The 230,686-nt window shown below is 38.8% G+C and carries 185 protein-coding genes and 3 pseudogenes (2 of these 188 running past the window's edge); 80 read left to right on the plus strand and 108 right to left on the minus strand.

The features are described 5' to 3' along the window. Positions 1-370, minus strand: the 5' end (the start) of a protein-coding gene (locus G7074_RS06235; RefSeq protein WP_124560472.1) for a hypothetical protein. 902 nt of this gene lie to the left of the window's left edge; only the first 370 of its 1,272 coding nucleotides appear in the window; its start codon is at positions 368-370; the stop codon falls past the left edge of the window. Between the two features lie 370 nt (positions 371-740). On the opposite strand from G7074_RS06235, the gene G7074_RS06240 reads away from it, so the two are divergent. The 12 genes from G7074_RS06240 (at position 741) to G7074_RS06295 (ending at position 12,858) form a co-directional block, all read left to right on the plus strand. After that, positions 741-944: a hypothetical protein gene (locus tag G7074_RS06240; protein ID WP_124560473.1), complete on the plus strand. Its 204-nt coding sequence runs from the start codon at positions 741-743 to the stop codon at positions 942-944. A 140-nt stretch (positions 945-1,084) separates the two neighbouring features. Continuing rightward, the gene (locus tag G7074_RS06245; protein ID WP_166207457.1) at positions 1,085-2,746 is read left to right on the plus strand and encodes a tetratricopeptide repeat-containing sensor histidine kinase; all 1,662 of its coding nucleotides are present in this window, start codon (positions 1,085-1,087) and stop codon (positions 2,744-2,746) included. 12 nt (positions 2,747-2,758) lie between these two features. Further along, positions 2,759-3,424 (plus strand): response regulator transcription factor, encoded by a 666-nt coding sequence (locus G7074_RS06250; protein WP_166207460.1) that lies wholly within the window; start codon positions 2,759-2,761, stop codon positions 3,422-3,424. A 201-nt stretch (positions 3,425-3,625) separates the two neighbouring features. Then, a complete protein-coding gene (locus G7074_RS06255) occupies positions 3,626-3,790 on the plus strand; it encodes a DUF1508 domain-containing protein (RefSeq protein WP_166207463.1) in 165 nt (54 codons plus the stop codon). A 62-nt stretch (positions 3,791-3,852) separates the two neighbouring features. Further along, positions 3,853-4,917 (plus strand): type I restriction endonuclease, encoded by a 1,065-nt coding sequence (locus tag G7074_RS06260; RefSeq protein ID WP_166207466.1) that lies wholly within the window; start codon positions 3,853-3,855, stop codon positions 4,915-4,917. A gap of 490 nt (positions 4,918-5,407) precedes the next feature. Then, positions 5,408-5,872 carry a hypothetical protein gene (locus tag G7074_RS06265; protein ID WP_166207469.1) on the plus strand — a complete coding sequence of 155 codons (465 nt, stop codon included), beginning with the start codon at positions 5,408-5,410 and terminating at the stop codon, positions 5,870-5,872. Between the two features lie 8 nt (positions 5,873-5,880). Beyond that, positions 5,881-7,116: a DUF4407 domain-containing protein gene (locus tag G7074_RS06270; protein ID WP_166207472.1), complete on the plus strand. Its 1,236-nt coding sequence runs from the start codon at positions 5,881-5,883 to the stop codon at positions 7,114-7,116. Then, positions 7,116-8,108 (plus strand): DUF4407 domain-containing protein, encoded by a 993-nt coding sequence (locus G7074_RS06275; protein WP_166207475.1) that lies wholly within the window; start codon positions 7,116-7,118, stop codon positions 8,106-8,108. Before G7074_RS06270 ends, G7074_RS06275 begins: the two co-directional genes overlap by 1 nt. Further along, the gene (locus tag G7074_RS06280) at positions 8,095-10,089 is read left to right on the plus strand and encodes a J domain-containing protein (RefSeq protein ID WP_166207478.1); all 1,995 of its coding nucleotides are present in this window, start codon (positions 8,095-8,097) and stop codon (positions 10,087-10,089) included. The genes G7074_RS06275 and G7074_RS06280 overlap by 14 nt, the downstream gene beginning before the upstream one ends. Before the next feature lies 1 nt (position 10,090). Further along, positions 10,091-10,597 (plus strand): hypothetical protein, encoded by a 507-nt coding sequence (locus G7074_RS06285; protein WP_124560475.1) that lies wholly within the window; start codon positions 10,091-10,093, stop codon positions 10,595-10,597. Between the two features lie 354 nt (positions 10,598-10,951). Further along, positions 10,952-11,494 (plus strand): thermonuclease family protein, encoded by a 543-nt coding sequence (locus G7074_RS06290; RefSeq protein ID WP_124560477.1) that lies wholly within the window; start codon positions 10,952-10,954, stop codon positions 11,492-11,494. A gap of 65 nt (positions 11,495-11,559) precedes the next feature. Then, the gene (locus G7074_RS06295) at positions 11,560-12,858 is read left to right on the plus strand and encodes a deoxyribodipyrimidine photo-lyase (protein ID WP_124560478.1); all 1,299 of its coding nucleotides are present in this window, start codon (positions 11,560-11,562) and stop codon (positions 12,856-12,858) included. Here G7074_RS06295 and G7074_RS06300 read toward each other — a convergent pair. From G7074_RS06300 to G7074_RS06335, 8 genes are all read right to left on the minus strand, one after another. Next, positions 12,855-13,859 carry a hypothetical protein gene (locus tag G7074_RS06300; protein ID WP_166207481.1) on the minus strand — a complete coding sequence of 335 codons (1,005 nt, stop codon included), beginning with the start codon at positions 13,857-13,859 and terminating at the stop codon, positions 12,855-12,857. The genes G7074_RS06295 and G7074_RS06300 overlap by 4 nt on opposite strands. A 158-nt stretch (positions 13,860-14,017) precedes the next feature. Continuing rightward, a complete protein-coding gene (locus G7074_RS06305; RefSeq protein WP_124560480.1) occupies positions 14,018-14,887 on the minus strand; it encodes an FKBP-type peptidyl-prolyl cis-trans isomerase in 870 nt (289 codons plus the stop codon). Positions 14,888-14,890: 3 nt separating this feature from the next. Next, a complete protein-coding gene (locus G7074_RS06310; RefSeq protein ID WP_166207484.1) occupies positions 14,891-15,376 on the minus strand; it encodes an FKBP-type peptidyl-prolyl cis-trans isomerase in 486 nt (161 codons plus the stop codon). Between the two features lie 155 nt (positions 15,377-15,531). Beyond that, a complete protein-coding gene (locus G7074_RS06315; RefSeq protein ID WP_124560481.1) occupies positions 15,532-15,978 on the minus strand; it encodes an FKBP-type peptidyl-prolyl cis-trans isomerase in 447 nt (148 codons plus the stop codon). Between the two features lie 455 nt (positions 15,979-16,433). Next, on the minus strand, positions 16,434-18,227 hold the full coding sequence (locus G7074_RS06320; protein WP_124560482.1) for an acyl-CoA dehydrogenase family protein: 1,794 nt from the start codon (positions 18,225-18,227) through the stop codon (positions 16,434-16,436). Between the two features lie 76 nt (positions 18,228-18,303). Beyond that, entirely contained in the window at positions 18,304-19,515 is a 1,212-nt protein-coding gene (locus G7074_RS06325) for an acetyl-CoA C-acyltransferase (protein ID WP_166207486.1), read from the minus strand. A 151-nt stretch (positions 19,516-19,666) separates the two neighbouring features. Beyond that, complete coding sequence (locus tag G7074_RS06330) at positions 19,667-22,072, minus strand: 3-hydroxyacyl-CoA dehydrogenase/enoyl-CoA hydratase family protein (RefSeq protein WP_166207488.1); 2,406 nt, start codon at positions 22,070-22,072, stop codon at positions 19,667-19,669. Between the two features lie 75 nt (positions 22,073-22,147). Next, complete coding sequence (locus G7074_RS06335; RefSeq protein ID WP_124560485.1) at positions 22,148-22,582, minus strand: MarR family winged helix-turn-helix transcriptional regulator; 435 nt, start codon at positions 22,580-22,582, stop codon at positions 22,148-22,150. Positions 22,583-22,714: 132 nt separating this feature from the next. Here G7074_RS06335 and G7074_RS06340 point away from each other — a divergent pair, with 132 nt between their 5' ends. Together G7074_RS06340 and G7074_RS06345 are read left to right on the plus strand one after the other, a co-directional pair. Next, positions 22,715-23,668 (plus strand): hypothetical protein, encoded by a 954-nt coding sequence (locus G7074_RS06340; RefSeq protein WP_166207490.1) that lies wholly within the window; start codon positions 22,715-22,717, stop codon positions 23,666-23,668. A gap of 83 nt (positions 23,669-23,751) precedes the next feature. Beyond that, positions 23,752-24,717, plus strand: coding sequence for a hypothetical protein (locus G7074_RS06345; protein ID WP_124560487.1), 966 nt, complete (start codon positions 23,752-23,754; stop codon positions 24,715-24,717). Positions 24,718-24,783: 66 nt separating this feature from the next. On the opposite strand, the gene G7074_RS06350 is transcribed toward G7074_RS06345, so the two are convergent. The 5 genes from G7074_RS06350 to G7074_RS06370 form a co-directional block, all read right to left on the minus strand. After that, entirely contained in the window at positions 24,784-26,103 is a 1,320-nt protein-coding gene (locus tag G7074_RS06350) for a DUF6089 family protein (RefSeq protein WP_166207493.1), read from the minus strand. A gap of 137 nt (positions 26,104-26,240) precedes the next feature. Then, entirely contained in the window at positions 26,241-27,950 is a 1,710-nt protein-coding gene (locus G7074_RS06355) for a DUF885 family protein (RefSeq protein WP_124560489.1), read from the minus strand. A gap of 102 nt (positions 27,951-28,052) precedes the next feature. Continuing rightward, complete coding sequence (locus tag G7074_RS06360) at positions 28,053-30,389, minus strand: GAF domain-containing protein (RefSeq protein ID WP_166207496.1); 2,337 nt, start codon at positions 30,387-30,389, stop codon at positions 28,053-28,055. An 86-nt stretch (positions 30,390-30,475) separates the two neighbouring features. Then, positions 30,476-32,197 (minus strand): gamma-glutamyltransferase, encoded by a 1,722-nt coding sequence (gene ggt, locus G7074_RS06365; RefSeq protein WP_124560491.1) that lies wholly within the window; start codon positions 32,195-32,197, stop codon positions 30,476-30,478. Next, a complete protein-coding gene (locus G7074_RS06370) occupies positions 32,169-33,944 on the minus strand; it encodes a long-chain fatty acid--CoA ligase (RefSeq protein ID WP_124560492.1) in 1,776 nt (591 codons plus the stop codon). The genes ggt and G7074_RS06370 overlap by 29 nt, the downstream gene beginning before the upstream one ends. A gap of 254 nt (positions 33,945-34,198) precedes the next feature. Between G7074_RS06370 and G7074_RS06375 the strand changes: the two genes are divergently transcribed. Then, positions 34,199-34,663, plus strand: coding sequence for a hypothetical protein (locus G7074_RS06375; RefSeq protein ID WP_124560493.1), 465 nt, complete (start codon positions 34,199-34,201; stop codon positions 34,661-34,663). 106 nt (positions 34,664-34,769) lie between these two features. Here the strand turns inward: G7074_RS06375 and G7074_RS06380 are convergent, their stop codons facing one another. After that, positions 34,770-36,548 carry a M61 family metallopeptidase gene (locus tag G7074_RS06380; RefSeq protein WP_240916480.1) on the minus strand — a complete coding sequence of 593 codons (1,779 nt, stop codon included), beginning with the start codon at positions 36,546-36,548 and terminating at the stop codon, positions 34,770-34,772. A gap of 408 nt (positions 36,549-36,956) precedes the next feature. On the opposite strand from G7074_RS06380, the gene G7074_RS27850 reads away from it, so the two are divergent. The 7 genes from G7074_RS27850 to htpG all read left to right on the plus strand — a co-directional run bounded on the left by G7074_RS27850 (position 36,957) and on the right by htpG (position 46,144). After that, complete coding sequence (locus G7074_RS27850; protein ID WP_370526605.1) at positions 36,957-37,433, plus strand: biotin/lipoyl-binding protein; 477 nt, start codon at positions 36,957-36,959, stop codon at positions 37,431-37,433. After that, on the plus strand, positions 37,421-38,053 hold the full coding sequence (locus tag G7074_RS27855) for an efflux RND transporter periplasmic adaptor subunit (RefSeq protein ID WP_370526640.1): 633 nt from the start codon (positions 37,421-37,423) through the stop codon (positions 38,051-38,053). The genes G7074_RS27850 and G7074_RS27855 overlap by 13 nt, the downstream gene beginning before the upstream one ends. Before the next feature lie 2 nt (positions 38,054-38,055). After that, complete coding sequence (locus tag G7074_RS06390) at positions 38,056-41,166, plus strand: efflux RND transporter permease subunit (protein ID WP_166207502.1); 3,111 nt, start codon at positions 38,056-38,058, stop codon at positions 41,164-41,166. 1 nt (position 41,167) lies between these two features. After that, positions 41,168-42,478: a TolC family protein gene (locus tag G7074_RS06395; RefSeq protein ID WP_124560497.1), complete on the plus strand. Its 1,311-nt coding sequence runs from the start codon at positions 41,168-41,170 to the stop codon at positions 42,476-42,478. A gap of 255 nt (positions 42,479-42,733) precedes the next feature. Beyond that, positions 42,734-43,597, plus strand: a complete 864-nt coding sequence (locus tag G7074_RS06400) for an N-acetylglucosamine kinase (protein WP_124560498.1) — start codon at positions 42,734-42,736, stop codon at positions 43,595-43,597. Between the two features lie 110 nt (positions 43,598-43,707). Then, positions 43,708-44,100, plus strand: coding sequence for a PleD family two-component system response regulator (locus G7074_RS06405; RefSeq protein ID WP_039471507.1), 393 nt, complete (start codon positions 43,708-43,710; stop codon positions 44,098-44,100). Positions 44,101-44,257: 157 nt separating this feature from the next. Beyond that, positions 44,258-46,144 carry a molecular chaperone HtpG gene (htpG, locus tag G7074_RS06410; protein ID WP_205944167.1) on the plus strand — a complete coding sequence of 629 codons (1,887 nt, stop codon included), beginning with the start codon at positions 44,258-44,260 and terminating at the stop codon, positions 46,142-46,144. 156 nt (positions 46,145-46,300) lie between these two features. Here htpG and G7074_RS06415 read toward each other — a convergent pair whose 3' ends face one another. Next, entirely contained in the window at positions 46,301-46,795 is a 495-nt protein-coding gene (locus tag G7074_RS06415) for a type I restriction enzyme HsdR N-terminal domain-containing protein (protein WP_124560499.1), read from the minus strand. Between the two features lie 20 nt (positions 46,796-46,815). Further along, positions 46,816-47,190 carry a hypothetical protein gene (locus G7074_RS06420; protein WP_124560500.1) on the minus strand — a complete coding sequence of 125 codons (375 nt, stop codon included), beginning with the start codon at positions 47,188-47,190 and terminating at the stop codon, positions 46,816-46,818. A gap of 388 nt (positions 47,191-47,578) precedes the next feature. On the opposite strand from G7074_RS06420, the gene G7074_RS06425 reads away from it, so the two are divergent. Then, the gene (locus tag G7074_RS06425; protein WP_124560501.1) at positions 47,579-48,322 is read left to right on the plus strand and encodes a LytTR family DNA-binding domain-containing protein; all 744 of its coding nucleotides are present in this window, start codon (positions 47,579-47,581) and stop codon (positions 48,320-48,322) included. Here the strand turns inward: G7074_RS06425 and G7074_RS06430 are convergent. Both G7074_RS06430 and G7074_RS06435 read right to left on the minus strand, forming a co-directional pair. After that, entirely contained in the window at positions 48,309-48,473 is a 165-nt protein-coding gene (locus G7074_RS06430) for a hypothetical protein (RefSeq protein ID WP_158674055.1), read from the minus strand. The two genes, G7074_RS06425 and G7074_RS06430, sit on opposite strands and share 14 nt — an antisense overlap. 101 nt (positions 48,474-48,574) lie before the next feature. After that, the gene (locus G7074_RS06435) at positions 48,575-48,721 is read right to left on the minus strand and encodes a hypothetical protein (RefSeq protein WP_158674056.1); all 147 of its coding nucleotides are present in this window, start codon (positions 48,719-48,721) and stop codon (positions 48,575-48,577) included. A gap of 144 nt (positions 48,722-48,865) precedes the next feature. On the opposite strand from G7074_RS06435, the gene G7074_RS06440 reads away from it, so the two are divergent. Further along, entirely contained in the window at positions 48,866-49,981 is a 1,116-nt protein-coding gene (locus tag G7074_RS06440) for a sensor histidine kinase (RefSeq protein WP_166207505.1), read from the plus strand. Here the strand turns inward: G7074_RS06440 and G7074_RS06445 are convergent. From G7074_RS06445 to G7074_RS06460, 4 genes are all read right to left on the minus strand, one after another. After that, entirely contained in the window at positions 49,978-52,779 is a 2,802-nt protein-coding gene (locus G7074_RS06445; RefSeq protein ID WP_124560503.1) for a lantibiotic dehydratase, read from the minus strand. The genes G7074_RS06440 and G7074_RS06445 overlap by 4 nt on opposite strands. Positions 52,780-52,889: 110 nt before the next feature. Further along, the gene (locus G7074_RS06450; RefSeq protein WP_124560504.1) at positions 52,890-54,890 is read right to left on the minus strand and encodes an OmpA family protein; all 2,001 of its coding nucleotides are present in this window, start codon (positions 54,888-54,890) and stop codon (positions 52,890-52,892) included. A gap of 75 nt (positions 54,891-54,965) precedes the next feature. Then, the gene (locus G7074_RS06455; protein ID WP_124560505.1) at positions 54,966-55,967 is read right to left on the minus strand and encodes a PorP/SprF family type IX secretion system membrane protein; all 1,002 of its coding nucleotides are present in this window, start codon (positions 55,965-55,967) and stop codon (positions 54,966-54,968) included. Positions 55,968-56,004: 37 nt separating this feature from the next. Then, positions 56,005-69,465, minus strand: a complete 13,461-nt coding sequence (locus G7074_RS06460; protein ID WP_166207508.1) for a putative Ig domain-containing protein — start codon at positions 69,463-69,465, stop codon at positions 56,005-56,007. A gap of 300 nt (positions 69,466-69,765) precedes the next feature. On the opposite strand from G7074_RS06460, the gene G7074_RS06465 reads away from it, so the two are divergent. Beyond that, entirely contained in the window at positions 69,766-72,300 is a 2,535-nt protein-coding gene (locus G7074_RS06465; RefSeq protein ID WP_148090179.1) for a hypothetical protein, read from the plus strand. Positions 72,301-72,348: 48 nt separating this feature from the next. Here G7074_RS06465 and G7074_RS06470 read toward each other — a convergent pair whose 3' ends face one another. The 4 genes from G7074_RS06470 to G7074_RS06485 all read right to left on the minus strand — a co-directional run bounded on the left by G7074_RS06470 (position 72,349) and on the right by G7074_RS06485 (position 74,763). After that, on the minus strand, positions 72,349-73,188 hold the full coding sequence (locus G7074_RS06470) for an OmpA family protein (protein WP_124560508.1): 840 nt from the start codon (positions 73,186-73,188) through the stop codon (positions 72,349-72,351). A gap of 96 nt (positions 73,189-73,284) precedes the next feature. Next, positions 73,285-73,944: a DUF2461 domain-containing protein gene (locus G7074_RS06475; RefSeq protein ID WP_166207511.1), complete on the minus strand. Its 660-nt coding sequence runs from the start codon at positions 73,942-73,944 to the stop codon at positions 73,285-73,287. A gap of 146 nt (positions 73,945-74,090) precedes the next feature. After that, positions 74,091-74,486, minus strand: a complete 396-nt coding sequence (locus tag G7074_RS06480) for a DUF983 domain-containing protein (RefSeq protein ID WP_124560510.1) — start codon at positions 74,484-74,486, stop codon at positions 74,091-74,093. Positions 74,487-74,490: 4 nt separating this feature from the next. After that, positions 74,491-74,763 (minus strand): hypothetical protein, encoded by a 273-nt coding sequence (locus tag G7074_RS06485; RefSeq protein ID WP_124560511.1) that lies wholly within the window; start codon positions 74,761-74,763, stop codon positions 74,491-74,493. Positions 74,764-75,390: 627 nt separating this feature from the next. Here G7074_RS06485 and G7074_RS06490 point away from each other — a divergent pair. After that, complete coding sequence (locus G7074_RS06490) at positions 75,391-76,575, plus strand: hypothetical protein (RefSeq protein WP_166207514.1); 1,185 nt, start codon at positions 75,391-75,393, stop codon at positions 76,573-76,575. Positions 76,576-77,091: 516 nt separating this feature from the next. Here G7074_RS06490 and G7074_RS06495 read toward each other — a convergent pair. The 29 genes from G7074_RS06495 to G7074_RS06630 all read right to left on the minus strand — a co-directional run bounded on the left by G7074_RS06495 (position 77,092) and on the right by G7074_RS06630 (position 114,812). After that, positions 77,092-78,462, minus strand: coding sequence for a DUF4302 domain-containing protein (locus G7074_RS06495; RefSeq protein WP_166207517.1), 1,371 nt, complete (start codon positions 78,460-78,462; stop codon positions 77,092-77,094). A gap of 3 nt (positions 78,463-78,465) precedes the next feature. After that, on the minus strand, positions 78,466-79,848 hold the full coding sequence (locus G7074_RS06500) for a substrate import-associated zinc metallohydrolase lipoprotein (protein ID WP_158674057.1): 1,383 nt from the start codon (positions 79,846-79,848) through the stop codon (positions 78,466-78,468). Between the two features lie 15 nt (positions 79,849-79,863). Then, positions 79,864-81,327 (minus strand): RagB/SusD family nutrient uptake outer membrane protein, encoded by a 1,464-nt coding sequence (locus G7074_RS06505; RefSeq protein WP_124560515.1) that lies wholly within the window; start codon positions 81,325-81,327, stop codon positions 79,864-79,866. 10 nt (positions 81,328-81,337) lie between these two features. Further along, positions 81,338-84,967: a SusC/RagA family TonB-linked outer membrane protein gene (locus G7074_RS06510; protein ID WP_240916481.1), complete on the minus strand. Its 3,630-nt coding sequence runs from the start codon at positions 84,965-84,967 to the stop codon at positions 81,338-81,340. 342 nt (positions 84,968-85,309) lie between these two features. After that, the gene (locus G7074_RS06515; RefSeq protein ID WP_166207520.1) at positions 85,310-86,476 is read right to left on the minus strand and encodes a FecR family protein; all 1,167 of its coding nucleotides are present in this window, start codon (positions 86,474-86,476) and stop codon (positions 85,310-85,312) included. A 63-nt stretch (positions 86,477-86,539) separates the two neighbouring features. After that, complete coding sequence (locus G7074_RS06520; RefSeq protein ID WP_124560517.1) at positions 86,540-87,139, minus strand: RNA polymerase sigma factor; 600 nt, start codon at positions 87,137-87,139, stop codon at positions 86,540-86,542. Positions 87,140-87,367: 228 nt separating this feature from the next. After that, positions 87,368-88,633, minus strand: coding sequence for a DUF4302 domain-containing protein (locus G7074_RS06525; RefSeq protein WP_124560518.1), 1,266 nt, complete (start codon positions 88,631-88,633; stop codon positions 87,368-87,370). Between the two features lie 16 nt (positions 88,634-88,649). Then, on the minus strand, positions 88,650-90,104 hold the full coding sequence (locus G7074_RS06530) for a substrate import-associated zinc metallohydrolase lipoprotein (protein ID WP_124560519.1): 1,455 nt from the start codon (positions 90,102-90,104) through the stop codon (positions 88,650-88,652). Between the two features lie 18 nt (positions 90,105-90,122). Beyond that, positions 90,123-90,635 (minus strand): RagB/SusD family nutrient uptake outer membrane protein, encoded by a 513-nt coding sequence (locus G7074_RS27030; protein WP_240916482.1) that lies wholly within the window; start codon positions 90,633-90,635, stop codon positions 90,123-90,125. Next, positions 90,566-91,591 (minus strand): RagB/SusD family nutrient uptake outer membrane protein, encoded by a 1,026-nt coding sequence (locus G7074_RS06535; protein ID WP_240916483.1) that lies wholly within the window; start codon positions 91,589-91,591, stop codon positions 90,566-90,568. The genes G7074_RS27030 and G7074_RS06535 overlap by 70 nt, the downstream gene beginning before the upstream one ends. 17 nt (positions 91,592-91,608) lie before the next feature. Beyond that, positions 91,609-95,232 carry a SusC/RagA family TonB-linked outer membrane protein gene (locus tag G7074_RS06540; RefSeq protein ID WP_124560521.1) on the minus strand — a complete coding sequence of 1,208 codons (3,624 nt, stop codon included), beginning with the start codon at positions 95,230-95,232 and terminating at the stop codon, positions 91,609-91,611. Positions 95,233-95,248: 16 nt separating this feature from the next. Continuing rightward, positions 95,249-96,229, minus strand: a complete 981-nt coding sequence (locus tag G7074_RS06545; RefSeq protein ID WP_166207523.1) for a FecR family protein — start codon at positions 96,227-96,229, stop codon at positions 95,249-95,251. A 131-nt stretch (positions 96,230-96,360) separates the two neighbouring features. Then, positions 96,361-97,011, minus strand: a complete 651-nt coding sequence (locus G7074_RS06550; RefSeq protein WP_233603899.1) for an RNA polymerase sigma-70 factor — start codon at positions 97,009-97,011, stop codon at positions 96,361-96,363. Positions 97,012-97,061: 50 nt separating this feature from the next. Continuing rightward, the gene (locus tag G7074_RS06555) at positions 97,062-97,604 is read right to left on the minus strand and encodes a DUF420 domain-containing protein (RefSeq protein WP_166207525.1); all 543 of its coding nucleotides are present in this window, start codon (positions 97,602-97,604) and stop codon (positions 97,062-97,064) included. A 77-nt stretch (positions 97,605-97,681) separates the two neighbouring features. Beyond that, entirely contained in the window at positions 97,682-98,377 is a 696-nt protein-coding gene (locus G7074_RS06560; protein WP_166207528.1) for an SCO family protein, read from the minus strand. After that, on the minus strand, positions 98,377-98,730 hold the full coding sequence (locus tag G7074_RS06565; protein WP_124560525.1) for a cytochrome C oxidase subunit IV family protein: 354 nt from the start codon (positions 98,728-98,730) through the stop codon (positions 98,377-98,379). Before G7074_RS06565 ends, G7074_RS06560 begins: the two co-directional genes overlap by 1 nt. A 25-nt stretch (positions 98,731-98,755) precedes the next feature. Next, positions 98,756-99,463 carry a cytochrome c oxidase subunit 3 gene (locus G7074_RS06570; protein ID WP_124560526.1) on the minus strand — a complete coding sequence of 236 codons (708 nt, stop codon included), beginning with the start codon at positions 99,461-99,463 and terminating at the stop codon, positions 98,756-98,758. 31 nt (positions 99,464-99,494) lie between these two features. Next, positions 99,495-100,061 (minus strand): cytochrome c oxidase subunit 3, encoded by a 567-nt coding sequence (locus G7074_RS06575; protein ID WP_124560527.1) that lies wholly within the window; start codon positions 100,059-100,061, stop codon positions 99,495-99,497. Positions 100,062-100,076: 15 nt separating this feature from the next. Continuing rightward, the gene (cyoE, locus tag G7074_RS06580) at positions 100,077-100,985 is read right to left on the minus strand and encodes a heme o synthase (RefSeq protein ID WP_124560528.1); all 909 of its coding nucleotides are present in this window, start codon (positions 100,983-100,985) and stop codon (positions 100,077-100,079) included. A 12-nt stretch (positions 100,986-100,997) separates the two neighbouring features. Continuing rightward, positions 100,998-102,056: a heme A synthase gene (locus G7074_RS06585; RefSeq protein ID WP_124560529.1), complete on the minus strand. Its 1,059-nt coding sequence runs from the start codon at positions 102,054-102,056 to the stop codon at positions 100,998-101,000. An 81-nt stretch (positions 102,057-102,137) separates the two neighbouring features. Beyond that, positions 102,138-103,925, minus strand: coding sequence for a cbb3-type cytochrome c oxidase subunit I (locus tag G7074_RS06590; RefSeq protein ID WP_124560530.1), 1,788 nt, complete (start codon positions 103,923-103,925; stop codon positions 102,138-102,140). Positions 103,926-104,041: 116 nt separating this feature from the next. Then, positions 104,042-105,274: a cytochrome c oxidase subunit II gene (locus tag G7074_RS06595; protein WP_124560531.1), complete on the minus strand. Its 1,233-nt coding sequence runs from the start codon at positions 105,272-105,274 to the stop codon at positions 104,042-104,044. Between the two features lie 69 nt (positions 105,275-105,343). After that, a complete protein-coding gene (locus tag G7074_RS06600) occupies positions 105,344-106,567 on the minus strand; it encodes a quinol:cytochrome C oxidoreductase (protein WP_124560532.1) in 1,224 nt (407 codons plus the stop codon). A gap of 16 nt (positions 106,568-106,583) precedes the next feature. Further along, positions 106,584-107,189: a cytochrome c gene (locus tag G7074_RS06605; RefSeq protein ID WP_124560533.1), complete on the minus strand. Its 606-nt coding sequence runs from the start codon at positions 107,187-107,189 to the stop codon at positions 106,584-106,586. After that, the gene (locus tag G7074_RS06610) at positions 107,161-107,697 is read right to left on the minus strand and encodes a DUF3341 domain-containing protein (RefSeq protein WP_124560534.1); all 537 of its coding nucleotides are present in this window, start codon (positions 107,695-107,697) and stop codon (positions 107,161-107,163) included. Before G7074_RS06610 ends, G7074_RS06605 begins: the two co-directional genes overlap by 29 nt. Before the next feature lie 2 nt (positions 107,698-107,699). Then, complete coding sequence (gene nrfD / locus G7074_RS06615; RefSeq protein WP_124560535.1) at positions 107,700-109,172, minus strand: NrfD/PsrC family molybdoenzyme membrane anchor subunit; 1,473 nt, start codon at positions 109,170-109,172, stop codon at positions 107,700-107,702. A 26-nt stretch (positions 109,173-109,198) separates the two neighbouring features. Continuing rightward, the gene (locus G7074_RS06620) at positions 109,199-112,231 is read right to left on the minus strand and encodes a TAT-variant-translocated molybdopterin oxidoreductase (RefSeq protein ID WP_166207531.1); all 3,033 of its coding nucleotides are present in this window, start codon (positions 112,229-112,231) and stop codon (positions 109,199-109,201) included. A 49-nt stretch (positions 112,232-112,280) separates the two neighbouring features. Then, a complete protein-coding gene (locus tag G7074_RS06625; protein WP_124560537.1) occupies positions 112,281-113,576 on the minus strand; it encodes a c-type cytochrome in 1,296 nt (431 codons plus the stop codon). 255 nt (positions 113,577-113,831) lie between these two features. Continuing rightward, complete coding sequence (locus G7074_RS06630; RefSeq protein WP_124560538.1) at positions 113,832-114,812, minus strand: deoxyhypusine synthase family protein; 981 nt, start codon at positions 114,810-114,812, stop codon at positions 113,832-113,834. Positions 114,813-115,191: 379 nt separating this feature from the next. Here G7074_RS06630 and G7074_RS06635 point away from each other — a divergent pair, with 379 nt between their 5' ends. Beyond that, positions 115,192-116,322: a BamA/TamA family outer membrane protein gene (locus G7074_RS06635; RefSeq protein ID WP_124560539.1), complete on the plus strand. Its 1,131-nt coding sequence runs from the start codon at positions 115,192-115,194 to the stop codon at positions 116,320-116,322. Positions 116,323-116,427: 105 nt separating this feature from the next. Here the strand turns inward: G7074_RS06635 and G7074_RS06640 are convergent, their stop codons facing one another. The 6 genes from G7074_RS06640 to G7074_RS06665 form a co-directional block, all read right to left on the minus strand. Continuing rightward, complete coding sequence (locus G7074_RS06640; RefSeq protein ID WP_166207534.1) at positions 116,428-118,803, minus strand: outer membrane beta-barrel protein; 2,376 nt, start codon at positions 118,801-118,803, stop codon at positions 116,428-116,430. Beyond that, positions 118,804-121,008: a M56 family metallopeptidase gene (locus G7074_RS06645; RefSeq protein ID WP_166207537.1), complete on the minus strand. Its 2,205-nt coding sequence runs from the start codon at positions 121,006-121,008 to the stop codon at positions 118,804-118,806. A 9-nt stretch (positions 121,009-121,017) separates the two neighbouring features. Beyond that, a complete protein-coding gene (locus G7074_RS06650; RefSeq protein WP_124560542.1) occupies positions 121,018-122,580 on the minus strand; it encodes an N-acetylmuramoyl-L-alanine amidase in 1,563 nt (520 codons plus the stop codon). Further along, on the minus strand, positions 122,577-122,945 hold the full coding sequence (locus G7074_RS06655) for a BlaI/MecI/CopY family transcriptional regulator (protein WP_124560543.1): 369 nt from the start codon (positions 122,943-122,945) through the stop codon (positions 122,577-122,579). Before G7074_RS06655 ends, G7074_RS06650 begins: the two co-directional genes overlap by 4 nt. A gap of 321 nt (positions 122,946-123,266) precedes the next feature. Further along, on the minus strand, positions 123,267-123,938 hold the full coding sequence (locus G7074_RS06660) for a DUF1345 domain-containing protein (protein WP_124560544.1): 672 nt from the start codon (positions 123,936-123,938) through the stop codon (positions 123,267-123,269). Between the two features lie 4 nt (positions 123,939-123,942). After that, positions 123,943-124,725, minus strand: coding sequence for an O-methyltransferase (locus G7074_RS06665; protein ID WP_124560545.1), 783 nt, complete (start codon positions 124,723-124,725; stop codon positions 123,943-123,945). 44 nt (positions 124,726-124,769) lie between these two features. On the opposite strand from G7074_RS06665, the gene G7074_RS06670 reads away from it, so the two are divergent. Both G7074_RS06670 and G7074_RS06675 read left to right on the plus strand, forming a co-directional pair. Next, positions 124,770-125,633 (plus strand): transglutaminase-like domain-containing protein, encoded by an 864-nt coding sequence (locus G7074_RS06670; protein WP_124560546.1) that lies wholly within the window; start codon positions 124,770-124,772, stop codon positions 125,631-125,633. Between the two features lie 19 nt (positions 125,634-125,652). Beyond that, a complete protein-coding gene (locus tag G7074_RS06675) occupies positions 125,653-126,765 on the plus strand; it encodes a glycoside hydrolase family 18 protein (protein WP_240916484.1) in 1,113 nt (370 codons plus the stop codon). A gap of 108 nt (positions 126,766-126,873) precedes the next feature. Here G7074_RS06675 and G7074_RS06680 read toward each other — a convergent pair whose 3' ends face one another. The 9 genes from G7074_RS06680 to G7074_RS06720 form a co-directional block, all read right to left on the minus strand. Continuing rightward, positions 126,874-127,356, minus strand: coding sequence for a CAP domain-containing protein (locus tag G7074_RS06680; RefSeq protein ID WP_166207540.1), 483 nt, complete (start codon positions 127,354-127,356; stop codon positions 126,874-126,876). A gap of 67 nt (positions 127,357-127,423) precedes the next feature. After that, the gene (locus G7074_RS06685) at positions 127,424-128,251 is read right to left on the minus strand and encodes a glycoside hydrolase (RefSeq protein WP_166207543.1); all 828 of its coding nucleotides are present in this window, start codon (positions 128,249-128,251) and stop codon (positions 127,424-127,426) included. Between the two features lie 402 nt (positions 128,252-128,653). Further along, on the minus strand, positions 128,654-129,493 hold the full coding sequence (locus G7074_RS06690; protein ID WP_166207546.1) for a DUF4595 domain-containing protein: 840 nt from the start codon (positions 129,491-129,493) through the stop codon (positions 128,654-128,656). A 39-nt stretch (positions 129,494-129,532) separates the two neighbouring features. Then, the gene (locus G7074_RS06695; RefSeq protein WP_124560550.1) at positions 129,533-130,444 is read right to left on the minus strand and encodes an alpha/beta hydrolase; all 912 of its coding nucleotides are present in this window, start codon (positions 130,442-130,444) and stop codon (positions 129,533-129,535) included. Positions 130,445-130,446: 2 nt separating this feature from the next. After that, positions 130,447-130,992, minus strand: a complete 546-nt coding sequence (locus G7074_RS06700; RefSeq protein WP_124560551.1) for a hypothetical protein — start codon at positions 130,990-130,992, stop codon at positions 130,447-130,449. Positions 130,993-131,053: 61 nt separating this feature from the next. After that, positions 131,054-132,128, minus strand: a protein-coding gene (prfB, locus tag G7074_RS06705) for a peptide chain release factor 2 (RefSeq protein ID WP_124560552.1) whose coding sequence is annotated in 2 segments (ribosomal slippage) — positions 131,054-132,067 and positions 132,069-132,128 — 1,074 coding nt in all. Because the reading frame shifts where the segments join, the coding sequence is not laid out codon by codon here. Positions 132,129-132,433: 305 nt separating this feature from the next. After that, the gene (locus G7074_RS06710) at positions 132,434-133,738 is read right to left on the minus strand and encodes an amidohydrolase (protein ID WP_166207549.1); all 1,305 of its coding nucleotides are present in this window, start codon (positions 133,736-133,738) and stop codon (positions 132,434-132,436) included. 120 nt (positions 133,739-133,858) lie between these two features. Next, entirely contained in the window at positions 133,859-134,461 is a 603-nt protein-coding gene (locus G7074_RS06715) for a DUF5034 domain-containing protein (RefSeq protein ID WP_166207552.1), read from the minus strand. A 75-nt stretch (positions 134,462-134,536) separates the two neighbouring features. Next, positions 134,537-135,055, minus strand: a complete 519-nt coding sequence (locus G7074_RS06720) for a hypothetical protein (protein WP_124560555.1) — start codon at positions 135,053-135,055, stop codon at positions 134,537-134,539. Positions 135,056-135,216: 161 nt separating this feature from the next. Between G7074_RS06720 and pgi the strand changes: the two genes are divergently transcribed. From pgi to G7074_RS06745, 5 genes are all read left to right on the plus strand, one after another. After that, entirely contained in the window at positions 135,217-136,863 is a 1,647-nt protein-coding gene (pgi, locus tag G7074_RS06725) for a glucose-6-phosphate isomerase (protein WP_124560556.1), read from the plus strand. A gap of 254 nt (positions 136,864-137,117) precedes the next feature. Then, on the plus strand, positions 137,118-137,366 hold the full coding sequence (locus tag G7074_RS06730) for a hypothetical protein (protein WP_166207555.1): 249 nt from the start codon (positions 137,118-137,120) through the stop codon (positions 137,364-137,366). 119 nt (positions 137,367-137,485) lie between these two features. Continuing rightward, on the plus strand, positions 137,486-138,028 hold the full coding sequence (locus G7074_RS06735) for a YceI family protein (RefSeq protein ID WP_124560558.1): 543 nt from the start codon (positions 137,486-137,488) through the stop codon (positions 138,026-138,028). Positions 138,029-138,031: 3 nt separating this feature from the next. Then, a complete protein-coding gene (locus G7074_RS06740; RefSeq protein WP_124560559.1) occupies positions 138,032-138,982 on the plus strand; it encodes a DUF5777 family beta-barrel protein in 951 nt (316 codons plus the stop codon). Positions 138,983-139,036: 54 nt separating this feature from the next. Continuing rightward, positions 139,037-139,489, plus strand: coding sequence for a ubiquinol-cytochrome c reductase iron-sulfur subunit (locus tag G7074_RS06745; protein ID WP_124560560.1), 453 nt, complete (start codon positions 139,037-139,039; stop codon positions 139,487-139,489). Positions 139,490-139,610: 121 nt separating this feature from the next. On the opposite strand, the gene G7074_RS06750 is transcribed toward G7074_RS06745, so the two are convergent. The 3 genes from G7074_RS06750 to G7074_RS06760 are packed head-to-tail and all read right to left on the minus strand — an operon-like array spanning position 139,611 to position 142,844. Further along, positions 139,611-140,753, minus strand: a complete 1,143-nt coding sequence (locus G7074_RS06750) for an ABC transporter permease (protein ID WP_124560561.1) — start codon at positions 140,751-140,753, stop codon at positions 139,611-139,613. Further along, entirely contained in the window at positions 140,753-141,889 is a 1,137-nt protein-coding gene (locus G7074_RS06755) for a glycosyltransferase (RefSeq protein ID WP_166207558.1), read from the minus strand. Before G7074_RS06755 ends, G7074_RS06750 begins: the two co-directional genes overlap by 1 nt. Next, positions 141,867-142,844 (minus strand): lysylphosphatidylglycerol synthase domain-containing protein, encoded by a 978-nt coding sequence (locus G7074_RS06760; RefSeq protein WP_124560563.1) that lies wholly within the window; start codon positions 142,842-142,844, stop codon positions 141,867-141,869. Before G7074_RS06760 ends, G7074_RS06755 begins: the two co-directional genes overlap by 23 nt. 41 nt (positions 142,845-142,885) lie before the next feature. Between G7074_RS06760 and ruvC the strand changes: the two genes are divergently transcribed. Further along, positions 142,886-143,482, plus strand: coding sequence for a crossover junction endodeoxyribonuclease RuvC (gene ruvC / locus G7074_RS06765; RefSeq protein WP_124560564.1), 597 nt, complete (start codon positions 142,886-142,888; stop codon positions 143,480-143,482). 106 nt (positions 143,483-143,588) lie between these two features. Here the strand turns inward: ruvC and G7074_RS06770 are convergent, their stop codons facing one another. The 3 genes from G7074_RS06770 to G7074_RS06780 all read right to left on the minus strand — a co-directional run bounded on the left by G7074_RS06770 (position 143,589) and on the right by G7074_RS06780 (position 145,821). Then, positions 143,589-144,485: a DUF4349 domain-containing protein gene (locus G7074_RS06770; RefSeq protein ID WP_233603901.1), complete on the minus strand. Its 897-nt coding sequence runs from the start codon at positions 144,483-144,485 to the stop codon at positions 143,589-143,591. A 294-nt stretch (positions 144,486-144,779) separates the two neighbouring features. Beyond that, complete coding sequence (locus G7074_RS06775; RefSeq protein ID WP_124560565.1) at positions 144,780-144,998, minus strand: hypothetical protein; 219 nt, start codon at positions 144,996-144,998, stop codon at positions 144,780-144,782. Positions 144,999-145,056: 58 nt separating this feature from the next. Next, a complete protein-coding gene (locus tag G7074_RS06780; protein ID WP_124560566.1) occupies positions 145,057-145,821 on the minus strand; it encodes a 5'-nucleotidase, lipoprotein e(P4) family in 765 nt (254 codons plus the stop codon). Positions 145,822-145,964: 143 nt separating this feature from the next. Between G7074_RS06780 and G7074_RS06785 the strand changes: the two genes are divergently transcribed. Continuing rightward, on the plus strand, positions 145,965-146,672 hold the full coding sequence (locus G7074_RS06785) for a hypothetical protein (RefSeq protein WP_124560567.1): 708 nt from the start codon (positions 145,965-145,967) through the stop codon (positions 146,670-146,672). 306 nt (positions 146,673-146,978) lie between these two features. On the opposite strand, the gene atpG is transcribed toward G7074_RS06785, so the two are convergent. The 8 genes from atpG to G7074_RS06825 form a co-directional block, all read right to left on the minus strand. Further along, complete coding sequence (gene atpG / locus G7074_RS06790) at positions 146,979-147,872, minus strand: ATP synthase F1 subunit gamma (RefSeq protein ID WP_124560568.1); 894 nt, start codon at positions 147,870-147,872, stop codon at positions 146,979-146,981. Between the two features lie 86 nt (positions 147,873-147,958). Then, positions 147,959-149,533 (minus strand): F0F1 ATP synthase subunit alpha, encoded by a 1,575-nt coding sequence (gene atpA, locus G7074_RS06795; protein ID WP_124560569.1) that lies wholly within the window; start codon positions 149,531-149,533, stop codon positions 147,959-147,961. Positions 149,534-149,682: 149 nt separating this feature from the next. Beyond that, positions 149,683-150,222 (minus strand): ATP synthase F1 subunit delta, encoded by a 540-nt coding sequence (atpH, locus tag G7074_RS06800; RefSeq protein WP_124560570.1) that lies wholly within the window; start codon positions 150,220-150,222, stop codon positions 149,683-149,685. A 120-nt stretch (positions 150,223-150,342) separates the two neighbouring features. Continuing rightward, complete coding sequence (locus tag G7074_RS06805) at positions 150,343-150,837, minus strand: F0F1 ATP synthase subunit B (protein ID WP_090983248.1); 495 nt, start codon at positions 150,835-150,837, stop codon at positions 150,343-150,345. 90 nt (positions 150,838-150,927) lie between these two features. Then, on the minus strand, positions 150,928-151,140 hold the full coding sequence (gene atpE, locus G7074_RS06810) for an ATP synthase F0 subunit C (RefSeq protein ID WP_025144011.1): 213 nt from the start codon (positions 151,138-151,140) through the stop codon (positions 150,928-150,930). Between the two features lie 42 nt (positions 151,141-151,182). Beyond that, positions 151,183-152,352: a F0F1 ATP synthase subunit A gene (gene atpB / locus G7074_RS06815; RefSeq protein WP_124560571.1), complete on the minus strand. Its 1,170-nt coding sequence runs from the start codon at positions 152,350-152,352 to the stop codon at positions 151,183-151,185. A gap of 14 nt (positions 152,353-152,366) precedes the next feature. Further along, complete coding sequence (locus G7074_RS06820) at positions 152,367-152,636, minus strand: hypothetical protein (protein WP_233603902.1); 270 nt, start codon at positions 152,634-152,636, stop codon at positions 152,367-152,369. 298 nt (positions 152,637-152,934) lie between these two features. Beyond that, positions 152,935-153,159, minus strand: coding sequence for an AtpZ/AtpI family protein (locus G7074_RS06825; RefSeq protein WP_124560572.1), 225 nt, complete (start codon positions 153,157-153,159; stop codon positions 152,935-152,937). 177 nt (positions 153,160-153,336) lie between these two features. Here G7074_RS06825 and G7074_RS27035 point away from each other — a divergent pair, with 177 nt between their 5' ends. The 6 genes and pseudogenes from G7074_RS27035 (at position 153,337) to G7074_RS06850 (ending at position 162,402) form a co-directional block, all read left to right on the plus strand. Beyond that, positions 153,337-154,863, plus strand: a complete 1,527-nt coding sequence (locus G7074_RS27035) for a hypothetical protein (RefSeq protein WP_240916485.1) — start codon at positions 153,337-153,339, stop codon at positions 154,861-154,863. Between the two features lie 11 nt (positions 154,864-154,874). Next, positions 154,875-156,026 (plus strand): hypothetical protein, encoded by a 1,152-nt coding sequence (locus G7074_RS27040; RefSeq protein WP_240916486.1) that lies wholly within the window; start codon positions 154,875-154,877, stop codon positions 156,024-156,026. Positions 156,027-156,255: 229 nt separating this feature from the next. Further along, complete coding sequence (locus G7074_RS06835) at positions 156,256-158,475, plus strand: transglycosylase domain-containing protein (protein WP_166207560.1); 2,220 nt, start codon at positions 156,256-156,258, stop codon at positions 158,473-158,475. Between the two features lie 184 nt (positions 158,476-158,659). Further along, positions 158,660-160,461, plus strand: a pseudogene (uvrC, locus tag G7074_RS06840) (excinuclease ABC subunit UvrC). Positions 160,462-160,594: 133 nt separating this feature from the next. Next, the gene (locus G7074_RS06845; protein ID WP_166207563.1) at positions 160,595-160,993 is read left to right on the plus strand and encodes a nuclease A inhibitor family protein; all 399 of its coding nucleotides are present in this window, start codon (positions 160,595-160,597) and stop codon (positions 160,991-160,993) included. A gap of 38 nt (positions 160,994-161,031) precedes the next feature. Then, positions 161,032-162,402, plus strand: a complete 1,371-nt coding sequence (locus tag G7074_RS06850) for a DNA/RNA non-specific endonuclease (protein ID WP_166207566.1) — start codon at positions 161,032-161,034, stop codon at positions 162,400-162,402. A 276-nt stretch (positions 162,403-162,678) separates the two neighbouring features. Here the strand turns inward: G7074_RS06850 and gldN are convergent, their stop codons facing one another. The 6 genes from gldN to G7074_RS06880 form a co-directional block, all read right to left on the minus strand. Further along, positions 162,679-163,590 carry a gliding motility protein GldN gene (gene gldN, locus G7074_RS06855; RefSeq protein WP_166207569.1) on the minus strand — a complete coding sequence of 304 codons (912 nt, stop codon included), beginning with the start codon at positions 163,588-163,590 and terminating at the stop codon, positions 162,679-162,681. Between the two features lie 7 nt (positions 163,591-163,597). Further along, the gene (gldM, locus tag G7074_RS06860; RefSeq protein ID WP_124560579.1) at positions 163,598-165,130 is read right to left on the minus strand and encodes a gliding motility protein GldM; all 1,533 of its coding nucleotides are present in this window, start codon (positions 165,128-165,130) and stop codon (positions 163,598-163,600) included. A gap of 41 nt (positions 165,131-165,171) precedes the next feature. After that, positions 165,172-165,933: a gliding motility protein GldL gene (gene gldL / locus G7074_RS06865; protein ID WP_166207572.1), complete on the minus strand. Its 762-nt coding sequence runs from the start codon at positions 165,931-165,933 to the stop codon at positions 165,172-165,174. 84 nt (positions 165,934-166,017) lie between these two features. Next, the gene (locus tag G7074_RS06870; protein WP_124560581.1) at positions 166,018-167,343 is read right to left on the minus strand and encodes an SUMF1/EgtB/PvdO family nonheme iron enzyme; all 1,326 of its coding nucleotides are present in this window, start codon (positions 167,341-167,343) and stop codon (positions 166,018-166,020) included. 226 nt (positions 167,344-167,569) lie between these two features. Continuing rightward, a complete protein-coding gene (locus tag G7074_RS06875; RefSeq protein ID WP_039471348.1) occupies positions 167,570-168,340 on the minus strand; it encodes a uroporphyrinogen-III synthase in 771 nt (256 codons plus the stop codon). A 14-nt stretch (positions 168,341-168,354) separates the two neighbouring features. Beyond that, a complete protein-coding gene (locus G7074_RS06880; RefSeq protein ID WP_124560582.1) occupies positions 168,355-169,332 on the minus strand; it encodes a DUF4271 domain-containing protein in 978 nt (325 codons plus the stop codon). A gap of 97 nt (positions 169,333-169,429) precedes the next feature. Between G7074_RS06880 and hemW the strand changes: the two genes are divergently transcribed. The 6 genes from hemW to G7074_RS06910 all read left to right on the plus strand — a co-directional run bounded on the left by hemW (position 169,430) and on the right by G7074_RS06910 (position 175,170). Beyond that, positions 169,430-170,560, plus strand: coding sequence for a radical SAM family heme chaperone HemW (gene hemW, locus G7074_RS06885; protein ID WP_124560583.1), 1,131 nt, complete (start codon positions 169,430-169,432; stop codon positions 170,558-170,560). A gap of 104 nt (positions 170,561-170,664) precedes the next feature. Further along, the gene (locus G7074_RS06890; RefSeq protein WP_124560584.1) at positions 170,665-171,447 is read left to right on the plus strand and encodes an SDR family oxidoreductase; all 783 of its coding nucleotides are present in this window, start codon (positions 170,665-170,667) and stop codon (positions 171,445-171,447) included. 241 nt (positions 171,448-171,688) lie between these two features. After that, positions 171,689-172,240 (plus strand): fasciclin domain-containing protein, encoded by a 552-nt coding sequence (locus G7074_RS06895; protein ID WP_166207575.1) that lies wholly within the window; start codon positions 171,689-171,691, stop codon positions 172,238-172,240. Between the two features lie 387 nt (positions 172,241-172,627). Continuing rightward, a complete protein-coding gene (locus G7074_RS06900) occupies positions 172,628-173,455 on the plus strand; it encodes a DUF3050 domain-containing protein (protein WP_317125531.1) in 828 nt (275 codons plus the stop codon). A 127-nt stretch (positions 173,456-173,582) separates the two neighbouring features. Continuing rightward, a complete protein-coding gene (locus tag G7074_RS06905; RefSeq protein ID WP_124560586.1) occupies positions 173,583-174,461 on the plus strand; it encodes a cupin-like domain-containing protein in 879 nt (292 codons plus the stop codon). Positions 174,462-174,555: 94 nt separating this feature from the next. Beyond that, entirely contained in the window at positions 174,556-175,170 is a 615-nt protein-coding gene (locus G7074_RS06910; protein WP_233603904.1) for a sugar O-acetyltransferase, read from the plus strand. Between the two features lie 84 nt (positions 175,171-175,254). On the opposite strand, the gene G7074_RS06915 is transcribed toward G7074_RS06910, so the two are convergent. Further along, complete coding sequence (locus G7074_RS06915) at positions 175,255-175,680, minus strand: DUF4440 domain-containing protein (RefSeq protein ID WP_124560587.1); 426 nt, start codon at positions 175,678-175,680, stop codon at positions 175,255-175,257. Between the two features lie 94 nt (positions 175,681-175,774). Between G7074_RS06915 and G7074_RS06920 the strand changes: the two genes are divergently transcribed. The 4 genes from G7074_RS06920 to G7074_RS06935 all read left to right on the plus strand — a co-directional run bounded on the left by G7074_RS06920 (position 175,775) and on the right by G7074_RS06935 (position 180,918). Then, complete coding sequence (locus G7074_RS06920; RefSeq protein WP_124560588.1) at positions 175,775-176,653, plus strand: carbohydrate kinase; 879 nt, start codon at positions 175,775-175,777, stop codon at positions 176,651-176,653. Positions 176,654-176,775: 122 nt separating this feature from the next. Then, on the plus strand, positions 176,776-177,873 hold the full coding sequence (locus tag G7074_RS06925) for a VWA domain-containing protein (RefSeq protein WP_124560589.1): 1,098 nt from the start codon (positions 176,776-176,778) through the stop codon (positions 177,871-177,873). A 222-nt stretch (positions 177,874-178,095) separates the two neighbouring features. Next, entirely contained in the window at positions 178,096-179,583 is a 1,488-nt protein-coding gene (locus G7074_RS06930; protein WP_124560590.1) for a sigma 54-interacting transcriptional regulator, read from the plus strand. A 78-nt stretch (positions 179,584-179,661) separates the two neighbouring features. Next, a complete protein-coding gene (locus tag G7074_RS06935; protein WP_124560591.1) occupies positions 179,662-180,918 on the plus strand; it encodes a metallophosphoesterase in 1,257 nt (418 codons plus the stop codon). A gap of 85 nt (positions 180,919-181,003) precedes the next feature. On the opposite strand, the gene G7074_RS06940 is transcribed toward G7074_RS06935, so the two are convergent. The 3 genes from G7074_RS06940 to G7074_RS06950 form a co-directional block, all read right to left on the minus strand. Next, positions 181,004-181,693 carry a response regulator transcription factor gene (locus tag G7074_RS06940; protein WP_124560592.1) on the minus strand — a complete coding sequence of 230 codons (690 nt, stop codon included), beginning with the start codon at positions 181,691-181,693 and terminating at the stop codon, positions 181,004-181,006. A gap of 157 nt (positions 181,694-181,850) precedes the next feature. Then, the gene (locus G7074_RS06945) at positions 181,851-183,524 is read right to left on the minus strand and encodes a sensor histidine kinase KdpD (protein WP_124560593.1); all 1,674 of its coding nucleotides are present in this window, start codon (positions 183,522-183,524) and stop codon (positions 181,851-181,853) included. Positions 183,525-183,527: 3 nt separating this feature from the next. Beyond that, positions 183,528-185,384, minus strand: a complete 1,857-nt coding sequence (locus tag G7074_RS06950) for a prolyl oligopeptidase family serine peptidase (protein WP_240916487.1) — start codon at positions 185,382-185,384, stop codon at positions 183,528-183,530. A 255-nt stretch (positions 185,385-185,639) separates the two neighbouring features. Between G7074_RS06950 and G7074_RS27045 the strand changes: the two genes are divergently transcribed. Together G7074_RS27045 and G7074_RS27050 are read left to right on the plus strand one after the other, a co-directional pair. Continuing rightward, positions 185,640-186,305, plus strand: coding sequence for a hypothetical protein (locus G7074_RS27045; RefSeq protein WP_240916488.1), 666 nt, complete (start codon positions 185,640-185,642; stop codon positions 186,303-186,305). Next, positions 186,302-187,462, plus strand: coding sequence for a tetratricopeptide repeat protein (locus G7074_RS27050; protein WP_240916489.1), 1,161 nt, complete (start codon positions 186,302-186,304; stop codon positions 187,460-187,462). Before G7074_RS27045 ends, G7074_RS27050 begins: the two co-directional genes overlap by 4 nt. Before the next feature lie 73 nt (positions 187,463-187,535). On the opposite strand, the gene G7074_RS06960 is transcribed toward G7074_RS27050, so the two are convergent. Beyond that, positions 187,536-188,186 (minus strand): hypothetical protein, encoded by a 651-nt coding sequence (locus G7074_RS06960; RefSeq protein WP_124560596.1) that lies wholly within the window; start codon positions 188,184-188,186, stop codon positions 187,536-187,538. 267 nt (positions 188,187-188,453) lie between these two features. Here G7074_RS06960 and G7074_RS06965 point away from each other — a divergent pair, with 267 nt between their 5' ends. Next, entirely contained in the window at positions 188,454-188,756 is a 303-nt protein-coding gene (locus tag G7074_RS06965) for a DUF4286 family protein (protein ID WP_166207580.1), read from the plus strand. Positions 188,757-188,838: 82 nt separating this feature from the next. Here the strand turns inward: G7074_RS06965 and G7074_RS06970 are convergent, their stop codons facing one another. The 3 genes from G7074_RS06970 to dtd are packed head-to-tail and all read right to left on the minus strand — an operon-like array spanning position 188,839 to position 191,187. Next, the gene (locus G7074_RS06970) at positions 188,839-189,165 is read right to left on the minus strand and encodes a nucleotide pyrophosphohydrolase (protein ID WP_124560598.1); all 327 of its coding nucleotides are present in this window, start codon (positions 189,163-189,165) and stop codon (positions 188,839-188,841) included. Then, positions 189,155-190,717 carry a glycosyltransferase family 39 protein gene (locus G7074_RS06975; protein WP_166207583.1) on the minus strand — a complete coding sequence of 521 codons (1,563 nt, stop codon included), beginning with the start codon at positions 190,715-190,717 and terminating at the stop codon, positions 189,155-189,157. The genes G7074_RS06970 and G7074_RS06975 overlap by 11 nt, the downstream gene beginning before the upstream one ends. Positions 190,718-190,734: 17 nt before the next feature. Next, positions 190,735-191,187, minus strand: coding sequence for a D-aminoacyl-tRNA deacylase (gene dtd / locus G7074_RS06980; RefSeq protein ID WP_124560600.1), 453 nt, complete (start codon positions 191,185-191,187; stop codon positions 190,735-190,737). A gap of 30 nt (positions 191,188-191,217) precedes the next feature. Between dtd and G7074_RS06985 the strand changes: the two genes are divergently transcribed. After that, positions 191,218-192,243: a hypothetical protein gene (locus G7074_RS06985; protein ID WP_240916490.1), complete on the plus strand. Its 1,026-nt coding sequence runs from the start codon at positions 191,218-191,220 to the stop codon at positions 192,241-192,243. Then, positions 192,209-194,665 carry a hypothetical protein gene (locus tag G7074_RS06990; RefSeq protein WP_166207589.1) on the plus strand — a complete coding sequence of 819 codons (2,457 nt, stop codon included), beginning with the start codon at positions 192,209-192,211 and terminating at the stop codon, positions 194,663-194,665. Before G7074_RS06985 ends, G7074_RS06990 begins: the two co-directional genes overlap by 35 nt. Before the next feature lie 126 nt (positions 194,666-194,791). On the opposite strand, the gene G7074_RS06995 is transcribed toward G7074_RS06990, so the two are convergent. Next, positions 194,792-195,838 carry a 3-oxoacyl-ACP synthase III family protein gene (locus G7074_RS06995; RefSeq protein WP_124560603.1) on the minus strand — a complete coding sequence of 349 codons (1,047 nt, stop codon included), beginning with the start codon at positions 195,836-195,838 and terminating at the stop codon, positions 194,792-194,794. Positions 195,839-195,990: 152 nt separating this feature from the next. Between G7074_RS06995 and G7074_RS07000 the strand changes: the two genes are divergently transcribed. Continuing rightward, positions 195,991-196,272, plus strand: a complete 282-nt coding sequence (locus tag G7074_RS07000) for an ATP-dependent Clp protease adaptor ClpS (protein WP_121948908.1) — start codon at positions 195,991-195,993, stop codon at positions 196,270-196,272. 79 nt (positions 196,273-196,351) lie between these two features. On the opposite strand, the gene G7074_RS07005 is transcribed toward G7074_RS07000, so the two are convergent. After that, a complete protein-coding gene (locus G7074_RS07005) occupies positions 196,352-196,954 on the minus strand; it encodes a thioredoxin family protein (RefSeq protein ID WP_166207592.1) in 603 nt (200 codons plus the stop codon). Between the two features lie 236 nt (positions 196,955-197,190). Then, a complete protein-coding gene (rsmA, locus tag G7074_RS07010) occupies positions 197,191-197,976 on the minus strand; it encodes a 16S rRNA (adenine(1518)-N(6)/adenine(1519)-N(6))-dimethyltransferase RsmA (protein WP_124560605.1) in 786 nt (261 codons plus the stop codon). Positions 197,977-198,159: 183 nt separating this feature from the next. On the opposite strand from rsmA, the gene pdxA reads away from it, so the two are divergent. The 18 genes and pseudogenes from pdxA (at position 198,160) to G7074_RS07095 (ending at position 216,755) form a co-directional block, all read left to right on the plus strand. Further along, complete coding sequence (gene pdxA, locus G7074_RS07015) at positions 198,160-199,239, plus strand: 4-hydroxythreonine-4-phosphate dehydrogenase PdxA (RefSeq protein WP_124560606.1); 1,080 nt, start codon at positions 198,160-198,162, stop codon at positions 199,237-199,239. A 192-nt stretch (positions 199,240-199,431) separates the two neighbouring features. Then, complete coding sequence (locus G7074_RS07020; RefSeq protein WP_166207595.1) at positions 199,432-200,613, plus strand: nitrate/nitrite transporter; 1,182 nt, start codon at positions 199,432-199,434, stop codon at positions 200,611-200,613. Next, entirely contained in the window at positions 200,603-201,073 is a 471-nt protein-coding gene (locus G7074_RS27055; protein WP_240916491.1) for a sulfurtransferase, read from the plus strand. Before G7074_RS07020 ends, G7074_RS27055 begins: the two co-directional genes overlap by 11 nt. A 38-nt stretch (positions 201,074-201,111) precedes the next feature. After that, a complete protein-coding gene (locus G7074_RS27060) occupies positions 201,112-201,444 on the plus strand; it encodes a sulfurtransferase (RefSeq protein ID WP_240916492.1) in 333 nt (110 codons plus the stop codon). Between the two features lie 133 nt (positions 201,445-201,577). Beyond that, on the plus strand, positions 201,578-202,108 hold the full coding sequence (locus G7074_RS07030) for a DUF177 domain-containing protein (RefSeq protein ID WP_166207597.1): 531 nt from the start codon (positions 201,578-201,580) through the stop codon (positions 202,106-202,108). Positions 202,109-202,123: 15 nt separating this feature from the next. Further along, positions 202,124-202,315, plus strand: a complete 192-nt coding sequence (gene rpmF / locus G7074_RS07035; protein WP_025143959.1) for a 50S ribosomal protein L32 — start codon at positions 202,124-202,126, stop codon at positions 202,313-202,315. A gap of 101 nt (positions 202,316-202,416) precedes the next feature. Further along, positions 202,417-203,355, plus strand: a complete 939-nt coding sequence (plsX, locus tag G7074_RS07040) for a phosphate acyltransferase PlsX (RefSeq protein WP_124560610.1) — start codon at positions 202,417-202,419, stop codon at positions 203,353-203,355. 9 nt (positions 203,356-203,364) lie between these two features. Next, a complete protein-coding gene (locus G7074_RS07045) occupies positions 203,365-204,363 on the plus strand; it encodes a beta-ketoacyl-ACP synthase III (RefSeq protein WP_124560611.1) in 999 nt (332 codons plus the stop codon). Positions 204,364-204,557: 194 nt separating this feature from the next. Beyond that, positions 204,558-205,034 carry an acetyl-CoA carboxylase biotin carboxyl carrier protein gene (gene accB, locus G7074_RS07050; protein ID WP_124560612.1) on the plus strand — a complete coding sequence of 159 codons (477 nt, stop codon included), beginning with the start codon at positions 204,558-204,560 and terminating at the stop codon, positions 205,032-205,034. A 97-nt stretch (positions 205,035-205,131) separates the two neighbouring features. After that, complete coding sequence (gene accC / locus G7074_RS07055) at positions 205,132-206,472, plus strand: acetyl-CoA carboxylase biotin carboxylase subunit (RefSeq protein ID WP_124560613.1); 1,341 nt, start codon at positions 205,132-205,134, stop codon at positions 206,470-206,472. Between the two features lie 213 nt (positions 206,473-206,685). Next, on the plus strand, positions 206,686-207,888 hold the full coding sequence (locus G7074_RS07060) for an LVIVD repeat-containing protein (protein WP_166207600.1): 1,203 nt from the start codon (positions 206,686-206,688) through the stop codon (positions 207,886-207,888). A gap of 162 nt (positions 207,889-208,050) precedes the next feature. Further along, positions 208,051-208,935 carry a twin-arginine translocase subunit TatC gene (gene tatC / locus G7074_RS07065; RefSeq protein WP_124560615.1) on the plus strand — a complete coding sequence of 295 codons (885 nt, stop codon included), beginning with the start codon at positions 208,051-208,053 and terminating at the stop codon, positions 208,933-208,935. Between the two features lie 45 nt (positions 208,936-208,980). Beyond that, a complete protein-coding gene (gene rpiB / locus G7074_RS07070) occupies positions 208,981-209,418 on the plus strand; it encodes a ribose 5-phosphate isomerase B (RefSeq protein ID WP_124560616.1) in 438 nt (145 codons plus the stop codon). Between the two features lie 27 nt (positions 209,419-209,445). After that, positions 209,446-211,080, plus strand: coding sequence for a M28 family peptidase (locus G7074_RS07075; RefSeq protein ID WP_166207603.1), 1,635 nt, complete (start codon positions 209,446-209,448; stop codon positions 211,078-211,080). Between the two features lie 151 nt (positions 211,081-211,231). Then, on the plus strand, positions 211,232-212,620 hold the full coding sequence (locus tag G7074_RS07080) for a LutB/LldF family L-lactate oxidation iron-sulfur protein (RefSeq protein ID WP_124560618.1): 1,389 nt from the start codon (positions 211,232-211,234) through the stop codon (positions 212,618-212,620). Between the two features lie 29 nt (positions 212,621-212,649). Then, on the plus strand, positions 212,650-214,626 hold the full coding sequence (locus G7074_RS07085) for a thiamine pyrophosphate-dependent enzyme (RefSeq protein ID WP_124560619.1): 1,977 nt from the start codon (positions 212,650-212,652) through the stop codon (positions 214,624-214,626). 269 nt (positions 214,627-214,895) lie between these two features. Beyond that, positions 214,896-216,352 (plus strand): annotated as a pseudogene (gene ade, locus G7074_RS07090) (adenine deaminase). A 16-nt stretch (positions 216,353-216,368) separates the two neighbouring features. Further along, on the plus strand, positions 216,369-216,755 hold the full coding sequence (locus tag G7074_RS07095; RefSeq protein WP_124560621.1) for a hypothetical protein: 387 nt from the start codon (positions 216,369-216,371) through the stop codon (positions 216,753-216,755). A gap of 10 nt (positions 216,756-216,765) precedes the next feature. Here the strand turns inward: G7074_RS07095 and G7074_RS07100 are convergent, their stop codons facing one another. Continuing rightward, positions 216,766-217,374: a SprT-like domain-containing protein gene (locus tag G7074_RS07100; RefSeq protein WP_205944168.1), complete on the minus strand. Its 609-nt coding sequence runs from the start codon at positions 217,372-217,374 to the stop codon at positions 216,766-216,768. A gap of 287 nt (positions 217,375-217,661) precedes the next feature. Beyond that, positions 217,662-219,932, minus strand: a complete 2,271-nt coding sequence (locus G7074_RS07105) for a helix-turn-helix domain-containing protein (RefSeq protein WP_166207606.1) — start codon at positions 219,930-219,932, stop codon at positions 217,662-217,664. A 310-nt stretch (positions 219,933-220,242) separates the two neighbouring features. Here G7074_RS07105 and G7074_RS07110 point away from each other — a divergent pair, with 310 nt between their 5' ends. Beyond that, complete coding sequence (locus G7074_RS07110) at positions 220,243-221,826, plus strand: peptide chain release factor 3 (protein ID WP_124560624.1); 1,584 nt, start codon at positions 220,243-220,245, stop codon at positions 221,824-221,826. A gap of 89 nt (positions 221,827-221,915) precedes the next feature. On the opposite strand, the gene G7074_RS07115 is transcribed toward G7074_RS07110, so the two are convergent. Together G7074_RS07115 and G7074_RS07120 are read right to left on the minus strand one after the other, a co-directional pair. Continuing rightward, positions 221,916-223,472, minus strand: coding sequence for a glycoside hydrolase family 32 protein (locus G7074_RS07115; protein ID WP_240916493.1), 1,557 nt, complete (start codon positions 223,470-223,472; stop codon positions 221,916-221,918). A gap of 16 nt (positions 223,473-223,488) precedes the next feature. Further along, positions 223,489-224,544 carry a YafY family protein gene (locus G7074_RS07120; RefSeq protein ID WP_124560626.1) on the minus strand — a complete coding sequence of 352 codons (1,056 nt, stop codon included), beginning with the start codon at positions 224,542-224,544 and terminating at the stop codon, positions 223,489-223,491. A gap of 1,028 nt (positions 224,545-225,572) precedes the next feature. On the opposite strand from G7074_RS07120, the gene G7074_RS07125 reads away from it, so the two are divergent. The 3 genes and pseudogenes from G7074_RS07125 to G7074_RS07135 all read left to right on the plus strand — a co-directional run bounded on the left by G7074_RS07125 (position 225,573) and on the right by G7074_RS07135 (position 228,980). Further along, positions 225,573-226,670 (plus strand): slipin family protein, encoded by a 1,098-nt coding sequence (locus G7074_RS07125; RefSeq protein WP_166207609.1) that lies wholly within the window; start codon positions 225,573-225,575, stop codon positions 226,668-226,670. Between the two features lie 58 nt (positions 226,671-226,728). After that, entirely contained in the window at positions 226,729-227,547 is an 819-nt protein-coding gene (locus G7074_RS07130) for a hypothetical protein (RefSeq protein WP_166207612.1), read from the plus strand. A gap of 363 nt (positions 227,548-227,910) precedes the next feature. Next, a pseudogene (locus G7074_RS07135) lies at positions 227,911-228,980 on the plus strand (RtcB family protein). A 187-nt stretch (positions 228,981-229,167) separates the two neighbouring features. On the opposite strand, the gene G7074_RS07140 reads toward G7074_RS07135, so the two are convergent. Together G7074_RS07140 and G7074_RS07145 are read right to left on the minus strand one after the other, a co-directional pair. After that, on the minus strand, positions 229,168-230,421 hold the full coding sequence (locus G7074_RS07140) for a pyridoxal phosphate-dependent aminotransferase (protein WP_124560631.1): 1,254 nt from the start codon (positions 230,419-230,421) through the stop codon (positions 229,168-229,170). Positions 230,422-230,505: 84 nt separating this feature from the next. Beyond that, positions 230,506-230,686, minus strand: partial view of a hypothetical protein gene (locus G7074_RS07145; protein ID WP_166207615.1) — the final stretch only. The gene runs 284 nt beyond the window's last position; 181 of the gene's 465 nt are visible here — the last part of the coding sequence; its start codon lies beyond the right edge, outside the window — the gene reads right to left on this strand; it ends in the stop codon at positions 230,506-230,508.

The raw sequence follows: 230,686 nt of genomic DNA on the forward strand, positions 1-230,686 counted from the left end.
GAGAGTTCCGATGCAACTCCATATAATACGCAGTACTGGTTTTTGGATGAAATCCGATTAGCCATGCTAAAAGTTCAAAATATTTAATTCCGGGTTTCTTCACACCGCCTTTTAAAACATTAGAGGTCTGTTTAAACTCTTTTGCTAGTGATTTTTCCAGAGTGGTCAGATAACCTTTTTCGCAATCTACATTACTGAAGAACAGTCTTAGTATCTCATGATCTTCCGGAACGTATCTTTCACGGCAAACAATAATGCATTCCTCACGCAAATTTCCTGGGGTTGGCTCCATAAGATTTGAAGATAAACTTCCATCACGTTTTTTCTTTTGATAGGCTTCAAACACCACCTTTCTATAATCCTCAGGCATTTTTTCAAAAATTTAAGTGTAAAAATAGGGCGGAATTTTCGGAATTTTTACGGTTTTCCGGAATTCTGGCGGAATGATCGGAAAAAACGTAATTCTCTGAAAATAAGCTTTTTGAAGCCTGCATATTTGTTCTAACAATTAGTTCAAGCGGCGATTCATTTACTAATCTAAGCAAAAAATTAATTGAATAAAAAGAGTAGAAATCGCGGTGGTTCGTAGCCGGCTTGGGAAGCAGTTATAAAGCTCCCGCGATGGAAACTCAGACTTCCCAAATTTTTCAGAAGGCCTTCTGATTTACAAACCCGGAGAAGGGCTTGCGAATGGTTCGCGGGTACCCTCCATAGTAATCATCCTTAAAAAATTTGAAGTTATGTTTTTACCATTATTCATTGCCATCTTATTAGGCTTGGCAACCCCTGCAGATACAAATAACAACTGCATACACAATACAAATACAACAGTTAGTACCAACGGTACCGATCCTGGTGCCCCAGGAGATCCTGGAGATACAGATCCAACCGATCCAGGCGATGATGGAACTGGTGGCGATACAGGACAAAATCCTCCAAGGTAGTATTGTTCAAGGAAGGTGGTTTACAACCGCCTTCCTTTTTTTACCCTGACTATATCCAAAGTACTGTAGTCACTTCTTACAAAAAATCTGAAGTAATTAAAAAGCTTTTATTTTTTGTATTTTCGGATAAAAAAAAGCCATTGAAACCGCTCTTCTCATTACTCATTGTTTTACTGTTATTTTCTTGTTCAAAAAAAGAAAATCTAGAAAAGAAATTTCACAACCCATACTACGATTTAGCAAAAAAGTACAGGGACAGTGGGAAACCTGATAGTGCCTTTATACAATTTAATCAGGCAAAAGAATTTGGTATACAAAACAGAGATAGTTTAAGTATAGCTAGTAGTCTCATTAATATGGCCATATTGCTAACGAATGCAGGTGATTACTTTGGGGGGCAAGAAACTTCGCTTCAGGCAAATAAATATCTTAATGAAAACAATCCGAAACACCATTATTACCTCGGATCAAATTATAATAATTTAGGTATTGCGACCTATAATTTAAAGGATTACAACAATTCTTTAAAACTATATGGATCAGCCATCAAGTTCTCTGATGATTCTTTAGATACCCGTATGTATTTAAATAATGAAGCTAAAGTGTACCAAGAAATAAAGGACTATAAATCTGCATTAAACATATATGATCAGATATTAGCAAAAACCGCTAAAAATGAGAAAGAATATGCCCGCGTATTAACCAATATTGCTAAGACAAAATGGCTTCAAAACCCGGCATATAATCCTGTCCCAGACTTTTTGAAATCATTACAGATTCGAAAAAAAGAAAATGATTTATGGGGACAAAATTCAAGCTATGCCCATCTCTCCGACTATTATACTTTAAAACAGCCAGATAGTGCACTTCTTTATGCACACAGCATGTATAACGTGGCGCAAAATTTAAAAAGTGCGACCGATCAATTAGAAGCTTTACAAAAACTCATTAAACTAAGCCCTCCAAAAGAAACAAAACATTTTTTTAACGTATATGAAACACTAAATGATAGTGTTCAGAATGCCCGTAGCGCAGCCAAAAATCAATTTGCCCTTATCCGTTACGAAACGGAGAAGAGCAAGGCCGATTTTCTAAAAGCCCAGGCAGAAAATGCAGAAAAACAAAATGATATCCTCCGCAAAAATATTGGCATAGGAACCTTAATACTCCTTTTAATAGTGGGTTTCATCCTATACAGAAGAAGACAAAAAGAGCTTAAGAAAGAAAAAGAACTGGAAGTTAAAAAAACAGAACTCAAATATGTTAAAAAAGTTCACGATGGTGTTGCCAATAAAATATATCAGGTAATGTCGGAAGTAGAAAATGATCCGGAAATGAGTAAAACCATATTGGCAGACAAACTTGAAGTTATTTACAAAATATCCAGAGATCTTTCATACGAAAACACCGATATCGATACTAAAGAAAGTTTTGTTAAAGAGCTATTGAAAATGTTATATGCCTATTCTTCAGCCAATGTTGATATTGTAATAAAAGGTAACGACGAAGAACTATGGGCAAATGTGAATACAACTACAAAAAATGAGGTTTATCTGATCCTGCAAAACCTCATGACGAATATGGATAAACACAGTGGAGCAGATAACGTGAGTATCAAATTTGAAAGAAAGGATCAGCAGATAAGCGTTTTATATTTTGATAATGGAAAAGGAATGCAGGGAGCGATCAAGAAAAATGGTTTAAGCAATACGGAAACCCGTATTGAAAGTATTTTAGGCCGCATTACTTTTGACACCAAGCCTGATAAAGGCCTTGAAATTGAATTCTCATTTCCAATTTAAAAAAGTATAGCTATGTTCAAAAAAGTATTGATAGCCGAAGACCATGAAATTGTTAACCTTTCCCTTCGTAATGCACTTGCCGATCTGAATATCACAATCACAAATCAAGATTATGTATTTTATTGTGATGATGCCTTAACACGCATACAAAAAGCCCTGAATGAGGGTAACCCTTATGAACTGATCATTACCGACCTTTCTTTTGACGAAGAATCGCCCAAACAAAAAATAGCTGACGGAAGAGCACTCATCAAAGCAGTGAGGGGAATACAACCTGATTTAAAAGTATTGGTATTTTCGATTGAAAACCGTGCATTAATTGCAAGCTCGCTTTTTAAAGAATTGAATATTGATGCCTTTGTTCCAAAAGCACGTCATGATGCAAAGGACCTGAAACTGGCTATAGAAAGTATTTATAAAAATAAAAAGTACCACTCGCCCAACCTTAGACAAAAACAGGCTAATGCCCACATCTTTACCGAATATGATAAAACCATTGTCTCTTTACTGTTAGAAGGCCGGACACAAAAAGAAATGCCCGATCTTTTAAAGCAAAAAAAACTTGAACCATCAGGCCTTAGTAGTATCGAAAAGCGCATCAACCTCATTAAAACAACGTTGAACATTTCGAACAACGGACAGCTGATTGCCCACTGTATCGCCAATAAAATCATCTAATTAAGACCTTTCTTCCAGTTAGTCGGGCCTTTTAAGTAACCAAAGATCCGGATTGCAAATCCGGACCAACCCGGTTCTATACCTAAATCTTTTCAAGTCCCCATTATTTCCAAAGTTTTCAAAATACTTTTTTGGGTTACGGTTTACCGTAAGGACAGCCTTCTATACATCAATATTTTTGAAAAATAAATAATTTAAAATATGACCGGACAAAACGACAAATGGGAATTCTATCAAGATTCAAGAAGTGAATGGAGATGGAGAAGAATTGCTTCTAATGGGGCAATTGTTGGAGCTTCAACGCAAGGTTACTCCAACAAATCAGATTGCATTGCAAATGCAAGAAGAAACGGATATACTGGATAATATCTATCTGCCCATTATGCGCTCAACCAAAGAGCCGTAATGGGCACAAAAACACCAAAACTATGGAACTTAAACTAAAGCTCGAACAACTACACCAGCGCGTAAATGGTTTAAAAGAGCAGATACAAACCGAAGAAGCCACCAAAAATGCTTTCGTAATGCCTTTTATCCAGATTTTGGGTTATGACATTTTTAATCCGACAGAAGTAATCCCTGAACACATTTGCGATATCGGCACAAAAAAAGGTGAAAAAGTAGATTATGTAATCAGAAAAAACGACGAGCCCATTCTCATTTTTGAATGCAAGCACTGGAAAGAAAATGCCGATGCACATAACTCGCAACTGCACCGTTATTACCATGTTTCGAAAGCCCGATTTGGTGTACTTACTAATGGCCGGGTTTACAACTTCTACGCCGATTTAGAAAAGCCCAACATTATGGATGAGAAACCTTTCTTAACCATCGATATAGAAGACCTGAAAGACAGTTCGATTAAAATACTGGAAAGCTTTACTAAAAATGGCTACAACCTCGAAACCATTCTCGATTCGGCCGAAGCCTTAAAATACATCAAAGCCATCAGAAAAGAATTTGAAAAAGAAATCGAAAACCCTTCTGACGAACTCGTTAAATTATTGGTTAACCGCTTTTTCGATAAACCCTTAACCGCAAACCGAATGCTGGCCTTTAAAGAATATGCTAAAAAGGCACTCAGCATTTCCATTAACGAATCCATCAGCGATAGGTTAAAGTCGGCGTTGAACATAAACGAAACCATTAAAAAACAGGAAGACAATCGGATAGATGTTTCAGATGACAGCACTGATGTTTCGAAAATTGTAACTACTGAAGAGGAATTAGAGGCCTTTCAGATTGTGAAAGCCATTTTGCGCGAAAAGATTTCGGCAACACGCATTGCCCCCCGCGATACCCAGTCTTACTTTGGCGTACTTTTAGACGATAACAACCGGAAACCCATTTGCAGGTTTCATTTTAACACTACCAATAAATACCTGGAAACTTTCCATAACGGAAAAGATGCCGGAGAGAAAACACTGCTCAACAACCTGGATGATATATATGGTTTGAGAAACCAGCTCCACCAAACTTTAGATCAATATTAAAACCTACGTTTAACGCTCAGCTCTCAATTAAATGCAGGAGATTGTTCCCTATCAGCCTTTGAGCTGAATGGACAATCTCCCATTTTTATTTACACAATCGGTGCTTCGCTTTCAATCTGATTAAGCGCGCATCAAAAACTCCTAAGTACCTGCTAAAACACAGTCCCACTTCATTTCATAATATTTTTTGCTTTACGGTTTCCCGTAAGGCAAAAGCCTGACACTTATATACTTTTGAATAACAAACTCAAACACTATATAAAATTATTTATGGAATCACCATTACAAAACGAAGTCACATTTTATCAAGATATAAATGTGACCGATACGCAATCGAGATATGTAGCCAACTAAAAATGTTTACAGATAATATTTAACAATTGTCACTCATGCATAACCTTATTGAATTTATATTGATTAAAAGTATTTCATCCATTAAGCTTTTGCTTGATTTTTCCGTGAAAACTGAGATGATTAACACTAAGCGCTCATGAAAAATTTTAAACCACTCAGGCTTTGGGCAAGAAACCTCTTGGCTATCGGGGTTCCTAGTTTGACTAAATTAGATTATGAGGACTATATTATTGAAGATAAAGGTTATTTCATATTTAGTTGGACTTTAGAAAATGCCCATTGTTTAAAAATTAAATCACTTAAATATAAATCTTTTTTAAGGTCGGGGTCGGCTTACATTGCAATCAATGGGAATTTAAATCAATTAGAAATTATCATCTCCAATTCCTGGCGCAGCAGAAAATATTTACTAAAACTCCACCAGATAACAATAGAAGAGCCTATAGTATTCCCTGCAGCCTTAAATTGCTCGTTTGAAGCTAAAATCATAATTCCTAACCTAAAACAAAAAATTTCAAAGGTAAAATTGAATTCTTTTAAAGCAACTCTTTCCGACAAAAAACAAATCAAAAGAATTATAAATATTTCATATCCTAATTAACACAATTTATGAATAGTGAATTTTATCAGTCTCCTAAGTCGAGTGGTTTCATGCGGCTTTTTTGGAAAGCAGCTGGAGCTGACCGGTTTATTTTAGAAAGAAGCACCTACGGTGATCAGATCAAGTATGTTTGCCTGGGTGGCATTATTATCGCAACTGGTGTAATGGCTGCAATTGCAGGAGGTTATGCATTTTACACCATTTTTGCCCCAAAAGGAAATGCAATAGATTCTTTCAAGGCAGTTGAAGGTATTGCTAGTAATTATGATCCAACACATATCCCTACTGCATTAATTTCAATTGTATTTGGATTAATCTGGGGTGCAATTATATTCAACATTGATCGATTTATCATTACAAGTACGGGCAAAGGTGATGGAACAGAAGCTATTACCAGAAAAGAATTGGTTGGTGCACTTCCTCGTATTGTAATGGGTGCCATTATTGCCCTAACTATCTCAAAACCCGTTGAGATAAGAATGTTTAAAACGGAAATCGATGTTGCTCTACATGCTAAGCAAATTAAACAAGAACAGGCATATAAAGCCGAAATTGAAAAAGTTGCTAATGGGGAGATTGAAAAAAAACAGGCTATAATCAGAGAACAGCTTAACAGAATTGCCAGATTAGACAGCATAAGTACGGTAAGAAAAGCAGACATAGCTTATGAAAATTCGCATGGCGGTTGCTCTTTTAAATGTACTGAATTCAAAAATCAATTGGCCTCAAATCAGGCGGAAGTTACAGCAATTAAAGGTGATCCTGAATTTATAAAGGTGAAAAAGGATCTCGAAACTTTAGAAACGGACAAGGTAAATAAATTAAAAGAAAGTGGAAAAGTTGCCGCTGGATTAGATGGTTTACTAGAAAGAATAAAACTAGCACATGAAGAAGCCGGGTGGGTAATTTCCTTGTTTGTGACGCTGTTATTTATGACAATTGAATTAACACCCATTTTTTTCAAATTAATGCTCATTAAAAGTCCTTATGACTATATGGAGGAAAATATTAAGGAATTGATTAAAGCTGATAAGGGTATAGAAATACAACATAATTTCTATCCTGACGGCGAGGGAATAGAACGTGATCTTGTTATCAATCATCAGGTGTTAAGAATCCTGAAAGAGAAAATTCTACTATTGGAAACACAAAGTGCCTTAAGTAATGAAGCAATTAATGCATGGAAGCATAAAAAGCAAAATGATATCAATACGAATCCTGAAGCATATTTAAGTGAAGAGTAATGGCTAAACAAAGATATGCGAGATTTTGGAGTAGGCGATCAATAGTAAGCCTAATTGGAATTGATTACCCAATATTAGAAAAATCGGAGCTGGACAACTTCTTCAAGTTCCTGATTGCAGGATCTTTAGTAATAGGAATTTTAATAATAAGTTTTTGCTCCGTATTCTATGCTTTTGATTTAATGTTTGATATGTGGCATGCTGAGATTCTGCTCTCCTCATTCTTTTCGTTAATGTTTTTTACCATTTATATATTTCTAATACAAACATTTTCAAAAGAAATATTTCCTACAGCTTATAAATTCAAATTTTTTAATTTATCTAATTTGTCTAGAATAGGCTTTGTTTTAATGATTGGTTTTTTAATTGCGCAGCCAATTAAAATATTTTTATATAGACATCAATTAAGTATTGATCTACAACAATACAAGAGAAAATTGTACCAAGAGTTTTCCAGAGAAAATTCTAGCTTATACTCTTCAGATATTATTAAACTTAGAAATGAAAAAAATAATTATCTGTCAATGGCCAAATCTAAAACGTTAGATAGTGAAATAGATAAGATTGATGCAGCAATATTTAAAATAAATCACCAGATCAATTTGGCAAACATTCTAGCTAATGAGAAAATTTCAAATTCAAATTTTTTCATCAAACGAATAGAGCTTGCTAACAAATATCCAGGTACAACCTTAATTGTAATTTCAATACTTGCACTTTTTTTTACTCCAATATTATTAATTTATTCAATTTCTGGTACAAGTGAATATTATAAGCTTAAGAAAGATAATGATAAAAAACTTGTTCTTTCAGAATATTTTCTTTTTAAACAAAAATATGCGCAGCTTTTCAAGAAAGGATACGGAATCGCAGATATTAACTTTTACGAACCATTCTCTGATCCACCATTTAATACGAGAAAGAAAACTGAACCTGAATATTTAAAGCAAGAAGATTTTTTTAATAACCTGCTAAGTAATGAAGGATTTTAAAAAGGATTATTATAAAATTTTGGGGCTTCATCCATCCGCCAGTGCTGATGAGATTAAACTTGCATATAGAAAGCAAGTAAAAAAATATCACCCAGATATAAATCCCAGTAATTCAGAATATGAAAATTTAATTAAAGATATTATTGAAGCGTATGAAGTTCTTGGAAATAAAGATGAACGGTTTGTTTATGACCAATATTTATTGGATAAAAAAGTAAAGCAAAAACAGGAATCTACTTCTGGGGTTCATGTCAATAAAAAAACTTATACTAAAACCTCTACTAGATCAAAAGAAGAACGAACATATTTAAAAGGAAAAATCTTTATTAAGTATTGCGGTAAGCATGATGAAAGAGATGCGGAAAATATTTTAAGAGAAAGCTTTTATAGATTAAAGATTACACAAACCAATGCTATAATTGAGCAAACTTATAAGGAACGACCATCTGAAGAACTACTGAAAATCTTCGCAGATAATAAACCTTTAAATTTAAACATCCAACAGCCCGTAAGCTGCCAGATTCTTAATAAGAATAAGGTAATCGAGAATTATAAATTGGAACTTATTAATCTGACTGTTCCCAATCCAGAAATTATAAATGTTACTAAACATGAAGACGAAAGCTTTGGAACTTTAACAGGAACATTCTATTGTTATATAAGAGAAATAAAAACCTTTGAAGAGGAAATCACTGTGGAAGAATGCTTTGGTGAAACCGGAGAATCTGAACATAAGGTTGAAAATGGTATAAGTTATTTCAGAAAAAGATACTACAATGCAGACTGTAGTAAATACTGGGGTAATTGGGTTCCAGAAATAGCCAAATCTAACACTGAATATAGCGGAAGGACGCAAACTTCGGGTAACTACACAAGGTATGAACATATTTATAACACAAGCAAGTCAACCCAGTGGAGTAATTGGAAATATACGCCTAGAGCCATACCTGAGAATAATGGTTGTTTGGGTTCTTTAGGGAATATCATAGGAATCGGTTTTGGAATCTTATTTATATTGTTCTTAATTCCAAGACTTGCTTTCCTCTTACCATTTATCTTAATACCTTATCTGTTAAATTTATTACCTATAAAATTTTTGAACTGGATTTTTAAAATCGCCTTTATTTTGTTCGGAATCTTATTTTCTTTAGCCTTAATATCCTCAATACTAAAAGATAAAAATAAAAGAACTGAACACGTAGTCAATAAACCAAAAACCGTAATTAAAAAACCAAGATATACACCAGTTGTAAACCCCAGATCTTCAGATCACTCAGATCAGATTGTAGATACTTTAATTTCCAACCAAATGGTTTGGGAAGATTATAATGGTAAAACTTACGAGGGAATTTTTTCAATAAAAAAAAGTGCTTTAAACCAAGCACATTCGTACAAGCAAAATCTAGATATTGCGGGCGATAGTGAAAATAATTATGACAAAATAATTTTTTCACTGAAAGAGAATGATAAGTACAAATTATCTGGATTATATTCTATGTTCGACTCCATTAGAAAAGCGAATAAATCAAATCCAATGGAATTTGCTGAGATAATAGTTTCATTTGTACAGACCATTCCTTATACAATAATTCTTCCCAATGATTGTGACGCACGATATTATCAGGATGAATTTACTACAAAATATCTTTCTAGTCCTAATGCCAGGTGTGATGGTTTCGAAAAATATGGTATCAACACTCCTGTAGAATTTGTTGCCAATTTGAATGGTGATTGTGACACAAGAACATTGTTTCTTTATATGGTACTCTCACATTATGATTATAATGTCGCTTTATTGAGCAGTTCATATTACAGCCATTCGATTCTAGGTATAAACCTGCCCTATGATGGGACTGCTTTCGAATATAATAACCAAAGGTATGTTTTCTGGGAGACAACAGTAAAAAACATTAAACCTGGTGTTCTTTCTGATGAAATTTCAAATACAGATTACTGGCGCATTTCTCTAAAATCAAAATAATATGAACTCATTAAAACTAATCACAATTTCAGTATCGGTTATCCTATCCATTCTACTGCTACTATTTATCATTCACTTTTTTACAAAAAGGTTTAAATCAAAGCTTAATAATGATGGAAGAATCAAGGTCTCATTTGGAATATGGTATGCTGCACTTTTTTTAACTGGCACAAACATAATTTCTGTAGTAATAAATACTGTAATTGAAGTTATAGATAATCTGACTAAAATTAACCCAGCTAACTTTAGTCTTCAATTAGTTAAATCAGTATCGTTAATTATTGGTGTGGGCTTTATCTGGTTTTTTGTGTGGGTCTTTGTGACTAAGTTTCTAATAAAAGTGATTAAACTAAAAGTAGATGAGCATCAGGAAATGGAAGATGATAACTTTAATTATTTTATCATTAAAGCCGTTATGCTAATTGGCTTAATATTTAGCTTATCACCATTGTTGAGTGAGCTATTGAGAACACTTATTCCAAGTATAGAACTACCCTTTTATCATTAATAATGATAAAGTAATCACTAAATAACACATCAAATTTATGAAAAGACCACTTCTTATATCATAATCGCAATATAATATCAAACAATGATTACACGAAAAATACTACTCTAACTGCTTGCTTACCAAAATATTCTTAAATCATCTAAAATTTAATCAAATGAAAACGTCCCTCATCATCCTCTTCTTTTTAATTAACACCACTTGCACCGATTCCACAACAGTGTATATTTGCAACAGCAATAGCGCAAAAAAATATCACCTCAAATCAGATTGTAAGGGATTAAGCACCTGCCAGCATAAAATTTTAAAAACAACATTGGAAAAAGCAAAAAACGACGGAAAAACATTGTGTGGATGGGAAGATTAATTTTACTGGGTTTTATTTTATGTTTTCAATCGGTTTTTGTCAGTAACCAGGGCGTTTATGCTCAGGCTCCCGATTTAAAGAAAAGTATTTTCATTGCCAGGGTAATCCGAATTATGGATGGCGATACCATGGAAATTCTTTACCAAAACACACCAACAAAAGTACGTTTGGCGCATATAGATTGTCCGGAGAAAAGAGGTAAACAACCTTTTGGCAACAATGCAAAGAAAGCTTTATCTGATTTATGTTTTGGGCAAAATGTAACGGTTTATGCCGAAAAGTACGACCGCTATCGCAGGTTAATTGCCGTAGTAATAAACAATAAAAAACAGGTAGTAAACCAGGAAATGATTAAGCAAGGCATGGCCTGGCACTTTAAAAAATATTCTACCAACCCTGTTTATGCCCAACTGGAAATAACCGCCAGAAAAAACAAAGTGGGATTATGGAAAGAAACCAACCCCACGCCACCCTGGGAATGGCGAAAATCGAAACACAACAGCCAGGTTACTGAAAGTATTTCGAAATAAAAGGAGTAAGAAATAAACCAGCTTAGTGCTTTGCTGTTATTACCTTTGAACAACATTCCTTTTATATGAATAAAGCCATTTCTATTTTTTGGTTCCGCCGCGATTTACGCTTAACAGATAATGCCGGATTTTACCACGCGCTAAAAAGCGGGCATCCGGTTTTACCACTCTTCATTTTCGATAAAAATATTCTGGATAAACTGCCGGAAGATGATGCAAGGCTAACCTTCATTTATCAAACTATAGAAGACTTAAAAAAGGAACTGCAAAAACATGGCTCAGACCTTCTGGTTAAGTATGGTACACCCGAAAAAATCTGGACGGATATTTTAGCCGAATACGAAGTAGCAGCAGTTTACACGAACCACGATTACGAGCCATATGCCCGCGAACGAGACGATAACATGGCCGAGTTTTTAACCAGCGAGAAAATTGCTTTTAAAACGTATAAAGACCAGGTTATTTTTGAAAAGAACGAAATTTTAAAGGCAGATAAAACACCTTATACCGTTTTCACCCCTTTTTACAAGCAGTGGCATGCCAAATTAAATCCATTTTATACCAAAGCCTACCCCACTCAAAAATATTATAAAAATCTATTGCCTTGCAAAAACCTTCCTTTACCTTCATTGAAAGAAATGGGTTTTGCCAAAAGCAAGCTCAGTTTCCCTATAATTAGTTATCAAAGTAAACTGGATAGTTACGCCCAGCAACGCGACTTCCCGGGCATAGATGGCACCACCCATATCGGTTTACATTTACGTTTTGGCACATTAAGTATCCGCAAGGCTGTACGTGATGCCATTGAAGCAAAATCGAATATCTGGCTTTCTGAACTGGCCTGGCGTGAGTTTTACATGACCATTCTTTGGCATTTCCCTTATTCGGCTGCCGATTCGTTTAAAAAGCAATACGACAAAATTAAATGGCGAAACAATGAGGATGAATTTAAAGCCTGGTGCGAGGGCAATACCGGTTACCCGATTGTGGATGCAGGTATGCGACAATTGAATCAAACCGGTTGGATGCATAACCGCGTGCGTATGATTGTAGCAAGCTTTTTAACCAAACACCTGCTTATTGACTGGCGCTGGGGCGAAACTTATTTTGCCGAAAAACTTTTAGATTACGAAATGGCCAGTAATGTAGGTGGCTGGCAGTGGGCTGCTGGTTCTGGTAACGACGCAGCTCCGTATTTTAGGGTGTTTAACCCTGAGCTGCAAACCAAAAAATTCGACCCGAAATTTGAATACATTAAAAAATGGGTGCCAGAATTTGGCACAAAAAAATATGCCCAACCGATAGTTGAGCATACTTTTGCAAGGGAAAGGGTTTTAAAAGTTTTTAAAGAGGCTTTAAATTAATAATAAACAGTTGGGGCATCGGGCACTCCTCCGGTTGTAAACCGAGCTGTACCTGTAACCGAGTTACACGGCCCTGGAAAAGATGGCATATTATAGATTACTGGTCCATTTACCCCTTGATGAGGGCCAAAACTACCATTAAAGCTATAAAATGGAACACCATTATTTGCTGAGGTTGTAAACTGTAAATTAGTTCCGTTAGAGTAATAGTCGGTTTCATTTGAGCGCCATCCGCCAAAAGTTTTTTTAAGCTCCTGGAGCACCGAAAAGTACAAACGTGGCGAGCCAAAAGCCACGAGATGCTCTGGTGGAGTAAATTCATGCCACAATTCGATATAAACACGCCTTTTATTATCTCCATTATATAAAAGTCTCTGAGATAACATTCCATTATTAAAGCTTTGGCCAGGAGGAGGCGCAATAGATAGCGTATTATTTGTAGTCATAAGCATCCGTTTTACAGGAACTACAGTCATATCAGATGTATTTTTTAGTTCAGATTCATTTCTGTGAGCACCTGTATAAAGTATTAAACTATTGGCTTTTGTATACTTTCTAAATTGATCTCCAACTTTAAATTCACCTAAGGTGTTCATAAAAATAGCAGAATATGGTGTCCCTAGTTTAAATGTAATCGAACTATCTGGCCTTATTGTAACCACTTCAGAATACTTCTTTTGAAATAAATCAAAAGCTTTTGAATCGTTAACCTCGGAGTACTCTTTTTGAATATTATTATACAAACTCCTATAGGAGGTAAAACCCTTAAATGAAGTTTCCCATGCTTCTAGTTGTTTAGGACTATAATTCGAAATAATAGTTCCAATTGAATCAAAAGCTTTTTGATCTCTGAATTTTAGATATCCATTTTCAATGCTTACAGCGTTTGTTAAAAGCTTTTCTTCAGGTTTTTTAACGTTTGCATCCTTTTTACAGGAACTGACCGAGATTACGGCTAATATAGATAGTATTAAGCAGCGTAAATTAAATTTGTTTTTCATAATTAAATTGTATGTTTTACCTTACTAACTAGACGTACAACTAAAAAGTAAGTTTCAAAAAATGTCGATTGAAAAATCGTAGAATGTAAAAAAATATATCACAAAAAAAATGCCCAATGGATATTGGGCATTTTTATACAAATTTTTGAAAAGCTATTCTAGTTGGTAACGCTTACAATTTCAATATCGAAATCTAATGGTATTCCATTTCCTAAATCAGATGGAATAATTAAACGAAGTTTTCCTCCAGCAGTTACTTTACCAGGCAATATTAATTGCCAACCCTTATATAAGTTACTTAAAATATCTGTTATCTGATTTGAGGCTTGCGGGATCACAGAGCCATCCAGGTATCTTACAGTATAGTTTGCTACGATTGAAGAGTTAACATTAATTATGTCTGACCCAGTACCTGCCGTGCTTATACTATAACGTGCCCTCGATGGGTCTTTTATCATTGTTAATTTATTGTTAGCAATAAATTTTTCTATCTCATACTCATCAACCTCATGTCTTTTGGTTTGAGAATATATACCTAAATCAACAATAACGTTTTCGTTAGAACCTATATTTAATAAACTTAATCCGTTTTTACCGAAAGCCATGTTTGAAGGCATAATCAAAGTACCTTTACCACCTCTTTTCAGTTTGGATAATACTTCTCTTACTGGTTTAAAAACATAGTTAACCGTGTTACTATTAATTTTAAATTGATCGGTGTAACCCAAAAAAGTACCAGGAATCATTAAATCAGATGTTTGATTTAATACCTGACCTGATAATGTTTTAAAAGTATAAGAATAGTATACCGAATCAGAATTCTTAATTACATCACCTGTTCCATCAGTAGTAACTTTATAATAGTAGCCGGTGGCATCTTTCTCAAAACTTAAATTATTCTTTTTCAGGTAAGCCTGAATGGCCGCATCGTCTATAGTTTCAATAGAATCATACTCTTTTTTACAAGAGCTGAAAATCACTGTAGCCAATAAAAGTGCAAACAGGCTAAGTTGAGTAAATTTGTTCATTTATTATTGTACGTCTGTAAGTGTTATTGTAAAATCGAGCACTGAATTTGCCGGAACTGAGCTTGAGGGCGATTGTGTTCCATAAGCATAATAAGAAGGAATAATTAACCTGATCTTGCCTCCTTTTTGTATTCTCTGAATTCCTATTTGCCAGCCTGCAATCACATTTCCTAACGAAAATGAAGTAGGAGTACCTTTTGTGCTGTCGAAAATGGTTCCGTTTAACAACCGGCCTTCGTAATCGGCAGTAATTTTGGTTGAAGCCAGATAGCTTACACTACCTGATCCGGGCTCAATAATCTGGTAAAAAATACCGTAAGAATCCTTAATCGCGGTAATATTGTTAGCTTTAACAAAAGCACGAATCGCAGTTGTATCTGCCTTAAACTGCGGTACCGGATCGTAGTCCTCTACCGGCGTGTTCTTTTTACAAGCAGCAAAGCAAGCTGTAATACAAACTAATAGGATAATATATTTAAACTTAGCCATCACCCGCAAAAATAAGCTTTTAATGCGGATGCTACAATTTTTAACCAATTTTAACAATTTAAGGGGCATGAAGTTCAAAGCAGTTAGCCCAAAGCAGCTTAATTAATAATATCAGCCCTGCTTTAAACTTTTGCCTCAACCTTTATTATTGCTGCTTATTGTGTATTAGAAAGCTGAATGGTAAAATCTAACACCGAGTTACCTGGAATTGGACCTACCGCACTACTTCCATAACCTAAACCTGGCGGAACGATTAATCTGATTTCGCCTCCTTTTTGTATTTTAGGAATGCCAATTTTCCAGCCTTCTATTAATTCGGCCAGATTAAAGGTTTGTTCTTTACCGCCGCCATTATCGAAAACACTGCCATCTAACAAACGGCCTTCGTACTTAATGGTAATTTTAGTATTGGCCGGATAAGTAAAAGAACCTGTGCCTGGTTTAATGATCTGGTAATATAATCCCGATGCATCTTTAGTTGCGTTGATATTGTTCTTCTGGATAAATTCGGTAATCTGCTTTTCAGGATCCTCGTCTTTTTTACAAGCTGAAACTGTAACTATAGCCAAAAAGAGCAGGGTAAGCAATCTAAGTTTAATCATGCGCGAAAGTAAGGTTTTAATATCATAAAGTAACAGCCCATTCTTTTTTGAAGCGCAATTTTCTAGCCTTTCGCAACCTGTAATCCTGTTTTACATTTTTAACTTTTGTCATACTGAGCGTTAATTTATTTTATAAAAATCAATATAAATGACAGCCCATTTCAGGGTCGTCATTGCGAGGTACGAAGCAATCTTACTACTATGGGTGGGAAAAAGCATTACTTCAGTTTCAACTAGCGATCGTTGTAAGATTGCTTTCCCGATTAAGCGGGACAGGCTGTCGTTCCTCCTCGCAATGACGGTTCTTCTATTGGCTCCGTCAATGGTAAGCTTCTGTAAAACAAGGGTAGCCTTTAGACCAGGAGCAAGGGCGCCAGGATTAAGCTTTTCTAACAAAAAAGGTTAAGTGCTTTATACACTTAACCTTTAAACCCTCAACCTGCTAACCTTTTACCTTAGAAGATATATTTGTTTGCTTCAATTAACTGTTGTGCTACTCTTTGGCGTGCATCTTTAACATTAAATGGCTCCATTTTGGTAAAGCGGCGTAAGCCAACCAGCATCATGCGTTGCTCATCCCCTTCAGCAAAAGCCCATAATGCTTCTTTACCTGCTTTGGTAATGCCGTCAACAGCCTCTACCAGGTAAATCCGCAATAAATCAAGCTGACCTGCAACTGCTGCTTCGCCACGCATGGCAACCAGTTTTTCAGTCCTCAACAAGGCAGATTCGGCCACATACACATAACTGGCCATATCGGCAATATTCATTAAAATTTCCTGCTCTTTACTTAAAGTCATCATCAGTTTCTGTACCGCAGCACCAGCCACCATTAAAGTCGCTTTTTTCAAGTTCGACAATACTTTTTTCTCTGCAGCAAACAAGGTGGTGTCTTCTTCTCCAAAATCCGGGATACTCATCAGCTCAGCAGCAACTGCCGTGGCCGGAGTCATCAGGTCTAACTCACCTTTCATGGCGCGTTTAAGCATCATATCAACCGTAAGCAAACGATTAATTTCGTTGGTACCTTCAAAAATGCGGTTAATACGGGCATCGCGATAGGCCCTGTCCATCGGTGCATCGGCAGAGAAGCCCATACCACCATAAATTTGTACGCCTTCATCTACTGCATAATCCAACGCTTCCGATCCCCAAACTTTTAAAATAGCGCACTCAACTGCAAACTGCTCAACCGATTTTAATCTGGCTTTGCCCGATTCCATTCCACCGGCAACCAGCTGATCGTAGGTATCATCAATATTTTGTCCGGCGCGGTAGTTTGCCGCATCAACAGCATAAAGTTTCGAAGCAATTTCTGCAATTTTATAACGAATAGCACCGTATTTAGAAATTGGTCTGCCAAACTGAATCCTTTCGTTCGAATAATTGATGGCCGTACTTAATGTCGCTTTTGAAGCCCCAATTGCCGCAGCCGATAATTTAATACGACCAATATTTAAAATGTTCACGGCGATTTTAAAGCCGTTCTCTCTGTCGCTCAACATGTTCTCAACTGGCACAGCACAATCGTTAAAGAACACCTGGCGGGTTGATGAACCTTTAATACCCATTTTATGTTCTTCGGGGTTCATGGTAATGCCACCAAATTCTTTTTCTACAATAAATGCGGTGAGGTTTTTATCATCATCAATCTTTGCAAAAACGATAAAAATATCTGCAAAACCACCGTTGGTGATCCACATTTTTTGACCGGTAATGATATAATGTTTACCGTCTTCGCTCAGTTTGGCTTTGGTTTTACCCGAATTGGCATCCGAGCCTGAATTTGGCTCAGTTAAACAGTAGGCTGCTTTCCACTCGCCCGAACCCAGTTTTGGAATATATTTTGCCTTTTGTGCTTCGTTACCGTAATACAGGATAGGTAAAGTACCAATACCGGTATGTGCAGAAAGTGCAACGGCGAAAGAATGTCCTGCGCCAACTACATCAGCAACCAACATAGAGGTATTAAAATTCTTACCAAAACCGCCGTATTCTTCAGGCACTGAAACACCTAAAATACCCAGCTCGCCTGCTTTGGTAAGCAACGAAGGCATTAACTCGGGATCTTCCTGCTTGTCAATTTTATCTAAGTTCGGATAAACCTCTGCCTCCAGAAAATCGCGACAGGTTTGTGCAATCATCTGCTGCTCTTCATCAAATTCTTCAGGGATAAATACTTCCTGATAAGTGGTATCTTTAATTAAGAATTCGCCACCTTTAATTGTCTTTTTTTCAGTTGTTTCCATTGTTATGAGATTTGAGAAATGAGATTTGAGATCTGAGACCTGCCCAAATTCAAACCCAAATCAATTAGTTTATATATCAGACATTAGATGTGAGATTATCTAACTTCTCTTGTCTATAAAAGTTCAAATATCCCGCAGCGCCTTGCCCGGTTCCTACGCACATGGTAACCATTCCGTATTTTTTGTTTTGTCTTTTAAGCTCGTTCAAAATCTGCACTGTTAATTTTGCACCTGTACAGCCCAGCGGGTGACCTAATGCTATTGCCCCACCATTTACGTTAATCACATCAGGGTTTAAATCCAGGGTTCTGATTACCGCTAATGATTGTGAAGCAAAAGCCTCATTAAGTTCAATCAAATCGATATCTTCTTTTTTCAAACCAGCTTGTTTCAATGCTTTTGGAATGGCTTCAATCGGACCAATCCCCATAATACGTGGCGGAACACCTGCAACACCGTAACTTACCAATCGCGCAATAGGCTCGGCGTTTAACTCTTTCATTTTCTTTTCCGAAACTACCAAAACAAAGGCTGCCCCATCTGAGGTTTGAGAAGAATTACCTGCTGTTACGCTTCCAACGGCATCAAAAACCGGTTTCAGTTTCGCTAGTTTATCGAGTGTAGTATCTGCTCGCGGACCTTCGTCGGTATCAACCACGTAAGAACGGGTTTTCTTTTTCAGGTTGGCATCCAGGTAATTTTCGTTTACCGTAATGGGTAGCAAACCATCTTTTAAATGACCGTTTTTTATCGCATGAACTGCTTTTTCGTGCGATTTTAATGAAAAGACATCCTGATCTTCGCGACTTACCTTATACTCTTTGGCTACTGCTTCGGCGGTTAAACCCATTCCCCAGTACCAATCCGGGTTATTTTTAGCTACTTCGGCATTTGGCACCAGTTTCCAGCCACCAAAGGGCATACCACTCATTACCTCTACACCGCCTGCTATAATACAATCGGCCATTCCTGCCTTAATTTTCGCTACAGCGGTGGCAATGGTATCTAAACCTGATGCACAATACCTGTTAACGGTAACACCCGGAACTTTATCAGTATCTAAGCCCATTAACGAGATCATGCGGCCAATGTTTAAACCTTGCTCAGCCTCTGGCGTAGCGTTACCTACAATCACATCGTCTATCTGTTCGTTATCTAAATTCGGAACCGAGGCAACCAAAGCCCTGATTACTTCTGCAGCTAAATCGTCGGCCCTTGTGAAACGGAATACACCGCGGGGTGCTTTACCCACTGCTGTACGGTATCCTGCTATTATATATGCTTCCATTTTTTTAAGATTTGAGATCTGAGATTTAAGATTTGAGACCTGCTCAAATGATAAATTCAAATCGTTTATTGTTTACATTTGAGATATAAGATTTGCGATGCTAGATTTGAGACCTGTTACGTTCTCGCATCTCAAATCTAATCTCTCATACCTAATTACGCAACGGTTTCCCTTTTGTAATGATGCTCTGAATCCGCTCCAACGACTTTCTTTCACCTGCCAGCGATAAAAAGGCCTCTCTTTCCAGATCGAGCAGATATTGTTCGGTAACTTCTGTAGGAGCAGATAAATCGCCACCACACATTACATAACCCAGTTTCTCGGATATTTTCTTATCGTGTTCAGAAATGAAATGACCAGCGTACATGCTGTTTGCACCGGCATAAACAATACCCAAACCTTGTTTACCTAAAACTTTGATATCATTGCGTTGAACTGGTTTGGTGTAACCTGCATCGGCCAGTTCAATGGCTTTTGCTTTTGCATCGGCCAACAAGCGATTGCGGTTCATAGAAATTGAGAATTTATCTTTTTGCAAATAGCCCAACTCATACGCCTCATAACCCGAAGTAGAAACTTTAGCCATACCAATGGTTAGGAAACGATCTTTCAGGGCATTCTGCACAATCTGATCGTCTTTATATTCATCAGATGCACGCAGCGCAAACTCTTTGGTACCACCACCACCAGGAATTACGCCCACACCAAATTCTACCAGTCCCATATAGGTCTCTGCCGAAAGCTGAACGTGATCGGCGTGTAAGCTAAATTCGCAGCCACCACCCAATGTTAGGTTATGTGGCGCAACCACCACCGGAATAGAAGAATAACGAATGCGCATTGAAGTATTCTGGAACATGCGGATCGCCATATTCAATTCATCCCACTCCTGCTCTACCGCCATCATAAAAATCATTCCCACGTTGGCACCAGCCGAGAAATTAGCTCCATCATTACCGATTACTAAACCGCGGTAATCTTTTTCGGCCATATCAATGGCTTTATTGATTCCCGAAATTACATCGCCACCAATGGTGTTCATTTTAGTATGGAACTCTACATTCAGAATGCCATCGCCGAGATCGATAATAGAAATACCTGAGTTTTTCCAAACCGTTTTATTTTCTCGAAGGTTGTCTAAGATGATAAACTCATCGGTACCCGGTAAAGCTTTATAAGTTTTAGATGGAATATCGTAATATTTTTTAACGCCATTTTCTACCTTGTAAAACGAAGTATTTCCGGCAGCAAGCATTTCGTGTACCCAGGTTGCAGCTTTATTTCCATATTGCTCCATGCCTTCCAGCGCTTCTTTAACACCTACGGCATCCCAAAGTTCAAATGGCCCAAGCTCCCAACCGAAACCTGCACGCATGGCATCATCAATGCGGTAGAGTTCATCAGAAATTTCGGGAATCCTGTCTGATACATATTCAAACAAGCCAAAAGAAGAGTGGCGGAACAATTCGCCGGCTTTATCTTTTCCTTTAGCAAAAATCTTCATCCGCTCGCGCAGGTTTTCAACCGGCTTGGTCATTTCTAAAGTGGCCGATTTTACTTTTTGCTGGGGTTTGTATTCCAGCGTTTTTAAATCGAGCGCCAGAATTTCGGTTTTACCATCTGCCGATTTTGTTTTTTTATAAAAACCCTGCTGCGTTTTATCGCCCAGCCATTTGTGCTCTTCCATTTTTTGCACATAAGCCGGAAGCTTAAACAAATCATGCGCTTTATCATCTGGGCAATTATCGTAAAGACCTTTGGCCACTTTAATCATGGTATCTAAACCCACTACATCCGAAGTACGGAAAGTAGCCGATTTAGGTCTGCCTAAAGCTGGCCCGGTAAATTTGTCGACTTCTTCTACAGTTAAATCAAGTTTTTCTACCAGATGCAACAGCGCCATAATCGAGTATACACCTACCCTATTAGCTATAAATGCTGGGGTATCTTTACACAAAACAGTGGTTTTTCCCAAAAATTTATCGCCATAATGCATTAAGAAATCAACGATTTCGGGTTTGGTATGCGGCGTTGGGATAACTTCGAGCAATTTGAGGTAACGTGGTGGATTAAAAAAGTGGGTTCCGCAGAAATTAGCTTTAAAATCTTCGCTTCTGCCTTCGGCCATTAAGTGAATAGGAATACCCGAAGTGTTCGAAGTAATTAAAGTGCCCGGTTTGCGGAACTGCTCTACCTGTTCGAAAACCTTTTTCTTAATATCCAGATTTTCGACAACTACCTCAATTACCCAATCGTAACCCGCTATTTTCGACATATCATCGTCGAAATTTCCGGTTTTGATTTTATTTAATGCTTTTTTGGTATAAACCGGCGATGGATTTGTTTTAACAGCTGTTTGCAAAGCGGCATTTACAATCCGGTTTTTTACAGCTGGGTTATCCAGCGCTAGTCCTTTTGCCTGTTCCTCGGGATTCAGCTCTTTTGGGGCAATATCCAATAGCAAAACCTCTACACCAATATTGGCGAAGTGGCATGCAATACGCGACCCCATAATACCTGAACCCAAAACAGCAACTTTATTAATGCTTCGTTTCATTACTTTATATATTTTTCTTTAGGTCTGATTAAACCTGTACAAAGTGAATTTATTTTGCTCCAGATTATATCCTGATTAATCAACAGTATAAGCTACCGTAATCTCATTTAGTTTTATCAATAGATTAATGAATGTTTCCTTTTCTTTTTTGGTGAAGTGCTCATCCAAATACTCGTTAAATTTGCGTACAACACCCTTAGCCAGTTGTTTTTTTTCTTTACCAAAGTCAGTCAGGAAAATTTTTACAGAACGTTTATCGCCAACGGATGTTTCGCGATAAATGAGATTAGCCTCTTCCATATTGTTTAACATGCGCGAAAGGCTGGTGGCTTTAACGCCCAGCAGGGCAGCAAGGTTAGAAACAGCAGTACCCTCTTCGTCGTTAATGTTAATAAGCATATAACCAATAGCCTGTGTAATACCAAAACTTGAAGCCATTTGGTTATATTTATTGAACATGTTTTGCCAGGCAAACTTAACATGGTAATCTATTGTTTGTTGTTGTTTCATTCCTTAATTTATTATGCTTGCATAACAAAGCTAACGAATGTATTTTGTTAATGCAATAGAAAAAATCAAAATAATTGTCAAAATTTTCTTATAATCGAAACACACAAATGAAAACGACTTAATATGCCAAACTTGAAGCACCTCCTCCTGTTCTGCTCCTTCCTTTTATGGGGCTTGATTTGTAAAAGTCAGGTATCTTACTTCGGTAATTTGGCTGCCAATAGCCAGAAACTGGAGGTTTTTAAAAAGACAACGACCTTTTTTACCCTGCAATATGCAGATTATGCCGAGCTTGAAAAATTTGATAAGGCCATTAAAAAAATCTGGACCATTACGCCTTATAAAATTATTAAGCCCGAAGAACTATCGCGCTACGATACAGTGGCCAATTATTCTTTTTTCTATTTTGATGGCTACCTCGAAAAAACAGATAGTACAGCGATGGCAAACATTGTATATACATTAAAACTGATAACACCCGGTAAAAAACCAAGAATAAAGGAAGAAAGTGTATTGGCAACGGTTACCCTGTTCGCCGACAGATCGACCAATATGCTGGTTGAAATACAAGACAAGCAGTATGGCTCACAAAAGAACATTAAAAACTATCTTTTATCGAACCTCTACAACAAATCGCATTTCCAGAATTGGTCGCCGGGCTTTTTAAGCGGTTATTTAAAACAAATTAATGATGGATTACTGGCTGCAGAAAACCGTGGGATAGATTACCAGTTTTACAATAAAGTACGTTTACCCGAACTGGCAAAAGAAACCTTGTATATTCCGGAATATATTAGAGCAGAATTTTCGTCGAAACTGGCACTTTTACCACAGTCGGGCGTTGTTGCTGAGCCGTACAATTACAAGCTGAAATTTTTATCCAACAAGGATCTTGATAGCTTAATATTAAATCAGAATACACCTGTTAAATATGTGATTTATACGCAACGATCTGATGATAAAATTATCAGCGTTTACGACAGTAAGGATAATCAGATTATTTACCAGCGATTTTACCCGAATTTACCAAATTTTGAGATGAACGATTTAAGTGAGAGTAAAAAAAGGATTCTATCGATTAAATAAATTCGATTTTTTGTTTTCAACTTTAAAAATAATCTCAAAAAGATGACTATTATTGGCGCTTAAACCAAACGCAAAGCGCTCGTATGAAGTCAACTAAGAAACTGCTTATTATAGCAGTCTGCCTATGCTATTCTTTAAGCCTGGCAGCCCAGGTAACTTTTAAAGGAAAAAGTGATATTAATGATGAAGAACTTAAAACCTTCAAAAACACCATTACACTTTTCACCCTCCAATACAAAGATTACACAGAACTGGAAAATTTTAATGAAGCAATCAAAACAACCTGGACTGTAACGCCTTTTTTAATTATCAAACCTGAAGAATTGGGCAAATATATTGGAAAGCCCGGTTATTCGCTCTTTACATTTAATGGATATATACAAAGTTCGGGCAATACAACAGTTATTCGGTTCTTTTATTCTTTAACGATGCCTTACTTTAAGAAGAATGGTAAACAGGGAGATGATATAAATTTGGGAGATATTACCGTTTACCCTGATAACAAAACCCTTTTTGCAGCAATTGGTAATCCATTTAGCTTTAAAGGCGCTAAAAAAAGAGAAGAAGAAATGATTTCCTTTTTATACAATAATGCATTACTTTATAATTGGTCGCCAGGTATGTTGAAAGGCTATCTAAAGCAGTTGAATGAAGGCATCATTTCTAGAAAAGAGAGAAAAATGTTCTTTGAGATGGAAGATAAAACTAAGCTCACTTCTTTGGCAAAGGATACACTTTATGTCCCTGATTATGTTAAAATAAAGTTTAACATGTTTACCATGTCAGAAAAAGTTGATGAAGACAAAGATCAGGATCTTTCAGAAGCTTATAATTATCCGGTTAAATTTGTTCCTGTTAAAACATTAAATGAACTGATCTTAAAAAAGGGATCTAATGTTAATTATCTTGTTTTTACCAAAAGTAGTTCAGATAAATTTATTAGCATATATAACAGCTACAGTAGTGAGATGTTGTACCAAAATTACACACCGATTTCTTTTAATTTCAAAAATAGCGACTTAACAAAAATCAGGAGATTGATAAAGTAACCATTTTTGGAAGCCAAAAAAGTCCCGGTTTGCACCGGGACTTTTTTATTTTCATTTAAAAACAGGCTAGTAAAGGGTAAACTCTACACGGCGGTTTTGTTGACGGCCGGCTGCTGTTTTATTGGTAGCAATTGGCTGGCCCATGCCATAACCCGTAGCTTCAATACGTGATGCATTTGCACCTTGCGATACTAAATAGGCTTTAACAGATTCGGCTCTGTCTTTCGATAAACGTAAGTTCAATTCTTTTGAACCGGTATTATCGGTATGACCAGCTAATTTTAAGCTAAAGTTTTTCTCAATTAATAAAGCGGCAACCCTGTTTAATGATGCATAAGATTTAGAGCGAATAGTAGCTTTACCTAAATCAAATTCAAGATTTTTAATCGCTTCGTTAACTACCTTACGGTCTTCTTCGGTTACGATTACTTTTTCTACTACTTTTTCAGGAGTTTTTAACGGACAACCTGCTCCATCTACTACAGTACCAGAAGGCGTATTCGGGCATTTATCTAATTTATCAGCAACACCATCACCATCCGAATCTTTAAGCAAATCGATCATTTCTGAACGTAGTTTTGCATTCTCAGCTTTCTGTGCATCTAAATCACTTTTTAAACCTTCAGCAGTTTGTTTTGCACTCACCGCTTCATCATAAGTTAAAGCAACCGGATTGTGGAAAGCCAATTGTTTTCCGCTACCTAAAGCAAACTCCAAACCGGCATAAGCGTAGTTGTATTTGTCATTTCCTCCTCTGTAATAACCATCTAAGTTATCGCCATCAACAAAATTGATGGTCCAGCCTAAATCGAAGTTAACGGCATCTGAAATTCTAAACTTGGCACCTAAACCAACCGGAATAATTAATTCCTGAATGTTTTTGTCGCCAGCGTACAAAGAAGTACCTGCTGCAGTGGTAATGGTAGGTTTATAACCTGCAATACCGGCACCTGCCGAAGCATAAAGCTGTAATGCATTTTCTTTCTTAAACATATCGATGTTAAACATGTTTACTACTGCATTTAAACTTCCTGAATAAGCCAGTTGGGTATCGAAAGCTTTTACCGGCGAATTGTTTACCACACCACTTTCGTATGGCTCGGTATTATCGCCTTTTAATTTACCGCGTACTCCATCTAAACGAAGTGAGAAATAAGGAGTAATCTGTTTTTTAATGTACAGACCATAACCGAAACCAGATTTGTTGTTACTAAAGTCGTTTTTGCCACCAAGTGGAGAAAGCGGAGTTAATACACCCGCGTTAACACCGATAAACCATGTTCTGAAAGTAGCTGAACTTGCCGGTTTTTCCTGAGCAGAAGCAGCCGATCCGATAAGCAATCCAGCTAAAGCAACTGGAAGCGTTCTTAATAGTTGTAATTTCATAGTTTTTATATATAACGTTGAATAAGCGTTATTTAACTATTGCAATAGTTATACCAAAACCTACAAGCAAGTAAAAATACTTCTCCACTTTTCCACAGCTTTAAAGAAGAAAAGGTATATTCAATACTTGCCTTACGTTATTTAATGTCGCCCGCAAATTTCCATCGGGTACTGAAATTTTCGGGCAGTTGCTGGTTAGTTAATAAAGCCCTTACCATTTCTACCGGCATATTGTTTTCGTGCAATATACGATCGTGAAACTGAATATTTGTCATTTTACCACTTTGTACCAGTTCCTTATGTAAAGCTCTGAACTGGAGCCCGCCTAACATGTAGCCAATTTGGTAAAGCGGCCCGTAACCTCCGGTAAAAGACCGGCGTACTTCGGCTTCAGCATTGGCACGCTCAAAACCTACCCGATCTACCAAAAAGTCGATACATTGTTTAGGTGTCCATTTGCCCAGATGATAGTTCATCGAAAAAATGATTCGTGCGCACCGGTGCATGCGCCAAAAAAGCATCCCGATTTTATCTTCAGGAGATTTCGGAAAATTCTGGTCCCAAAGCAACATTTCCCAGTAAAGCGACCAGCCTTCGGTCCAGAAAGGTGTACTAAACACTTTACGGTAGGGCTTGTACCTGCTTTGCATAAAATATTGCAGGTTATGCCCCGGAATAAGCTCGTGAAATACTACTGCCCTTGAAAAGTGCCTGTTGTTACCTCGTAAGGTCATCATTTTGGCCTTTTCGCTCATGTCTTCTGTCGGGTAGGCAATCAGCACAGATTCTCCACCAAGGAAAAACGGGGCAAACAATTGCTCTTTCGGGGTTAACATCCTCATTTGCCACCCCTCTTTAGCCAATGGCGGAATGGTAATCAGGTTATGTTTTTCTACAAAATTGATGGCTTCATTGGCCAGTTCGTAAACCAGTTCTGGTTGTTTGCCCAATTCCGGATAATCGGTTTTTACTTTTTCGAGCGCTTTTTTCCAATCGTTGCCAAAACCCATTTGTTGCGAGGCTTTGAGCATTTCGGCATCACACCAGGCAAACTCCCTCATGGCAATGGCTTCAATCTGTTCGGGCGTGTAAGCAATCATTTCATCTTTTAATTTGCTTAATAAGACTGGCCGGCCTATCGGATTACCGATAATACCGCTACCATCATCTGCCGCATTAGAAGGTCTGGCCATTTTACCCAGTACATCGGCATAAGCCTGCAAAGCACCTGTTACTTCCGGGTAAACTCCTTTTGTAGCTTTAGTAAATTGTGGGTCATAACCATCGTAAAATTTATAAGCTTCGGTAAATACTGCTAAATATTGATTTACGGTTTGCTGTGCCCAGGAAGCCTGCACTGGCGTAATTTCCAAATTTTTCTGTTCTACGGCCTTTGTGGTTTTCCTGATATCTTCGCGCAGCTGTTCAAATTGTTGTTGCATAGCTTTGCCATCCTGCTGTTGACCAACTCTACGCTTTGCCTCAAAATCAATCAATGTTTGGGCAAAAGGCAAGGCAAAAATGCTGGTTTTAAATTCGGCATAGTTCTGTTGCAAACTGGCCGAATCAGAACGGATATCGCGTTTGAGCAAAATATAATCTACCCTTTCATTTACCGTGAGTTTGTTGAAAGGTAGGGTACTTAACTGTTTCTGCCAACCCGCATAAAATTGTGTCATCCGTTTAAAATATTCTTCCGCACGCTTGAAGTTATATTTCCGGTTAAACATGTTTTTGTCTGACTGATATTGGTTAATCAGCGGACTTACCAGACTGGCCTCATTGGTTTGGGCCTGTAAGTTTAAGGTGATTGTTAGAATTAAAAACAGGAAGTATAGTTTGCGCATAGCAATAGATGGTTTGGGTTAGCTGTTGCTAATATAAAGAAACAGGAAGAATAGGCCATAAGGAAGCTATGTAACTTATTGAAGATACTCTGCTTGGGTTTCCTATAAAATGGTTACACGCAAGGCTTTTAAGCCGCTTAAACCTTGCAGATCTTCTAAATCAAGATCTTCGGTTTCAGCACCCAACACACTTGTTTCCTGCAGGTATTTTACAAAGGGAAGGTAATCGTCTATGTCTCTTTTATTGAAATAGATTAAGGCCAGTTTCTCAGGCTGGGTTAGCCGCTCTTCGGAGTTGCGGATAAGTACTTTGTCGATCCTTTTTTTAATCATCTGGTACCTGATATTGTAGGCACCTTCAACATCAAACTTTCTTTCATCGATCCTAAAACTGATATCGATCGGATGATTGTGGATAAAAATCAACTGGGTAGTAGCCAGTTTAACGGGCAGATCGGATTGGCGTTGCTGCACCATTTTGGCAATTGCTGCCATTGATGAAAGTTGCCACAAACGCAGGTTCTTCAGGTGAAAATGATTGAAAATCCGGTCTGGAGCAATAGACTGGCCAATGTAAATATCGTACTCCACACCATCGGTCCTGAATTTTTCGAAATAACAGGGAAAAGATTCCTGCAGCTTTTCGCGTTCAGCTTCGAAGTAATTATTTATATCGGTATTAATCAACTGCATGGACATTTCTAAAGCCTGCCGGTTTTTATACACCTTGCCCCCCTGCACAGCAATGTTTTCGAGATATTGATCGATAATCTTCTCCGTATTGGGATGCGATAGCGAAATGAGCTTTAAATAATCGGTGGTTTCTTCGTTGAGGAAAATATTCAGGCTGTTCTCATCGGTTGTATTCAACTCCTCGCCCTGCAAAGTATTATTCCATTTGTTGCAATTAAAAATAATTTCGACAAGTAAGGCATCGCTATACGTTTTACTGAGTTGTTGGAGTGTATCGCGGAGCAGGCTCAAGTGCAGATTAAGATCAGCTTTGCTGGCTAAATTTCTTTCGATTGTAGAGTTTCTGATATCTATTGCCCCATAAAATGGATAAACATCCGTAAAGCTGATATCATCAGTGCGCAGGGGCAAATTCTTTTTCTTATCGTGCAGGTAATGCCAGGCAGCTTCGTTAAATTTCCATTGTACTGCAGGTTGTATAGATGTATATTTCTCTTTGATAATGTTTTCGATCTCGAGGTTAAATTCATCAATATAAACCTGCAACAGCTGTGCAATAGGTGCCAACACCTGTTCCAATAGTGTAATTTTCTTTTCATCGAAAGTTTCACCAACCCAGGTATGCATGCCTAATACCCCAACTAAAACCTGATTATGGAATACTGGTAAAAGCGCCATCGATTTTACATTGAGTTCTCTAAACCGCTCTAACCAGGGGAACATCTCTCTGCTTTCGGCCCAGATATCGGGCGAATAAAAGGAATTGGGGTTCGCCGCATAGCCCTCGGCAATTTGCTGAAAAGCTTCGGGACTTAAGGTTTCTTCTCCCCATACCGAGAAAAGCAATCCGCTGCCTCCTTTTACATAACCATAAACCATTTTATTGTTAACCCTTACAAAGGGAAAAAGATCGAATTGGATATTGGCATTTTTCACCAGGACTTTAAGCGATTGAATTACTTCTGAATAAGCTACACCCTCGTTGCCCGGAGCACGGCTCAACCGCACAGCTTTAATATTTTCTACTGCCTGTCTTGCGGTAACATCGGTTATGGTTAGCACCGAAATGCCCCTGAGTTCGAAAAGTGATAGCGGTAGCGCTTGCTGCAACTTATCAAGCCCCGATTCTTCACTCAAATATTGTTGCAATTCCCTGTAACTGAGTTCGGGCAATGGTTGTTTAGCTTTTACCTCAATAAAACCCGTATTTACTCCAATGTGAAAATAGCCCGGCAAACCGGTATCTGAATTGATGCCCGAGTGGTATTTTTCCTTTAATGGCGCATGGAAAGCATATAGTTGGTTCAGAATAAAGGAATATATAAAATGCAGGCGATCCCGCTGGAGCTGTTCAGCTGTTCTTGAACCCGCGAAACTGTTCTGATCTTTTTCTTCATGCTCGAGCAGTTCATACATCAGCTCAGTACCATAAAAAGTAATGGGTTGCATGGGCGCACAAAGTCCCCAGGCCTGTTGATCTTCGGCTAAAGATACCGGCGAAAGACAGGCATACATATGCTCGAGCAATAACTCGTGCTGGTAAACCTCTTCGAGCGCAATAACCTGATTGTCGATTCCCTGCTTTTCAAATTCTTTTAATGCATTGCGATAAAGTGCAGACTTTACGGTTTGCTCTTCTTTAATTTTATAGTGTAGGTATTGTATAAAGGGGCCAAAAGAGATAGCTGAATCTACGTTAGGTAAATCTGCATAATTCAGGGCAAGATTAAATATACGCTTCTTCATCTCTTTAAACTTTAAATCATACGGGCAGCAATCCAAACGGTAACAGATTGCCCATTGCTAAGATAAAAAATTGAAGCGATATTCAGCTACCAGCCAATGGCCTTATCATCCCCCCGCGGATCTGCCCCACCCTGATAGTTACCCCATTGGGTCCTCAAAATAGCGTCCACCCTTCCAATCGATCCTCTTGGTACAATATTATAACCTTTAGCCTTTAATTTTTGGGTGGCCAGGCTATCAATTGCCTCTTTTTCTACATACACTTCGTCGGGTAACCACTGGTGGTGAAATTTTTTAGCCGCTACTGCTTGTTGCATCGACATACCGAAGTCAATTACATTAATAATGGTTTGGAATACCGAAGTAATAATGGTTGAACCTCCCGGGGTACCCACAACCATAAATAATTTTCCGTCTTTTTCAATAATGGTTGGTGTCATCGAGCTTAACATTCTTTTATTTGGTGCAATGGCGTTGGCTTCGCCACCAACCAAACCATACATATTTGGTGCACCGGGTTTAACCGAAAAATCGTCCATTTCGTTATTAAGCAGAAAACCTGCACCTTTTACTGCAACTAATGAGCCATACGAGCCATTTAAGGTTGTGGTAATCGAAACTGCATTGCCATCGCGGTCTACGATAGAAAAATGTGTGGTTTCTTCATGCTCCTTTCCTTTAATTTCGCCGGCCAGTACTGCACTACTTGGTGTTGCAGCAGCCCAGTTAAAATTTGCCATGCGGTTTTTATTATAGTCAGTATTTAATAACTGTTGTTGCGGAACCGCATAAAAATCGGGGTCGCCTAAATGTGTAGCCCGGTCTGCATATACCCGCCGTTCAGCCTCTACAATTACCTGCACAGTTGAATCGGCATTGTGTCCCCATTTTTTTAAAGGATAAGGCTCTACTGATTGGAGCAACTGAATTAAGGCAATGCCACCGCTACTCGTTGGCGGCATGGTAATAATTTTATAATCTTTATAATTGCCTGTAATGGGTTTACGCCAGGTGGCATGGTAATTTTTTAAATCTGCTTTGGTAATTAAGCCCTTACCGCGTTGCATTTCGGCTACAACCGAGTCGGCCACAGCACCTTCGTAAAAACCAGCCCTGCTTTTTTCCTGAATAAGTTTTAAAGTATTGGCCAGTTCTTTTTGTACCAATACATCATTTTCCTGCCAGGTATGCTCTAAATTTACAAGCGCTGTACCGTTAGGATTAAAATCCATCAACTTTCTGTGCAGACTATTCAGCTCGGTGGCCTGACGATTAGTAATTTTAAATCCGCTTTGCGCTAAATCTATTGCTGGTTGTAACACCTGTGCCCAGCTCAGCTTTCCGTATTTTTTATGCGCTTCGACCATGCCATCAACCGACCCGGGTACGCCTGCAGCCAGATGCCCATACAAACTCTTGTCTACTATCGGACTACCTGAAGCATCCAGATACATATCCCTGCTCGCTGCTGCCGCTGCTTTCTCTCTAAAATCTAAAGCATTTGTTTCGCCATTTGCTCCTCTGTACACCATAAAACCACCGCCACCTATATTACCAGCATTGGGGTAAACAACGGCAAGAGCAAACTGCACTGCAACCGCGGCATCAACTGCATTACCACCTTTTTTTAAAATATCGACCCCAACCTGCGAAGCTTTGGGATGGGCAGAAACCACCATACCGTTTTTATATTCGCCACTGTTGTTCTTACCTAATTGCCCGGTTACACAACCCGCCAACAAAACAACCACGCTGAGGTAGGTTAACGACCTTTTTAAATTATTGAGGGGCTTTGTAGTTCTCAGCATCTTTATATATCTTTTCAATTACTTCGTTATTTTTCTCTGTAATCACTTTTCTTTTTAAGCTTAATTTTGGCGTAAGTTCACCACCATCAATGCTCCACTCTTTAGGCAATAAAGCAAACCTTTTTACTTGCTCCCATTTACCAAAACCTGCATTTGCCGCTTCAATAACTTCGTTATATTTAGCTAAAACCTGCTCGTTTTTAATGAGCTCATCTATTACTGTAAAGCTAATGCCTTTTCGGCCTGCCCAGGTTTTTAAGGTTTCGAAGTTAGGCACAATAAGCGCCGAAGGAAATTTCCTGTTCTCACCCAAAACCATAATCTGTTCGATAAAGATCGACTCTTTGTATTTATTTTCGAGCATCTGTGGTGCCACATATTTACCACCTGCTGTTTTAAACATTTCTTTCTTACGATCCGTAATCTTTAAAAAGCGACCATCTACCAGTTCGCCAATATCGCCTGTATGGAACCAGCCTTCCTCATCTATCGCCTCGCTGGTTAAATCAGGGCGGTTGTAATAACCTTTCATTACCTGGTGCCCGCGGGTTAGTACTTCGCCATCTGCCGCAATTTTTACTTCTACACCTTTAATTACTTCGCCAACGGTGCCAAACATGGTGCCTCCAAAATGGTTTACGGTAATTACAGGCGAAGTTTCGGTTAAACCATAGCCTTCGAAAACCGGCATACCAGCTGCCCAGAAAATCCTGGCTAAACGCGGGTTTAACGCTGCCCCACCTGATACAATTACCACAATTTCTCCGCCCAGGGCTTCCTGCCATTTTTTAAAAACCAGTTTACGGGCAATACCCAGTTTTAAATTATACCAGGCACCTGCGTTAACCGAATATTTCTCGGCCAATGCAACCGACCAGAAGAAAATGCCTCTTTTAACACCTGTTAAAGCTTTGCCTTTCTCCATAATCTTATCGTACACTTTTTCGAGCAGACGGGGAACGGTAGAAAATGCATTAGGTTTTACATGCTGAATATCGGCAACAATGGTTTCCATACTTTCAGCATAATACACTGCAGTAGAGTTGAACAGGTACAAATAAATGATCATCCGTTCGAAAATATGCGACAAAGGCAAAAAGCTAAGCCCTTTTTTAACACCTTCGGGTATTACAACTGATGAGTTGACAAAGTTGGCCACCAGGTTATTGTGCGTTAGCATTACCCCTTTAGGGGTGCCTGTTGTACCTGAAGTATAAATCAAAGTTAAAACGTCTTCGGGTTCAACTTTTGCCCGATAATCGTCGAGGTTGATCTCTGTCGCCACTTTGCCATCAGCTATCAGTACATTCCAGTTTTCCGCTTCGGCAATTTCGTTGAAACTATAAATCTTAATGGCCGGATTTATGGCATCGGCACAGGGTTTTATTTTTTTATACAATTCTTCGTCGGCCACAAATACGATCGAAATCTCAGCATCCTTTAATATAAACTGAATATCGTGTTCGGCCAGTGTTGGGTATAATGGAATTTGGTAAGCCCCTATTTGGTTGGCAGCAAAATCGGCAATGTTCCATTCGGGCCGGTTGTGCGACATTACAGCCACTCTTCCGCCTTTATTAATACCTTGTTTAATTAATCCGCGACTTAAATTATCTACCGCAGTACAAAAATCGGCTGTACTATAATTTATCCATTTCCCCTTAATTTTTCCGCTGATGAATTCCTTCTTGGGATTTTCGAGGCTATATTTCAAAAGATCAAAAACCCGTTTAATTTCTGCCGCCATATGAATTGTTATTATTTGGTTAAGTTAAAAAATCAATCATAAAGATTGATCATTATGTGTCTCTTTAATTAAAATAATACATCCTGCTTAGCCAAAAGCTGTATTTATTCTGATCAAAAATTTAAAACTAAACTTAGCAATTACAAAATTACTATGCAAGCATTGTTTTTTAATCGTTCCTGATTTTGACCTTAAAAACAGAAACGGCATTAAAGTTGTTAAGCTGATAATTATTTTACAAAAACATATCAATTATGAAAAAGTTATTTACAATTTTAGGATGCATTGCATTATTCGCACTGAGTACAACAAACGTTAAAGCTCAAAACTATAAAACCGGCTTAGGTTTAGGTATCGATTTTGGTGATGGTGCTACTTTGGTAGGTCCATCTATCAGACACCATTTTAGTCCAAAAGCTGCTATTCAGGGTGATGTTCTATTTGGTGGTAACTCTACAATTATCCAGGGCTTTTTACAGTACAATTCTTCAATTCCAGGCGCAAGAGGTTTAGACTGGTATATTGGTGGAGGTCCTTCAATTCAATTGTATGATGGTGGTTCTAACTTTTTTCTGGTTCCGATGGTTGGTTTAGATTATAAATTTAGCGGTGCACCATTGGCTTTAGCTTTAGATTGGAGACCAAGAATTTATTTGGGCAGCAACGACAGTGATTTTAATGCCGGCCGATTTGGTTTAGGTTTTAGATATACTTTCTAAGCGAAACGTAGCGCGCAGGGTGCTAAGCATAAAAAAATCCCGTAAGATTAATTTCTTACGGGATTTTTTTATGCCCAATTGAGCGCTGCTAACTGAAAACTGTTAACTAAACTCCTGTCCATTTTTTCAATACAGCTTTTTGAGCGGCTGTTGCATTTTCGTTAACGGTTGCCTTTAAGCGTACATTTGGATTTTCTTTAAGGGTTAAAGAAAATTCTTTCTCCAGGCCATCCCTGATTACTTTAACGCTTAGCTGATCGCCTGCTTTTTTATTGGTAATAAGCGGCAAAATATCTAACGAAAATTTAGGATCTTTCAGTTTTACACTTTTCAATGCTTCACTCAACGACAATCCATCAATTTGCACAATAACATCGTTAACGTTTAAACCATTTATCCAGGCAGCCGAATTTCGGACAACCGAAGTTACTTCTAAACCAATATTACCCAACTGAACTGCAGCACCGGTAACGGGTTTCCCTGGAGTGGCATTTTCGGTCGCAACATCAACACCAGCATAGCCGAAATATTTTACATACTCTACATCATCAACACCGTTAACGTATTTTGCCCAGAAATTGGTAAAACTAATTCCCGATATTTTTTCAACCATGGCTTTAAATTCGGCATCGGTATAGCCGCGTTTTAAAGTTTTGCACTGCAAGTACATGGCTTTCATTACATCATCCAAACTTTTAGCGCCTTTTGTAGCATTAATAATTTCGAGATCCATCAAAATACCAATTACCTCACCTTTATTGTAGTAAGAAATTGAATTGTTTTTTGAGTTCTCGTTCGGACGATAACCGATAATCCAGGCATCGTAACTAGAAGAAGCGGCTGATTGGTATTTGGCACCAGGTGTATTTAAAACTGTACCTACACCTCCTGCTAAATCTTTCAAAAATTCGTTTACATCAGTAAAACCTGCACGGTGCAAATATTTATTCTCATAATAAGAGGTAAAACCTTCGGCCACCCAAAGGTTAGTGGTGTAATTCTCGTTATCGTAATCGAAAGGGCCTAAAGCAACAGGACGCAAACGTTTCACATTCCAAAGGTGGTGATATTCGTGCGCAACCAAACCTAAAAAGCCTTTATAACCTTCGACAGTATTGTAAGCATTTCTGGTAGCGCCTAAAGTAGTAGAGTTTAAATGCTCTAAACCACCGCCACCTTTTAAAAAGTTATGTACAATAAAAAGATAGTATTTATTAGGGTTTTCGCCATAAACTGCAGTTTCTTTCTCTACAATTTTAGCCATATCTACTTTAAGTTTTTCTTTATCGTAGTTACCACCACCATACATGGCCACTTCATGGCGAACACCCGCAGCAGTAAACTCAAAAGTATCCTGGTTACCTACTTCAATCGGGCTATCATATAAAATATCAAAATCAGTAGCTTTATAAGTAAACTGTTCGCCTGTAACCGGGGTTAAGCCTGTTGAAACTTTAGACCAGGTATTAAAAGGAATAATTTTAACCGTACTTGGCGATTTAATCATGCCATCAGGGTGCATAAAAATTGCAGTAGGCGATAAAAATGCATGCGACTCATCGATAAATGCAGTACGAACAGAAATTTCGAATGCATAAACGCGGTAATTAATCTGAATATCTTTGGCATTTGCCGAAAAGATTCTCCAAATATTTTTTCTTACTTTTTCTACTTTAACCGCTTTACCGGCTGCAGAAGCTTTAAACTCTTCTACACTTTTTTCAAATTCGCGTACCAGGTAAGAACCAGGGGTCCATACCGGCATTTTTACATCTACATAATCTTTTGCCAGTCCAGAAATATTCATCTGCACCTCTGCATAATGTGCTTGTGGTTCTTTAAAAGAAACCTCAAAGCCTATTTTTACCTGCGCCTTCGCTGCCATAATACACGTTAGTAGTAAAACTAAACTTAAAATTGATTTTTTATTAAACATATTCACTGTGTTTTGCTGCAAATTTAGATTTATTGATGGGTTTTCAGTATGAAATAGCTAAATGTGGTGTAAAATTTTCATTGTATCACAGTTGATAGTTAATGGTCTTTTGGTCAGCCAAACTATAAACGTCAACCATAATTCTTGCCTTTAACTAAGTTGTAGCATATAAATGCCAATTACATCTTGTTCACGAATAGTTAACTCCCAGCTGAAAACTGCAAACTCCAAGCTGTAGCGCTGTAACATCCTTAATACAACAAATTTAGGACTAAACTATTTGGATATTTTTGCCCTCTAATGCTAGGGTATTAATGCTATTTTAATGTCCGGAACAAGCACGACACAAATTTAAACATGAAGAAAAGGTATATTTTTTATGCTGTTTTAGCTCTGGGCCTGGCCTATCTGGTATATTACAGAATTAACGCAAACAAAAAACTAGAGGGAAAAGGCGGAGCTTCTGCCGGTGCAGGAAAAGGTAAAGCAGGCGATAAAGACGGAAAATCGGCGCCGCTTGTGGTAGATGGTATTGTGGTAAAACCGGTATCGTTTAACAACGACCTGGAAGTAACCGGCGCCATTGAAGCCAATGAATCGGTAGTATTAAAAAGTGAAGTATCGGGGTTGGTTACCGGAATTTATTTCCAGGAAGGCACCACTGTAGCTAAAGGAAGTGTGCTGGTAAAAGTAAACGATAGAGATATACAGGCGCAATTGCAGGATGCGCTAACCAAGCAAAAACTTTCTGCCACCAACGAAAATCGGGCAAAACAACTGCTGGCCAAGGGGCAATCAGTCAGGAAGAATACGACACGGCCCTGGCAGATTTAAAATCTTTACAGGCACAAGCGCAATTAATCAGGGCGCAATTAGCAAAAACTACTATCCGGGCGCCTTTTACAGGCCGGGTGGGTTTACGCAGCATCTCTGCCGGAACCTATTTAACACCTGCCACCGTAATTGCCAATCTGGTGAGCACCAATCCGGTTAAGGTTACCTTCTCCGTACCAGAGAAATACGCCGGTCAGGTTAAAATAAATTCTGAAATTATTTTTACTACCGATGGTTCTGCCAAACAGAACAAAGGAAAAGTATATGCCATAGAGCCGGGTATTAATGCAGCAACACGCACTTTACAAATCAGGGCTTTGGCGCCAAATGCCGATAATGCACTATTGCCGGGCTCATTTGCCAAAATTAAACTGGCCTTAAACACCCTTCAAAATGCGATCCTGATCCCTAACGAAGCTGTTATTCCGGTTTTAAAAGGCAAAATTGTTTATATACAGAAAGATGGCAAAGCAAAGGAAGTTAATGTAGAGGCCGGTACCCGTACCGATGAAAACATTGTAATTACTTCGGGATTAAAAGCAGGCGACACAGTTTTAACCACAGGCTCGATGGCTTTGAAGAAAGATGCGCCGGTTAAAGTTCATTTGGTTAAAGAATAATTATGAGCATCTCCACCACGAGTATAAAAAGGCCTGTTCTGGCCATTGTGATGAACTTGCTGATTGTCCTTTTCGGGATAATTGGCTATACCTTTCTGGGGGTGCGCGAGTACCCTTCTATCGATCCGACGGTGGTTTCGGTAAGAACCTCCTACCCTGGTGCCAACTCGGATATCATTGAATCGCAGATTACCGAACCGCTTGAAAAATCGATCAATTCGATCGATGGGATCAGGAATATTTCTTCGTCCAGTAACCAGGGAGCCAGTAACATCACCATTGAGTTTAATCTCGATAAAAACATTGAAGAGGCAGCCAATGATGTTCGTGATAAAGTTTCGCAGGCAGCCAGAAACTTGCCTAAAGATATTGACGGATTACCTGTTGTAAGCAAGGCCGATGCCAACTCTGACCCGATTTTATCGATGACGATCCAGAGTGATAAGCGCAATACACTCGAGTTAAGTGATTTTGCCGAAAATGTAATTGCAGATCGTATTCAAACCATTCCGGGAGTAAGTAGTGTTCAAATTCAGGGGCAGCGTAAATATGCCATGCGTATTTGGATGGATCCGAATAAACTGAGCGCTTATGGCTTAACCTCGCAGGATATTGTTACCGCTCTGGACAATGAGAACGTAGAGCTTCCATCGGGAAAAATTACCGGGGCCACTACCGAACTGACCGTAAAAACCCTTGGTAAATTGACCAACGAAAGCCAGTTTAACAACCTGATCCTCAAATCAGACAGCAACCAGGTAATTAAATTAAAAGATGTGGGTTATGCCGTTCTGGGGCCTGAAAACGAGGAGACTATTTTACGCGAATCGGGCAGACCGATGGTAGCCATCGCTATTATCCCTCAACCCGGAGCCAATTATCTCGATATCAGTAAAGAGTTTTACAAACGTTTCGATAAATTAAAGGCCGATATCCCACAGGATATTAAATTAAAAGTAGCCCTAGATAATACCCTTTTTATCAAACGTTCGGTTACCGAAGTTGCCGAAACCATCGGTTTATCGCTGGTACTGGTAATTTTAATTATTTACCTGTTTTTTAGAGACTGGGCCATCGCCTTCAGGCCGTTGATTGATATTCCGGTGTCGCTCATTTTCACGTTTTTTATCATGTATGCCTTTGGCTTTTCGATAAACGTATTGAGTTTACTGGCCATTGTACTGGCAACAGGTTTGGTGGTGGATGACGGTATCGTTGTTACCGAAAATATCTTCAAAAAGGTAGAAGAAGGCATGTCGCCATTTGAAGCTGCCATAAAAGGATCAAACGAAATCTTTTTTGCTGTAATATCAATCTCTATTACACTTGCCGCAGTGTTTTTACCGGTAATTTTCTTACAGGGATTTGTGGGTCGTTTGTTCAGGGAATTTGGGGTGGTAATCGGTGCTGCGGTATTGGTATCAGCTTTCGTTTCGCTTACCCTTACACCGATGCTAAATGCCTACCTGATGAAAAAAGGCGGGCATAAACCATCGCGTTTCTACAACTGGACTGAGCCTTATTTTGTAAAGTTAAACGATGCCTACGAATCGAACCTGAATAAATTTTTAGATAAAAGATGGCTTTCCGTACCGATTATCCTGGTATGTATGGGCCTTATTTTTCTTTTCTGGAAGATACTGCCAAAAGAAACTGCCCCGTATGATGACCGCAGTGCCATCAACATTAACGTATCTACGCCAGAAGGAGCTTCTTTTGCCTATACCGATAAGTTTATCATGAAACTGAACCAGTTGGTGATTGATTCTGTTCCAGAAAAGAATGTGAACATTACCATCAGCTCACCAAGTTTTGGTGGCTCGGGTGCTGTAAACTCAGGTTTTGTGAGGATGGGTTTAACGGATCCGGAAACCCGTGAACGTTCGCAAAAGGATATTGCAGATATGCTTACCCGGATAACCAAAAAATACACAGAAGGAAAAACAATTGTGAGCCAGCAGCCTACCATTTCAGTTGGTCGCCGGGGCGGCTTACCCATCAGTTACATTATTCAGGCACAAAATTTTGAAAAGCTACGTGAGAAAATTCCATTGTTTATGGATGCGGTAGCCAAAGACCCTACATTTACAGTTTCGGATGTGAACCTGAAATTTAACAAGCCGGAAATTAACCTGACCATCGACCGCGACAAAGCCAAAAATTTAGGTGTTTCTATTTCAGCCATTGCACAAACTTTAAATTTAGGACTCAGTGGGCAAAGGTTTTCTTACTTTTTTATGAACGGGAAACAGTATCAGGTAATTGGCCAGTTCGATCGCGGCGACAGAAAAGATCCTTTGGATTTGAGCTCGGTTTATGTACGTAATGATAAAGGCGAACTGGTTCAGCTCGATAATGTGGTTACCGCTAAAGAAGAAAGCAGCCCGCCACAATTGTACCGGAACAACCGTTTTATTGCGGCTACCGTTTCGGCAGGCTTAGCGCCGGGTAAAAGTATTGGCGAAGGTATAGATGCCATGGATGCCATATCTAAAAAAGTATTAGACGAAACCTTCTCAACCGACTTGAGTGGCGAATCGCGCGATTTTAAAGAAAGTTCATCTAACACATTCTTTGCCTTCGGCCTGGCCCTGTTGCTGGTTTATTTAATCCTTTCGGCACAGTTCGAAAGCTTTAAAGATCCGATTATTATCATTTTAACAGTACCTATGGCCGTTGCCGGAGCATTTTTATCGCTCTGGTTATGTGGCCAAAGCTGGAATATCTTCAGCCAGATTGGTACCATTATGCTTATTGGTTTGGTAACTAAAAACGGCATCTTAATTGTAGAGTTTGCCAACCAGCTTAAAGAAAAAGGCATGGCCATTCCCGAAGCCATCAGAGAAGCTGCAGTTTCACGTTTACGCCCTATTTTAATGACCAGTTTGGCCATTGCCATTGGCGCCTTGCCTATTGCACTTGCTTTGGGTGCGGCTGCAAAAAGCAGAATGAGTATGGGAACCGTAATTGTAGGTGGTACGTTATTCTCTTTGGTATTAACACTGTTTGTAATCCCAGCCATTTACTCTTATTGGGCCAAACCTTACAAACCGAATAAAGAATTAAAAGAAGCCCATCGTTTTGAACAGGAAGCTTTACATATAGAAGAATAAGATGAGCAAGAAATTAAGAATATTTATCCTGCTGATAAGCTTATCGCTTTCGGGTTTTGCACAGCAAAAGCTAAGCCTGCAAGAAGCCATTACCATTGCTTTACAGAATAACTACGATATTAAAATCAGCAAAAATCAGATCGACATTGCAAAAAACAATGCCAATATTGGTAATGCAGGTATGTTGCCTAATCTTTCGGGAAGTTATACCAATGGCGGGAGTATCCAAAATACGCGGCAAACGCCTGCAACCGGGCCAGATAGGGTAATTACGGGTGCCAAAAGTACCAATAACAGTTATGGTGCCGATTTAAACTGGACCATTTTTGATGGTTTTAGCATGTTCGCCAATTACGACCGCCTGAAGGAGCTGCAAAAACAAGGCGAGCTGAATGCCCGTTTAACCATTTTAACTACCGTAGCCGATGTAATTACTGCTTATTACGATGTGGTAAGGCAACAACAGCTGGTTATCGCTGCTGATAGTGCTATGGATGTTTCCGTTTTGCGCGCCAATATTGCCAAAACAAAATTACAACTCGGCCGCGGCTCAAAACTGGATGTATTAAGCGCACAGGTAGATTACAATACAGATACTTCAAGCTACCTGCAGGCAAAAAACACTTTGCAGGTGGCCAGGGTACGTTTAAATCAGTTAATGGTGAGGGATATTAGCACTTCATTTTCGGTAGAAAATAAAATTGATGTAGATAAAGGTATTTCGTTTAGTAAAATGGCCGAAATGGCCGAACAACAGAACCCAAATGTGCAAAACGCATTTATTAACCAGCGCATTGCTGCTCTAAATCTAAAATCAATCCGCGGGGCTAGGTACCCATCGGTAAGCTTAAATTCGGGTTACAGCAGGGCAAACAGTACCAGCCCAACAGGCTTTAACCAAAAATTTGCTGCAAACGGATTTACCTATGGCGTTACCGCAAGTATTAATTTGTTTAATGGCTTTTTACAGCGCCAGCAAGAGCGGAATGCAAAAATAGAGATAGATAACTCTGCCATTACCCTAAACAAAACGAAGCTGGATGTAAATTCGCAATTGCTTACCGCATACGAAAATTACAATACCTATCTGGATTTGATTAAGCTTGAGCAGCGAAATGTAGATATTGCCAAAGAAAATCTGGATATTACCTTAGCGAAATATCGCTTAGGCAGCATTGCCCCGTTAGAACTGAGAGAAGCGCAGCGTAATGCCATTGATGCACAAAACCGTTTCATTGAAATGCAGTATCAGGCCAAAATAGCCGAAACCACATTAAAAGCAATTAGCGGAAGTATTGATTTGATTAAATAAGCCGGGCGGGATTAATCTGAAACGCACAAATAAAAAATTGTTGTTTACGGTTAAAAAACATTAGGGACTGTTATTAAAGCTATTTTTGTAATTAAAAACACAATAATATCTGATTGTTGGTTAAAATACGTAAACTATTGATTAAAAACCTTTAATAAAGCACATGGTGGTTAAAATACTGCTAATAAGCGTTAAAATGAGGTAACGAAATTATTTCAAGTTTAAAATTCTGTAATTTATCTTTATATTTAATCCATGATACTTGTTGCAGATAGTGGCTCTTCAAAAACCGATTGGATGGGCTACCACAATGGCGAAACAGTTAAGTTTAGCACGCCGGGAATAAATCCTTATTTTTTAAGTGAGCAGGAAATTTCCAAGTTAATTTCTAAAAACGAATCCTTAATCCAATATGCAGATGAGGTTAAAGAGATTTATTTTTTTGGGGCGGGTTGCTCCTCTCCTGATAAGCACGAAGTGGTTTCGAACGGGCTATCAACCATTTTCACCAAAGCTTTTATTTCTGTAGATCATGATCTTTTAGGTTCAGTGTATGCTACCTGCGGAAATGCCGAAGGCTTAAATTGTATTTTAGGTACAGGGTCTAACATTTGTTATTTCGACGGTAAGAAAATACACGATGGCCACCACGGCTTGGGTTATGTTCTAGGCGATGAGGGTTCGGGTACCTTCTTTGGAAAAAAAGTATTGTTAAGTTACTTATACAATAAAATGCCTTCAAACTTAGCAGCAGAGTTTAAAAAAACCTTCCCTGCAGAAAAAGAGCAGATTATTACCAACGTGTACCAAAAACCATTTCCAAATATATATTTAGCAGGTTTTAGCCGTTTTATGGCTAACCACAAAGACCACCCTTTTATTCAGGAAATATTAAGAAAAGGCTTTCAGGAATTTGTAGATACCAACGTTAAAGATTATCCCAAACATAAAAATGTACCCTGCCATTTTGTAGGTTCTATTGCCTACTATTATCAGGACGCACTCATTTCGGTATTGGTAGAAAACGGCATTGAGCCCGGCAAAATTTTACAAAAACCAATTGATGAGCTGTTTAATTTTATTTTGCACAAAGAGGGCATCATTCAGCAAGCCAGTTAAATCAAAATCTACTTTAAAGCTATAATAAATTGTTAAAATATGCTTAAGATTGTAAACATAAGCCCACAAACTTTTGTTATACTTTTAACAGCATATAATTGCGAATACATATGAAGAGAATACTGGTAGTAGATGATGATATTGAGGTTTTAGAAACCATACAATTGATACTGGAAATTGGCGGCTTTAAAGTTTCTGCACTAAATGACGGGGAAGAAATTTTCAACCGGATAGCGCAGTTTAACCCTGATTTGATTTTACTGGATATTTCGCTTGGACATATAGATGGGCGTATTTTGTGCGAGCAGTTAAAGTCTATTGAAAGCACTTCAAAGATTCCGATTTTACTGATTTCGGGCTTATACGATCCCAAAGATTTTACCACGCTAAACTATGGTCAGGATGATTTTTTATCTAAACCTTTCCAGATGGATGTGTTGTTGAAGAAAATTTCAAAAATCCTTTCGCTTGAAGAAGATCAACCTAGTTTTCTTTTGAATTAAGCGTAACATACACGATTTTAAAGCCAAAGAACCCAGCGTTTTTTGGCTTTCTTTTTAGCGCCATTCCCTCTCCCTCTTCCATCTGTCATTTTGGCAAATAAAACCCTTTGGAACAACCCTTGTTATGCAGGATATAGATTAAACAATTTATTCACATATGAGCATACAGGAAAAAGGAAATATCTCGATACATACTGAGAACATCTTCCCGATAATTAAGAAGTTTTTATACTCTGATAACGAAATTTTTCTTCGTGAGTTGGTTTCTAACGCGGTAGATGCAGTTCAAAAAATTAAAAGATTAGGCTCTTTGGGCCAGTTTAACGGCGAAGTTGGCCAGCCATTGGTACAGGTTGCTGTTGATAAAGAAGCAAAAACCATTACCATCAGCGATAATGGTTTGGGTATGACTGCCGAAGAAATCAAAAAATACATTAACCAGGTAGCATTTTCAGGTGCAAGCGAGTTTGTAGAAAAATTCAAAGACGCCAAAGATGCCAACGAAATCATCGGTAAATTCGGTTTAGGTTTCTATTCAGCATTTATGGTGGCAGATTTGGTTGAAATCCAAACTTTATCATACCAGGATGACGCTGAGCCTGCACGTTGGGTTTGTGATGGCAGTACCGAATTCGAAATTACCGAAGGTACCAAAACCAATCGCGGTACAGATATTATCCTGCATGTAAACAAAGATTCGGAAGAGTTTTTAGAAGAATCAAAACTTCAGGAAATTCTTGATAAATACGCTAAATTTTTGCCTGTTCCAATTAAGTTTGGTACCAAAACAGAATCTGTTGAAGATGGTGTTGATGAAGAAGGTAAAGCAAAATACAGCGATGTAACCGTTGATAACATCGTCAATACCACCAACCCTATATGGACAAAAGCGCCTGCAGATTTGTCAGACGAAGATTACCTGAATTTTTACCGCGAATTATATCCATTTTCGGAAGAGCCTTTATTCTGGATCCACTTAAATGTAGATTATCCGTTTAACTTAACCGGTGTGTTGTATTTCCCTAAGTTGAAAAACGACTTTGAAATGCAACGCAACAAAATCAAATTATACTCGCGCCAGGTGTTTATTACCGACGAGGTAAAAGATATCGTACCTGAATTTTTGATGTTATTGCATGGTGTAATCGATTCGCCGGATATTCCGTTAAACGTATCACGTAGTTTCTTACAGGCCGATAGCAACGTTAAAAAGATCAATAACTACATTACCAAAAAGGTAGCCGATAAACTTGCTGAATTATTTGCAAAAGACCGTAAAGCTTACGAAGATAAGTGGAAAGACATTGGTCTTTTTGTTAAATACGGAATGATTAGCGAAGAGAAATTTTATGATAAGGCTAAAGATTTTGCATTGGTTGGCAACACCAAAAACGAGCTTTATACCTTACCAGAATACAAAGAGAAAGTATCGCCTTTACAAACCGATAAAAATGGTAGCGTGGTTTATTTATACACCAACGATGCTGCTAAACAGGATGCCTTTATACAATCGGCCAATAAAAAAGAGTACGATGTACTGGTACTGGATTCGCCAATTGATAACCATTTCATCAATCAGTTAGAGCAGAAGCTTGAAAAAACATCAATCAAACGTGTTGATTCGAGCGTTGCTGATAAGCTGATTGAAAAAGATGAGCAAAACGAGCACGTTTTAACCGAAGATCAGGTTAAGGAAGTAACCGGCATTTTCGAAAAAGCCATTACCAAACCTGGTATGCATGTAGAAATTGTGGCTTTACACCCTGAAGAGTTACCTGTTACCATTACAATGGATGAGTTTATGCGCCGTATGAAAGATATGGCTGCTATGGGTGGCGGAATGGGCTTTTATGGCCAGATGCCAGACAATTACAAAGTTGCCATTAACGGTAACCATAAGTTAATTGGTAAAATCCTTAAATCGGAAGAGGCTGAGCAAAGTACCTTAGCTAAGCAAGCAGTAGATTTAGCCTTGCTGGCACAAGGCATGTTAACCGGAGCTGAGTTAACTGCTTTCGTTAGCAGAAGCGTAGAGCTAATTTAAGCAATCTTAAAGCTAATATATTTAAAGGGGAGACCATTTGTGGTACTCCCCTTTTTTGTGGTTTAATAAAAAATCAAGGCATAAAAAAAGTCCCGATTTACATCAGGACCTTAGGTAAGAATTTTCGGGAACTCTTAGATTAAAATTAATATTTTATTAGCTGGCTAATACGCCTTGTTTCTGATCTACATTAAAGTAATCTTTATGCTCTTCGATCATTTTAGCAATAGTTGCAGCTTTAGTATCAGTGATTTTAAATTCAAACGCAGGCTCCTGGTTTTTCTTTGATCTAACCATTTTCTCTGTGTAAAAACGGTACACTAAACCATTGGTTAATAAACCATATTTAGCTTTTGTTTTACGGAAATACTTAGATAAGCGCGAATCGTGGATATCTAAATTATCGTTATGGTGTTTACACTCAACCAGAATAGTTGGCTCGCCATCTTTCATAATGGTGTAATCTACCTTTTTACTTTTCTTAACCCCAAAATCTAAAACTGCTTCAGACTGAACCTCAGAAGGATCGAAGCCTAAAATTTGAATAAAAGGCATTACTAAGGCATTCCGCGTTAAATCTTCAGATTGAACTTGTGGAAGCATTTTCTTAATTCTTACGGCAAATTGCCCGATTTCGTCTTTTAATTCCATGGTAATATCTTTGTTGGTAGTTAATTTTTTAAGTTATATTGATTGAATACCGAGTTAGCCGTGATGATGATCTGATCTAAACTTTGTTTATCGAAAAAATTCCTGTTCAACATATCAACCATATAAGTCAGTTTAGTAATATCACCGGCGCGCATGGTAAATTGAAAACTTTTCATCCCATCTTTAATCGCCTGCTGAACGTAATTACGCACAACCAAAAAAGATTTTCTAAAAGCGTATTCGCTATCCAGCTTACCTTCTACCAAATTTTTCATATCGAGATTGCTGTACTCATTCTGCATTCTCTGATAAATATCTGCGTTCACCCCCTGTTTTTTGAGGATCCCGTTGTAGTAGATCTTATTAAGTAAGTACTCGTATTCGTTGTGTTTCATTTTAGAGGAAGATAGATGTAGGGGAATATTTTTCTTATTTTTCGGTATTATTTACTTTTCTTGTTTTTTCTATTGTTAATTTTTAACCCAGTATTGTATGGCCTGTTTTTAATTTACTTATCTACAGGCTACACAAGATTGGGCAGGCAGATGTTTTTCATCGGGAGCTTTTTAACACTTCCAATTATTTGTTTTTGGCAAACAGTTTAAAGATTAGAAAAAGAAGTTAGGCTGGTAAGTTTTTTACATCAACCCCGGAGAATTTTACACGAAACCCCCGGTTTTTTCAGATAAAACTGGGGAGAAGTTTTTTTTAGCCCTATTATTAAATCAATGCATTTTTATTTAACTTGCAATCAAATCATAAAAACAAACATATTTAATAATCATGAATCTAAAATGCGTTGTTATTGACGACGAGCAACATGCAATTGAGGTACTAACGGATCACATTGCCGAAATGCCTGGTTTAACGGTTTTTAAGACTTTTACCAGCCCTGTACAGGCACTTACAGAAATTAGTGTTGACGATGAGATTGATTTATTGTTTATGGACATTGACATGCCAGGCATAAACGGTCTGGAGTTGGCTAAAAACATCAGAGAGAAAGCGAAATACCTGATATTTACTACCGCACATCCAGACTACGCCCTACAAGCATTTGATGTACAATCGGATCAATACTTACTTAAACCAATTTCCTTTGCAAAATTTGCATTAGGCATTGACCGGATTTTAAAGAAAGAGGCCAACGCTGCAAAAGCTACTCCGAAAGAAGCTGATCAGGTTGCTGCCCTTTACATTAAAGGCGATCATAAGTATGCTTTTTCGAACATTGCCATTGATGAGATACTTTACATCAAGGCTTTGCAAAATTACATCCAGATAATTACCAAATCTGAAACCCATACAACCTACCTTACATTAAAGGAGATCGAAAAAGCGCTTGAAACTCATGCGTTTATCAGGGTAAACAAATCAAATATTGTTGCCAAAACTGCCATAAAAAAGGTTGATGGCAATATTATACGTTTGGTAAACAATGAAATGATACAAATTGGCGAAGGTTATAAAGATGCTTTCTTTGCCTATGTTCAAAGTAGTTTACTAAAATCGACTAGAAACCAGTAGTAGTAAGCACAATGATGCTCCAGGTACCATTAGTGGCAATTGTTTGACTTTGATCGGTAATTGGATTGGTTTCAAAGTTATTTTGGTCTTTGATACTTTTATAAACGAATACTGTTTTTTTAGTCAATTTGGCTGTTTGTTGCATTTTCATGATTGAATATACTTTAAATGTTAGAATTATATGAAGAACGGCTATTAAAAAAAAATCGCCCGTTCGTGAATTATTAAAAGTTATTAAAAGCGAACTGTTAACTAGATAGCAAAAATCCAGGTACCGTTTGTTGCAATAGTCTGGCTTTGATCGGTAATTGGGTTAGTACTGAAGTTGTTTTGATCTTTAATGTTTTTATAAACAAATACAGTTTTTTTTGCAAGTTTAGTTGTGTGTTGCGCTTTCATGGTATATTATTTTAGATGTGATTTTTTATTGTTGTTATTAATTTCTGTAAAGGTGCGGCAGAAAAACAACTACCACTATTTTTTTACACAAACCCCCATTTTTGGGAGATAAAAACCGCATTTCAATAGATTAAAAGCAAAAAAATGAATCTTTTAAATTTAAAAACCTTCTACGAAAAGTATAAGTCTCATCTAATTGTGTGGGGTATTTACATCATTTACGAAGTATTTATTCTAGGCTTACTGAGCAAAAGATTTCAACCGCCCGCCATTTATGTGGTAATCTATTTAACCAATATTTCTGTTTTTTATACCTACTCCTTTTTTCTGAATAAGGTACTCGACGGAAGTAAGGGCACCTTAAAAATTTTAAAGATTTTCCTGCTAATTGCACTTGCCATTTGTACATATATTATTACTACCCATTTACTGGGGCTCCTGCTTGTACAACTCCACCTGTTTAAGGTTGAGGTGCCGCTTGCGCTCAGTATGAATTTTGTTTTAAACTGTATTTACCGCTCGTTATTATTTATTGGTTTTGCTACCGGTTACGTTTATATTAATAAATCATTAGAAGAGCGAAAGAAGGTAGAGGCGCTGGAAAGGCAGAACCTGGTTACTCAAATTGAAAAACAGGCGTTGGAAAATGATTTAGTACAATCGCAGAATAATTACCTGCGCAGTCAGATTAACCCTCACTTCCTGTTTAATACCTTAAATTTTATTTATAATGATGCCCGAAAAAAGGCTCCTATGGCTGCTGATGCCATTATGAACCTTGCCGAAATGATGCGCTATGCCCTTAAACGGCCTGAAGCATCAGAGGTAGTTCCTTTAAGTGAAGAAATTGAGCAAATTGAGCACCTGATTAATCTTCACAAGCTCCGTACCGCCAATACCATTAACCTCGAACTTGAGGTAACCGGAGATTTATTCGGACTCAGATTTCCACCTCTTATCCTGTTAACTTTAGTAGAGAACATTTTTAAACATGGGAATGTTTCGCATTCTACCCAACCGGCACAGATAAAGATTGTTTACCAGAACAATAACCTGAATATCACCACCATCAACATGATTAACGATAATAAGGGCAAGCAAACAGAAAGTCACCATGTGGGAATTGAAAATATTGCGAAACGCCTGAACAATTTTTATGGTGAGGATTATATGTTCAGGTATTATAAAGACCCGTTAAACCGGTATATTACAGAAATAGATGTAAATATTGTAAATCCAATGGCCAGGTTAAACCGTTAACGGGCCATTGCATTTTGACGCTGAATTTCCTTTACCAGGAAATAATACATCACCATTTCATGCGTACGCTGATCTTTATTAAACAGCCTGTTTACATGCATGTGCATTAAATCGCTAAATAGTTTTGCCTGCTGTGTTGACTGGGTATGTTTTAGCATACCAATCAATGAAGCAGATAAAGCATTAAAGTTCTGCTGCTGATCTTCGTTTAATCCGCCAAAAGGAGCTTTTCTGAATTCCTGGTACTGACTGTTCAGCTGTTTAAAATCAGTTGCATCTAAATGATGTTCGCGGTTAAATGCATCAGAAATTCCGCTAATCATTTTAAACAGGGTTGGGCGGTCGGTTATTTTCGAAACAACCAGCGTTGATACCAAAGCTGCACAAAGTTTATACTTATCAAAATGATTGGGCTGGGTTTCAAAAAGCGAAAGTACAAATGCGCTGTCGACGGCAAAATGTTTTTCTACATTTTCAATATTATCACTTCCGTAACGCTCAAGCTCCCGTTTATAGGTTTTAATCTGCACATCCGAAACCAGGCCACTGTTTAAAAGTATAGCCAGGTCTTCCATCAGGTCGGCAATTAGTGCCTGCGCCCTAAGTTCGTTTTGCAACCGCAACCTAAACCTGATGTGGTTTCCATTTTCATTGTACCTTATAAAAAACCAGGTTTTGATATCAGCTTCATGACTGGCAATGAAAGGTGCAATAACTTCGGCTAAAACCTGATCTGACCGCTGTTGGTGCGAATATATTTCGAAATACAGCCACTCCTTACCCGGCGGAAAAAAACGGGTTACTGCTGCAGATCCTGCATGGGCTGTAATTCCAGTATAAAGTTGTTGGTTATGAGTAAGACTTAAGATAAACTGCGAAAGATAAGGCTTCGATTTTTCATCAACAACAGCACTTTCCTCAGGAAAGGTAACTTCTTCCAAATAAATGCTGCTTTGTTTTTGCATGTACTGGAGAAAGGCATTCAGATCTTCATCGCTATCGAGTGCAAAACACAGCTTCTGATCGGCTACTCCTGCTTTAAAATATGGGCTTAGTCCTAATTTGGTCAGGTATTCGCGGCAACGATCAACCGGCAGATACTTTTTATCAGCGCCTAAAAGATTTTCCTTTTTGATTTTCCACTTGTTATTGCTCAAAACGATATTCTGGTACTGCAAGCGCGGATAATAATCCAGATCGGGGAATATGCTATCGAGCGGAATGGAAAGATTGCTCTGCAAACCCTGGTGTTGCAAATCGCAAAGTAGTCTGAATACCGAAAGATCGGAACGGGAATAATTATAGGCTGAGGCCAGGCGCGGTATTAACCGCTTATTTAACCGTTTAGAGCGGAGTATAACTTCTGTACCCCGTACCGATAGCTGTATATCATTCAAAACTAAAGGAGCAGCCGATGTGTCGAAATTTAAGATAGACAACTGGTGGTTATAAATCAGTTTTCTCCTGTTTACGTTATCCACAGTAGTCTCGACCATATAGGCTACATCGAAAAACAAAACGTCAGGGTTAGCTTCCTGTTCGATACGGGCAATACTTTTGGTATAACGTTCAACCGCTTCATCAGCCATCGTAAAACGGCCGGTTAAAGCATTTGATGTAGCTCCGCCTATCTGCTCGGCAAAAATAAGATCGTCTTGAACTGACATGATCATACTCAGCGAATTGGGCAGAGGCAAGATTTTTTCATTCGGCGTAAAAGAAAGCTTGTTCAAAAAAATGGTTTTTCCTTTTTCGAAACCTTGCGAAGAGAGGTTTGCACGCAACTGGTTTTTAACCTGCTCGCTTTCTGTTGTTTTTTTTGAGGGCTTGTTATTTAGCCTGGCTATAAAATCGTCGTTTTGCCCTGCCTGTTCCAGTTCATCATAGCCCACGCCCGTTTCGGGATCTAAGGCCACCAATAGCGAAATTTCCTGATCTTCGAATTTCCTTTTAAAACGTGTGGTAAATTGCCCAAGCGCACCTTGATCTTTGGCAGGCAAAATATCCTGCATTAATTTAGCTAATGCCGGAATTGCCTGAAGCAATCGCTCTTCAATATTTCCAGACTGAACGGCTCTTTGGGCAAGGAGATATTTAGGTAGGCCGGTAGTATCGTTAAAGCCAATACGCTCAAAATAATCAGCGCCTATAATGTTAGGGTCGTAATTAGTAAAAATGAGTTGCAGGTCGTGCATATCCTGCAGTAAGCCAAATAAACCTTCAAGTTCAGTATGCTCCAGTTGTAGTGCCTTAACCAGATCATTAACGCTGATAGGTGCTAAACAGCTATCTAAAATCTGCTTTACTGTATTATCGTAATCGAGTTCTGCCAGCTCAAACACTCCATCGGCACAAGCTATGTAGCGAATGCTGTTTGGTGTTAAGTAATAGCTGCTGTTGCTAAAAAGCATGCAGTTTTTAGGTAATATTTCGGCCAGCTGAAACCCGATATTGTTTTTTTGCGGCCAGTCAACCAGTTCGCGTACCTGCAATGCTTCCTGCACAACAATAGGTTCAGCAACGGGCTTTATGCCATTATCCAATAAACTAAAGCTGGCAAAGGTACCGTAAGGGGTTGCACGGAATTTAGACCTGTTAAAATACTTCCAGATGGTAAAATGGATTTTAGGTGGAAGACCGGCTAATTCGCTAGCCTTTACCTCTTTTATCGTTTCGTAAAAGGCTGCCGAAGAAATCGAAATGGCTTCTTTTAACTCCTCCCAACAATCAGTAAGTTCTGTTTGATATGAAAACTTAGGTGTTCTAAAAATTATTGTTGGTTGGATATGAAGTTTCATTGTGTTTAAATGGTAGGCGGAAAATTACAAAGATTAATTTAAAAAGGGCGATAAAAACAAAAAAGCCATCTCCTAAAAAGAAGATGGCTCACCGGGATGCTAATTTTATATTATTTTTTGGTTACTTTAAATTCTGTTCTTCTGTTTTTGGCCCTGCCTTCAGGATTATCCTTTTTCTTGCGTTTAACCACAATCTCGTTTGGAGCTATCGGCATCGACTCGCCATAACCTTTAGAAGTCATCCTCGAAGCAGCAATACCTTTACTCTCCAGATAATCAACACATGATTTAGCTCTTCTGTTTGATAGATCGAGATTATATTCGTCGGTTCCAATATTATCAGTATGAGAACCTAATTCAATTTCCATTTCCGGGTTATCTTCCATAATCGGGATTAAGAAATCCAATACCTTTTTAGAAGGCTCGGTTAACTCAGCGCTGTTAAATTCGTAATACACATTATCCAAAGCCATCGGGATACCCAGTTTAAAAGGACTAAGGCAATAATCTTTATAAATCAAGGTATCTGCTTTGGCAAGTTCTTCGTATGGGTAATTGCGGGTAATGGCAAAATAGTTGTCTTTAGCAAAAAGCAATTTAATTGGTCTTTTCGAATCTACTTTAAACCTGTAAACACCATCTGCGCCGGTAGTAAACTTTTGCGGTCCCTCTGCATTGGTGAGGGTTACAGCAGCATCGGCTAAAGGTGCTTTGGTTTTACAATCGGTTAAAATACCTGAAATAGAGAGGTACTCTTTTTTCACCTCAAAAAGTTCTAAACAGCATGATGATTCGCGATCAGAACTGATATAACCTCTTGTTCCTCTGTCATCAGTTGCAGTAAAATAAAGATCATCTTTTGATGAGTTGAAAGGATAGCCCAGGTTTTTTGGAGTAGACCAGGTAACCAGATCGCCTTCCGACTCGAAAAAGTCAAGACCTCCGAAACCGGTTCTGCCATCTGTACTGAACAATAATTTTTTGGTTAAAGTATTATAGTAAGGCGCACGCTCATCATCTTCAGTATTAATGTTCGGACCAAAGTTTACGGCCTGACCTAAAGATCCGTCTTCGCGGATAGCGCAGTACCATAAATCGAATTTCCCGTAACCACCGCTCCTATCTGATGAGAAAAGCAGGAATTTACCGTCGCTGGTTACAAAAGGTTGCGAAGAATTAAAATCTTTACTGTTTACCTGCAAACCAACTGGTTGTGGGTCTGACCACTTATCGCCTGTTTTCTTAGCACTGTAAATACCATATTTTTCTTTGTCCTTCCAGGCTGTAAAATAAGCCACACTGCCATTGGGCGAAAAAGCCGGTGCAGCTATTTCAATATTCTTTGGGAAATTGATATCTACCATTTTAACAGCAATATCGCTGGCACTTAATTCACCTTTAGCGGTATAAATGTTATTGATGAAAGGGTTGCTTTTAGTGGAAACCTGCACATCGCCTGCATCGGTTTTAACCAAATCGCGTTTCCCGGCTACTGCAACAGGGCGTGAAGAAGTAAAATAAAATTCGTTATTCAGTTTAACCGGGGCATAGTTAGAGCCTAAACCGTTTACGTTAGCAGGAAGTTTTTTTACCTGCACCATGCGTGGAAAACGCATTTCCTCGATGGCGAATTTACAGGATTCGATTTCTTTTTGTGCCTCTTTAGCCAGCGGATCATTTCCGTTTCTTTGGATATATTGCTGAAAAGCGTCGATAGCCAGATTGAACTTTTTATTTGCGCGTAAGCTTTCTGCATAATAAAAAAGAGCTTTACGGTAGCGGGTATTGCTAAAAGTTATGGCAACTGCATAGTATTTTTCGGCTTCGTTAAATTCACGGTATAAACGGCTCGATTCTGCCAGGTTATAAACCGATCCTTCATAATCTTCTATCGCTTTATTATCAGAAGCTGTTTTTCTTTCTTTACCATAGGGTAAAATAGCATAAGTGCTATCTCCGGTAATTTTTAATGCTCGTTTATAAAAAGTAGATGCCGCATAGTAATCCTTATTTTCAAAATAAGTATCGGCAACCTTTTTATAATTTACTACAAACTGTGCGTTTGCATAACTGCCAAATGCCACTAGCAAAAAGAGTAATATTTTTTTCATCTTTCTAAATTTGGTTTCAATGGTGATGAAGCTATCATGATTCGAAAACCATGATGTTTTTTTCATCTGAAATAATTATAAACGTGGGCAAAAGAAGTTTGGACCAATGATTCCGTTGCGGCCGATTAAAGAAATAGACAATTCTAAACCACCATTGCTATTTGATGCACGGTTAAAGCTCGAGGTATTTACATCATAGCTCAATCCGAAAACCATGTTTTTTAGCTGTAAGCCAACAAAAGCAATTGCAGCATCTTTAGCCCTGTAATTACCCCCAAACAAAATATTTGCTGATGGGTTAACGTTTAGCTGTGCATAGGCACCTAGCGAAACCTCGTTTGTATTTCCCTGGTACATAACCAAAGCATTCGGTACAATATCTAACAATTGCGATGCACGGATTCTTGCACCACCATGAGCGGTAACGCGAACCGGCATTCTTGAATTACTGCCCGAAAAGCGATCCATTGGGCGCGTTAAGTGTGCAGCACTTGCCCCCAGGAAAACGTTTACACTTTTATTGGGGTTACCATCGAAAAACATTACACCAGCATTAACATCAGGCACCAATGAAGATTGTGATGATAAAGTTTCACCGCTCATCATGCCACCGTCGTAGCCCGAAATCGGGTTAAATTGGTTACCAAACCTGGCTTGCGAGAAGTCGAAACTGCGGTTGATAATCCCGGCTTGTAAACCAAAACTGATCATCTGCAAGCCTTCTGCGCCAAAGCGTAAGCGGTACGATCCTGAAACAAGGGCGGTTAGGTAGTTAAAATCCAGCTCCCCTGCTCTTTGATTTAATACTGTAGCGCCAAATGCGAAGTTCTTTTTAGGCGCCATATCGAATGAGGCACCACCAGTTAAGAAAGAGCTGTTTAGCGCACTCCATTGCTGTTTAAAGTTTACCGAACCACGGTAATCGCCATCAATTACCCCCGTTAAAGCTGGGTTCAGCCATAACGGGTAAGCATAATATTGAGAAAAATGTGGGTCGGTTTGCGCAAAGGATTTTGCTGTACACAGCAGTAATCCGAACATGGCAACATATATTTTTAAAGCCGATAGTATTTTCATGGTCTATGATTTTATCTGTTTATTATTAATCCTCTTCTTATCTAATCAGCGTTACTGTTCCTTTTTTCAGGGTACTTGTTCCATCGGCAAAGGTTACTTCAACCATGTAAACGTACACACCTGTTGGCTGGTTAACACCTTTAAAGGTTCCGTCCCATCCGTTAGCAACGTTATCTGATTGGAATATCAATTGACCCCATTGGGTGTAAATGCTCATTTTAGCACTTGCAATGGTATTGCCATAGATTAAGAATACATCGTTTTTACCATCGTTATTTGGTGTAAATGCATTCGGTATATACACCTGGTTTCCAAAAGGATTAGATGCTTTGCCCGTAACCGGAGTAGAGTTTGCACTGGTTTGGCAATCTAACTGGCCTTTTGCCCTTACAATAATGGTAACACTTTGATCAGGTTTTAAGCCTAGCGCGGTGTAACTTGTTCCAGTCGATCCGCTTGTTGGACTAATCCACGATAAGCCATTGTCTAATGAAACCTCATAACCTGTGGCATTGGCAACCGCAGCCCAGCCAAATGTTACACTGTTAGGTGTTGTGCTTTGTACCACTACCACAGGCTTATCAAGTACTGGAAGTACATTTACGGTAACCGCTGTTCTGGTTGGACTTGCACAACCACCTACTGCAATACTTTCTACATAGTAAATAGTAGTAGCGTTTAATGCAGGGGTGGTAAACGTAATACCTTCTGCTAACATTGCACCTCCAGAGCTTGAAGCATACCATCTGTAAACTAAGCCTGTTACCGGATTATTTACGGTTAGTATGGTTGAGCTACCTGCGCAAAGTGTACCGTTTGCTGCTGTTACCGATGCAGGCGCAACCGGTACTGGCAAGGCGGTAACATTTACCTGAGTTCTTGAGGTTGATGTACATGAGCCGTTAGCACCTTCAACATAATAAGTTGCATTGGCATTTACCGTCGGAGTAGTAAAATTAACTCCTGTTCCAACTGGCGACCCGCCAATTGCAGCAGTGTACCAGTTGTAAGTAACTCCCGTTTGCGGGTTGGTAACGGTTAATACTGCAGGGCTTCCGGTACAAACACTTACCGATGATGAAGCTACTGTTGGTACAGTTGGTTTTGCATTAACGGTAACCGTTACTTTAACCCTGCCACCATTGTTGGTACAGCCGCCGGTGCCGGTTGCAATTACGTAGTAATCGGTTGTGGCAGTAAGTGCAGTTGTATTAAACGTAGTACCTGCGAATAACAGGTTGCCATTGGTTGCAGCATCGTACCATTGGTAAGTTACTCCTGGCTGAATGTTGGTAATGGTTAATGTTGCAGCATCGCCCGCACAAATACCACCTACCGGAGCAGATACTGTTGGTGTAGAAGGCGTTGCGTTAACCACTACATTTACCGATCTGGCTGTTGCAGCCGTATTTTCACATTTGTTATCACCTTTAACCGTTACATAATAAGTAGTATTGGTGCTTAATGCAGGCGATACAAATACTGGTCCGGTAAACACTACGGTAGTTAAGGCCGCATCGCTATACCAGGTAAATATTGGGTTGGTAACCGTTGTGCTGGTAGCCGCTAACGTAGCTGCTGTGTTTGCACAAACCGAAGTAGAACCATTTACCGTAATATCGGCTGCTACTGCAATTGGGTTAACAGTAACCGTTATTGCCTTAGCATTAGCTACACTGTTTTCACATTTGTTGGCACCTTTAACCGTTACGTAATAGGTAGTTGTAGTGGTTAAGTTTAGCGTGGTGAATATCGGGCCGGTAAATGCAACGCTGGTTAGTGAGGCATCGTTGTACCAGGTAAATACAGGACTGGTAACTGTAGTAGAACTGGCGTTGATCACTACCGAACCAGAACCACATACTTTAGCTGGCGTTGATAAGGTAATATCGGCAGCAGTTGCAACCGCATTTACATTTACAGTAACCACCTTAGCATTGGCGGCAGAACTTTCGCATCTGTTATCTCCTTTTACAGTAAGGTAATATTTAGTTGTTGCCGTTAATACTAGTGTATTAAAGGTAGCGCCTGTAAACACTGGTGTTGTTAAGGCAGCATCGCTGTACCAGGTAAATATTGGGTTAGTAACCGTTGTACTACTGGCCACCAAACTAGCTGATGAACCTGAACAGATTGTAGCATCGGCTGCCGTTACATCAGTTGCTGATGCTACGGAGTTAACAACAATGTTTACAGATTTAGCAGTAGCCGCACTGTTTTCGCATTTATTATCGCCTTTTACTGTAACGTAATAGGTTTTGTTTGCTGTTAATGTTGGCGTTGTAAATACCGCACCTACAAAAGCAACATTAGTTAAAGCAGCATCGCTATACCAGGTAAATACCGGATTGGTAACTGTTGTACTGCTGGCTGTTAATACTGCTGCAGATCCGCCACAAATATTGGTCGATCCATTTACAAGAATATCACTTGCAACAGCTATTGGGTTAACCTTGATAGTTACTTTTGCAGCATTAGCAGCTGTGTTTTCGCATTTATTAGCTCCTTTAACTGTTACGTAATACGTAGTAGTAGTTGTTAATGCAGGTGTTGTAAATATTGGACCTACAAATGCAACGCTGGTTAGTGAAGCATCATTGTACCAGGTAAATACAGGACTAGTAACCGTAGTAGAGCTTGCGTTGATTACTGCAGTACCCGATCCACATATCAATGTAGGTGTTGATAAGGTAACATCTGCAGCAACAGCACTTTGATTAACCGTAACCGTTACTACTTTAGCAGTAATTTTTGAGTTTTCACATTTGTTATCACCTCTAACTGTAACATAGTAAGTAGTAGTTGCAGTTAATGTTGGTGTAACAAACGATGTACCTACATAGGCTACGGATGTTAAATTGGCATCGGTATACCAGGTAAAGGTTGGGTTGGTAACTGTGGTGGTGCTGGCTACCAATGTAGTACCAGATCCTGAACAGATGGTGGTGTTAGCAGCAGTAATGTCGGCTGCTGTTGCCACTGGATTTACCGTAATGGTAATTACCCTTGCTGTACCAGGTGCATTTTCACATTTATTATCGCCTTTAACCGTTACATAATAAGTAGTTGTGCTGGTTAAAGCTGGTGTAGTATAGTTTGCACCAATGAAACTTACATTGGTTAAAGCGGCATCGCTGTACCAGGTAAACACCGGATTAGTTACTGTTGGAGATGTTGCACTCAACACAGCTGATGATCCGGCACAGGCCACTGTGCTTCCGTTAAGGATAATGTCGGTTGAGGTTGCCAAAGGATTAACAGTAACCGTTACCACTTTCGCATCTGCAGCACCGTTTTCGCATTTGTTTGCACCTTTAACCGTTACATAATAATTGGTAGTAGCAGTTAAGCCGTTTACCGTAAAGGTTGGTCCGGTGAACACTACACTTGTTAGTGAGGCATCGCTGTACCAAGTAAATACCGGTTGCGTAACTGTTGTGCTCGAAGCCATCAACATTACGGTAGTACCCGAACAGATACGGGCATTGCTTACGGCAATATCGGCAGCGGTAGCAAACTCTTTAACCGTTACGGTAACCACTTTTGCGTTAGCCGGTAAATTCTCGCATTTATTATCTCCCCTTACAGTTACATAGTAAGTAGTGGTTGCGTTTAGTGCAGGCGTAGTAAAGCTTGTACCTACATAAGCTACTGTAGTTAAAGTTGCATCACTGTACCAGGTAAATACCGGATTAATTACGGTTGTTGTTGAAGCAGATAATGCCGCGGTAGATCCTTTACAAATTGAAGTTATTCCGCTGATGGCAATATCTGAATCTGTAGCTTTTGGATTAACTGTTATGGTAATCGATTTTGCTGTAGCAGCTGTATTCTCGCACTTATTATCGCCTTTTACAGTTACATAATAAGTGGTGGTAGCATTAAGTGCAGGCGTAACAAAGCTTGCTCCTGTGTTTACAACCGTAGTTAAAGCTGCATCGCTATACCAGGTAAAGATTGGGTTGGTAACCGTAGTGCTGGTAGCAGTTAAGGTTACTGTTGAACCACCGCAAATGGTGCTTATTCCGGTTAAATTAATATCAGTCGGACCAGCAACCGGGTTAACGGTAACCGTAACCTCTTTTGCATTACCTGGGGTATTTGCACATTTATTTGTACCGCTAACGGTAACATAGTATTTAGTAGTAACTGTAATGGCTGTTGTATTGAATACCGCACCCACATTAACAACCTGTGTTAAAGCAGCATCGCTGTACCAGGTAAACACCGGACTGGTTACTGTAGTGCTGGCTGCAGTTAGTACTGCTGTACCCGAAGCACATAATGATGTTGTTCCGGTCACAGTTAAATCGGCAGCAGTTGCTGATGGATTAACGGTTATAGAAACTTTTGTACGGGTTGGGTTTGTACAACCTGCTCCACTTACCGATTCTACATAATAATCATGCAGACCAACTGCAAGAGATGCTGGGGTAGTAAAGCTGCTGTTGTTGGTAACCAACATGTTTCCGCCAACCGCTGCATCGTACCAGTTATAGGTGATACCTGCAACGGCCTGAACGCTTAATGTTGCAGGTGTACCGATACAAGTCGTAGCCGGGTTGGTAGTCGAAGCAATTGGAGGTGCTGCCGGAGGCAATATGGTTACTACCACTTTGGTGCCTACCGTTTCGCAACCATTAGCCGTTGCTGTTACCGAATAAGTATAAGTACCGGCAGTTAAAGTTGGGTCGGTGGTGAAAGTTGTACCATCTTTTCCGGCCTGATATGTAGTGCCTAAGTACCATTTATATACTACACCAGCCTGTGGATTTTGTACGCCTAATGTAGCCGACGAACCCTGACAAGCACTTGCAGTTGCTGATGTTACTGTAGGTGTCGTAATTACACGTTGCGCATAATCTAAATTAACTGAAGTTAATGCGCCTAGCAATCCAGAGCTTAATCTTAATTCTACACCATCGAATTTACTGGTTGGAACAAAGCTTAAGATTGCAGAAGTTCCGCCTGATAACAGTTTTAAGCTGATTAATGGATTAGATACAGAAACAGCATCGTTATTGCTGGTGGTTCCCTGGAAAGTAGTTACCGTTAAGTTTGGCAATACCGCCACCGAAAGCAATGCTCCAGGCGTAGTAATTTTCACTTTTAAGGTATCACCTACGTTCGATAATCCCGTAAAACCAACCTGGTGGTAAACCGAAGCGCCCAATAAACCTACCGGGATAACCAGACTTGATCCGGTATTTACATCATTATCAACTGCATAAGTTGGGTTGAAAACGCCAGCTAAAACAGCTACACCTGTTACACCACTGGCCACTGTTGTTGTAGCAGCGCCACAAGGTGTAGTAACCGGCGTACCATTAGGAATAACAGTAACCGTAACAGTAGCCCTGCTGGTAGCTGTACAACCACCGGCCACGGTAGCTTCTACATAGTAAGTTGTAGTAGCAGTTAATTGCGGTGTAACAAAAGTTTCACCGGTGTATACTGGCACCAAACCATTTGGCGTGGTATACCAGTTAATGGTTGCTCCTGCAGTACTCGAAGTTGCTTTTAACACTGCAACCGAACCTTCGCTGATGGTTACGGAAGGTGGCGTAATTACCGGAATATCTATAGTACCCAATACAATTTTACCTTCCGTTCTGGTTGATGAAGTACCACAGCTATTTACCGCTGCTACAAAATAGCTGGTATTTGCTGTAATTAATGGTGTAGTAAAGTTGTCACCAGTAAATAATACGGTGTTCGACACTGCACTATCGTACCAGTTGTAAGTTGTACCCACAACCGGATTTTTAACCTGGAAGGTAACCGATGTATTCGGACAAGTATTTACCAGTGCCGAAAGTAAATCAGGTGTTACCGGAGCAGGGTTAGTAGTTACGTTAACTACTGTTTTGTAGCTTACACAGCCAGTTGCAGAAACTGCTGCAACATAGAATTTAGTGTCGCCGGTTAAAACTGGCGTGGTAAATATAATACCATCTTTACCGGTTAAATAAGTGCCGGTAGCATCGTACCATCTGTAGGTTAATCCTGCTGATGGGTTGCTTACCTGCAATTGGGTTGTTGAGCCCACGCAAGCGATAACATTGGCTGCCGTTACTGTTGGAGCAACCAATATACGTTGTGCGTAGTTTAAGTTTATTGAAGTTAATGCACCTAATAAGCCAGAGTTTAACCTAACTTCTACACCATCAAACACGGTTGTTGGTACAAAAGTGATTAAAGCCTGTGTATTGCCGCTTAACAATTGAATATTAATTAAGTTATCATTCAACAGTTTCGAATCACCATTGCTGTTGGTTCCAACATAGGTTGTGATTGATGCGTTGCCTAATAACGAAAGTGATAATAGTTTTCCTGGCGATGATACCAATACACGTACGGTATCGCCAACTTTAGATAATGATCCAAAACCTACTCTTTGATAAACAGATGCACCCAATGCTCCCACCGGCATTACCAGTGATGAAGCTGTTTGTGTATCGTTATCAATAGCCAATGCCGGATTAAATACACCCGATAATAAGGCTACACCTGTAACACCGCTAACCTGCGTGGTTGCAGCCTCGCAAGGAACCGGGTTTGGAGATCCGCTGCCATCTACCGTAATGGTAACCTGTACACGCGTAGCTGATGCACAACCGTTGGTAGAAACCGATTCTACATAATAAGTTGTGGTAGCCATTAATGGTGGCGTTACATAAGTAGCACCTACATATACCGGTGTAGTTGCAGCAGCAGAAGTATACCAGTTAAAGGTATTGGTTGCATCAGCCGATGTTGCTGTTAAAATTGCTGTCTGTCCAGCGCTTACTGTTGATGAGCTAGCGGTTACTACTGGTAATCCCGGACGAGGGTTTACTGATACCGCAGCCACAGCACGTGCAGCACTGGTACAGTTACCTTGCGATGCTTCTACATAATAAGTTGTAGCAGCAGCTAAGACCGGAGTTTGAAACACAGCTCCGGTAAATACCAGATTACCCGCCACTGCAGCATCATACCATTTGTAAGTTACCGCAGCATCTGGATTGGCAACAGATAATGTAGCTGATGAGCCTTCACAAACATTGACAATAGTAGCCAATACCGGTGTTGGAAGTGCTGGAGTTACCGTTACAGTTACCGGAACACGTGTTGGGTTTGGACAAGAACCTTTACTTACCTGAATATAATAAGTAGTAGTAGCTGTTAAAGCTGGTGTGGTGTATGTTTCGCCAGTGGTAAGTTGTGTGCCGCCAGTTGGAGCATCGAACCAGGCCAATGTAGTACCTCCATTTGCTGTTGCCGCTAATGAAGCTGTACTACCTGCACAGATGGTTTGTGCGCCGGCAGTTATAGTTGGGCTTGGATAAACTACAGTTGCACCGTATATGTCTAAGCTGGTTACAGCCGAAACTAATCCGCCGAAGCTAACCTGTACCCTATCATAAACGCCACCTGCAGCTAATGTTGCCGTAAAACGGTTACCCGAAAGTAATTGAAGATTTAATAATGATGAATTTAACTGAACCGTTCTAACCACTGTAGAGCCATTCAGGATATTTACCGTAACGTTGCCCAGGGCGGTTAAATCTAACAAGCCACCTGGCAAGGCTAAATCTAAACGTAAGCTATCGGTAGCCACGCCAGCCGATGGGAATATCAATTGCTGATAACCCGAAGCGCCTACACCTACCGCCAGCGATATTCTGGTAAAGTTGGTTGCATCGGCATCAGTAGAGTTTCCTGCACCGGTAATACCACACAATAAACAAATTCCGTTTATACCCGAATTTTGTGCGTTGGCAGCATTACAAGCTGTTCCACCACCACCGTTTAAAACAGTAACAGTTACTGCTACACGACTTGCGCTTTTACAGCCATTGCTGCTGGTAGTTTCTACATAATAAGTGGTATTGGCAGTTAAAGCCGGTGTGGTAAACGAAGTACCTGATCCAACTTGGGTACCTCCTGTTGCAGCATCGTACCATTGAATGGTGTTACCCGCATCAGCAGTAGCCAATAAAGTAGTAGACTGACCGCTGTTAATTACCTGACTGTTGGTTGTAACCGTTGCTAAAGTTGCAGCCGGGTTAACCGAAACATTTACGGCTGTTCTCGAACTTACTGCAGTTCCGGATACCGCCTCTACATAAAATACGGTGGCTGAAGTTATTGCTGGTGTTACAAAAGTACCGTTGTTGTTCGTGGCCAGTGGCGTGCTTCCGGTTGATGCATACCAGTTATAAGTTACACCTGCTTGCAAATTGCTAACACTTAAGGTAGCAGGGCTGCCGGCACAAACCGTAGCTGCTGCCACTACTGGTGCATTAACGGTAACAGTTAAGCTATATGCTGTTGTTGCTTTGTTTCCGTTCGCATCGGTAGCAGTTAAAGAAATGGTATAGTTTCCGCCTACAGTTGGTATACCTGTAATTTCTCTTGTTGCGGTATTAAAGCTTAATCCCGGAGGAAGGCCTGTTGCTAAATAAGTATATGGTGCGGTACCACCTGTTACCGCTGGTAAAGTTTGGGTTGGATAAGCAGTACCTACTACACCGTTTGGCAAGGTTGCACCTGGTAACGATAGTACACCAATTACTTTTAGTGCATAAGTGTTACTTGCGGTTCTGCCTTCGCTATCAGTAGCAGTTACGCCAATAGAATAATTTCCGGCTTGTGTAGGAGTGCCCGAAATGGTTCTTGTTGCAGGATCAAAAGTTAATCCGGCAGGGAGGTTAGTACCTACATAAGTATATGGACCAACGCCACCTGTTGCTGCTGGCAAAGTTTGTGTGGCATATACTGTTCCCTCTGTTCCATCAGGCAAGGTTGCTGCTGGTAACAATAAAGGATTAACTACAGTAATGGTATAGTTGGTTGTCGCTGTTTTTCCGTCAGCATCGGTAACCGTTACCGGTACAGTGAACGTTCCGGCAGCTGTTGGTGTACCAGTAATTTCTCTGGTTGCAGGGTTAAAGGTTAATCCGGCAGGAAGGCCAGTAGCTGCATAAGTATAAGGTGTTGATCCACCTATTGCCGACGGAATAGTTTGTGTTGGATAAACTGTTCCGGTAGTTCCGTTAGCCAAAGTTGCTGCAGGTAATACCAGCGGATCGGTTACTTTAAGGGTGTAACTGGAAGTAATGGTATTACCATTTGCATCAGTTACGGTAACCGGTATAGTAAAGGTTCCGGTTTGTGTCGGAGTACCTGTAATTTCTCTTGTTGCAGGGTTAAAGGTTAATCCCGGAGGCACACCTGTTGCTGCATAAGTATATGGACCCGTACCACCAGTTGCAGCCGGAATTCCGTTTGTAGTATAGGCTGTACCTGTTACGCCATTAGGCAATGCACCAGGTGCCAAAGCCAGGGCCGGTGTTACAGTTAAGGCGAAAGTAGCCGTTGCTGTACAGTTTTTGCTATCGGTAACCACCACATCAAAAGTTGGGTTGCCCGTTGCAGTTGGTGTTCCGCTTACTAAACCACTTGGCGATAAAGTTAAACCAGCTGGCAAGGTACTGCCTGCCGCTAAAGCATAAGTATAACCTGCGGTACCACCTGTGGCTACCGGAAGCTGTTTGCTATATGCCGAAGCAATTGTTGCATTGGTTAAAGTTGCGCCTGCAAATACAATTGCCGGGTTAACAGTTACCGTTACAGGAACTCTTGTTGTATTTGAACAGCTTCCTTTGCTAACTTGTACATAATAAGTAGTGGTTGCAGTTAAAGCCGGAGTAGTAAAGTTTGCTCCGGTACCTACCTGAGTGCCACCTGTAGGCGCATCGAACCAGGCTAAAGTAGTACCACCGTTTGCTGTTGCACTTAATGCTGCAGTACTACCCGAGCAAATGGTTTGTGCACCAGAAATAAAGGTTGGATTTGGATAAACTACGGTTGCACCATAAATATCTAAGCTGCTTAATGCCGAAACTACAGCCCCGAAGCTTACCTGTACCCTATCATACACACCACCAGCTGCAACAGTTGCTGCAAAACGGTTAGCCGATAAAAGTTGAAGGTTTAATAATGAAGCACTGATTTGTGTTGTTTTTACAACCGTTGTCCCATTAAATACGGTAACGGTGATATTGCTTAGCAAACCTACATCAGCCAGGCCGCTCGGTAAAGCCAAATCTAAGCGAATGCTATCAGTAGCTATACCTGCCGCAGGGAAAATTAACTGTTGGTAACCTGTTGCACCTACACCTACCGCTAAGTTGATCCGCGTAAAGTTGCTTGCATCAGCATCAGTAGAATTTCCGGCACCGGTAATTCCGCACAATAAACAAATTCCGGTAATTCCAGAGTTTTGCGAGTTTGCTGCGTTACAAGCTGTTGCACCACCACCGTTAATTACGGTTACAGTTACCGCTACGCGACTTGCGCTTTTACAACCGCTTGCGCTGGTTGTTTCAACATAATAAGTTTTAGTTGCTGTTAAAGCCGGAGTGGTAAACGAATTTCCTGTTCCAACCTGTGTTCCAGCTGTTGGTGCATCAAACCAGGCAATGGTATTGCCTGCATCGGCAGTTGCATTTAATGTTGTGGTTTGACCAGAATTAATATTCTGGTTATTGGTGGTTACCGTTGCCAAAGTAGCTGGCGGGTTAACCGAAACTGAAACAGATGTTCTTGAGCTTACCGCTGTTCCCGAAACCGCTTCTACATAGAACACAGTTGCTGAGCTCACTGCCGGTGTAACAAAAGTACCGTTGTTGTTGGTTGCTAATGGTGTACTACCTGTTGAGGCATACCAGTTATAAGTTACACCTGGCTGCAAATTGCTTACCGTTAAGGTAGCTGTACTGCCCGAACATACTGTAGCAGATGCAACTACCGGATCATTTACAGTTACTGTGATCGTATATGATGTTGTTGCTTTATTATTATTTACATCAGTTGCAGTTAAAGCAACATTATAAGTACCACCTTGTGTTGGCGTACCGGTAATTTCTCTTGTGGTTGGGTTAAACGATAATCCAGGAGGCAGATTAGTTGCTGCATAAGTATAAGGCGAAGTTCCACCTGTTACCGCCGGTAAAGTTTGTGGTAAATAAGATGTTCCAACAATACCATTCGGTAAAGTTTTGGTTGGCAGACTTAATGTTCCGTTTACTTTAATTGGATATGTGTTACTTGCCGTTTTACCCTGGCTATCCGTAACGGTAACACTAATGGCATAATTACCCGCCTGTGTTGGTGTACCTGTAATTTCTCTGGTAGCTGGGTTGAAAGCCAATCCAGCAGGTAAATCGGTAGCCACATAAGTGTACGGACCAACACCACCTGTTGCGGCTGGTAAAGTTTGGATAGCATAAACTACTCCCTCTGTTCCATCAGGCAAAGTAGCTGCAGGCAACAATAAAGGATTGTTTACCTTAATGCTATAATTGGTTGTTACCGTTTTGCCATCAGCATCGGTTACGGTAACCGGTACAGTATAAGTACCCGCTGTTGTTGGTGTACCCGTAATTGCCCTGGTTGATGGGTTAAAGGTTAAGCCCGGAGGAAGACCTGTTGCCGAATAGGTATAAGGCGTGGTGCCTCCTGTTGCAGCCGGTATAACCTGCGTAGTATAAGCCGTTCCTGTTGTTCCATCAGCTAATGTTGCTGCAGGTAACAATAAAGGATCTGTAATTTTTACGGTATAGCTAGAAGTAAGCGTATTGCCATTGGCATCAACAACCGTAACCGGGATAGTATAAATTCCAGGTTGGGTTGGTGTTCCGCTAATTTCTCTGGTGGCAGGATTAAAGGTTAATCCCGGAGGAACGCCTGTTGCCGAATAAGTATAAGGCCCGGTTCCACCTGTTGCAGCCGGAATGGTTTGAGTTGGATATACTGTTCCTGTTATACCGTTAGGCAAAGCACCTGGCGTAAGTACCAAAGTTGCTGTCACAGTTAAAGTATAGTTCGCGGTAGCTGTACAGTTTTTGGTATCTTTAGCTACAACAGAAAAAGTGTAGATATTGGCTACACTTGGCGTTCCGGTAATGGCACCTGTTGAGGATAAAGTTAAACCGGCTGGCAATGTACTGCCGGCAGCTAAGGCATAAGTATAGCCTGGTGTACCACCTGTTGCAACATCTAATTGTTTAGCGTAAGCAAAACCTGCCGTAGCATTGGTTAAGGTCGATCCGTTAAAAATAATTTGTGGATTCACCGTAATTACTACAGGTACCCTTGCCGATTCGGCGGTACAACCTAATCGCCTTGCTGCAACATAATAAGTTTTATTGGCGGTTAATGCCGGTGTAGTAAAAGTACCGTTATAGGCAACCGTTTGTAGCGCAGTTCCACCCTCTACTACGTCGTACCAAATTAATTCGTTGGTACTAGGCGTAGTAGCCTGTAAAGCTACAGTAGTATTGTAACATGCGGCTATGGCGTTACTTGCCGGGGCAGTAAAGGTTGGCCTGCCTGCAGAACGCGTTACGCCATACACATTAACGGTTTGTGTAAGGTTCAAAGTAACTAACGATCCCAGTGTAACTTTTACACGATCGAAAGCTACACCTGGCGAAAATGGTACTGAGACCGCTTGTCCGCTATTGAGCAGGCCAAGCAGATCTAAATTTATGGTTGAAGCTACATTACCGGTATAAACCGCAGTACCGCCATTATAAGCGGTTACCGTAATATTTTGCAGCACTCCTGCTGTTAATAAAGCTGCTGTAGAATTAAATCTTAGCGAAAAATCATCACCCGCGTTCGATGGGGAGTCAAAATAAAAATTTTGGCTAATGGATGAGCCCACGCCAAGTACACCTAAACTAAGCTGAGAAAAGTTATTGGGATCCGAATCAATTGCCCTTTCGCTATTGGTAACGCCTGAGCTACCGAGTTGAAGCGCATCGAGGGTTATTCCTGTTCCTTCATAACCCGTGGCAAATGCCTGGGCGCAAGGATCGATTCCGGAAGTATAAAATGCATAATATACTTTAGTACTGTTCGATGTTCCCAATAATAAAGCATTGGTTACATCTTTTATATATACTCTGTCATAAGCCTGAGTTGGCGTTATGGCAACATAAAAGAAGCCATTTGCATCTTTTACCAACCGTAGATTTTCTGATGAGAAAGCTGCCGTACTGCTTCCGCTTAAAATAGAGGTACTTCCATTTCTGGCCCCAATCTCAAAAGAGTGGTTCCCCAGTACAACTGTTCCGCCTACATTGGCTAGTAAACCACCTAAACTACCGCCTAACAACCTATTCAGGATATCTCCATCAAAATCTATTCTGATATAAGAGGTGATACCCGCTGAAACCGCAGCCGGATATTTTAGCTCCAGCTCGCCGTTATAGCTACCTAAACCAAGCAACGCTCCACCATACGAATTAACCGTTGCGAAGTTGTTGTTATTTAAAGTTGCATTTGTTGCATTATCTACATGGCTCTGTGCAGATACAGTATTTGCAAAAACTTTTGTTTGCGCATACGATTTGGAATAGAAGAGCGTTAATAAAATGATGATTGCAACACAGGTATTGCGGACTATCCCTATTCGGGACGAAAAAGTATGAGTTTTCATCATGTCAGGCGTTGTTTAGAAGACTTACTATGGGTAAATGCTGCCGTTAGGTAAATGTTTTTATAGGTGCATTATATAATCATGACAAATCTAAATCTAGAATAGGTTGGTATTTCATCCATTGCTATTCATTTTCCAAAAACCTTATCCATTCATTTTATTCATAGCTCGCATTCTTAATGAATAGATTTCCTCAATTGTGAAATTATGATGACATTAGCGCTAGTCATCCCCATACGTTAATTCATGAATGCTAACGATCTCCTTATTGAACTTAGGAAGTTTGTCCTTATAAAATCAGGTTTGAGAAATATCGACCCTGCACATTGTAAGATCATTTCTGAGTATGTATTTCAAGAAACTAAAAATTATGTAAGCGAAACCACGATTAAGCGTTTCTTTGGCTTCGCCAACACATTGCATAAATTTTCACTATTTACCTTAAATAGCTTATCGCAATATATAGGCTACAACGATTGGGATTCGTTTTGTAAAGACAAGGAAAGCCAGACCACTTCTGTTCAAAGTATTTGGCAGGATTTAAAATTAAAAACACATGCCATTACCGAAGTATCGTTAATCGCCAATAAAAATAACTCAGGCGTTCCTTTTAATGCCACTGCCAACAGGAGCTTTTTCTACCCTGATTTCGATTACTTTTTAAAAAACAATTACCAGTTTACAACTGTAAGCGCACAGCCGGGCCAGGGCAAATCGATACTGCTAACCCACATGATTGAGTATTTTTTCCTTTCCGAAAATGCCCTCTATAAAAATGATATCGTTTTAATGGTTAATTCGACCAGCATTAACACCATAATACAAGCCGGAACTACTTTACAGGAATGGTTTTTAAAAGAATTTAAATTTCACAGTCTTAGCGAGCTAATCGGTTTTTTTAAAAAGAACCCCGATAAACGTGAAGGGCGTTTTGTTATTATTGTTGATGGCATTGACGAACATCTAACCAAAAGCAATTATTTTAAAACCTTTATCGACTTCCTATATAGCATTGAAGAAAACAACTTTGTTAAACTTGTTTTCGCCCTGCGAACGAATAGCTGGATTAATCTCCAGCCCGCCATTTATGGGTCGGCATCGTTAACTAAATTGTGGTACACGGGTCTTTTTTACGATGACGATACCTTAAGCAACGTCCCCTCTCTCAATACCGAAGAAGTCCTCTACACCCTCAGCAATATCGAAAATAAAGTAATCCATAAAGCTGATGTAAGCCCTCCCCTCTTAACCCAGTTTAAAACCCCTTTCTGGTTACAGGTTTATTTTAAGCTTAAAGATGAAAACCACCATCTCGAACTGAATAATCCCCTGTTATGTTATGAACTGATTAACTATTTTCTCGAAAGACGGGTATTTCTCGCAAAAAAAAGTACCGAAAAAATATTCCTGCTGAAGAAAATAAGCGACTCCATTTCTGAGGGCAGCAAAAAACTAAGGGTATCGAAAGAAAAAATACTGAGTTACATTAACTGTTACCCCGATGCGTATGAAGAACTTTTACATGCAGGAATTATAATAGAGGAAAAAAGACTAAGTACTGCCATTCCGACAGAAATTGTGCGTTTTCTGAATGATGATATTTATACTTATTTCCTGTTTATTCAGATAACCGATAAGTTTGCTTACAAGCCCGATAAATCATTTTTTGAATACATTTTAAATAATTTTACTGTACAGAGCAGCCTCAGGTGTCACATTTTAAACTGGTCTATTCGCTTTTGCGTTAACAGAAACGAAATCGCAGCCCTTAAAAACATTTTCAAACTTCCCTTTAGCAATAGCGAAAAAAACAACGCTTTCGATTTTATCTGCTACGTTTCTAAATTTGAATTGGGCAAAGCCAATTCGAACTTTAACAAGCTAAGTATTGGGATGGATTTTATCGATATCATGGCTACCGGAAGGACCATGAGTAGCTTGTACAAGGAAACGGTGAAAACAATTTCTGAAAATGTGCTCAACGAGGATATCCAGATTATGCTGCATGTGATAGAGTGTAACGTTAACCTTATCGATGTAGATAAAAATGCCCTGGCCAATACCATGCAATCGCTAAAAAGAAATTACAAGCGGTTAAATGAACTTTTTCCCATCAACCCTTACGATTTAATCCTCTATTTCTACAATAGCCTGGCTAATAAGCCTGGCGACAGCAAAACCCTGGAAGAAAAAATTATCAGGCTTTGCCAGGATATAGACCGCAGTACGCCCCGTAAAAACGAGGAAATGACTTCTGCAGAAATATTGTGTTACCGGATGGTCTTAATTTCGCTGTTCTCACAAAAGAGCTATGCCGAGTGCCATCGCTTTATAATGGCCATACTAAGCAAGTATCCTAATCTTTTTTATGTACGCCACTCCGTATTTTCGCCATTTTTACTCATTCACCTCGGGCAAACTTACATTAAGCTCAATTACTTTAAAAAAGCACAGCGCATTATCCAGTTTGTAGATAAGATTATAAGCAGCGATTATACCTACTACACCAATTTTATATTGGCAGGCTTTAGCGTTTTTAAAGCTAATTTTTATAGTGCCACGCATAACTATGAGCAGGCATTGATTGAAGCCAACATTGGACTGGAGTTTACCAGCAAAAATGATTTTAAAATGTTTGAGATTTCACTCCTGCTGAATAAAATAGATACTTTAAAACATACCGAAGACTCTGAAGAAGTATCGAATACGATTAAGGAACTGCTTAATTTTTTAACAGTACACAAATTATCTATGCCCGATTATGCCAACCTGAGCGGCAGTGAATTTGAGCATACCTTTAAGATTTTGAAATCGTACCGCCGCCATCAAAATCTATAAAAAAAGTCCTGCTTAAAGCAAGACTTTTCGTAAAACCAATATTTTATACTACTTAATCAAATTGTAAAGCTCATCCAACTTTGGTGAAAGTACAATCTCGATTCTTCTATTTTTACTTCTTCCATCCGCATTTGCGTTTGTACCCAATGGCTGAAATTCGCCTTTACCGGTAGCAGTCATCCTTACACTTTCTACTTTTTCATTTTCGGTTAGGTAACGCACAACTGAGGTGGCTCTTAAAACACTTAAATCCCAGTTATCTTTTATCTGACCCAGGTTGTTTATTTTCTGGTTATCCGTGTGGCCTTCTACGGCTATATTAATTTCGGGCTGTTGTTTTAATACATTGGCCAGTTGGGTAAGTGCTTGTTTACCTTTTTCATCAATAATAATACTTCCCGATGGGAACAATAGTTTATCTGTTAACGATACGTATACCTTTCCGTTTTTAATTTCTACGGTTAATCCGCTTTTGGTAAAGCCCAATAAAGCTTGTTGTAGTTTTTCTTTAAGCGCATTGGTGGCTTCATCACGCTTGCGCAATACTTCCTCTACTTCCTTTAAGCGTTTTTCACGTGCAGCCAAATCGCCTGAGAGTTTGGTAATTTCTGAAGATGAATTGCTTTTAAGTTTTTTATAATTCGCATCAACCATATTGTAACTGTTCTGCAAATCACGAAGCTCTTCAGCCATCAGGGTAGTATCCTTTTTTAGTTTGCTTACTTCTTTTTCGAGGTTTTCAATTTTAATTAAACCTTCGTTAAAGGCAGTATACAGCGAATCTTTTGTACCCAATAAAGCTTTGTACTTTTTTGGTGAGAGCACCACGCAGGAAGTAAGCGAAGAAATAACGAGGAGAAAGGCAAATGCAAGAAAGGTATTTTTCATATTTTTTTCAAGAGTTAAGAACCAGGTATCAAGATGCTAAAATCTTAATACTGATCATTGTTTTAAGGTTATTGAAAATTTATAACTGTTAATTGATTACTGCTCAATGGCGTTCCGTAAAAATGCAACTAAAGGTTGTACCGTTTTAAAAGAACTTATCAACTTATTAACGAGGTTAGGTTTAAAAAATTCTTCATCTTCGATTTTCATTGTAGCCTCGAAGCTTTTTAATTTCAGAAATTCGATGTTCGGATCAGCCGGATCATATCCCTTAGGCGCATTTTTCAATGCATTATCAACCCCCAGCTTAAAGCTTTTCTTAAATTCCTTTTCGTTTATAATTGCCTTAAAGTCTTCGGCATTGTAATCAATCTCCTGCCTGATCAGTTTTAGGTGCGGTACATCGGGCATCCAGTAACCTCCGGCTATAAAGCTTTTTCCGGGTTGAATGTGCAGGTAATAGCCGGGCTCGTTTCCACCTTTTTTGGTGGAGAACCACATACCATAATTATTTTTATATGGATCTTTATTTTTGCTGAAACGTACATCGCGGTAAATACGCAACAGGCATTTCTTAGGGTCGGCCTCTGCCGAAAGTATGGGGTCAACTTTTGCAAGTTCGGGAATAATGGCACTTACAAGTTTTAAAACATCATGTTTAGCTTCTTCGTATAACTCTTTATTAACAGCAAACCATTCGCGGTTATTATTTTCCGCAACATCTTTTATAAAACTGAAGGTCTCTTTTTTAAGCATATATCTTGAGGTTAACTGGTTAATTGTTTTAATCGGTTAATCGTAAGCCCACACAAGAGTCTAAAAACTAATCGGTTAATATTTTAATTGTTTATTAGATAACCTAACAATTAACCAGTTTATACAATTTAAACGATTAACCAGAGTTACTTATCGTAATACGGCTTATACTTAATATTTGGCGATAAAACGTGAAGTAAAATGATCCTCGAATATCGGTAATTAAAAGGATACAGGATAAAACAGCCCGTAAAAATTACGATGAGGTAATGCCAGAAAGTACTATCGGTAAGCGGTCCGAAAATTAAATAGGTAACAAAGCTGGCCACTAGCATTTCTATCACATTCATGGCATAGCTTACGTACATAGCGGCATAAAAATAACCGGGTTCTATTTCTATACGCTGTGCACAGTGCCCGCAAATTTCTTTAGTATGCTGTATATTCCAGCCATACATGCTACCGGTAAAAATATCTCCCCTACGGCAATGTGGGCACTTGCAGTGTACAATGGCATAAAGTTTTGAGGTAGTGCCAGACATACTTTTAATTTAAATTAAAAGGTTCCCTTTTCATATTGAGGTGGATATTTTTTTTACGATACTTTTTATACCATATTACCCCAACAATTACCGCCATTAAGTATGGAATAGATAACAGATATAAAACCCCCGTATTTAAACCTGCCGTTTGTGTATTGCCGTTTTTAACGCCCTGCTCAGCATTAATGGTACACATAGAACATTGTGCATTAGCTTTAGGGCTTACCGCAAAAGTTAATACCAGTATAAACAGGATAAAAATTACTTTCTTTTTCATGCGCTACAAATATAAGCATAAACGTGTGGAGGGGTTTAAAAATTATGTCATAAAAGGCGCTGTTTAAAAAAGATTGCCAAAATAATTCCTAATCAAAAACTGGAAATTCCTAGATGAAAACTATCCGTTTTCATATTCAAAACACCAGATTTCAATCACTTTTAACCGGTTACAACATTAAATAATGTGCGATTCTTTTCGATCCTATTCTGACTATTATCATACCTAATCTTCAATATACCAAACCTATAGTCTGATATATTAATCAGTACAAAAAGTGCTCAATCCTTACCTCTTGCTACTCGCTCCATCTCGTTTGTACTATTCAATGCATCCTGCCTAAGATTCTTGTTTGCTCCCACCCATGTGCAATTAGAGGCATTAAGAAACTTTGTCCTTTCTAGATATTGGATCTTTGTGGTAGGAGATGAACAAAATAAACGAATATAACAAGGAATATAGATTATTTTTTTCCAAGAGGAGTTCAATTAATTACATTCACAAAGTATAAAAAAATACAATAAATGTATTATTATAAATATAATAATTAATATTATTAATTATATACAACAATAATAATAACATATATATTTGAGTAATTTTTTAAACACAAAAAAACAAATTAAAATGAGAAAAAACTATTTTATGTTCCTATTTTATGCCACTATTTTTATGGCTGTTACCATTTCTTGTAAGAAGCAAGACGCAAAACCTTTACTCGACACAAAATTGTATAATTCCAAGCTTAGAGAATATACTGAGAATGTCGGCATCGTTCATAATGAAGGGTTAGACTACTTTTTAAAGGGAAGTAAAGCATTAACGGCAAACGATAGTGTTTCTGGCTGGCAGCTTGGAGATGGTTCAAATCTTGTTAATGACAACTCCATATCAAAGCAGGTCATTTCTTTTTCAATTGGGTATGTTAACTCTAATGGCGGCAATGAAGTTCCTATACCTGACGCAGTCGAAGTACTACAAAGTGCTGTTGATAATTTGACTCCAACATCTGTTGAAGATGTATGGGATGATGAACTCTCGAGACTTGACGATGAAAATTTGTTAACTGTAAGAGAAAAAAACATGGTCGGACAGTTAAAGAACATTTTTTCGGACGGTTATAACCTCAATTTGAATCAAGCTGATGCAAAAACATACTTTGAAAATAGACTTAATACAATACAAGCCCAATACCAAACAGTAGTTTTTGAAGAAAATGAAGGCGAACTATATTTGGGATTATTAAACTTAGCTAAAGCTTCAAACAACTATTGGCATAATTCTCAAGAGTTAGATAATTATGATCCAACTAAATTAGAGAACCCCATAATACAATTAGATCTGATCGGATACATCGTAGGATGGACTAGAGCTGTAATAGCTGATTATAGGGCAGGCAGCCTAAATCCGAGCGGTCAATATCGTCGTATTGATAAAGGGATTGAATATGGTCTAGCTGCTAGTTTGACAGGATGGTTAAAAAAAATTGCTCCAGGAGATATGGAAGGCATTCCAAAATTTAACGAAATTTTACCTCTTTATGACGAACCGTTATCATTGCCAACTCCCTTACCGGTTACCATTATGTATTGGAGCTCTGAGTCTGAGCTCAACGATACTGTAACTGATTATTCCCAAGACCTCGAAGTGTTCCAAAATCCTTTGGATAATAAATATTATGCCAATACTAATTATACGATTATAGCTTCAGATGGTTTTTATTTTCATTCAAATAATAATGGATTAATTAAAATTGCCAAAATAATTAACGGATCGGTAGTGACTATTTACCGAATGATTCACCCTCTGTAAATTGACCATTTTACACTATTAGAACACAAATCACGCATTTCGATTATTGAAACGCGTGATTTCCTTTACATACTTGCCATAATATTAATTCTTTATCTTGGCAAAAACATTAAGTAGATTTAGTTATAAATTATATTATGAATATGGGGATACTGATCTTCTATTGAAAGCGATTCCATTAACCTAATCATCACTATTCTTGAACATTGTTGTTCAGCAAACAAATAAGACCTAGATAAACTAAACGGTTGTTCCAATGAAAAAACAGTCGTTTAGTCTAACTTGTAGTTCTCACTCAAGCAATTTAACCCTGTGAGCAACAGAACACACTTTGCTACAAAGCCGATTCATCAACGCCAATTCAACACAACAATTTGTTTATTAATGCATTATATTGTTTTTAGAGACTTCACTCATTAACGTGGGTACGGGTTTAAAAATTATGTCGTAAAAAAACCCTTGCCTTTTACAGCAAGGGTTACGGGAGAGATGAATTAAACTTAATATTTTATTCTTTTATAATGTTCCATAGAAAAATGACGTGGCGTCTGCTACCCGATAAAGGCCACCTAATAATGGACTGCTGGGATTGGTACTTGTTACCCAGTCGATTTTAAATGGTCCTGATAAAAAGAAATTCTTTATACCATCGTATTCTGTTCCCCTAGCTGTCCAATTGCTATCATAAATAGGCTTAGTTAAAGTAATTACTCCATCGGTTATCGAATAACTAAATGTAGCATTTGCACTAAAGGTTGAGGTGCCATTATTCGGACTGACATTTAATATTGCTGTGCTATTACCCGTTAAAGTAAAACTAATACCCACTATTGTTCTTGCCGGACTTAAAGCAGCCAATCTGGTTACCATGGCCTGGTAAACCGTATTAAACTGTGAGGTAACACCACTTGGTAATAATGCTCCGCCAGCTACAGGTGATGTGCCACCAATCATAATTTTCCTATAGGTATACGTAGTTGGAAAGCCGTACAATAAAGCAAGCGGTGTTAGTGGTACTGGATTTGATTTAAGGATATATTCTTTGCCAGTAGAATCATACAAAGCCAAAGTGGCAGCATCTTTCCAGGCCAAACGCACAAACGTAATCCCCTGATAAACAAAATCTGAACCGACAAAATCTGCGCCTGTTAAGTTAAAGGCGAATTTACCTGTACCTGATGCTGTCGATACCCCATCGGCTAATACACCTGTTAAAGTACCTCTTTTACCTGAAGCCAGTCCACTACTTGTGTTTACACTCAAGCCAACTTTTAAAACCGCTGAGCCTGAAGTAATCTCTATATATGGATATTTAACCGCAGCAAAATAATCTTTCACTTTATTGATAGCCGTTTTATAACCACCAGCGGTATAAGTAGCTTTCTGTGCAGCTGTAGCCTTAACCATTTTTAAAAGCTGGCGATATTGCTTTCCAATAAAAACAATACTATCGGCAGATGATCTTACATAGGTAAATTCAACATCACTTTTAAAGCCAGTAGGTTGGGTTCCGCCAAAAGCACTCGCATTCGGATCGGCTAACATAGAAAGGTAATTATAGGTATCAAAAATTAAATCGGCCCCTAAACCTGTTTTTACTCTATAAGTCGAATTAGCACTTGTTATTGAAGCATCGTCTGTTAAATCGGCATACATGCTTACGTTCTGTTGATTATCAAAGGTCATATAAAAACCAAAACCACCACCTGCCGACGTGGATAAGGTTGCCACCCAGCCATTTGAAGCGGAGGTGAGCGTATTGCTGACTAAAGCGATAGATGTTGCCATCCTATCTTCGGGCGTTTGATCAAAATCAGATACAAACGATGATTTTTTACACCCTGAAACGATCAGTAGTGTTATAAAAAAATATAATATCTTTCTCATATCCTATAATGTTGTTTGGCCTAATACGCCATAAAAATAATTTGCTGGGGTACCACTTACATAAAAGCCGCCGTAACTATTAAAATTATTAGTGCCAATATTGGCTGGCATCCAGTCGGCAATAAAATTGCTCCCTATTAAATAATTGATTAAAGGCTGAGCCCCTGCTTGAATTACTGTGGCATTTGTCCACGGTGTAGTGGTGTCTCTTGGTGTTCCAACAGTAAATTTTGTAGCACCGGTAGTTGCATTAAAAGTCATGTTCAAGGCATACAAAGCTTCTAAAGTAGAACCCGCAGTATTGGTATAATTTAAGTACAGATTGGCCGCAGTTGTAGATAAGAAATCCAATCTGATATAGTTCAGTTTCCTGTTCGCATTACCTACAGCTGCAACGCCTGTAACAGAAGCTTGATAAGCAGTGCTAAAGTTGGTGGAGATTCCGGAAGAAGTATATACGGGGTTCGACAAATCTATGGTAATGGTTTTAAATAAACCCTGGCCAATCCAATAAGGGAAAGTAGAAGCAGAATATTTATAGGTATTTCTAACTACATTTTGTACCTCGCGCTGTAAGGTTCTAAAATCGATACCTAAATTAATTGTGAAATACTGTACCACACTAGCCTCCTTTGCCTTTAGTGCAAGCTTACCGGCAGCTGTCGATGCATTTGCACGAGCATCAAACCAGGCCTGCCCCAAAACAAGTAAATGCGTAGTTGTTTCTGCAAAGTCTTCTCCTGGCTCACTAGAAGCATAGGGTGTTACATAACCATTATCTCTTGCTGTTGCATCAGCTACAGTAGTCCAGGTAGCGTTGTAAGTAGCCTTTGTAATGGTTTGAAAATCAGTAGGCATCGGAACGATCTGATTCAGAATATGCGTAAACTCGTGGTGTATTGTTCTTAATTTTCGAACTACCAAATCAGCATTAGATATATCAAAGTTATTTAAATCGTAGATGGTTACGCGCTTACCTGCTGATGCAGTAGCTAAAATCATTGATCCATCGCTTTGATAAGCACCTGAGCCATAAAGTACCCACTCTTTAGGCAACCTTTCTTTCACAAATGTTTGTCCGGCAACTTTTTTATACGGAGCAATAAAACCATCCAACACAGTCTGCATTTGCGGCATCACTTTCGCAACGTTTACCGGGCTTACTATTTTATCGTAATCTTTATAATAATCGCTGTAACGATAAATCACATCAATATTATAAGCATCTAAAAAATTGGTCTTTAGCCATTTATCAACATCGTTTTGTGTTGAAGGGTTATCGATGTATTTCGTCAGATCAATGCTTACCGCATCTTCCTTTTTACAAGATTGAACTACAAAAACAAAAATTAATGCAGCAAATATTTTAAATATATTCTTTTTCATCATATTTCTAATTAATTACCTTGGATTTAATGGTACACCAGAAAGTCTGGCTTCTTCAGGTAGTTGAAACATACGTCTATTATCATCTGGTGCCAGCTCAATAAATGTTTCGTTACCTACGGCATCCAAAACATTGTGTTTAACTGTAATCCGATTACGCAAAATATCCATCCACCTGATTCCTTCTTGTAAAAAGATCGCCTTCTTGGTTTCTAAGATTAGCTTAATTACGGCTTCCTGCGAATCGGTAATACCATAAAAAGTTTTTACCTTATCTAAATTAGTGGCATCATTGGCAACATAACCTTTAACCGTTGCACTTAAGATCGTATTTACATCTTTAATGGCATTATCGAACTGATTTAAACGGGCATAAGCTTCGGCACGGTTCATTAATGCCTCATCGGTAGTTAATAACGGCGACATAATGTAAGGCAAGCCTGTATTGGCTACCTGGTTGGTGATATAGAAAAACTCAGCATATTTACCAGTTGTATAGTTAGGCACACCAGTAGACGCAATTTTAAATGCATAGGCCTTACCTGTAACATTGTAACCTGCCGCAAACATTTTAACCAAATTTGCACCATATCCGTATCTTGGATAGGTTCTTTGATAGGTAGAATACTGGTTAGCCAGCAATAAATTATATTTCTGATCGTCTTTGGTTAATGCAACTTTATAATCGGCATAAGCCATTGCATCCAAAGTGCTGTTTATTGGTCTGATGATGCTTGCAAAACTCTCCGTAGAAATTGCCGACGCCTGATCGATTACCTTTTGCCAATCGCCTTTAAATAAATAAAAACGTGCAGCAAAGGCATGTGCTGCCGCAGGTGTAAAGTGGAATTTAGGAACAGAGTAAGCCGATGCCGATAACAAAGCCATCCCTTCGGTTAAATCTTTCTCAATTTTCTCGTAAGTAGATTGTACTGTACCTCTGTCATATTGTTTAATTACCTGTGTTTCTGGCTCGGTTACGTAAGGTATACCCGGCGAATCATTAGCGCCACCAATTACATAAGCTTTAGCAAATAAAGTAACCAGCATAAAATGTGCATAGGCCCTTGCTACTAAAGCTTCACCTTTATAAGGTAATACTGCTGTACCGAAGTTATTTTGTGCTATGGCTTCTAAAGCCTGATTGGCAGCAGCAACTCCTCTGTAGCAACCTGTCCAATAGTTAGTTGGGGTATTGGTGTTTGAGCCGGCAACATCCTGCCAAAAATATGGTCTGCTGGTTATATCTGTTACTGTACCTATACCTGGGCCTTTATCTTCTGTATTATCAGATGCAGCCTCGGTGAATGTCAAATAATCATATGCTGGATAAGCAGTCCCCACCAATTGAGCTACCTTGTCAACCGAATTAATTTCGGTTCTGTTATCAGGGTTTGTATCTAAATATTTATTGCAAGATGGAGTTAACAATAAGATGGCAGATCCAAATACAAAATATTTTAGTTTATCTAAGTTCATAATCTTTTTTTTAAAATCCAACCTTTAATGATATTGTGTATTGTTTAGGTATTGGCAACGCCACACCGCCATTTCCAAAAAATTCAGGATCGGCACCATTTAATCTTTTATCTGAATACAGCAAAGCAACGTTGTTTCCTATAAATGAAACCGAAGCATTAGACATGTTCAATTTTGAAGTGATTTTTTTAGGGATGTCGTACGTAACTGATATTTGTTTAAAACGGATAAAATCACCTTTTGCCACTCTTTCAGTCGAAAAATTATATAAATTGTACGGATAAGCAGCTGAAATTACCGAACCCGAAGTGTTGGTAATTACCTTACTCGCGGTAACCGGATCCAGGATGGATGGTACAGTAGTAAAAGCCTCGTCGCCTGGTTGTATCCATCTGTTTAACATCGATTTCGTCATCGAATAAATATCAGGATAGCCAGAAGAAAATTCTTGTGCCAGTCTGACTACGTTTCCGGTTGCAAATGTGAACAAAGCAGATACACTAAATTGTTTGTATCTAAACTGGTTGTAATAACCACCAGTAAAAGTTGGATCTGTTGGGCCCTCGTATTTTAAGAAGCCTGTTTTAGTACTCTGTAAGTTTACATAAGAACTTTTAAGTCCTGCATCGTCGATAAAATATGGGAAACCGTAATTATGGTCTAAACCTGCGAATTGAATAGAATATAAACCGCCTCTAGGATTGCCTACTATCGATCCGCCTACATCACTAACCAGATCAAAAATTCTTGGTGTATTCTGTAATTCGGTGATTTCATTTCTATTGAAAGCCATATTAATCTGAGTCCTCCATTTGAAATCGCCCTGTTGAACCGGTGTACCACCAAGGGTTAACTCCAATCCTTTTGCTTTCATTTTACCATAATTTGCTGTTTTTGCATACTGGCCACCTATACCAGAAGTATTTATAGTACCAATCAGGTCAAAAATATTCCTGGTGTATAAATCTGCGGTAAAACTTAACCTGTCCTTTAAAAAGGTTAAGTCGAAACCCAGGTTGGCTTCTTTTAATTTTTCCCAGGTTAACTCTGAGTTGGCTAAGCTGGAAATATAGGTAAGCGTTTCCTTTTCCGTATCGTAAGGTCGTCTGGCCAATTGATTGTAGAAAATTGCAGCCGAATTTTTTGCATTTCCAATATTCGCAACTAAACCATAAGTTCCCCTAATCCTTGCTGACGATAAGATATCGTTTTTAGGCCAAAAGTTTTCCTGATCAACATTCCAGGCACCAGAAACGTTCCAGGTTGGTAGCCACCTTGCGGTTCTGCTTTTTCCCATTAAGTTAGAACCATCGTAACGGGTTGTGGCATTAAAGCTATATTTATCTTTATAAGAATAAGCTGCTCTTAACGCAAATGCCGCAAAGCGGTCTGCACCGTAGCCCATACTATAATATGGAGCACCAGATTCCTGCGCTTTTTTGAAATACAGATAATTTGCATTTACAATACCACCGTTATCATACTGATAGCCAACTCCATCAAAACTAGCAGTTTGGCGGTCTGTATACCTCACCTCCATTGAGCCAAAAATATTTAGGCGGTGATCTTTATTAAAGGTTTTATCAAACTCCAGATTCTGCCTGAAATAATAATTTTTCAGGTCATCAGAAATAGTATTGTAAAAACCACCTTCTGGCAAGATTACCACAGGTAATTTTGTTAAATCATCTGGGTTTGTATATAAAAATGGGTTATCGCCAATAGTGGTCGCATCAGTAGCTGCCCTAAAAGCCAACGCCATATTCGAATTTTCTAAAATGTAGGTTTTACGTTCAGTTTTTGCAAACCTGTAAGCTCCATCAACCGAGTAGGTTAACGAAGGGATAATTTTATATTTTAACCCACCCTGAACTTTAAAATCGATTTGACCCAATTTTAAATAATTATTATCTAACTCGTTTAAAATATTAAATGGCGCATAATTCCTATTAAAAAACTCCAATCCACCATTTTCATCATAGGCGGTCATCGCCCTGCTCGTATTTAAAGCGTAAGAATATGGGTTAATATCGAAGTTTCTTGAAAATGTACCAAAAACAGGATCAGAAGTACGGTTTAAACTACCTGGAGCTTGTTGATCTCTGATTGAGCCATTAATGATAAACTCACCACTTAATTTACTGTTCATTTTAAAGTTGGCCCTGAAATTACCTGTAAAACGATCTACATTGCTACCAAGGGTTTGGCCATTATCGTGCAGATATGAGGTAGATGCGTAAGTCTGGAATCGCTCAGTACCCGATGACATACTAACAGAATGCTCCTGCATTAACGAATTTTTGAATAAAATATCAAACCAATCCGTGTTTGCATTGGCGTATCTGTTTAGAAACTGAGCCCTATCAACATTTGTATTTTTTAGCGCATAAGTATCTGTCGCCGCATCGTAATCGTATAAAGCATTATACATTTTATAGAATGGCCCACCATCTGCGCCTCTTGAGGCTGAAGTATGTTGAAAATAGCCTTTGCTATACATTTCCATCAGCACAGACATTTGATCTGCGGAGTTCAGAATATCAAAGTTATCGTAAGTAGGTTTTAAATAGGTAGTAAAATTACCTGAGTAACTTATCCTTGGTGCACCTTCAGTTTGGCGACCTTTTTTAGTGGTTACTACAATTACCCCGTTCATTGCCCTAGCTCCATACATCGCTGTTGCAGCAGCATCTTTCAGAATATTGAAGCTTTCAATATCATCAGGATTTAAACCCGCTACCGACGATCCGATAAGGGTATTGGCATCACCTGTAGAAAGCGACTCGTTTGAGATATTAACTACATCTTCCAGGATAATTCCATCTACTACCCAAAGCGGTTTGTTATCGCCCGAGATAGAAGTAGCACCACGCACACGGATTTTGGGAGCTGCACCAAAAGTACCCGATACATTCTGTACCGATACACCGGCAACCTGCCCTTCAAGCATACGGCTAATATCTGGCACCCCGTTACGCTGTGCATCAACAGCCTTTACCTGCGTTGCAGATCCTGTAAACAACTTTCTATCCAATTGCTGATAACCTGTTGATACCACATTCACCTCGCTAAGTTGAGCCGCATCTTCTTCTAAGGTTACATTAAGAGTTGTTTTATTGCCAATAGGCACTTCAAGTGTTTTGTAGCCAATATAACTAAAGGTTAAAACAGCGCCCTCTTTTACTGAGATGGTATAATCGCCTGATGTATTAGTCGATACTGCATTAGCTGCACCTTTTTCCCTAACGCTAACTCCTGGCAAAACAGAACCACTTTTATCCCTCACCTTTCCGCTTACTTTTACAGCCACAAAATAGCCAAGCACTTTATCCAAAATTGTTTTTTCTTTCGGCTTAATGAGGATGGTTTTATCCTCAATTGTGTAGGTTAAATCATTTCCTGCAATAATTTTTGCCATTACTTCCTCAATGGTCGAATTGCTAAAATTTGCATTAAAAGTAGTGGTACTACTAATTTTACTGGTAGAGAGCAGTACATCATAACCAGATTGCAATCTGATTTCGCGGAACATTTTTTCGAGGGTTACATTTTTTTCTTTTAATGTAACCAGCTGGCCGAATGAAGCTGCACTCACCTGCATTAACGAGGCAAGCAGAACGACCGTAATTAACTTCATCATTAATAGTAATTTAGGTATGTAGCGGCGATGCGTACATAAAATTCTAATATAAATTTTGTACATTTAATAGTCTGTTTTTTGTGCGGAACGCAAGAAAGTTTGGACGCCAAAAAGCGTTTCGCGGTTATCCAAGAAATAATTGATTTTAATCGATTCCGGTTTTCGGAATAGCTAAACAGATAATAAAAGGGGGTGTTGCAAGCACTCCTTTTTTATGCGTTTAACTTTGGATCATCAGGAGATTTGTCGAGGTCTATTCATGATTAGCTAGGTTATGGTTGATTAATTTGTTATTTCTTTTTTATAGATAAAGGTTAGTTACTCCATCATCTTTTTACTCGTTTATTCTTTATAGACAATTATTTTATTGCCCTTAATATCGAAGCGAACTTCGCCGGTTTGCTCAAATTTTCTGAGCACTTTTGATATTTTTTCAAAACGGCTTACCGTTCCGTAATACATTACTTCTTTCGCTTCAGGATCGGCATATTCTATTTCCACATTATACCAGCGGGCAATTTTGCGCAAAATACTTTCCTGTTTTTCGTTATCAAACATGAAATACCCATTTTTCCATGCGATAGCCTCGTCGGTATTTGCTTTTTTAATTTCTATTCCGTTTTTTGATAGTACCGATTGCTCACCTGGTTTCAACACAAGCATATCATTTGAGCTTAAATCAGAAATCCGCACACTACCTTCGAGCAATGTAGTTCTGGTTACAATTTCATTCGCATAGCTGTTGATGTTGAAATGTGTACCTAAAACCTCCAGCTCCTGCTTTAAAGTTTTAACAATAAACGGGTGCGCTTTATCTTTGGCCACCTCGAAATAGGCTTCGCCGCTTAGCTCAACCTTACGCTGTTTTGATGAGCCAATATTTAAGGGGTATTGCAAAGACGAGGCGGCATTAAGCCATACCACAGAACCATCAGGCAACCTGATTTCCCACTCGCCCCCATTTGGAGTAGAAATGGTATTTACTTTCGAATCGTCTATATCGCCAGTTGTTTTTTGGATATGATATACCAGCTGGCCATTTGCGGTTTTTGAAATCGATACCCCGGCCTGCTCAATAAGATCGCCGTTTGCCGCATCACTTAGTGATATTTTCCTGCCATCGGCCAGAGTTAAGATGGCTTTATTTTTGCCCGGCGCCACATCGGAGGCAAAAACATGTTCTTTCTTTTTATTTAGCGATAAATAGGCTGTAAACGAAAATACAACCAACACGGCCGCGGCTGCAGCCCACTTTAAAGGTCGTAGCAAAATACTGCGTGGTGTTTTTTTCGGTTTATCAGTAGCCAGTATATTATTCAGCACAGCCTCCCATTTTTCAGTTACGGCTACTTCAGTAGTAGCTGCTTCTTCAGCCATGATCATCTTTACGATTTCATCGCTAACTGCGGAGGCCGGATCTGCTGCCAATACTAAAAGCTCCTGCTTTTCTTCAGGGCTCAGTGCATCTGCTGTAAACTGTTTTAATAAGTAATTTATACGTTGTTCCATAATGGGGCTACAATACTAAGAAGCAGTGAAAGGGAATTAGGACTATCTGGATTTAAAAAAAAATTATTTTATTTTCAAAAAGAGGAAAACAAAAGGAAAAATGAAGACAATTCCATGCTGATCGAGGTGAATGCGAATAGATTTTAAGGCCGAAACCAAAGCATTTTTAACAGTATTTGGCGATATGCGAAGTATTTCGGCAATTTCGGGAATAGTTTTACCATCGCGACGGCTCAGCTGGTATATATTCCGGCGTTGATCCGGCAATTTTTCAATGGCAACTGCAATAATTTTAGTTACCTCATTCAAATTAATGGTTTCGACGGTGCTATTGTGGCTATCCGTTTGTTTAGCAGTAAAAGCATCAACCATTTTATCGGTTTTAAGTTTTTTACGCAGGTAGCTTAAGCATTCATTTGATACGTACTTATACAGATAAGCCTTCACATTTTCAACCTCAGCCAGTTTATCGCGGTTAAGCCATACCCTTAAAAAGGCATCCTGAATAATTTCTTCTGCGGCATCGTCAGACTTCGTAAATTTTGTGGCGAATACCTGAAGTACGGGCAGGTATTTGAAAAACAGAACAGAAAAGGCTTGTTCATCGCCCTCCACAATCTTGCTAATCAGTGCACGTTCTTTTTCCACATTGCTTACCGCCATAAATTTAATTAGTCATAAGGCTATCTACTGTATGTAATAATAGAAAGATTTAGTTAAAGCCTGGAAATTATTTTACTAAACCAATTTAGTTAAGTAATAGTCAAACTTCTCTACCAAATATAATGATTAAGAAATTTTACAGGCCAAAAAAATTGTTAAAATTAAAAACCCCGCTTTAAGGGCGGGGCTGAGAGGTGCGGTTAATTTAATCAAATTCCTATTTATTTATTATTCAAATGAAATCCAGCTTCTGGCATCATCGAAAGCAACTAAATCATACGATTTTTCGCCTGATTGAATAACATAAAACCCAGCGGCTTTGAAAAAGTTATTTTGTGTATTTGTTACAATATTCCTGATTGCTACAGGTGCCGTTCCAAATGATCCGGCATTAGTAAATTTAATAGTACCATCAGCAGGGAAAGCTGCTATTGGCGCGGGTCCATAAGCGCCATAAGCTCCTCCTACAATAAAGCCTAAACGAGAATAAGCTACATTGAATTTAGAGTAAAAAATTAGAAAATTAAACCCTGGTATAGTCCTTAAACCATAGGCATCGGGCACTCCATCAATCGTAAATCCGTTAAAACACGTCCAATAAGCACCGTTAGTTGGAGCATTAAACCACCTTTGCGCTGCAGTTTTATCATATTCAATTGGTACAATCGCTTCTTTAATCTCTATAGCCTCCCCTCCTTTAATGCTGCCACTGATAAATCCGGTTCCTGTATTAAAATTTACTCCGTTGATTTCGCTTACCGTAGCTGTACCAACAGTTATTGGTGTAAATAAATTTATGGTTGTACCCGAAACATAATAACTGCTGCTAACTTTTTTCATTACGCCCGCATCGAGATAATTAAAGCCAATAATGTTTTGCCCAACGTCAATTCTAACCTCGCAGTTCGCTCCACCAATAGTGGTTCTTTTAAAGTAAGTTCTAAGTTTGGATAAAGTGGTGGCCATAGCTTCAGGAGAAGTCAAGGCATCACTATTTTCTGCTGCAGACTTCGACCGGACTAAAATCAGCTTACTTTTATTAAAGGTTCCTTCTAGCTTAATTGTATCCGCATTGGAAGATAAGAATGCAAACTCAAAATCTGCCAAATATCCGCTACCAGTAGTACCACCTAGTACCGACGGAGTTGGATCTGCTAATAAATGTAAGGTAGAATAAGAATCGAATAATAAAGTTGGGCGCTGCAGTGCCTTAAGGCGATATGAACTTTCAGCAGGTGTTGGATTAAAATCTGCAGACATGGTTGTTCTGTTTTTATCAGTAAAACTGAATAAAAAAGTACCAACTACTTTACTGTTTGTCAATAAGAAACCTCTCCAACCAAATTGTGCTCCGGTTAGCTGTGTCTGATACGCTGTTAAGGTTGCCGATAACCGGTCATCAACATTACCGATAGCCGGCTCTGTTGTATCTTTTTTACAGGCACCCAATGCCAATGTAAACAAGAGTATGTATAATAAATGCTTTTTCATCATTTTTGATCTTTAATTATTACAATGTTCCAAATAAATATGAGGTTGCATCTGTTGTTTTTACAAGACCACCGAATATACTTTTCGATTGTGGTACAATATCATCCACCCAACGAACATTAAATGCCTGACTGTTGAAATAGGCTAGCAAAGTAGGAATGTAAGTTTCGATAACCCTGGCATTAGCATAATTAGCTGTGGTTGGCTGTGAAGCAGCATAGGTCAGGGTAATCACCCCATTAACATTGCTGATATCGTAATCGAAATCGCCATTGTTACCAACACCTAAAGCCACCGTTGGATCCATATAATTAACCCTTAAAGTAAGTTTATTAGCCGCTGTAAAAATTAACGAAATATTGTCGATATAATAACCTTTATTGGTTTGTGGATTGCCAGCCTGTAGGGTTGTATTTGCAGTATTATAAGCCGTTAAAAACTTGGTTGATAAACCTGTTAATTTTTGAGGGTTTATGGTAATGGTACTATAAGTTTTACCCGGTCCCAATAAACTGTTAAAATCTGGAGTTGCCGATTGTGCTTCTATTGCAGACTGAGTTCTGATTTGTAAATCAGTTAAATCTATACCCCAGCTATCTTTCATATAAGATACCACAATCGATTTCTTTTTTAAGAGCTTAGCCCTCGCATCGGTATTTTGTTCGTAAACCCCTTTTCCGTTTCTTTTGATATAAAGCCCGTCATACACAAAGAGATTATTTATGATGTTATCAAAATTAGCTTGTCCGCTTTCCAGTAAAGTTGATAAAGTCTCCACAAAATCGTCATCCTTATTTGATCTTGAGTAAGGTGTTATAAAACCCTTTCCCCAAAAATCGGCCTCGTACATAATCTTATCCAGCGCCGGATTTGTAGAGTATGCACCTCTAAAAATATTAAACCAGGTAGCGGTATAATCAGAAGGCGTGATTCTTTGATAATCAGGCACCACGGCAATATTCTGATTCAGGATATGGCCAAACTCGTGGTGCATGGTATGTAAAATCTGTTTCACAGAAGGCTTATTGGCCGGATTAAAGGTGTTCAGGTCAAGCAAAACAATTTTCCGGCCCGCTTCTGCCGTACCCAGGGTAATGGTACCATTGCTGTTGTACGAAGGGCTACCCGCCAGATAAAACTGTTTTTGGGTATATTTCTTCATAAAATCTTCGCCTTTTATTGCTGCATATGGCACTATCCAGGTACTTTTAATAATGCTCATAATGGGCACTACCAATTCTTCTTTAACCGGTACAACGTTCTTATAAATTTCTCCCAGTTCAGACCTGTCCCATTTATATTTTACTTCAATGTTATATGGAGTAGTATAGTTTGTACTAATCCATTCATCTATTGGCCCCTTGGTCCAGGTATCGCCGCCCAAACCAACTATATTGGCACTTAAATCATCTTTTTTGCTGCATCCTGCTAAAAAGATTGTTGCTAAAGCAACCATTAATAATGTCTTTTTCATAATAATATGCTTTTATAGTTATCTGGGATTTGCAGCTAAACCTGCTGCAACAGCATCTTGTGGGATTTGAACCAACCTTCTCGGGTCATTAACTCCCAGTGTAATTGTATTTAAACCATTGGCTGGAACATGTACAATCGGGATTTTCAGCCTTACAATATCTAACCACCTTAAGCCTTCGTGCATATATTCCTGGCGTTTAAAGTTGATAACTGTCGCCACCAAAGCATCTTTAGCAGATAAGCCTGTAAAAAATGTGGTAGCTTTGGTTTCTGTAAATTTATCGGTAGTTGCAGAATAGCCAATAATCCTTTTTGATAAATAAATATCCAAATCGGCAATGGTTTGGGCATTGTTGCCAAGCATGGCATTGGCTTCGGCCCGGTTAAACAACACCTCTTCGGTAGTTAGTAAAGGTACCATATTGTAGGCATCGCCAAAGTTGGCACTAATGGTCTCTTTTACAAAGTGCTCTCTGAATTTAGGAATATTATAAAATGCTTCGTTTGCACCAAAAATTTTCGCAACCATGGCCAGCGATTTTCCGGTTGGGTTGTTACCCGGATTATACACTGTTGACAATACCCCGAGCTTAATCCGTAATTGTAAGCACCATAATTTCTTCCCCAATACGAATTTGCTTCCTGTAACAACAAGTTGGCAGGTTCGGTAGAGTTGGAGTACAATGCCTGCAACTCATAAAAACCCAATACATTATAAGTAGTATTCCAGGCCCTTAGGTTATCGGTAATTGTGGCCGCCGGGAAAACAGCATTGGCATTATCGATTACTTTTTGATAATCTCTTTTAAATAAATAAAAGCGTGTAGCAAAAGCACGGGCCGCCTGTGTGGTAAAATGATACTTTGGCACCCTGTAGCTATTGTTATTGAGCAGTGGTAATCCTTCGGTTAAATCTTTCTCAATATTGGCATAAACACTTGCTACTGTGCCTCTGGTATAATTACCCTCTACTATTTTTTGTGGCAAGGTAACATACGGAATACCCGGATCGGATGCAGCTGTAGCTGGATCGTAGGCTTTAGCAAACAAGGTAACTAACATAAAGTGTACGTAAGCCCTGGCTACAAGTGCTTCACCCCTGCTGGCCGAATATGCTGCAGTATTGCCGCCTTTATCAATAGCTTCCAAAGCATAATTTGCTGCCGCAATGGCTTTATAGCAAGCATTCCAATAAAATGGAGGGGTATCTACTGAGGTTGCGTCAATCTGATCAATGTAATTCCATGGAGATGAATTGGGTAAAGCCCTGGCTGTTATCCCTTTATCGCCGGCATTATCGCTCATGGCTTCGGTAAAAGGAAGATAACTGCCATGTGGATAGGCATTGGCCAGTAATTCGGCAACTTTAACCGGGCTGTTTAATTCAGTACGGTCGTCTGGCTGATGCTCCAAAAATTTCTTACAACCACCAGATAGTAGTAAGCCTGAGCATGCGATATATATGAATATTTTATTCTTTTTCATTTTCTGTTCAATTTAAATTAGAATCCAACTTTTAGCGAAAGTGTATACTGTTTTGGAATTGGCAAGGCTACACCACCTGAGGCAAAAAACTCAGGATCTTGTCCTTTTAGCTTTTTATCCGAATAGATTAACCAAAAGTTATTGGCAACAGCACTGATTGATGCGTTGTTTGCGCCAATAGTTTTCAGGATTTTTGCAGGTAGTGCATATGAAAGAGATATTTGTTTTAACCTGATAAAACCACCATCAGCAACTCTAGCTGTAGAATAGTTGTAGGTATTGTAAGGATATGTTCCACTTATTTTAGCTGCAGCTTCTATATCCAGAATTGAAGGGATATTGGTTTTCAGCTCATCGCCAGGTAAAGTCCACCTGTCTTTAAATTCGTTCGGCAATGCATCCAAGTCTGAATAAGAAGTGGCAAATATCGGGTTCAGCCTGATTTTATTTCCGGCCGAAAAGGTAAATAACGAACCCAATGTAAAGCCTTTGTAACTTACACTATTGTAAAAACCACCTGTTAATTTCGGATCTGTGGGACCTTCATATTTCAGGTATTTGGTTTCTAAACTCTGCATATAAACATTGGTACTTTTCTCACCTTTTTCATTGATAAATTCAGGGATACCAGTATCGTGGTTCAAGCCAGTAAAATCAACTGAATATAGACCCCGGTATGGATAGCCTTGCTGAGGACCACCATCGGCCGCTACCAGGCTAAATATATTTTGTGGGCTTGAGAGTTTAGTTACTTTGTTTCTGTTGTAACCAAAGTTTAAATTACTCTTCCAGTTCCAGTCCTCCGTTTTAATAATTGGTCCGCTTAAGGTTACCTCAATACCTTTCGAATTCATATCAGCATAGTTAGCCGTGGTTAAATACTGCCCACCAATACCCGAAGTTCTTAGTGGACTGATTAAATCGAAACCATTTCTATTGTATACATCAACTGTTAAATTTAACTTATCTTTAAAAAAGCCAAGGTCTACACCAATATTGGTTTCGTATTGTTTTTCCCAGGTTAAATCTCTGTTTTCAATATACTCGATATTCATCACCGATTCGGTTTCGCTGGTATATGGTCTTAATGCACTTCCATTTCTTAAAACCAGCGCCGAGTTTGTAGCGCTACCTAAACTGGCCGTTAAGCCATAAGTAGCCCGTATGGTAGCCCGGTTTAAGATTTTAGTAAGCTTATCGTTATCAAAAAACTTTTCTTTATCAATGTTCCAGGCACCAGAAACGTTCCAGGTTGGCAACCACCTTGCTGTAGCTGAGCTACCCAACTGGTTCGAACCATCGTATCTGCCGGTAGCGTTAAACGAATATTTACCATCGTAAGAGTAAGCAGCCCTTGTCATAAATGCAGCAAAACGGTCGTAACGGTGGTTCATTGAATAATAATTCAGGTTATTAAGTACCGACTGTTTAACAATGTTTGGATCTACAAAAGGTACACCTCCCTTATCGTACTGGTAACCATAACCAATCATGCTTCTGGTCTGGCGGTCGGCCATGCGCATTTCCTGGAAAGCATAAACATTAATGAAATGTTTATCGTTAATGTTCTTATCATATTCTAGTGAGTTCCTAACCATGTACGATTTAAGGAAATCGTCGGTAGTATTATAAAAACCACCGTACGGAAGTACTACAACCGGTTGTAATTCGGGGTGAGCCGGATCGCGGAATAAAAAACGGTTATTATCCTGAATATAAGAATCGCCATTGGCCCTGTAGGCATTGGCCATATTAGCGTTTTCTCTTACTTTATGTTCATTGCCACTTTTCACATAACGCATCGAAGCCAGAAAGTCGTACTTAAAGTTTTTGGTAAATTTATAACCTAAACCTCCCTGAAGTTTAAAATCGAGCATACTCAAATCCAATGAGTTGTTATCCAGCTCATCTAAAATATTGAAATTGGCAAAATTTCTGGTAAAACTTTCGCGGTTTCCGTTTTGATCGAATGCGGTTAAGGTTCTGCTGGTATTTAAAGCATAACTAAATGGATTGATATCGAAGTCCCTCGAATATTTTCCTTCAACCGGGTTACTCACCCTGCCGACAGTTCCGGGTGCTTTTTGGTTACGGATAGACCCTGTAGTAATAAAGTTAAGGGTAAGCTTGTTAGAAAGGTTAAATACAGCGTTTACGTTACCTGTATAACGCTCTACGCTATTACCTACCGCCCAACCGTTATCGTTTAAGTAACTTGTAGAAATATATAACTGCGATTTATCTGTTCCTGATGAAATACTGATACCATGTTCCTGCAACAGCGAGTTTTTAAAAAGTACATCAAACCAATCCGTATTTGCCGTAGCATAACGTGATAAAAATGTATTTCTGGCCTCTGGAGTATTAGCCAATCCAAATGCACCCGATGTTGCATCGTAAGTATTAATCAACTGATACATTTTTGTATACACCCCACCATCGGTAGCCCTTGATGCACTAGAGTGGTTTAACCAACCTTTACGTGCCAACTCCGAATACACCGACATCTGATCGGACGAATTCATGATATTATAATTATCGTAAGTAGGCTTTAAATAAGTAGAAAAGTTACCTGTATAAGAAATTAAAGTTTTACCTACACGCCCCTTTTTAGTAGTAATTACCACCACACCATTCATCGCCCTTGCACCATACTGCGCCGTTGCTGCAGCATCTTTTAAAATATTGAAGCTCTCAATGTCATCGGCATTGATACCGGCAACTGACGATCCGATTAAAGTGCTTACATCACCTGATGATAATTGCTCGTTAGAAATGTTAACCACATCTTCAAGAATTACACCATCAACTACCCAAAGCGGTTTATTTTCGCCTGTAATTGAAGTTGCTCCACGTACGCGGATTTTAGGTGCTGCACCAAAAGTACCCGAAACATTTTGTACCGATACACCTGCTACCCTACCTTCGAGCATCCGGCTTACATCGGTAATACCATCCTGTTTAACATCTGCTCCCTTTAAGGCAGTTGCCGCACCGGTAAATAGTTTTTTATTCAGGTTTTGGTAACCAGTAGAAACAATGTTTACCTCGCCCAGTTCTTTCGAATCTTCTTCAAGGCTCACGTTGATTACTGTTTTACCAGCTACCGATACCTCTACGGTTTTATAACCAACAGATGCAAAAGATAATATAGCATTATCCTTAACGGTAATCTGGTATTCGCCACGCGCGTTAGTTGAAACTGCATTGGTTGCACCTTTTTCGCGTACGCTTACACCTGGCATGGTCGTACCATCCTTTTTATCGCGTACAATACCTTTTATGGTTACCTCTTTTTTCGCATTACTTTTAGGTACCTCAACAACCTTTAAAATTACCTGGTTGCCAACAAGCCTGTAAGAGATATTTTTTTGTTTAAGCTGATCAAGTGATTCTGTTATCGAAGATAACTTAGATGGCACATCGAGCACCATAGTTTTATTGATCTCAGCAGCATCATAAACAAAACTTACTTTATAAGCCTGCTCAATTTTTTTCAGGTAGTTATCCAACCTTTCGGGTTTCCCGCTGGCTTGCCTTGCATCTGCCCTGGCCAAAACTGCCCAAAAGATTGCACATACCAGCAAGGCCAGCTGGCGCAAACTCATTCCAGCATTTCTTTGGTAGAATTTTTTCTCCATAGTTGATTTTAGTTAATTAATTGATTTGTGTGTACGGTGTCTTTAAAGTGATTGTGTCTTTATTTATAGTAATCTTTAATCCATAGGTTTCTTTTAACACAGCTAAAACTTCTGACAAACTGTTGTCTTTAAATGTTGCATTGAACTTTTTAACAAGTGGCTGGTTGGTTTCTAAAAGAATATTCTTTTGATAGTAACGGCTGAGTTGTTTACATACCTCTTCTAAAGGTGTATCTACAAATACAAGTTCGTTGCTTAGCCATGCATCTGCATTTTGCGAAAGCCGGGTGGTAAACTGCCTGTTCGAAATGCTGTAAGATAAAGCCTGCCCGGCCACTAAAATGGATGATGTACCATTGGTGTAAGGCGAAAACAATACCCTGCCGGTTTTCACATCCAGATCGATTTTATTTTGCGAATAATTAATGTTGAATGATGTACCCAGCACTTTAACTTTCGATTGGCCCATTAATACACTGAAAGGACGCTTTGGATCTTTAGCTATTTTAAAAAAAGCCTTGCCCTGGATTAAATAAATCTCACGGGATGATGAGGCAAAGGATTTAGGATATTTAACAGAGGTATTTTCTGCCAGAATAACTTTCGAACCATCAACCAGCAGAATTGAATCTTTTTGGCTTGCTCCAGTTTGTAGGGTAAGGTAAACCTGCTTATTGTTCAGGCTATAAAACCAATACCCGGCTCCGAGCAAAACTAGTGTAGCAGCGATATTGCGAAACCAGATAAAGCCTGTAAAAGGTTTATAAGTATGCTTTTTTAATTCGCGTTTAAAATTGGCTTCCGCCTGCCTGGTATCGATCCTGTTTAAGGAAGTAGATCTTGCAGATAAATCCCATACCCTCGATATTTCACGAAAATATGCTTCATTTTCAGCAGATGCTGACCGGTAAGTATCTATTGCAGCACGGGTAGTTTCATCCTGCGGATTGTTTAAATACCGGACAATTAAATCCAGGTATTCTGATTGGTTAAGCATTTTTAGTTCGTTGGAGTTATAATATAAAGACAAACCAAACCATAAAAACCCCTAAATAAATCTCAAAAAAATAAATATATTTTAAAAAATCCATCTGCAATAGGCTAAAAACAACTTTTTAAATCAAAAAATTAATATAAATAAAGTGCCATTACGGTTAAATAACTTTTCGCTTTTCTATTTAAAGCAGGGTCGTCTATAAATTTGCTCCTTAAAGTTTTAAGTGCATTACCGATATGGTTTTCGACCGTTTTTTCCGATATACTAAGTTCCAATGCTATTTCCCTGTATTTAAAATTATCAAATCTGCTCAGTTTAAATACTTTTTTGCATTGGGCAGGTAGTTTCTCTATTTCATCGCGTAAAATAATGATCATTTCATTTTCTTCATCCAGATCGGTGAAGTACCCATCAGAAAACTCGGCAGCTAATTTTAAATGATGTTGCTCCAGGTTTTTTTGGCGGTTGGCAAAATTAATAGACGCATTTATAATCGAACGGTATAAATATGATTTTACACATTTAACTTCAGTAAGGCTATCAGGAAATTCCCAGATTTTAAGAAAAATATCCTGCACAATTTCCTCAGCTGTATGAATATCGCTAATGTACTTATCACTAGCCAGAATAAGTTTCTGAAAATAAGAAGTGTAGAAACGTGTAAAGGCAGCGCTATGTCCCCTTTCTATTAACGAGATCAAATCCCTTCCTGTTTCTATTTTTGCAGCATCCATTAATACATAATTGCTTCCAACACTTAATACCGAACCAATTATACACAATATTGTGCAATTATTAATACAAGAAATGAATTTTAAACTAACGGATTAGGTTAATATTGGTAGTATGGCGATATCATCAGGTACACTACCACACCTGTTATAGCCACGTATAACCATAAAGGGAATGTAATTTTGGCAATTTTCTTATGGCGGTCAAAACGCGCTGCCAATGCCCTTACATAGGTAACCAGAACCAAAGGAATAATAGCAATTGAAAGCAGAATATGCGTTAAAAGAATAAAGAAATAAACATATTTTACTGTTCCATCTCCTCCAAATTTGGTCGATGGGGTAGTCATGTGATAAGCAATATACATTACCAAAAACAATAAAGAACAGCCAATAGCTATCTTCATCAGGTTTTGATGCAACGTAACCTTTCCGTTCTTAATTGCCCAAACAGCTACAACCAGCAAGAGCGCCGTTATACCGTTAATAGTTGCATATATAGGAGGTAAAAAAGGTAGTGCAGGAGCATCAATACCTAAATCTTTCAATTTTACAACAAATAAAAAGGCTACAGCTACAGGAATGAAAATGGATAGGATAATGATCCATTTGTTATATTTTTTCTCAATTGGGCTATTTTCCATGAGTTTTAATTCTCTTTTATATTTTATAATTATTCGATAACCAGATTATAGCATGTGCACTTTGTACTCCGGACTATTTACCTGCCGTCTTTAATATTCCTCAAATACTCGGCTATCAATACTTTGATTTCATCTTCGAGTCTGGCATTGGCCTCTGGATTATCGGCTTCGTAAATACCGCGAATACGATGCAGGTTATCAATGAGTAAAATTTTGTTACTAAAAATGAATGTAGGTTTGGCCCTGGTATCATCTTCAATTACATCGAGTAACAGCCCCTTTTTAATCAGCTGATAAGTTTGAGCTGTATCTCCGGCTACAAAATCCCATTTACCCTCTATTGCTTTAAAACCAGCAGCAAAATCCTTTATCTTACCTTGATCGGCCGGATCTACTGATAAGCTTAGAAATTTAACCAAAGGCTTTTGCTCATAACCATCAGATAGTTGTTTGATGTATTTGCTAACCCGTTGATTGGTGGCTCCTGTGTGGAATAAGTTAAGCACCACAAGCTTATTCTCGAACGATTTCCAGCTAATGGTATCGTTATGCTGGTTAACGAGTTTAAAATTGGGGACTTGATGGTAAATCGTATCCGGAATTTTCTTTCCCTTTACACTGTGGAAGGTGGCAGCCACAACCTTTTCACCATAGATTGGTAAACTCTTATACCTGTTTTTGGCAAAGTGTGGCAATAAGTAAAAAAATAAAAATCCCGGTATAGCTAAAATGCTTACCAGGATTAATACCTTTTTTATAGGACTTCTTTTCATTAATGACTCATCATGTGCAGGTTTAAAAACCCACCTTCTATTAGCATTAAAACAATAAAGTAAATAATGAAAATGAATGAAACAGTAAGTGCAAGTTGCAGGCCTAATTTTTCGAACTTTAAGTGCATAAAATAGGCTACAATATAAAATGCTTTCACTAACGTTAATGCAATGTAGATGTAGTTACCTATATGTTGTGGGATATGACCACCAGGAATTGCCCAAAGTGCAATGATAAATTCAATAGCTGTAATTAGCGATAAAATACCAGCTACTTTCCAGATTTTTGCTTTATTCATGCCTGCATGTTCTCCATGCTCGTGGCCTTCTGTTGTATGTGCGTGTTCTGACATAAAAATATTTTTATAATATGATAAATTAAACCAAATAGAAGAATGTAAATACGAACACCCAAACTAAATCTACGAAGTGCCAGTATAAACCAACTTTCTCAACCATTAAATAGTGACCTCTTCTTTCGAAAGTACCATTAATAGTCATGATCAGAATAATTACATTGATCATTACTCCACTAAATACGTGGAAACCGTGAAAACCTGTAATAGTGAAGAATAAGTTAGCAAATTGCTGTGCAGCAACTAAAGAAACCGGGCCGTCAAATAAGTGTTTCAATTCTTCAGAAGATGGAATTTTGCCCCACCAGAAACCTTCATGGTGTAAGTGAGACCATTCTAAGGCCTGGCAACCCAGGAACATGAAACCACCAATGATAGTAGCTACCATCCACCAGATTACTTCTTTCTTTGCCCTACGGTGGCCAGCCTCAACAGCCATAACCATCGTTACCGAACTAAGAATTAATATAAAAGTCATGATACCCACAAATACTAGTGGTGCACCTGTATCTTTTATACCTGGTATAGATTGAAAAACCAAATCAGGATCTGGCCATGTTAATTTAGAAAAACGCTGAGCGCCGTAGTAGATCAATAATGATGAAAAGGTAAAAGCATCTGATAATAGGAAAAACCACATCATGATTTTACCATATTCTACCGACCACGGAGAACGACCACCATTCCATGGTCCGGTTTTAACTTGATCTAATTGTGATACTGCATTCATTTGGAAATAGTATAATAGTTTGTTAACAAATTTAACGGTTCAAAAGTAAAAAAACATATAGATATATCCATAGGATATCTATAAAATGCCAAAAAATAGAAGCAATTTCCATTCTGTACTGGCTTTTAGCAGCAGGAATATTTTTATAACTGCCAATTAATGCATTAATAATAAAGCCTATACCTGCAATAATGTGCAAAAGGTGCATGCCCGATACTACGTAGATAAAAGAAATTGCGGCGTTGTTACCCACCAGGGTAGCACCAGTTCTTACCATACTGCCCCAGGCATTAAATTGCATTACACCAAAAGTAATGGCCAATATTACAGTAACCCAAAGCAGGTTACGTTGTAAACTGAAATTAAGTTTCTTTAGGGCCCTGGCTGCTAAAAATAAAGTAATACTGCTGGCTAAAATTACCATGCTCGAGTAAATAAATGCATCGGGCAATATTAAGCCATGCCCTTTACCTTTAGATGCGGCAAATACCAGATAGTAACTGGTAAAGCCCCCAAACATAATGGTAGATGATACTACGAATAACCAAACAATAAACTTTCTGGGTTTTGGATCAAATGTATCCTGGATCTTTTCCATTGTGATAACCATCAGTTATTTTGCTATAAAATTTAATAATAAACCCAGCTGTACAGCGGGTATGTAAAAAAACGAGCAGAACATCACGCGCTTGGCGTCAATCATTTCTCTGCTCATTAAAAGTTTAAAAGCTAACCAGCTGAAAATAAATCCGGCAATTAGCGATAAGCCTGCAATATAATAACCACCAAAGCCATAAAAGGTTGGCAGTAAACTTACAGGTATTAAAATCAAAGTACTCAAAAATGTAAGTAGCGCTGTTGCTTTATCACGTTTTTTAGTAGGCAATAATCTGAATCCTGCTTTTTTATAATCATCATCCAGTACCCATGCAATTGCCCAAAAATGTGGGAACTGCCATACAAACTGGATCAGAAACAAAATACCGGCAATGTAATAATCTATTTCATGGAACATTTCGGCTTTTAAGCTACCAAATGCGGCCAGGTAACCAATAAGTGGCGGCAATGCGCCCGGAATAGCACCAACAAAAACTGCTATTGGCGATTTCCGTTTTAATGGTGTGTAAGCAAAAGCATATAATAAAATAGAGAATACCGATAATAAACCAGTTTCTAAATTCAATTTACCCAGCAACCAGGTACCAACAAAAGACATAAACACACCCAAAATCAATCCTTGCCCTGTAGTCATCCTACCTGCAGGCATCGGTCTGTCTTTAGTGCGCGACATCAGCTTATCCAGATCCTTTTCAATAATCTCGTTAAAAGTATTGGCGGCTGCAGTTACCAAAAAACCACCTGCAATTAAAATCAACCAATTTCCCCAATCTATACTAGGAATATGCCCCCTACCTACCTGCATCTTCTGCCCAATCAGAAAAGAGATCGATGCAGAAAACACTACCGTAAACGATAGCCTGAATTTGATGAGTTTAGAAAAATCTGAAATATATTGTTTCAATTCCCTTAAATATTATTGTTTATATGTACTGGTGCGGTAAACCAACAAGTACAGGTAAAACTGTAAACTAAATAGTAGCGTAGAAAACAAAATATGTAATGCCTGTGCTACCGGCGGAAAAGCAATGTATGCCAAAGCTAAACCACTTAATAATTGAATCAAGAGCGTAATTAAAATAAATCTGGCTGTTAACAGTGGGGCTGCTTTACCACTAAAACGGTCGATAACCATTTTATAAACAACACCGTTTGTTACCACCACCAGTATAGCCAGATCACGGTGATAAGAAAACACACTTCCAACCTTCGAAATCCATGTATCTTTAGCACCATAAGCAAGCGACTTTGCAATTACATCAATCGCTTCCCTTACATCAGTACCAATAACTATCTGTACAAGGCTAATGATTAACGTAAAGAACAAAAATCCTTTTAGCCATAATATGCGGTACATAATTACCGAAGGTGCTTTATTGAGCTGCTTGGCGTAATTATAAGTATAAATGGAAATGGCAAGAATAACAAGTGCCAATAACATGTGTACCGTTACTACCCATTGTGCCAGATTAGTTGAAACTACAATAGATCCCAACCAACCCTGATAGCCTACCACAAAAATATTAAGGATGCTTAATACAATAATGCGCTTTGCTGTTTTTCTATAAGTAAAAGAACAAATGGCTGTTAACAGCAAAAAGATACCTGCAGCTACACCCGCCAAACGGTTCAAATATTCGGTCCAGGTTTTTGTTGGATTAAACTCCTCAGGTACGGTAATGCTCTGATCGTGCCTGATGCTATCAGCCAGCGCCACCTTCCCCATACTTTCGAGGTATTTGGCAAATTTCTCGTTTTTCTTAAGTCTGCCAGCAACATATTTTTCTTTGTAGTTGGCTGGAAGCTGCGATACATCAGTAGGTGGAATATAACGATCGAAACATTTTGGCCAATCCGGACAGCCCATGCCAGATCCTGTACTGCGTACAATACCACCGGCAAGTATAACCAATAACGTAACTACGATGGTTATAAGATTAATTTTAATGAAACGTTGTTCTGATCCGCTGACCATATATCTATTAATATGAAAAGGGTATCCGGATAAGCAGAAACTTAATCAGATACCCCTTCTAAATTTTATTTAAAGCTTAAACTAGCCCTTATTTTCTTCAACAGGATTAGCTAATTCCCAATCTTGCTGAATTTTTTCTGCTTCAGCATTTCCTTCAAAATCGTGAGGTAAGTTAGAGCTCATGGTTTGAGAGAAAGGAACCGTTTGCGGAATAAAGTCTGCATCATGTCCAGGTTTACTATAATCGTAAGGCCATCTGTAAACAGTTGGAATTTCTCCCGGCCAGTTACCATGTAAGTGCTCTACTGGTGCAGTCCACTCTAATGTATTGGCTTCCCAAGGATTTTGAGGAGCAACTTTACCTTTAAAGATCGAGTAGAAGAAGTTAAATAAGAACGCAACTTGTGCTAATGCAGCCATAATAGCAGCCCAGGTAACAAATACGTTTACCGTTAACCATTTTTTCATAAACTCGAACTCAGTAAATGCATAGTAACGACGTGGTACCCCATCTAAACCTAAGAAGTGAAGTGGGAAGAATACCAGGTAAGCAGCAATGAAAGTTAACCAGAAGTGTAAGTATCCTAATTTAGCATTCATCATTTTACCGAACATTTTAGGGAACCAGTGATAAACACCTGCAAGCATACCAAAAATTGCTGCTGATCCCATTACCAGGTGGAAGTGGGCAACTACAAAGTAAGTATCGTGTAAGTTAATATCTAAAGATGCATTACCTAAGAAGATACCGGTTAAACCACCAGAGATAAAGAATGATACTAAACCAATAGCAAATAACATGGCTGGAGTAAAACGGATATTACCACGCCATAAAGTAGCCAGGTAGTTAAATGTTTTTACTGCCGATGGTACCGCAATGATTAAGGTAGTGATCATAAATACACCTCCTAATAACGGGTTCATACCGGTAACAAACATATGGTGACCCCATACGATGAACGATAATACGGTAATACCAATTAGTGAATAAACCATTGCATGGTAACCGAAGATTGGTTTACGTGAGTTCACTGAGATTACTTCAGATGAAATACCTAAAGCCGGCATAATTACGATATATACCTCAGGGTGACCTAAGAACCAGAATAAGTGTTGCCATAAAATTGGCGAACCACCTTCGTTTGGTAAAATATCGGTACCCATTACGATATCAGATAAGTAGAAACTTGTTCCGAAACTACGGTCGAATATCATTAACACCACACCTGCAACTAACACAGGGAATGATAAGATACCCAGAATAGCAGTTAAGAAGAATGCCCAGATAGGTAATGGCATTTTCCAAAGATCCATACCTTTAGTACGCATATTTAAGATTGTACTTACATAGTTAATACCACCCATTAATGATGATGCTACGAAAAGTACCATACTGATTAACCACAAGGTCATACCAAGACCCGAACCTGGCATAGCCTTAGCTACAACAGATAATGGCGGATAAACAGTCCATCCACCAGATGCTGGTCCGGTTTGAATAAAGAATGATGACATCATAATCACACAGGCCATAAAGAAGAACCAGTATGAAAGCATGTTTAAGAATGGCGAAGCCATATCTCGTGCACCAATCTGTAAAGGAATTAATAAGTTACTAAATGTACCACTCAATCCGGCTGTTAGTACAAAGAATACCATGATGGTACCGTGAATGGTAACCAATGCCAGATAAAAATCGGGTTTAATACGACCGCCTTCAGCCCATTTACCTAAAAATGTTTCTAAGAAAGGGAAATTCTGATCTGGCCATGCCAATTGAATACGGAATAAAATGGATAAGCCCATTGCTATTACCGCCATAATAATACCGGTAATTAAAAATTGCTTGGCAATCATTTTATGATCCATACTAAAGATATACTTTGAAATCAAAGTCTCTTTATGATGCCCATGATCAGCGTGATCGTGATTGTGTTCGTCGTGTAATGCTATTGTTGACATAATTCGTTCGCTCCTGCTTAATATTATTTATTTAAAGCCATTTGGTTAGTTTTAGCAGCTGCTGAATCTGTAGCTGCTGAATCTGCTACTGCTTTTACAGGTGCAGGTGCCACTGGCAAATTAAATTGTTTTCTTAAATCATCGTTTAAGTATGTTTTCTGTTCAGCTATCCAGGTTTTGTAGTCAGCCTCAGAAACTACACGTACCACTTTTTGCATGTTGTAGTGACCAGCACCGCAAATTTTAGCACAGAAGAAAAGGTACTTAAAGTTAGGATCGTTTGTTTCTTGCTGCATCTCTGCAGTCGTTTTAGTAGGTGTAAACTCAAAGTAAGTTTTCATACCTGGTACAGTATTTAACTGAACCCTGAAATGTGGCATGTAAAAACTGTGAATTACATCTTTACTCGTTAAGATTAACTTAACTGGTTTACCTACCGGAATAACCATTTCATCAGCCATTTCATCATCACGAGAGTTTAGATCTTTAAAATCGATACCCAATGGGTTGGTAGCTGTAGTTAATTTGTAGTTTTTAGTACCTACAACACCATCAGCTCCAGGGTAACGGATAGACCATTTAAACTGCTCAGATGTCACTTCTATTTGTAATGGCTTGTTATTTGGATCTTCAACTTTGAAGAAAATTGATCTCCAGGTTAAGAAACCCATTAACACCAATACTGTTAATACCAATGCCGGAACGATAGTCCAGATTTTCTCGATAGTATTGTTGTGTGGATAATAGTAAGCTTTTCTTTTTGCAGAATATTTGTAGATATAAGAAAATCCGAATAATAAGATGTGTGTTAACACAAACACAATTGTGGTGATGATCAATGTTAAATTGAACATCTCATCTATTTTCTTTCCATGTTCTGATGCTGCATCTGGAAGTAACATTGCACCGTGCACTGTATATTCCCAATATACACCATATAAACCTAACACTAAAAACAAGGCAAATAAACTTGCATGTACCCTGTTCCAGTTAATGCCTACAGGCTTACCTTGTGCTTCGCGGCTTAATTCATATACCCTTATCGATTTACCGATAATTGCAATGAATAAACATACGGCAAGGAAAATCAGTATATAAAATATTACCGATTTATAAACCTCGCCCATATCAACCTTCGGTGCCGCGGCAGCACCTGCTGCTGCATCTTGCGCAAATACGCTAGTGTTTGCAAAAACAGTAAGTAATACTGCTAAAGCTGCGGTCGTTTTATTCGTTATAAACTTTCTTAAACTCATTTTCTTAAAAGTAGTACGCTGTACTGCTAATTATAATAATAACTAAATATTTGCTCTATCTTATCATCATTACAGTTGATGATGCAAACTTTCTTGTAATAATGGGTGATTTTTTGCAATCAAAGGTTTTTTACTCAATGCCGATAAAACGGTAAAGGTAAACAATCCTACGAAACCTACTGCAGTTCCGATCTCAACAATTCCGAAACCGTTGTGGCCATCTTCTACTGCACCTGGCATAATCATTTGGTAGTAATCTACCCAGTGACCTAACAATACCACGATAGAAACGAATAATAATTTGGCATCGGTTCTTTTGTTATCTCTATCCATTAACAATAACACTGGCGCTAAGAAGTTCATTGCAAGGTTTAAGAAAAACCAGAACTTGTAATATTCAAAGCGTTTGAAGAAATACACGGTTTCCTCAGGCATGTTTGCATAGTAGATCAATAAGAACTGAGCAAACCAAACGTAAGTCCAGAAAATAGAGAAACCAAAAATAAACTGACCTAAGTTGTGTAAGTGGCTATTGTTAACCCATTGCATGTAACCAGCTCTTCTTAATAAGATCAGGATAATGGCAATAGTTGCTAAACTGCTTACCCACATTGCTGCGAAGTTATACCAACCGAACATGGTTGAGAACCAGTGTGCCTCTAACGACATCACGGTATCGAAAGCAAAAATTGGTGTTGTAAATCCGTAAATTACTAAGAAGATACAAGCATTTTTGAAGCTTTTTCTGTAAGAATTTAAACCACCCGCTAAATCTTCGTTGTAAGAAAGTTTAACAAAAAGCATCGAAAAAATACTGTAAACACCCAAGAAAACTACCTGACGACCTAAAAAGAAAGGCACATTCAGGAACACCGATTTACCTGCAATGATCGAATCATAATGTGGGCTGTTTGGATCAGTTAATCCTTCAGCGTTCCAGTGGTGGTATAAGTTATGTGTAAATAAACCTGCAGTAATAACTACAACAAGTATTACAGCTGCTATAGGCAAAGTTTTTGCCATAGCCTGTGGCACACGTAAAATAGATGCAGACCAACCAGCCTGCGCTACATATTGAACAGCAAGGAAAAATGTACCCGACATACAAACGCATGCAAAGTAATATGCCATAAGCAACAGGTTGGCAAAAGTACGCTCGTGCATTACTTTATCGCCAGCTAAGAAACCGAAGGCTACAGCTGCAATACCAATAACGATACCAACTATACTTAGGGTTTTTACTTTTCCTGTAAACTCAAACTGTTCACTAAAATTAATATTGTGAGTTCCCATTTATATTCTGCTTTACTTATTGTTGTTTTTGTAATTCCTGAACATACATCACTACTTTCCAACGATCAGTCGGAGAAATTTGTGAAGCATGCGAGCCCATATTATTTACACCGTAGGTAATGGTGTGGTAGATTTTACCAGCGGTAAGCGCTTTCATATCTCCACCTCTTGATGAACTTCCAGAGAAGTACGAAGGTACACCACTAAATTTCTCAATTTTAACCAGGTGTCCTTGTCCGTCTCCTTTTGTTCCGTGGCACGGGCTACAGAAAACGTCGAACAAATGCTGGCCCTGAGCTAAATTTAAAGTATCAACAGGTAAAGGGTTAACCATGCTCACACCTGCTGCCTGATATCCTTCAAGGGTATTAGGAAACTCATCATACTCGGTAAAACCTACCGGTTTAGTATGTGCTGGTGGCAATTGTGCCGTTTTACCATCTTTAAAATTCTTGTTTGGCTGATCCGGATTGTAAGCAATCGGATCATACATGTTTCTGGCATATTCTAAGCCAGTACTGCGTTTATCTTTACAAGCAGAAAAGGTAGCTGCAAAAGCGATAGCTAAAAACGCCGTGTAAACAAATTTATTCTTATTCATAGCTAATGTACTTCCTTTCATTATACTTTACTTCTAAAGCACCTGCATCTTTTAATAATCCATCAATTACAGTATGTGCCGTGTTATCTTTTGCATCAACTGCAATTACAAAACGATCATCAGTAGCACGTAAATCCATCACTCTTGGTGCTCTTCCTGGAAATAAGTGTGTAGAAGCATAGTAAGTTAACACCATACCGAAAGCACAGAATAATACTGTAAGCTCGAACATTATCGGAATAAAATCCGGCAATGCAAATGATGGTTTACCACCTATGTTTACTCTCCAATCGATAACTGCGCAGAAATAAATCAAAGCGAATGCACAGCAAGTACCGGTAATACCAAAGCAAAATGCCGCGATATCGATTCTAGATCTTTTAATTCCTAATTTGGCTTCTATTCCGTGTATAGGCATTGGGGTATATACATCATGGATACTGATGTTATTTTCCTGAAGCTTTTCGATGCCATGCATCATTTCGTCAGGATCGCCAAAGCTGCCTAAAATATATTTGATATCACTCATTGTTATATTTTTGCGTAATCTTCTTGTTTAACACTATCAAATTTTTCTAAAGACTCTACGTACTCAGCAACGTATTCTTTATTCTCATGCCCTTCTTTAATCTGTTTCATTTTAGCTTGCTCACTTGCAGATTTTAATAATAATTTAACCTCTGCGATAGCGATTGATGGCAATACCCTTAAGAACAATAAGAATAAGGTAAAGAATAGTCCGATCGAACCAACGAATACACTGATATCAACCCAGGTTGGATAGAACATAGCCCAGCTCGATGGAATATAATCGCGGTGTAATGAAGTAACGATAATTACGAAACGCTCAAACCACATACCTACGTTTACTACGATTGATAAAATCCAGGTAGCTTTAATGCTTAAACGGATCTTTTTGAACCATAACAATTGTGGAGAGATTACGTTACAAGTCATCATCATCCAGTAAGACCACCAGTATGGACCAGTAGATCTGTTGATGAAGGCATACTGCTCGTACTCTGAACCTGAATACCAGGCAATGAAGAACTCAGTTAAATAAGCAACACCTACAATTGATCCGGTTAGGATGATGATTTTATTCATCGACTCGATGTGGAACATGGTGATATAATTCTCTAAGCCCAATACTTTACGTGCAACTAATAATAAGGTTAACACCATCGCGAAGCCCGAGAAAATCGCACCCGCTACGAAGTATGGAGGGAAGATGGTAGTGTGCCATCCTGGAATTACCGAAGTTGCAAAGTCCATTGATACAATGGTGTGTACCGAAAGTACAAGTGGTGTAGAAATACCTGCTAAGATTAACGACACAGCTTCGAAACGTTGCCATGTTTTAACACTTCCACTCCATCCAAAAGAGAAGATAGAATAGATTTTTCTACGTGTGCCCACTGCACGGTCGCGAATGGTAGCAATATCTGGTAATAAACCTGTATACCAAAATAATAATGATACAGAGAAATAAGTTGAGATTGCAAACATATCCCATACCAATGGTGAGTTAAAGTTCACCCAAAGTGAACCAAACTGGTTTGGTAAAGGTAAAACCCAATAAGCTAACCATGGACGTCCCATGTGCGATACTACGTAAGTTGCGGCACAGATTACGGCGAAGATCGTCATCGCCTCTGCCGAACGGTTAATTGAGTTACGCCAGTTCTGACGGAAAAGTAATAGTACAGCCGAGATTAGTGTTCCGGCGTGACCAATACCTACCCACCATACGAAACCGGTGATATCCCAAGCCCAACCTACTGTTTTATTTAAACCCCATGCTCCGATACCGTTCCAGAAGGTGTAACTTACAGCTACTACCCAAAGTAAAGCACCTAATGAGGCAACGATGAAACCAATCCACCAAGCTTTGTTTGGCTTATTTTCTACTGGCATCAAAATATCGTCCGTAATTTTTGCATACGTGATATTATCGCCGGTAATTAATGGTTCTCTAAGTATTGATTCGTTATGTCCTGACATAATTTGTATTTTCTTTATACTAAAGCTTACGCTTGTACTGTTGTATCTGTATTTCTAATTTTTGTCATGTAGCCGATACCTGGTTTCACATTGATTTCTTCTAATACGTAGTAGATACGCTCAGAACGTAATGCTTTTGAAACCTCTGAATTTGGATCGTTTGCATCACCAAATACGATTGCATTTGCTGAACAAGCTTCCTGACAAGCCATTTTAATATCGCCATCTTTTAATGGACGTTTCTCCAGTTTAGCTTGTAATTTGCCACCTTGTATACGTTGGATACACATAGAGCATTTTTCCATAACCCCTCTTGAACGTGTAGTTACATCAGGATTTAAAACCAATTGGGTAAACTCGTTATTTAAATAGTTATCGAAACGAGAATCGTTCCAGTAGTTGAACCAGTTGAAACGACGTACTTTGTATGGACAGTTGTTTGCACAGTAACGTGTACCTACGCAACGATTATAAGCCATGTGGTTTAAACCATCACTTGAGTGTACTGTTGCCAATACCGGACATACAGTTTCGCAAGGTGCGTGGTCACAGTGTTGGCACAACATTGGTTGGTGAACAACTGAAACGTGATCTAAGTCTTCTAATTTTGCAATTTCTTTCTCTCTCGTTACATCACCATCTTTGGTTTCATAGCTATAGTAACGGTCGATACGGATCCAGTGCATTTCACGACGACGGCGAACCTCATCACGACCTACAACAGGAATGTTGTTTTCTACGTTACAGGCAACAACACAAGAACCACAACCAGTACAAGCATTCAAATCGATTGCCATAACCCAGTTGTTACCTGGTTTTTCATATTGATCCCAAAGATCGTAGTCTTTGTGCTCACCTTTTTCGTTACCAGCACCAGCATTTTTTAAGTACTCCTTAAAAGTAGCTTCTTTAATTACTGCACGGCCCTCGAAAGAGTGGTGAGTTTGTGTTTGAGCCAGTTCGTAGTAAGCGCCTGTTGGGGTAATGGTTACCGAAGTAGCATATTGCATTGTTCCGTTAACAAAAGAAACAAAAGGGAAAGCATTTTTACCTACATCGTTACCAGCTTTACCAGTTTTGGTACGGCCGTAACCTAATGCGATAGATGCAGTTCCTTGTGCTTGTCCTGGTTGGATCAATACTGGAAGATCTACTGAATATCCGTTGCTACCTTTTACAGTTACAACATCAAATTCTTTAACCTTTAATTTTTCTGCGAATTTTGGAGCAATGGCAACAAAGTTATCCCAGGTTACTTTAGAAACCGGATCAGGTAACTCTTGTAAGAATGCGTTGTTTGCATTTTTACCATCACGCATTGGGATGTTTTCGTAAACCTGTAACTCTACTTCTTTTGCCAAAGCTTTGCTGCTGTTGGTAATTGAAGTTGCTACTGCTGCTAATGATAAAGTGAAGCTATAAGCTGCTGCAGTTTTTGCTTGCGTTGTAACTACACCTTTTTCTAACACCTCTTCCCATTTCAAACCTGCAGCTGGTAATACTTTAGCTTCCCAATTGCTGCGTACAAACTGATAGTAATCTTTAACAGGAGCATCAGCCCAGGTTAATAAACTCTCTTCTGCCTGACGGCTATTGAAAACCGGGTTGATGGTTGGCTGAACGATAGAATAGTATCCTTCGTAAGCATTGGCATCACCCCATGATTCTAAGTAGTTGTGGTTAATGGCAATTGCATCGCAAAGCGTAGCTGTTTCATCAGCACGGTCTGAGAATGAAATTTTTGCCGGAACTTTAGCTAAAGCATCAGTAAATGCTTTTGCATTTGCTGCATCGTAAGCCGGGTTGCTGTTTAAGAATAAAACTGCACCAACTTCGCCACGTCCCATTTCAGCAACTAAGCCATTAAATTCGGCATCGTTACCTGCATATAAGAAACAAGGGTTATCTAAATCGATAGTAGTACCATAACTTCCGATAGCGGCGTTAATGGCATTTACTAAAATTTGTGTAGAAACATCGTTCGAACCGCAAACTACTAAACCTTTACCTTTATTCTGTAATAATTCTTTAGCAACTAATTTAATTACTTTATCAGCAGTTGCATTGTTACCTAACGTTCCACCTGGTAAAGCACTTCCTGTAATTGCATTGTATAAAGCAATTAAAGCAGGTCCTTCTTCCGATAATTTAACCGGAACACGGGTATCGGCATTGGTACCGGTTAAGCTCATTCCACCTTCGAACTGAATGTGGCGGCTCATTTTCTTATTTTCTAACGATTTATAGTTACGGTTAGCAGTGTATTGTGAAGTAAACTCTTCACCACTGATCCACGTACCTAAGAAATCGGCACTGAAACTTACAATTAAATCGGCTTTATCGAAGTTATACTTTGGTAAAACGGCTTTACCAAAACTGTTTTGGTTAGCCTGAATAATACCTGTATAAGAAACAGCATCGTATTGAACCAGTTTAGCAGCAGGATATTTGGCAACAAAAGCTGCAATAACTGCATTAGTAGACAGGCTGTTTACTGTTGATGCAACGATACGGATTTTTTTACCTGAAGACTGTGCTTTTGCCAACTCGCCTTTTACAAAGCTGTCGATTTTTGCCCAAGTAGTTTCTTCAGTCTGACCACCTTTTACTAAAGCTGGTGCTTTTAGTTTAGATACATCGTATAAATCTAAAACCGAAGCTTGCGCTCTTGCATCCGTACCGCAATTGTATAAACCTGCATTTGGATTCGGTTCAATTTTAATTGGACGCCCCTCTCTTGTTTTAACTAAAATACTCTGGCCGTTGAAGCTGGAAGTATAAAAGTTAGGAATACCAGGTGTAACCTCTTCTGGTTTTACCAGATAAGGGATTGATTTTTTTAACGGTGTACTTTGGCAGGCAGCTAATGTAACCGCACCTAAACCAAAGCCTAACGCCTTTAAAAAGTCGCGGCGTGGGGTAACGGTACTTAACCCTGCTTCATTTAAAACATCTTCTATTGGAAGTGGCTCGGCGAATTCGTTTTTGTTATTTTTAACAAAATCGGGTGTATTGTTATACTCCTCTAAGCCTTTCCAGTATTTTTTGTTGCTTTCCATTTAAGCTATATTACTGTTTATTCGAATGTTCTTACTAAACTCTAATCTATTAATAGTGGCACTTACCACACTCTAAACCACCCAATAAAGCTGGTGTAATTTTCTCGCCTTTTTTAATTTTCTCGTGCGCTTCGATAACCTTAGCGTAGAAAGCATTGTTTTTCTGACCAGAAATATCTGTTTCTTTATGGCAGTTAATACACCATTTCATGGTTAACGGAGAATATTGATAAATTTCTTCCATTGTATTAACCGGACCGTGACAAGCGAAACAAACAGGCTCAGTTGGCTGTAATCCTTTTGCTTTACGAATTGCATCTTCTGCAACTACCACGTGTTGAGAGTGGTTGAAGTAAGCAAAATCAGGTAGATTGTGTACACGTACCCACTCCATTGGCTTCGATTTACTCTCATCGTATTTCTGTGTTTCAGGATCGTATCCTAAAGCACTGTAGATTTTCTTGATCTCAGGAGAAATCTCACCATCATATTTATCTCTTGCCTGTACCGCTTTGTGGCAGTTCATACAAACGTTTAATGATGGAATAGATGCATTTTTAGATTTAAATGCTCCGGAGTGGCAATACTGACAATCGATCTGATTGATACCTGCGTGCAACTCGTGAGAGAATTTAATTGGCTGAACTGGTTGATATCCAGTGTGAACACCGGTTTCCCACATACCCATCCAACCGAAAGAACCTAAGCAGATAATTAAACACAAGATAAAGAACATCACAAATTTCTTGTTTTTGAACATCTTGCGCACACCTACTTTTAATGGCACATCTTCTTCAATTTCGATACCTTGTTTTTGTAAAATCAAACGCTCAAGTAATTTACTTGCACGACCTAAAATTACAAGGATAACAATAGCTACAATTACAATGGCAACAATACCCGCAATTGATAAACCTGAAGTAGATTCGTCTTTTGCAGCAACTGCTCCACCTGCTGGAGTAGCAGCTTTAGGCTCGCCTTCTTTAATGTAAGCTAAGATATCTTTTACTTTTGCTTCATCTAACTCAGGGAAAGTAGTCATTGGTACTTTACCATTATCGTTAAATAGTTTAACAGCTGCCGGATCACCTGCAGCAATCATTGCCGCGTTGTTCGGAATCCATTTTAACAGGAACGCTTCAGGGTGACGATCACTTACTCCCGTTAATGCCGGACCAACAACTTTGTGATCTAACGCGTGACACGAAGAACATTTTGCTTTGAAAAGCGTTCTTCCTTCTTTAGCATCCTGCGCATTTACGGTAGAAACCGCTATTACGGAAATTGCTGAAAACACGAATAACGACTTCCAAACGCTTTTTAAAATCATCGAGATATCTCTCATAATGAACACTTTATACTTATTTAATTTACTTTTTGTTGTGAAATTGATGCTTGAACCCAGATAGCCCCATCAAAACTTGAACAAAAGTATAACTTATTAATAAATCCCATGACATAATAGTGACTGGAAATACAATTTATAATCATTCTAAACAAATGTCGATTTGAGCCATTCAGGCAATAAAAATGCCCATTTTCGATGCATTATCTTAAATGGGCATACCAAAAACCAATTTGGTTTATTTATTTCTTGCAATTATTGTTTTAATATCCACGCAAACATTAACGGTGCTACAATTGTTGCATCGCTTTCTACAATAAATTTAGGTGTGTGGATATCCAGTTTACCCCAGGTAATCTTTTCGTTCGGCACTGCACCCGAATATGATCCGTAAGAAGTGGTCGAATCTGAAATCTGACAGAAGTAGCTCCAGAACGGAATATTTTCCATTTCCATATCCTGGTATAACATCGGCACTACACAAATCGGGAAATCGCCCGCTATACCGCCACCAATCTGGAAGAAACCAATTCCTTTGCCGTCACTGTTGGCAATATACCAATCAGCCAGCCAACCCATATATTCAATACCACTTTTCATGGTAGTTGCCTTCAATTCATTTTTCATTACATACGAGGCGAAAATGTTACCCATGGTAGAATCTTCCCATCCTGGTACCACAATTGGTAAATTCTTTTCAGCAGCTGCAAGCATCCATGAGTTTTTAGGGTCAATTTCATAGTATTGTTCCAAATCGCCGCTTAACAGCATTTTGTACATAAACTCATGAGGAAAATATCTTTCACCTGCTGTATCTGCATCTTTCCAGATTTTGTGGATGTGCTTTTGCAAACGACGGAAAGCTTCTTCTTCCGGAATACAGGTATCGGTAACGCGGTTGTAATGGTTTTCTAATAAGTCCCACTCATCCTGCGGACTTAAATCGCGGTAATTTGGTACACGTTTATAGTGTGAATGTGCAACCAGGTTCATAATATCTTCTTCAAGGTTGGCACCAGTACAAGAAATAATGGCCACTTTATCCTGGCGGATCATTTCTGCAAGTGAAATACCCAATTCTGCAGTACTCATTGCACCGGCAAGTGTGATCATCATTTTACCACCCTCATCTAAATGCGTTTCGTATCCTTTAGCCGCATCCATCATTGCCGCAGCATTAAAATGGAGATAATTGCGCTCCATAAACTGAGATATTGGTCCTCTAGTATTGCTCATTTCGTTTTGTATTGTTTGCCGCAAAAATAGGTATTTAGGCCGAAAGGTTAAAACGTAAATGTGTTTAGCGTTTTGCGCGTAGCGTTTGGCGTCGATTAATCCACATAAATAGCCAATCATCACTTTGTGATCGTCATCCTGAGCGAAGTCGAAGGATCTTTTTGAAGTAATACGTATTATAAGGTATACCTTATATATACAATAACCAAAGACCTAGCTTTAATAATCAATCACAAATGAACTAACCAATTTGCAATAGGCAGTTTGCAGTTATCAATGAACAAATGACCAATGAACTAACCCTTTGCGAGTCAGTTAACCAATTTAAACAATTAACCAGTTAACCAACATATAACTAAATTTCCTTTTCTTTGCACCGATGAAAAAATATTATCTGATTATTTTACTTGCGCTCGTTTCAGGAAGTGCTTTTGCACAAATGAAACTCATCAGGAAAATGCTCTCGAACGAAAAAGATACTACGCGCAAAGCCAGCTTCTTACCTCTACCCGCTTTTGGTTACAGTCAGGAAACCGGATTTGAATTTGGTGTTGGTGCTATTTATTCATTTTATATAGACCGCAAGGATACGCTGAACCGCAGTTCCAATTTCGCATTAAACACCACCTATTCTACCAAAAAGACAGCTAATTTTATGCTTAAGGGAGATTCCTGGACAAAAGGAAACAAATACCACTTTATTGGCGATATCCGTTTTAAAAACCAGCCATTTAATTTTTATGGTATTGGCAATAACGCTAAAAAGTCAGACGAGGATAAATTAGATCAAAGAGTTTTTAAAACACTTTTCGATGCAGAAATGAACACCTTACCCAAAGCCTATACAGGTGTTTCATTAGGTTTTGAGAATTACCATTTTATAGACAAGGAAGCTGGCGGCATTTTCACCACCAATCCACAGATTTTGGATAAAGAAGGAGGTTCGGTAGCTTGGATTGGAGCATCTCAGAGTTACGATACCCGCAACAGTAACAATTACCCAACCAAAGGTTTTTTTGGTAGGGCAACCTACCAGTACGCTCCAGATTTTTTTGGCGGAGAAAGTTTCAATGGCTCACAAATAAAGCTCGACCTCCGTGGTTTCTTTAGCTTAGCTCCTAAAGTGGTCCTGGGTGTACAGGGAATATTTTATACCATACAAAGTAAAAGCACACCATTTTATTTATTGCAGCAGTTAGGAAACGACCAAATGATGCGGGGTTATTACAGTGGCCGTTACCGCGACGAAAACTTAATGGCTGCACAGGCCGAAATCCGCTACCGTTTTATGAACCGTTTTGGTATTGTAGCCTTTGCAGGTACGGGTAAAGTATTTGCTAATGGGCAATTTAATGGCAATGGGCTAAAGCCAAACTACGGCGTTGGAGGCCGATACTTTTTCGATCCGGCAAAAGGCCTGAGTGTTAGGCTCGATTATGGTATAGGCGAAAAACTGCCGAACGAAAAACGCCAAAGCGGGTTTTATATCAGTTTAGCCGAAGCGTTTTAAAGGATTGAACAATATGGATGATGGGGATTATCTTGTCATCCAGAATGTTGAGCCACGGAGGCATAGAAAACACTGAAATTACTTTATCTCTTCCATCTTACCTCCTTAATTATTCCTTTTCCTTTCCTCTTCATTACCCTCTTTCCTATCCAGTTGCTTAATTTTTTCGTTACCAAAATTATAACGGAAGGTAATCCGCAGCTGACGGCTATCGTAATAGTTATGGTATTCCTGACTGATGTTGTTTACCAGGCCGCTAAAACGGTATTGGTTTGTTTTTAAAACATCGCTGGCGGTAATACCCAATTGTATCTTTTTATGAAGCAATAAAGTTTTAAGCCCCAGATCAAGATTATATTGGTTTTTATTTTTGTTCAGCCCGTCAATTGTTGGAAACTGGTACCAGAAACTTAGCTCACCCAAAATGGTTTTCGATTCGTTAAAAACAAACTGGTTAAGGGTAGAAAAATAAGCACCAAATCCGTTCAAACTACCTAAGGTTTGCCTAATGCTGGAATTAGCTACATTGTAAAAAACATCAAGCTGACTGATACTTTCCCAGCCCTTTATCGCGTTAAAGGTAATTGCATTACTTAATTGATAATGATAGCCAGTTATAAAATTAACCGGTTTAGAAACCTGGATATTCGTGGCGGCATCAATAAAGTTAACATCATTAAATCCATTTGTGGTTTTGCTGAAAGACAACGAAGTGCTGTACCTATGATGCGTATAGGAAAGCTCGATGTTATCGTTATAAGATGGCTGCAGAACTGGATTGCCTTGCGTATAAGCATACTGATTGCTATACCAGCGAAAAGGGTTTAATTTCCGGTAAGCAGGTCGGTTAATGCGGCGGCCATAATTAACAGAAAATGTGTTTTTATCATTTGCCCGATAAGTAATATAAAGCGTAGGAAAAAGCTTGAAATAACTATTCTCATTTTGCTCATTAACCGAAACACCTTCAATATGTGTATACTCTCCCCTCAAGCCAGCCTGAAAATCCCATTTTTTTATGCTTTTATTGAAATTAACATATAAAGCCTGCGTGTTTTCCTGGTAGTTGAAGCGGTTGCGCTGAGCCTCATCAATTTGGTAGGCTCCATTTCGTATTTTATAGAAAGCAAGATCGCTCTGATTTTCGATAAAGCTGAGTTTTGCTCCTAACGATAAATTGAAGGTTTTATAAGGCAAATGTGCGTCAGCAGTTAAAGTATATAAATCGATGCCCTGTTTACTGCCCGATAAATATTCGGCGAATGAATTTGAAATAACCCCACCATCCCGAAAAAAGCTGGTATTGTTAAAAAACCTGTTCTTATCATCGCCATATTTAAACCAATCGGCATTAATGAGGAGTTGCTTTCCCGCCGAATCCAAAATCTGTTTGAAGTATAGATTGGCCGAATGGTAATGAGACCTGATTTGGGCATTTGCATCCGAGTTCAAAACCGAATCTAAACCGCCCATTTTGTCATAAATATTGGTTTTAATATTTTCTTCCGAGTGGAAATTGGTTAAACCTCCACTATAGGATGCGCCCAGCCAGGCTTTTTTAGCAAACTGATAGTCCAGAGAAATTGATGCGCTGGGTACTGTTCTAAAATTGCGGTCTTTATTAACAATGTTCCAGTTTTGCGCCGGATAAAAAACATTGCTCAGTTCAAAGGGCACAATAGATCCTTTTCTGAGATTAAAGTTTGTATTTACCGCCACACGGTTTTTACGGAACCCAAGATTTCCCCCAACAGCCCCGGTGAAATAAGTAGCCCTGGTAAGCGACCCATTTAAGGAACCCTTAAAACCTTCAGCATTAACTTTTTTCAATACAATATTAATCAGGCCGTTATTTCCCTGTGCATCGTACTTAGCCGGCGGATTGGTAATAATTTCGATTTTGGCAATGTTATCCGATGAAATTGATTTTAAATAGTTTGATAAATCATCGCCTGATAGTTGTATCAGCTTATCATCAATCAGCACACTTACACCACCCTTTCCTACCAGTGAAACCTTATCGTTCAATACCCTTACTCCAGGAACTTTTGATAGCAACTCCAGTGCATCGGTTCCAATGGCAGCAATGCTATGCTCAGCATTAAAAACTATTCTATCTGCTTTCTTTTCTATTAATACCTGCTTTGCTGCAACCCTAATTTCGGCAAGTGTTTCCTCTGCGGCAAAAAGCTGTATATTAATGGTTGTATCGGCCGTTAAATTTAAATCACTGCTAACAGTCTTGAAATTAATCGCCGAAAAAATAACAGAATACCTCTCACTATTCATTTTTCTAAAATGGTAAATACCTGAACTATCAGTCTGTGTATAGTTTATCCGGTTTTGAGGCCCGGAAATTTTAACTGTAATAAAAGGCAAGGCTTTAAAATCCTGATCTGCCACTTTGCCTGAAATACTAAACTGAGCGCGGGAGGGTAAAACAGAACATAGTGCAAACAAAAAGAAAAGAAATCTCAACATCTATCGGTTAAAACCGGCACCATATAATTTGGCCTTTTCCGTTCTTAAATTGAAAAATAAACTATCGGCTTTGATAACCTTATTATCACTTGAAATCATAGTTGCTTTATTGACCATTACCGAATTGTTATGCTTGTTATAAACAATTTTGGCGCCAGATAAAACCACTCCATTATACATCAATTTAGCATTTCCGAATAGGGATACAACAGATTTATCGCGACTCATCTGAGCTGAATCTTGTGCACTATATTGTACTTTAACATCATCATAATAATGTTTCTGAGAGATGGAACTCATCAAATCATCAAGATCATTAAAAGTCTTCATTACTCCATTACCACTATCGAAACTAAAGCCACCTTTTTTTAGATTAAAAGTAATGAGATTAGATTTCAACCGATAATTATCCTTTGAATTTATAAACGAAGCATTTTTTGCTACCATTGTACCGTTTATTTCATCCAGCTCAACATATTTAGCATTTAACTTGTTATTGTTAATATCAATTTCCGCATTCTCCATTATGGAAACTTTCTGCTTCGCATTACCTGTCATTTTGGAAAAGGAAATAATTTTGGGCTTAACAGGCAATAAAAATCTGGCATTATCTTTTAGTTTATCAGAACTTACTAACTGCAATGGCTTTTGTTCTTTAATTTCTGTTGTAACTTTAGTTGCTTTCATTTCCCTTCGCGCTACAATTATAACCGGATATTTGCTATCCTGCCAAACATCAACTTTATTAACAAGTACGCCCAAATTTTCGCCTGGCTTTAATGTTAAAGTTCGCATAATTTTGGGTTCTATGTAAACCCGGTAGCGCTTTTCACCAACTTTTAATAACACCCCATCTGCTATTTTGGCTACACCAAAATAATGGACTTGCTCAATTATTCCGTTTATTTTTTTGCCTTTGATACGATTTGCTTCCGATAAAAGATTTGCATATCTAGCTGATTTTTTCCATGTATTATAATCTTCATATTCGAATATTATATTGCCATCCATATTTTTTATTGCTTTTGGCATATACGTGTTTCCGAATTTTTTGTATCTATCTGGTTCTCCAATTGGATGTGGAGGTATTATATTAGGCACAACAAAAACACTTAATTCATCGCCAATTCCAATTTTTACATCAACAAACCCTGATGATATGGTATAAGTCCCATTCGTAGCTTTTAGCGTAAAGAATACTGATTCTAGATCTTTACGAGTTTTCACAATTACACCTTTTATCCATTTTCCATTAGAATAATCAAGTTGCAATTGCTTGTTTTCAATCTTGTTGGTAAGTGCAACATCAACATAACTAACTGTAAAGCCATAAACCAGCCCCAGTAATACCGGTAATGATAACACATAAAATAACTTTTTCATATTCTTAGATTTAGCGTGAAACAACATTTTAATCCGATCTTTAACCGGGCTTTTAACAAAATTGTGGATCAGTGGGATATCACTTTTGCTTACCGCCAGTTTCAATAATAAGCCGGCATAGGCCTGGTTTCCAAAATCGGCTGAGGTAATTTCATCGGCTTCATATTCGTGTACCTGCTCTAAAGCCTTATCATACAGGTAAACAATGGGATTAAACCATAAAAGTGATTTAAAAACCATTAGGATAATTTTATCCACTGAATGGTATTGCCTTGCGTGTACCTGCTCATGTTTAAGCAAAACAGCTAAATCAACATCACTCAATTTATCAGCATCAATAAAAACATAATTAAAAAAAGAGCAGTTGGTAAATCCCTTTGTTTTGGGTACCAGTTTTAAGCCTTCATTGTTTTTGATTGAACCTCTGGTATGCCTCAATAAGCTAAGTAATCGCCATAAACAGATCAACAATAAAAGCGAAGCTATGCCTACATAAGCATAAGACATCAGCGCCGACCAATCCATTTTAGCCTCAGCTTTTTTTTGATCGTACTCTAACATTACCGGCTGGATAAGCTGTGCAGGAGCCATACTTATCGGTTTTAATTCGGGCACGTTGGCCGGTATTTCTGTTTCTACCACGGCTATTTCGCGCTTAACTTCAAATTGCAAAGCCGGAATAACAAAACTGAGTAATAAAGTAGCCAGCAGGTAAAAACGGTTAATTTTAAAGAAAGTAAGCTTTCTTAAAACAACCACATAAAACCCAAAGAATAATACCGTGCAGGCAGTAACTTTAAGCAGATAGGTTAACCATTCCATAATCTTTATTTAGCAGCCTCGTTTAGTAAAATCTACAAATCCATCTAAAATCAGGTTGCAAATACGTCTGATATTTTTATCCTCGTTAATGTAATCCAGACTTTTTTTGTCAGAGATATTACCCAGTTCAATTAAAATAGCTGGCACTTTTGATTCTCTCAGTAAGAATAAGTTTGCATTCTTTAACGAATCTCTCACCGCTAAACCGTTTAGGTTTTTCAGTTTACTTAAAATACCTGCTCCTAAATCTTCAGCTATTTTAATATTGCTGTTTAGCTTGGAAACATAAACTTCTATGCCGCCAAAAGGAACCTGGGTATTGGCTGGCGAATTGGCATTGTGATGAATGGATACAAAAGCAGTAGCCTCTTGTTTAGGTAAACGATCACTAAGCGGTAAAAACTGATCGGTAGTTCTGGTTAGTATTACTTTTATACCCCTTTTGGCAGCTTCTTCTTTTAAAATATTTACCGCACGCAGGTTCAGGTCTTTTTCCTTTTGTCCATCCAAAGCAGTTACCGCACCATCTTTACCACCATGCCCGGCATCAATTACCAATACAGGTTCTACTTCGTCAAAAGCATTACGTGCTTTCGGGTTAACTACTATACTGCTCTTTAAATAATTTAGCGCGTAAACATTCGGTTTTTTTGGTGCATCGGCAGAAGTCTGGTTCGTAGCCAATGCTTTTTCTACAATAATTTCCTTCCTGTTTATAAATGCCATGCAGCAGATCATTAAAACAGGAATAATGGCTAAATAGGCAAGCTTTTGCAGCTTTGCATTTGGTTCTTTGTACAACATCATAATTCTATTTTTTAATGGAAGTTTACTGAAACTGTTAACCGCCAGGTTTTGACAGGGCATTGCCAGATTTAAAAGCAGCGAAGCGTACACCTTTTTATCTGCAACTTTGGATGTTTCCCTATCGGCCAGAAATTCGTGGTTATGGTCAATCGCATTGCGCCAGAAATAAATAACAGGGTTAAACCACAAGATGGCCGTTACCAGATTAACCAAAAGCTTATCTAAAATATGTAACTGCTTTACATGTACCATTTCGTGTTTGACAACCAGTTTCTTTTCTTCAAATGGCAATGATGAATCGATAATAATCTGGTTAAAAAAAGAGCAGTTTTTAATGTCCGACTGGCTATTTACTAAAAGAATGGTACCATCCCTGTCGGTTACCTGTTTGCGCAACTGAAACCGGATACGCGCCATCATAAAGAACATCCTCAAAATAAAAAAAGCAAGAATGGAGTAGTAAACGTATGTTATCACTTCATTCCAGTTAACGGTTACCTCGGCACTACCTCCTTCAGCTTCAATATCCTGTTCTGTAAAACCATCGTTGCTGTAACCTATTTTAGCTGGCACCTCCTGATTGCTCCTCAGTACTTCGTGGCGGCTTTCTATTGTTAGTGCCGGAATGCTAAAACTCAATACAAGCATCAATAACAGATAGGCACGGTTGAGGTTAAAAAACGTAAACCTGGCAAGCAAAAAATGATAAACGGCAAAAAACAACGTTGTACATGCCGAAACTTTAAGGAGATAAATTAAAATCATGACCGGTCGTTTTGGTTAATTAACTGTTTAATTTCTTCTATATCTTTTTCGCTTAACTTTTCTTCTTTTACCATAAATGATAAAAGGCTGGCCGGAGAATTATCGAAATACCCCGAAAACAGTTTCGAAAAGGTTGTTTTGGCATACTCATCTTTTGTAATGGCAGGAAAGTATTCGTAAGTTTTACCATAAGCCTTGTAGTTTACGTATCCCTTTTTCTCCAGTAAACGCACTATCGATGAAATAGTATTATAAGGTGGCTTGGGTTCGTCATCCAGTTCTTCGATAATATCTTTTACAAATGCCTTTTGCAATTTCCATAAAACCTGCATAATGCGCTCTTCTGTCTTGGTTAATTCTTCCATAACCAAATATATAACTTATTTTTCAGTTACACAACTTAAAAATAAGTTACACAACTGAAACGCCAGTTTAAAAAATGCAATCAATTGATTTACAGATAGAAAAAAAGCTATAACATCTATGTCAAAAACCAGCCAATATGAAAAATCGATAGCACCGATCATACAGCTGTGCCAGGAATTTGGTTAAAAATCTATCTTGTTCTAAAGGAATTGTAAGGCCAGCTATAATTATGGCTTAAGTATACGTAACGCATAGATACAGTATAACAATAGTATTAAAATCAAATTTTATGAAATGCCGTAATTTGGGCTACAATGGTTTTACTTACTGAGTCCTGCAACCGCATTAATGGTAAGTGCTACAATTACGGTATTGAAAATAAAGGCAATTAAACTGTGTAGCAGCGACAATCTCCTGATGGTACGGTCAGAAATTTCGACATCCGAAACCTGAAAAGTCATGCCCAAAACAAAAGAAAAATAAGCAAAATCGATAAAGTCTGGTTCATCATCACCCGGAAATTCTAATCCCGAACCTCCCTTTTCTGATTTTTCCTTCCGCTTATCACCATAATATAAATGGGCATAGCGCATAGTAAAGGTAGTATGTACCAAAAACCACGATAAAAACATACCCAGTATTGCGATGACCAAATCTATTGGCTCAATATCTTTGTTTATCAATAACAAAATTACCGCAAGTAAACCGGCAAAGGTAGAAACCACCACAATCGCAAAAATTTCGCCCCGGGTTTCATCCTGCATTTTTGCTTTTAAATGGGTTTCGGCTGCCGAAGTATGAAAAAACATGTACCAGTGGAGGATAATAAGAACCAGACAGAATACATCCCACCCAAACATAATGTGCGTGAGGGCATCCATCTTAAAAAGAAGCGAGAGCAGATAAGCTGCAATTCCCGAAAAGAGGCTGAGCAGCAAAATAAATAATGCCGATCGTTTTTGAATACCTGCTAATTTCGGTTCTGCCTGCATGGATTTAAAACTTAAGTTTAAAATGTTCTTTAGCCTGTCCTTTTTTAAAATAAACCAATCCGATCCAAAACAAATCGATGGTTACGGTAACATCGGGGTGATTTTTAATTTCTGTCCAGGCTTCTTTCATTCCTTCACTCCAGTAAATATCGTCAAAAATCAGGAGCGAATTTTCATTAACTTTTGGCAAACACCAATGGAAGTAGTTCAAGGTAGCATCTTTACGGTGGTTACCATCAATATAAACAAAATCCAGGTTGGGTTGGTGCGCAATAATATCGGGTAAAATTTCATCGAAATTCCCCACATGCAGTTCAATATTATTTAAATCGAGCGCATCAAAGTTCTTTCTGGCTAGTTCTGCCGTTTGCGGGCAGCCCTCAATGGTAATAATCTCTGCGTTGGCATTTGTTTTGGCCAGATATGCAGTGGTAATACCCAAGCATGTACCCAGTTCAATCGCACTTTTAGGGTTGGTATCTTTTGCCAGGCGATAAATAAGCTTGGCCAAACGCGGACTTTTTAATGCATTTTTGGCAATCTGGCTTACCTTTTTTGTACGGTTTTTATTCAGGTGAGAGCCCGCACCGAGGTCTGTAACCGTGATTATGGAATCGTCATTAAAAAGTTTTTTTCGCTGTTCTTCTATGTTTTTGTATTCAGATTTGTCGTTAAAATCGTAAATTACCTCATCAGCGAGCTTATACACAAATGGCGAATGCGTTCCGTGTCGGCTCTTTGCTGTTAAACGGTGTTTAAGGAAATCAGTAATAAATTGAAATAGCATAATATTGCAAAAGTAATTAAACGCCGCAAACGTATGTATGTTTTATGGAAAATATCGCAGAGATAAGTGCTTTAGTAAAATTGCTGGATGATCCGGACGAGGAAGTGTACCACCATGTAGAGAAAAAACTGCTGGAATATGGTGGTGAGGTAATCCATTTTTTAGAAAATGCCTGGGAACAATCGTTCGATGGCCTGATGCAGGAACGCATCGAAAACATTGTTCATCAAATTCAGTTTAAAACCGTTAAAGAAGATTTAAACCTTTGGTATTTAAGTGGTGCTTTCGATTTATTGCAAGGCGCACTGATTATAAACCGTTACCAATACCCCGATTTAGATGAGCAAAAGGTAATTAACCAGATCGAAGAAATAAAAAGGGATATCTGGCTGGGCTTGCAGTACGAAATGAGCTCGGTAGAAAAAGTAAAACTAATTAACCACGTTTTATACCAGGAATATGGTTTCGGCGGTAATACAAAAAACCATCACGACCCACAGAACTCATACCTCAACCAGGTACTGGAAAGCAAAAAAGGCAACCAGATTTCTTTGGCGATTATTTATTCAACACTAGCCCAAAAGTTAGATTTGCCTGTGTATGGAATCAATTTGCCGCAACATTTTATTTTAGGTTATATAGACGATAGCAAGCAGGATGGTACCGAATATGGTGTTCTTTTCTACATCAATGCTTTTAACCGCGGTAACATTTTTGGCAAACACGATGTAGATCAGTTTCTGCGTCAGCTTAACCTGGAAGCTTTGCCAGAGTATTATAAACCTTGCAGCAATACCGATATCATCCGCCGTGTAATCAGAAACCTGATTTCTGCTTACGAAAATGCAGGGGCAACAGAAAAAGTAGCCGAATTAAACGAATTACAAAATATCTTAGCAGAAAAATAGCTTACAAATCCCTCAGCCTGTGTATAAAAAATATGGTAGCCTATCCAGAATTTGCCTGTTTATAGCATTTATGCTCTTCGCTGGTAGCATAAAAGCACAAAAATCAGTTAAACCAAATGTTATTGCATACTACACTGGTCAGGGAGGATCGGTTATCGATAGTTTTCCGATTGAGAAAATAAGTCACCTGATTTACAGCTTTGGGCATTTAAAAGGCGATAGCTTAAACATCAGATCGGCGAAAGATTCGGCCTTGATTTCGAAAATGGTTGATTTAAAAAAGCGCAATCCCAACTTAAAGGTAATGATAGCCATGGGCGGCTGGAGTGCCTGCAAAGACTGTTCGGAAGTATTCAGCAGAAAAAATGGCCGCAAAACATTTGCCAAAACAACCAAAGCACTTTTAGATTTTTTTAAGGCCGATGGTATAGATATCGATTGGGAATACCCCGCCGTTTTAGGTTACCCTGGGCACAGGTACACGCCTGATGACAAACATAACTTTACTTTATTGATTAAAGAATTAAGGAGCAAGCTTGGCAAAAAAGCCGAAATTAGTTTTGCCGCCGGAGGTACACAAAACTGTATCGATTCTTGTTTTGAATGGGATAAAGTAATGCCGTTGGTAAACAGGGTTAATGTAATGAGTTACGATCTGGTAAGCGGTTATGCTACGGTAAGTGGCCATCATACACCTTTATATTCTACCGATAAGCAACAGTTATCGGCCGATTATGCCGTAAAATCGTTAATTGGTTTGGGTGTACCTGCACATAAAATAGCACTTGGTGCTGCATTTTATGCCCGCATTTTCGAAAACACTACCGATGCTAACCAGGGCCTTTACCAGCCCACCAAATTTATCCGTGGTGTTTCTTTTAAAAACTTTAAAACCACCTTTACCGAAGCTGATGGCTATACCTATTATTGGGATGAGGTAGCTAAATCGCCTTATTATTACAACGCTAAAAATATGCAACTGGTTACTTTTGACGATCCCAAATCGATTGATTTAAAAACCAGATATGTAATCGATAAAAAATTAAATGGCATTATGTTCTGGGAGCTTACCGATGATGCTTATAGCAATGGTTTGCTTGATATTATTGATAAAACGATAAAAGGGATCTAAGTCTCAAATTTTGAATGATTGAGTTTTGAATGAGAAAATCTAAATATTCAAAATTCAATCCTTCCATCATTCAATCCTCCAATCATTCTATAATTCAACATTAGCCCGCTAGCGCGAAGCACCAAAAGTTACTATCCAATAATTTTGTGCCATGCCTGCCCCTGCTTCCTTACTTTTGGCATCCATCATGGCTTTACAATGGCTTACGCTGTTTTTCCATGCGGCTACAACCTCATCTGTCCTACTATAACCTTTGGCTAAATTTTCAGCGATGAAATTACCTTTATAGCCAGCACTTACCGCTCTTTCATCGGGGCTTACACCTTCCGGAGACAGGTGATCAAAATAGTTTCTCTGTGCCATATCTTTTGCATGTGCTACCGCAGCATTTTGCAATTGGTTATTGATAGCCAGATTGGGTACAGGAGGCATGTATTCTACTCCACAATTACAACCACTTTGCCTCAATAAGTTAATTTTATCAACCAGCAGAATAACCTCATTTCCTGGCTGAATGACCTCATCCTTTTTACACTGTATCAGTAAAGTACCAGACAGCAAAAACAAAAAAACAATTGACCAGTTTTTCATTTCGATTTTGTGGAACAAAGGAGGAAACTTAAAAGCTTCCTCCCTAAATAAATTTTCACTTAGTAAATTAAAAGGCTCTTTCCCTGCCCAGGTAAATATTTTTTGCGGTATATAAGGTATTACCACCCGGACCTGGCGACCCGCTATCGCCCTCCATTTGCATGTTGATGATTAACCACATCGGTTTATTTACCGAGTTGCTCATGGTATGCTTGGCTACCCAAACATTATCAATGTAATAATGGCAGTCTACATCAGTTGCGCTCACTTTGTTATACCAGCATTTGTAATTGTGGTAAGAGCCCGCATTAGAAACAGCAGTAAGTTTGTTTTCCCAGCCACCATCGTAGGTGTTCTGCCAATTGGTATTACTCCCTTTAAACTCCATAATATCGCTTTCAGGAGGCCAGGAGTTAACGCCTGTAATCCAAAAAGCGGGCCAGGTACCTTTTACAGTTGGCACTGCAAAATCGCCAGATATGGTATAACTCGGAAACTGATCGTTAATTACCACCTGTTGCTTGGCGTGGCAGGCACCCGAATTGTACCAGATAGCTACATTGGTAAAGCCGTTAGCAGTACTATTACCAGGAGAGCTGGCTAAGCGGGTAGCCTTGATGGTGAGTACACCACCACTTAACGAAATCTGATTATGGTTTGAAGTACTGCCCACCATGCACGCCGAACCGTTATGATCGGTACCCCAGGGATAGTTGTAATTCCATTGTGCCTCAAAATTAGCATAACTGGCGAAAGAATTGCCATCAATTAAGGTTTCCCAGGCTTTTACCTGAGCTTTTTCTGGTTGAACTTCTGCCTTATCTTTTTTACAGGATGAAAGCGCGGTAAGCAGGCATGCCAATAGCAGGCACCATTTCATTGTTTCTTTTCTCATTTTTTTTGAATTAGGTAAATATTTGGTTAATTGTAAAGACTAGTTCATGATCTATAACCATATAAAAACCTGAAATACAGCACTATTTATAGCCAACAACTATAAACCAGCTTGTACTTTAATTAAGTAATTTGGTTAGATCATTTGCAATGCATCAGCGTTACCACCGACGTGCTTGTAAGCAAATCTATACAGACTACTGCTAAAAAATGAGGGGTTAAATCGTAAAAATAGAGTGGTAAAATGAGCGTTTTTGCTGGTTATGGAATCGGCAGCTTTTAAGTTGTACTTGTTATCAACCTACTTAGCGCTGAGCTTAATCTATTCATTTAACACAGTGCCTATAAAAATCAAAGGCCCGAACATAAAATATGATCAGGCCTTTAATATCATGCATGGTTTTTATTTACAGGTATAATCTAAAATAAATTTCCCTTTGTATGTTTCCGTCTCTGCCGGGCCACCAGAAGGATAAAATGTAGAGGTATTGGTATAGTTTAAAGAAGTAGCATTTCCTTTAGAATCGTATTGATAAGTATAGGCTAAGGTTTCATCGTTAAAAGGATCTCCATCCTGATCGATTGTTTTTGATACACTTTTAATCAATACGTTTTTAGATTGCTTACCAAAATATCCACCCGGAAAATAATCAACGTGGTACGAAAGGGGATCGGATATTTCGTAAACATTCATAGCTATATCGTTCGAGTAGCTGTAGGTTATTGTTTCCTTATAACCGCCATGAGCAGCAATTGAAACAGCACTTACCAAATTGCCATTTGCATAAGTTAAGTTATCGGTTGTACTTAATTCGTTATTTAAATAGTTTTTTACCTGAGTCAGGTAGCCTTCGGCATTATACGTATATTTCCGGGTATAATCATAAGAAACCCCGCCAACAGTAATTATACCATCGCTACCGCTTGAAACCGCTCTTCCGTTCTCGAGCACAATTTCTGCCACCTGACCAGTTTCATCAGTAGCTGTAATTTTATTGGTAGTGTAAACATAGGTATTGGTTTCAGCACCGCTGGTTAGCTTTGAAATCCGGCCCTGAGCATCGTAGTTAAATGCAATGGTATAACTTCCTAAAAAATCTACATCAGCCTTTAAAGTAGCAAGTTTACAACCATTTCCTCCATTCGGATCTGGAAAGGCATTCCAGTCAATTTCTTTTTTACAACTTGCTATAGCGAGAATAGCAATCAGAGATACCATCAGGTATTTCACCGTTTTTTGCATGGTGTTTTAAATTAAGAGGTTAAAATATCAGCAAAGATATTAAAATTTCTCTTTCTTCATCCAGCTACTCAACAGGTTAAACCAATCTACATCCGAAGTTTTATTGATCAGTCCAAACCCGTGTCCACCATTTTCGTATAAATAAATGTCGGTATCGACATTATTTTGCTTTAATGCTTCGTTCATTAAAACACTATTGGCATAGGGAACGGTTTTATCATCTTTTGCATGCACAAAGAAAACCGGAGGTGTTTTCTTATTTACATGCCTATTAGCCGAGAAATAGTGCTTTAAATTATCACTAGGATTAGCACCTAACAGGTTTTTCATAGTCCCTGTATGCACCGATTCCTCAAAGCTGATAACCGGATAAATCAGGGCAGCAAAGCTGGGCTTTAAATTTAATTTTTCAGGATTGGCAATTTTAAGATCGTTATAATGAGCTACCAGCGTAGAAGCAAAATGTCCGCCAGCCGAAAAACCCATTATCCCCACCTTACTGACTTTAATTCCGTACTTTTTCGCATTTTTCTTTACCAGGTAAATGGCCTGTTGTGCATCCTGTAGTGGCCCATAGGTTTTATCAACCATAATTTCATCACTCGGCAAACGGTACTTCAATACAAAAGCCGTTACACCAATGGCATTAAAACGTTTGGCTACATCGGTTCCTTCATGACTAAAAGCCAAAGCGCCGTAACCACCGCCCGGGCAAATAATTACAGCTGTTCCGGTTGCAATTTCTTTTGGAGCTACAAAAACTGTCATGGTAGGTACCGATACTTTGGTAATGCTTAGCGTACCATTGCTGCGTACTTCGGTATGCTCGGCATAGGTTGCCGGTGTAGTTTTTGCACCCGGAATATCGCCCGTGTACAAAGGAATTACTTCTTGTGCTTTCACATCAATCACTAAAATGGCTAGAATTATCAGGGTTAAACTAAATTTCATATCTATTTGGTTTCTTTTTTTGTAGATCTAAGATAAAACAATAGCGATTTATATTCCTCTTCAGCCATTAAATGGATTGGGATAAAAAACGGTGAGGGATTCAATAAATTTGTGATGCTAATGTATTTGTCATAAACTTTAAACTTAGTAATGATCTCCCATTTAGCAAATGACCTATAATGCTCTGTTATGCCTTCAACTCCTTCATCAGTAATGATAATTTTTCGGGTGCTTGACTGATTAAAAGCCTGATTTAAATCACGCTTTACCGTGGTAAAAAAATTACGTTTAACTCTAAAAAATCTAATTAAAAACAATAGGGATATCATCCAACAGATAAATAATATTTCCAGATCAATTTCCCTGTCCAAATCTTGGGTTGTTGGCGTATTTTTAATCATATTGTAGAAATACCCATAAAAAACAATACCTAAGACAAAAAATATCAACGAAATAATTAAAAGTTTTCTTCCGTGGACACGCCAGACCAGTTGGCTTGCTTCAAGCATATTTTGCTTAACATTATTATCTTCAATGTTTATATTCATAGTAAGTGATCTGGCTTAATACGATTATTATAAAATCTCAGTATTAGTAATTTTCATCCGATTAAAACTCCATTAAATATGCTTTCAAAAAGTCGTTGATATCGCCATTTAAAACCGCATCGGGATTTGAAGTCTGATAATTGGTACGGTGATCTTTCACACGCCTGTCGTCTAAAACATAACTCCTAATCTGTGAGCCCCATTCTATCTTTTTCTTCGATCCTTCTACGGCAGCTATAGCTTCGTTACGCTTTCTTTCTTCGATTTCGAACAACTGCGATTTAAGCAAGCGGATGGCATTTTCTTTATTCTGCAGCTGCGATCTAGACTCCTGGTTTTTAATAATAATGCCCGATGGTTTGTGGTATAAACGTACTGCAGTTTCAACCTTGTTTACATTTTGTCCGCCGGCACCACCAGCCCTAAAGGTTTCAAACTCAATATCGGCCGGGTTAATGTCAATCTGGATGGTATCATCAACCAGGGGATAAACATATACTGATGCAAACGAAGTATGTCTTCGCGCATTCGAATCGAAAGGAGATATCCGCACCAAACGGTGAACCCCGTTTTCGCCTTTTAGGTAGCCATAAGAGAAATCGCCATCAAACTGAAGTGTTACCGATTTAATACCCGCAATCTCCCCTTCCTGACTATCCTGTTCGGTAATTTTGTAGCCGTTTTTCTCACCCCACATCAGGTACATCCGCATCAGCATATAAGCCCAATCGCAACTTTCAGTACCACCGGCTCCAGCAGTAATTTGCATTACAGCCGAAAGTTGATCTTCTTTACTGCGCAGCATATTTTTAAGTTCAAGATCTTCTACAGCTTGTTTACTGATTTCGAACTGGTCTTTCATTTCGGCTTCCGAAGCATCTCCGGATTGGAAAAAATCGAACATCACCGCTCCATCCTCAACCGCATTATGGGTTTGGTTAAAGCCGTCAGTCCACTTTTTCTTTGCACTTATTTCGGCCAGAATTTTCTCTGCTTTTTTAGGGTCGTCCCAGAAATCGGGCGCCATGGTTAATTTTTCTTCTTCGCGAATGGCGTAAAGTAGCTCATCAACGTCAAAGATACCTCCTTAGAGACGTTACTCTGTCCCTTAAATCCTGAATCTGTTCTTTGGTCATGAAACAAATATAGCAACTTTTTAATCTCTCTTTTGTAGTAAAAGATTGCTATATGGCTTCATTGTTGAATTGTTAGGTATATGCAAGTAACAATTGGACAATTTAATAATGAAACAATGATAAAGTAGTTTGCAATTGCCAATGATAGGTTATGGCTAGAGATTCTCTATAATCAGATTTCTCGATTGCGTTGCACTCCGCTCGAAAGGACGATCACGTTAAGTGTTTAACATTTGAAACAAGTTAACCAGTTTAAACAATTAACCGATTAACCCCTATGCAGTTTGCAGTTACTAATGAACCTCCTACTTCTTCATTCCCATATAATCAAGCGTAAGGTTAGCCAGCAACTTTACCCCTAAAACAAAACCACTTTCATCGAGATAAAAATCAGGGGTATGGTGCGATGGCGCCTTTAAGGGATCTTTCCCTTTAGGCATACCTCCTAAAAACACAAACAAGCCCGGTACTTTTTCTTGAAAGAAAGAAAAATCTTCGGCACCTGTAACAGGTGGCTTCAACTTTACATGCTCTTTACCTGCGGTTAACTGCATACTTGGTAGCATTTTTTCGGTAAGTGCGATGTTATTAAAAGTAACCGGATAATGGTTACTATAAGGAATCTTTACTACAGCAATTGCCCCACCAGCCTCAGCTGTTTTAGTAGCAATGGTTTTAATCCGCTCAATAAACATTGCTTCATCCTCTTTGCTGAAATTACGCACTGTACCCAGCATTTCTACCTTTTCGGGTATAATATTCGAGCGTAAGCCGCCATTAATAGCACCTATGGTGACTACACCTGGGTTTTCGGTAACATTTAAATTGCGGCTTACAATGGTTTGCAGATTGTTGATAATCTGTGCCGAAATTACCACGGGGTCGATACTGCTCCATGGGTATGCACCATGCGCCTGCCTACCCGTAACTGTAATTTTCATATCGTTTACAGCGGCCATGGTTCCACCTGGGCGGTAAGTTACATCACCCACTTCAGTCTGCGAATTGATGTGCAAACCAAATATTACATCCACCTTTGGACTTTCTAAAACTCCTTCTTTAATCATTAGAGCTGCCCCTCCTTCATCTCCCTCGGGTACGCCCTCTTCTGCGGGCTGAAATATAAATTTCACTGTTCCCTGAATATCTTTTTGCATACCAGCTAAAACCTCGGCAACACCCATTAAAATAGCCATGTGACTGTCGTGCCCACAGGCATGCATTACGCCTACCTCTTGTCCGTTATATTGTGTTTTCACTTTTGATGCAAAAGGTACATCCACCCGTTCGGTAACAGGCAGCCCATCCATATCGGCCCTTAGTGCTACAACCGGGCCTGGTTTTCCGCCTTTCAAAATACCCACCACACCGGTTTTGGCTATGCCAGTTGTTACTTTAATGCCTAAAGACTCCAGATGTTTAGCAATAATACCTGCCGTTCGTACTTCCATATTGCCCAGTTCAGGGTGTTCATGAAAATCACGTCGCCAGTTTATCACTTTCTGCTCAAGCGCATCAGCTTTTTTAGCAACTGTTGATCTTATTTCTGGTTTCTGCGCAAAAGAAGGGATAGAAATTAGTGAAAAAACAATCAGGTATATCTTTTTCATGTAAGGAGTTTGTTTAAGTATAAAGATCAATAAGTTAAAGAAGGTAATCGCCCTCAAAAGAGCCGTTTAAAACGAAACTGAAGGCAAACTATTCCCCATCAAATGATTTAACGAAAAACATTAAATCAATTCAACTTCAGGTGTTTCCGCTTCCAAAATTCTACCGTCCGATAAGGTAATTGTAAGTTTAAATTTATGTTTCTTATTAAGATTTGGTGTTACCTGTAAAAAAATACCCTCATAAAAAGCATACATGGTGTCATAATTTAGATCATTGGAAATTTTAATATAATCAGCAATTGGAATTATAGTAACGCCTTTTCTTGCTTTGAAATACAAACTAAGATCGGTATTTTTTGGATGACTGGCGTCGAAATCGTTATTTGAAACTATTTTTAGTGATAAAATGTCCTCCTTACTTATAAAGTCATCTTCATTGCAACTGCAAGCGTAGGCAGATTGCATTAATCCCCAGGTTGTGTGCTGCTTGCTCATTGTTAACAACGCTGTTTGCAACAAAACCTGAATACCATAATTAGCACCGGAAATTGTCCCTGCACTGGTAATCATGGGCTGTGGCAAAGACAAATCCATATTTTTTAGTGAAAGCCCTTTATTGGTAAAATAAACTGTTCTGGTTGGCGGACAATTGCAATTTACACATGCAACAATAAGTTGAGCTATTAAGGCTAATCCAAAAACGAAAAATATCTTCTTAATCATGAGAAACGTAAATTTTCAATTTCAAATTTAATAAAAAAAGCCATCCCTTCGGATGGCCCTTAAACTTTCTATAATTTAGTTAAACATGCCTTTTAGCTTATCCATAATACCACCGCCACCATCAGCAGAATTGGCTTGTCCGGGCTGCTGAGCCTGCCCACCGCCAAACATGCCAATCACATCACTCACATCAAATTTGCCATCATCGCCTCCTAAACTGCCCAAAACATCTTTAAGGTTAAATGAACTATCGTTTGGATCGTTTGTTTTTTGGGTAAACTTAGCAATCAGGCCAGGGATAATACTCGCAGCTAAAGATTTTGCAGTATCGGCGTTAATGCCCAATCCGCTTAATTTATCTATAAAACTACCTGAGGCCTGTTCGGCTACCTGAGTTCCTTCGGCCTTATTTCCGTTAAAAATATCGGTAATCGCACCAATATTGCCTGATGATAGCTGATCTTTCAAAGTATCAAAAATAGAACCCGAAGCAGCCTGAATAACCGCTTCATTTTTTTCATTCGGAATAGCGGCATTGTTTACAACGCTTTCCTGTACGTTTTCACGTACCATTTCATTTAAATTTTCTAACATAATGGTAGAGTTAATGGTAAAACAATAGATAGTTAGTTAACAGGGACGTTGATATTAAAGTTACACGCTTTATTTGAGATTTAAAATTCTTAATGATTTTTGAACATTAAAAAGACGATTTTAAATTTTTGCTTTATTACTTTTACAAAAAACCCAAGATTATGTTACCTAAAGTAAATTTCACAGAAACTGAGGCCTACAAATACTTAGCCGATCATTTTATAGATATTAATCAGAAAAGCATTAAAGATCTTTTTGCTGAAGATGCAGATCGTTTCAATAAATTTTCTGTTTTTTTTGAGGATATTTTACTCGATTACAGTAAAAACCGCATTAGCGACAAAACATTAGCACTATTAATCCAATTAGCACGCGAATGTAAACTCGATGAAGCCATTAAATCGATGTACAATGGCGATAAAATCAATGAAACAGAAGACCGTTCGGTACTTCACATTGCTTTACGTAACCTGAGCAACACTCCAATTTTGGTTGATGGTAAAGACGTAATGCCCGATGTTAATGCAGTACTGGCTAAAATGGAAAAATTTAGCAACAGCATCATTAGCGGCGAATGGAAAGGTTATACCGGCAAAGCCATTACCGATATTGTAAACATTGGTATTGGTGGTTCAGATTTGGGTCCTGTAATGGTTACCGAAGCTTTAAAACATTATAAAAACCATCTAAATATTCACTTTGTTTCTAATATTGATGGTACACACATTGCCGAAACTTTAGCTGGTTTAAATGCCGAAACTACTTTATTCCTGGTAGCTTCTAAAACATTTACCACACAAGAAACCATGACCAATGCACATTCTGCACGTACCTGGTTTTTAGAAAAAGGTGCTAAAGAAGGCGATATTGCCAAACACTTTGCAGCATTATCAACCAATGCAAAAGATGTAGCTGCTTTTGGTATCGATACCGCAAACATGTTCGAGTTTTGGGATTGGGTAGGCGGCCGTTATTCTTTATGGAGTGCCATTGGTTTATCTATCTCATTGAGCATCGGTTTCGATAATTTTAAACAATTGCTTGCTGGTGCACATGCAGCCGATAATCATTTCAAAAACGCCGAATTTGAAAGCAATTTGCCTGTAATATTAGGATTACTAGGCGTTTGGTACATTAATTTTTACAATGCCGAAACACAGGTTATTTTACCTTACGACCAATATATGCACCGTTTTGCAGCTTACTTTCAGCAAGGCGATATGGAAAGTAACGGTAAACATGTAGATAGAAACGGTAATGAAGTGGATTATGAAACCGGGCCAATTATCTGGGGCGAACCAGGTACAAACGGTCAGCATGCTTTTTACCAGTTAATACACCAGGGCACCCGGATTATCCCTGCCGATTTTATTGCACCAGCACAGAGTTTAAATCCGCTTGGTGATCATCACCCGATCCTTTTATCTAACTTTTTTGCACAAACAGAAGCTTTAATGAATGGTAAAACCGAAGAAGAAGTTATTGCAGAGCTTAAAAAAGAAGGTAAATCGGAAGCGGAGATCCAAAAAATTGCTCCTTTTAAAGTTTTCGAAGGTAACCGTCCAACCAACTCTATTTTATTAAAAAAAGTAACTCCTTATACTTTAGGTAGCTTAGTTGCCATTTACGAACATAAAATATTTGTACAAGGCATTATCTGGAACATCTTTAGTTTCGATCAGTGGGGAGTTGAGCTGGGTAAACAACTGGCCAAGAAAATCCTTCCTGAACTAAACGGAAATGAAAAAGTTTCGAGCCATGACAGTTCTACCAACGGATTGATTAACCAGTATAAAACCTGGAGATAGGCTAAACAAAAAACATTCTTGATGAAGTCCCCGACGTATAAAAGCGATCGGGACTTTTTTTTTGCAAAAAATATGGGTTTAGGGCAACCTTTCCAAAATCCTCGCCGTAATGCAATTAAGAAACTTAATTAACAAAACGTGCCATTAACCCTTTATCCGGTAATTGAAGCTTCCGCTTATAGCAGCTTTAATCAATAACCAATTGATTGAGGCATGACGAAGAAAACAGATTGATTACTTGCTAAATCATTACTATGAGAAAAATAACCCTTTACTTATGCATTACTGCGTTCTATTTAACGCTTTTTGCCTGCTCCAAGAAACAAGCCGATGAGCTTACTGAAAGTAATCCAAACGGCGTAACTACCGACAATGTAAGCTATAACAATTACGTAGGAGCTCTTTTAACGACAAAATGCAATAACTGCCATGGCCCCGGCGGCGTCCAACGGGGATCCTGGGCCTTTAGTGGAATTCAATCTGTTATTGCTGACCCCGGGTAAAAACGAACACTCTTGTAACCATGACCATGCCAGTGGGCGGCAGCTTAACAGCAAGAGAAAAGCAATTATTAACCGCCTGGTACGATAGAGGAATGCCAGCAAACTAAATAGTAAAAGCCATGAAAAAACTACTGATCACGCTTATTCTGGTTTCTGCTTTTGCAGCCGTACATGCACAAATGCTTATCAGCAAAGATGCAATCATTTCATTCTTCTCTAAAGCACCAATGGAAGATATTGATGCGATTAGCAAAACAGCGGTTTCGGGCATCAATATTAAAACCGGTGAAATAATCTTTAAAATTAATAACAACAGTTTCCAGTTTAAAAAGAAACTGATGCAGGAACATTTTAACGAGAATTACATGGAGAGTGATACCTACCCGACTTCCGAATTTAAAGGAAAAATAATTGACCCTGTTGACTTTTCTAAACTAGGAACATACAATGTAGTGGTAAAAGGTAATTTACAGATACATGGTGTAACCAAAACCTACCAAACCCAGGCTAAAATTACGGTTACCTCCGATGCTGTTACCGCAAATGCAGCTTTTAAGGTTAAACTCGAAGATCACAAAATCAAAATACCAACAATTGTAATTGCAAAAATTGCAGAAGTAGTTGATGTCAAAATCAATGCCGTTTATCCTACAAAAAATTAAGTCATGATGAAAATTTACAGCACACTATTAATCATGGGCCTGGGCCTATCTTCAACAGTCTTTGCACAAGATTCGTTAGAAAAAGCATTGCAAATGCCAGCAACAAAAACCAGGGTGAGCGCAACTTTTAAATCGCCTAAGTTGATTAACATCCAAACCAACGAAACCATATTTAAAAACGAGCTCGATTTTAGGGTAGATCACCGCTTTGGTGATATTGCAGGTCAAAGCGGAGGTATTAAAAATTTCTTTGGATTGGATCAATCTACCGATATCCGCATTGGTTTTGAATATGGAATCAGCGACGACCTTTCTGTTGGCATTGCTAGGGCAAAAGGTGCCGGTCCGGCTACTCAGTTATATGAGGGCAATCTTAAATACAGATTGCTAAGACAAACCAACGATGAAAAAATACCGGTAAGCATTACGCTTTTTGGTAGTACCACTGTATCGGCAGTAAAAGCCAGTACCGATCCTACTTCGGCTATTGCGTTCAGCGACTTTCAAGACCGGCTTGTCTACGTAGTGCAAGGTGTAATTGCGCGTAAGTTCAGTCCCAGTTTTTCGATGTTAATCATGCCGTCATATATACACCGGAATTTTACCGTTTTTGGAGATCAGAACGATCTATTAGCCATCTCGGTAGGTGGTCGTATTAAAATCACCAAACGCATGGCATTTGTAGCCGATTATACCTTACCGTTTAGAGATGATACCAAAAAGGCTTACCTCGAAAATCTATGGGGCAACAAATATTACAATACACTGGGTGCAGGTTTAGAATTCGAAACCGGCGGGCATATTTTCCACCTCAATTTCACCAATGCAACGGCCATACAGGAATCGCAGTTTATAAGCGACACCAATACTTCATGGACCAAAGGCCAATATCGATGGGGCTTTAGTATTGCACGCAGGTTCTCATTCGATAAGAAAAAAGAGAAAGCTCAGTAATTTCAATACCACTGATAAACATTGTTAATCTAAAATAAACTAACTGAAAAAATTATGGAACGTAACGAATTTATCAAATCTTTAGGCTTGGGTGTTGCTATGGTATGCACCGGAGCCTGCTTTTCTGCCTGTGGTAAAAAGAGCGATTCGCCCGAACCCAGCAAACCAAATGGTGGCGGGGTTCCTCCCGGGACAACAGCCAGTGTTGACCTAACTACACAGTTGCTCACCGTAGGCGCATCACTTGTGGTAAGCGGCATCCTGTTTATCAGAACAGCAAGCGGAAATGCATCTACTTCATTTGTGGCTACGCAAGCGGCCTGCCCACACCAGGGCGGTGCATTGAGCTTTATTCAGGCCAGCAATTATATACAATGCGCTTTGCATAGTTCGAGATACACCACAACGGGAAGCATTTTAGCCCAACCCAACGATGGTGGTACTACAAGTGCATTAAAAGTTTATGCATTAACGGTTTCGGGCAATACGCTTAGCGCAACAGCTTAAAGGATTGTTAGTGTAACCGGAGATATAAGTTTGTCATGTTGAGCCAATCGAAACGCTTTAATATACCATTAAGCTAATCTTTCGACAGGCTCAACATAGCTTTTTCTTATATATTTTAGGGTTAAACAGATACATTCTGACCTTTAACATCAAAAGCATCGCGCAGGCCTATAGCCAGCACATTAAAGGCATAAACCGTAAACATAATGGCTAACCCCGGCAAAATGGCCAGGTACGCTGCATCCATAATAATATAACCATAGTGCTCTTTAATCATACTACCCCAGCTTGGCATGGGGGGTTGCGCTCCAAAACCCAAAAAGCTTAAACCGGTTTCTAGTAATATTGCCGAGGCGAAATTAGATGAAGCGACGACCAAAATAGGACCGGCTATATTGGGTAATATATGTTTGATAATGATTTTGCTGGTACTAAAACCCAACGCCCTTGCAGCCTCTACAAACTCAACTTCTTTTAGCGCCATAACCTGCCCGCGTACTAATCGGGCAACATCTACCCAAGTGGATAAACCAACGGCGATAAAAATTTGCCAGAAACCTTTCCCCAGAGCAAAAGATATAGCAATAACCAGCAAAAGTGAAGGTAAAGACCACACCACATTCATAAACCAACTAATGGATGCATCAATGCGCCCGCCAAAATAGCCCGCTATAGCGCCCAAACTCACACCAATAAAAAGTGAGATGAGTACTGCCATTAAGCCCACTGATAGCGAAACGCGAATACCTAAAATTACCCGGCTTAGTAAATCGCGGCCATAAATATCCGTTCCTAAAATATAAGTCTTCTTGTAAATATTATTTTTTTCGAATAGAGATAGTGGTGTACCCACTTTAGATGGTAAAATACAATCTGGGCATAAATCACTCAGCGCGTATTGGGTTACCTTTGCTTTTTCATCATCGCCGATATACTCCTCAACAAAAACGGTTTGCCCAGCTATTTTATACCCCGTAATTGGAATACTTTTAAAAGTTGGTGTTTGGCCAAACAGCATTCTTTCGAAAAAACTAACCTTTTCTACCTTTGGATTTCTACCTGTAATGAGAAAAGTAAAGGAGCTTCCGGGTTGTTTTTTATTTAACTGTAAGGTTTGTACGTTCGCATCCGGAGAATCATCGGGCATAATCAAATAGCCCGAAATGCCCATCACCATCAGCAGTAAGATGAAAATCAGTCCGGCAAAGGCAAACTTATTCCGCTTAAACTTTAACCATACTTTTTTTGACGGGCTGTTATCCATTATCTAACCATTCTGCCTTTCCAATTATATTTTCCGCTGTTTCCGGCAATGCCTATGTACACCATATATAAAATGTGTAACACATTTAACACCGGAATTAAAATGAGCAAACTCCGCCTTTTTGCAAAGCCTGTTACATCCCATAAAAATAAGCTTTCCAAAACCATTTTAACCAACAATTGATAAAATGTGATGGTTAAAAAACCAGGGATAAACAATCCGGTAATAAAGTTTGAAAGTATGCTGAGGTTGAAAATCCAGATAAGTACGCCCAGCACAATAATTCCTTTATTTTTATACCGCGTACTTTTTGAAGCCCAACGTCGGCGCTGTTGAATAAAAGCGCTTAAATTTTCTTTGGCGTGCGTGTATACGATAGCATCCCTGTTTTTAAGGAAACCAATGCGATCGGGATATTTTGCGGCAATTTTGTGCAACAACAATTCATCGTCGCCCGAAGCCAAATCATCAATCCCCTGAAAACCGCCAACCTCATAAAAAGTTGTTTTCTCGTAAGCCAGGTTTGCACCATTACAGGTAGAAGGTTGTTTATTACCAATGGTTGATGCCCCCAAACCAATCAGATATAAAAACTCAAGTGATTGCAACCTTTCAAAAAAGCTCTTTTCCTGGAAATAGGCCACCGGAGAGGAAATCATTTTATACTTTTTCTGCTCAAACAATTGTACAATCGTTGCCAGCCAGTTTTCGCCCATTCTACAATCGGCATCGGTAGTTACAATTAAATCGCCGGCACAGGTACCTATTGCCGTTTGTATGGCTTTCTTTTTATATGAATTTAAGGCCCTATCCTCGTTAAGTTTAATCAGCCTTACATTTTTGCCGGCATAACTCAGTACAATTTCTGTAGTACGGTCGGTAGAATGATCGTCGATGATGATAATTTCGGTTAACACCTTTGGATATGTCTGGGCAATCAAATCATCGATCGTTTTGTTAATATTAGCTTCCTCATCACGAGCAGCTACAATAATCGAAACCTTGGTTTGTGGATCCGACTTTTCGGGAATAAAATAAGTTAAATTATGCCACCCCCTGATAAAACTAAGCACCAGAAAAGCATAAATGAGCGTTAATGCAGCGGATAATAGACTAATTAGATTTAAGATTTCCAAAAAAGTTGAGTTTAAAAACGAAATAAGCACCTAATATAGCAGGAATTATAATATTTATGAGCCAGATACTTGCTGTACATGCAATAACAGCAACATGCTGATCGCTTACATGCTTAAACAATTCGACAGCGGTAACACTTCTGACGCCTACATCGAACAAATCTAACGAAGGTAAAGCCGATTGGACCAGGAACAACAAGCAAGTCATCATTACAATATCGGCATAATGCAAACCGGGTATTAACCAGATAAACAAAATAAAATATTGCGAACTGAAAACCAGATACCGGGCCATGCAATAACCAATAATACGTAACAGTTCTTTTCTGCGGTACCGGCCTAAAATACTGTAAAACTTTTTGTATTTGCGGGTAAACTTAAAGGATAGCAGGATACCATTTAACCATTTGATATTGAAATAGAAAACAATAAAAAACAGACAGAAGAATACGGCAAGAAAAACCACAGCAATAAACAGTATACGATCGATCGGAATAAAGCGGTAGATGAAAAAACAGGCAGCAATTGCCCCAAAAACATTGGTTAGTACCAGCTGCCCTATGCTGCCAACGCTCATGGCTACCACGCCTACAATCCGCCTTTTAGGTGAAAGGAAGAACACCCTGCCTCCATATTCACCCAAACGGTTTGGGGTAAAAATAGCCATTGTTAAACCACAAAAAACAGATTCAATGGCGCGGTAAAAACTTATGGCTTCGATGTGGCTCATTAAGTATTTCCACTTTGCCGCCTCCAGCAGCCAGTTTACAAACATCAGGAGCACTACCAGTCCAATTACTGCAGTAATCTCGAGCTGATCGATATCTTTTAGCAGGGTACCGAAATCGCTCAGGTTTTTATTGGCAACAAGCTTGTGGTAAATAAACCAAAAGGCAAACAGCACAATGGCCGCTTTAATAAGCAGTGATAATATTTTTTTGTGCTTGCCTGTCAAACTTGTCTTTTTAGATTGCAAATATGCTTAATATTGCTGTAATGTTGAACGAAAAAAAGGAACGGATTATTATGGGCATCGACCCGGGCACTGCGGTGATGGGCTATGGTGTTATTTTAGAAAAGGGAAATAAAACAGAGCTGATTAGTTTGGGGGTGGTAAAAATGACCCATCTCGACGATCCTTTTCTTAAACTTCAACGCATTTTCGAAAAAACCGTTGTTTTAATTGATCAGTATAAACCAGATGTACTTGCAATTGAGGCGCCTTTTTATGGCAAGAATATCCAGGTATTGCTAAAATTGGGCCGTGCACAGGGAACTGCTATTGCTGCTGCCTTATCCAGAAATATATCGGTAACAGAATATTCGCCCAGAAAGATCAAACAATCGATTACGGGCAGCGGAAACGCTACCAAAGAGCAGGTTGCCGCCATGCTACAAAGGTTATTAAATTTTAAAGAAACGCCCGAATTTTTAGATGCGACAGATGGTTTAGCCGTCGCCGTTTGCCATTCATTTCAAAAAATTACCACTGGTGGCAAATCTAAAACTTACTCAGGCTGGGAATCTTTTGTAAGTGACAACAAAACCAAGGTTACAGGAATAAAAAAGGCTACAGGCAAGCTTAAAGGTTAGTTTAAATAGTCTGTGCAGACACAAACAATTAGGCACCTACGCCAAAGATAAATTAAAATGGTTCGTGCAGTACACGAACCATTAGAGAACGACTTATAAATAACAGTTATTGTCTGGCCCGATCTATCAGGTTCTTAGTAGCTAAATCAGTTGCAAGCTTATTTTTTTTAATCAGGTACCTAGCTACAAAAAATACAGCAACACCAACCAGTATTAACATCCATAAATTAGAAAGGGCAAGGATAATTTCTTTAAAAATAGTCCAACCGTTTACCAGGCCTAGCCAAAAACGATCTGCGAAACCCGGTTTATAGTCGTACACATTATCATTTGCTACAATCATGGTTTTAACCGTATTATCCTGATAAAAATTGAGTGTAATGGTACTGTATTTTACGCGGTTATCAATCAGCAGATTTTCAATTTTCCGGTCAACATAATCATCTTTGATAAAAAGCGACGTTTCTACATTCGGGCTCTTTTTAGTCGCCATTTTATTAATGCGCTCAACAGCTTCTACCCTGTTGTTGGCTTTGAGTTTATTGGCCAGGTAAGCAATACTCTGGTCGTCCATTTTCATCGATTGGTTATCGACAAATACCGCCATTTTAGCAATGGCATTGGTAAAATCGTCGAGCCTTTCTGATGGCACTTTGGCTACAAGGTAACCCTCGGTACGGTATGAAGTAATTTCTTTAAGCGAATCGATCGATTGTTTAACCTTCTGGCTTTCCTGGATAACGCTCTGAATAGAGAACTCCGCTACAGTGCCTCCCTGTGCTTTGACGGTTTGACTCAGTTTTTCTTTGGTATTCTGCACATCTTTAACGCGGAACCGCATATCGGCAGTTTTAATGATTTTGGGAGCAACTGTACTGGTGCTATCTGCACTTTCTCCGCTACTAATTTCCTCAGTCGAGGCTACTGATCCATATTTTTTTTCAGCACTCTGGCAGCCGAACAAACATGCAGCTACGGCCATAGCAATAATAATCCTTTTCATGATTTAGTGGTTCTAATGGGTTAATCATTTGTGTGAAATTATCTTCTCTGGCCAGTGAAGTTGCGGCATCTTTTATTTTTATACCGCGTTTTCCCTTTATACCAAAATTGCTTTAAGGTAACCCAGAATAATTGGGAGTTGGGTTCCCGGAGTTTCTCGCTAACGCCAAAAATTAACCTATTTGCTACTTTGAGGCCTGATTTAATTTAAAAATATTTTTTCTGAAAAGGATAAAAGCAAAAAAGCCTGTCATGAATGAACAAGACAGGCTTTATTATTTAGAGAGAAAATATGTTATGCATCTAAAATTTTGAATACACCTTTAATGGCGATAATTGCACCGATAAACAAAACGATCCAAGAAGCCAATGATACTTGCCATGAATCGTAAGCGAAACGCGCATAAGTACCCACCATGCAAACCAGTACACCAAAAATCATTAATTTATAAATTCCTGGCTGGTTAGCCGTTTGCATACTTTCTGTATTGTGCTTTAATTCGTTGTTCTCCATAATGTTTATTTTTATGATGCAGCAAAAGTAATACTTATTGCTGAATAATTATATAAACTTAGTAACTTTTTAATCGTTCTAAACGTTGTTTGGCTTTATCCTTGTCTGATAGGTTTTCACCCTGATACAAAGGCTTTTCCCAATCTCCATACATAGGGTTTGGTAATACTATAAATTTAACACCAAAAAGCTGCTGGTTTAAGTTCACTTGTTCGTTTGTATATTTATTTTCGCGGTAAAAAACATTCGAAAAATCGCTCAGATTATCGCCACAGAGCATTAAAATGTTATGCGTTTCTGCTATTTTTTGTCTTCGGGGCTCTTTGTTAGAAGTGCCTTTCGAAACCAGCAAATGTGTATCATCAGCATATGGAAAACCAAATTTCTGCAGATTTTTCAAAGTTGCACCATAATCCTTTTCATCGCGGTTGCTTACATAAAAAGTTTCGATGTTTTTGCTTTCAGCAAACTTTAAAAAAGCCAGTGCCCCCGGAACAGTATCGGCCTGTGCTAAATTGGTCCACTCAGTCCAATCGGTTGGCGCATAACTTAAACCCTTTTTAATTTCATGCCCCTGAAAAGCTGAATTATCCAGCACCGTTTCATCAATATCCACAATTACGCAATTGGGTTTGATGCTCGTATCTGCCCATACAGCCTCTTTTAGCGATAAATGTGCAAAATTGTAGGCCTGAAAGCATAAAGCTCGGTATTCGCCCGATGTTTGTTGCCATAGCACGGCATTGGTATAATCACGCGCAGGATTTTGGGCAGCAGCCATAAATGGGATGAGCGATAAGATAATCAGTATTTGTTTTTTCATACTATAATATTATAATATAAAGATAATAAACTCTAATAATGAAGTATTCAATTAAATCATATGTCGTAGTAATTCTTTTTTTTAATTTTTTAGTTCTATAAATTATTTATTTTTAGCAGTATGCTAACAAAATCTGATTTATCATGAATTATAAAAAGCTCTCGGTCATTGCCATTATCTTATTTTTCTTTGTTGCTTGTAAAAAAGAATCGCCAATTAAAGAATCAATAGATGAAAAAAATAATTCCTTAGAATTACTTGGAGATTCTATTTCCTACATAATCGAAGGTCAAAAAATTATTCTGAATGATAAAGCGGTTAGAAGCATGCTAAATGCAAAAGCGAATAGGAAATTAGACTCTGTTGTTAATTATGTTGAGTATTCCTCTGGAGATCAGGATGCAGTAATGTTCGGGCGAACATTTAAATTCTCTGGCGGTAAAAATGGGATAACAATCATGTTCTTAAAAAGATATACAAAAAATGAAACTAATAATGCATTTTTTGTTCCGCTAAACAAACTTGACTTGTTCTCGATCGGAGAACATAGATATGCTATAGATTTTTCAAAAACAAATACCCAGAATGGCATTGCCATAGAATTGAGTGGAAATTATTATGGATTCCAAACATTTTCATATAGTAGTCTTTTATATTTTGCTCCACTTAAGGCAGAACTACAAAGCCAGTCAAAATTTGAAATTACAAATTTCCAAATGCTTAAATCAGGCAAATACCTACTTGAAGCTAAGTTCAACGCCTCTGTTTACCATGGAGACGGTAGTAACATTAAAAAAATTGAGAATGGTTATTTAAGATTGAGATTAGATACAGAATCCTTATACTTCTAATATTTTAAGCCTGTTAGCTAATTAAATCATTTAGCATAGAATACAAAGCCCATTTCTTAACAGGAATGGGCTTCATTTTTAGCATGTTTAAGTACGCATTGTTTTGCTTTAACGAATAAAGTAAGTTTTATCTGACGCCATTTGTAAGAAAATAATAAATGCTTCGCTAAATGGCCTTTCAGGGCATAATAATGCTGACTTACAAAATTATGGCCAACAAAAAAACCCATCTCAATTAAGAAATGGGTTTTATATTTTTTGCTTGTTCAGGCTCCAAACTAAGGACGCTGAACTTCAAACTTAATGTTATCCATTCAATGCTGCTGCACCACTTACAATCTCCGTTAACTCGGTTGTAATTGCTGCCTGGCGCGCCTGGTTGTACGAAAGTTTTAACGCTTTCAATAACTCACCGGCATTCTCAGTTGCTTTATCCATCGATGTCATACGTGCACCGTGCTCAGATGCATGAGAATCTAGCACTGCTTTGTACAACTGGATTTTAATTGATTTAGGAATTAGCTGCTCAACGATTTCTTCCTGAGAAGGCTCCAAGATATAATCAACATTGGTTGTTTTCTTCTCTTCTTTTTGCTCTGCCGCCTGTTCAGCTTTTGGTAAAGGCAATAACTGCTCGGTAGTGATAAACTGTACAGCTGCATTTCTGAAACGGTTATACACCACCTCTACTTTATCAAACTCACCTTTAACAAATCCTGCCATAATCGCATCCGTAATTTTAGTTACGTTTTCGAAAGTTAAGGCAGAGAATACTTCATTATTGTTACCGATAACGTTGTATTTACGTTTCTCGTAAAAATCCTGAGTTTTTTTACCGATAGAAATAATGCTTACATTACCGTTTTTCAACTGTTCGCTATATTTCTCAGCAATTAAATTATTGGCCGCTTTAATTACGTTCATGTTAAAAGCACCTGCCAAACCACGGTTTGATGATACAGTAACAATTAAAACCTTATTGGGCTCACGTTCCTGGATAAAAGGTGATGAAGAGCCTTCTAAACTTGCTGACAGATTACCTAAAATCTCTTTCAGTTTAGTTGCATAAGGACGTAAAGCGATAATTGCGTTGGTAGCACGTTTCAACTTAGCCGCCGAAACCATTTTCATAGCTTTGGTGATTTGCTGTGTTGACTGTACCGATGCAATCCGGTTTCTTACTTCTTTTAAATTAGCCATTCTTTATTTAGATGTGAGTTTTGAGACATGAGATTTGAGACGTTAAGTCCTAATCTCAAATCTCAAAACTCATGTCTCAAATCTTATTAATATTTACTTGAAATCTCTTTTGCTACTGTATCTAAAACACCAGTAATGTTATCATCAAATTTACCAGCTTTTAATGCCGATAAAGTTTCAGGGTGACGCAGTTCCAATTGAGTTAAGAATTCAGTTTCAAATTCTTTTACTTTGTTAACCGGAACGCTACGCATTAAGTTTTTAGTACCAGCGTAAACAATTGCAACTTGTTTCTCAACAGTGAATGGAGAGAATTGCGCTTGTTTCAACATTTCCACGTTACGTGCACCTTTATCAAGTACCGATTTAGTTGCAGCATCTAAGTCAGAACCGAATTTAGAGAAAGCCTCTAACTCGCGGTATTGAGCCTGATCTAACTTTAAAGTACCAGCAACTTTTTTCATCGATTTGATTTGCGCATTACCACCTACACGTGATACCGAGATACCTACGTTAATAGCCGGACGGATACCTGAGTTGAACAAGTTCGACTCTAAGAAGATCTGACCATCAGTAATCGAAATTACGTTAGTCGGGATATAAGCAGAAACGTCACCTGCCTGAGTTTCGATAATTGGAAGTGCTGTTAATGAACCACCACCTTTAACGATGTGTCTGATCGACTCAGGTAAATCGTTCATGTTTTTAGCGATATCATCGTTAGCGTTGATTTTCGCAGCTCTTTCTAACAAACGACTGTGTAAATAGAAAACGTCACCTGGATAAGCCTCACGGCCCGGTGGACGACGAAGTAATAAAGATACCTCACGGTAAGCCACAGCTTGTTTAGATAAATCATCATAAACAATTAAAGCTGGTCTACCAGTATCGCGGAAAAACTCACCAATTGCAGCACCTGCAAACGGAGCATAAAACTGCATTGGAGCAGGATCTGCAGCCGAAGCAGCAACAACAACTGTATATGGTAAAGCACCGTTCTCTTCCAATGTACGTACAATGTTAGCTACAGTAGAGTTTTTCTGGCCAATAGCTACGTAAATACAGAACACAGGCTGGCCTGCTTCATAAAATTCTTTTTGGTTGATAATGGTATCGATACAAACAGCAGTTTTACCAATCTGACGATCGCCAATAACTAACTCACGTTGACCACGACCGATTGGAATCATTGCATCGATTGCTTTAATACCAGTTTGTAAAGGCTCATTTACCGGCTGACGGTAAATTACACCTGGTGCTTTACGCTCTAAAGGCATCTCGTAAGTTTCACCTAAAATCGGACCTTTACCATCTAAAGGCTCACCTAAAGTGTTAACTACACGGCCAAGCATACCTTCACCAACTTTAATAGAGGCAATTTTTTTGGTACGTTTAATGGTATCACCTTCTTTGATCTCGTCTGAAGCACCCAAAAGTACCACACCAACGTTATCTTCCTCAAGGTTTAATACGATACCCTGAAGTCCGTTTGCAAATTCAACCAACTCTCCTGATTGAACTTTAGTTAAACCGTAAACGCGGGCAATACCGTCGCCTACTTGCAACACGGTACCAACTTCTTCCAGTTCGGTTTCTGATTTGAAGCCCGCCAATTGCTGTCTGATAATTGCCGATACTTCGTCTGGTCTTACCTCTACCATAATTTTACTTTATATCTTTTTATAAATGTTTAGTGCTTAGCGCATGGCGCCTGGCATTTATTCGCCATCCGCTTGTCGCAATTTTTATTTTGTGCTTAGCGTTTGGCGCCTGGCGTTTACTGCCGTTTGCCTAACCCTTAGCGCTAGCGCTATTGCGCAAATTCTTTCTTAAGTTTACTTAAACCGCTGGCAATACTCGCATCAAATTGTTTGTCGCCAACTTTTAATATAAAACCACCAATTAGTTTCTCGTTAATTTTTTCATTAACGATTACTTCATTAGCGCCTAATTCCTTTTTCACAATGGCAACAATCTCTTCTTTAGCTCCAGCGCTTAAAGCTGTAGCAGAAGTAACATCAGCAGTAACGATACCTTTAATCTGATTGTATTGTTGCACAAACTGTTTTGCCGTAGCAAATAAAATAGCCGAACGGCCTTTGTTAACCACAATTTTGAAAAAAGTGATGGTTAAGGCACCTACCTTATCAGCAAAGATACCGTTTAAAATACCGGTCTTTTTATCTAAAGGTACAATCGGGTTATTTAATATCGCTTCCAGTTCAGGGGTCTCGTCAACCACTTTTTCAAATAAAACCATATCGTTATAAGAGGCCTGTAAAGCGTTGTTTTCAACGGCTAGGTCTATTAATGATTTGGCGTATCTGCTTGCAACTTTAATTTCTGACATATTTTTAGGTGTGAGATCGGAGATGGGAGACCTGAGATTTGAGATCTGAGATTTTAGAGCTATTACCCTATCTCATATCTAACATCTCATATCTAGTATCTCAAATCTATTTTCTCAAAACTAGTTTAATTCAACGTCTTTTAACAAGTTAGCCACTAAAGCTTCCTGTTTAGTTTTATCATCTAATTGAGTACGTAAAACACGTTCTGCAATTTCTAATGATAAAGTAGAAACCTGATCTTTAACTTCTGCTAAAGCTGCTTTCTTTTGGTTTTCGATTTCGATTTTAGCTTTCTCGATCAATTTAGCACCTTCTACCTGAGCTTGTTTTTTAGCTTCGTTTAAGATACTATCTTTTAGGGTTTTAGCTTCCTTCAAAATTTCGTCGCGCTCGGCACGGGCCTGTTGCATTAAATCCTGATTCTGGCTGGTTAAACGGGCCATTTCCTGTTTTGCCAATTCAGCTTTGTTTAAAGCCTCATCAATGCTTTGCTCACGTTCGTGAATAGCACCTAAAATCGGTTTCCATGCAAATTTTCTAAGTAAGATCAATAAGCAGATGAATGCTAACGAAGTCCAAAAAACCAATCCTATGCTTGGGGTTACTAATTCCATTTTTTATCTAATTTTTAAAAACAATCTTTTTTAATAAGGTGGGGTAAATAACCAATCGTTAAATACCCTACCTAATTTCTTCAGTGATTATTAACCGTTTAAGCCTAATAATGCAACTACCACACCGAATAAAGCAGCACCCTCAATAAGGGCAGCAGCGATAATCATTGCAGTCTGAATTTTTGATGCAGCTTCTGGTTGACGAGCAATACCTTCCATTGCTTTACCACCTACTTGACCGATACCGATACCTGCACCGATTACTGCTAAACCGGCACCAATTGCCGCGATTGAACCTACCATAACTAATTTAATTTATATTAATTTGTAAAAAATAGTTTTCTATTAATGATGTTCTTCTACTGCCATACCAATAAACAAGGCAGTTAGTAATGTAAAAATAAAGGCCTGTAAAAACGCTACCAGCAATTCTAACACATCCATAAACAATACGAATGCAACTGAAACTGGAGCAATAGCCAATGTTTCGAAAATAAAGATTAACGATATTAAACTTAATACGATAATGTGACCAGCTGTAATGTTTGCGAATAAACGTACCATTAAAGCAAAAGGCTTTGAAATAATACCTATTACTTCCACAACAACCATTAAAGGCCATAACCAAAATGGAACGCTAGGCAAAAAGATGTGTTTCCAATAGTATTTGTTACCATTAATGTTAACAATAATCATGGTACCTAAAGCCATCACAAATGTTAAAGCAATATTACCGGTTACGTTAGCACCACCTGGAAAAATTGGCACTAAACCTAATAAGTTATTGAATAAGATAAAGAAAAACGTAGTTAACAAATAAGGCATAAATTTAGCGTATTTATGACCTATGTTCGGCTTAGCAATATCATCTCTTACAAAGATAATGATTGGCTCAAAGAAAGACTGCAAACCTTTTGGCGCTTTACCTACACGTTTTTTATAAGCTCTTGCTACAGTAGCAAACACAATTACAATTACGAATATAGCTACAAACATTGCTGCTATATTTTTCGTAATAGATAAATCAATTACTGTATCAGATGCATTTTCATCAATCTGACCGTCTGCACCAACAACTTTAATATTTTTATTAAACATATCTTTCGACATGCTCTGCTTTAAGCCCGTTACCAAACGGTATTTATTGTATTTACCTTGATAATCTTCTTCACCATGATGAAAATGAGCTGAAGAGAACACCTCTAAACCATTAGCTGTATATAAAATTACTGGAAGAGGCAATGAAGTATGCCCCCATAGGTGCCACATGTGCGAATCCGCAATGTGCTCCATAATTACTTTGGTTGGCTCGAATTTTTCTTCGCCATGTTCAGCTGATGCTCCGTGTTCTCCAGAAGCTACATGAGCAGATTCGGCAACAGCACTATCAACAGGTACAACAGCGCTATCAACTTGAGCGAAAGTATCAATTTTGATAGATAAAAACGCGATTAAAAGCGTAAAAACAATAGTTAGCCTTTTAACTTTAGACACAAAAACTCGGTTACAATCCATTTATTGGCAGTTTTTTACTTTAAATTTTGGTGGCGCAAGTTACGTAACAAACAGTAAATTTCAAAGGCCGTAAACAATAAATATAAAGAAAAAAAATTAAGCAGAAATACAAGCCCAATTCCCTTTGCTTTTATACTGTAAATCAAGACAAAAGCCATACAAAAAATCATCTTCACTGCTATCGATCCCATAATAGCCATAATACCTACCTCAGGATCGCGTTTTATACCAATATCAACCAGCAAATAAGCGATGTAAGTAATGCCAGTTAAAAAGCCGAACATCACCCAAAAATTATCAATAAAAAGTTGGGTATTAGGAAATAGTAAGGGTAAAACAGCAACAATGCCTATTAATAAGCCTACGAAGATGAAATAGATACTTGTAAATTTGGCCAGAGTCAATGGAATAATTTGTTAGCAAATAAAAACTTCGGCAAAGATAAGGTTTTTAGTATCAACTAACTAGTGTGGGAGATAATTATTGTATAACCGGGTTAATCAAGATGAGGGTTACTATTGCTGGATTTTGATTAACGGTTTGAATTGGTTAATCGGTTAGCCGAGAACTTCTAACCGAAAACTAATCCCTGGTAACCTGCCTGATGGCCTGGTAAAGTGCAATTCCTACCCCTGCCAGGGCAAAAGCTGCCGTTATTAAATTGGTTTTGCTTTGCTTGTGTTCATCAATCTTGTAGCCAATAAAAGTTAAAAGGCCAATAGTAGCAATCATCTGGAAGCCGATGGCCGAATATTTGGCGGCCGCATTTACCTTTTTCTTTGTATCTTCCTCTTTCGGATTTTCCATTTTTTAATGCAATAATTAAATTAACTTTGAATAATTAAAATTGACTACCAATAATAATTTGGATTACAATTTGTTTATATGTTATACTAAAGATACCTATCATACTTGAAAAATTACGCTAGCAGAAACTTAAATTCTCTCCTCTTCATTTTCAGCCTGTTTTTTATATATGGCTGTGTGGCAAACAAGGATACAGCCGTTGACCGAAGATTTCAGAACCTAACGGCAAGATATAACTATATTTATAACTCAAATGTTTTATTAACCGAATATAACGAGAGTTTACTTCAAAGTTATACCGATAACTACGAAAAAATACTACCGGTGTACCTCGATCCCGAACCGCAGGTAAATTTGGTTTTAACACCTGGCGTAGCCAATAAACAATTGGACGAGGTAATTACCAAAAGCCAGACCATTATTAACGAGAAAAGCTTTAGTAACTATATTGATGATGCCTATATGCTTCTGGGTAAGGCCAATTACCTGAAAGGAAATTATTTTATAGCCGCTGAATATTTTGATTACACGGCAAAAACCTACGGCAGCGATTTAAAAACGTTCATCATGGCCATGAACTGGAAAGCCCGTAGCCAGATGGAGCTGAACAACATGGTGCTTGCCGATAAGATAATTGATACGATGCTGCGTGCTGCCGATGAGCTGAAAAAAGATATTGCAGAACCATTAGCAACTGCGGCGCAAATGCGCATTTATCAGAAAAGGAACAAAGAAGCCATCCTTTTTCTCGAATCGGCCATTGAACGTGCGGAAGAAAAACAATTACGCATCCGCTGGCAGTTTATTCTCGCCCAGTTACAGGAGAAAGAAAAAAACATTACCGATGCCTACGCCAATTTTACAAGAGTAGAGAAAAGTAATGCACCCTTTGAGATGTATTTCCATGCTAATTTAAACCGCATTAAGTTAAAAGCATTGTTAAGTGGCGAGAAACTTAACAAAGAACAACAGCTTTTGGCCTTGTTAAAAGATGATAAAAACACCGATTATACCGATCAGATTTATTATCAAGTGGGTGAGCTATTGTCGGCCGAAGGCAACTTTGTAAAAGCAGCAGAATATTATAACAAATCGGTACAAACCAGTACCCGGAACCAAAATCAAAAAGCACTATCTTATTTAAGGATTGCTGATTTAAACTTTAAAGAATTTAACAATTATATAAAGGCGAAGCGTTATTACGATAGCACGGTGGTAATTTTACCTAAAAACTTTCCTGATTATGATGTGATTGTTAAAAAAGCGAATAACCTCCAGTATTTAACGGATAGATATACCATTATCGCTAAAGAAGATACTGCTCAGGCGATTGCCAAACTTCCGGCAAGTGAGCGCGAGGCAAAGGTTAAAGCCTATTTAACGCCTAAAGTTGAGGTTGCCAATACAGGCGGTGTAATCAATAACCAGTTTTTAAATGACCCAGATTTCCCGAATCAATCTTTAAATACGCCCAAAAATGCCGGTGGTAATACCTTTTATTTTAGCAATAACGCAGCAATAAGTGCAGGTTTTGGCGATTTTAAAAAACGCTGGGGCAACAGACAGCTGGAAGATAACTGGAGACAGAGTGTGCGTTCATCGGCGCAGGAAACCAATTCGGTACTTGCAGGAGGAAATGTAGCCACAGGTATAACGCCTGCAAATGGGGCAGTAATCAGGCAACAGCCGATCAAACTTCTTTAGAGAAGCAGTTTATGGACGGTTTACCTACCACGCCCGAATTGCTGGCTACCTCTAATCAAAAGGTTGTCGACGCTTATTTCGAAATAGCCAGTTTTTATCAGCAGGAACTGGGCGACAAAGCTGAAGCAAATAAAATATATGCGGAGCTGCTGAAAAAATTTCCGGAGAATAATCACCTGGTAGCCATTTACTACAGTTTATACCTGAATAATAAAAGTGCCAATGAGGCAAAATCGGAAGAATACAAACAATTGGTGCTGAAAAAATTCCCGGAATCTAATTTTGCAAAAACCATTTCAGATCCATCGTACTCAGCTAAACAAAGTCAGCTTGAAAACATAGCCATAAACAACTACAATGTTGCTTTTGATACCTATGCTAAAAAGGACTATCCAAACCTGATAAAACAGGTTAATGATAATATCAGTGCATTTCCTGATAATGATTTTGCACCACAATATGCTTATTTAAAAGCCATTGCCATTGGCCGTACTGCTAAAGTAGATTCTCTGCTCACCCAGTTTAACCTGATTAACACCCTCTATCCAAACGATAAAATTATTACCCCTTTGGTGCGCGATCACCTGAAATATATTGAAGCTAACCTCGAAGAGTTTAAGCAAAGACCTGTTGCCCTGATCGATTTCGATCCAAATGCACCTCGTTTTGTAAGTCAGGCTACCCCAACACCGGTTGAAAACAAACCTTTAGTAACCGGAAATGCGCCGGTAAAAGTAGCAGATGCCACAGTAGCCAAACCGGTTGAGGTTAAACCTGCTGATGTAAACAAACCAGCTAGTATTTTCAGTGCAGCAAAATCAGAAGAATATTATTATGTAATCGATGTTGCCGATGCTACCCTAACGCTAAGTTCATCACGTTTTGGCTTAGGCCAATTTAACCGCGGCAACTATCCCGACAACGATTTGGTACATAAATTGGTAGAGCTTGATAACGATCAATTGATTTACGTAACCAGTTTTGTCGATCTCGAAGATGCCAAACTGTACGAATCAAGCATTATTGGTCAATTAAAGAATATTATGAAAGTACCGGCTAACCTGTATAAAGGCTTTATCATTAGTAAAGAAAACTTTGAGAAATTAATCAACAGGCAGCGCATTAACGAATATCTGGAGTTTTTAAAAGACAATTATAAATAGAAGACTAAACGAAAGACCAAAGCGGAAAGACTATAGCCAAAAACTATAATGCCCTTAGGTGTTGAGGTGGTAAAAAAAAGTGGGAAGACTAAAGCTAAAAGCTATGATGCTCTAAGGCGTCTGAGGTAGTAGAATCGCCAAAGTTCAAAGCTTAAATTTGATTCTATAAAAAATTAATAAATTTGCATCCAAACCTCCTTTTGTGGTGGTTTTGGAAAACAACAATAAAATGAATAAATCCATTTCTGCACAAGAAACAAAAAGATACAGTTTAATCATCTGGAAATTATTGGTTGGTGGAATAGCCCTCTTTGCTATTTTCATCTCCATGATTGGTTTTGGCCTTTTTGGTGCATTGCCTTCTTTCAGGGATATTGAACATCCGAAAAGCAATCAGGCTTCGGAAATTATTGCTGAAGATGGTCGCCCCATCGGAACCTATTTTGTTCAGAACAGATCGAATGTTACGTATAAAGAAATTTCAGAAAATGTAATTAACGGATTAATTGCGACCGAAGATACCCGCTTTAAAGAGCACTCAGGTATTGACTTTAAACGTACTTTCAGTATTATTGGGTACAATTTAATTGGCAAAAAACAAGGTGCCAGTACCATTACCCAGCAATTGGCTAAAAATCTTTTCCCCCGCGAATCGAACCTTAATTTCTTCTCACTGGTACTCACCAAATTTAAAGAATGGATTGTTGCGGTAAAATTAGAGCGGAACTACACCAAAGAAGAAATTATTACCATGTATTTAAACACGGTTGATTTTGGTAACCAGGCTTACGGTATCAAATCGGCTGCACGGGTTTATTTTAACACTACACCCGATAAATTGACCTTAACCGAAGCCGCTACTTTAGTGGGGATGCAAAAAGGGATTACCATGTACTCGCCTACGCGCCACCCGGAACGCTCGCGCGATCGCAGAAATACGGTAATGGCCATGATGGTAAAATCGGATCTGTTAACCCAAGAGGAATTTGAAGCACAAAAAGACAAACCTTTAAACCTTCATTTCAATGCTGCAACCGTAAACGATGGTATTGCGCCTTATTTCCGCACGGTACTTAAAAACGATATTAAAACTATTTTTCAGGAGCAATCGATTACCAAACCAGATGGTACACCTTATGACTTAGACCGCGACGGACTGAAAATTTATACCACATTGAATTATGATATGCAGGTATATGCAGAAGAAGCGCAAAAAGAATACATGAAGATTTTGCAGGCACAGTTTATTGCAAGCTGGAAAGGCCGCAATCCGTTTAAAGATAAAACTTTGCAGATTGAACAGGGAATTAAAAGATCAGACCGTTACAAATCTTTAAAACTGGAAGGAAAATCGGACGAAGAGATTACCGAAGATTTTAATACCAAAACGGAGATGACCATTTTTACCTGGAAAGGTAATATCGATACCGTAATGAAGCCAATAGACTCGGTACGTTATTACAAAATGTTGTTACGTAACGCCATGATGACCATGGACCCAACAAACGGGCACGTAAAAGCCTGGGTTGGCGGTATAAACTACGAACATTTTAAATACGACCAGGTGAAAATGGGTACTCGTCAGGTAGGCTCAACTGCTAAGCCATTTACTTATGCGGTAGCCATCGAAAACGGCTATTCTCCTTGTTATACTGTGCCAAACGTTCCGGTTACCATAGAAGGTTATGGCGATCCGTGGACACCTAGAAACTCGGGAAAACCTTTAGAAGGCAGCATTACCTTACAAAAGGCCCTCGCCTATTCGCAAAACTACGTTACTGCTTATTTAATGAAACAGGTAGGTCCGGTTGCCGTATCTACGCTGGCTACTAAAATGGGCATTCCAAATGTTCCCGCGTTCCCATCTATTTGTTTAGGTACTTTTGATTCGTCGATTTACAATATGGTTGGCGCTTACGGTGCCTTCGCCAATAAAGGTACTTACACCAAGCCTATTTACCTGTTAAGGATCGAAGATAAAAATGGGGTGGTGCTGTTTTCTCAAAAAGAAATACCAAAACCGATTATGAGCGAAGAAGTAGCTTATGTAATGACCAGGATGCTTAAAGGTGTAGTAGCTAACGGAACAGGATCGAGATTAAGTTATAAATATGGGGTAAATGCACCTATCGGCGCAAAAACCGGTACTACCCAAAATAACTCAGATGGTTGGTTTATGGCCATTACCCCACAACTGGTAACTGGTATATGGACCGGCTGCGAAGACAGGGCTTTCCACTTCATCAGCACCAGTCAGGGCGAGGGCGCCAATACTGCTTTGCCTATTTTTGCCGGCTTCATTAAAAGGGTATATGCTAATCCGGCATTAAAAATTGGACGGGCAGATTTTGAAGCACCAAAAAGCGGCGTATCGATCACTTACGATTGTAACCAATACCAACAACAGGAAGAAGGCACAACAGAGCTTGACAAGAAGTTAGGGTTTTAATACACTAGGGTTTGTGTGAAGGATAGCAGTAAAAATCCTTTTGTACATGGAGCGTAGCGGAGGGCAACAAAAGATTGTACCTGACCATTTGCGTAGCTTAGGGGCACGCCCAAATTCTTTTAAACAACATAAATCATACCCGTTTACGTAAGGATTTTCCTTTTGAATCTTATTTTTGTAATTAATGAGCAGTTTCGACCATAAAACAGCATTAACCGCTATACCACATAAGCCGGGTGTGTACCAATATTGGGATGCAGATGGCAAGTTAATGTACATTGGCAAGGCAAAAGATCTGCGTAACCGGGTAGGTTCTTATTTTAATAGCGACAGGAACCAATTTAATGGAAAAACCAGAGTGTTGGTTTCGAAGATCCGCAAAATTACCTTTACCATTGTTGATACCGAGATTGATGCCTGGTTACTTGAAAACAGCTTAATTAAAAAGCATCAGCCCAAATTCAATATTAATTTAAAGGATGATAAAACTTATCCATGGATTATTATTAAAAATGAAAACTACCCCGCATTTACTGGACAAGGAAAGTAATTAAAGATGGATCGACCTATTTTGGCCCCTACGGTTCAATAGGCATGATGCACACCATACTGGACCTTATTAAGGAAACCTATGCTTTACGTACCTGCAGTTTGCCTTTAAATGATAAAAATATTGCCGAAGGGAAATTTAAAGTTTGCCTCGAATATCAGATTGGCAATTGCAAAGGCCCTTGTCAGGCCTATCAAACGGAAAGCGATTACGATAAAAACATTGCTGAAATAAAGGAGATTCTAAACGGGAAGATTGGCAATGTAATCCGCGATGTAAAATCGACAATAAAATCGGCCGCAGAGGATTTAAACTTTGAGCTGGCGCATCAATATGCTCGCAGATTAGAGGTTTTAGAGAAATACCAGAGCAAATCAACTGTAGTAAACAGCGCCATTACCAATGTGGATGTGGTGAGTATTGCATCGGATGAACGCTACGCTTTTGTGAACTACCTGAAGGTGATGAATGGAACCATTATCCAAACGCAAACGATTGAGGTTAAAAAGCAACTGGATGAGAGCGACGATGAAATTATGACGCTCGCTATGCTTGATTTCAGGAGCAAATTTAACAGCACCTCGAAAGAAATTATTGTTCCATTTGAACCTTCACTTGAAGATGAAAGCCTGCGTTTTACTGTACCTAAACTGGGCGAGAAGAAAAAGCTTTTAGAACTTTCGCAAAAGAACGTCCTCTTCTTTAAAAAAGAAAAACTAAACCAATACGAAAAGCTAAACCCCGATTTACGTACCGACCGAATTTTAACAACCATGCAAAAGGACTTGCGTTTAACGCAGTTGCCCAAACATATCGAGTGTTTTGATAACTCCAACTTTCAAGGGAAATATCCGGTTTCGGCCATTGTAGTATTTAAAGATGCCAAACCATCCAAAAAAGACTACCGGCACTTTAATGTAAAAACGGTGGAAGGGCCAAACGATTTCGCTACTATGGAAGAAGCTGTTTTCCGTCGCTACAGGCGCATGTTGGATGAAAACCAAACTTTGCCCCAACTCATCATTATTGATGGCGGTAAAGGCCAGCTATCATCGGCTGTGAAGAGTTTAAAACTGTTGGGCATCGAAAACCGGGTAACTGTAATTGGTATTGCCAAACGCCTGGAAGAATTATTCTATCCCGGCGATTCATATCCGCTATATCTGGATAAAAAATCGGAAACCTTAAAAGTGATTCAGCAGCTGCGTGATGAAGCCCACCATTTTGGTATTACTTTCCACCGCAAAAAACGCGATCAGGGAACGTTAAAAACCGAACTCGAGCAGATTGAAGGCATTGGCAAAACCACCGCTGATAAATTGCTTACACATTTTAAATCGGTTAAAAAGATTAAAGAGGCTACCGAAAAGCAACTGGCCGAAGTGCTGAACAAAAAACAAGTGCAAACCTTATTGGCACACTTTAAAGAAGCGTAAATTCATCTTGTAAAAGATGAAAGACAATAACGTAAAAATATTAACACTAAATTAATCTGAATTGCGCATAGCTTAAATATTTTCTCAATAAATTAGGGGTGTTAATACAAGTAAACATCTATCCCTATTTTACATGAATAACAGCATCCTGGCAACAATTACCAAACTCTTATTGGGCGTATTGTACTTTACCGAATCAGAAAGCCCTTTTAAAGCGGCCAACTGGGGCAAAATTACTCCTGCAGAACTATTGCAAAAAATTGCAGCAGAATACCATTCAGTCCCACAAAACTTAAAACAGGTGGAACACGCTGCATTTTTTAACCATCTTACTTCAAAGGTAGATGCAGCTGATGCACCTACGGTAGAAAATGCTCGTAAAATAGAAACATTTTATTCGACTTTAAAGCAAAACCTTTCCAACCTACAGGTAATCAGAGTAGAGGGAGCAAGCAGAATACCTGTACTCATAACCGGCTATTTAGCTGATGGCACTTGTATCTTAATCGAAACATTTGCGGTCGAAACCTGAGAAATTAATCCCATCCATTAAATAATCCCAAACTAAACATGAAAGCATTAAAAAAATTAAGCTTACTGGCAGTGCTATGCCTTGGTCTGGCTGCCTGTAAAAAAGAAAACCAGCCACAACCAGAAACAAACCTTTTTGAACAGAAACTAAACAGCAAAGCAGCTACGGCGGGTACCCAGACCATAGTGGCTGGTTTCCCCGAAAATTTTGAGACGGGAACAAAAGGCAGCTATGCTGTAGCATCGGTTACTTTAAGCAGCGGCAGCTGGAGTCTTGATGATGCCTTAATCGGTAACCTTGCTGCTGACGCAAAAAACGGTAGTCAATCGGTACGCATCCGTAACACAGGTATCCTGAGCATGAATTTTGATGTAAACGGAGCTGATGTGGTAACCATTGCCCATGCCAAATACGGTACCGATGCCAATAGTACCTGGCAGCTCTGGTACTCTACCAACAGTGGTTCGAGCTGGCAACAATCGGGTAGCACCATAACCAGTAGCGCCACAACATTATCAACCGCAACCTTTAACACTGCTATTTCCGGAAATGTACGTTTCCAGATCCGTAAAATAAGTGGTGGTACTGCACGCATCAATATTGATGATTTCAGCATCTCTACCGGAGATGGAACAACCACGCCTCCAACTACGCCCGGCGATAATAGCCACCTTCTAATGGGTAACCCAAGCAATGCTGTTGCCAGTACTTCTTATCCTGAAAATTACCTGATGGAGCGTACTTATTACAGCAGCTCTTATAGCAAAAGCAGAGGTACTCCAAACTGGGTAAGCTGGCATATCGGTTCATCTGATTTAGGTTCAACGCCTCGTCAGGATGATTTCAGAGCAGACAATACTTTACCCACAGGTTGGTACCAGGTATCAAACAGCAGCTATTCGGGGTCAGGTTTTGACCGCGGACACAACTGTCCTTCGGCTGATAGAACTGCATCAGTTGCAGCAAACTCGTCTACCTTTTTGATGAGTAATATGATGCCACAGGCACCTAATAATAATCAGGGGCCATGGGCTGATCTTGAAAATTACACCCGTTCACTGGTAACGGCTGGTAACGAAGTTTATGTTATTTGTGGCTCTTATGGTTCGGGCGGTACCGGAAGTAACGGCGGCATTACCTATACCATTGATAATGGTCGGATAAACGTTCCGTCTAACACCTGGAAAGTAATTGTAGTACTTCCTAATGGCAATAACGATTTAAGTCGCGTTACTTCAGCAACAAGGGTTATTACGGTAAATATGCCAAATACAAACGGTTTAAATACCAACTGGAAAACTTATCGCACTACCGTTAATGCAGTAGAATCTGCAACAGGTTATGATATTTTATCAAATGTACCTACAGCTGTGCAAAATGTAATAGAAGCAGTTACTGACAATCAGTAGATAAGGCTTAATTATTTCAATAAAAGCGGTAATCCATCAGTTTGGGTTACCGCTTTTGTTCTTTATATAATTTGTGTATCCTAGTCGTCTCGGCCTCATTACTGTTCCCTATCGTTAATAAAAGCGTCGTTATCTCGACTGGAAGGCAGTGGAATGGGGAGATCTATCTCGTGACAGATTTCTCGACTACGTTGCACTTCGCTCTAATTGACGCTGAGGAGAAAGGCACACATCACAAACATAAAAGCTCCGATTTTCATCGGAGCTTTTATAAGATTAGTATTCCCAAAGACCTTGTTCGTAATCCAGAACCGATTTTTTAATCCGTTCAGATTCGTAAAGTCTTTCTCTTGGGTCTGTTATAATATCTCTGATTTTATTATCACCAGGATTTGATTCCTTAACAATATAGCTGCTAAATAAACGACGGATAAAGAAATCGTCGAAACTTAAGTTAGAAGCATCATTATTGGTGTTAATTAAACGTTTCTTGGTTAAAAGCTCTCTTGCTTCTGTGTAATACACCCAGAATACAGGTTGCCATTGTTTAGAAACCTCATTGAATTTTAAAGGTGCTATACCTACAATACGTGGTTCGAAAATAGAACGTTTGGTATCAAAAATCCAATCTTCCTTAATTCTGAATTTTAAGAATAGTTCGGGATTAAAATCGTTCACTACCGTTGTAACTGTACCTGTTTTATTGTTTGATACCTCTGCTGTTCCTAAAGCCGATTTTGCAGCCGAATCAGGAGTCATAGGGTTGTTAAATGCATCATCCTCATTCAGGGCGCTATCAATCGGCGAATAAGCTGTTAATTCTCCCGTTTTAATAGCAGAAACCAAAACATCAATTAACCTCGATTTTGGTGATCTTAATGCAGAGTTAACAGTATCACGCAAATCAATTTCTCTCCAGATACGCTTTGCATAAAACACATCTTCTTCTCTCACATCTGCTAAAGGTACCATTTCGGTACTATCAATGTCCTTACGGGCATAGAAGCCGTCCTTAGGTGGAACCTTAAGTTTCTTTTTAACTGTTTTAACAGGAGCTTTCACCGTATCTACTACAGGAGCAGCCGCCACGGGCGCAGGCTTTTTAGGTGCTAATTTAGCTGGCTTTTTTTGTGCAAAAGCAAACGTGGTTAACAACACTAAAATAGCAATACTTAAAATCCTTTTCATCTTCTTCTTATTTAACACTAAATGCTAATGAAGGTAAAATTTTCTGACGGCCATCAGGACCGATAGAAACAATATCTTCAAAAAATACTCTTGTACCTGGAGTAACCGAGTTAATAGCACCTTTTACGGCACCTGCAAAACTGCCACCACTTCCGGCAATAGTAACCGCATCTGAACGTGGTTTAATAATGGTTACTTTATAACGCTGTATTTTAAACTTAACATCAAAAGGGAAATCATCTAAATCCGCCTCAATCTCGGTCTCGCTTTTCAATTGTACTGAAGCAACATCTCCACCTGCACGGCCGCCAACTTTAGCTACAGGAGTTGGAATACCTTTAACCCTGAATTTCTGAGCACCTAAACTAACTGTTTTACCAGCATTATTTGCAGATACGTTGATTGATACTTCTGAACCAACCAGGCTACCCGGAACGTTAACATTAAAGTTTCCGTTACCACCCGACATTGAACCACCCGAAATAGAAGCTTTAATACTTTCTAGCGGGAAACCTGCCGCCGATACCGTAAATGGATTCGGAATACCTGCATAAATTACATTCAATTTGGTAGAAGTAACAGATGCTGATGGTTTTGCCACCTGATAGGTTTGTGGTTGCGTTTTGTATTCTTTTACTTGTCCATCAGTTTGACGAACACGGATAGTACCTACCCAGGTAAACTGACCTACACTGCTTGTTCCGCCGGTGTAAGTACCTTTACCCTCTTTAACTGATAATTTACTTCCGTTAACCGTAATATCAGGAGTTGATCTCGAATCGCTTGCTGTTAAAAATACTTCGGCAGTATAGGGCTGGCCTTGAATTACGTAAGAGGTAGGAGCTACTGCAACTGCCGCAAACTGATCCAAGTTTACTTGTGCTTTATCCATATTTCCGAACAATTTTTTCACAACCTCTGCTTCAGCGTTTTTAGTATCTGTTTGCAGTTTGGTTAAAATCGTCATTGCAGCAGTTAATGGGGTACCTTCACCAAAGTAGGTTTCCTGCCAGTTTCCTTTTCTTTTTCTTACAGGATCTTTAGCTTCAAGAGAGAAAGCAACACCAGCTCTGTCTGCAGGATCTAATAAAGAGATTAATTTCTCGCGTGTAGCGTTAATCTTATCCTTCAATTTATCAGCCTCTTTTTTATTGATCATGATATTTTGTGCAATATCCTGATTCGATCTGTTTACCAGGTCGCCGGTTTCCGGATCAATTCCATCGCCTGCTTGTGTAAACTGTTTTTTAATACCTTCTATGTAGTTATTTAATTCATCGGCCGCTGCCTTAGCTTGTTGTGCCTTTTCATAAATAGGCTGTGCACGGGCTGGCTCTTCTTTCAATTTCGAATTTTCGAAAGCAGAAAATAACTGGTTAATGCTGGTATTTACGTTATTTTTAGAGGTATCCAAACTATCATTGATATTTTTGAATGCATCTAAAATGGTATCTGATACGTTTAAGGCAAGCATAGCTAACAATACCAAATACATGATATTGATCATCCGCTGCCTTGTTGTTTCTTTTCCGCCTGCCATGTTTGATGTAGCTTTTCTTTAAAAATTAAAAACTAAACAAATTATACACGTGGGCTGTTCATAGCCGATAACATATTGCCATAAATTGCATTAAGCGATGATAAGTTTTTAGCTAACTTGTTCACCTCTTCTTTAAACTGTTTCGAATCTTCCATCGATTCGTTAAAGTTCTGCATGGTTAATGATAAGTTCGAATAGAATTTATTCATCGATTTTAAATGCGCGCTCGAATCTTGTAATTCAAGTTCGTACACTGCGTTTAATGCCGACAAGTTTTTAGCTAAATTATTTACCTGATCGTGATAAGCTTGCGAATCAACATTACTTTCTCCCATGGCTTTTAAGTTAGCGGTAGCTTTTTCGAAAGATGCACTTAAGTTATCGAATCCCGCTGATGCAGTTTTAATTTTACCGGTAAATTCGTTGGTAGCAGTAGAAGCGTCAGCAACATTTGAAATGGTGGCAACTTTATCGCCAAATGTACGCAAGCCTGTTCCTAAGCTTTCAATCAATTCAGGGCCAATTTTAGCATCAGATAACATTTTATCTAAAGCAGCAGTGTTTGATGATCCTACTGCAGCTACTGGTCTGGCTGAAGCTTTTGGCAATTCACCAGCGAAATCAGATCTTAATTCCGGATAAACTCTTTCCCATGCTGGTTCTGGTTCTGGCGGAAAGAAACCGGTTAAAAAGAATAGAATTGATTCAACCCCAAGACCAATACCGATCATATAGTTTCCAAATATTCCACCAATGTGTAATATTTTAAATAACGCTCCAATAATTACAATACTTGCTCCCATGAAATCGCTACGTGTAACCAGCCTGGTTGTTTTTTTGCTGCCATAAAATTTTGATGTTTTTCTTTAGTTTTTAGTTTGTTTGGTTTAACGTCTTAAGTCGGTACCCGGGTAAGATGAAACGCATCTGAAACCGATATATGATCTCTGGGTATCCTGATATTCGTATGTTGCTACGGCATTCTGTAAAAAGTAACCTGTATCTTTCCACGAACCACCTTTTACTACTTTGCGTTTTTTGTATTTGCTGTCGGTAGCACCTGCATCGTAAGTAAAGTTAGGGTTCAAATCGTGCAATAATGGGCTAGCGCCTTTGTTGTACGCGGTAATGGTCCATTCTGATACGTTTCCGGCCATGTTGTAAAGACCATAATCGTTAGGAAAATAAGATCTTACACCTACAGTATAAATACCACCATCGCTCGAGTAATCGCCACGGCCTGGTTTAAAGTTGGCTTGTAAACATCCTTTTGTATTTCTGATATACGGACCACCCCAAGGGTATTTGGTTTTGGTGTTACCACCTCTTGCCGCATATTCAAATTCAGTTTCAGCTGGTAATCTGTAATCAGAGCGCGATCCTACTGGCAATTTACGGGCTGTAGCTACGCCATCATACAATTTGGTTCTCCAGTGAGAGAAAGCTTTTGCCTGCTCCCAGCTTACACCTACAACCGGATAATCATCATACGAAGGGTGATTGTAATAACCACGAACCATTGGATCATTCTGTGAGTAAGAGTAGTCTGTTTTCCAAACCATGGTATCAGGATAAATGGCAACGGTAAAACGGTCTATATAATCCTGACGTTTGCTGTTTGGATCTTTGTGGCCTAAAGCAGCTTTCTCCATATTTAACTCTGCGTAGGTGTACTCAAACTTACGCACATCAAATTCTTTCCTTCCCGGAAGTGCATCTAAACCTGAATAGTACATACCATCCAACTGGCTCGCTTGTGCTCCTGCGCCACCTCTTCCCCTGTTTTTCCATATATTGGCACCATTCGGTCCAACCTTTCTCCAGTCGATAAATCTATCTCCACCAACGGCTGCAGCTGCATTTCCCCTCGGTGTCATCATAAACTGTTGTGGGTTACCCATCATGGCAATCGCAATCGAATCGCGTACCCAATTGGTAAACTGGCGATATTCTGCATTGGAGATTTCGGTCTGATCCATATAGAATGCACTAATAGTGGTCATTCTACCTGGCAAGTTCTGAGAAAATGTGATATCCTCATCCGCTGCGCCAAGTACGGTATGCCCTGGTGGGATATATACCATTCCTAGCGGGATTCTATCGTTTTTAAATTTCCGGTTATAAGCACCAACCAGTTCGCCCTGGCCACCATGACCACAACTCGCTAACATTAATGATATACCTACAATAGTTAGAAGGTAAATTTTCTTCATATTTTTTATAGTGTGCAAAGCACGATAAGGGAGCAATTTTATCAAAAATCACTGAAATTATCAACAAAAGCAAATATTTTACATTAAATCATTGCGCTAAGGCAATTAAAGTTAGATTAACAGTTTACCCGCACCTAATTCTTATTGCACAAAAAATGCGTAACTCTCTTAATAACAGCAAAGTTACGCATTTATTGTATTGACTTAAAATAAATTATTAAACGTATTATTTATTAGATATTTTGATATAGTTCTCAATAGCCATAGTCATAGATGGCACACCTGGAGTTGGTGCGGCAATATCTACAATGAGATCCATATCCGTACAGGCTTTACTGGTGTTGGTTCCGAAGGCTGCGATACGGGTATTATTCTGTTTAAAATCTGGGAAATTTTTAAACAACGACTGAATACTTGACGGGCTAAAAAAGGCGATTACATCGTAAAATACCTCGGCCAGGTCAGACAAATCACTAACCACAGTTCTAAACAGAACAGCAGGAGTGAAATTATAGCCACTTTTCTCCAAAAACTTCATGGTATCCTCAGTTGCTACATCAGAACAAGGGTACAAAAACTTCTCGTTTGCATGTTTTTTAAGCACTTCGGCTAAATCAGCAGCAGTTTGCTTACCAAAAAAGATCTTACGTTTTCTGTACTGAATATACTTTTGAAGATATAACGCAATGGTTTCAGAAAGACAGAAATATTTTAATTCTGCCGGCACTTCGTAACGCATTTCTTCGCAAATTCTAAAAAAATGATCTGCTGCATTGCGGCTGGTAAAAATAACCGCAGTAAAATCAGCTAGGTTAACTTTATCCTTCCTAAAGTCTCTTGCGGGTACGCCTTCAACATGGATGAATGACCTAAAATCGACTTTTAGGTTGTGCTTTTTAGCCAAATCGTAATAAGGAGATTTTTCAGTTTCAGGTTTTGGTAAAGTAACCAAAATACTTTTTACTTTGCGGATTCTAGAGTCGTTCTTTTCTTGCATTTTCCTTTTTCCTGCTACAGCCCTATCGTTTTAATTAGTATTAGGATAGGACATATTTCGAGGGCGCAAAAGTACAAAATTAAATGCATTCTAGAAAACTTATTATTAGAAAGTATCGTTATACCCGCCCTTAGCAGTTGGAATGCAAAAATAATGCCTAACAGTAAGAATGCCAATCCAATATACACTTCGCCGTATTTAAGTGGCGTAAGGGCAAATGCGATTACCAGCGGGATAAAAAGTAGCGATGCATTGAAATAACTGAGGTATAAAATGGAGATATATTCGCCTACAGGCTTCTGTACATTAAACAGATACCCCAGAAAGCGCAGAATAATTAGTTTCAATGCATAAAAAACAATAATGGTAATGGATATACTGAAGAAAAACTTAAAACCATCTTTAGCCTGATACATGTCGTTCCACTGGGCTACCAGAAAAAAGAACATGCCAAAAACAAAGCCAAACTGTACAAAAAGCAGCAAAAATGGCCACGAACTGAACAGGTTATCTTCTTTATTGATGTTATTTAAAATCCGGTTGCTAAAAAACGATTGAACAATTGCAGATAACTGCTTATAGAATGCATTTTTTAAAACGGCAAAAATGATAAGCATGCCAAAAATAAAGCCCAGCAAGCCCAAATTTCCCTTAGGTATTTTTGTCCCGAGTTGATAAGGGTTTACCTTTTTCTTTAAATGCTGGTATTTTTTTTGCCAGGCCAGTAAATCTAACTTTGTAGAAAGGTATTCTCGCTCAATAGTATCCAACAGCGCATTTTTATTGATCTGACTATCGGCCAGTACCCATGTATGGCGCATAATTGAATCGGTTACAAATTTCTGCCTGGCCAGCGTTGCTGAATCGGGTCGGTATCGTTTATATTGAACCGGAACTACAACTGCGCTATCTGTTTGCAAGGGAATTTGCTGCGCTGCAAGAAAATTTGCAGAACATAAAAACGCGAACAAAATGAAAATGAATCTCGGCATGCTGTAAATCAAAACTTAAGAATGCAAAAGTAGTCGAATAATCATTGTTTACCTAAAGAAAATAAATGGATTTAGAATATGCTGTATCTTTGCAGCAATGTCTGGTATCTATATTCATATTCCCTTTTGTAAAAAGGCCTGTCACTATTGCGACTTTCATTTCAGCACTTCATTAAAGTATGCCGATGAAATGGTGGAAGCAATTTGTAAGGAAATTAAAATAAAAAAGGATCGGATTAGCGGACAGGTAGGCAGCATTTATTTGGGTGGAGGAACGCCTTCTATCCTATCACAACAGGCACTTCAAAAGATTTTTGACACCATTAACCATACTTTTTCGGTTGATGTTAGTGCAGAAATCACTATCGAAACCAATCCCGATGATTTAACCAGCCAGAAGCTAAAAGAACTGAAACAGCTGCCAGTTAACCGCTTTAGTGTAGGCATACAATCGTTTTTCGATGAAGATCTCATCTGGATGAATCGTGCGCACAAAGCCATGGAAGCTGAAGATTGTATCAGGAGAAGCCAGGATGCAGGATTTGAAAACCTAACGCTCGATTTGATTTATGGTTATCCGCTCTTAACCGACCAGAAATGGACCAGCAACATCCAAAAAGCAATTGAATTAGAAGTTCCACATATTTCTGCCTATGCCTTAACCGTTGAGCCAAGAACTGCTTTGGCGCACGCCATTAAAAACAAAAAGCAGGCACCCGTAAGCGATAACCAAAGTGCTGCCCAATTTGTAATTTTAATGGAAAAACTGGTTGAAGCCGGATTTGAACATTACGAGATTTCGAATTTTGCAAAACCCGGCCACTATGCGGTGCACAACACCAATTACTGGAGAGGAGTTGATTATATTGGTATTGGCCCCTCGGCCCATGGTTTTGACGGACAAAACCGCTACATGAACCCTGCAAACAATGCTTTGTTTATTGAAACTCTGGCCGCTAACAAACTTCCCGAAATAATAGAAGAACTTAGCCTGAACGATAGGTTTAATGAATACATGATGACCTCATTAAGGACCATGTGGGGAACAGACCTCGAAAAAATAAGTACCGATTTTGGGAAAGTTTTTTTAGAAGAAACTAAATACAACCTTAAAAATTTCGAGGATAAAGATTGGCTGATTATAGAGGGTGATAAAATCCGATTAACTGAAACAGGGAAGCTCTTTGCCGACCACATTGCTTCGGAATTATTTATAGTAGAAAATTAAGAGAGAATGACCAAATTTTGAATGATTGAATGCTAAACATTACCCTATCAACCAGTAAATCAATCTCTAATTCAATAACTTGATCATTCATTAATTAAAAATATATGTCGAAAATTGTATGGATTACGGGTGCCTCATCCGGTATTGGAGAAGCCCTGGCTTACGAATATTTTAAAGCTGGCAATAAACTGATTATCTCTGGCAGAAACCGTGATGAGTTGTTCCGCGTAAAAGGAAACTGTCAAAATTCTTTTAACGTGCACGTGTTGCCCTTCGATTTGAATGAAACTGAAACACTGGAAAATAAAGCTGGAGATGCTATCCGCATTTTCGGAAAAATAGATCTGCTTATCAACAGCGGAGGCGTTAGTCAGCGGAGTTTAGCTTTAGAAACGAGCCTTCAAACCGAGCAACAGATTATGAGCACCAATTTTTGGGGAACCGTTGTTCTGAGTAAGGCAGTTTTACCTTTAATGATCGCTAATGGCGGCGGACAAATTGTGATTATCAGTAGCCTGGTTGGTAAATTCGGCACAAAACTGCGGTCTGCCTATGCTGCATCAAAACACGCGTTGCATGGCTATTTCGATTCGCTCCGGTCGGAAGTTTATGATCAGAACATCGATATTACGATTATCTGCCCTGGCTTTATCAAAACGCAGGTTACTTACAATGCGCTTACTGCTGATGGACAACCCTTGAATAAAATGGGCGATGCGCATGAAAACGCGATGAGCCCTGTTGATTGTGCTGTACAGATTGTAAAGGCCATTACCAATAAAAAAGAAGAGGTTTACATTGGAGGTAAAGAGACGAAGGCCGTATTATTAAAGCGCTTTTTCCCTAAGTTTTTTTCAAAGAAAATAAAGACAGCTAAAGTAAATTAAGAATAGCATTAACGATAAGGCTTAAGATTGGCTAAGGTCTTCATAAAAGTTTCTCTAGGCTGTGCAACCTTTATGAATTCTATAGGTAACTGGGTTTTTAAACAACGCTTCAACCCTTAAAAGAATAATTTTAAACAACTCAAAATCAATTGATTAAACTTTTATTTTCATTTCTAAAAACCAAGTATCTGCAAGCCAACGTAAATGGAATCAAACAACAGAAACTTAAAAAATAGAAATAATGAAAAACTTAATCTTATCAGTATTTGCCGTTATTACAATGGCTTTTACAACACAGGTTTACGCTCAAAAAAATCCGATGGTTGGTGGAGCAGCAATGTACCCAACTAAAGATATTGTAGATAATGCGGTGAATTCAAAAGACCACACTACCTTGGTTGCAGCGGTTAAAGCAGCTGGCTTGGTAGAGACTTTAAAAAGCGCTGGCCCTTTTACTGTTTTTGCCCCAACAAATGCAGCGTTTGACAAACTTCCTGCCGGAACGGTAGAAACTTTAGTAAAACCAGAAAACAAAGCAACACTTACCAGCATTTTAACTTACCACGTTGTTGCAGGTAAAATGGATAGTAAAGCCATTGCAAAAGCAATTAAAGCAGGTGGAGGCAAAGCAGAGCTTACAACAGTTCAGGGTGGTAAACTTTGGGCATGGATGGAAAACAAGAAATTGGTTTTAAAAGACGAAAAAGGCGGTATGAGCACAGTAACGATTGCCGATGTTTATCAAAAAAATGGTGTTATCCACGTAGTTGACGCTGTTTTAATGCCTAAATAATATTTATAAATCCTTATGATCAGCATAAAACGATCTGGCCACGGTCAGATCGTTTTTGGTATAAAAACCATTACTTTATTTAACGTATATCGTTTAAATCCAAAGGTATCCTTATTAAGATGTTTCACACGCTGTGTGATTTTTAAACTAACGTTCTTGCATAACAGTAAGCGCGTTTTTTTATACCCCACCTGGTTTTGATAATATGTAGGCTATGTTTTGTTAGTACCGCTATTTAACGTGTGAAAATTATGGCTAAAATATGACTGGGCTCTGCCAAAAAACGCTGGCTGGTTACAGCAAAAGCTTGTATAACTTAACCTTACAGCGTAAATTTGCAGGCTTTAAGTAGAGTAAAGAAAGAATAAAGTAAAAGACTAAACCAGGATGATGAGCTTTAAACTCAAAACTCCGGACACCAATTCACATATGCATCCAAACATTATAAAAATACAAGAAAAAATTGAGCCTTTAAGGCAGGAAATAATTAATCATAAAGTGTACACTGCCATAAGCGAGCTCGAAGAGCTGCAGATTTTTATGGAGCACCACATTTTTGCTGTCTGGGATTTTATGTCGCTGCTTAAAGCTTTACAAATTAATTTAACTTGTACAATCTTACCATGGTTTCCGGTTGGCGATCCGGTTACCAGGCAGTTGATTAATGAAATTGTAGCTGGCGAAGAATCGGATGTAGATGCTGATGGCCATATCAAAAGTCATTTCGAGCTTTATTTAGATGCCATGGAACAATGTGGCGCCAATACTAAACCTATAAACACTTTTATAAGCGCATTACAAAACGGTAAAAGTTTTGATGAAGCTTTCGAAATTGCCGAAGTACCTGTTGCAGCAAGAGATTTTGTTAATGCAACATTCGAAACCATTAACAGCGGCCAAACACATTTACAGGCTGCAAGTTTTACCTTTGGCCGCGAGGACCTGATTCCAAACATGTTTTTTAGCATGGTTAACGATTTGAACAGCACCCAGCCCGATCAGGTATCTATTTTTAAATACTATTTAGAACGTCATATCGAAGTAGATGGCGACCACCACAGCCATTTGGCCCTATCCATGACCGAGAAGTTATGCGAAAAAGACGAAGCTTTTTGGGAACAGGCAGAAGATACAACCAAACAAGCCCTACAGAAAAGAATCGATCTCTGGAATGCGGCCTATACCGAAATAGTTAAACAGAAAGTGGAAGCTTAGTTATTAAATTGTTAACTATTTACTAATTTAGATTACGTGATTTTAGTCACATTTACTTGCGGACATCAATTTTCTAAAATAAAATTTACACATTTGTTGTTCGGCACAAATAACCGATTTTAAGCGCATGAGTTTCATTTTAAAACCTGTTGACATCGTTGAGAGCATTACTCCCGAAGATTTTAAGAAAAATTACCTGAAAACTAAACGTCCGTTAGTGATCAGGGGCCTTACTAAAGATTGGCCTGCTAGAGAAAAATGGACAACTGAATATTTAAAAGAAATTGGCGGCGAACTGGAAGTTCCGCTTTACGATAACTCTAAAGCTGACCCATCGAAACCAATTAATGCAGCTACTGCACATATGAAATTTGGCGATTACCTTGATCTGATTAAGCGTGAGCCAACGGAGTTGAGAATTTTCTTTTTCAACCTGTTTAAAAAAGTGCCTAGCCTGATTAATGATATTAAAATCCCTAAAGATTTAATGGGCGGTTTTATTGAAAGCATGCCTGCTATGTTTTTTGGCGGTTCAAATTCGGTAACATTCCTGCACTACGATATTGATTTGCCACATATTTTTCATACGCATTTTGGAGGCAGAAAGCACATTATCCTATTCGATTACAAGTGGAAAGATAGGTTATATTGCCTGCCAAACGCCACTTATGCTCTCGAAGATTATGATGTTGCTAACCCTGATTTCAAAAAATTCCCTGCTTTAAATGGCGTTGAAGGATACGAGGTTTTCTTAGAACATGGCGATACTTTGTTTATGCCAACGGGCATGTGGCACTGGATGAAATATGTTGACGGATCGTTCTCTTTAAGCTTACGCGCATGGGATCAATCGATTAGCCGTAAAGTAGCCAGCGTTTGGAGCTTGTTTACCCACGGAGCAATAGACAGCTTAATTAAAATGACTTTCAAAGAAAAATATGCACATTGGAGAGAGAAAAAGGCAGTTAAAATTGCTGAAAGAGCTTTAGCCAAAGGCAGACCATAAAGTACTAAAAATTAAAATCTAGCGGGGCATCGTTTACGATAGCCCCGTTTTTGTTATTATAGCATTCAAAACTTTCATTATCATTCAGAATCAGATGGAAACCAATATACTTACCGAAAAACAAAAAATGCTGGCTGGAAAAGCCTATCAGGCAGGCGACGCAGAACTGGCAAAAGAAAGATTAAAAGCCAGGGAAATTGTTTTCGAATTTAACAACCTTGCCCCAAAATTCATCAAACAGCGTAAAGAACTGCTAAAAAGATTATTCGGTAAAACAGAAAAGATGTTTTACCTAGAACCTCCTTTCCGTTGCGATTATGGTTATAATATTGAAATTGGTGATAACTTTTACGCCAACTTTAACCTAGTGATTTTAGATTGCGCCAAAGTAAGTATTGGCAACAACGTGTTTATAGCGCCAAACGTAGCCATTTATACCGCCGGGCACCCCATACATGCGCATTTGCGCGATCAGGAATATGAATGGGCGCAGGAAATCACCATTGGCAATAGTGTTTGGATTGGCGGCAATGTGGTAATTAACCCGGGTGTAAAAATTGGTTCGAATGTGGTAATTGGCTCAGGCAGTATTGTTACGAGAGATATCCCCGATAATGTTTTTGCAGCAGGCAATCCCTGCAGGGTTATCCGCCAGTTAACAGATGCCGACAAGGATTTCTATTACAAAGATTTTAAACTAGGCGAATAAATAGAAATGAGTGAAGGGCGATTCTATCGCCCTAAATCAAATCACATCCCCCTCTTCCATCATACATCGTCCATCTTCCATCCATTAGCTGCTATGATCTGCAACAACCTTCCATTCTCCTTTTATCTTTTTAATGAGTAATGTAAAGTAACCTTTCAGTTCATCTTTTTCGCGTTTCACATTCCAGCTACCTAATACAAAAGCCAAATCAGGTTTTAAAAAATCTACTTTTTTAATGCCGAATACCAAATACCCCATGGCTGATTTATCGGGATAACCCTTTTTGTAATTATCGAGCGTTTTTTGCCAGCCATAGGTTGGCCCGCTTTTACCTACAAAGAGCAAGCTGTCAGACTTTTCGTAGCCTTCCATAAAAGCTTCTACATCGCCTTTATTCCAATCGGTACGCTGTTTCTCCAGTAAATTAAGTATGGCCTGCTTATCTTTTGCATTTTGGGCAAAGCTTCCTAACGAAATTAACAGCAGTACAGCAAAAAGTATTTTTTTCATGTTTTAGGATAATTGGGTAAAACTTAAAGATAGGAAACAAATTATTTTGTTCCATCGCTAAAAATTGTTTCTTTACATTTTTATAAAATCACCTATGCAAAATAAAGTAATTACAATTGGCGAAATACTTTGGGATGTTTTTCCAGAGGGAAAGAAAGCCGGCGGTTCGAGTATGAATGTTGCGCTTAACCTGCATAAACAAAATATAACAAGCAGTTTTATCAGCGCAGTTGGTAACGACGATAATGGCCGCGAATTACTGGATTTTTTAAGCAGCAATCATTTTGCAACAAAACTGATTCAGGTAAATACCGAATTATCAACCAGTACCGTAGTGGTGCAGCTCGATGCCAACCACCAGGCCACCTACACCATCAAGCAACCTGTTGCCTGGGATGACATCCAACTAACCGACGACAATATTTCAGCAGTAAAACTGGCTGATGCGTTGGTATATTGCAGCCTAACCTGCCGTGATGAACGTTCTAAAAAAACCATCATGGGCTTATTAGAAAATGCTAAAACTAAGATTTTCGATATCAACCTGAGAAATCCCTTTTACGAAAAAACTTTAATCGGCGACCTGTTAAACCATGCTGATATCTTAAAAATAAACGAAGACGAAATTGTTTGGGTAAAAGATACTTTCAGCTTAACTGGTAATACCGACGAACAGTTACTGAAACAATTGGCCAATCAATTTAATATTGATATTATCTGCCTAACCTTAGGCGATAAAGGCGCTTGTGTTTTAAAGGATGGGAAGTTGTTTAAGCACGTAGGCTATAAGGTACAGGTGGCCGATACCGTTGGTGCCGGCGATGCTTTTCTGGCTACATTTATTGCCTGTTACCTCCAAGGCTACCCCATGGAAACTACGCTGGATAACGCCTGTAAAGTTGGGGCCTTTGTTGCTTCGCAGGTTGGAGCCAACCCCGACTATAATAAAAAGATTTACCACATGGCGCTTTAAGTTCTTTTTTATGACCTTATAGGTTTTAAAAGCTATAAGATCTGTGCCCCTCAAATATGACACCCCGCTTAAATTAATACAAAGCGAAACTTTTATCTTCGATAATCCGTTTATAAAAGCACATGAGAGGTTTTCGTTTTTCTGATTATAAGCCCGGCGATACGCCAAAAGGCGGTTTTGATGAGTTGCTAAAATTATTTAGCGAACTGCTGAATTATACCGCAGGTGATGCAGCCGAGGCCTTGAGCTGGTTAAATGAACTTGATAAGCAATATAAGCTCACCAATAACGATTATGGTGTTGGTAATTTTATAGATGATTTGAAAGATAAAGGCTATCTGACCGAAGATAACCAATCGGGAGAATTTAAAATTACTGCCAAAACAGAACAAACCATTCGCAAATCGGCCCTTGATGAAATTTTCGGGAAACTGAAAAAAAGTGGTCGGGGTAACCACAACAGCAACCAATCGGGCATTGGCGAAGAAAAAAATGCCGACAGACGAGAATATAATTTTGGTGATAGTTTAGATCAGATCGATATGACTGCTTCTATTCAAAACGCACAAATTAACCATGGCATTAACGATTTTACACTCACTGACCGCGATCTGGAAGTAGAAGAAAAAGATTTCAAAACCTTAACTTCTACCGTATTGATGATTGATATTTCGCACTCGATGATTTTGTACGGTGAAGACCGGATTACCCCGGCAAAAAAAGTAGCCATGGCCCTGGCCGAACTAATTAAAACGAAATACCCTAAAGATACTTTGGACATTGTTGTTTTTGGTAATGATGCCTGGCCAATTACCGTGAAAGATTTACCTTATTTACAGGTTGGCCCCTACCACACCAATACCTATGCCGGTTTAGAACTCGCAGCAGATTTACTCCGTAGAAGGAAAACGCACAACAAACAGATTTTCATGATTACCGATGGTAAACCTACCTGTTTGAAAGAAAATGGCAAGTACTATAAAAACAGCATGGGTCTGGATAGAAAGGTGATTAACAAAACATTAAATATGGCCGCGCAGTGCAAGCGCTTAAGAATCCCTATTACCACTTTTATGATTGCCAAAGACCCTTACCTACAGCAGTTTGTACGTCAGTTTACCGAAATAAATGGCGGCCGGGCTTTTTACAGCTCATTAAATGGCTTAGGTGAATACATTTTTGAAGATTACATTAAAAATAGAAGAAAAACAGTGAAATAGTTTGGAGTCCGAAGTCTTTAGTCTGGAGTCGGAAGATTATTTACTAAAATTAGAAGTTTAAACAATAAGGTTGATGGTAAAAGGCGAAAGATAAAACCCATAGCAATCCTACTTAAATCAACCATAAAAACATAAAAAAGGAATAGATTTATGGAATTGGTTTGTGCATTTTGCAAACCTTACACCTTAACCCCTATGTCTTAAACCCATTTAAACCAAGAAATGCAAAACACTACATTAGGTCAGTTAAAGGCTACCAGTTATAAATCAAGAAGCGTTAAGGAAGAATTAAGGGAAAACCTGATTAAGTTTCTTCGTGATAAGAAAACCGAATTTGAAGGCATTATTGGGTATGATGAAACGGTAATTCCTGAGTTACAAACCGCCATTCTATCGCGCCACAACATTTTGCTTTTGGGCTTACGCGGACAAGCCAAAACACGCATTGCCCGTTTAATGGTTAACTTATTGGATGAGTATGTGCCCTACGTAGCCGGAAGCGAAATTTTCGACGATCCGCTGAACCCGATTTCATGGTATGCAAAAAACGAAATTGCCATCAACGGTGATGCAACTGAAATTGCCTGGTTACACCGCAGCGAGCGTTATACCGAAAAATTGGCTACCCCTGATGTTACCGTAGCCGATTTAATTGGCGATATTGACCCTATAAAGGCAGCCACACTGAAACTAACGTACAATGATGAAAGGGTTATCCACTTTGGTTTAATTCCACGCGCACACCGCAGCATTTTCGTCATTAACGAACTTCCTGATTTACAGGCACGTATCCAGGTGGCATTATTTAACATGCTGCAGGAAAAAGATATTCAGATTCGCGGTTTTAAATTGCGTTTGCCGCTGGATATCCAGTTTGTATTTACTGCAAACCCCGAAGATTACACCAACCGCGGAAGCATTGTTACCCCTTTGAAAGACAGGATAGAAAGTCAGATTTTAACCCACTACCCAAAAAGCATTGAAATTTCGCGCAAAATTACTTTCCAGGAAGCCAAATTAACTGCCGAACAAAAAGCCAGTATAGAGGCCGATGGTTTGCTAAAAGATTTGATTGAGCAAATTGCTTTCGAAGCACGTAAAAGTGAGTATATCGACCAGAAATCGGGGGTATCGGCCAGATTAACCATTTCGGCTTATGAAAATTTAATCAGCACAGCCGAAAGAAGGATGTTGATCTCAGGCGAAAAAAATACTTTTGTACGTTTATCAGATTTAGCGGGCATTATCCCGGCCATAACCGGTAAAATAGAGCTGGTTTACGAAGGCGAGCTTGAAGGACCGGCACATGTGGCCACTACCTTAATCGGCAAAGCAGTTAAAACTTTATTTGCACGTTATTTCCCCGATCCTGAAAAAGCTAAAAAAAGCAAAACAGCCAATCCTTACACCGAAATAACCGAATGGTTTACCGAAGGCAATAATGTTGATTTAACTGACCTTTTAACCAGCGTACAATATAAAAAAGCATTGATGCTGGTACCAGGCCTATATGACACAGTTAAAAAGTTTCACCCCAAGTTAAGCGAAAACCAAACTTTATTGTTGATGGAGTTTGTATTGCATGGCTTGGCCGAATACTCGCAGCTGAGTAAAAATTACTTAACCGGCGGCTTTGGCTTTAGCGATATGTTTGGCAGTTTATTTAACGCCGAATTTGACGAGGAAGAAGATGAAGACGATTTCAGATAATAAAACATTATAATTTCTTTAATTTAGGCAGGCGAAATTCCTGCCTTTTTGTTTAATAAATTACTCAACTCACCAGAAATGGGAAGATTACCTTTTATCATTGCCGCCTGCATTTTTATTATCGCTTTTGATATCTATTGTTTCAAAGCCATTATCTCGGTTTTTAAGAAATGGAAAACTAATACTAAAAAAGTATTTGCCATTGCATACTGGGGTTATAGTGCCTTATTGATTTTTGGCGTTTTCTGTGGCATTTACCTCAATTTGTTTCTTACGCTACGTGCCATCATTCTGGTTTCTTTCTTTTTAACTGTGGCTTGCAAACTAGCCATGCTGCCATTCCTCGTGCTGGATGATTTGCGCAGATTATGGATTAAACTAAGTAGAAAAAAAGTGAGCAGCGCCATGCCTGCCTCAGCTACAAGCCCCCATGAAGACGATAAAATTTCGCGTTCAGCATTTTTGGTTAAGGCTGGACTGGTTACTGCTGCCGTTCCCTTAACGTCGTTAAGCTGGGGTATTATTTCTGGCGCATACGATTATCAGGTAAGAAGGGTAAACTTAATATTACCCAACCTACCCAAAGCTTTCGATGGCATTACTATGGGCCAGATTTCAGATATCCATTCGGGAAGTTTCTATAATAAAACTGCTGTAAAAGGCGGTGTAGAAATGCTGTTGGGCGAAAAACCTGATTTCATCTTTTTCACAGGCGATTTGGTAAACAACCTAACCAACGAAGTACGCGATTATCAGGATATTTTCTCGAAAGTAAAAGCACCGCTGGGTGTTTATTCATCGCTCGGAAACCACGATTATGGCGACTATTTTTTTGGCAAGGAATCATCGCCAGCCAAGGTAAAAAACCTGAAAGACATGGTTGATGTGCACAAGATTATGGGTTACGACCTGTTGATGAACGATAACCGCAGGTTAAAGGTTGATGGCGAAGAAATCGGGATATTAGGTGTTGAAAACTGGGGAATGGGCCGTTTTCCGAAATATGGTAAGATGGAACTCGCCGTTAAAAACACCGATGATTTACCTGTGAAATTATTACTGAGTCACGATCCATCACACTGGCGGGGCGAGGTACTGCAAAAATACCCGCAAATTGATGCGATGTTTAGCGGTCATACCCACGGCATGCAGTTTGGCTTAAGGTTTAAAGAAATTCAATGGAGCCCTATACAATACATTTATAAAGAATGGGCCGGCTTATACAAGGAACAACACCAACAGCTGTATGTTAACGTAGGCTATGGATTTTTAGGATATCCCGGCAGAGTTGGAATATTGCCTGAGATTACCATATTTACTTTAAAAAGAGCCTAAACTAATTATAGAATTTTGAATGATTGAATGGGCGTTATGCCTAAAACATTCAATCATTCGAAATTCATTCATTCAATAATTACTCCTACCCCGCATTAAACCTGTAACCTACTCCCCTTACGGTTTGCAATAACTGTGGATTATCGGGATTCAATTCTATTTTCTTACGCAAGCGCACAATGTGCATATCAAGTGTTCTGGTATTAACATCAGAGTTATAACCCCAAACTACCAGCATCAGCTCGTCGCGGTTAATTACCTTACCCGGATTGCGTAAGAAGTACAATAAAATACGGTTCTCTAATATGGTTAATTCTATTTTCTTACCATCTCTAAACAAGGTGTGAATATTCGGATGGTGTTCCATATTACCGAAACGGTGAATTTCTGCTGTATCTTTATTCACAATAAATTTCACCTTGCTCTCTAGCATGGCTACCAAAACATCCATATTAAAAGGTTTGGTAATGTAATCAGATGCACCAAAATTATAGGCGTCAATCTTATCTACATCCTGCGCTTTGGCAGTCATCATAATGATCAGGTTTTCGAAACCTTGTTTACGCACGTGCTCGCAAACTTCGGCTCCTTGTTTACCCGGCATCATCCAGTCCAATAAAACAATATCAGGCTGATCAGCCAAAATCATCCTTTCACCTGCATCGCCATCATTTGCCTCTAGCACCGTATATCCCTCGGCCTTTAAGCGATGGGCTACAAGAAAGCGAAGATTTTCATCATCTTCTACGATTAATATTTTTACTTCTTTAGACATTTATATATGTGTTTACATTGTATGTTGAAAGGCTACCACGTTGAAATGTTTCAGCGTTACCACCTTTAACTTTTTACTTATTGTTTTATCTGTTGTTTTAATGTTGGAAGGTTAACTCAACATTCCAACTTTTCAACTTCCAACATTCCAACCTTCTCTAACTATTAAAAGGCAGCACAATTTTAAATTCTGTACCACTGCCCACTTTGCTTTTTACAGAAATATCTCCTTCCATAAAGTTAACCAGTTCTTTGCAAAATGCCAAACCCAGGCCTACACTACCCATTTGGTTATATTCGTTCTGGATTCGGAAAAATTTCTTAAATATATTGTTTAATTCTGATGCCGCTATCCCAATTCCTTTATCGGTAAACCTGAAAACCAGCACACCTTTAATCAATTTAGCACTAATATGAAGTTTCTTCTGATCAGGCTTAGAGTATTTGTAAGCATTCTCGGCCAGGTTATCGAACAAACTCCCTAACAACACCGGATCGGTAATAAAGGTTTTAAAGCCCATTACTTCATAGGTGATCTTAAAATCAGGATGTTTAAGCGTGTGCGATTCTATTGTGCTTTCAATAAAATCGACAATATTAACTTCCTCCTGGTTTAATTTTATTGCCTTATTCTCAATCTGGGTAAAAGCCAGCAGTTTATTCATTAAACCGTTCAGCTTATCCGCCTCTTCATCCAGAATTTTGCCGTAAAGCTGTTGCTCACGCTGACTTAAAGCTGTAGCGCTTTTAATGTTGTTACCTGCAATCTTGATCACACTTACCGGCGTTTTAAACTCGTGCGTAAGGTTATTCACAAAATCGTACTGCAATTTAAACATTTTGCTATTGATGTTGAGGTTACGGTAAATTAAGAAGGCAACCAGCAGCAGTACACCATACACCAATAAAAGCACCAGGGCAATTGGCATAAAATAAATAAAAATCTCCTTTTTGATGTAAGATTTTGAAGAAACAAAGTACAGTTTAAAATCAGAAAATGCCCCTGGTAAGGCAATTTCGGTATGCATATTTTCATCCGAATTATCAATCGGATCGTATGTTAAGGGCTCAATACTAATATGTTGATACAATAAAGGCCGCGTATTTACAATTTTAACCTGATGCGGGTCGAGCTTAAAAACGAGTACATCTTGCGGGTAAACCGGCGAGGGATTTAGCTTCCGCTTCATCATCTCTTTATATGTTTTCAGGTCTTCGCGGCGCGGAATATTTAAATAGGTAATCTTATTCTCACTCGAATTAACCACCGAAAAATTGGTAAAAAGCTCTTCTTGTGTGGGTACAGCAGCGGTATCTAACCGATCGACAAATGTAGCCAGCTTATAGGCCATTGCATTAAAATCATCGCCAACATTGAAAGAGGTGGGATCTTCTTCTGAGTAAACTTTTACCGAATCGGGGCTGATTCCTTTTCCGAACTGATAAATTGATTTTGGACCTATACCCAGATAGTTGGCATTAATACCATCTCTTACTGGTGCCACTTTTACCTCTGTATCGTAAAAAGTAACCCTCGAAATAAAAGGATACTTTAACATTACCGTATCTACAAATTTCGAAGCCGTAGAGGAATCTAAATAGCCACTATAATATGAGATTTCTGGCATTTTGTTCTGAAAGAAATCGTTATAGGGCTTAATGCTCTGTTCCAGTACATTTACCTTCTCCGAAACAAAATCATTTTCTATCGATTTCTTGCTGTAGTTAAAGGCCAGAAAGAGCGATAAAATAAAGAGGATTGAAATGAGTACAATAAAGGTTACACCAAGAGAAAAGTTTTTACGGTAACCGCTTTTTTTATCTAAAGCCATAACCTATTTCTTACCCAGGTTTTCTTGTAAAAACTCTTCTAAAGCCTTATACAAAGCCGTTCTTCCCTGCTGGCGTATTACCGGGTTAGGGCCTTCTTCTTTTTCGATGTAAGTAACCTGAACATTGCGTTTTTTAAGTTCTTTAATAAACTGTACCCCTTCGGCTACGTTTACGCTTGGATCTTTAGGGTTTTGCGCAATAAAAATAGGCGATTTAAACCGATCAGCATGAAAAACAGGCGAAGCAAAGCGCATGTAATCTGTTTCGGTTACCGGATTGCCTACAATTTCGTAATACATCTGCAATTTAGCTTTTAAAAACGGCGGGAAGGTTTTCAGGTAACTAAACAGGTTAATTACGCCAGAATTCGATCCACCACATTTATAAAGATTGGGATTTTTATACAAACAATTTAAGGCAATATAGCCTCCAAAACCATTACCATAAATAGCAATCCGCTTCGGGTTGGCAATTTTCTGTGCAATTAGCCACCTGGCTCCATCATTCACATCATTTTGTATTTTATCGCCCCACTCTTTAAAGCCTGCTGCGTAAAATGATTTACCGTAACCGGTAGATCCACGGTAGTTTACCTGTAAAACAGCGTAGCCGCGGTTGGCTAAAAACTGTACCTCAGCATTATAACCCCAGCTATTTCTAGCTTTAGGCCCGTTATGCGGAAAAACTACAACCGGCAAATTAACTGCTTTTTTATCTTTTGGCAGGGTTAAATAGCCGTTAATGGTTAAACCGTCGCTGCTCCTAAAACTAATGGGCTTCATGGTGCTCATGTCCTCTGGTTTAATAGCAGGACTCACATCAGTTAGTTTTTTTAGCTTATTATCTGCAGCGGTATATAAATAGTATGAACCAGGGTTTTTATCGGTAAAAGTGCGTATTATAAATACTTTATCGGTTCTATCTTTATCTGCAATTATCCACTCGGTACCTGGCAAAAGCTGATCTATTTTTGAATAAGCCAGTTTTGTACTGTCATCAAGATAATATTTCTCTCTTTTCCAGGTTTCGTAAGTTGCAAAAAGCATTTTTTTCCTGAACCGCGAGTAAGTGGCATCAACTACGTTTGAGGTATCGCCTGTAAAAAGCACCCGTTTTTCCTTTCCGGTAAGTAAATCGAGTTCTACCAGCGCATTTTTATCGCGGTTAACACTAGAAATGGCATAGAGACCATGCAATTTGGTTTCTGAAAAGGCAACAGGCTGTAAAGTGGTTTCAAAGTTATTGGTAATTACCGGTTTGAACTCCTTGCCTGCATTTTCGCGGTACATTAAGGTTTCATTTACTCCATCACTGGCAATGGCTAACATCAGTTCACCTTTACAATCAGTCATCCACCGACTGAAATTACCCGGATTTTGGGCCAGCATATCCATGGCGCCGTTACGTACATTTAAGCGGTAAACGTCAAAAAGGGTCGAATCGCGTTTATTTGAAGAAACGATAATGTATTTATTATCAATCAACTGATCTTCAATTACCCTCAACCTGCTTTTTTCATTCGTATACAGCTGTACCTGTTTGCTACCATCTTTATTGATGACAAAAATATCAGATCTGCGCTCTTTCGATTCATCTTCGGTATAGTAGATCAATTCGTTGTTGCTTGTCCAAAAATGAAAGCTAATGCTCTTATCGTTCAGGTCGGTAAGCTGCACACTCTTCCCACTAGCCAGGTCTTCGGCAAAAAGTTCCAGCTTCTTGTTCTGTAGCTTTAAATACGAAAGGCTTTTCCCATCGGGCGAAATGCGGTAATAGGCTTTATCCTGCGTTTTAAAAAAATCATCTACAGGTATAGCACTATCATTCTTCCCTTTACAGGCAAAAATAAATACGACCATTAACAATAGAAAAATCCTTTTTAGCATAAATAAATCCTCAACGGGACAACAAAAATAACTATCACAACAACTTAACCACGATTTACACCAACAATGTTACCTATGCAACCAATAATAAGTAGTGGTTCAATTTAGTATTTATAACATATACACAAAATAAAATACAGGTAACATTTAAAATACGTTTTATATAAGATAGTGGTTTAGCTAAACCTTTATTAAAATGTTACATTTAAAACTTATAATTTAGGCTTTATGAACCGTTTGCTTTTCATCATATTCTTAACGCTTACGCTGGGGGCCAATGCTCAGATTTTTCTCCCTGGCCAATCAATAGCGCCAGACGAAAGCACTTTAGCCATACAATATTATCAGGATGGAGATTATGAAAAAGCACTTGTTTTGCTAGAAAAACTTTATGCCATCCCCAACAACGAAGCCTATTTTGACATCTATTTTAACACCTTAATAAAGCTAAAGCGATATGATGTAGCCGAAAAGGTAGTTAAACGTGAGATTAAGAAAAATCCACAGAGCGATATGTACCCCATTGCTTTGGGCAAATTGTACCAGGAAAAAGGCGATGTACAGGCGGCGAATAAAATTTTTACTGATGTAATTTCTAAACTCCCGAAAGATGAATTTAAGATCAGGAATTTAGCCAATAACTTTTACCGTTTCGAAAATTACGATTTTGCGGTACAAACGTTTAAACAGGGCCGGAGAATATTAGGCAATGAGCAGCTATTTACTTTCGAACTGCTAAATATCTACAGGTTTAAAAAGGATAAGCCCATGCTGATGCAGGAATATCTGGATGCATTTGCTACAATGCCACAGCTTTTACCACAGGCAGAAGCTGTACTTTCGGCTGTTTTTGAAGATAAAAACGATTACCAGCTTTTTCAGGGGCAATTTTGAAAAAGATACAGAAAGAGCCCGATGCCGAAATTTATATCCAGTTGCTTACCTGGAATTACATACAACAACAGGAATTTGATATGGCCCTGCGCCAGCTCATTGCTTTTGATAAACGTACTAAAGCAGATGGAGGAACCTTATTTAATGCCATTTATACTTTTGTAGATAACAATGCATACGAAACCGCTATAAAAGCATACGAATACCTTTTAACCAAAGGAAAGGATAACCAGTATTATCTGCCATCAAAAATCGAAATGCTAAACACCCGTTACAACCTGCGTACCAGCGGGAAATATACAGTTGCTGAACTTGATTTACTGGCCAAAGATTACGAGGCTTTACTGGCCGAAAACGGCAAAAACCGCAATACCCTTTTTGCCATTAAAAAACTGGCTAATTTACAGGCTTACTATCTCAATAAACCCGCATTGGCCGAAAAAGAACTGGAAGAAGCCATAAAAATGCCGGGCGTTAACGACCAAGAAGTAGGCCAGCTGAAACTTGATTTAGGCGATATTTACATTTTAACCAACGAACCCTGGGAGGCATTTTTGGTTTACGAACAGGTAAGCAAGCAATTTGAAGGGCAGCCTATTGGCAACGAAGCACGTTTCCGCAGCGCTAAGCTTTCTTTTTATCAGGGTAATTTCGAATACAGTAACGGCCAATGCCTGGTTTTAAAAGCCGCCACCTCGCAATTAATTGCAAACGATGCCCTGAACTTAAGTTTATTGATTAACGACAACATTCAAACGCCTGCAGATAGCAACGCGTTAAAAATGTACGCCGATGCAGAGATGCTTTTATTTAGGAACCTGCCTGAACGTGCCATCAAAAAAATGGACAGTATTGCCATTGCTTTTCCGCAAAACAGCCTTACCGATGCCATTATGATGAGTAAAGCGAGGATTTTGATTAAAGCAAACGATTTTCAAAAAGCAGCCGATATCCTTAAAAAAGTAACCGATGATTTTAAAGATGGCATATGGACGGATGATGCCCTTTTTACCCTTGGCGATTTATACGAGAAAAAACTAAACGATATTGCTCAGGCAAAAATTTATTTCCAAAAACTGATTACCGATTATCCCGGCAGTATGTTTAGCGCCGAAGCCAGGAAAAGGTTTAGGAATTTACGCGGAGATGGGGTTTAGTTAATTGGTTGACTGTTTAAATCGGTTAATTGTTACAAACTCAATTTATCAAATTAGATAAATTGAGCCTTGTTTAAATGTAATTTCTAAATTGAAGAAAAGCAGAAACCATAATCCCTAAAATCCCCAATATTAAAATACGTTCGCCATGTACCCTATCTCCATGCACATAACCAACAATCCTTTCGCCATTGGGCAAAGTTTTTTTGTGGTTTCTTAAGTATAATCCAATTACCACGGCAAAGAGTCCTCCAAGAACTGCTGTAACATAGCCTGCAACGATAAGTCCTTGTGGAGCTTTATCTGGTTCGGCCAACACATCTATTCTTTTTGCCTTAAGCAACTCAATCTGATCATCGTTTATCTCAATTCCCCGTTCCTTTAATATTTTTTTGGCCAGTAAAAAATCTAAACTGCTCCATTCATCCTGTTTTACTACAATCTCCTTTAGTTCCTCATTGCTGAAATCAAAAATGTAATAATCAGGTTCTATATATGCTAAATCATTCTCTGCCAATTGCTGTAACAAAGTATTGGCCCGTTCAAAGTCTGCCGATTTCAACTTAACCCTAAAATCCTTATCAATTTCGTTATTGGCGAACGAAACATCAAAATCTGCAGAAACATCCTCCAATTCAACCTCAATCCCATTTTCCTTTAATGTTTCTGTTAGTACCAATGCAGCAGCTTTATCATTAAATCGTTGAAAGGTTACAAAATCCATGGTTATTATAACTATTTAGGTGCGAATAAAGATATATATTAAAATGTTTCTGGTAATTTCTTTTATGTAGAAGTTGGCCACCATTGTTACTCAGTTAGCTTACTGGTAAAAGAATCATTTTATAATAAAAAACCAGTTATAAATGCAATAATTGAGTTAATCTACTTTGAAACCTTCCTGCAGTGTGCAGCAGCAAATCAAAGTAAAAATAGAGGTGAAAGGCTTGTTCCAATTTTTTAGCCATGATATATTATTTATCTTTGCAGTATGTACTTATACAATGTTACGCTCATTTTAGAAGATGCTGCAGCCCAGGAATGGTTGCAGTGGATGCAGGAAACCCATATTCCACAGGTAATGGCTACTGGCATGTTTGTGTCTAACCGTTTGTTAAAGGTGGTAGATTCGCCAAATGAAGGCGTAACCTATTGCGCACAATACGTAGTAGATAGTTTAGAAAACTACAACCAATATCAGGAAGTTTTCGCACCACCTTTACAGACCGAATTAAACGAAAGATACAAAAACCGTTTTGTAGCCTACCGCAGCTTGATGGAGTTTATCGGTTAAGTTTAAAAGGATTAAATTTTGAATGAGTGAATTGAATGTAAACAACATCATTCAATCACTCAACCATTAATGCATTCCATAATTACTTTAGCTTCTCATTATTCTTGTGCCGGTCGACATCACGGATACTTTTCTTTTCGAGGTTTTTCGCTAAAGCTTCGGTTAAGTTAATGCCGGTTTGGTTGGCCAGGCAAATTAGAACAAACATCACGTCGGCCATTTCATCAGCCAGATTTACATCCTCGTCGCTTTTTTTAAACGATTGCTCACCGTATTTACGGGCCATAATGCGGGCTACTTCGCCAACCTCTTCCATTAAAATGGCGGTATTGGTTAACTCGTTAAAATAACGGATACCTGTTGTTTTAATCCAACGGTCTACTGTTTCCTGTGCTTCGTTAATGGTCATGTTTTTCTTCTTCTATTTCTGATTGTATCCTGCTGTTAATATCAATGGTAGCATCCTCCAGTAAAAAAACTGCTGCGCCCTTTTCTCTGGCATAAGGCGTAGTTACCTCTCCTATTTTGGTTATTTTCTTAAAAAATGGCTGCTCTTTTTTTCGTTGTGGATCTTCCTCGTTCGGTTCCCTGATCAGAATTAAATGTTTAATTGGTTTATCCATTTTAAACCAGTACAAATAATCAGCATTGTAAGTTACCGTATTTATATTTTTAAATTTCGAATAGTAGTTTATTGCGCCTGCCTCACCGTAATTATCGGCACGTACCAATAAGGCCGATTTATCTTTAACTCGGGCATATGCCGAATCTGTTAACCTGGCCATTTCTTTCCAACCTTGCATATCAGCAAAATCCTGCGGTAAATCGTGCTGTAGTCCATCCTCCCAACGCAAAGACCCTACCCTGGCAAATTTATTGTGTTTAGCAACAATTTGTTGTGGACTTAAAATCGGGTAGGCATATTTTACAGTGATACTAAACAATGCAAGAGGTAAAATTATCATTAAAACCCTGAGGTATTTTTTCCACCGCTGGTTAAACAACAAGGCCAAATAAGTGCAGCCAGCAGCTATAACAACAGGATATAAACCTGCCGCATAATAAGCTTTGGCCCTAAACCAGGTAAACAAGCCCAGCGAAATCACAAAACCAATCACAATCCACCGGTAAGGGGCAAAGGTTTTACTAAAAAGCAAAGCCCATAAACCGGCCAAAACAATAAAAATGATATTGAAATAATACAAAAGCTGATCCTTTAAAAAATCGGCTCTGTTAATTTTATCGAGTTGCGTTCTGGCCAGTTCTTTCATGTGGCCAACAACCGGAAAATGATGGTGGTATTGCCAAAGTAAATTGGGGAGCATAACCAGCAAAGCAACAAGCCCAGCAAAATACAGGTGGTTATTTTTATAAATTTTGCGCTGGTTAGAGATCAGTAAGGCAGGCAGTAAACCCGCGGCCAAAAAGCAAATACTGTATTTGTTTAAGAAACCAATACCAAGGGCTAAAGCCATAAAATACAAGTATCGGTTTTCTTTGGTATTGATATACCTAATCAGGAAAAAGTAAATGGCAGTCCAGCTTAAGAGATCAAATGCATTCGGTTGGAAAAGTAAATCCAGGCGGCCAACCGCGCAGCATATTAAAGCAATAGCAGAAAGCACTTTTGCATAGAGGCCTCCTCTAAACTCGGCTACAATTTTCCAGGTAAAAATTAAAGTTGCCGCGCCAATGCTTGCCGTAACCAACCGAACAGCTGCCTCGCTTTTTCCTAAAAACTGAATTAAAAGTGCAAAAATCGAAGTAACCGGTGGTACCGACTGAAAGCCCCAGGCAAGGTGATTGGCCTGATCCAGATGTAAAAACTCATCGCGATGTAGGCTATAGGCGGCATTAACAAAAAAGAAGGGCAAAATGAGTTTTACAATAACAAATCCACAAAGCACTGCTAAATCCACCTGTGGGGATTTCGACGTTCTAAAGTTGATATCATTTTGCATATATACCTGTTTGGAGTTTATTCCTTATCCTTCGTATCGATTAATATGGTAACCGGCCCGTCGTTAAGTAAAGCTATTTTCATATCCGCACCAAAAATCCCTGTTTTTACTCGCTTACCAAGCAAGGCCGACAATTTTTCAATCATTTTTTCATAAAGCGGTACCGCAACATCAGGTTTTGCCGCACGGGTAAATCCCGGTCGGTTACCCTTTTTGGTCGAAGCAAATAAAGTAAACTGACTAATTAAAAGAATATTTCCGTCTACATCGGCAAGAGCTTTGTTCATCAAGCCATTTTCATCGCCGAAAACCCGCATGCCTACAATTTTCTGTGCCAGCCAATCTAAATCTTCGTTCGTATCAGCATCTTCAATTCCCAGCAGCACTAAAAAACCGGTTTCAATTTGTCCGGTAATCTCGCCCTCAACTGTGCAACTTGCCTGTGTAACTCTTTGTAAAACTGCCCGCATTTTATATTACTTTTGATCGATAAAATTGATATGCGCAAGATAAGTATTTTAGTGATTTTTGCCTTTTTCTTATTCGGCTGTAAGCAAAAATCGGTTATTCACCCTACTTTTTATTACTGGAAAACCGATTACCGCAATAAACCAGCAGAAACTACTTACCTCAATCAGTTTAAATCAAAATCGCTCTACGTGCGCATAATGGATGTAGATTTTAATCCGGATATACAGCAGCCCGCTCCTGTTTCGCCCATTAAATTTTCTGATTCTTTGCCTGACGGGCTGAACATTATTCCGGTTGTATTTATTGTGAACAACGTTTTCAATAAAATCGATTCGCAGCAAACAGCCGTTTTAGCCAGCCGCATAGCCAAATTTGTAGATGATAAGGTGAAACAATCGGGAAAGCGAAATTATGCCGAACTGCAGATCGATTGCGACTGGACCAAAACCACCAAAGTTGCCTACTTTAAATTTCTTGAACAATTAAAAGCAACCCCACTTTTGAAGGGCAAAGCCATTTCGGTAACCTTACGCCTGCACCAGGTTAAAAACATTGTATCGAGCGGAATTCCACCGGTAGAAAGGGCAATTTTAATGTGCTACAATATGGGTAACCTGCGCAAATACGGCGAACAGAACTCTATTTTAAATCAGCACGAAATGGATCTTTACCTCAAAGATTATCTGGCGCAATACCCGCTGGCACTTGATGTGGCTTTACCCATTTTTGAGTGGGCTGTGGTGTTCAGAAATCAGGAGTATGCAGGTATTTCCAAACACATCAGTAAAGTACAACTAGAGGACCCAAAACTTTTTAAACAGCGCAAAAATTCCATTTTATACGATTTACTTGTTGATTACCCCGATGCAGGCTTAAAAAGTGGCGATGTAGTACGCTGGGAAGAAATTTCGGCACAAGATTTATCTTCTACTGCTAAATTTTTATCCCGATATTTAAAGCCTGAAGAACGAAACCTTGTTTTCTACCATTTAGACACCGACCTGTTAAAACATTTTACCCATGATGACTTTCAAAAAATTATCGCTGATCTCTAGTGTATTTCTCCTCACCTTTTTCGGTGAAATAGCCGTAAACATTGCCTGTGGCGGCGAGATAGACCCCTACGATTATTACATTTCCTATTTCCATAACAACATTGAAGGCGATGAATATGCCCCTTTTGCTTATAACGAAATGGTGTATTTAAACAGTGAAGATGATGTAGAAAACGAGCCTGATATCAACAGCCGCGAATGGGCTAAATACCTCAACGTTAAAAAAGAGGATGTATTGAAAGTAATGTATAAAACCGACAGCGCAACCAGTGCCAAACTTGCCAATTTTGACGGAAGCTTATCGCAATTGCCCGATAGCTTGCAGCAGAATACCTTTATCCAGGCATTGAGCAAACGTAAAGCACCATTAAAATATTATTTATTTGCCAAAAGCTGCGAGCCGTTAGCCAATGTAGAATTTAGCCTGTGGGATGCGAAACCACGCGATACCACAGCCATGGCTGAAAAAGCAAACGAAGGTTTAAAGCTTACCGCTGATGAAAAGGATGTTTTCCTGAAATTGCGGTATGCCTACCAATCGGCTCGTATGTTTCATTTTGGTGGCTTCCACGCCGAAAGTAAATCGACTTACGAGAAATACATTAAAACAAGCAAGCTAAACAGTGCCGTTAAAGGCTGGGGACTGGCACTTTATGCCGGATCGACCCGCAGGTTAGGTAATCCGGAAGAATCGGCCTTTTTATTCTCAAAGGTTTTTGCCAGTAATCCCGAACGCAGGGTACAAGCCTATAAAAACTATTATTATAACAGTACACCTGTAAACGGCGCATTAAAATACGCTAAAACCGATAACGAAAAGGCCAATATCTGGGCCATTAACGGCTTTGGTGATGCCGATTCGGGTATAGAAAGTTTGCAGAAAGTTTACCAGTACGAGCCTAAAAGCCAGCTTAACGGAACCTTATTGGTACGTGAGGTAAACAAATTAGAACAAAATCTGATCGAAGCCAATGATATTGCCAAAATAGCTTACAATTACTACTTTTCGGATAATGGTGGTTCGAAATATAAAGACAGTTTAAAAGCAGTTAACCTTAAACACCTGAACGAAATCAGGAATTTTGCGGTAAAACTGGCAACAGAAAAAAAATACCCTCAGCCTGAACTGGGTACTTTAACTGCGGCCTATTTATCGTGGATGGAAAACAAAGATTTTATGGCCTCAAACTACCTTGCCATCTTAAAATCTGATAAATTACCTGAAAGGCTGCGCGATCAATACCGGATTGTTGATTTATTGATTAAAGCGAAAAACATTAAAAAAGGTAATCCATTTAACGAAAACGATTTATTGCCGACCTTGAAATGGCTGGATGAAAAACGGTTTGCAGAAAATAAAACTCAACCCAACGAACAATATTATTACGACACCAATCGGGCCGAAAAGCGCTTTAGCAGAACCACGCGAAATTTTTACCAGCAGATATTGGCTCCAGCCTATTTAAGTATGGGCGATACAGCAAAAGCAGCTCTCGCTATGGTTAAAGGCGATCTGGAATATAAAACATTAAAACAAAATTCGCTTTTTCAGAATATGAGCTACCAGAGTATAGCTTTTTGGCAAAAAAATCTGAGTCCGAAAAGCATGCAGGGTTTGGCCGTTTATAAAACCAAAGCCGCCGGCAACGATGTTACCGCTTTGTTGGCTTCGGCATTAAATCAGCTTAAAAACGATGATTTTTATGAGCTATATGGCACCACTTATCTGCGCACCCACCAGTACGATAAGGCTGTTCAGATGTTTGCAAAGGTTTCGGCAGATTATAAATATTTTGCTCCCGAAAACTGGTACGGCGGGGAATCTAATTCGAAACTTTATGCCAATCCTTTTATCGAAACCACTAACGATTATCCTAAAAAATATGTAACGGCTAAAGCATCGGTTACCAAAAAGGCTTTTGCAGCCGAAATGCTTCGTTTACAGAAATTACTGGTGAGCGATAAAAAAAATGCAGCCACCTATTATTACAAAATGGCCAACGCAGTTTACCAAACAGGTTATTATGGCAATAGCTGGTTTTTAATCAGCTACGACTGGTCATCGTACGATAATAGTGCCCCTGCCAAATTTGTTTACGATGGTGATTATAAAAAGGCACAGACCGCCAAGGCCTGGTATTTAAAAGCGAGGTCGTTAAGTAGCAATCCCGATTTTAAAGCCAAATGCACTTTTATGCTCGCCAAATGCCTGCAGAAACAAATTATCATGAATGCACATCCGCTATCTTTCTCATATTACGATAAAACTGATGTGAAATGGAGAAACTTTATCAAGGCCAATTACAACAATCCTTATTTTATAGAATTAAGGCTTAATTATAACAAAACTCCTTTTTATCAGGTTGCGGCGGGCGATTGCAGTTATTTAAGGGATTTTATAGCCGCTAAAAGTAAAAAATAACATGCCGCGTTACTACTAAAGATTGTCATCCTGTGCCTATCGAAGGACCTGCCCTAACGCTATATGGGGCGTTTCGACAGGCTCAACGTGACAAACTTCCAGTGAACCTATTTTAATCCTTAAAAACTACCACCTGATTAAAGCACTTGCCCAGGTAAAGCCCGAACCGAAGGCAGCAAGGCAAACCAAATCGCCATCTTTAATTTTACCAGCTTCCCAGGCTTCGCACAAAGCAATCGGAACGGAAGCGGCTGTGGTATTGCCATATTTTTGAATATTATTAAACACCTGATCGTCGTTTAAGCCCAACAACTGCTGTACATACTGGCTGATACGTAAATTAGCCTGATGCGGCACCAGCATATCAATATCTTTTTCGGTTAAATTATTCGCAGCTAAAGCCTCTTTTATTACTTCAGGAAATTTTACAACGGCTTTTTTAAAAACTGCGGGGCCATCCATATAAGGTAGAGCTGCACCACTTTCTAAAATCTCAGGCGTCATAAACAAACCTCCCAACTCCTGTTCAGGGTAGGCCGGTTTATCTTTTAACCATTTATTGGCATGTGATCCGGGATAATACATGGCCAGAATTTCGGCATCGGCACCATCGCTGTGTAAGTGCGTACTCAAAATCCCCTTGCCAGCCCCATCTGTCGGCTGCAGCACCACTGCACCTGCACCATCACCAAAAATTACCGATACATTACGGCTACGGGTTTCGAAATCCATAGCAAAAGAATGTTTCTCGCTTCCTACAACCAGCACGTTCTTATACATGCCTGTTTTTACAAACTGATCGGCAACAGAAAGTGCATATACAAAACCCGAGCACTGATTGCGGATATCTAAAGCACCGATTTCGCCCATACCCATTTCGCGCTGTAGCAAAACACCACAACCCGGAAAATAGTAATCGGGACTTAGCGTAGCAAAAACGATAAAGTCAACATCTTTTGCCGTAATACCAGCGCGTTCGATAGCAATTTTAGCAGCCTCAATACCCATTGTAGTGGTAGTTTCCTCGTTACGATCGGCAAAACGGCGTTCCTTAATACCGGTACGTTCCTGTATCCACTCATCGCTGGTTTCCATGAAACGACTTAAATCGGTATTGGTATAAATATTTTTCGGAACATAGTAGCCAATTCCGGCAATTTTAGATTGATGCATCCTGTTATTTATATTTTGGTTAAACAAAGTTAATCAATAAAAAAGATATGAGAAGCGTGATTTGAGTAGTGAGATTTCAGCGTAATCACCTAAAATCTAATATCTCAGGTCTAATATCTCAAATCTTCTAAATTATTGTTTATTTTTGCGCCATGTCTACAGAAACCAAAGAAGAGACCTTTACACTCGAAGAAATTTTAACTTCCCTTAAAACCGTACATCGCCTTATTTTGTGGAATGACGACATCAATACTTTCGATCATGTAATTTACTGCATGATGAAATATTTAGATTACAGCGAATCGCAGGCAGAGAAAATTGCCTGGAAAGTGCATAATGAAGGCAAGTGCCCCGTGCTTGAAGGCTCTTTTACAGAGATGGAAGTTTACCGCAAAATTTTACAACAGGAAGGTTTAACCGTTTCGGTTGATTAATTACTGGATTTACTCTATTTCTTATAACGAGAAATCCTGAAACAAATCAGATAGTTATTGGATCAGGATTACTGACCCGTTATTCCAACCCGCTCAACAACTCCGCTAATTCTGCCTGTGTAGTTTGCGTTTTATCTTTTGCGTACCAGCTATGTAATTTCTCGGCTGTAGCCATCGGATCGGTATTTTCCTGTTTCCATCCTTTTAACAGGCTTTGCAAAACCTGTGGACGCGGTGCCCAGCTTTTTAGAACCTGTTCTCCTTTTTCATCTAACACCAGCAAAACCGGTATAGCCCTGCCCCCATTGGTTAAATGTGCATCGATAAGTGGTAGATTTTTATCGCGCAATACAAACTTCAGGTCAAACTTATCGGGAGCAGCTTCAGCTATTTTATTAAAAACCGGAACAATCTGTGCAGCATCGCCACACCAACCTTCAGTAATTACCCATAATTTATAGTTTCCTTTTAAATCGTTAATTGCAGCAGTTAGTGCTTCGTTTAAACTAATCGTTTTATCAACCCTGTTCATACGTTGCACATTCATTTTACTATAGTGCAGCATGGCTTCAGAGTTATCCGGACCGGTAGTTTGTCCGGCAGCTAAAAGCTTGTCAACCAATTGACGGTAAGTGGCATAGTCCATTCCCTGTTCGTCAAAAATTTCGCGATAATTAACCATGATGTTTATAATTATGAGGCAAAGAAAAGGAGAAATTAGCTGAAAATAATCATGATTTTGCAAGAATCGCAAGCGGGTGATTGTACCGATTTTGAGATGACACAGATTTTAAATTTTCTCTATCATACTGTCATTCTGAACGCAGTGAAGAATCTCTAAAGACAGCAAAAATCTAATCATGAGGATTAATAACCGGGGTTTATACCGCAATACTGGTTTAAAAAATATACTAATGATTAAACCGCCATTAATTGACTTACATGCTGGGTTAAGGCCACAAAATCGGCAACGGTTAACTGCTCGGCACGTTTTTCAAAATAAATGTGATTGTCCATTTTATCTTTAGGCATTACTGAAGAAACAGCATTACGCAAGGTTTTTCTACGCTGATTGAAGCCAGCCTTAACCACGCGCCAGAATAATTTTTCGTCGCAATCTAAAGTCTCCACTTCGTTTCGGGTTAAGCGGATTACTGCCGAGTGCACCTTTGGCGGTGGATTAAAAGTGCCTGGCTTAACTGTAATCAGATATTCAATTTTATAGTAAGCCTGCAGAAATACACTTAAAATACCATACTCTTTGCTACCTGCCGGAGCCGCACAACGTTGGGCAACTTCTTTTTGGAACATGCCCACCATCTCAACAACTTTATGGCGGTTATCTAAAATCTTAAATAAAATTTGAGAGGAGATATTGTAAGGGAAATTACCAATAATGGCAAATTGACCTGGGAAAATAGCATCAAAATCGAGTTTCAGAAAGTCGCCATTAATTAAACGATCGCCCAATTGCGGGTACTTTTCGTTCAAGAAGTGAAACGATTCCGTATCGATGTCAATCAGGTAGGTTTCTAAATCCTGGCGCTGCAACAAAAAATCAGACAAGATTCCCATCCCGGGGCCCACCTCTAAAACTTGGTGGTACTTATCGGTATTTACCAACGCTTCTACAATGCGGCTGGCAATGCCTTTATCGGTTAAAAAATGTTGACCTAAATGTTTTTTTGCTTTTACTAAACTCATCTTTGCGCATTATTTTGCCACGGAGGCACGGAACCCACAGAAAATTGTGCACTTACCTGCCTATCATCCGTATAGATCGCATCTTCGCGTTCACTATATTTTATTACAAAATAACTAATTTTTATCGGGTAAGCACCTCTTTAATCGAAAATCAGTAATTTGCGCTAAAATTTTTCAGTAATTATGAGCAATAAACTTAAAATAGGTATCAGTATAGGCGATGTGAACGGCATAGGTTTAGAGGTGATTATTAAAACATTATCCAACCCTGCTATTTTAAATTACTGCACACCAATAGTTTATGGCCACACCAAGGTTTCATCATTTCATAGGAAGGCAAACAATCTTGGCGATTTCAGTTTTAACGTGATTAACCAGGCCAACCAGGCACAGGCAAAAAGGGCAAACATGATTAATTGCTGGGAAGAAGATGTAAAAATAGAACTTGGCCAGGTTACCCCAACTGGCGGTAAATATGCTCTTTTATCGCTGGAGCGTGCCACTGCCGATCTGGTAAATGGCGATATCGATGCCTTGGTTACTGCTCCGATTAACAAACACAATATCCAGTCTGAAACATTCGCCTTTCCGGGCCACACAGAATACCTGCAGGAAAAAAGTGGCAGTAAAGACGTGTTGATGTTCCTGATTAGCGAAGGCCTGCGCGTAGGTGTAGTTACGGGACATATTCCGGTAAAAGATGTACCGGCAGCAATTACCAAAGAAAAAATTACCAGCAAATTAAAGCTGATTAACGATAGTTTAAAGAAAGATTTCTGGATTGAAAAACCGAAAATCGCTGTTTTGGGTCTAAACCCGCATGCCAGTGATAACGGTTTATTAGGCACAGAAGAGGCAGAAATTATAAGTCCGGCCATTCAGGAAGCTTACGATAAAGGCATGATGGTTTTCGGACCATACCCTGCCGATGGTTTCTTTGGCAATGGCAGCTACAAACAGTTTGATGCCGTACTGGCCATGTATCACGATCAGGGGCTTATTCCTTTTAAAACACTGGCTTTCCACAATGGTGTAAATTATACGGCAGGTTTAAATTTTGTACGTACCTCTCCCGATCATGGAACGGGTTATGATATTGCAGGTAAAGATCTGGCCGATCCTACTTCGTTTACCGAGGCCTTGTTTTCGGCTATCCACATTGTAAAAAAACGTAGAGAACAGGAAGAAATGCTGGGCAACCAGTTACGTACCGGCGGTAAAGTAGTAGAAACACAGTTCGACATTAAAGATGATGCTTCTTAAGGGAAGGCTAAAGTTTAAAGACTAAAGCTAAAAGCTTAAATGCCCTTAAATGTCTTAGGCGGTAAAAAGACCGAAATCAAAAAATCAGGGGTCCGAGGACTAAATACTTTAAGACAAAGCCTCAAGCGGAACCGTCGTTTCGACCGTAGTGGAGAAATCTGTTTGCAAGAATAAAACTGAAAGTTTTAACAAATGAAAGCCCCTAAAGCTGCTGGCATCTTGCCCATTATTGTTATCTCACAATTTTTGTGCACTTCTTTATGGTTTGCGGACAATGCTGTACTCCCTGATATTGTTAAAAATTTCCCCCTTGAGCATAACCTTTTAGCCAATCTTACCAGTATGGTGCAGTTTGGCTTTATCACCGGCACACTGCTATTTGCTTTCTTTGCCATTTCCGACCTGTTCTCACCTTCAAAAGTCTTTTTTGCGTGTGGGATTGCAGCAGCACTGTTTAACGTTGCCATCTGTCTCGAAATAACCGATGTAAGACTATTACTTTTATTCCGTTTTTTAACCGGCTTTATGTTAGCAGGCATTTATCCCGTTGGGATGAAAATAGCCTCCGATTATTTTAAAGATGGTTTAGGCAAATCGCTGGGCTTTTTGGTAGGTGCTCTAGTTTTAGGCACCGCTTTTCCCCATCTTTTGAAAACATTTACAGCAGATTTCCCATGGAAATACGTGATTTATGCAACCTCAACTTTGTCGGTAATTGGTGCCTGCAGTATCCTTTTCTTTGTTGCCGATGGACCATTTAGAAAACCCGGGCAAAAATTTGATTTTCGTTCCTGTTTAAGCGGATTTAAAAACCCAGGTTTCCGCTCAGCGGCTTTTGGCTACTTTGGCCACATGTGGGAGCTATACACCTTTTGGGCATTTTTACCGGCAATGCTGCTCCATTACAACGGTACGCACCCAGCCGCTGAGTTAAATACTCCCTTATTTTCGTTTTTAGTAATCGGATCTGGTGGATTATCCTGTATGGTAGGCGGGTTGCTATCTCAAAAATTTGACGCCAAACGCATTGCGATGATTGCCCTGGCCATATCTGGCTCATGCTGTTTACTCTCCCCTATTTTTCTCTTTGCAGATTCAGTGTATACCTTGCTATTTTTCTTATTTATCTGGGGATTATCAGGTACTGCAGATTCTCCGCTATTCTCTTCATTAATTGCTAAAAACGCACCCGAAAGTTTAAGGGGAACTTCGTTAACCTTGGTAAATTGTATCGGTTTTGCCATCACCATTATTAGCATTCAGGTAATTAATCTATTGGCGAAAGAGACGAATTCGCACTATCTTTATATGGTCTTAGCTATTGGGCCTGTTTTGGGACTTTTGGCATTATTAAAAAACAATCATGAGTATTAAACTATCACCCATCATAAAACCAGCAGAATTAACCTGGTTAAACCAAGACGAAGAAATCGTAATTATCGATGCCAGTGCAGGCTCAAAAGAAAGATATGATGAACAGCATTTAGCCGGAGCACTTTTCGCAGATGTAAACAATGATTTAGCCAATATTGTAGATTTTGCTGTAGGTGGCCGCCATCCACTACCTACTTTGGAGCAATTTACACTGGTTTTGCAAAGGTTTGGAATTACAAAAGATACCCATGTAATTGTTTACGACGATAAAAATGGCGGTAATGCAGCTGCGAGGCTCTGGTGGATGTTAAAAGCAATAGGCCATGAAAAAGTACAGGTAATTGACGGGGCTTTCAAGCGGCCGTTAAAGCCGGTTTCCCAACAACAAATAAAATTGAAATTCCAAAGGCTGTTGAAAAATACGAAATCACAGCCTGGAACCTACCCCTATCCGATATAAACGAAGTAGAAAAAGTAGCAAAAACAGACGATTACATTGTGATAGATGTGCGCGATGCCAACCGGTTTGCAGGTTTAACAGAGCCTATTGATTTAATTGCGGGCCATATACCTGGAGCAACCAATATTCCCTTCACCGAAAATTTAGATGCAACAGGCGCTTTCCTTGCACCCGAAATATTGAAAGAAAAATATGCAGCAGCCTTATTGCACGTCCTTCCTGAAAATGTAATTGTGCATTGTGGTTCAGGTATTACGGCTTGTCATACCCTTTTGGCTATGGATTATGCAGGCTTACCTATCCCTAAGTTGTATGTTGGCTCGTGGAGCGAATGGAGCAGAAATAATAAGGAAATGGTACTGGCTGGCTAGTCTTACACAGACCTTACAGATTTTAAAAACCTGTAAGGTCTAAAAATCAAGAGTTAACATCAACAATTTTTAAAAAACATTTTTAATCTAATTATTTTATCCCTACATTTGCAGGCTAAAATTTTACAGTACTTTGAACCCACTAAAACAATTTTCATTACCGTTTACCGGATTAAAATTGGGAACTCATCAGTTTGATTATGAGCTTGATGACCGCTTTTTTAATGCTTTTGAGTATTCGTTAATTAAAAGTGGGGATTTGAAAGTTGACCTGGAACTTGATAAACAAGAAACCATGTTGATACTAAAATTCAAAGTTATTGGTACTGTAAATTTAGATTGCGATAAATGTTTATCCGAATTTGCTTATCCGGTAAATCTTTACGAAAGGCAGATTGTAAAATTTGCTGAAGATGAACTGGAGAGCAACGATGAAGAGATTATTACGCTAAGCCGCAAAGATTCTGAGATTGATATATCAGGGCCTTTATACGAGATGATTAACGTAGCGGTACCTTATATCAAAAACTGCGAGCAGGCAAACAAAGATTGCGATCAGGAGATGATTGATCGCCTGGAGCAATTAACAATTGCCAAACAAGCAGAAGAAAATGAACAAACAAGCGACCCACGTTGGGAAGCCCTTAATAAGTTAAAAAAATAATTAGATTATACACCAATGGCACATCCAAAACGGAAAATCTCGAAACAGAGAAAAAATAAAAGAAGAACACACTACAAAGCAGTTACTCCTTCTTTAGCAACATGCTCGGCAACAGGTGCTATCCACGTACCTCACCGTGCTTACAACGTTGATGGTAACTTATACTACAACGGTAAACTGGTTATCGAAAATACTCAGATTGGGTAATTTTCTTAAAAAATTGTTTGTGTTTTCAGCGGCTTTAGTCATACCTTAGTCAACTGAAAAATTCAGGATTACACCTGACTTAACACAAACAGATTTTTTCTATGAAAATAGGCCTCGACATAATGGGCGGAGACTATGCTCCCAAAGCAATTGTTTTGGGAGCAATAGCTGCTCATCAATCGCTTAACGCCGGAGAACACCTTGTTCTTATTGGCGATACCGAACAGATTAAACCCATTCTTGCAGAAGAAGGCTTTAATCCAGATCATTTTGAATACGTTCATACTGATGAAGTAATTGGTATGGGCGAACATCCTACCAAAGCAATTGTTCAGAAACCTAACTCAAGCATCGCAGTTGGTTTTAACCTTTTAAAAGAAGGTAAAATCGATTCGTTTGCAAGTGCAGGTAATTCTGGAGCCATGCTGGTTGGCGCTGTATTTAGCGTTAAAACCATTCCGGGCATCATTCGCCCTTGTTTATGTACAATCCTTCCTAAAATTAAAGGCGGCACTGGCCTGCTTTTAGATGTTGGCGCAAATGCCGACTGTAAACCAGATATTTTACTACAATTTGGTGTACTGGGTAGTTTATATGCAGAAAATCTTTTGCAGATAGAAAACCCTAAAGTAGCGCTAATGAATATTGGTGAAGAAGATGAAAAAGGAAACATGCTAAGCATGGCCACTTTTCCGTTGATGAAAGACACCAACTTGTTTAACTTTGTAGGCAATGTTGAAGGCAGAGATTTATTTAATGACAAGGCTGATGTGATTGTTTGTGATGGTTTTACCGGGAATGTAATGCTAAAGCTGGCAGAATCGTTCTACGTACTCACCATTAAGAAAGGATTAAAAGATGAGTTTTTCGATCGTTTCAATTACGAACAATACGGTGGAAGCCCGGTACTAGGTGTTAACGCTCCCGTAGTTATCGGACATGGAATTTCCAGTCCTTTAGCTGTTAAAAATATGGTTCTCCAATCCAGGGAAATGATTACTACCGGATTGGTAGAAAAAATTAGAATGGCATTTAAATAATTTATTAAAATGAGTAAAATTCACGCTGCTATTACAGCAGTAAATGGTTACGTCCCCGACTATGTGCTTACAAACGCAGAGTTAGAAACCATTGTTGACACTTCGGATGAATGGATTACAAGCAGAACGGGGATTAAAGAACGTAGAATTTTAAAGGGAGAAGGTTTAGGTACTTCTGATATGGCTGTTCACGCTGTAAACGGTTTACTTAAAAAAAGAGGAATTGATGCAAAAGAAATTGAACTGATTATCTTTTGCACCACTACTCCTGATTTTACTTTCCCTGCAACAGCAAACGTTTTAGCAGATAAAGTTGGTGCAACCAACGCATGGGGTTACGATTTACAAGCCGCTTGTTCTGGCTTTATTTTCGGCCTTTCTACAGGTGCATCATTTATCGAATCGGGCAGGCACAAAAAGGTATTGGTAGTTGGTGGCGATAAAATGTCATCGATTATTAATTACGAAGACCGTACCACCTGTATTATTTTTGGTGATGGTTGCGGTTGCGCTTTATTAGAGCCAAATGAAGAAGGTTTGGGAATTCAGGATTCGATTTTAAGAACCGACGGCGCCGGAAGAGATTTCTTAGGCATGAAAGCTGGTGGTTCTGTTAAACCGGCTACCCACGAAACCATTGATGCCAGAGAGCATTTTGCACACCAGGAAGGCCCTACAGTATTTAAATTTGCTGTAACCAATATGGCTGATGTTGCTGCAGAAATTATGGAACGCAACAGCTTAACCGCTGATGATGTAGCCTGGTTAGTACCTCACCAAGCCAACAAACGTATTATCGATGCTACTGCAAACCGCATGGGCGTTACCACCGATAAGGTGATGATTAACATCGAACGTTACGGAAATACTACCAACGGTACCATTCCATTGTGTTTATGGGAATGGGAAAGCCGGTTAAAAAAAGGCGATAACATTGTGTTAGCGGCCTTTGGCGGTGGTTTTACCTGGGGTTCTGTTTATCTGAAATGGGCATATGACTCTAACTAGGTTAAAGTCTATAGTACAATGGCTCCATAGTTAATGGACATTAGTTGATAGTATTTAGCTATTAACCATCAACCAAAAAACCATTAACGCAAAGAGTAGCCGTAGCACCCCGCAATAATTAAAATTTAAAACAAAAAAAGTATAACTTAGTTAATTCATTTATACACTTTTTTTCACATAACAAGGATTAAAAAATGGATATCAAACAAATACAGGAACTGATCAAATTTGTTTCTCGTTCTGGAGTAAACGAAGTTGCCATTGAGCAAGAGGACTTCAAAATCACGATCAAAACAAACCAAGCACCTACAGTTGTGCATGCAACCATCCCGCAAGCTCCGCTTGTACAGGCTGCTGCTCCAGTTGCTACAGCTCCTACTGCCCCAGTTGCAGCAACACCTGCTGTACCCGCTGCAGAAGACACTTCGAAATACTTAACCATTAAATCTCCAATGATCGGTACTTTCTACCGTTCTGCCAGCCCGGAGAAACCAATGTTTGTAAATGTTGGCGATGAAATCGGTGCAGGTAAAGTAGTTTGTATTATTGAGGCAATGAAACTTTTCAACGAGATTGAAAGCGAGATTTCAGGCCGTATCGTTAAAATCCTGGTTGATAATGCATCACCGGTTGAGTACGACCAACCATTATTTTTGGTAGAACCTATTTAGAATCTGATTTCACAGATTAATTTGATTTCACAGGTTTCAATTATGCCGTTAATTCGGCGTAATCTTTTAAATCTGTGCAATCCTAAATTAAAAAATTATGTTTAAAAAAATACTAATTGCCAACAGGGGAGAAATCGCTTTGCGTATTATCCGTACCTGTAAGGAAATGGGCATCAAAACGGTTGCTGTTTATTCTACCGCCGATCGCGAAAGTTTACACGTACGTTTTGCTGATGAGGCTGTTTGTATTGGCCCCCCACCTAGTAAAGATTCTTATTTAAATATCCCAAATATTATCTCGGCTGCCGAATTAACGAATGCCGACGCAATACACCCAGGTTATGGGTTCTTGTCAGAAAACGCTAAGTTTTCTAACATTTGCAGAGAGTACAACATCAAATTTATTGGTGCTACGCCAGAGCAGATTAATGGTATGGGCGATAAAGCCTCTGCCAAAGAAACCATGAAAAAAGCTGGCGTTCCTACCATTCCAGGATCAGACGGTTTGCTTACCAGCGTTAAAGAAGGTATTGCAATTGCCAACGATATGGGCTATCCGGTTATCCTGAAAGCTACTGCCGGTGGTGGTGGCCGTGGTATGCGTGTAGTTTGGAAAGATGAAGATTTTGAGAATGCCTGGGATAGTGCCCGTCAGGAATCTGGCGCAGCATTTGGTAACGATGGTTTATATTTAGAGAAATATATCGAAGATCCACGCCACATTGAAATCCAGATTATTGGCGATCAGTTTGGCAAAGCCTGTCACTTATCAGAGCGTGATTGTTCAATTCAACGTCGTCACCAAAAATTAGTAGAAGAATCTCCTTCGCCGTTTATGACCGAAGAACTTCGCTTAAGAATGGGTGAGGCTGCTATTAAAGGTGCGATGGCTGTGAATTACGAAGGTGCAGGTACTATTGAGTTCCTCGTTGATAAACACCGTAACTTCTATTTCATGGAGATGAATACCCGTATCCAGGTAGAGCATCCGGTTACAGAAGAGGTAATCAACTTCGACTTAATTAAAGAACAGATTAAAGTTGCTGCCGGAATTCCAATTTCAGGTAAAAACTATACTCCGGAAATGCACGCAATTGAGTGCCGTATCAATGCCGAAGATCCGGCAAACAACTTCCGCCCATCACCAGGAAGAATTACGAATTTCCATTCGCCAGGTGGTCATGGTGTTCGTGTTGATACGCATGTTTACGCTGGATATTCTATTCCTTCGAACTACGATTCGATGATTGCAAAATTAATCTGCGTAGCACAAACCCGCGAAGAAGCCATTTGCACCATGGAGCGTGCTTTGAGCGAATTTGTAATTGAAGGTATTAAAACTACCATTCCTTTCCATTTGCAGTTAATGAAAGACCCTAACTTCAGGGCCGGAAACTTCACTACAAAATTCATGGAAACATTTGAATTTTCAGAATAATATAGTCTAAACTTATATTTAGTACCCATTGAGGCTGTTCCAAAAATAACTGGACAGCCTCTTTTTTTGGGATTCGAATAACATCTGGTTGTTTCACCAATTTAAAAAGAGTTACTGACTTAAGATGTTAGTGATTATCTGAAAAAAAACATTAACGAACTATTATGTAGCGTTTTAGTAGTGGCTTTCGTTTGTACGTAAAACCACCAAATCATGAAAAAAATTCTATTTAACAGCTTGCTATTGCTATTTACTGTAGCAATACTATCTCAATGCAAGAAAAATAACAGTGACGAATTTGAGGTAATACAAATTGCCAAACCAATCACTATTCAGGCCATGAGGGCATTACCTGTAGGCATTACCAAACCTGTACGGGCAAAAAAAACCGGAAAGATATACATCTACAAAGATCTGCTGTTTATTAATGAACCCAATAAAGGCATCCATATCTACAATAACGCTAATCCGGGTGCCCCTGTAAACATTGCTTTTTTACAAATACCGGGAAATGCAGATCTTGCAATTAACAATAATATTCTATATGCCGACAGCTATGTAGATTTACTTGCCTTTGATATTTCAGTGATTACCAATATCAAACAAGTAAAAAGATTAAACGATGTATTTAACCAATTTTATACTGCCGGCGCTCAAAAATATGTGGTAACCTATAAAGACACCGTAGTAAACAAGAGTACGCATTACAAATCAGATTTGATGTATGCCAATTCGAGCTATGGTGGTACTTCAGGTCAGGGCGGATCGATGGCAAGGTTTACCTTACTAAGCGATTATTTATATGCGGTAGGCAGTAACGAGCTGAATCTCTTTGATGTGAAAACAGCATCAAATCCAACTTTTCTAAAAAATATTAATTTAGGCTGGGGAGTAGAAACTATTTTCCCATACGAAAATAAGTTGTTTATAGGCACCAATAGGGGAATGCATATTTTTAGCGCTGCCGACCCCTCTAATCCTGTAAAACTATCTACTTACAGCCATATTTTTGCTTGCGATCCTGTGGTTGTGCAAGGGCAATATGCCTACGTTACCCTACGTACGGGGAACATGTGCTGGCAAGCAAGCAATCAACTGGAAGTTGTTGATATTGAAGACCCGACAAAACCAAAACAGCTTGCGGTTTATCCGATGCAAAATCCACATGGTTTAAGCGTAAGTGCCAATAATTTATTTCTTTGCGAAGGCGCTTTTGGAATAAAGAGCTTTAATATCGCCGATAAAAATAAAATAGGGAACAACATGCTACAGCATTTAAGTAAAATTAAAAGCTTTGATGTTATTGCAGGCCCTAAATCATTAATTGTAACCGGTGAAGATGGCATTTATCAATTTGACTACAGCAATGCTGCAAATTTAAGGCAGCTGAGTTTGATTAGGGTACAAAGTTACTAACCAGATCCCGCTAATAGCTGCAGTACTTTTTAAGTGGTAAATTTTATTTTTTAATTGTAGTATTCTATTTTTACAGGCAATTCTCAGAATAAGATAAACTATTTCTATATTTAACACGTAAATACCATTCTATTCAAATAGAATGGTATTTTTGTTTTCAACATGAGCGACACTAACGAAAAAAGATCACTAACAAAAGCGATCGGAAAAAAAAGCACAACATTAGAGGCAGAAATGTCTTTTTTTGATCATCTCGATGTACTCCGCAAACACTTAATCAGAGCAGTAATTGCCATTGCCGTATTTACAGGTATCGCCTTTTATTTCAATGAAGAAATTTTAGACAAAATCATTTTTGGTCCAAAGAAACCAGACTTCTGGACCTACCGCATGATGTGTAAACTGGTAGAACACTTTCCATCACTTGGTAAGGATATGTGTATCACCAAAATCAATGGCGAAATTATCAATACCGAAATGGCAGGTCAGTTTAACCTGCAATTAAATGTTTGTGTAATGTGTGGTATTGTACTTGGTTTTCCATATTTACTATGGGAAATCTGGCGTTTTATTAAACCCGCATTGCATGAGAATGAACGTAAATCGGCCAGTGGTTTTGTATTCTTCGCTTCTGTTCTTTTTATCATTGGGATTATTTTCGGATATTTTATTATTTGCGCACTATCAATTAACTTTTTAACGGGTTATACTGTTAGTACTGAAATTAAAAATACTTTCACAATAGACTCATATGTTTCTTCGATCGCAACACTAACATTAGGAACCGGAATTATTTTTGAACTCCCAATTATTATTTTTATTCTATCGAAACTGGGTTTAATGACGCCTAAGCTGATGCGGGCGAGCAGAAGATATGCGACAGTTATTATTCTAATTATTGCTGCAATTGTAACGCCAACCCCCGATATATTGACGATGTTAACTGTAGCTGCTCCATTATTTCTACTGTATGAAGCCAGTATTTTTGTTTCGGCATATATCGAAAGAAAGAAGAAAAAAGCCGAAGCTGCTTTCTACGCTAACTAACAAAAACATTACGAACAGAATTCATAATTCTCTATAAATTTGACAATGTCTGATACAAAAATTAAAATTGCTATTGGCGCGGATCATGCCGGATTCGAATACAAAGAAATATTAAAAGATTTTTTACAGGATTACGAAGTAAAAGATTTTGGCCCTTATGCTGCAGATTCAGTTGATTACCCTGATTTTGCACATCCTGTTGCTTCGGCTGTTGAAAACGGGGAATTTACCTACGGTATTTTACTTTGCGGTTCGGCAAACGGTGTGGCTATAACAGCAAACAAACATCAGGGCATTAGAGCAGGTCTATGCTGGGAAAACGAAGTCGCATCACTGGTACGTCAGCACAATAACGCTAATGTACTTTGCATTCCGGCCCGTTTTGTTTCAGAAGATGAAGCAAAAAAAATTACCGAAACCTTTTTAACTACGGCATTTGAAGGCGGTCGCCACCAAAACCGGGTCGAAAAAATTTCGTGCTAACAAGAAACTCAACTAACTATTATCATAATGAACAAAAAGTTTTTAACCCTTGGTTTGGTTACGCTTGTTACAGCAAGTTGCTTTGGCCAGATCAAACCGCTCCCGGCCAATAAAGACGCGATTAAATTTAGCAAAGCCATTAACCCGGATAATGCCTATAAACACCTGTCTGTTTTGGCATCTGATGAATACGAAGGTCGCGAAACAGGAACCAAAGGTGCCTGGATGGCTGCAGATTATATCCGCGATTATTTTAAATCTATCGGACTAAAAGGCCCTGTTGATGGCAGCTATTTTCAGAAAATTAATCTGGTAAATGTTACGTTAAAAGAAAGCCATGTAACCGTTAATGGTCAACCGAAAGAATATCAGAAAGATTATATCGTTTCACCTAGTTTAATCAGCGATAACGGTTTCACTTTTTCTACCGATCAGATTGTATTTATCGGTTACGGGATCAAGAAAGATAACTACAACGACTTTGCCGGAACCGACATTAAAGGAAAGGTAGTAATGATGTTTAATGGTGGTGACCCTACAGTTAAACAAGGTACCAGAATTGACAGGGCAGCTTACCGCGCCATGTTAGATAGCAGGGCAAAATATTTTGCAGAGAATAATGTTAAAGCCATTATACTGATCGATCCAAGTGTTGATAGAATTACCGAAAATAGCAAGCAAGCCCAAAATAAAGGCAGGGTAATGGTGAAAACCAATGCTGCTATCGAGGCACAAAAGCAAAACGAAATTCCGCGTATTTCAATCTCTGTGGCATTGGCAAACGACCTGTTAAAGGCAAACAATACTACGGTAGCAGATTTACAAAAGAAAATTACGGAAAGCGTTACGCCTGCTTCGCAAATAGTAAATGTTCCATTCTCTGCAAGTGCAGCCAAAAATGAAGCATCAGTTAGGTGCGAAAATGTTTTGGGTTACTTAGAAGGTTCTGATCCGGTACTTAAAAAAGAAGTATTGATTTTAACAGGCCACTATGATCACATTGGTTTAGAAACTGATCCAAACGCGAAAGATAAAGTAAACAACGGTGCCGATGATGATGGATCGGGTACTACAGGTGTTTTATTGATGGCAAAAGCCTTTACGGATGCAAAAAAAGCAGGCAAAGGTCCTAAACGCAGCATTTTATTTATGACAGTGGTCGGTGAGGAAAAAGGCCTTTGGGGTTCTGAATGGTACTCTGAGCACCCTGTTTTCCCTGTAGCCAATACCATTGCCGATTTAAATACCGATATGATTGGCCGTACAGGTGAAGAATATTTGGGCAAACCAGATTCTGCTAACTACATTTACTCAGTAGGCTCGAGAATGTTGAGCAGCGATTTGGCTAATTTAAGCGAGCAGGTAAATGCTACCTATACCAAAATGAAACTGGATTACAAATATGATGATCCAAAAGACCCTGAGCAAATTTATTACCGTTCAGACCACTACAACTTTGCCAAATTAGGTATTCCGATTATTTTCTATTATGATGGAATGTTACAACAGGATTACCACAAACCAGGCGATGAAGTAAGTAAAATCAACTTCCCGCTACTAGCAAAAAGAGCCAAGTTAACCTACTATACTGCATGGGAACTGGCTAACAGAGCTAAACGTCCGGTAGTAGACATGGATGGAAAAGGTAATCCGAAGAAATAATAATTCAAAAGACTAAGCCTCAGCGAAATGTTGGGGCTTTTTTTGTGCACATTACTTTTGGTGCCTGTATAAATTCATATCTTTGGTTTTTAACGGAGTAGCTAAAAACTAAAAGTAGCTATTCTTCGTTACCCCTGTAATAAAATTGCCATTGATGAAAACTGCCGAGGAATTTTTAGAGAAGTCTGATGAGAAAGCTTTCGATTTACCACATCGTAAAACCATAAATTACAATATTGGTAAATACAATGCAGCAGTTGAACGCGGCTTGTCAAAGTTCGAAAACCTCGAGGCGTCTAAAAAAAAGGCACACGTAGTAAAATGGCGGGTAATGGAAAATCTTGATAAGTTCCTGCCCGAGTTCGAATCGAACTTTCAGCGCCGAGGCGGTAAGGTTATATGGGCAAACGATGCGGCAGAAGCCCAGCAGGAAATCCTCAATATCATTAAAAGAAACAATGGCAAAACCGTCATCAAATCCAAATCGATGACGACGGAGGAAATCCACCTGAACGACTTTTTGGAGCAAAACAATATCGAATCGCTGGAAAGTGATCTTGGTGAATATATCGTTCAGTTATTGGGCCAGGCACCTTACCACATTGTTACCCCGGCCATGCACTTAAGTGCAACCGATATTGCGCAATTATTTCACGATAAATTTGGCACCCCTATCGATGCTACGCCACCACAACTGGTGCAAAAAGCTAGGGAGCTGCTCAGAGAAAAATATTTAAATGCTGATATTGGTATTAGCGGAGGAAATTTCCTGATTGCCGATACCGGAAGTATTGCCATCACCGAAAACGAAGGTAATGCGCGTTTAAGTACTACATTTCCTAAAATCCATATAGCCATTGTTGGTATCGAAAAGGTAATCCCTTCTATGGCCGATCTGGATTTGTTCTGGCCTTTACTGGCTTCGCACGGAACCGGGCAAAATTTAACGGTTTACAACAGCATTCTAAGCGGTCCCCGTCAGCCAAATGAAACGGATGGCCCCGAAGAAATGTATGTAATCTTGTTAGATAACGGCCGCACCAATTTACTGGCACAAAAAGATCAGCGGCAAGGCTTATACTGTATCCGTTGCGGGGCCTGCTTAAATGCCTGCCCGGTATATAAAAATATTGGTGGGCATACCTACAACACCACCTATAGCGGACCAATTGGTTCGGTTATTACGCCGCACTTAAAAGGCATGGAGGAGTTTAAGCATTTAAGCTATGCTTCCAGTCTCTGCGGAAAATGCTCGGAGGTTTGTCCGGTAAAAATCGATATCCATAAAATGCTGTTGCTAAACCGACGAGATGCAGCAGCCGGACACGAGAACGGCAAAAAGGAAGAAATGGGCTGGAGCATGTTCAACAAAATGATGCAAAAACGCAAGTGGATGGATTTCTTTGGTGGAAAGTTTAAAAATTTTATGCTCAAAACCTTCTTTAAAAAGAGTTGGGGCAAATACCGCGAAATGCCAAAAGTTGCAGATAAATCTTTCGCAAAACAGTTTGAGGAGATGAAAAAGAACCGGGAATCCTAGTCAGAAACCATTAGCCAAAACAACCAAATATGCATTTTAACCGAAGAGATAAAGACGACGAATTCTTACTGAATTTATATAAAAAGCTCCTTTATCCCCGGATGGTGGAGGATAAAATGCTCAAATTATTGCGCCAGGGACGCATAGGTAAATGGTTTTCAGGTATTGGGCAGGAAGCCATTGCAGTTGGCAGTACTTTGGCCATGCAGCACGAAGAATACATTTTGCCCATGCACCGCAATTTAGGGGTTTTTACTTCCCGTAATATTCCTTTAAAAAAGTTAATGGCCCAATGGCAGGGCAAGTTAACAGGCTTTACCAAAGGCCGCGACCGCTCATTTCATTTCGGTACACAAAACTATAAAATTGTAGGGATGATTTCCCATTTAGGCCCACAAATGGCCTTGGCAGATGGCATTGCATTGGCCGACCTTCTGGCTAATAAACAGCATGCTACTTTAGTTTATACCGGCGAGGGTGCAACCAGTGAAGGCGATTTTCACGAAGCGTTAAATGTTGCTGCTGTTTGGGGACTTCCTGTTATCTTTTTGATTGAGAATAATGGCTATGGACTTTCTACGCCAAAATCAGAGCAATTTAGATGTAAAAACCTGGTTGATAAAGCCATTGGCTACGGCATTGAAGGGCGGCAAATTGACGGAAATAACATTCTTGAAGTGTACGATACCATTAACCAGCTGGCTATGGAGATCAGAAAAGATCCCAGACCTATTTTGGTAGAATGCATGACCTTCAGAATGCGTGGACACGAAGAAGCATCAGGAACCAAATATGTTCCGCAGGAGTTATTTGATCAATGGGAAAAGAAAGATCCACTGAGCAATTTTGAGGCTTATTTAATTGAGCAGGGGGTGTTAACATCTGCTTCGGTTATTGATATAAAAATTGAAGTAAAAAAGAACATTGAATTAGAAGTTGAATCAGCTTTTAATGAGCCCGAACCCATTGCCGATGCCCTTCAGGAAGAACAAGACATGTACTTCCCTTTTGAACAGGAAGTCGTTCAATCAGGCCAATCTTCAACCGAAAAAAGATATTTAGATGCCATTAGCGATGCGCTCGATTTAGCTATGGAAAAATACCCCAACCTGGTTCTAATGGGACAGGACATTGCCGAATATGGCGGGGCTTTTAAAATTACGGATGGTTTTACCGCCAAATATGGTAAAGCTAGGGTTCGCAATACTCCTATTTGCGAATCGGCTATTGTTGGGGCAGGTTTAGGCCTATCCATTAATGGTTATAAAGCTGTTGTAGAAATGCAGTTTGCTGATTTTGTAACTGTAGGTTTTAACCAAATTGTGAATAATCTGGCAAAAACACATTACCGCTGGGGAGAAAAAGCCGATGTGGTAGTACGCATGCCTACTGGCGCCGGAACAGGTGCAGGACCTTTTCATTCGCAAAGCAACGAGGCCTGGTTTACCAAAACACCCGGTCTAAAAATTGTTTACCCGGCATTCCCCGAAGACGCCAAGGGTTTGCTTTTGGCAGCAATTGCCGATCCTAATCCAGTGATCTATTTTGAACATAAATACCTGTACAGAAGTTTAAGCGCACCGGTGCCCGATGGCTATTATACCACCGAAATTGGCAAAGCAGTTACTTTAAAAACTGGTAAGCAGCTCTCCATCATCACCTATGGTTTGGGTATACACTGGGCATTGGAGTATTTAAATGACCATCCTGAGCAAGAAGCAACCCTGATTGATTTACGTACGCTCCAACCCTGGGATAAGGAAACCGTCGAAGAGGCTGTTAAAGCTACAGGACGGGTATTGATTTTGCATGAAGATACACTGACTAATGGTTTTGGTGCTGAAATTTCGGCCTGGATTGGAGAGCATCTCTTCCACCACCTCGATGCACCTGTAATGCGTTGTGCAAGTTTAGATACTGCCATTCCAATGAGTAAGGTACTCGAAGATAATTTTTTAGCTAAAGCCAGATTAGCCGAAACGATTGATAAATTATTAAAATACTAACCTTTATCGTCAGGCTGAATTTATTTCAGCACCTCTAATTGAGCCCCTGAAATGAATTCAGGGTGACGAGGATTAAACATCAAATTGCAATGAGCACTTTCAAAGTCAGCGGAAACATAGTTAATATCACTAAGCGAAATATTTTCTTTGGCGAAATAGAGGTTGAAGCCGGAAAGATAAAATCTATTACTAAAATTTCGGAAGAACAGCCTGGCAGCCAGTTTATCACTCCTGGCTTTATCGATAGCCATGTGCACATCGAAAGCAGCATGTTAATTCCAAGTGAATTTGCCCGGCTAGCCGTTGTACATGGCACCGTAGCGACCATTAGCGATCCGCACGAGATTGCCAATGTATGTGGCATGGAAGGCGTAGAATTTATGATTGAAAATGGGAATACCGTGCCATTTAAATTCAATTTCGGTGCGCCAAGTTGTGTTCCTGCCACCGCTTTCGAAACGGCTGGTGCTGAGTTAAACCACGATGATGTTAAAGCACTTTTAGAACGTCCTGAAATTAAATACCTCAGCGAGATGATGAATTTTCCAGGAGTATTGTACAAAGATGAGGAAGTTTTAAAAAAGATTGCAGCTGCCCACCACTTGGGTAAACCGGTTGATGGACATGCTCCGGGTTTACGTGGCGATGCAGCTCAAAAATATATCGATGCAGGTATTTCTACCGACCACGAATGTTTTACCGCCGAGGAAGCACTGGATAAACTACAACGTGGCATGAAAATCCTGATTCGCGAAGGCAGTGCCGCTAAAAATTTTGAGGCACTAATCCATTTGCTTCACGATTGGTCGGAAATGATGATGTTTTGCAGCGATGATAAGCACCCTGATAGTTTAGTGGAAAACCACATCAACGAAATTTGTGCAAGAGCTGTAGCTAAAGGGATTGATGTTTTTAAAGTGCTCCGTGCAGCCTGTATTAACCCGATATTGCATTATAAACTGGATGTTGGTGCTTTACAGGTAAATGATGATGCAGATTTTATTGTAATTGAAGACCTGATCAGTTTCCAAGTTAAACAAACCTATGTAAATGGGCTTTTGCTGGCAGAAAATGGCAGAATGGTGGGTAATTGGATCAATCATGTTGCGAGCAAAGAATCGATTAACCATTTTGATTGCAGCCCGAAAAAAGAAGCAGATTTTATTTTACCATACAAAAATCAGCTCGAAATTCCGGTTATTGAAGCTTTAGACGGTCAGTTGATCACCAATAAGTTACTTGTTACACCAAAGGTAGAAAACGGAGACATAGTGAGTGATGTAGCCAATGATGTATTAAAAATGGTAGTGGTTAACCGTTACCACGATGCGCCCATCGCCATTTCCTTTGTTAAAAATTTTGGTTTAAAACAGGGGCAATTGCATCAAGTGTTGCGCACGACAGCCATAATATTATTGCCTTGGGTGTTGATGATAAAAGTATTTGTGAGGCGGTAAACCTGGTGATTAAGGAAACCGGTGGCGTTGTAGCCCTAGGTAATGGAAAAGAAGAAGTGCTGCCCCTACCAGTTGCTGGTTTAATGAGTAACCACAATGGTTATGAGGTTGCCACATGTTATACTGCTATCGATCAATTTGCTAAAGATTTGGGATCAACCCTCCTCGCTCCATTTATGACACTTTCCTTCATGGCACTTTTGGTTATACCACACCTGAAACTAAGCGATAAAGGTTTATTTGATGGGGATGAGTTTAAGTTGGTGTAAAATCATTTCGTATTTTATGAAATTAGATTTTATTGAAAACCTAAGCGATAGTGGGAAATTTAAGCAAGTAGTATCAGAAAATATAGTTAGATTATATGATTTTGACGAAACTCAAACAGCAAAGTTGATTAATCTAATCAAAGTGCTTGTTACTAACGGCCTTGATATTGAAATAACAAAATATGTTAAATCCGTAAATTGTAAATTAATATTAAAACTTTCCTCAATTGACAATGGGGTACTAAAAACATCAGAAGCATCAACATTTATTTGCGAATTAACTACAGCATCATACCTAGAAGCAATTGATCTTATGATAAATGTTTCAACTGGATACAATTGGTTATGTAAAACTTCAAAAGATAATATTGATTTTCTATATTCTGCTGATGGAAATTGGTAGGATTAATTTTTTAATCTAATAAAATCACCTCCGCTAGTGGATTAAACAGGTAAACGCGTTTATCATCTAAACACACACAGCGGTAACGTTTTCTGATGCGCTCGCCTTTGGTAAAACGGCGGCCATCTTTAATTTTGAAATTTGCATTAGCAGGTAATTGCTCTACATGCAAGATATCTGTTGTATCAGCATCGTATTTTTTTAGTGCACGCGATAAATGTAAATCTGAACAGCTCGAGGCCGCAGGGTTCGACATGTAATTATCTATCGCTTTATGGATATCATCCGGAAAAATATTCATGTCAAAAAAGGGGACCATCATGCGCTGGAAGTTTTTCTTCCATTCGGTACCATGCGGTTTTACCTTATTCTTAAAGTCGTTCCAGGTTAACAAATGGGCAAATTCGTGTACGGTAGTAACCAGGAAAGCATAATGGTTCAGGTTAAAATTTACAGAAATACGGTGGCCTTTATCACGGAAAGGATGGCGGTAGTCGCCCAGTTTGGTAGAACGGGTTTTGGCGATCTTAAATTCGCACTGAAAATAATCAATCCACTTGGCAATTAGCGGTGCTGCCTCTGCAGGCATATATTGCGCTAAAACTTTTACCTTTTCCACAGATGCTAAGATAAATATTTTTAAGTTTTAACCACTAAAGCCTCAAAGTTTTACAATGAAAAAACAGAATGATTATAGTTTTTAAACACAGAGAACATTGAGTTTATACAGAGAAAACAGAGTAGTTTTTGTGATATTCGCCCGGACCAAGAGCGGTATGAACATCCATCTCCAACCCAATAATGGTTCTTGTTAATAAATCTTCTTTCATAAAGCTCTTTGTGCTCTATATTTTAGCTCTGTTTTCACTGTGGTAAAAATCTTGTGCAATTTGCGGTAAAAGCATGTTATTCTTCCGTTGGAAACAACGATGCCAACACCATTTTTATCTCGCCGAAAGAATAATCCTTACCCAAAAACTCTCTTATAGTGGCCATCGATTTTGTTTTCTGGCTGTCAACTGCATCGGTAATATTTCTGATTTTATTGGGTTTAACCAGTTTCGCTACATCCAATTGTTGGGTAGAAACATAGTAAGCCAAATGGCCCTCAATGGTACCCAAAGATAAACCTCGTTCCCTCGCAATTTCAGCTAAGTTTTTGCCTTCGTTGTACAATTCAAAACTTAAAAGTTTAGTATCGGGTTTCGGCTCTTTCTTTTTCTTCTCAGCAGCAGACCTCACTTTTAGTGCCGTTCCTTTAAGGGTAATCGCCTTCTTTAACTGAGCCTCTCTTTCAACTGTATTCAAAAGGGCCTCGGTATCAGCCTTGCTGAATTCTTTTCCATCAATAATGGCCTCAAGCAGGGCTTTACTTTTATGTATTTTTTTCAGCTGTTCGTAAATCACAATTTCCAGCTCAAGCAGTTCGGTTAAATAAGTTTTAATCTGTTTTTCTTCCTTTATGACTTCAATCTGGATTAAGAATTTATCTGATACCTCTTTAATTAAAGGACTAAAATACTTCACCGCAGCCTGAACCCTTTTCGATACATTAAACAAAGTATGCTCGGTTTGCTGGGCAAAAAGGTTTTTAAGCTGGTGGATAAAAGTATCGGCTGTTGCCGTAATTTTCTGAAAATCCTTGTATAAATCCATCGTCCAATCATCGTAGCGCTGCTTGGTTGATTTGGCTTCGCTCTTATCAAAAGTTTGCATATGCTCTTTAAAATAATAGCGTACTATATTCAGATCGAAAGCCGATAACAAATAAGTTCTGATAAAATCGTGGCTCTCTGCACTAATCTGCTGATCTAGCACTTCTGCCGGCTGTTTGGTTTTAGAAAAATAATGGATGTTTTGGTCTTGTTGTAAACCACTATCGCGCAAATGCGAAGTTAATACCAATCCTTTGAGTGAGCGCAGGCGCGAAAGTGCAACATAAGCCTGTCCGGGAGCAAAAGCATCACCGATATCGATAATCGCTTTATCAAATGTTAAACCCTGACTTTTATGCACCGTAATAGCCCAGGCCAGTTTTATTGGATATTGAACAAAAGAACCCGCTACATTTTCTTCAATTTCGTTGGTGGCCTCGTTAAGTTTGTATTTTACATTCTCCCAGGTGTAAGGCGAAATCTGGATGACCGTTTTATCCTCAGGTAGTTCTATTTCTACCACACCTTTTTCGATATGGTGCACAACGCCTATTTTACCATTGTAATAGCGTTTTTCGGCAGTCATGTCGTTTTTAATAAACATAATCTGTGCACCAACCTTAAGCTCCAGACTTTTATCATTCGGATAAGCATGCTCGCTAAACTCACCGCTAACCTTAGCTTCAAAGAAGTACGATTTGCTGGTCAGCTGTGTTAAGCGTTCACGGTTTATCGCATCAGCTTTATTGTTGTGTGTGGTTAAGGTAATGTAATTCTCATCTGCGGCAGGTTTAAAATCGCGGATAAAATGTTGTTGCAGTAATATAGTATCCTGAGCGGTAATCTGATTGTTGCGCAGGTTATTTAGCAAATCAATAAAAACCGAATCATCCTGGCGGTAAATTTTATCAAGTTCAATATATACCGGTGGATTATTTTGCAGCGCCAGTGCATCAAAGAAATAAATACTCTTATAAAAGCCGGCCATTACCCGCCATTCATCGTTTTTAACTACGGGAGGCAACTGGTGCAAATCGCCGATAAATAATAACTGTACTCCACCAAAAGGCACATTTTTATTCCTGCGGATATAGCGTAACGAAAAATCAATAGCATCCAGCATATCGGCCCGCAACATACTTACCTCATCAATCACCAATAGCTCGAGTTCCTGAATCATCCGCCTTTTATTTCCCTGCATATTTAAATGCTTAACCATAGTACGTGGTGTATTAAAGTTAAAGGTGATGTTCTGATTGATGATATTTCCTGCAGCATCGGGAAAAAAAGCACCAAAAGGTAGCTGAAAAAGTGAATGGATGGTAACACCTGCTGCATTAATGGCCGCAATACCTGTGGGCGCACAAATCATCGCTTTTTTATGCGTAAGCTGAATTAATTTCCGCAAAAAAGTAGTTTTACCCGTTCCTGCTTTCCCTGTCAAGAAAACATGTTTTGAGGTGTAATTCACAAATTTAGCCGCAATTTCAGCGGGCATAGAACTTTCTTCTAATGTAGGCATCAGCAATAAAATTTTAGTTTGCTAAAACAGGGAGGATAAATAAAGCTAAACATTTTAGCACAAAAATAGACATGATTTATAGAATTTCAGGATTATTTTGTTTTTTATCTGAATCTATCGCCTGGGTTTAAACCCACCTCTCGAAATCGCCCAGGGCTTAACCCCAGGCGATAGCAATTATAACTTTCGCGCAATTAAACAATTAGCCAGTTTTTCGTATCTTTGCAGCCTCATGGAGCAAAAATCTAAAATTCTTCTTTTAGCAAGATTTCTTTAACGCTTCCACCTATCTTATAATTTCCTATTTATTATGCTTAACCCTGAAATAGAAAAACGTAAAACCTTTGCCATTATTAGCCACCCCGATGCGGGTAAAACCACACTTACAGAAAAATTTCTGCTGTTTGGAGGTGCCATCAACACGGCTGGTGCGGTAAAAAGAAACAAGGCCAACCAAAGCAATACTTCCGATTTTATGGAGATTGAAAAACAACGTGGCATTTCTGTTGCTACCTCGGTAATGGGTTTCGAATACAGCGGTAAACGCATTAATATCCTGGATACACCTGGTCACAAAGATTTCGCCGAAGATACTTACCGTACATTATCGGCGGTAGATAGTGTAATTTTGGTAGTCGACTGTGTAAAGGGTGTGGAGGAACAAACCGAAAAACTCATGTCGGTTTGCCGCATGCGGAACACCCCTGTTATTATCTTCATTAACAAAATGGACAGAGAAGGTAAAGAAGCTTACGATTTACTGGATGAGATTGAAGAAAAACTGAATATCAGTTTATGCCCACTTTCTTGGCCAATTGGACAAGGACATACCTTTAAGGGAGTGTATAGTATTTATAACAAGCACTTAAATTTATTCAATTCTGATAAAACCAAGGTTACCGACTCGGTAGTTGCCGCAAACGATTTAAATGATCCTTCGCTTTTAGATTATCTGAAAGATTCGGAAATTAAGTCTTTAAAAGACGATGTAGAACTGGTTGACGGGATTTATGGCAAGGTTGATAAAGATTTATATACCGAAGGATTACTGGCCCCCGTGTTTTTTGGAAGTGCCATCAACAACTTTGGTATTAAAGAGCTTTTAGATACTTTTATTGATATTGCGCCAAGCCCGAAACACCGAGAGGCCGAGGAGCGTGATGTGTTGGTAGAAGAGAAAAATTTTAGTGGTTTTGTATTTAAAATCCACGCCAACTTAGACCCTAAACACCGCGATAGGATTGCTTTTTTAAGGATCTGTTCTGGTAAATTTGAACGCAACAAATTTTATTACCATACCCGCCAGGATAAAAAACTGAAATTCTCTAACCCGATGGATTTCATGGCCAATGAGAAAAGTATTGTTGAAGAAGCCTGGCCAGGTGATGTGGTTGGTTTGTACGATAGTGGTAACTTCAAAATTGGTGATACTTTAACCGAAGGTGAAAAACTACAGTTTAAAGGGATTCCGAGCTTCTCACCTTCTATTTTTAAAGAAGTAGAAAACATGGACCCCATGCGCACCAAACAACTGGAAAAAGGAATTGAACAGTTAACTGATGAGGGTGTGGCACAATTATTTGTAATGCAGCCAGGAAACCGCAAAGTAATCGGTGCTGTGGGCGAACTTCAGTTTGAGGTAATTAATTTCCGTTTAGAGCACGAGTATGGTGCAAAATGTCGTTTCCGTACGCTAAGTTATACCCGTTCGAGCTGGGTAACTTCAGAAGATAAAAAGAAACTGGATGAGTTTGTAAAACGCAAGCAGCAACACATCGGTTTTGATAAAGAGGCTAACCCGGTTTATCTGGCAGATAGCGAGTACATGATTAACTTAACCAAACAAGATTATGCTGATATCGATTTCCATAAAACAAGCGAGTTTAAAAGCTAGTCGGGAGTCCAAAACGCATCAAAAAACCTCGCCAGATTTAAATCCAGCGAGGTTTTTTGTATAAGATATTCCTGAAAATTACGGCTTAATTATTTACTGCTCAAATCCCAAATCTTTAAACTGCTTAAAGTGCTTTTGCCATCTTTTGAAAAAGCAGTAATTCCGATTGCTTTTTCATCTGGAAAAATCATGGTCGAGATAACCTTTTCACCACTATTACCAAAAACTTCCAGCGATGATTTATCAATCAGGATCTGAATTTTAACTTTACTGCCAACAGGATTTATTTTAGCAGTTTGAATAATATTCTTGTCGTTTTTAATCCCTTTTTCTGAACGCGAGCAATCTACATAAAGCTCATTTCTATCGGCCTGGTAACCAACTTCAATTTCTTTGATCACCCGTCCTTCCCCATCTTTTAATTGTGCTAGTTTGATACCTGCGTTTTTCGAATTACTTAAATCAAATTCAGCTTCAATCCAATTTGCATTGCTAATATCATCGAGTTTCAGCTCTCCCTCAACAAGCAGATGTTGTTTGGAAACGACCCGGTTTTGGGCAAGTTTTTTAAGGTTACCTGCAATAACCGAACTCGGCTGCTGAAACAACCTTACCCCATCAGCAGTAGTTTTTAAAGCTAAATCTCTGGGGATAGACATTTGTCCTTTCCATGGGAAGGTTTCTTTGCCTCCGGGCTGCAACCAGCCTAAAAAAATGCGTTTATCATTTGGCGCATTGTTCCAGGGAATGGCCGCATAAAACGAATCGCCATCGTCTACCAGCAAAGTTAACTGGCCATCATTGTCATTTTTAAAAGTTTTGCCATCAAAATCACCCACAAAGTACTGCATGGTTGGCCCTTTTGGCCCAAATAGCGAAATCATTAATACCCATTTCGTATTATCCTTATTTCCATCTACTGCGAGTGGAATCATAAAAGGGCATTCCCAACCACTGCCCTGATTGCCTTGCTTTCCAAAATCGCTGAGCATGCTCCAGTCTTTCAGGTTTTTTGATCCGTAAAACCGTGCCTGGTGTTCATCAACCATAGCAACCGTCATAATCCATTGTTTAGAAGCCTCATGCCACCACACATTCGGGTCTCGAAAATCTTTTTTATTTAAATCGATGATGGGATTTTTCGCGTAGTTGGTAAAAGTTAACCCTCCATCATTACTATAAGCCATATACTGCGATTCGTTACGTTGCTTAGGCAAATCGGCCGTATAAAAAGCCAGAATTGGCGCTTTGCCCTTTCCCAATCCGCTTACATTCTGCTTATCTAAAACAGCCGATCCCGAAAAAATCATGGTAGTAGTATCTTTGGTAATCTTCTCGGGGATGGCAACAGACAGGTTTTCCCAGCGTACCAGATCTTTACTTTTGGCATGCCCCCAGCTCATGTGCCCCCATTTATTTTCGAATGGATTATACTGATAATACAGATGGTATTCACCATTCAGGTAAATCAATCCGTTTGGATCGTTAAGCCAGTTTGCAGGTGCAGTGAAGTGATAATTTGGCCGCCATTGCGGGTAGCCTGCTGTGCGAAGGTGTTCATCGCGCAAGCGATAACAAGTAATAGGATATATTTGGTTCTGCTCATAATTGGTTTTTGAGCCTTCAAAATACAAATAAGAATCCAATTACTAAAACGTTTAACTAAGCCAAGATATTTTGAGCAATGACTTTTTCCGTTTTTTGAATAGTTTCGTATTGCTCATAAGTTTGGGCTAGTCTCTTTTTAATTTTAGAAATCAAAAATCGTGGAGATAGGACTTTAACACATTCTCCAAAGCCCAGAATCTCCCGTTCCAATTCGTAGTTCAATACCACATCGATTCTAAAAATTGTTGTTTTATCGTTTTTTGACAATATCATCTGTGATGAATGCAGTGGTTTGGTCACAACATATGGCGCATGATAGTTGGCAAATTCTAAGATTACCTTCTGTGCCCGGTCTTTCTCGTTTTTGCTCACGCCAATCAAATCTTCATAGTAGCGATCAAAATCTACCCCTTCATAAGCCAAAAATTCTTCGTTTGGCAGTTCCTGAAATTCGACAATACGATCTAAAGCCAGATTTAAGATCCCAGGACGTTTCTTTGCTTTGCAAATCAAAAACCAGCGGTTTCTGTATTCCTTTAACAGGTATGGATAATAAATTCCCTGTTGCGCCTGCTGTGCCTTAAACGATTTATATTCAATCAGCAACGAACGCTTATTTAACACGGCCTGGTAAAGTGAAGGGATGCACTCCAGTCCTTTTACCAACTTATTGCTTTCTAACTGGATGTTATTGCCACTTTGCTTGGTCGATTTGTAAAGGTTGTTCTCCAGACGGGCAATCATATCGCTCATTTCGTCGAAATAATTAAAAGCGTTAAACTGTTTCAATACACCAACAATTTCTTTCATTTTATCTACATCGGCATGGTTAATCTGCGCTTTTGTTATGCTAAAACCTGGATCTTCATAAGCATAAAACCGCTTATCTTTTACCACAATCGGTGCATTATAGCCGAGTTTATCACTCCTCATCAATTGGATGTCGGCTTGTATGGTACGTTTACTTACGCCACTGGTTATGCCTTCCAACTCGTAAAGGGTTTCGGCAACCTTTTCAATAATATCGTCGAGTGTCCATTTACGGAAACGGTTTTTCAAACAATCGTCGATGGTTTTATAACGGATGAGGGCTAATTTATTAATGGCCATTTTAGAGCAGTTTTAGGTTTCTGTTAAAAATCTAGTGATTTCGTTAATCTAAATATACGAAAGCGCTTCACATCTACGCAATACAATTGCGCAGATCACGATAAAAAGAAACATTTTTCAGGAAGAATAAAATTCATTCAATTAATTATCAGATACATAAAAAAATAATCATAAAATATTTTCAACTACGCAATTCCTCCGCGCAGTGGTGCTGGCATCTTTGTAATGTCGCCAGTCGATAATGAAGTTCTTTGAAAAACATCAACAATAAATTGCTGATTTACTACAAAAAATAAACTGTTTCAATAATACGCGCTCTCAGCCATGTTGCTCATTTTTGAACAGCATCTTACAAACACGAAGCCCCCTGTTCCGAATATGCGGAACAGGGTTAACAACAAAATAAACAGTTTAGGTAAATCAGTGCCATATAAAGAAATTCCGGTGAATAACCGGAATGGCAATACTACGTAAAACTGATCCCAGTTGTGGGTTTCGGTATAGCCCCAAAGTATTCGTGCAATTGCATGGAATATGCTGATCAGGATTATGATAGTTTGTCTAAACACGTTGTGTGGGTGGGTTCGATTCCCGCTTCCGGAGAGATCCGGAATAACTCAGGGGTAGAGTAACAACCAAATATGCAGGTTCGAATCCTGCTTCCAAGAGTATTGGAATAGCTAATTGGTAAGCGTTTAGGACTCAAAATCCAAAACAAAAAAGAAGAGTAACTTTTCAAAATGCTCAAAAAAACGCCTTGTAAAACCGCATTCTGCTTAAAGGTTCTTTTCTGTTCCTGATGGGCAAATTTGCTTTTGCTTAGAAAATAAAAAATGATGAACGCATTGATTTAAAAATCAGATTTACTTTAAGAACCTGTTAAGTCTACAGCTTTAACTAATCAAAGAGGAGATTTCATTTTAAAAACGGCAGCATCTGATTTATTTCCGCAAAAAACAGATGAATGCGCTTTTACATGGCTTTGTAACGAAACAATTAAATAATTATAAATCTTAACATCAAAAAACATGAAAAGAGTAACCATTAGCACCAATTATGTTGGATTGGTGTTTAAAAGAGGAAAATTAAAAGACGCATTAACTGAAGGAACTTACTGGTTAGGTTTCGGCGAAGAGATTACGCTATATGATATGGGAAAAGAATATTTTTTCACCCTTGCCGAATTAGAAGTATTGTTAACCAACACTTATTTTACCGATCTGGTGCACGTAGTAGATGTGGCCGATAACGAATTGGCACTGGTTTACCGTAACCAAAATTTTAAAAGTGTTTTAACAGCAGGTAATCATGCCATTTGGAAAGGTTTATCGAGCTATACTTTCGAAAAGGTAAATATTAGTAACATGGAAATCGAAGCCAATATTGATCGAAATTTACTGGAAAAAGCCCCACTGGTAAATTACATCAGAGCGTTTAAAGTGGAGTCGTATGAGCAAGCCTTATTGTTTATCGACGGTAAATTCGATAAAGTACTGGAGGCCGGAAATTACATGTACTGGAAAAACGCGACTACCATTAATGTAGTTAAAACCGATATGAGGCAATTGAACCTGGAAGTAGTGGGACAAGAAATCTTAACGAAAGATAAAGCCCAATTGCGAATTAACTTTAGCGTGCAATATAAAGTGGCCGATATCATTAAAGCCTTACTGGAGAACAAAGATTTCGATAAGCAATTGTACGTTACCATGCAATTGGCATTAAGAGAATCTATCGGCTTAATGACTTTTGATGAGTTGATGGAAAGCAAAGAGAAAATTGCCGCACAGGTAATGGATTTAACCCTTACCAAAGCAGCAGATTTAGGTATAAAACTAACAAACTGCGGTGTTAAGGATATTATTTTGCCAGGCGATGTGAAAGAGATTATGAACCAGGTTTTAATTGCCGAGAAAAGGGCACAAGCCAATATCATTACCCGGAGAGAGGAAACGGCCTCGACCAGAAGTTTGTTAAATACAGCCAAATTAATGGAAGAAAATGCCATGCTGTATAAGTTGAAAGAGATGGAGTATGTGGAGAAAATCGCAGAAAAAATCAACAACATCAGCTTATCTGGAAGTGGTCAAATTGTAGACCAATTAAAGCAAATCTTCGTAAAATAAATTAGATTTAGAAGCCCCGGCCAGGCGAATATTGCCTGCCGGGGATTAATTATATAAAATGGAAACAGAAATATTAAAGGCATTTAAGATATATAAAAGAATTGTATTTACTGCTGATACAGACTTAAGCTTTTGGAAGTCATTTTTAGAAAGAGCTATTGATGAGTATTGCATCAAAAACCCAAATAACATTGAATTGTTTACGTCTGTATTTTGTGCGTATAATTTCAATTTAGATAAAAATGAAGGATATTTGAAATCAAGTGATAACATTCGATTAATTGAAAAAAACAATTTAAAAAAATGTGGTGATGACTTTTTTTCTTCCATTTCCCTTTTGTTAATCTTAAAGAATTACGTTGCAATTGAGACATTCATTCTACAAGCTATTCATATAAAATATTTTTATTTACAAGGAAGCTTGCTTGGAAATAGAAAAGCAGCCAGTAGAATTAATAATGAAATAAAAGCTTATTTAAAAGAAATAAATATTAAGAGTGATAACAAAAATAATCGTCATATTATTGAGTTTTTAAAGTCAAAATCAACATCTATATCATCATTTTTATCTTCTAAAATTAGAGTGGACTTAGATACTTCGTGGGGAAATTTTTTTGAAATCATTTCAATACTACGTAATATAATTGCTCATCAAGACCAAGTTGTCACATCAGATACAATAAATGAAATAAAGTCTAAAGGCAAAATCTTATTTAAGAATCACTTCATAACCAAAAAAAAAGAAGTGGATAAAGCAAACTTCACATTAAATATTAAGAACACTTCAAATTTCCTAGCCTTTTTTAATGACTTTTCCTTAAACATAGTGAAGCTAATGTTTGAAGAAAAAGACTTAAAGTTTTTAGGAATGAATTAAAACACTAAAATGAAAAACAACATAGCAGGAAAAGACCTAATTGAAACAGGTTATACCGAAGGAAAAATACTGGGCCTGGCTTTGAATATCCTGAAAGCAAGCTTTGCAGATGCCGAAGAAAAAGAATTGCTGGCCATATTTAAAAAAGTAAAAGAATACCCGGAAAGTTTTTTGGATGATCCGGTTTTAAATACGCTGGCTACAGCCATGATTGAAGAAATCAATGCACCAAAAGATGAAACTATTGAATTGGTAAGCGATGCGAAACCCTATGCAGTATTTGGCCCCGATTACATTGAAGAAGGTGCGCGAAACCAAATGGATACTGCCATGAAACTGCCGGTAGCGGTAGCGGGCGCTTTAATGCCTGATGCGCACCAAGGTTATGGCCTGCCTATTGGTGGTGTATTGGCCACCAGAAACACCATTATTCCCTACGGAGTGGGCGTTGATATTGGCTGCCGAATGGCCCTTAGTATCTTTAATATCCCCGAGAAACATTATTTCGGTAAGGACGACATGTACAAACGCGAATTAATTGCCTTTACCAAATTTGGTGCAGGACAAAACTTCCGTGGGACAGAGAAAGCTGATCACGACGTTTTAGAAAATGAAGCTTTTAACAGCACACCTTTCTTAAAAAACCTGCACGGAAAAGCCTGGGCGCAGTTGGGTACATCGGGTGGTGGTAACCACTTTGTAGAATGGGGAATTATAGATTTTGCAGAACGAGATGAAGTTTTAAATATCGATAAAGGCCGTTATGTAGCTTTGCTAACCCATTCCGGTTCGCGTGGATTGGGCGCAACCATTGCTGATCATTATACCAAACTGGCGAAAGGCATTTGTAAACTACCTAAAGAGGCAGCAAATCTGGCCTATTTAGACCTTAACACAGCTGAAGGGCAAGAATACTGGATTGCCATGAACTTAGCCGGCGATTATGCTTCGGCTTGCCATGAGGTGATCCATAAAAGGTTAACAAGGGCCATTGGTGCCAAGGTTTTAGCCAAAGTAGAAAATCACCATAATTTTGCCTGGAAAGAACTAATTAATGGCGAGGAAGTGATTGTTCACCGTAAAGGTGCCACACCGGCTGGTAAAGGCGTAATGGGAATTATCCCGGAAGTATGACAGCTCCAGGATTCTTGGTAAGGGGAAAAGGTGAGATGAGTTCGATCAATTCAGCTTCGCATGGTGCGGGTAGACAAATGAGTAGAACGAAAGCGATCCAATCGATCACCAAATCGGATATGAAAGCCATTTTGAAAGACCATAACGTTACTCTAATTGGTGCCGGTTTAGACGAAGCCCCAATGGCTTATAAAGATATCCACAAAGTAATGGCTGCACAAACCGAATTGGTTGATGTGGTGGCTAAATTCGAACCTAAAATGGTGAGAATGGCTGATGACGGAAGTAGGGAGGATTAGTTTTTTAGTCTTAAGTCTATAGCAAACCCAATAAAAAAGTCGTCATCTCGACCGGAACGCAGTGAAGCGGAGAGATTATCTCTAGGCAGATTTCTCGACTGCGTTGCACTCCAATCGAAATGACGCCCAAATAAACAAAAAGCCTCTTCAAAATTAATTGAAGAGGCTTTCCTATCTATTTATAATCTTATTTCAACTTACTTAAAGCTGTTTTAATCCTTGGCAACATATCTTTAATATCCTGTAAGGTACAAGCCCCTACTGATGCCCTGAACCACGGCATACTGTGCTCGTTTCCAAATGCCGAGAACGGTACCAGCGCAGCGCCGGCTTCTTTAATTAAGTAGAAGTTTACATCAGCACTATCTTTTAAAAGCTGACCATCTTCGGTTGTTTTACCAATGTAATCAATCTTAATCGTCAGGTAAATGGCACCCATCGGCTCAACTGCATCTACGTTAAAACCTTCAGCTTTTAATGCACTAAAACCATTATAAAGCGCATTTAAGCTGTCTTGTATCTGGCCTTTAAAGCTGGTTAAAAAAGCATCAACCTGTGGTTTATTGTTAAAGTAATCAGACATGGCTACCTGCTCTGCTTTTGGTGCCCAGGCGCCCATGTGCCCTACCAATGCTTTCATTCTGTTTACGATATCTTCGGGACCAAAACCCCAGCCCACACGTACACCAGTTGCTGCCAGGCATTTAGAACTACCATCTACAAAAACTGTAAACTCGCGCATTGCAGGGCGCAACGAAACCGGATTTACATGCTCTTTATCAAAAGTTAAAAGCGAGTAAATCTGATCGTACATTAAATAAAGTGGCTTTTCATCTGCTCCACGGCGTGCATTTTCTTCCAAAACTGCATCGCAAATTTCAGCCAAAGCATCGGCATCGAACATGGTACCTGTAGGGTTTAATGGCGAACACAAAGCCAATAAAGTTGCGCCTTTTAAATGCGGTTTTAATTGTGCTGCAGTAGGCATAAAATTATGGGCAGCATCGGTTTCTACCGCAATCGCATTTGCCGAAGTTAAATGACAGTAGTGGTTATTATTCCATGATGGTGCCGGAAATACTACTGTATCACCTGGGTCAATTAATGCCAGAAAAGTAGCATAAATTAAAGGGCGTGAACCTCCTGAAACCAGAATACTGTTGGTATTATAGTCTAAACCAAATCTGTCTTTTAGCAATTCAGAAACCGTTTCGCGCAATTGCAAAACACCATCGGCTGGTGGGTAATTGGTTTGATTGGTGTTGTAGGCCGCTACAATTCCTTCTTTTAATTCGGCCGGAATCGGGTAAATGTTCGAATCGAAGTCGCCAATGGTTAAATTAGCAATTGATGCGCCTTTGCGCTTCATTTCATTAACCTCGTTACCAATTTTTATAATTTCCGAGCCAATTAATGAATTGGCTATTACTGAAACTTTCATATGTTCTTTTTTATTCGCTTAGCTTTCTTTTATCCAGCTGTATCAATTATTTCAAGAAATAAAACCACTTAATTAAACGTTGACCTACTTCTTCTTGTTGTTAAGGGTGACAATGTTGGTAAACAGTCTACCTGTCTGATCCTTACCAAATTCTACTTTCCTAATCATTGTTTTACTTGCTAGGAAATTCTCTAGAGTTTTTAACGCACTGCCATTAACTTTAATTAGTTCTTGATTTTCAGCAGGAACTTCATAATATTTAAAG

It is taken from the genome of Pedobacter sp. HDW13, assembly GCF_011303555.1.
In the GTDB taxonomy this organism is placed as follows: Bacteria; Bacteroidota; Bacteroidia; order Sphingobacteriales; family Sphingobacteriaceae; genus Pedobacter.

Coding starts and splice junctions, on each gene's coding strand:
- G7074_RS06445 (WP_124560503.1), bottom strand. CDS start 52,779: ATGAAACTTCATATCCAACCAACAATAATTTTTAGAACACCTAAGTTT.
- G7074_RS06935 (WP_124560591.1), top strand. CDS start 179,662: ATGGGAAGATTACCTTTTATCATTGCCGCCTGCATTTTTATTATCGCT.
- G7074_RS07125 (WP_166207609.1), top strand. CDS start 225,573: ATGAAAAGAGTAACCATTAGCACCAATTATGTTGGATTGGTGTTTAAA.
- G7074_RS06720 (WP_124560555.1), bottom strand. CDS start 135,055: ATGTTAGAAAATTTAAATGAAATGGTACGTGAAAACGTACAGGAAAGC.
- G7074_RS07060 (WP_166207600.1), top strand. CDS start 206,686: ATGAAAAAAATTCTATTTAACAGCTTGCTATTGCTATTTACTGTAGCA.
- G7074_RS06730 (WP_166207555.1), top strand. CDS start 137,118: ATGAGAAAAATAACCCTTTACTTATGCATTACTGCGTTCTATTTAACG.
- G7074_RS06665 (WP_124560545.1), bottom strand. CDS start 124,725: ATGCTATTTCAATTTATTACTGATTTCCTTAAACACCGTTTAACAGCA.
- G7074_RS06585 (WP_124560529.1), bottom strand. CDS start 102,056: ATGGTCAGCGGATCAGAACAACGTTTCATTAAAATTAATCTTATAACC.
- G7074_RS07005 (WP_166207592.1), bottom strand. CDS start 196,954: ATGGTTAATTATCGCGAAATTTTTGACGAACAGGGAATGGACTATGCC.
- G7074_RS06505 (WP_124560515.1), bottom strand. CDS start 81,327: ATGAACTTAGATAAACTAAAATATTTTGTATTTGGATCTGCCATCTTA.
- plsX (WP_124560610.1), top strand. CDS start 202,417: ATGAAAATAGGCCTCGACATAATGGGCGGAGACTATGCTCCCAAAGCA.
- G7074_RS06700 (WP_124560551.1), bottom strand. CDS start 130,992: ATGAATATAAACATTGAAGATAATAATGTTAAGCAAAATATGCTTGAA.
- G7074_RS06535 (WP_240916483.1), bottom strand. CDS start 91,591: ATGAAAAAGAATAAAATATTCATATATATCGCATGCTCAGGCTTACTA.
- G7074_RS06265 (WP_166207469.1), top strand. CDS start 5,408: ATGAAAAATTTTAAACCACTCAGGCTTTGGGCAAGAAACCTCTTGGCT.
- rpmF (WP_025143959.1), top strand. CDS start 202,124: ATGGCACATCCAAAACGGAAAATCTCGAAACAGAGAAAAAATAAAAGA.
- gldL (WP_166207572.1), bottom strand. CDS start 165,933: ATGGGAGCAAGTATTGTAATTATTGGAGCGTTATTTAAAATATTACAC.
- G7074_RS27850 (WP_370526605.1), top strand. CDS start 36,957: ATGAAGAAAAGGTATATTTTTTATGCTGTTTTAGCTCTGGGCCTGGCC.
- G7074_RS06610 (WP_124560534.1), bottom strand. CDS start 107,697: ATGAGTGATATCAAATATATTTTAGGCAGCTTTGGCGATCCTGACGAA.
- G7074_RS06440 (WP_166207505.1), top strand. CDS start 48,866: ATGAATCTTTTAAATTTAAAAACCTTCTACGAAAAGTATAAGTCTCAT.
- G7074_RS06960 (WP_124560596.1), bottom strand. CDS start 188,186: ATGGATTTTGTAACCTTTCAACGATTTAATGATAAAGCTGCTGCATTG.
- G7074_RS06305 (WP_124560480.1), bottom strand. CDS start 14,887: ATGAACAAATTTACTCAACTTAGCCTGTTTGCACTTTTATTGGCTACA.
- G7074_RS06630 (WP_124560538.1), bottom strand. CDS start 114,812: ATGAGCAATACTAGAGGACCAATATCTCAGTTTATGGAGCGCAATTAT.
- G7074_RS06985 (WP_240916490.1), top strand. CDS start 191,218: ATGCGCAAGATAAGTATTTTAGTGATTTTTGCCTTTTTCTTATTCGGC.
- G7074_RS06430 (WP_158674055.1), bottom strand. CDS start 48,473: ATGAAAATGCAACAAACAGCCAAATTGACTAAAAAAACAGTATTCGTT.
- G7074_RS06825 (WP_124560572.1), bottom strand. CDS start 153,159: ATGGAAAATCCGAAAGAGGAAGATACAAAGAAAAAGGTAAATGCGGCC.
- G7074_RS06390 (WP_166207502.1), top strand. CDS start 38,056: ATGAGCATCTCCACCACGAGTATAAAAAGGCCTGTTCTGGCCATTGTG.
- G7074_RS06575 (WP_124560527.1), bottom strand. CDS start 100,061: ATGGAAAAGATCCAGGATACATTTGATCCAAAACCCAGAAAGTTTATT.
- G7074_RS06600 (WP_124560532.1), bottom strand. CDS start 106,567: ATGGGAACTCACAATATTAATTTTAGTGAACAGTTTGAGTTTACAGGA.
- G7074_RS06945 (WP_124560593.1), bottom strand. CDS start 183,524: ATGGCTTTAGATAAAAAAAGCGGTTACCGTAAAAACTTTTCTCTTGGT.
- G7074_RS06425 (WP_124560501.1), top strand. CDS start 47,579: ATGAATCTAAAATGCGTTGTTATTGACGACGAGCAACATGCAATTGAG.
- G7074_RS06710 (WP_166207549.1), bottom strand. CDS start 133,738: ATGAAAAAGATATACCTGATTGTTTTTTCACTAATTTCTATCCCTTCT.
- pdxA (WP_124560606.1), top strand. CDS start 198,160: ATGAGCAATAAACTTAAAATAGGTATCAGTATAGGCGATGTGAACGGC.
- G7074_RS06680 (WP_166207540.1), bottom strand. CDS start 127,356: ATGAAAAACTGGTCAATTGTTTTTTTGTTTTTGCTGTCTGGTACTTTA.
- G7074_RS06375 (WP_124560493.1), top strand. CDS start 34,199: ATGAAAAAGTTATTTACAATTTTAGGATGCATTGCATTATTCGCACTG.
- G7074_RS27045 (WP_240916488.1), top strand. CDS start 185,640: ATGAACCGTTTGCTTTTCATCATATTCTTAACGCTTACGCTGGGGGCC.
- G7074_RS06490 (WP_166207514.1), top strand. CDS start 75,391: ATGAGAAAAAACTATTTTATGTTCCTATTTTATGCCACTATTTTTATG.
- G7074_RS06850 (WP_166207566.1), top strand. CDS start 161,032: ATGAAAGCATTAAAAAAATTAAGCTTACTGGCAGTGCTATGCCTTGGT.
- dtd (WP_124560600.1), bottom strand. CDS start 191,187: ATGCGGGCAGTTTTACAAAGAGTTACACAGGCAAGTTGCACAGTTGAG.
- G7074_RS06750 (WP_124560561.1), bottom strand. CDS start 140,753: ATGGATAACAGCCCGTCAAAAAAAGTATGGTTAAAGTTTAAGCGGAAT.
- G7074_RS06780 (WP_124560566.1), bottom strand. CDS start 145,821: ATGAAAAAACAAATACTGATTATCTTATCGCTCATCCCATTTATGGCT.
- G7074_RS06805 (WP_090983248.1), bottom strand. CDS start 150,837: ATGGAATTAGTAACCCCAAGCATAGGATTGGTTTTTTGGACTTCGTTA.
- G7074_RS06485 (WP_124560511.1), bottom strand. CDS start 74,763: ATGAAAAAGAAAGTAATTTTTATCCTGTTTATACTGGTATTAACTTTT.
- G7074_RS06360 (WP_166207496.1), bottom strand. CDS start 30,389: ATGAAGAAGCGTATATTTAATCTTGCCCTGAATTATGCAGATTTACCT.
- G7074_RS07130 (WP_166207612.1), top strand. CDS start 226,729: ATGGAAACAGAAATATTAAAGGCATTTAAGATATATAAAAGAATTGTA.
- rsmA (WP_124560605.1), bottom strand. CDS start 197,976: ATGAGTTTAGTAAAAGCAAAAAAACATTTAGGTCAACATTTTTTAACC.
- G7074_RS06370 (WP_124560492.1), bottom strand. CDS start 33,944: ATGGCGGCAGAAATTAAACGGGTTTTTGATCTTTTGAAATATAGCCTC.
- G7074_RS06530 (WP_124560519.1), bottom strand. CDS start 90,104: ATGAAAAAGACATTATTAATGGTTGCTTTAGCAACAATCTTTTTAGCA.
- G7074_RS06620 (WP_166207531.1), bottom strand. CDS start 112,231: ATGGAAAGCAACAAAAAATACTGGAAAGGCTTAGAGGAGTATAACAAT.
- G7074_RS06330 (WP_166207488.1), bottom strand. CDS start 22,072: ATGAAACGAAGCATTAATAAAGTTGCTGTTTTGGGTTCAGGTATTATG.
- G7074_RS06895 (WP_166207575.1), top strand. CDS start 171,689: ATGAAAAACTTAATCTTATCAGTATTTGCCGTTATTACAATGGCTTTT.
- G7074_RS06515 (WP_166207520.1), bottom strand. CDS start 86,476: ATGGAACAACGTATAAATTACTTATTAAAACAGTTTACAGCAGATGCA.
- G7074_RS06735 (WP_124560558.1), top strand. CDS start 137,486: ATGAAAAAACTACTGATCACGCTTATTCTGGTTTCTGCTTTTGCAGCC.
- G7074_RS06785 (WP_124560567.1), top strand. CDS start 145,965: ATGAATTATAAAAAGCTCTCGGTCATTGCCATTATCTTATTTTTCTTT.
- G7074_RS27030 (WP_240916482.1), bottom strand. CDS start 90,635: ATGGTTGCGAAAATTTTTGGTGCAAACGAAGCATTTTATAATATTCCT.
- G7074_RS06500 (WP_158674057.1), bottom strand. CDS start 79,848: ATGAAAAAGAATATATTTAAAATATTTGCTGCATTAATTTTTGTTTTT.
- G7074_RS06475 (WP_166207511.1), bottom strand. CDS start 73,944: ATGCTTAAAAAAGAGACCTTCAGTTTTATAAAAGATGTTGCGGAAAAT.
- G7074_RS06715 (WP_166207552.1), bottom strand. CDS start 134,461: ATGATTAAGAAGATATTTTTCGTTTTTGGATTAGCCTTAATAGCTCAA.
- G7074_RS06775 (WP_124560565.1), bottom strand. CDS start 144,998: ATGGAGAACAACGAATTAAAGCACAATACAGAAAGTATGCAAACGGCT.
- G7074_RS06470 (WP_124560508.1), bottom strand. CDS start 73,188: ATGAAAAATACCTTTCTTGCATTTGCCTTTCTCCTCGTTATTTCTTCG.
- G7074_RS06420 (WP_124560500.1), bottom strand. CDS start 47,190: ATGAAACACAACGAATACGAGTACTTACTTAATAAGATCTACTACAAC.
- G7074_RS07075 (WP_166207603.1), top strand. CDS start 209,446: ATGAACAAAAAGTTTTTAACCCTTGGTTTGGTTACGCTTGTTACAGCA.
- atpB (WP_124560571.1), bottom strand. CDS start 152,352: ATGGATTGTAACCGAGTTTTTGTGTCTAAAGTTAAAAGGCTAACTATT.
- G7074_RS06350 (WP_166207493.1), bottom strand. CDS start 26,103: ATGAAATTACAACTATTAAGAACGCTTCCAGTTGCTTTAGCTGGATTG.
- G7074_RS06570 (WP_124560526.1), bottom strand. CDS start 99,463: ATGAATGCAGTATCACAATTAGATCAAGTTAAAACCGGACCATGGAAT.
- G7074_RS06695 (WP_124560550.1), bottom strand. CDS start 130,444: ATGAAATTTAGTTTAACCCTGATAATTCTAGCCATTTTAGTGATTGAT.
- G7074_RS06940 (WP_124560592.1), bottom strand. CDS start 181,693: ATGTCTAAAGAAGTAAAAATATTAATCGTAGAAGATGATGAAAATCTT.
- G7074_RS06495 (WP_166207517.1), bottom strand. CDS start 78,462: ATGAGAAAGATATTATATTTTTTTATAACACTACTGATCGTTTCAGGG.
- G7074_RS06770 (WP_233603901.1), bottom strand. CDS start 144,485: ATGAAAAGGATTATTATTGCTATGGCCGTAGCTGCATGTTTGTTCGGC.
- G7074_RS06545 (WP_166207523.1), bottom strand. CDS start 96,229: ATGCTTAACCAATCAGAATACCTGGATTTAATTGTCCGGTATTTAAAC.
- G7074_RS06900 (WP_317125531.1), top strand. CDS start 172,628: ATGATGAGCTTTAAACTCAAAACTCCGGACACCAATTCACATATGCAT.
- G7074_RS06345 (WP_124560487.1), top strand. CDS start 23,752: ATGAAGTCAACTAAGAAACTGCTTATTATAGCAGTCTGCCTATGCTAT.
- G7074_RS06285 (WP_124560475.1), top strand. CDS start 10,091: ATGAACTCATTAAAACTAATCACAATTTCAGTATCGGTTATCCTATCC.
- G7074_RS06480 (WP_124560510.1), bottom strand. CDS start 74,486: ATGTCTGGCACTACCTCAAAACTTTATGCCATTGTACACTGCAAGTGC.
- pgi (WP_124560556.1), top strand. CDS start 135,217: ATGTTACCTAAAGTAAATTTCACAGAAACTGAGGCCTACAAATACTTA.
- G7074_RS06995 (WP_124560603.1), bottom strand. CDS start 195,838: ATGCATCAATCTAAAATTGCCGGAATTGGCTACTATGTTCCGAAAAAT.
- G7074_RS06455 (WP_124560505.1), bottom strand. CDS start 55,967: ATGAAAATACTATCGGCTTTAAAAATATATGTTGCCATGTTCGGATTA.
- G7074_RS06870 (WP_124560581.1), bottom strand. CDS start 167,343: ATGAAGAAAATTTACCTTCTAACTATTGTAGGTATATCATTAATGTTA.
- G7074_RS06990 (WP_166207589.1), top strand. CDS start 192,209: ATGATGACTTTCAAAAAATTATCGCTGATCTCTAGTGTATTTCTCCTC.
- G7074_RS06415 (WP_124560499.1), bottom strand. CDS start 46,795: ATGGAATTAAAAGACGAAATCGGGCAATTTGCCGTAAGAATTAAGAAA.
- G7074_RS06405 (WP_039471507.1), top strand. CDS start 43,708: ATGAAGAGAATACTGGTAGTAGATGATGATATTGAGGTTTTAGAAACC.
- G7074_RS07105 (WP_166207606.1), bottom strand. CDS start 219,932: ATGCCTACATTAGAAGAAAGTTCTATGCCCGCTGAAATTGCGGCTAAA.
- G7074_RS06520 (WP_124560517.1), bottom strand. CDS start 87,139: ATGGCGGTAAGCAATGTGGAAAAAGAACGTGCACTGATTAGCAAGATT.
- G7074_RS06555 (WP_166207525.1), bottom strand. CDS start 97,604: ATGGAAAATAGCCCAATTGAGAAAAAATATAACAAATGGATCATTATC.
- G7074_RS06590 (WP_124560530.1), bottom strand. CDS start 103,925: ATGGATCATAAAATGATTGCCAAGCAATTTTTAATTACCGGTATTATT.
- G7074_RS06335 (WP_124560485.1), bottom strand. CDS start 22,582: ATGAAACAACAACAAACAATAGATTACCATGTTAAGTTTGCCTGGCAA.
- ruvC (WP_124560564.1), top strand. CDS start 142,886: ATGTTGAACGAAAAAAAGGAACGGATTATTATGGGCATCGACCCGGGC.
- G7074_RS06460 (WP_166207508.1), bottom strand. CDS start 69,465: ATGATGAAAACTCATACTTTTTCGTCCCGAATAGGGATAGTCCGCAAT.
- G7074_RS06525 (WP_124560518.1), bottom strand. CDS start 88,633: ATGATGAAAAAGCATTTATTATACATACTCTTGTTTACATTGGCATTG.
- G7074_RS06820 (WP_233603902.1), bottom strand. CDS start 152,636: ATGTTCGGCTTTTTAACTGGCATTACTTACATCGCTTATTTGCTGGTT.
- G7074_RS06275 (WP_166207475.1), top strand. CDS start 7,116: ATGGCTAAACAAAGATATGCGAGATTTTGGAGTAGGCGATCAATAGTA.
- atpE (WP_025144011.1), bottom strand. CDS start 151,140: ATGGTAGGTTCAATCGCGGCAATTGGTGCCGGTTTAGCAGTAATCGGT.
- G7074_RS07000 (WP_121948908.1), top strand. CDS start 195,991: ATGTCTACAGAAACCAAAGAAGAGACCTTTACACTCGAAGAAATTTTA.
- G7074_RS06380 (WP_240916480.1), bottom strand. CDS start 36,548: ATGGCAGCGAAGGCGCAGGTAAAAATAGGCTTTGAGGTTTCTTTTAAA.
- gldM (WP_124560579.1), bottom strand. CDS start 165,130: ATGGCAGGCGGAAAAGAAACAACAAGGCAGCGGATGATCAATATCATG.
- G7074_RS06650 (WP_124560542.1), bottom strand. CDS start 122,580: ATGATTTTAATTTATCTCCTTAAAGTTTCGGCATGTACAACGTTGTTT.
- G7074_RS07085 (WP_124560619.1), top strand. CDS start 212,650: ATGCATTTTAACCGAAGAGATAAAGACGACGAATTCTTACTGAATTTA.
- G7074_RS06880 (WP_124560582.1), bottom strand. CDS start 169,332: ATGCCGAGATTCATTTTCATTTTGTTCGCGTTTTTATGTTCTGCAAAT.
- atpH (WP_124560570.1), bottom strand. CDS start 150,222: ATGTCAGAAATTAAAGTTGCAAGCAGATACGCCAAATCATTAATAGAC.
- G7074_RS06315 (WP_124560481.1), bottom strand. CDS start 15,978: ATGATTAAACTTAGATTGCTTACCCTGCTCTTTTTGGCTATAGTTACA.
- accB (WP_124560612.1), top strand. CDS start 204,558: ATGGATATCAAACAAATACAGGAACTGATCAAATTTGTTTCTCGTTCT.
- htpG (WP_205944167.1), top strand. CDS start 44,258: ATGAGCATACAGGAAAAAGGAAATATCTCGATACATACTGAGAACATC.
- G7074_RS06660 (WP_124560544.1), bottom strand. CDS start 123,938: ATGCAGGCAGAACCGAAATTAGCAGGTATTCAAAAACGATCGGCATTA.
- G7074_RS27055 (WP_240916491.1), top strand. CDS start 200,603: ATGAGTATTAAACTATCACCCATCATAAAACCAGCAGAATTAACCTGG.
- G7074_RS06300 (WP_166207481.1), bottom strand. CDS start 13,859: ATGAAAAACAAATTTAATTTACGCTGCTTAATACTATCTATATTAGCC.
- G7074_RS06280 (WP_166207478.1), top strand. CDS start 8,095: ATGAAGGATTTTAAAAAGGATTATTATAAAATTTTGGGGCTTCATCCA.
- G7074_RS06745 (WP_124560560.1), top strand. CDS start 139,037: ATGGAACGTAACGAATTTATCAAATCTTTAGGCTTGGGTGTTGCTATG.
- G7074_RS06645 (WP_166207537.1), bottom strand. CDS start 121,008: ATGGAATGGTTAACCTATCTGCTTAAAGTTACTGCCTGCACGGTATTA.
- G7074_RS06950 (WP_240916487.1), bottom strand. CDS start 185,384: ATGGTCGTATTTATTTTTGCCTGTAAAGGGAAGAATGATAGTGCTATA.
- G7074_RS06640 (WP_166207534.1), bottom strand. CDS start 118,803: ATGTTGAGATTTCTTTTCTTTTTGTTTGCACTATGTTCTGTTTTACCC.
- G7074_RS06250 (WP_166207460.1), top strand. CDS start 2,759: ATGTTCAAAAAAGTATTGATAGCCGAAGACCATGAAATTGTTAACCTT.
- G7074_RS06930 (WP_124560590.1), top strand. CDS start 178,096: ATGCAAAACACTACATTAGGTCAGTTAAAGGCTACCAGTTATAAATCA.
- G7074_RS06910 (WP_233603904.1), top strand. CDS start 174,556: ATGGAAACCAATATACTTACCGAAAAACAAAAAATGCTGGCTGGAAAA.
- G7074_RS06560 (WP_166207528.1), bottom strand. CDS start 98,377: ATGAAAAGAAGTCCTATAAAAAAGGTATTAATCCTGGTAAGCATTTTA.
- G7074_RS06875 (WP_039471348.1), bottom strand. CDS start 168,340: ATGCAAGAAAAGAACGACTCTAGAATCCGCAAAGTAAAAAGTATTTTG.
- G7074_RS06270 (WP_166207472.1), top strand. CDS start 5,881: ATGAATAGTGAATTTTATCAGTCTCCTAAGTCGAGTGGTTTCATGCGG.
- G7074_RS06655 (WP_124560543.1), bottom strand. CDS start 122,945: ATGGAAGAATTAACCAAGACAGAAGAGCGCATTATGCAGGTTTTATGG.
- atpG (WP_124560568.1), bottom strand. CDS start 147,872: ATGGCTAATTTAAAAGAAGTAAGAAACCGGATTGCATCGGTACAGTCA.
- G7074_RS06295 (WP_124560478.1), top strand. CDS start 11,560: ATGAATAAAGCCATTTCTATTTTTTGGTTCCGCCGCGATTTACGCTTA.
- G7074_RS06740 (WP_124560559.1), top strand. CDS start 138,032: ATGATGAAAATTTACAGCACACTATTAATCATGGGCCTGGGCCTATCT.
- G7074_RS06255 (WP_166207463.1), top strand. CDS start 3,626: ATGACCGGACAAAACGACAAATGGGAATTCTATCAAGATTCAAGAAGT.
- G7074_RS06435 (WP_158674056.1), bottom strand. CDS start 48,721: ATGAAAGCGCAACACACAACTAAACTTGCAAAAAAAACTGTATTTGTT.
- rpiB (WP_124560616.1), top strand. CDS start 208,981: ATGTCTGATACAAAAATTAAAATTGCTATTGGCGCGGATCATGCCGGA.
- G7074_RS06635 (WP_124560539.1), top strand. CDS start 115,192: ATGAAAAAATATTATCTGATTATTTTACTTGCGCTCGTTTCAGGAAGT.
- G7074_RS06690 (WP_166207546.1), bottom strand. CDS start 129,493: ATGCAAAAAACGGTGAAATACCTGATGGTATCTCTGATTGCTATTCTC.
- G7074_RS06605 (WP_124560533.1), bottom strand. CDS start 107,189: ATGAAAGGAAGTACATTAGCTATGAATAAGAATAAATTTGTTTACACG.
- G7074_RS06565 (WP_124560525.1), bottom strand. CDS start 98,730: ATGTCAGAACACGCACATACAACAGAAGGCCACGAGCATGGAGAACAT.
- G7074_RS06595 (WP_124560531.1), bottom strand. CDS start 105,274: ATGAGTTTAAGAAAGTTTATAACGAATAAAACGACCGCAGCTTTAGCA.
- G7074_RS06325 (WP_166207486.1), bottom strand. CDS start 19,515: ATGGAAGCATATATAATAGCAGGATACCGTACAGCAGTGGGTAAAGCA.
- G7074_RS06845 (WP_166207563.1), top strand. CDS start 160,595: ATGAATAACAGCATCCTGGCAACAATTACCAAACTCTTATTGGGCGTA.
- G7074_RS06915 (WP_124560587.1), bottom strand. CDS start 175,680: ATGAAAAAAATACTTTTTGCTGTACTGCTGTTAATTTCGTTAGGAAGC.
- G7074_RS06450 (WP_124560504.1), bottom strand. CDS start 54,890: ATGAAAAAAATATTACTCTTTTTGCTAGTGGCATTTGGCAGTTATGCA.
- G7074_RS07120 (WP_124560626.1), bottom strand. CDS start 224,544: ATGGCCATTAATAAATTAGCCCTCATCCGTTATAAAACCATCGACGAT.
- G7074_RS06355 (WP_124560489.1), bottom strand. CDS start 27,950: ATGCGCAAACTATACTTCCTGTTTTTAATTCTAACAATCACCTTAAAC.
- nrfD (WP_124560535.1), bottom strand. CDS start 109,172: ATGTCAGGACATAACGAATCAATACTTAGAGAACCATTAATTACCGGC.
- G7074_RS07095 (WP_124560621.1), top strand. CDS start 216,369: ATGAAATTAGATTTTATTGAAAACCTAAGCGATAGTGGGAAATTTAAG.
- G7074_RS06540 (WP_124560521.1), bottom strand. CDS start 95,232: ATGGAGAAAAAATTCTACCAAAGAAATGCTGGAATGAGTTTGCGCCAG.
- G7074_RS06510 (WP_240916481.1), bottom strand. CDS start 84,967: ATGATGAAGTTAATTACGGTCGTTCTGCTTGCCTCGTTAATGCAGGTG.
- gldN (WP_166207569.1), bottom strand. CDS start 163,590: ATGAAAAGGATTTTAAGTATTGCTATTTTAGTGTTGTTAACCACGTTT.
- hemW (WP_124560583.1), top strand. CDS start 169,430: ATGTCTGGTATCTATATTCATATTCCCTTTTGTAAAAAGGCCTGTCAC.
- G7074_RS06625 (WP_124560537.1), bottom strand. CDS start 113,576: ATGAGAGATATCTCGATGATTTTAAAAAGCGTTTGGAAGTCGTTATTC.
- G7074_RS06970 (WP_124560598.1), bottom strand. CDS start 189,165: ATGACCATTAACGAAGCACAGGAAACAGTAGACCGTTGGATTAAAACA.
- G7074_RS06395 (WP_124560497.1), top strand. CDS start 41,168: ATGAGCAAGAAATTAAGAATATTTATCCTGCTGATAAGCTTATCGCTT.
- G7074_RS06320 (WP_124560482.1), bottom strand. CDS start 18,227: ATGGAAACAACTGAAAAAAAGACAATTAAAGGTGGCGAATTCTTAATT.
- ggt (WP_124560491.1), bottom strand. CDS start 32,197: ATGCTGAGAACTACAAAGCCCCTCAATAATTTAAAAAGGTCGTTAACC.
- G7074_RS06240 (WP_124560473.1), top strand. CDS start 741: ATGTTTTTACCATTATTCATTGCCATCTTATTAGGCTTGGCAACCCCT.
- G7074_RS06905 (WP_124560586.1), top strand. CDS start 173,583: ATGAGTTTCATTTTAAAACCTGTTGACATCGTTGAGAGCATTACTCCC.
- G7074_RS27040 (WP_240916486.1), top strand. CDS start 154,875: ATGGACGGTTTACCTACCACGCCCGAATTGCTGGCTACCTCTAATCAA.
- G7074_RS06925 (WP_124560589.1), top strand. CDS start 176,776: ATGAGAGGTTTTCGTTTTTCTGATTATAAGCCCGGCGATACGCCAAAA.
- G7074_RS07045 (WP_124560611.1), top strand. CDS start 203,365: ATGAGTAAAATTCACGCTGCTATTACAGCAGTAAATGGTTACGTCCCC.
- G7074_RS06310 (WP_166207484.1), bottom strand. CDS start 15,376: ATGGCTAAGTTTAAATATATTATCCTATTAGTTTGTATTACAGCTTGC.
- G7074_RS06965 (WP_166207580.1), top strand. CDS start 188,454: ATGTACTTATACAATGTTACGCTCATTTTAGAAGATGCTGCAGCCCAG.
- G7074_RS06835 (WP_166207560.1), top strand. CDS start 156,256: ATGAATAAATCCATTTCTGCACAAGAAACAAAAAGATACAGTTTAATC.
- G7074_RS06670 (WP_124560546.1), top strand. CDS start 124,770: ATGGAAAATATCGCAGAGATAAGTGCTTTAGTAAAATTGCTGGATGAT.
- G7074_RS06975 (WP_166207583.1), bottom strand. CDS start 190,717: ATGCAAAATGATATCAACTTTAGAACGTCGAAATCCCCACAGGTGGAT.
- G7074_RS07110 (WP_124560624.1), top strand. CDS start 220,243: ATGCTTAACCCTGAAATAGAAAAACGTAAAACCTTTGCCATTATTAGC.
- accC (WP_124560613.1), top strand. CDS start 205,132: ATGTTTAAAAAAATACTAATTGCCAACAGGGGAGAAATCGCTTTGCGT.
- G7074_RS06260 (WP_166207466.1), top strand. CDS start 3,853: ATGGAACTTAAACTAAAGCTCGAACAACTACACCAGCGCGTAAATGGT.
- G7074_RS06290 (WP_124560477.1), top strand. CDS start 10,952: ATGGGAAGATTAATTTTACTGGGTTTTATTTTATGTTTTCAATCGGTT.
- G7074_RS06685 (WP_166207543.1), bottom strand. CDS start 128,251: ATGAGAAAAGAAACAATGAAATGGTGCCTGCTATTGGCATGCCTGCTT.
- tatC (WP_124560615.1), top strand. CDS start 208,051: ATGAGCGACACTAACGAAAAAAGATCACTAACAAAAGCGATCGGAAAA.
- G7074_RS06400 (WP_124560498.1), top strand. CDS start 42,734: ATGATACTTGTTGCAGATAGTGGCTCTTCAAAAACCGATTGGATGGGC.
- G7074_RS07020 (WP_166207595.1), top strand. CDS start 199,432: ATGAAAGCCCCTAAAGCTGCTGGCATCTTGCCCATTATTGTTATCTCA.
- atpA (WP_124560569.1), bottom strand. CDS start 149,533: ATGGTAGAGGTAAGACCAGACGAAGTATCGGCAATTATCAGACAGCAA.
- G7074_RS07140 (WP_124560631.1), bottom strand. CDS start 230,421: ATGAAAGTTTCAGTAATAGCCAATTCATTAATTGGCTCGGAAATTATA.
- G7074_RS06920 (WP_124560588.1), top strand. CDS start 175,775: ATGCAAAATAAAGTAATTACAATTGGCGAAATACTTTGGGATGTTTTT.
- G7074_RS06890 (WP_124560584.1), top strand. CDS start 170,665: ATGTCGAAAATTGTATGGATTACGGGTGCCTCATCCGGTATTGGAGAA.